The following is a 230,686-nucleotide window of genomic DNA, read 5'->3' on the forward strand; positions in this document are numbered from 1 at the left end:
TCATCCGGACTGAAGGCAAGCCCGTTCGGGCAGGCGAAATCCGTCAGGACCGCCTGGATCTCGCCGTTCAGGGGATCGACACGGTAAACATTGCAGGGCAGTTCCTGCTCGCTGCGCGTGCCTTCGTAGTCGGTGGAGATGCCGTAGTGGGGATCACTGAACCAGATCGCGCCGTCCGAGGCGACGATCACGTCGTTCGGTGAATTCAGACGTCTGCCCTGGTAGCGATCGGCAATCACCGTGATCGTCCCGTCATGCTCGGTGCGGGTCACGCGGCGACCGCCATGTTCGCAGCTCACCAGCCGGCCCTGACGGTCGCGCGTGTGACCGTTCGAAAAATTGGAGGGCTCGCGATGGATGCTGACGCCGGTCACCGGGCTCCAGCGCATGATGCGGTTGTTGGGAATGTCGGAAAACAGCAGACAGTCGTGGTCGCCGAACCAGACCGGCCCCTCCACCCAGTCAAACCCGCCGGCCAGCTTCTTGAGGGGCGCATTGCCCAGTACAAAGGTGGAAAAGACCGGATCTTCAGCGTCGAAAAACGACATGCGGCTGCCTCTTTCCTCGATAGGTTTCGGGCGCAAGATAGCGAAGGCGCGGGCCGCGGCAAGGTTCGCAAGCCCGCGCCGTTTCTGTCTTACTTGCCCCAGATCTTCTTGTATTCGTTGCGATAGCCGTTATCGGGGTCAAAGGTGTTCTTCGGTCCGCCATCGAACTCGACATTCTCTACCGTCACCACATGCAGCGGAGACACGTAGCCCGACCACTTTTCTCCGGAGAAGGCGCGGTTCAGTTCATCCACCAACTGCCAGCCCTGCAGGTTGAGCGGTTCTGCCACCGTCACCGACTGGTACTGCTTGGCGCGGATGCGCTGATAGGCGCTTTCAGAACCGTCGCCAGCGGCAACGCTTTTCGGCGCGCCGTCGCCGGCAATGCCGGCGGCCGAAAGCGACGGGCCCATGAAGTCGAAATAGATGTCGTTGATCGCCAGAGAATGCGTCCATTTGGCGCCGTATTTCTGCAGCAGCGTGGTCGTCAGTTGCGGCATGCGCTGTGATGTCTCGGCAATCGGCGTATCGACATATTCGAGCACCTTGCCGCCGAGCGCCTCGATCTCGGCCTTCATCTTGTCGGCCTTGGCGATCGCGATCGCATAGGTGGAGTCGGTGAAGATCACCACGCCCGGCTTGCCGCCGGCATCGACGTAAGCATAGTCGGCGGCAGCCTTGGAGACCTGCATGGCATCGGTGGTGACGTTGGCGAACACGCCGACATCCTCGACCGGACCGACGGCCGGCGCCGCGTGCCAGGCAACCATGGGAATGCCGGCCTTCTTGGCTTCAGCCATCGACGGCTTCTGCTCGACGGCATCGAAGCCGGCGATGATGATGCCGTTCGGCTTCAGCGTCAGCGCCTGACCGAACGCGGCCGTGCGGCCTTCGATGGAGCCGGCGCTGTCGAGAACATTGACCTTCCAGCCGATCGCCTTGGCAGCCTCCTGAATGCCATTGACGACGCCGAGAATGCCACCATTCTTCATGTCTGCTGCAACGATGACCACCGACTTGCCGGCAGCGGCCTTAGGCCCCGAGGTCGGGCCGTCCCATTTGTCGACCTTGGTTGCGTATTTGGCAACGACCGCCTTGGCGTCGGCCATGGCATCGGCCAGCGCGGGGCCGGCAATCATGATGGCAAGCGCGGCCGGTGCAACGGTTGCCAGGAAATGTCTGCGTTTCACGGTGTATCCTCCCTATGGACGTGAGACTTTCGACGATGATCAGGATGACTTTTCGGGCGTCTTCGGCGGCAGGCCGAGCGGCTTGATGGCACCGATGGCGCCACGGCGTCGCTGGGCGTAGCCGGCAATGCCGATGGCGACCAGCAGCGTGACCCCATTGAACAGCGGCTCGACGAAGAAGGAGCCACCGAACTGCTGGATGCCCGCAATGCCGACGGCGAGGATGATGACGCCGATCATGGTGCCCCAGACGTTGACGCGGCCGGGCTTGATGGTGGTGGAGCCTAGGAAGGCACCGACCAGCGCCGGCAGCAGATATTCTAGGCCCACGCTTGCCTGACCGATCCTGAGACGCGAGGCGAGCAGCACGCCGGCAAGAGCCGAGAGCAGGCCAGAGGTGATGAAGGCGCCGACGACGAAGCGCCGAACCGGAATGCCATTGAGGGCCGCCGCCTTCGGATTGGCACCGATGGCATAGACGTAGCGCCCGATCGGCAGGTATTCGAGCACGATCCACATCACGAGCGCCAACGCCAGAACGTAATAACCGGTGATCGGCAGGCCGAACAGCATTGTACCGTTGAGCGCGAGGAAACCCTCCGGCAGGACGCCGACAACCTGTCTGCCGCCGGTGTGCCACAGCGCAATCGCATAGATCACCGTTCCTGTGCCAAGCGTGGCGATAAAGCTGTCGATCCTGGCGATTTCGACCAGAACGCCATTGAGCAGGCCGGTCAGTGCCCCAAGCGCGAGCACGATGACGACGGCCACCGGCCACGGCAGGCCGAACATGGTCTGCAGGCTGATCGCGAGAATGTGCCAGAGAACAATGCCATAGCCGATGGTGAGGTCGATGCGGCCGCAGGCCATCGGGATCATCGCCGCCAGCGACAGAATGGCGATGATCGTCTTGTTGGCGATGATGGAGCGAAGGTTGAGGACGGTCGGGAACGTATCCGGCAGCAGCACGGAGAAGAACAGGATCAGCAGGACCGTCAGGATTACAAGACCGTAGACCGGCAGCAGACGCTTCAGCCTGTCGCCCGTCGAAAGGCCCCGCAGATCCGACTTGGTCGGCTCAAGCGCATTGGACTGGATGGATTGCATCGTCTTTCTCCAGAGATCAGGCCGCTTCGGCGGCGGAGGCGGCAGCGATGACGGCAGGGGTGGTCAGCGCGTTGCCCGACAGTTCGCGAACAATGGCTCCGCGCGAAAACACAAGCGCGCGGTGGCAGATATGGGCGATTTCCTCGAAATCGGTTGAGATCACCAGAACCGCGAGCCCCCCTTCGACGGCGGCGGCGATCAGGCGGTAGATGTCGGCCTTGGCTCCGACATCGACGCCGGCAGTCGGGTCCTCGGCGATCAGCAGCTTGCGGCCGGTGGCCAGCCAGCGGCCAACCACGACCTTCTGCTGGTTGCCTCCGGACAAGGCCTCGATGGCCAGAGACTGGTCGTTGGGGCGAAGCCCCACCTTTTCACCGAGCGTATGTGCCATTTCCGCCTCCTGCGAGGGCGACAGCATCTTGAACAGGCCGCGGCCGGAGGCGCCGGGATTGAGATAGGTGTTTTCCCGAAGGGTCAGCGACATGGCGACCGACTCTTCCGTGCGGTCGCGCGCGATCAACCCGATGCCGGAAGCGATTGCCGTTTCGGGACTGCGGAGATCCGGCTGCGTGCCGCGTACCCGCACGTCACCAGTCGATGGTTCTGCGCCGAACAGCGCACGGCCGATCAGTTCCTGTCCCGCACCGCGCAGGCCGACAAGGCCCAGCAGTTCTCCCTGCCTGAGATCAAACGAGACGGGGCCGGCGCCACGGCATGCAAGGTTCTTCACCGACACCAGTGTGTCGCCGGGTATCGTATCCGCCTTGGCAAACAACTGGTCCGCCTTGCGCCCGACGATCATGCGGATCAGTTCGTCGGGATTTGTCTCCTTCACCGGCTTTTCGCCGACAAGCCGCCCGTCACGCAGCACAGCGACGCGGTCGGCGATGCGGAACACCTCATCCAGTCGATGCGAGACATAGATCATGGCGACGCCGCGCTCCTTCAGCGGGCGGATGGCGGCGAACAGGCGTTCCACCTCGTCGGCGGGCAGGCTGGCGGTCGGCTCGTCCAGCACCAGAACGTCAGCTTCGACGGCGAGTGCCCGGGCAATTGCCACCAGCGATTTTTCCGTGCGGGTCAGGCTCTGAACGCGGGTCGAGGGATCAAAATCGCAGCCGACCAGTTTCAATGCATCGGCAGTACGACGCGCCGTCTCATTCCAGTCGATCAGCTTCCTGCGCATGGAAAAGCCCTGGGCCAGGCCGACATTTTCCGCCACCGTCATCCATTCGATGAGGCCGAGATCCTGATGGATGAAGGCCACCGGCTGGCGCTGGTTCGGCTTCGGCGGGCGATGATGATAAGGCGCGCCGCGAAACAGGATCTCTCCACCATCCGGCTTGAAAATGCCCGCCAGCGTCTTGATGAGGGTGGATTTGCCCGCGCCGTTCTCACCAAGAAGGGCTAGGATTTCGCCGCGCTTGAGGCTCAGCGAAACCTCCGTCAGGGCCTTGGTGCCGCCGAATTCCTTCGAGACGGACCGAAACTCCAGAAATGCATCCGATGCCATCCGCTCCTCCCAAAGTCAGATGCAATAGGCTTATGGTATCGATAACATATGTGTCAAGTTCATTTTCGGGGAACCCACAGAGGCGTGACCGGCGTCGCGATCCGTTGCGGCCGGATGCCAAAATCGACGCTGGACAAAGCCGGAAGCGACTCATATGTTATCGATAACAAAATCATTTCGGAGGAGATGTCTTGAGCAAAATCGAAATCCTTCAGGTCGGCCCCTACCCTGCTTGGGACGAGGAGCGCCTGAACGCCCGCTTCACCCTGCACCGCTATTTCGAGGCTGCCGACAAGGCGGCCTTTCTCGCTGAAAACGGCGCGGGCATTCGCGGCATCGCGACGCGCGGCGAACTGGGAGCCAGCCGCGCCATGATCGAAGCGCTGCCAAACCTGGAGGTCATCAGCGTCTACGGTGTCGGCTATGATGCCGTTGATCTGGAGGCGGCGCGCGCGCGTGGCATCCGCGTCACCAACACGCCGGATGTGCTGACGAAAGATGTTGCCGATCTCGGCGTTGCCATGATGCTGGCGCAGGCCCGCGGCATGGTGGGGGGCGAGGCATGGGTGCGAAGCGGTGACTGGGTGACACGAGGCCTCTATCCCCTCAAGTCGCGCGTTCATGGCAAGCGTGCCGGCATTCTTGGGCTTGGCCGCATCGGCTATGAGGTCGCCCGACGCCTTGCCGGCTTCGACATGGACATCGCCTATAGCGACACCGGCCCCAAGGATCATGCCGGAGACTGGACCTTCGTGGCCGATCCTGTGGCGCTGGCCGAACGGTCCGATTTCCTTTTCGTCACGCTTGCAGCCTCCGCTGCCACGCGCCACATCGTCGGTCGCTCCGTTATCGAGGCGCTGGGGCCGGACGGCATGCTGATCAATATTTCGCGCGCCTCCAACATCGATGAAGAGGCCCTGCTCGACGCACTGGAGACGGGGCGGCTTGGTTCCGCAGCGCTCGATGTGTTCGAGGGGGAACCGAAGCTCAATCCGCGCTTCCTCGCGCTCGACAATGTGCTGCTGCAGCCGCACATGGCCTCGGGCACTGTCGAGACGCGCAAGGCCATGGGTGCCCTCGTCTTTGAAAACCTGTCGGCCCATTTCGAAGGCCGCCCCCTGCCGACGCCCGTTCTGTGAGGCCTGCCATGAAAGCGATTGTCATTCACGCGCCGAAAGATCTGCGCATCGAGGAGCGCGAAGCGGAGGCACCCGGCGCCGGCGAGGTGGAGATCCGCCTTGCCGCCGGCGGCATCTGCGGTTCGGACCTGCATTATTACGCGCATGGCGGCTTTGGCGCCGTGCGCCTGAAGGAGCCGATGATCCTCGGCCATGAAGTGTCCGGCCATGTCACGGCGCTGGGCGATGGCGTGTGCGGGCTTGCCATCGGCGATCTGGTCGCCGTGTCGCCATCGCGTCCCTGCGGCGCTTGCGAATACTGCCACAAGGGCCTGCCAAATCACTGCTTCAACATGCGGTTCTATGGGTCGGCCATGCCCTTCCCGCACATCCAGGGCGCCTTCCGGGAGCGATTGGTGGCCAAAGCCAGTCAATGCGTGAAGGCAGAGGGTCTGAGCGCCGGGGAAGCGGCGATGGCAGAGCCCTTGTCGGTTACCCTGCATGCCACGCGGCGGGCCGGGGAAATGCTGGGCAAGCGCGTGCTGGTTACCGGCTGCGGTCCGATCGGCACCCTGTCGATCCTCTCTGCACGCCGGGCCGGCGCAAGCGAGATCGTTGCGGCGGACCTTTCGGAACGCGCACTCGGTTTTGCCCGCATGGTCGGTGCGGATCGCACCATCAATCTCTCTGAAACGTCGGACGGCCTGGTGCCGTTTGCCGCGAACAAGGGCTATTTCGATGTGCTCTACGAATGCTCCGGCGCCCAGCCGGCGCTGGTTGCCGGCATCCAGGCGCTCAGGCCGCGCGGCGTGATCGTCCAGCTCGGGCTTGGCGGTGACATGAATCTGCCGATGATGGCGATCACATCCAAGGAACTCGATCTGCGCGGCTCCTTCCGCTTCCACGAGGAATTCGCCACCGCGATCCGGTTGATGCAGGGCGGGCTTATCGACGTGAAGCCGTTGATCACCCATGTCCTGCCCCTGTCGGACGCGCCGAAGGCCTTCGAGATCGCCCTCGACAAGGGGCAGTCGATGAAGACGCAGATCGCCTTCGGCTGACGCACACGGCCACATCCATTCTGGAGGACATTCATGAGCATTCACCTTTTCGACCTGACGGGCAAGCGCGCGCTCGTCACCGGCTCCTCGCAGGGCATCGGCTATGCGCTGGCCAGGGGACTGGCTGATGCCGGCGCCGAGGTCATTCTGAACGGCCGTGACGCGGTCAAGCTGAAGGCGGCGGCAGAAAGCCTCGGCGCCAGCCATGCGCTCGCCTTCGATGCCACCGACCATGCAGCGGTGCGCACGGCGATCGATACCTTCGAGGCCGAGACCGGGGCGATCGACATTCTCGTCAACAATGCCGGCATGCAGCACCGCACGCCGCTCGAGGATTTTCCGGCGGATGCGTTCGAGCGGCTGATGAAGACGAATGTCTCCACCGTCTTCAATGTCGGCCAGGCTGTGGCGCGCCACATGATCAAGCGCGGCGCCGGCAAGATCGTGAACATTGCAAGCGTCCAGACGGCATTAGCCCGCCCCGGTATCGCACCCTATACCGCCACCAAGGGCGCCGTTGCCAACCTCACCAAGGGCATGGCGACCGACTGGGCGAAATATGGCCTGCAGTGCAACGCCATCGCGCCCGGCTATTTCGACACGCCGCTGAACGCCGCACTCGTATCCGATCCCGCCTTTTCTGCATGGCTGGAAAAGCGTACGCCAGCGGGTCGCTGGGGCAATGTCGAGGAACTCGTCGGCGCCTGCATCTTTCTCTCCTCCGGTGCTTCCTCCTTCGTGAACGGCCACATTCTCTATGTGGACGGCGGCATCACGGCGTCGCTCTGATGGGTCATCGTATCGTACTGATGGGCGTTGCCGGCTGCGGCAAGTCCAGCGTCGGGGAAACCCTCGCAGCCAGGCTTGGCGCCGTCTATGTCGACGGCGACGAACTGCATCCACCTGAAAACATCACGAAGATGAGTCGTGGCGAACCGCTGACCGATGAGGATCGCTGGCCCTGGCTGACGCGCGTCGGCCGCAGCCTGGCTTCTGCCGAGGGGATCCGCATCATCGGTTGCTCGGCGCTGAAGCGCCGCTACCGGGACCTCATTCGCCACGAGGCGGTCTCGCCGGTCGTGTTCGTCCATCTGTCCGGCAGTCGTGATCTGATTGCTGCGCGGATGGCAGCACGCACCGGACATTTCATGCCGACCAGCCTGCTCGACAGCCAGTTCGCGGCTCTGGAGCTGCCGGAAGCGGACGAACAGGCCATTACCGTTGATATCGGCCAGCCGCTCGAAGCGGTGGTGGCAGAGATCGCCACGTCATTGGAGGAGAGACAGTCATGAGCAACAGGGTCGCCCTGATTGGCGCGGGTGCCATGGGCAGTGCCATCGGCACGCGTCTGGCGGAAACCGGCAATCATCTCGTGGTGTTTGACCTCGATCCGCAAAAGGTCCAGGCGCTGGTCGACAAGGGAGCAAAGGCTGCGGCTACGGCAGCAGATGCCGCTTCCGCCAGCGATTATGTGATCCTCAGCCTGAATTCGCCGGCAATCGTGCGCAGGGCCGTGTTCGGCGAGGCTGGCGTCGCCGCGGGCGCCAAGCCCGGGACGCTGATCATCGACATGTCATCGATCGATCCGGATGCGACGAAGCAGCTTGCTGCCGATGCATCGGAGCGGGATCTGCGCTGGGTGGACAGCCCTCTGTCCGGCGGTGCGCCGAAGGCGCTGGTCGGGCAATTGACACTGATGGCGGGGGGCACGGCGGAAGATGTGGCGGATGCGCATGCGGTTCTGCAGCATGTTGCCAGCAACTATACGCATATGGGGCCGGTGGGGTCCGGTCAGACGACCAAGCTGATCAACCAGGTTCTCTGCGGGCTCGGCTTCCTTGCTGTGGCCGAGGCGACCCAGCTTGCGCTTGATGCCGGCGTCGATGCGGCAAAGATCCCGCAGGCGCTGAAAGGTGGTCGCGCCGACAGCGCGATCCTTCAGGAATACATGCCGCGCTTCGTGGCGAAGGATTATCGCCGCACCGGCCGTATCGACAACATGGTGAAGGATCTGAACGGCGCGCAGGATCTTGCCCGCCGCACCAACACCGCCATGCCGTTGACGGCAATTTGCGCCGAGGTTCATCGCATGCTGACGGCTGCGGGCCTCGGTGGCGAGGACCAGGCGGCTTTGATGGAATTTTTCCGGGGACCGAACAAGGAGAATTTGCAATGATCACCCGTTTCGCGCTGTTCGAGGGCAAGGTGAAGGAGGGCCAGACCGAAGCCTTCCGTCAGGCCGTTATCGACCGTATCCTGCCGAAGTGGCGTCAGTTTCCACATGCCACCGATGTGCGCGTGTCCTTCGCCGAGGCGCGCGATGACGGCGCCCCGGAACTGCCGATGATCCTTGCCGTCAACTATCCGAGCCTTGCGGCTGTGGACGAGGCTCTGGCAAGCCCGGTCCGCGCCGAAGCGCGCGCCGCCACCGAGTCCGTGCTCGCGGAATTCTTCGAAGGCCGCATTCATCATCATGTGACGCTTGCCAACGAGTACAAGCTCTAACGGAAACGCAAAGCCGGTGCGGCACTTGTGTCGCACCGGCCAGACGGCCCGGCAGAGTGCCGTAGACCCGAAGATCGATCGTAAAATGCACGAATGCAGACCGATTGTTCAGATCTTTGCGGTTAAAATCCCCGCCAGACTTGCGGCATCAGGGTCTTCCGTCCTATATGCCGGGAGTGGTGGCGCCGGCAGAACAAGCAATCGGACATGTTGACGAAAAAAGGGAAGTACGGCCTCAAGGCGCTCATTCATCTGGCGCGCCTCGAGAGTGGTGAGACGGCATTCGTGGCGGATATTGCCGCGAAGAACAATATTTCCAAGAAGTTCCTTGATACGATCCTCCTTGAACTGCGCAATGGCGGTCTGCTGCGCTCCAAGAAGGGACCGGGCGGAGGCTACGCGCTGTCCAAGCCGGCCAACGAAATCTTCATCGGTCAGGCCATCCGCATTCTCGATGGTCCGCTTGCCCCCATCCGCTGTGCGAGCAAGACCGCCTTCGAGCCCTGCGAGGATTGCGATCATCCGCAGGACTGTCAGATCCGCGCGACCATGACCGATGTTCGTGATGCCATTGCCTCGATACTGGACAACATGTCGCTGGAGGAACTGGTGAACAAGAGTTCCCCCTCCGCCTCGGCGGTGAACAGCCTGACCCAAGTCTGAGGGTTATGAACCTTCAATAGGCGAATGGCCAGCGTGCCGGAATCGCGCCGCGAACATGGAGTTGTCCGAGCCTGCGTTTGGCCAGCTCATTTCGCATAGCCCAGGTGTCCGATTGCGATGGCAACCGGGCCGCGTCAAGGTCCTTCAGGATCTCCGCCGCCATCACGCAGGCCGAGCGGCACGACAGAGAGGCCTGCAATGCAAGCTGCGGGGTTGGATCAACCTGCACCGAATCGACATGCTGCCCCGCCCGTTCGATAAGCGCGGACACGCCATCCAGGCGCGCAGCAAGCTCGCCCAGCCTCACGAACTCCGCAGGGTGTTCCGTCGGATTGCCCGCCTTTTCCTCAGCAGACAGGGCCAATTCGTTGAACACCCGCCGCGCCTGGCCCAGATCGACGGCAGCCTGCAACAGGCTTGCCAGACGTGTCAGCGTTGTCGTCTCGATGTCATCCTTTGCAAGCTCGACCAGGCTGCCTGCCGGAACCGCCATGCCCGAACCTGCGGCGTCGTCCTCTATCGGTGCAAGCAGAGCCAGGAGACGCCGTCCCGCCGGATCAATGCAGGGGACCGCCAACCAGACGGGCCCAGCCTCTTCCTGTCGCGGCAGCGCCTCCGCCGGAAGCAGGAAACCTGCCTTGCCGGCGACAAGTGCGGGCCAGGAGACGGTCTCCTCCGCAATGGGATCGGCCGCAAGCAGAAAGATATCGCCGGCAAGCGCGCGCGTCAGCCACTCGGATGTCTGCCGACCGCCATCGGCGGCGCGAATGGCTTCCACCACGAGAAAATGACCGACCAGTCGTTGCGCCAGAGACGTGTCGCTGGCGGCAGCCAGAGCGATCATTTCGGCGATAACCGCATTGGCGATGTCCGCACCACCAAGATCGGCGGGCACCGACGTCCCGAGAAGACCGGCCTTGCCGAAGGAAAGCAGCGAAGGCGGGAGAGCATGGACCATCCGGTCATCCCCGTTCTGGCCGCTGGTTCGCTCCAGCAGCTGCCGGGTGGTGGTAATCACCTCCAGCTCGGTCGAAGGGTGGGTCATGGGAAAGGCGCGCTGATCAGGCAAGCGGTACACGTTGTGCATGGATGACCTCCAGAGCTGACGGGAAATGCTGACATACCCCCGGTTCGCCCGGAAGGGCGAAATCCTGCACGCAACTGCGCCGCTGGAGCAAATTTTGCCCAAAGGCGCGCAGACCGCGAAACCACGACGGCGATGATCCCGTCAACGCGGGCTGAGCCGGTGATAGGCGCCACCCTGATAGACCAGGGATTGCCCCCCGATGAGCCGTATGCCCTGCACGGCACCGATGACGATGACGTGGCTGTGGCGTTCGATGGCTTCCTCGACAAGGCAGTCAATGCCGGCGATGGCGTCTTCCAGCAAGGGAGCACCCGTCGCAAGCGAAGTCCATTCGTGACCATTGTAGCGATCTGCGCCCTTCAGTCCGCCAACGCCCGCGAACTGATTGGCCAGGCCTTCATGGCCCGGACCAACGATGTTGACGCCAAACCAGCCACTTTTCTGCAGGATGGGCCAGGTCGAAGAACTCCGGTTGAGAGCAACCATCATGCGTGGCGGATCGACGGAAAGCGCGGTCGCCGAGGTGACGGTCGCTCCGGTTCTCTCCTGGCCGCTGCCCGTGGTGATGATGCTCACGCCGCCGGCAAGCGTGCGGAGTGCGGCCTTCAGGCTTTCTGCATCGCCCGGACGTACGGCCGCGACGGGCTTCGCCGCATGCGTTTCGAAGACTTCGGGAGAAAACTGTTTCGTCATCTGTGGTGGATCCTGATAACAATCGCTGAAGATGCAAGCTTAGCCTCACGAACATGACGGCTCTAGACAGCGGTTTTCTTAATCTATAAACTTTGTAGAAATTTCCCCTACCGGAGCGGCCTCAACAAAGCCTGCGAAACCAGAGGTGAAAGTTGCGATGCTGAAGCTTACCCTGCCTTCCAGAGCGGCGGCATTGCCCGCCAGGAGCCGCCGCATTGCCATCGTCGGTGGTGGCTTCACCGGTGCCAGCCTTGCGCGCGTTCTGTCACGGCGTGCGCCTGACGATCGCGACGAAATCATCGTTTTCGAGCCGCGGGAACGGCTCGGTACAGGTCTTGCCTACGATACAACCGATCCGGATCTGCGTCTGCACGTGGCGGCCCATCGCATGAGGGCAATACCTGGCGATCCCGGCGCCTTCCTCGCCTGGCTGAAGCGCACGGGTCGCCTGGATGCCGACCAGCAGGCGCGCGATGGCGACGTGATCTATGCGCGGCGCGCGGATTTCGGTGCCTTCATGGAGGCAGAACTCGCTCCGCATCTCGAAAATGGCCGTGTCCGTCACATCAGGCGCCGTATCCAGGCGATAACCCGCGAAAACGGACACTGGCTGCTGACCGACGCAACCGGTGAAGAGCATGCTGCGGATGTTGTCGTCATCGCCACCTCGCATCCGCCGGCAGCACCCGTGCCCGCGGTCCAATCCTCAGGCACCGCGTTTCCCCTGACGCCACAGCCCGGCCCGCTGGCGGTCGATCACATCAGCCCCGAAGACAGCGTCATCATCGCAGGCAGTGGCCTGACTGCGCTCGATCTGGTGAGCCTGCTGGCCGCACGCGGCCATCGCGGTCACATTACCCTGGTGTCGCGTCGCGGTCTTCTGCCGCGTCGCCAACCGGATGGCAACTTCACGCCGCATGGGGAGGCCCTGTTCGGCGACCCGCATTCGGCGCTCGAGCTGTTGCGTCGCGTGCGGGCTGCCGTCGATCGCGTCACCGGGCAGGGACTGCCCTGGCAGAGCGTGATGGACGCTCTGCGCCATGAGGCTCCCCGGCTTTGGGCGGCGCTTCCGGTCGGCGAACGGCGACGTGTCCGCCGCCACCTCTCCCGATGGTATGATGTCCATCGGCATCGCATGACGCCAGCCATGGCCGATTTGATCAGCACCCTGCAGGCTGAGCACCGTCTGACCACCATGGCAGGGCATATCCTTGCTGTGGAGGCGGATGCGCGTGGTGTTGTGATGACGCTAAGGAGCCAGTCGTCGCCTCGCATCGTGCGGGCCGATCATCTGATGGTCGCCACGGGTCCGGATTGCGCGCATGTCATCGCACATCAACCCTACCTGCAGCATCTGCAGGCCGCCGGGTTCGTGGTGCCGGATGCTTTCGGGTTCGGCCTTGCCTGCGACAGTGACAGCCGGGCGCTTGCGCGCGACGGTCACCCGGTTACCGATCTCTACATTGCCGGACCTCTGGCGCGCGGCACGTTTGGCGAGTTGATGGCCGTGCCGGAAATCGCCGCGCAGACGGAGCAGGTCGCCCGTCACATCCTGCGGCCGGCCAGCCGCACCTCCCGCACCCTGTTCATTCGCAGCCTGCCCTCACCGGTTCCCGTCGCAGTGGCCAGCCCCTAGCGAAAGAAACGCGGCTTGCGGGAATGATCCCGCAAGCCGCCCATAAGATCCTCACGAGCCGGAGGCAACACGTACATTGCCGCCGTGACCGCCACCGCCAAAAACCTGGCGCTTGCCGAATGACGAGCGGATCTGGTTGCGCGGACCGGCGAGCCCGATTTCCGGGAACAGCAGTTCCGAGACGCGGTAGGCCTCCTCGAGATGCGGATAACCGGAGGCGATCACCGTATCGATGCCGATCTCCTGATATTCGCGCAGCCGCGCGGCAATCGTTTTCGGCGAGCCGACCAGCGCTGTCCCTGCTCCGGAGCGCACCAGTCCGATGCCGGCCCAGAGATTGGGCGAAACCTCCAGCTTGTCGCGACGGCCCTGGTGGAGGGCAACCATGCGTGCCTGCCCGACGGAATCGGAATTCTTCGCAAAGACCTCCTGTGCAGCGGCAATCGTCTCGTCAGACAGGCGTGAGATCAGCCGGTCCGCTGCTGCCCAGGCCTCTTCATCCGTTTCGCGGACGATGAAATGCAGACGAATGCCGAAGCTCACCTGCCGGCCCTTCGCCGCCGCCGCCCTTTTCACCTTTTCAACCTTTTCGGCCACCTGTGCCGGCGGTTCGCCCCAGGTGAGATACTTGTCGATGATGCCTGCCGAGAAATCGATGGCTGCATCGGAGGAGCCGCCGAAGTAGATGGGCGGGCGCGGCGACTGGACCGGCGGCAGTCCCAGTTCGGCATTGTGGGCCTGGATGTATTTTCCATCGAGATGCGCCTTGCCGTTCTCAATGAGCCCGTTGAACACCTGGAAGAACTCGTCCGCATGGGCGTAGCGCTCGTCATGCGGCAAAAAGATGCCGTCGCCGGCCAGTTCCTGTGCACTGCCGCCCACGACGATGTTGAGCAGAAGCCTGCCATTGCTGACGCGGTCCAAGGTCGACGTCAGCCGCGCATAGTAGGCGGGCGAGGCAACACCCGGACGGATCGCCACCAGAAACTTCAGCTGTTCTGTGTGGGCGGCCAGATCGGCGGCCAGAATGAAGGATTCCTCGCAGGCAACCCCCGTCGGGATGAGAACGCCGGAATAGCCCAGGCGATCGACGGCCCTGGCAATCTCGCGAAAATAACCGGGATCGGCGGGACGGGCGAGTTCGTCGGAGCCGAGATAGGCTCCATCGCCAGACGAGGGTATGAACCACAGGAAATCGAGCGGTTTGTCGGCGGCTGCCATATTGAAAATCCTTGCTGAGGGAGAAGGGGCGCGGCGCACCTGGCTCGCGTCCGAGGAAAGCGAAACGAACTGATCCGGTTGCGACGGCGGTGGGTTCACGCTGCCGCTTCGGCGTTGGGCGACTGCTGCAAGAGTTTCTGCCACCTGATCGGCCACGAAGACGGCATGCTCCGCCACCTGCGGCAGCCCCATGAGTTCGCCGAAGGTGCCGCGCGCCAGCGGTCCTGCAATGAGCAGGGACGGATCGGTCGTGCCATCGGCACGGATCGCGCGTGAGGCAAGATCGCAGGCGATGCCAAGCCCCGTCGGGCAGAGCTGAAGATGTCCGGCCTCTGCGAGATCTCTGAGGAAAGGCTGGGAATTGAGGATGGTATCGTGGGCCGGCCCGGTCGTGACGACGATACGGTCGACATCGACCTCAAGGTGCCCTTCGCCACGGATACGAAGATGCACCCGGAACCCTCTGTCGTTCGCCTCCACGTCCGTCACTGCAGCGGCGAGAATCCGAAGCTGATCCGTGGCGAGAGCCGTCTCCACCACCTGCTCGACCTGGGGGGCGATGCGAAAGCGATGAACATCCCAGTAGGGACGTGCGTGGCGGGCCAGGCGGCGACGCTCGAGAACGGGCAGAGCTTGCCAGATGGTCAGAGCCTGCGCGCGCACAGCATCGATCACTGCATGCCAGCTGAGATTTGCGGCATCTGCTGTACGTAGAGCCACACGGATATGGCGGAGAAGCTCCGAGGCCGTTTTCGCCGGTTGTGTCGAGAAATCGCCATGCGGATCCTGTGACACCGGCGCGTGGCCGCGGGAGCGCAGACCCCTGCGGGAGATCGCAACGATGCTACCGCGATGACCGAGACGGCTCAGCGATGCTATGACATCGGCCGATGTGAGCCCGTTACCGACAATCAGCACGCGATCATCGGGTTCAATGCCGGAGATGGCCTCGACCTTCGAGGCATCAGCGACGAGATGCGGATGGTCGGCAACCGCGCGCAAGGGGGCAGGCAGCTTCGGCATCGGATGGGTTGTGGCAAGAACGAGAATATCGGCCGTCCAATTTGCGCCATGCTCGTCCGTAATGCGCCAGCTCTCAGCCTCGCGGAGAACGGATACAACAAGCGCGCGCCTGTGCTCGATAGCGCCTCCTGCTATATGCGGTTGCAATTCGGAGGCGACATAGGCGCCGAACACCGCCCGGCTCGGATAGAGTTCACCGTCCGTACCCACGACATCGGGGTCAGCGAGCACGGAGGCATCGCTGGCGGCAAAGCGCTGAAAGCTGCCGGGATCCGCCGGATCGATCGACATCCGGGATGCCGGTACATTGATCCGGTGTGCCGGGTCGCGCGCGCCATAAGCGAGGCCTGCGCCAAGCCGGGCGCTCGGTTCGAAGAGGATGATGCGGCCCACCTGTCCGTGACGCCGCAGCAAGTGCAGCGCCACAGCTGCGCCACTGAAACCGCCGCCGATCACGGCTACGGTCTTCCCCTTGCCACTGAACGTCATCCACCTCTCCACTCACGATCACGAATTGTGACGCTTCCCGTCACACAGCGAGAACCATCAGGAGAATGAAGGCAAAGGACGCTGCACATGCCACACCCGCCAGCAGATCTTGGAACTGGATCGGTGGGCGGGAGATGACGTCCACGGTGCGATGCGTGAAGCGGTCGGTGATATAGGCCATGATCGCTCTCCCTTCAGAGAACCGGGAAGGCGACGAGACCCCAGAAGGCCACGTCCTCGTTGATCCGACGGGTCCGCTCGTCATCAGTCTCGTCGGCACGATGCGATGGATCGACAAGCGGTGCTGCCGGACGGGGCTCCGTTACCGGATGCGGGCGGCGCAGGAATGCGAACAAGTCGAAGGAAAATCCATGAAATGCGTGCGGCATGACCCTTCTCCAAACCTGTTGTTCAATCCTCCTTAGTGTCGTTCGGACACATCGTGATCGTCAATATAGTCCATAAAATTAGTATTCTATAAGCGCGCCATCGCGTGGAAACTTTCCCTCTGCAAACCCCTGTCTTCCGCAAAACTTAACTTTGTCGCATTCCAATGCGCCCTTCGGTGAAGGCCGAGGACGCCGGAGACTCGCATCACCGATGAACCATTCGAACAGCTGCACGGGGTGCCGCCACCCGGATGGTGGACATTGTTTCCCCGTCGCCATACCGCCTGCGAGATGCGGCTCACATTTACTACTTCTTATATAGAATTTAGCGTATTTTTCCTTCCTTCCTGCCTGCTGCGTCACAATTTACCTTGCCGCCAACATCTTTCGGAGGGCTTCGCGATGGCAACGACGCTGATTCTTCCCGGGCTGTATGGCTCCGGTGATAGCCACTGGCAGCGCATCTGGGCTGCTGATTGTCCCGACTGCGAGGTTGTCGAGCAGGAAAACTGGGCCTGCCCCGATCTCCTTCGCTGGGCCGATGTTCTGGAGCGGCGACTGGCGGATACGCAGGATGCGGTTCATCTCGTCGCGCACAGCCTTGGCTGCCTGCTGGTTGCACATCTGGCGGCTTCCCCGGTGGCGAGCCGGATCCGCTCCGCCTTTCTCGTTGCGCCGTGCGATATGGAGGCCGTCGAGACGCTGCACCCGTGTACCGTGCGCCTGCATCGGAAGCCGGATATCCCTCTGCCGTTTCACAGCCTCGTCATCGGCAGTGAAAATGATCCCTACATGACGAGGGAGAAGCTGCTGGCTCAGGCCGCCATCTGGGGCAGCGACGTGAAAATCCTTGGCCGTGTCGGTCACATCAATGTCGCCAGCGGTTTCGGTCGGTGGCGTGCCGGCTATGAATTGTTCAACGCGTTCACCCACCGCCTTGCCGAGCACACCCAAGGCAGCAACGCCTCCCCTTCCACGTCACAAAAGCCCCCGCGGATCGATCTGCTGGATGCGGTGGTGACATCCGGCCTTTCGGCCATTGCCCACTGACAAGCCCGTTCAGGCCTGTGCGCGAATCCGACGGGACGGCGGAGGCTTTTCTTCATGCCTTCGACCATCACGCGAGCGATTTTCGCGGTTGAAACAGCCTTCTCCCTCTCCTTTTCATCTCCCGAATGTTCCACGATCCCGCAGCAAGGCAGCGCGCCCGTTCTGCCGCTGCCTGCTTTTCCAGATCGTCCGTCTTCCCGTAAATGCCCAAAGTGAAACACTTTTCTGATTGCAACGGGCTTCGTTGACTTAGTCTACTGCGATAATAGACTGAACGCATCGAAACGGAGGAAGCCATCATGTCCAGATCCAAACGACTCCTGGGGCTTGCCGCAGCCGGCCTCTTTGCATCACTCCTGGTTGCGCCGCAGGTTTTGGCGGACACCAAGCTGCTGAACGTCTCCTACGACCCCACACGTGAATTCTACAAGGAATTCAACGCAGCCTTCGCCAAGGACTGGAAGACCAAGACCGGCGAGACGGTCACGATCCAGCAGTCGCACGGCGGTTCCGGCGCGCAGGCGCGCTCGGTCATCGACGGCTTGGATGCTGACGTCGTGACGCTCGGCCTGGAAAGCGATATTGACGCGATTGCTTCGAAGACCAAGAAAATCCCGGCCGACTGGCGCAAGCGCCTGCCGAACGCTTCCGCTCCCTACACCTCTACTGTGGTCTTCCTGGTCCGCAAGGGTAACCCCAAGGGCATCAAGGACTGGCCGGATCTGGTGAAGGACGGCGTGCAGATCATCACGCCGAACCCGAAGACCTCTGCCGGCGGCCGCTGGAACTATCTGGCTGCTTGGCTGTGGGCTGCCAAGCAGTACAATAACGACGATGCCAAGATTAAGGCCTATATCGCCGATATCTACAAGCATGCGCCGGTTCTCGACACCGGTGCGCGCGGCTCGACGGTAACCTTCGCGCAGCGCCAGCTGGGCGACGTGCTGCTGGCCTGGGAAAACGAGGCCTACCTTGCCAAGCAGGAATTCGGCGATGGCGATTTCGACATCGTGGTTCCGAAGCTTTCGATCCTGGCGGAGCCGCCGGTCTCCCTGGTGGACGGCAATGCCGATGCCAAGGGCACGCGGAAGGTTGCCGAAGCCTATCTGCAATATCTCTATTCCGCGGAAGGCCAGACGCTCGCCGCCAAGTGGTTCTATCGCCCCGCCAAGCCCGAACTCGTTCCTGCCGACAAGCTCACCCTGCCCAAGGTGGATGTTGTCTCCATCGACGATCCGATCTTCGGCGGCTGGAAGGTCGTGCAGGCGAAGCACTTCGACGATGGCGGCATCTTCGACCAGCTCTACAAGCCCGGCAAGTAACGCGTCTTCACCGCCTCCCAAGGCAAAAATGCGAGGAGCCCCGGCATCACGTCGGGGCTTGTCGCATCGTTGAAGACTGGCAATGATGGACCTCACGCGATTTCATGACGACAGGTAACCTGATGACACGCTGGCGCCAGCCGAGCATCCTTCCCGGCTTCGGCCTGACGCTCGGCTATACATTGCTCTATCTGACGCTGATCATTCTCGTGCCGCTTGCGGCGCTGGTCTGGCGTTCCACCGGGATCGGCTGGAGTGCCTTCTGGGCGCTGGCCTTCGACCAGCGCACGCTTCTGGCGTTGCGCGTGAGTTTTGGTGCAGCCCTCATTGCGGCAGCGGTCAACGTGGTGTTCGGCGTGGTTGTCGCCTGGGTGCTCGTGCGCTACGATTTTCCCGGCCGCCGTCTGGTCGATGCCATCATCGATCTTCCCTTTGCCCTGCCAACCGCCGTCGCGGGCATTTCGCTGGCGGCTCTCTATGCACCCAAAGGCTGGATCGGCCAGATCTTTGCCCCGCTCGGCATCAAGATTGCCTTCACCCCGCTTGGTATCGTCATTGCATTGATCTTCGTCGGCCTGCCCTTCGTCGTGCGCACCGTGCAGCCGGTCATGGCCGAACTCGACCGCGAGGTGGAGGAGGCTGCGGCGACACTGGGGGCCAATCGCTTCCAGACGCTGGCACAGGTGGTGCTGCCGATGCTGGTGCCTGCCATCCTTACCGGTTTCGCGCTCGCCTTTGCCCGCGCGGTTGGCGAGTACGGCTCTGTCATCTTCATTGCCGGCAACGTGCCCTACGTGTCGGAAATCGCCCCGCTGCTGATCGTCATCCGGCTGGAAGAATTCAATTATGCAGGTGCAACCTCGATTGCCTGCATCATGCTGATCATCTCCTTCTGCATGCTGCTGATCATCAACATGCTGCAGATGTGGAGCCGCCGGAGGTATTCCAATGTCTGAGGCCGTCTCCCGTTACCGCGATCCTGCCGGCGAAAGCCCGACCTGGCGCGTGCTTCTGACGCTTGTTGCGGTCGCCTTTCTGGCGATTGTCGTGATCCTGCCGCTGATTACCGTGTTCTACGAGGCCTTTCGCAAGGGGGCGGACGCCTTTTTCGAGGCCTTTCAGGAACCGGATGCGATTGCTGCCATCCGCCTGACGCTGACGGTCGCCGCCATTGCCGTGCCTCTCAACCTGGTTTTCGGGGTCGCTGCCGCCTGGGCGATTGCCAAATTCGATTTCCGGGGCAAGACCTTTCTCGTCACGCTGATCGACCTGCCCTTCTCGATCTCACCGGTGATTTCCGGTCTGGTCTATGTCCTGCTGTTTGGTGCCCAGAGCTATTTGGGGCCGATCCTGAAATCGCAGGGCATCCAGATCATCTTCGCCTTGCCGGGCATCGTGCTTGCCACGGTCTTCGTCACCTTTCCCTTCATCGCGCGCGAACTTATCCCGTTGATGCAGGAACAGGGTACCGGTGACGAGGAGGCAGCCCTTTCGCTCGGCGCGACCGGATGGCAGACGTTCTGGTATGTGACGCTGCCGAACGTGAAATGGGGCCTGCTATACGGCGTGCTGCTCTGCAATGCGCGTGCCATGGGCGAATTCGGCGCCGTGTCGGTGGTGTCCGGCCATGTGCGCGGCCTGACCGAGACGATGCCGCTGCACATCGAAATTCTCTACAATGAGTATAATTTTGCCGCGGCCTTTGCCATTGCCACACTGCTTGCGCTGCTTGCGCTGGTTACCCTGGCGCTGAAGACACTTCTGGAACTGCGCTATGGCGACGAGATCGCCGCCGGTCGGAAACACTGAGGACCTTTCAGGACTATGGACGTTAGAATCAAGAACATCCGCAAGGAATTCGCCCGCTTTCCGGCACTCAACGGCCTGTCGCTGGATATTGCCTCCGGTGAACTGATTGCATTGCTTGGACCATCCGGCTCGGGCAAGACCACACTGCTGCGACTGATTGCTGGCCTCGAGCAGCCGACGGAGGGGCAGATCTTTTTCGGCGATGAGGATGCGTCCCTGAAAAGCGTGCAGGAGCGCAATATCGGTTTCGTGTTCCAACATTATGCGCTGTTCCGCCATATGACGGTCGCCGAGAATATTGCCTTCGGCCTGAAGGTGCGCCCGGCCGCCACTCGCCCTGCCAAATCGGAAATCCGCAAGCGCGTCAGCGATCTCCTCGACATGGTGCATCTCTCAGGTCTGGAAAAGCGGTATCCCAACCAGCTCTCGGGTGGTCAGCGGCAGCGTGTCGCTTTGGCGCGCGCCATGGCGATCGAACCGCGTGTGCTGTTGCTGGACGAGCCCTTTGGCGCGCTCGATGCCAAGGTGCGCAAGGAACTGCGCAAGTGGCTGCGTGAATTCCACGACCGTACGGGCCATACCACGGTCTTCGTGACCCATGACCAGGAAGAGGCACTGGAACTCGCTGATCGCGTTGTGGTGATGAGCCAGGGCCGTATCGAGCAGGTCGGCTCGGCAGACGATGTCTATGACCGTCCCGGTTCGCCCTTCGTGCACCGCTTCATCGGCGAAGCGTCGGAGGTGCCGGTGCGGATCGAAAATGGCGAGGTTTGGATCGATGATCGCACCGTCGGTCTGAAGGCCGAAGGCAACGGCCCGGCCACGCTGTTCTTCCGTCCGCATGATGTGGATTTTCTGGAAGGCTGCGGCGGGTGCTTTGAAGGCGTGGTTGTCGGCAGCCGACGTCTGGCGGGCGCGCGCCGGCTGGAGGTTGAACTCGGCGGGAGTCGTCATCGCATCGAGGTTGACGTACCCGTCGATCATCCGGCAGCCATGAAGTCCGGCCTTAACTTCCGACCGCGCCACTGGGCGGTCTTCCCGACAAACGGGTGATCAAGGCCGCCCCGCGTGCGGGGCGGCGAGCTTTGGTGCAGAGCCGGCGGTTCAGACCGCCTCGAGAATCTGACGCTGCAGATCAACTGCGCGGGGATCGGCAAGCTCTCGTCGCGGCCGCTCAATGTCGATCGTGATATCGAGGGCCGTTTCACCGTTCTTCAGCACGATGACGCGGTCGGCAAGTGCTACGGCTTCGGCGACGTCATGGGTGATGAGAATGGTGGTGAAGCGTCGCTCCCGCCAGAGCCCTTCCAGCAGCCGGTGCATTTCAAGGCGGGTCAGAGCGTCGAGCGCGCCGAAGGGTTCGTCGAGCAGCAGAACGCCTGGACGCCCGACGAGCGCGCGGGCCAGCGCGACACGCTGCTTCTGGCCGCCTGAGAGCACGCTCGGCCACTCCTGACCGCGGCCTGCAAGGCCGACGTCGGCAAGCGTTGCCTCGGCACGCGCGCGCCAGTCCGGGCCGCGGGCGATGCCGACATTGTCCAGAACCGTCTGCCAGGGTACCAGCCGCGCCTCCTGAAACAGCAGGCGCAGATCCGGATGGAGACCGTTGACCGGCTGCCCGCCGATCGTCAGCCGCCCGCCGCTTGGCTGCTCCAGCCCGGCGATCAGGCGCATCAGCGTGGACTTGCCACCGCCGGACCGACCGACCACGGCGACGAATTGCGAAGCGGGAACCTCCAGATGAAAGCCCTGCAATACCGGAACCGCGCCGAACGATTTCTTCACACCGGCAAGCGAGAGCGACAGGCCGGCAGAGGCCGGATCTGCCGCAAGCGAGGAAGGTGCGACCTGTGCCATCAGTTGCGGTCTCCGTGGTTTGCCTGGTAGGCAGGGTGCCAGCGCAGAAGGCGACGTTCCAGCAGCCGGGTCGCGAGATCGGCGAGCTTGCCGAGCAGCGCGTAAAGAATGATGCCGAGCAGAACGACATCGGTCATGAAGAATTCGCGCGCATTCATCGTCATGTAGCCGATACCGGCATTGGCGGAGATGGTTTCCGCGACGATCAGCGTCAACCACATCAGGCCGAGCGAATAGCGCAGGCCGACGAGAATGGAGGGCAAGGCCCCAGGCAGGATGATCCGGCGGATCAGGGCGGCGCGATCGAGACCATAGACACGGGCCATCTCGATGACCTGCGGATCGACGGTGCGTACGCCATGGAAGGTGTTGATGTAGAGCGGAAAGAAAACGCCGATCGCCACGAGGAAGATCTTTGCGGTCTCATCGATGCCGAACCACAGGATGACGAGCGGGATCAGCGCCAGATGCGGAATGTTGCGCAGCATCTGCAGCGTGCTGTCGAGCAAGGTTTCGGCCGGTTTCCAAAGCCCGTTCAGAAGACCGAGCAGGAAGCCGAGACCGCCGCCGATCAGAAGCCCCACCAGCGCGCGCTGCGTGGAGATCAACGTGTGGTGGACGAGCGTACCATCCAGCAGCGCTTTCCAACCGGCGAGCGCCACCGTCGACGGTGCCGGCATCAGGCGCGCGGTGACGAGGCCGAAACGGGCTGCCGCCTCCCAGAGGAGAAGCAGTACGAGCGGCACGATCCAGGGGGCGAAGGAAGCAAGCAGGGGCCGGATGCGCGAGGGACGAACCGCCTCCTCGCGCGCTTCGGAAACGACGGCGCTCCAGGCCATCAGGCCGCACCCTTGCGCACGACATCGGCGATGACGAGCTTGGTCGGGATCAGCCCCAGAGCAAAGAAGGTGTCGGCAATGGCCTGCTGCTGGGCAATGACCGTCTTGTCGAGCGCCTTGACGCCATAGGACTGCCGCTCCAGCGCGCGCACCAGCGTCGGTTCCGGAATGCCGACGGAGGGTGCAAGTTCGGCGGCCGCAGCGGCGGTGTTCGCCTTCGTCCAGTCATCGATCTCCGCAATGGCCTGGAGGGTCAGATCGAGTGCCTGGGCATTGCCCTCCACGAAGGGGCGCGCACCGAGATAGAACTGATGGTTCGGCACAAGCCCCTCGCCATTGCGCAGTTCGCGCGCCTCGATGGCAATCTCAGCCGCCGCCTGGAACGGGTCCCAGATCACCCAGGCATCGACGGCACCGCGTTCGAAGGCGGCACGGGCGTCGGCGGGGGGCAGAAAGGAGGTCTTGATATCGGTATAGGCAAGGCCGGCTTCCTCAAGCGCCTTGACGAGCAGATAATGGACGTTGGAGCCCTTGTTCAGCGCCACCGTCTTGCCCTTCAACTGCGCCACCGAGGTGATGGGACTCCCCTTCGGCACCAGGATCGCTTCGCCGCGCGGTGCTGGCGGCTCGTGCGCCACATAGACGAGCGGCGCGCCGGCTGCCTGGGCGAAGATCGGCGGCGTCTCGCCAGTCGACCCGAAATCGACGGCGCCCACGTTCAGGGCTTCGAGCAACTGCGGACCAGCCGGAAACTCGGTCCATTTGACCTGATAACCGATCTTTTCAAGCTTCTTTTCGAGAAGCCCCTTGCCCTTCAAGAGCACGAGCGTGCCGTATTTCTGATAGCCGATGCGCAAAACCTTGTCGGCGGCGCGCGAGGCCGTCGCTCCGGCAAACGGTGCGGCCATCGCACCGGCGAGGAGACCCGAAAATGTGCGGCGAGACAGTGTCATGATCTGCATTTTTCCCTGATCGGATGGCTGGCCATCGCTTGTCACTGGGACAGAAGCCTATCCGAATAGCCCATAGATTTAGAGGAATGTACCGCCATGCTGTCGCCGGCTGCGGAAATTCTCAGCCATTGAAAGAGCGCGTGACGCAAAGTTTTGCCTCGTTCGTTCGGAGAACAGAGGAGGTGGCAGCCCCCCGTATCACCCCGGGCGTACGGTTGATCGCCACACCGGTGGTGCCGGAAAGAGGTGATGCGCTTCCGCAGGTTCGGTTTCTGCGGCTTGCTCCAGAAGGGTGATGATCGCATCCGCCATCTCGTGAAGCGGCTGGGCGAAAGTGGTCAGTTGATAGCTCGACCAGCCGGCCATCTCGATATCGTCGAAGCCGACAATGCAGAGATCGCGCGGAATGGAAAGCCCGAATTCCTGGCGTGCGCCATCCAGGAAGCCGCAGGCAATCAGGTCGGTGACGCAGAACACGCCGTCGGGGCGGTCGCGGGCGGCAAGTAATCGGCGCGCGGCTTCGCGACCGGTGGCATAACTGGTCGGGCCGGCGCGCAGCACGCGGCAGTCGTGCCCTGCGGTTTCCGCAGCATCACAGAACAGGCGTTCGCGGGCAGTCAAGCTTGGCGAACCGATGGTGGAGGAGACGACCGCCAGCCGTCGGCAACCGGCACGCGCCAGCATGTGATGCGCATCGGCCATGGCGGCGGGATGGTCCACCGAAATATGATCGGCGCCGGCAAACTGGCCGGCGCGGTTGACCAGGATGACATGCTGGCCGCTCTTCACGCAGGTTTCCACCAGCGAGGCCGGCGGCGTGCCGGACAGGACGATTGTGGCGGAGGCGCGGTAGTTCAGCGTCTGGCGCAGGGCGGCGCTCGCCGTCGCCTCGCCGCCGGCGGTGTTGATCAGCATCACGGCGCGCCCGGCCTGTTGCAGGCGCTGTGTCAGAGCATCGAGCAGCCGCGCCTGATAGGGTGCGTTGAGATCAGCGCCGAGAATGCAGACCGGCCGGCTGCGTTCGGTGGAAAGTCCGCGTGCCAGATGGTTGACGTGATAGTTCAGCTGTTCGGCGGCCGCGAGGACACGCTCCCGCGTCTCGTCCGACACGCTGGCACCCGGCGTGAAGGTGCGGGAGACGGCTGAACGGGAAACGCCGGCAAGGCGGGCCACCTCGGCGGCGCTGGCAATCGTCTTCGGCGTCTTCCCCGTCATCCGCATTCCGTTGTCAGAGGCCGTAGCCTGCCTGTTTCAGAAGCTTTGCCATGGCGGCGGCGCGTTCGGCAAGGTGTACGAGTTCCGGCTTCGGCGTCTCGTGCCATTCGTCCGGATGCAGCGACCGGGCCTGCCGCACATGGGCGATGGCATCGGAAAGCGCCGGATAGCGATCCGGGAATTCCAGATGCAGGAAGAGCGCCACCAGCGACACCGAGCGGCTGCGCCCGCCACGGCAATTGACCAGCACATGCCCCTTTTCCCGCAGGGGATAAGAGGGCTTGTCCGGCAGGTCCTGATCGAGCAGCGCGCGCAGCAGATGATAGCCGGCCAGCATCATCACTTCGGGATTGCCGGGTCCATCGACCAGCCCAAGTTTGTAATAGCGCACATGGCCGGCGCCATGCCGCAACAGGTGGGCGGAGACGCCAGTCTTCGCCACATCGACCAGATCGATATCGAGATTGACGGCGCAGTTCAGCACCACCTTGATGCCGTGTTCGGCAAGCAGGGCCGCATCGGCTGCGCCATCGGAGCCGCCGACATAGAGGTTGACGCCCCAGCCGGGCAGTTTTTCGGCAATCAGGCTGAGCGGCGGGCGAGGATAGTGTTTCGTGGCAGGTGCGGACATGGCGTTCTCGGCCTCTTGAAGGATCAGGCGGCGGGCGGGGCAAGCGGGATTGCGACGGCGGCGGACAGGGCTTCCGCCACGGCGGGGGCGCTGGCGATGATGGGCCCGCCCTCGGCAATCTCCCCATGGGAGGCCGGGAAGAGGCCGATGCGGCCGCCGGCCTCGCGGACCATCAGCAGGCCTGCCAGACAATCCCAGGCATTCATATGGGCTTCGATATAGGCATCCGTACGCCCTTCGGCGACCCAGGCGAGCGCCAGGGCACCGGAGGCGCCGCGGCGGATGTTGGCGCCCGTCTCCAGAATGGCACCAAAGGTGTTCAGATAGGCGGCATTGCCGATGCGCGGCGACCAGCCAAGCTCGATGGTGGCCTGCGCAAGCTCCGGCGTCGCGGCGATGGAGAGCGGCCTGCCATTCTTGGTGGCGCCATGGCCGTGCCTTGCCAGGTAAAGCTCATCCGTCACCGGGTTGAAGGTGGCCCCAAGTTCCGTGACACCCTGGCGGACAAAGGCCATCGAAACACAGAAATGATCGATGCCGCGGGCGAAATTGGCGGTGCCATCGATCGGGTCGGCGACCCAGAGGTTCGGTGCATCCACAGTGCCGCCGGTTTCTTCGCCGAGCAACCCATCCTCCGGCAAAGCCATGGCCAGTTCGGCGCGGATATGCGCCTCCACCAGTCCATCGGCCTCGGTGAGAAAATCCTGCCGGCCCTTGAGGCTGAAATCGCCGGGCTTTCGGGCGCGATAACAGGAGAGCGCGAGCGCACCGGCCCTGCGGATGATGTCACGCAGCACGGTTTCGCGCCGGTCGATCTCGTGCTCGGTGCTGTGCGCGTGCACCGGGATGTCGGTCTTCGTATCGGTCAAGGGACTGTCTTTCCGGATTTTGTGAAGGGCCGTCCGGAACGGTCCGGCCAGCCCTGCTCGCAATTGGATTACTTCTTGTAGTTGAGGCTCCACAGATCCTGCCAGTCCTGGCGGTGCTGCCAGTCGTCACTGGCGGTCGACGCGTCATAGCCCATGATCTGGCTGCTGATCTTGGCAATGCCGGAAGGTTCGTCGGCCGGCAGGGTCGCCTTGGCATTCGTCGACATCTTGCCGTCGTCGGCCTGGGGGGCGATGCCTTCGGCCGTCATCATGTAGCGGATGAACAGCTTTGCCGCATTCGGGCTCTTGGAGCCGGTGGCGATCAGGCCGAACGAAGGATAGTTCCAGCCGGCAAAGGGCTGCAGGCCGGCGCAGATGCCAAGCTTCATGCCGTTCTTGTTCTCGCGGTATTTCGCGGTGCTGACGAGGCCGACAAAGGCGTTCTTCACATCGGGTGCGCCGACCGCATCGGCGGCAGCGCCATCGGAATCGGTCAGCAGCGGGCCGTTGGCGGCCAGCGCCTTGACGAAGGCGGCCGTTGCGCTTTCCTCGCCGGCCGGCAGCGGCTTGCCGAACTCGGCCTCATAGGCCTTGGCCAGTTCCTTGTCGTGATGCTTGGCCATCTGGTTGAACCAGTCGGTATAGGAGGGCTTGCCGACCGGATCCTGCATCGAAACCTTGCCCTTCCACTTCGGCTCGGTCAGCTGCCAGATATTGGTAACCGGGCAAGAGGCGTTGAGCGCGGTGTTGTAGGTCCACACATTCGGGGCCAGCAGCACGGTCAGCGGGTTCTGGTAGGTGGCGGGAATATCGGCGGCGAGATCGCCCGGGACCCAGCTCATGGCATAGCCCTTGGCGATCAGCTGTTCCTGCGCGGCCGGCGCGTCGGAGATGATCGCGACATCGGCCTGCACGTTCCTGGCCTGGGCTTCGCGGCTGACGATTTCGAGAATGTCCGGGGCCTTGGCCTTGGTGCCGATCGCCTGCACGCCATACTTGGCGGAGAAGGCCTTGGCCTGCTCGACGATCTTGCCAGTGGAATCGTAGACGTGGATGGGCGCCTCCTTGCGGGCGGCCGCGATCAGCGCGTCGAGGTCGAAGGGTTCGGCGGCAAAGGCGCCGGAAACGGCGGAAAGGCAGGCCGCGCATGCCAGAAGGCTGGTCTTCATGGAAAAGGTCATGGTCGTCTTCCGTTGAGGGTGAAAATGCACCGGAGAGATATCCGGCAGAGTGGTGGCGACCGCAGCACCCCGCGGCTGCCCGTGTCAGGCGGCTTCGGAAAGGCCGAAGCCGGGAATGGTGAGACGCCGCCCCTCGGCGTTAAACAGATGCAGCGCCTCGTCGGGCAGCAGGCAGCCGACTGTTTCGGCAGGCTTCAGCCGCGGCCGGCTCTGGGTGGAGAAAAACAGCCGGTCTTCGCCATGCGCCAGCTCGATCACCCAGCTGCCGCCGGTCGGCATGATGCCGGCGACCGTGACCGGCAGGGCATCGGGAGAGACGTCCGGCACCAGCCGGATTTCCTCCGGACGGATGCCGCAGGCGACAGCACCCGTGCCCGCTGGCAGACGGCGGATGAGATAGGCCGCAAGCCCCTGCCCTGCCCCTGCCGGCGTGTCTGCGAGGTTCACCATGTTGATGCGCGGATTGCCGATGAATTCCGCGACGAAGCGGTTGGCGGGGCGTGCATAGATCTCGTCGGGCGTGCCGACCTGCTGCAGCTGGCCGCGATCCATTACGGCAATCGTGGTGGCGAGCGTCATTGCCTCCCACTGGTCGTGGCTGACGAAGATGATCGTTGTGCCAAAGGTCTCGTGAATGCGCCGCAGTTCCGCCCGCATCTCCAGACGCAGGGCCGCGTCGAGATTGGAGAGCGGCTCGTCGAGCAGCAGCACATTCGGGTTCAGCGCCAGCATGCGGGCAAGCGCCACGCGCTGCTGCTGGCCGCCGGACAACTGGGCCGGATAACGCTCCGCATAGTCGGCGATTTTCAGCTTGGTCATCACGTCGCGGCAGCGCGCTTCGCGTTCGGCGGGCGAGACGTTCTGCAGGCGCAGGCCGAAATCCACGTTGCGCGCCACCGTCATGTGCGGCCATAGCGCATAGTTCTGGAAGACGAGGCCGACGCGGCGGCGTTCCGGCGGCACGAAGCGGGACTGCTCCACGCTGTCCACCGCCTCGCCATCCATCAGGATGGTGCCGCCACTCGCATGCTCGATTCCGGCGATCATCCGCAGGATCGTGGTCTTGCCACAGCCGGAAGGGCCGAGCAGGCAGAGGAATTCGCCATGCGGCACGGTGAGGCTTACCCGGTCGACGGCGGGGGCGGCACCCTTGGCATAGGTCTTGGTCAGGCCTTGAAGGATGATGTCGGGCATGTCAGCTCTCCAGTCCGCGCGCCAGCCCCGTGCCGCAGATCCGCTGGATCAGCACGGTTCCAAGCCAGGCAATCAGGGCGATCATCAGCACCACCGCATTGGCGGCCTGATCGTAATTGTAATCCAGGAGGCGCAGCGAATAGGTGGTCAGCACGTCGGTCGCCGGTACGGCGAGGATGACGAAGAGGCTGACGCCCTTGATGCCGGAGATGAAGGGCAGCAGGATCGCGGTTGCGAGCGGGCCTGCCTGGATGGGGATGATGATGCGGCGCATGCGGGTGAAGAAGCCGGCGCCGGCCACGCGCGCCGCCTCTTCCGGCTCGCGTCCGAGCTGGGTCATCGCGGCAATGCCGGAGCGGCTGGCAAAGGGCATCTGTTCGGCGACCAGCGCGAGGATCAGGATGACGGGCGTGCCGTAGAGCGCCGGAATCGGGCCGCGGCTGACGGCAAACAGCGACAGGAAGGCGGCGGCAAACGCAATGCCCGGCACCAGATAGGGCAGGAAGGTGATCTGCCGCAGCACCTGGCCGATCAGCCGCACGGGGCTTCTCAGCACCGCATAGCCGACCAGCAGGCCAAGCGTGCCGGAAAGGACGGCGGCGATACCGACGATGCGCACGGTGTTCCAGGCCGCCGCCCAGAAATCCGGCGTCAGCAGGATGCCGCTGCGCAGCGCCACCGTATGCAGATTGCTGCCGATCCAGTAATCGAGGGTGAAGTTTTCCGGCGTGAAGCGGCCGGGCAGGATCATCACGGTGGAAAGAAACAGCGTCAGCAGCGGCAGCGCCACGCCGATCAGCACGACGCCTGCCGGCAGCAGCGCCGCGATATGCCGCAGCCGCCCGAGCGACTGGCGACGCTGCATGCCGCCCTTGCCGCCGACGGTGACGAAACGCCGGGCCTCGCGCATCATCCTCATATCGATCATCAGCGTGACGACACCCATGATCATGATCGCGCCGGCGAGCACGGCGGCGACGCCTGTCTGGCGCGAGGAGAGCGCGCGGTAGAGCCCGGTGGACAGGGTATCGTAATTGACCGGCAGGCCGAGAATATAGGGGACGGCGAATTCGCCGATGCAATCGGCAAAGATCAGCAGGGCCGCCGACAGAAGGGCCGGCCGCACCAGCGGCAGCACGATGGAAAAGGCGATGACACGCGGGCTTGCGCCGAGAATGCGGGCGCATTCCTCCATCTGCACGTCGAGCCGGTGCAGCGCATTGCCGACGATCAGCAGCACGAGCGGCGTGTAATGCAGGACCAGGATCACCACGATCGGCAGTGTGCCATAGGCGAGCCAGTTCGGCGTGGCAAAGCCCATGGCCTGCAACCAGCCCGGCTGGCCACCCACCACACCGTTCTTGAAGATCGTCGTCCAAGCGAGCGCAAAGGTCCAGGTTGGCAGCATGAACGGCACGATGAGTGCGGTGGCGAACCAGCTCCTGCCGAAAAGATCCGTGCGGTTCACAAGCCAGGCCAGCACCACGCCGAGGCTGACAGACACGGTGACCGTGGCCGCGGCAATCGAAAGCGTGTTGACGAGCGGCCCCCAGAGCAGGATGCCCGACATGCGCGAGGCAAAGGCACGGGCCAGATAATAGAGTGTGAGCGCCCCCTCCTCCTGCCGCAGTCGCGTCGAATCTCCGGCCTGCACGAGAATTGCCTGCAGTAGGATCGACACAACCGGTGCAACGATCAGATAGGCAAAGACGAGGGTCAGGATGGCGCCGATGGCAAGCGCTGGCTCATGCCGCATCACGGCCATCATGCGCTGCAGGCGGCGAGAGAGGGTGGGCCTATGACCCGTCTCGGTCGGCAGATCAAGCGTCATCGCCATGGCCGCATCCCCGTCTGTCTTCCGGCCTGCCAAAGGCCCGGGCTTCCTCGTTGCGGCTCCCTGCTTAGGGCGCTCGAATGACAGGCGGATGACAGTTTGCACCTATGTGCAAATTTCTGTTGCCAGATTTTATAGGATGAACGGTGCAAGACAGGACCATCCTCGCGGATGCTCGCCCCTGGGATGCAGATCAGACATTCGAATTTGCAAGTATGTGCAAACAGGCCCAGACTTCGCGGCGATGCCGGCCGGCGCGGTACAGCGGAGGCTCCCCTCGTCGCCGATGACGATGGCGCGGAAATCGTTGACATTGGTGCCGGTCGGGCCGGACGCCATAAAGGCAGGGGTGTCACCGGGAATGTCGCAGACGATCAGGCTGACGACACGGGCCTTCGTCGTCGCGGCGAGACATCCACCCTTGATGGTGGAGAGATGCTTGCGCACCGCGTTCATCGCGGAGATTGGCGGACCGGACGCCGGCTGCGCCTCGTTGAGTGCAATTTATCCCTTCATCCCTGGCCGCAGAACACCGCAAGCGGAAAGGTTGGCAAGTCCCTGCTCTTGTGACGCAGTCGGAGGCAATGCTATCGCTGGCGCAGCACCTCATGAACCTGGGAATACAATGTGAAGACTCCCGCGCGGATCGGTCTTGGCACCATTGAAACGGTGCCGCTGCACGAACTGGTCTACCAACGGCTCAACCATGCCCTGATGGCGGGGCAGATCCGGCCCGGCCAGAAGCTCACGTCGCGGAAGCTTGCACAGGAACTCGGCACCAGCGACATGCCGGTGCGCGCGGCCCTTTCCAAGCTGCAGGCGCTTAAAGCGCTCGAGCAACTGCCGAACGGCTCGATGGTGCTGCCCGGTATGACGCGACAGCGCTTCGAGGACCTGACAAAAAGCCGACTGATCTGCGAGCCTGCGGCCACGCAGGCCGCGGCGGCGCTGGTCGGCAAGGTTGAGCTTCGCGCAATCCAGCGCGAATCCGTCGCGCTGACGGCGGCTGCGAAGAACGAGGATCTCGACGAATACCTGCTGCGCAACCACGCCTTCAAGTTCAGCATCTACCGGGCAAGCGGTTCGGACTCGCTGCAGTTTCTGATCGAGACGCTCTGGCTGCAGATCGGCCCCTTCCTGCGCCAGTTCGGCGCGGGCTTTGGCGGGCATCTGGCCGGCATCCTCGATCTCGATTACCACGAGGAAATCGTAGAGGCCCTCGAAAAACGCGACGGCGCGACCGCCGCGGAACTGATCCGCAAGGATATCTTCGAAGGCGCCGAATTTCTTCTCGATCATGGAGCCTTTGCGGCGGCGTGACCTTAGAGGCGGCGGCCAGAGCGAGGCCTATCGTCGTGGCATGCCGGCCGGTCGGGAGAGACGTCGCTGGGCCGCGATGCGGAACGGCGCGTTCATCGCACCATAACCCGCATAGTCGCCGCGTCGCTCGACGATCTCGAAAAAGAAACCTTCGCCGAAGGTCCGGCTGTAGATCTGGAAATATTCTCCGCGCTCGTCCCGGTCATAGAGAATGCTGGCGGCCCGCAGGGCATCGGAAAAATCCGGCTCAAGCCCAAAGCGCGCTTCCAGATCATCGTAATAGTTGCGGGAGATCGGCAGCGCCTGGAAGCCGTTTGCCGCGAGCCGGACGGCGGTGGCAAAAATGTCGTCGGTGGCAAAGGCGATGTGCTGAATGCTGGTGCCAAAGCCTTCCGCAAGGAACTTGCCGGCAAAGGTCTTGCGGTTGTCGGCGCCGTTCATGGTCACGCGGAACCTGCCCTCGCCTTCGCTTTCCAGCGCCTGGCTGCGGACCAGACCGCCCGGATCGACCACATCCACCATCGGCGCACGGCGAATGGCGAAGATCGAGCTATAGAACAGCATCCAGGTCAGCATTTCCTCGTATTGGGTGGTCTGGGCAATATGGTCGACATGCTGCAGCAGGGCCGATTGACCCGCCACCGTCGGATCCACCGGCAGGAACTCTCTCTGCCAGATGCCGGCGAGATCCTCGCTGTCATCAAGCAGATAGACGACGCCGTGGCCGACGCCGCGAATGGCAGGCACGGCAGTTTCGCCGGGTTTGCGCGGTTCGGAAAAGGCGGCGGCATCCAGCGCTGTGGCACGCGCCAGTGCATTCTGCGCATCGTCCACCTTGAGGCCGAAGGCATAGGCATTGGTCCCATGCACGGAATAGGAGGCACCGGCAAAGGTATCACCATCCGTATCCGTGTTGAGCGCGATGCGGATATCGCCTTGCGTGAAGAGGTCGACATCGCGGTTGCGGTGACGTCCGGTTCTCGCAAAGCCCAGTGTGCCAAGCAGCGCCTCCAGGACCGGCTTCTCCTCCGTAGAGGTGGTGAACTCGACAAACTCGATGCCGCGGGCCACGACGCGATCCGGCATGGCGGGAGCCTCGATGCGGATGTCCGGCTCCAGCCGCGCCACCCGGTCCATCAGGTTGACCAGCGAGCGGTGTCCATCTTCGGCAATGGCCTTGGCCGAGCCGCCGCGGAACTGGTCGTTGAAGATTTCGAGCGAGAGCGGCCCTGTATAGCCGGTCGCCGCGACGGCGCGCATGAAGTCGATAACCGGCAGGTCCCCTTCGCCCGGCATGTTGCGGAAATGGCGGCTCCAGTAGAGCAGGTCCATGTCAAACAGCGGCGCATCGGCCAGTTGCACGATGAAGATCTTGTCACCCGGAATGGCCCGGATCGAATTCGGGTCGATCTTGCGCGACAGGGTGTGGAAACTGTCGAGGATGATGCCGATATGGCTGTGGTCTGCCCGGCGAACGATTTCCCAGGCATCGCGATGGTCGTTGATGTGGCGTCCCCAGGCAAGCGCTTCGTAACCGACGCGCACGCCATGACGACGGGCAAGGTCGCCAAGCGCATGAAAATCGGCTGCGGCGCGGTCGATACCGCCGAGAGACACCGGCGAAACGTTGGAGCAGATCAGCATCAGGTCGGTGCCAAGCTCGCCCATCACCTCGAACTTGCGCTCTGCACGCTCGAAAGCTCGGCTGCGATGCGGCTCCGGCATGCCTTCGAAATCGCGGAACGGCTGAAACAGGGTAATCGCCAGGCCATGATCGGCCGCCATGCGGGCCACTTCGCGCGGCGAAGCATCATAGGTCAGAAAATCGTTCTCGAATATCTCGACTCCGGAAAATCCTGCCTTGGCAATGGCCGCCAGCTTTTCCGGAAATTCGCCGCTGATGGACACGGTCGCAATCGAGGTCTTGAGCGGCGTGCGCAGCCGTGGGGTGTCCGTGATTGCCATATTGCCATCCTTCCCGGTGTTCTGTACTGGTTGGTTAAATCGATACTATCGAATGACCGCCCCTTCGAGAAGAGACCCGATGAAGCGAACTGCCGCAGCGGTGAAGGCCAAGGATGCCAAGCCGGCGACCCGGGACCCGGAAGGCGTGCGTCGCGACATCCTGACGGTAGCCATGGAGGAGTTTTCGCAGAACGGCCTGTCGGGCGCACGCATCGACGAGATCGCGGCGCGCACGCGCACCTCCAAGCGGATGATTTACTATTATTTCGGCGACAAGGAAGGGCTTTACCGGCGGGTGCTGGAGGAGGCCTATGGCAAGGTGCGCGGCGGGGAGACCGAACTGGACCTGGAGGGGCTGGATCCTGTCGCGGCGCTGGAACGCCTCTGTCGCTTCACCTTCGAGCACCATCGGGCCAACCCCGCCTTCATCCGCATGGTCATGATCGAAAACATCCACCACGGCCGCCACATGCAGACCTCTGACGCCATTCGCGGCCTCAACCAGCCCGCAATCGAAGCACTTCAGGGTGTCTTGCGGCGCGGGCAGGCGCAGGATCTGTTCCGCAAGGGCATCGATCCGCTGGAACTGCACTGGCAGATCAGTGCTCTTTCCTTCTTCAATGTGTCGAACAGCGCCACATTCTCGCACATTTTCGGCGGCGATCTCTTTACCTCGGAAGGACAGGAGATCCTGTCCCGGCATGTGGCCGAGATGGTGCTGCGCTATGTGCTCCGCCCGGATCATCTCAGCGCGATCGGGAAAACCGATTGATGAGGTGGCGCAGCGCCAGTTCGTAACCTTCCGTCCCGAAGCCGGCCAGAACACCATCAGCCCGCGTCGATACGTAGGAGTGGTGCCGGAAGACCTCACGCTTGTGGATGTTGGAGATATGCACTTCGAAGACCGGGCCCTCGAAGGTGTTGAGCGCATCGAGAATTGCGACCGACGTGTGCGTGAAGGCGCCCGGATTGATGATGATTCCGGCGGCCTCGGTGCGCGCGGCATGGATCCAGTCGATCAGTTCATATTCACGGTTGCTCTGGGCAAAGAAGAGAATGTGCCCCGCCGCTTCGGCGAGTGTCCGGCAGCGCGCCTCGATATCGGCCAGCGTATCGCGGCCATAGATTTCCGGCTGACGTTGGCCCAGCAGGTTCAGGTTCGGGCCATTGAGAATGTAGACGAGGCTCATCGTGGCGTCTCCACGGCACAAAGTTCGTGGAAATGCCGCGTCATCCGCTCCGCGTCCGGTTCGCGACCGCAAAACAGACGGAAGGCGCCAACGGCCTGGTAAACGGTCATGCCCCCGCCCGGCAGGGTTCGGCAGCCCTTTGCCGCAGCCGTTGCCAGGAGTTCGGTGATCAGCGGCACGTAGACGATATCGGCCACCCAGTGGCGCGGCTCAAGCAAGGCCGGTTCCACGGGAATGCCGGGATGGGCCAGCATGCCGACCGGCGTGGCATTGATGAAGCCGTCGGCCCATGGCAGCGATTGCGCCGGATCGTCAACAGCAAAGGCGCGTTCCGCACCAAAGCGCAGGTTCAGTTCCGCGGCCAGGGCCTCGCCCCTGTGGCGGTCCTGATCAAAGATGTCGAGATGGCCAACGCCAAGCTTCAGCGCCGCATGGGCAACGGCCACTCCTGCACCGCCGGCGCCGGCCAGAAGCACGCGCCCCTTCGCCACATCAGGAAGGCCTCGCGCCACGTTTTCATAAAAACCGTACCAGTCTGTATTGTGGCCGATGCGCCGTCCCTCTTGGAAGACGACGGTGTTGACGGCGCCCAGCATGCGGGCGTCATCAGACAGTTCATGCAGCAGCGGTATGACCGCCTGCTTGAAGGGATGCGTGATATTCGTGCCGCAGAAGCCTCGACCTTCCAGTTCGTCGAGAAGGTCCGGCAGCGCGCTGTCGGGCAGATTGCGGGCGGTCACGTCCACCAGTTCGTAGAGATAATCGAGGCCATGGGCTGCCCCTTCCTGCATGTGGAGCGCCGGCGATTTGGAAAGCTGGATCCCTGCGCCGATCAGGCCGACGCGAAACGAGGTTTGCTGTGTCATGGTCCCATGCCGTTCAGGCGGAGTGGATCGAAGGGGCGCGTGCGCGCTTCCTCAGTGGTGTGCGAGGATTTCACCCAGGAAGGCACGCGTGCGCTGATGCTGCGGATTGCGGAAAAACTCTTCGGGCGGGCCTTCCTCGATGATTTCGCCGGAGGCCATGAACACCACACGATCGGCCACCTGGCGGGCAAAGCCCATTTCATGGGTGACGCAGATCATCGTCATGCCGTCGCGCGCGAGACCGATCATGGTGTCGAGCACTTCCTTGACCATTTCCGGATCGAGCGCCGAGGTCGGCTCGTCGAACAGCATTGCCTTAGGCTCCATGCAGAGCGCCCGCGCGATCGCTGCCCGCTGCTGCTGCCCGCCGGAAAGCTGGGCCGGATATTTGTCCGCCTGGTCGAGAATGCGCACCCGTTCCAGATATTTGCGTGCGGTGGCTTCGGCCTCGGCCTTTGCCATCTTCTTCACCCGCATGGGGGCGAGGATGCAGTTTTCCAGAATGGTCATGTGCGGGAAGAGATTGAAACTCTGGAACACCATGCCCACCTCGCGCCGCACCGCATCGACGGTACTGGCGGAATGGTTGAGCACCGTGCCTTCCACGGTAATCTTCCCCTCCTGGATCTCCTCCAGATGATTGATACACCGGATCAGGGTGGATTTTCCCGATCCGGACGGGCCGCAAAGGACGATTTTCTCGCCCTTCGCCACCGTCAGATTCACGCTCCTGAGCGCGTGATAGGCTCCATACCACTTGCCGACGCCCTCGAGCGCAATCAGTGGGACATGCTGGGAGACGGATTGCGGCATGGAAACCTCCGCTTACTTGACCGTGAAGGGGATGTCCGGGAGCGAGTCCGGGAAGGCCGGCACATCGCGCTTCATCCACTTGGCATAGATCTTGGCGAGCGTGCCATCGGCCTTGATCTTGTCGATGAAGGTGTTGACGGACTCGTTCCAGTCCTTCTCGCCCGGACGGGTGCCGGCGCCGTTGTAGAGCGTCGTGAGATCGAACTTGGATTCGTACTTGCCAGCGGCAGCCGCGTTCAGGCGGTCGCCGTAGAACTGGTTGCCGCCGACGGCTTCCACCTGACCGGCAATGAGGGCCTGGATGTTGGCGGCATCATCGTCGAAACGCAGGATATTGGCGGTTTTCGCGCCGGCGGTCAGAGAGGTGTCCATTGCGCTCGACTTCGGAACGCCGACATTCATCCCCTTCAGGTCGTCGTATCCGGCAATCTTCTTGTCTTTCGGGCCATAGACCGAGAGAACGTTACCGGCATAGGGCTTGGAATACTGGATGGTCTTGGCGCGCTCGGCCGTCATGCCCATCGTGGCGAAGAGCACATCGACCTTGCCTGTCAGCAGGGCCGGAATGCGGTTTGCGACCGCGAGCGGAACGAATTCCACCTTGACGCCAAGGCTGTCGGCGAAAGCCTTGCCGATATCGGCATCGAGTCCGTCCTGTACGCCGCTCGAGTTGACGAAGCCCCAGGGGGAGTTGTCGCCCTGGATGCCGATGACAACCTTGCCCTTCGACTTGGCTTCGGCGACCGTGCCGGCGAAGGCGTCGGTTGCCTGGATCGCCGGCAGAGCGGCAACGCAGGCCGCCAGCGCAAGCAGGCTGCGGCGGGTGATCTTGCGGAATTCCTTCATCTTTTGCTCCTCCTTAACAAAGCTGATGAACGGTTAACGGGATGCTGTCTGCAGGCTGCGCTCGGCGCGGGCGCCCCAGAGCGACAGCGGCCAGCAGATCAGGAAATAGATAAGGCCGACGATGGCGAAGACGGTCAGCGGGCGGAATGTCTGGTTGGAGACGATCTGGCCAGCGCGTGACAGTTCCACGAAGCCGACGATGGCGGCGAGCGAGGTGCCCTTGATCAACTGCACGAGGAAGCCGATGGTCGCCGGCAGCGCGATCTTGAGCGCCTGCGGCAGGATGACGTCGCGGACACGCGAGACATAGTGCAGGCCAAGCGCCTTGGCGGCCTCCGTCTGCCCCTTCGGCACGGCCTGGATGCCGCCCCGCCAGATCTCACCCAGAAAGGCGCTGGCATGCAGGGTAAAGGCAATGGCAACAGCGAGCCAGGCATCGACATCCAGCCCGACGAGTGCCACGCCGTAATAGACGACGAACAGCTGCATCAGGAGCGGCGTTCCCTGGAAGACGGCAATATAGCCGGCCGTGGCGCGCTGGAGGACCTGGCTCTCCGCCGTGCGCGCGAGGGCCACCAGGAGGCCGAACACGCCACCGCCGATGAAGCCGATCAGGGTCAGCGCCAGCGTCCACTTCAGACCCTGCAGGAGGAAGTACAATTCGTTGAAGCCGATCGACGCCATGTCTTGTCCTCACTTGACCGGATAGCTGAAGGAGAGGCGGTTGATGATGGCAAAAACGCCCATCATCAGCGAGGAAATCACCAGATAGAGCAGGGTGATCGAGAAATAGACCTCGAAGGAGCGGAAGGTATCCGCCTCGATCTTCTGGGCCACGGAGGTCAGTTCATAGGCGGCAATCGAGGTGCAGACCGAGGTCGTCAGCGTCAGCATGATGAACTGGCTGGTCAGTGATGGATAGACCGCCCTCAGCGCCGGCTTCAAAACGATGAAGCGGAAGATCTGTGCCTTGTGCAGGCCAAGCGCCAGCCCCGCCTCCACCTGCCCCTTCGGAATGGCATCCACCCCGCCGCGAATGATTTCGATGGCATAGGCGCCGCCGTTGAGGGCAAGCGCGATGATGGCCGTGACGGTCGGATTGAGGCGGATGCCGAACTGCGGCAGCGCGAAAAAGATGAAGAAGATCTGCACGAGGAAGGGCGTGTTGCGGATAACCTCGACAAACGCAATCACCGCAGCGCGCAGCGGCCGGATGGTCGAGCGCCGGGCTATGACGCCCAGAATGCCGATGATCGTCGCAAGCGACATGCCGGCGATCGCAAGGCCGATCGTCGACAGGCAGGCCAGCAGCAGTTCGGGAAGTCGCTCCACGACGGCCGAGAAATCCAGGCTGTATGACATCAATCCTCCCGGCCCGTCCGGGGATGCCGGCGATGAACGTCGCCTCCCCTCGGGTCCCCAATCCTCCCTGCGTCTCCGGCCGCACTCACGGCGGCATCTGAAGACAGGAATGTTTGTACCAGTTAGTTCATAATGTGGTCAACAGGTTTGACGTCTGTCAGGTCGGTGATTTTCGGTTCTTGCGGAAACAGATGGTGGAGGGTGACAGCGCCGGCATGCCGGCTCCCAGCTGTGAAAGCGCGGCTGCTGAATAAATGCAGGCGCGCATGGCCCCCTTTGGCTTCTGTCGAGCCTCGGTGGGTACCGAAGGTCTCATGGGCACCCGCTTCGCATTGCGCGTCCTGAAAGACGGTCGCTGCTGCGTCAGGCGCCGACCATGCTCATCGATCGTCCCGTGCCCTATGTGGAGAGGCATATGATCGATGTGAAAAGAAATGGCGGCAACCGGGGTGCCGCCATGCTTCATCTCAGGCGCAAGCCGTGCGCGGGTGGCGCCGGTCAGCTTCTGACCACGCCCTTTTTAAGGATGATGTTTCCATAAAGGCGAGTTTCTCCGGTCTGGACGATGGCGAAGCAGTCGCGGGCGCGGGCGTAGAAGGCGTGTCGCTCCAGCGTGCCGCAGGCGCCGCGCTCGCCAACCAGTGCACGCAGTTCGGCGACCGCCGGCGGTACGTCCTCGGGGCTGCCGACCACCTCCATCGTGAAGACGGGAACATCGACGAAATCGTCGAGTGGCAGCACGGTCAGGATTGCCCGCGTCGCCTCCGTCACGCTGATTCCGTCCAGACGCACCAGCCGACGCGCATTGGTCGTACCCGGAAAATTTGCGTCGACAATGGCGATTTCATCGCCATGGCCCATGGCGCGCAGCACATGCAGCAGGTCCGGAGACAGAAGCGGGTCGATGTTGATAAGCATAAAGAAAATCCTCCCTGATGGCCTTCAGGCCAAAGCGCGCGCACACTACCGCATTGTCTTAAAAACGGGAACGGCTGGCGCATAAAATATAAGGCGTCAATTCAATGGGTTAGGTGGTTGTCATCTCAGGCGCGCTGTTGTCTGCCAGGCCCAGGCGCAAGATAACCTCCCTGCTGGGGCTAAGCCTCAAACGGTCCCAAGCGAGCGGATCTTGCCAACGAGATCTGTTGCCAGACGCAGCGACGCGCCGCAGGCCACCGCCAAGGAGGGCAACAGCAGCCATTCCAGCGTCCAGGCAGCACCCGAACGCTCCTGCTCGTGGACCAGCGCATGATGCATGCCCGACATCTGCACGGCGTTGAAGCGCGCAAGGGACACGAGCGCTTCGGCGGCCACCGGGTTCTGCTTGTGGGCCATGGCAGACGAACCGCCGCCGCCGGACAGGCTGATCTCGCCGCCCATCTGCGCCAGCAGCGCGACGTCCTGTCCAAACTTGCCAAGACTGCCGGAAATGCGCGAAAAGAGGTCGGCGACTTCTACCAGGCGGTCACGCTGGCTCTGCCATTGGGGAACATCGGCGAGCCCAAGTTCTGCGGCGAGCCCTGCCCTCACCGCTGCAGCCTTGTCCGCCAGCCTGTCCAGCGTCCCGGCAGCGCCGCCGAACTGCAGCGGCAGGCGGGCGGCGAGGATCGACTGGGCCTGCACCGCATGGCGTTGCAGAGGATCGGACCAGGAGCGAATGCGATCGGAGACCGTGATCGGGATCGCCGCCTGCATACGGGTATGCCCCATCAGCCGACGGTCGCCATGGGCCTGGTCGAGGGCGTGAAAGGCTGCAACCAGATCGTCAAGCCTTTGCCGGTGCAGGGACAGCACGGAGGAGAGCCGCAGCATCAGGCTGGTGTCGATGACATCCTGACTGGTGGCACCCACATGGACATGGGCGGCGTCCTCGCCGCCCACGGCCGATCGCAACTGCTTGACCAGTTCTGCAACCACCACCCCATCACGCGCGACGCCCTCGCGCAGACCGTCCATATCGGGCCAGAAACGGCCCATTTGATCGGCAATGCGGCGCGCTACGTCTGCCGGAATGACGCCCGCCCGCCCTTCCGAAAGCGCCAGCGCGCGTTCGAAAGCCAGCATTGCCTTGATGTCGGCACCGGCGCGAAAGAAGGCACCGGTCTCCTCGTCACCGAGAAGACCGGACAGGAAGGGGTGGTCGAATGCGGAAATGGCCAAGGCTGCCTCAGATGTCGAAGAACACGGTTTCGTTTTCGCCCTGAAGATAGATATCGAAGGTTACCGTATTGCCTTCGCGCTTGCCGATAAGGGTCGGCACGCGTACGCGGTGCTCTATGCGGTTGAGCACCGGGTCCTCCGCATTGGCGGCCTCCTCGTCGGAGAAGTACATGCGCGTATGAAGGCCGATATTAATCCCGCGCGCAACGATCCACAGCGTGACATGCGGTGCCATCAACCTGCCGTCATTGAACGGTATGCGGCCCGGCTTGATCGTCTCGAACACGAATTCGCCTGTCGCCATGTCCGCCGGGCATCGCCCCCAGCCGAAGAAGTTCGGATCGGCCTTGCCGCGTGTTTCCGACGGGCTGTTGTAATAACCATCGGCATCCGCCTGCCAGATTTCCACGAGCGCGTCGCGCAACGGCGTGCCGGACCCGTCGATCACCCGCCCCCTGATGGTGATGCGCTCGCCACGGGTCTTGTCGTTGCACAGCGGTCCGGAACCGAGATCCGTCTCGTAGACGCCGTGGATGCCCGTGAAGTTCGGCGTGCAGCCGATATGGACATAGGGCCCTGCCGTCTGCGACGGGGATTCCTTGAGGTAGTTGAGCGGCTGAACCATGGTCAGTTGCCCTCCTTGCGGTTCTCGAAGAAGGTGGAGCGGCGACCACGCAGAACGATGTCGAACTTGTAGGCGCGCATATCCATCGGGATGGTGTTGTTCATGTCGAGCGGCGCGACGAGGCGCTTGATCGCCTCCTCGTCCGGGATCGTCTTGACGATCGGACAAATCCAGATCAGCGGATCACCTTCGAAATACATCTGCGTGATCAGGCGCTGGGCAAAGCCGTGGCCGAAGATCGAGAAGTGGATATGCGCCGGGCGCCAGTCATTGACGCCATTCGGCCATGGATAGGGGCCGGGCTTGATCGTGCGGAACCAGTAATAGCCGTTCTCGTCAGTCACGCAGCGCCCGAAGCCGCCGAAATTCGGATCGAGGGCCGCGAGATAGGTTTCCTTCTTGTGGCGATAGCGACCGCCGGCATTGGCCTGCCAGAACTCCACCAGCGCGCCGGCCACGCCCACGCCACGCTCGTCCAGCACGCGGCCATGGACAAGGATGCGCTGGCCGATCGCCATCTCGCCGGGCTTGGCATAGTTGACGATCAGGTCGTTGTCGAACTCGTTGATCATGTTGTGGCCGAAGACCGGGCCGGTGACTTCGCTCTTGGTCCCTTCCAGCGAGATCAGGGCGCGCTGGGGCGAGCGCAGCACCGAGGTCTTGTAGCCGGGGGTCAAGGCTGGCGGATGCATGGCCCGGTCGCGGGCAAAGAAACCGCCTGTTTCAGGCAAGGCATTCTTCATTTCGTGTCCTCCTCAGTGTCCTGAGATGCTTCCATCTCGGCATAGACTGATTTTGCGATCTTGAACGCATGGTTGGCTGCCGGAACGCCGGCATAGATGGCGACGTGAAGAAGTGCTTCGCAGATGTCTTCCTTCGTCGCGCCCGTATTCGCCGTGGCACGAATATGCATCGCCACCTCCTCGTGCTGGCCGAGGGCGGCAAGAAGCGCGATGGTGACAATGGACCGCTCGCGTTTCGAAAAATGGGGGCGGGACCAGACGGTGCCCCAGGCCCCTTCCGTGATCATCTCCTGGAACGGGCGATCGAACGGCGTCTCGTTCGCAATCGCTCGGTTCACATGGGCATCGCCCAGCACCGAGCGGCGGGTCGTCATGCCCTGGCGGTAGCGTTCCGAGGCAACGGACTGGTCAGCCATGTCTAGTCTCCAGGCAGGTCTGCAATGAAGGTACGCAGAAGGGTGATGAATTTTTCGGGCGTTTCCACGCAAGGGATATGTGCTGCCCCGGCAATCACGGCAAAGCGGGCGCCCGGCACGAGATCGGCGAGCGAACGTACGAGATCGGGCGGTGTCGAGCCATCCTGGTCTCCCACCACGCAGAGGGCGGGAACCGCAACATTGCGCGCCACCTCGGTGAAGTCTGCATCGCGGATCGCCGCACAGGTGCCCGCATAGCCAAGCTTCGGCTGGCGCACGAGCATGGTGCAGTAGCCCTGATAGGCGGCATTGTCCGCAGAGCGATAGGGGGACGTGAACCAGCGCGACATGATTGGTTCGAGAATGCTCTCGATCCCGCCCTCCATCACCGCATCGATACGGGTCTTCCAGAATTCAGGCGTGCCGATCTTGTGCGCGGTATCGGCGAACAGGATGGCGCGCACGAGATCTGGCCGGCTCTGGTACAGACCGAGCGCAATCAGGCCGCCGACCGACAGGCCGCAGACGATCACGCTGGTGAGGCCATAGTGATCGAGAAGGCCGGCCAGATCCTGCGAAAACTCCTCGATCCGGTAGGGCGGCGAGCCGAGATCCGACAGGCCGTGGCCGCGCTTGTCGAAAGTGAGGATCGTAAAATCATCGCGCAGTACGGCGACGACCGCATCCCAGATGCGCCGATCGGTGCCGAGCGAATTGATGAAACAGAGCGCCGGCTTGCCGCTACCGAGACCATGAATGTCATGGCTCAGCACCACGTCGCCGATCCTGAGAAATTGCATGATGTGTTCCTCCGTTGCCTTTATTGCATCTCCAAAATGGTTAGGTAAAATGACATTTCAGCGCTTCATCGTTAACCTAAGAGTTATGTATTGATTGGCTCCCGCGTCAAATACCGGCATCTGCACACCTTCGTGGAGGTGGCGCGGCAGAAGAGCGTGGTGAAGGCTGCCGACGTTCTGCATATCAGCCAGCCGGCGGTGACGAAGACGATCCGCGAACTGGAAGACGCCCTCGGCGTATCGCTTTTCGAACGCGACGGTCGCGGCATCCGGCTGACGCGGCCGGGCGAGGTGTTTCTGCGCCATGCCGGCGCCTCGCTGACCGCCCTGCGGCAAGGTATTGATTCTGTCTCTCAGGAACTGCTCGACAATGTTCCGCCGGTACGCGTTGGCGCGCTTCCGACCGTCTCCACCCGTATCATGCCAAGGGCCATGGCGCTGTTCCTCGATGAGCAGACGCGCAGCCGCATCAAGATCGTTACCGGTGAAAATGCCGTTCTGCTGGAGCAGTTGCGGCTTGGGGAACTGGATCTTGTTGTCGGACGACTGGCAGCGCCTGAGAAAATGACCGGCTTCTCCTTCGAGCATCTGTATTCGGAGCAGGTGCTGTTCGTGGTCCGCGCCGGCCATCCGCTCTTGTCCGGCGGCTCGGTCTACGCGGGGCTGGCGCACTACCCGGTTCTGATGCCGACGCGGGGCTCGATCATCCGCCCGGTGGTGGAGCAGTTCCTGATCGCCAACGGCGTGGCCAGCCTGCCGACGCAGGTGGAGACCGTCTCCGACGCCTTCGGCCGCGCCTTCGTGCGCATGAGCGATGCGATCTGGATCATTTCGAGTGGTGTCGTCGCGGGCGACATTGTCGATGGAATGCTGGCGGCATTGCCGATCGATACCAGCGAAACCAAGGGCCCGGTGGGGCTGACGCTACGCACCGATATGCCTCCCTCGCTGCCGCTCTCGATTCTCATGCAGACCATCCGGCAGGCGGCGGCTGAGGTTGTGTCGTCCGGGTAACGCTCAGCCTGTCCGCCGTCCAGCCTGCTCCAGCGCAAACAGCACAACGCCCAGTACGCCGAGCCCGGCGCCGACACTGGCGGTGCCCGTCCAGCCACCCCAGTGATAGGTGAGTGTGCCGAGCGTCGAGCCGAAGGCGCCGCCGATGAAGGCGGAGGTCATGTAAATGGCGTTGAGGCGGCCGCGCTTTTCGGGGGCGATGGCGAAGATGATGCGCTGGCTGACAATCTGGTTGGCCTGCACCGCAGCATCTATCAGCACGGCCGACATCGCGAGCAGAACCAGCGCACCGGCCATCACCGCATAGCCGCTGACGGCGAAGAAGACGGCTAGCCCCACCATGGCCGTCGCGGACAGGACAAGCCCGAGGCCACGATCGGCCAGACGTCCGACGATGGGAGCGGCCAGCGCACCGCCGGCACCCGCCAGCGCGAACAGACCGATCTGGTGCTGACTGAGGGCAAAGCGCTCGGACAGCGCAAAAGGGATTGCCGTCCAGAACAGGTTGAAGGCGCAGAAGATGATCGCCTGATAGGCGGAGCGCCAGCGCAGCACCGGTGTTTCGCGCAGCAACGTGCCCATCGAGGCGATCACCTGATGATAGCGCATGCGGCTTTCCGGCGCCTGTTTTGGCATCATCCGGAACAGCGCGAGGCCGATGGCAGCCATCAGGGCGGCAGAGAGGAAGAAGATCGCCCGCCAGCCGAAGGTGCCTGCGACGAACAGTGACACGGGCCTTGCCAGCATGATGCCGGTCAGCACCGCCGCCATCACGTTGCCGACGACGCGGCCGCGCTTTTCCACCGGCACCTTGTGCGCGATGAAGGGGATCAGTACCTGCGCACCGGTGGAGCAGACGCCGATGAGGAAGGAGAACAGAAAGAAGGGTACGACGGAGGTCGACAGCCCCATGCCGATCAGGCCGATCAGCGTGATGCTCAGCGTCACCAGCACCAGGCGGCGGTTTTCCACCAGATCCGCCAGAGAGACGAGGAAAAACAGCCCGATGCCATAGCCGATCTGGGTTGTCGAGGTGAGCGCGCCCGCCAGATCCGGATCGATGCCGAGTTCGCCGGCGATTTCCCGCACCAGGGGCTGCGCGTAATAGATATTGGCCACCAGCGAGCCGGCGGCCAGTCCGATCGTGGCAATGAGGGCCGTGGACGGTCCCTCCGTGGAACCGTCGGCCCCGGTAGGATGCGGATCGGACATGAAAACTCCTGAACGAGACGGGACTGCAAGCGGCGGCGGGATCTTGCGATGACGCCTGCTATGCAGGTTGATCTGCTGCCTGTCGATGGCTTTTCCACGGCAGGATCAGCGAAGACCGGAAGGGCAATCACCGGAGGCAAAACGCGGCATCGGGGCGGGACTTTCATCCCGCCCCGATGTTTCTGGGATGCGATCAAGCCGCGGGAAGCGTCGCCATGTCGATCACGAAGCGGTAGCGCACATCGCTTCTGATCACGCGCTCGTAGGCCTCGTTGATATCCTTGATGTCGATCCGTTCAATATCGGCGGTGATGTCGTGCTTGCCGCAGAAATCCAGCATTTCCTGGGTTTCCTTGATCGAGCCGATCATCGAGCCGGAGAGGCTGCGGCGACCGGGGATCAGCGCGAAGGCATGCACCGGTACCGGGTTTTCCGGAGCGCCGACCAGCACCATGGATCCGTCGACCTTGAGCAGGTTGAGATAGGCGTTCCAGTCGATACCGGCACTGACCGTGCAGATGATGAGGTCGAAGGTGCCGGCGAGCTTGGTGAAGGTTTCGGCATCCGAGGTTGCGTAGTAATCCTTGGCGCCGAACTTCAGGCCGTCGTCCTTCTTGGAGAGCGACTGGCTGAGCACCGTGATGTCTGCACCCATGGCGGCGCCGATCTTGACGCCCATATGGCCGAGACCACCCATGCCGACGATGGCCACCTTCTTGCCAGGGCCGGCCTTCCAGTGGGCGAGCGGCGAATAGAGCGTGATGCCGGCGCAGAGCAGCGGCGCTGCCTTGTCCAGCGGCAGATTGTCCGGAATGGACAGCACATAGCCTTCCTTGACGACGATCGAATCCGAATAGCCGCCATAGGTCGGCGTTTCGCCATCGGCTTCCACGTCGTTATAGGTCTGGACGAGACCCGGCATGTAATGTTCGTTGTCGAGATCGCGCGTCTGGCAATGGATGCAGGAATCGACGAAGCAGCCGACGCCGACATGGTCGCCGACCTTGAACTTCGTCACATTGGCACCGACGGCGGTGACGACACCGGCAATCTCGTGGCCGGGAACCATGGGAAAACGGGAATTGCCCCACTCATTGCGGGCCTGGTGGATGTCCGAATGGCAGACGCCGGAATATTTGATGGAGATGACGACATCGTCCTCGCGCGGCTCCCGACGCTCGAACGTGAACGGTTCGAGGGGCTTGGACGCATCCGTTGCCGCATAGCCTCGTGCAATAGCCATGGTCATGACCTTCTGATCTGAGTGAAAATGGGGTGCTGCTTCGCGAGTGGAAGCAGCACGGACCATAACGCAGGAGAGGCCGGGCCGGTTTGTTTGATCCGCCGGATTTCTTGCACGATCCTCCGGCGGATCGCTTCTGCTCGTTTCAAAGTGGCAGGCCGACGTAGTTTTCCGCCATGGCTGTGGAAGCAGCTACGGAGTGAGTGAGGTAATCGAGCTCGGCCTCCTGGATCTTCTGGCCGAAATCGCCCGTATCGGGGAAGCGGTGCATCAGCGTGGTCATCGACCAGGAAAAACGAACCGATTTCCAGACGCGTTTCAGGGCGCGCGCCGAATAGGTATCGATGCCTGCGCTTGAATGATCGCCATAATAGTCGCGCAGACCCTCAAACAGGTAGTGAACGTCGCTGGCAGCGAGATTGAGCCCCTTGGCGCCGGTTGGCGGCACGATATGCGCGGCATCGCCCACCAGGAACATCCGGCCGAAGCGCATGGGTTCGGCGACGAAGGAGCGCAGCGGCGCGATCGACTTTTCGAAAGAGGGGCCGACCACCATGGCTTCCGCGTGATGGGCCGGCAGGCGGCGGCGTAATTCGTCGAAGAAGCGTTCGTCCGACCAGTTCTCCACCTTGTCGTCCAGCGTGCACTGCACGTAGTAGCGGCTGCGTGTTTCCGACCGCATCGAGCAAAGCGCAAAGCCGCGCGGGTGGTTTGCATAGATCAGTTCGTGGCTGACGGGCGGAATTTCGGCCAGCACGCCAAGCCAGCCGAACGGATAGATCTTTTCGAAATTCTGGATGGCCCCTTCCGGCACGGATTTGCGGCTGACCCCGTGGAACCCGTCGCAGCCCGCGATGAAATCGCAATCGATGCGGTGGGTTACGCCATCCTTCTCATAGGTGACATAAGGGTTCTCGCCATCGAAATCATGCGGATGGACATGGCCTGCCTCGTAGATTGTTTGGGCACCGGATGCTTCGCGTGCATCCATCAGATCGCGGGTGACCTCCGTCTGACCGTAGACCATGACGCGCTTGCCCGTCAGGGCAAAGAGATCAATGCGATGATCGCGCCCGTCGAAGGCGAGCGAATAGCCGTCATGCGGCAGTCCTTCGGCATGCATGCGGGCGCCCGCGCCAGCCTCGTCCAGCAGGCCGACGGAGCCCCATTCCAGCACGCCGGCCCGCACGCGGCCGAGGATGTAGTCCTTCGACACACGATCGAGGATGATGTTGTCGATGCCGGCCCGCGTCAGGAGCTGGCCAAGAAGAAGTCCGGCAGGGCCGGAGCCGATGATGGTGACCTGGGTGCGCATGTTCGTCCTCCCGAATTTGCATTTTGTCAGGCGGAGACTGCGGCAGAGAGGCATCCGGAACAATGGACATTTCGGCCAGCTTCTGGGACATTTTGACCATGTTGCGGAGGAGACGATATGGCGGCAGGCATACCCACCTACAGCCTTTATGGAGAGGAAGGTGGCGAACAACGCGAATTTTGGGTGCATTGCGAGACAATCGCGGCGCGCAGCAGCGGATATCGCTGGGAAATCGGCTTGCACCGCCATGAGAGCTTCCTGCAATTTTTGTACATTCGAACCGGATCGGGGGATGCAATCCTGCCGGCAGGAACGGTCGTGCTTCAGCCGCCTTGTGTAATTGCGGTACCGCCCGGGCCTGTGCATGGCTTCCGCTTTTCACCCGATATAGACGGGCTGGTGGTGACGCTGGTGCCGGATCGGCTGGGGCCCGGCGCAGACAATGCCGGGCCGCTGGCCGCCTTTGCCGATCCCCTGGTGCTGGCACTTGATGCAACGGCCGCCGACACGGCCTATCTGGAAACGACCTTCTTCCGCATCGCCGCCGAATATGCGGAGCAGCGGTCGGCACGCGAGCAAATGCTGGAGGCGCATGTGGCGACCGTGCTTGTGATGCTCGGCCGACTGCTCGCACCCGCCCTGCCCGAGGCGCTGCCGGATGTGAATTCTGCCCGCGTCAGATCACTGAATGACCTCATCCTGAAGCACCATCGCGCGCAATGGACGGTGGAGGATTACGCGCGACGACTGGGATTGTCTCCCACGCATCTCAGCCGCACGGTCCGGCAGGTGACAGGTCGTACCGTGCATGACCTGATCATGGAGCGCTCCATGGAGGAGGCCCGGCGCGCGCTGCTGTTTACCGGCCACAGCGTGCAGCACATTGCCGAAAACCTCGGCTATTCCGATCCCGCCTATTTTTCCCGCTGCTTTCGCCGGCAGATCGGCATGACGCCCCGTGCCTGGCGCGAGGAGGAACGCGCCCGAATGCGGAACAAACAGCCGGATCCCGATGTTTAGAGAGCGTCCCGAAACGGCATGAACGTAACGGGACTGGGACATGGAAACGGCAGACGGAAACAGATCTCCCCCTCGGGCAGGTCTGTTTCCGGCACCCGATACGGCGGAGACGGCAATGAGCGAGCACCTGCAGGAGGCGTCAAGCAACGGCAAGCTGGAGGTTGGCGGAGGCCAGTCGGAGGTGGGCTACAAGCTGGTCGCCACCCGTGAGCACGACGAAGCCGTCCGCGTCCGCATCAGCGTCATGGCGCCGCGCGACTGGCTGCTGAAGCAGGGCTTTCGCCATGAGGGAATGCTAGTGCGCCAGAGCGGCGAACGGCTTCCCGTGACCTTCGACGGCGAACTGGACGTGTCCGACAACATCTCCGTCACGCTCGGCGCCAGCGACATCATCTGCCCTTCCATCGAGGTCGCGCGGGAGAAATTTCCCGAACTGGGAAAGGTGGCGGGGTAAGGTCGACCATTTCCAGCCAGAGCCCTCGCAGGCGAGGTACCGGCTCCTTGGTGAAATCGTCAAGCCGCATCGGATTGCTTGGAGTATCTTTCTCCCCGGCCCCTTTTTACCGAAAACGGGGGTGACGCTGCATCAGAATGTCCTAGGTTGACGAGGCAGATGCAGTCTCTCGAGGAGGAACCATGACCGACGCCGCCCGTCCGAACCCCGCGGTCAATCAGGAGCGCCACTGGTGGCATTCCTCGACCGTCTACCAGATCTATCCGCGCAGCTTCTCCGATTCGAACGGCGATGGCATCGGCGACATTCCGGGCATGATCGAGCGGCTGGATTATCTGGAAGAGCTCGGCATCGACGTGATCTGGCTGTCGCCGATCTACACCTCGCCGATGGACGACAACGGTTACGATATTGCCGATTATCAGGATATCGCGCCGGAATTCGGCACGCTTTCCGATTTCGACCGCCTGGTGGCTGAGGCGAAAGCGCGTGGCATCGGCATCGTGCTGGACCTTGTCGTCAACCACACCTCGGATGAACACCTCTGGTTTGCCGAAGCCTGCAAGGGGCGCGACAACCCGTTCCGCGACTTCTATGTGTGGCGCGATCCCGCCCCGGATGGGGGCGTGCCGAACGAGCTTGCCTCCTATTTTGGCGGCTCGGCCTGGGAATTCCATGCGCCCAGTGGCCAGTATTATCTGCACCTCTTCTCCCGCCGGCAGCCGGATCTCAACTGGGAAAATCCGAAGGTGCGCGCCGAAGTCCATCGGATGATGAACTGGTGGCTGGATCGCGGCATTGCCGGCTTTCGTATGGACGTGATCGACCTGATCGGCAAGCAGGTGGATGCGAAGATCACCAGCGATGGCCCGCATCTGCATGATTACCTTCAGGACATGCACCGCGAAACACTGGCAGGTCGCGACGTGCTGACGGTGGGCGAAACCTGGAGCGTCACCCCCTCCTCCGCGCTTCTCTATTCAGGCCGGGCACGCGGCGAACTCTCCATGGTCTTCCAGTTCGAGCATGTGACGCAGCGCTGGGACGAAACCTATGGCAAGTGGCGCTCGAAGCCCGCCGATCTGGTGGCGCTGAAGGCCGTATTTTCCAAGTGGCAGCGGGCGTTGTCGGAGGATGGCTGGAACTCGCTGTTCTGGGGCAATCACGATCTGCCACGCGCCGTTTCCCGTTATGGCGACGACACGGCGTTTCCGGTGGCGTCGGCCAAGACGCTTGCGACCGTTCTGCATCTGATGAAGGGCACGCCCTATATCTATCAGGGCGAGGAAATCGGTATGACCAATGTGCCATTCCAGTCAATCGACCAATACCGCGACATCGAGACGCTCAACATGTATCTGCTTCAGACGGAGACGGGCCTTTCGCCGGAGGCCTTCATTCGTGGTGCCAACGAGAACAGCCGTGACAATGCGCGTACGCCCATGCAGTGGACCGGTGGTGCCCACGGTGGCTTCACCACAGGCACGCCGTGGATCGAGGCGAATCCCAACCATGTGACAATCAACGCCGAAGCGGCGGTTGCCGAGGAAACCTCCGTCTTCCACCATTACCGTCGGCTGATTGCGCTGCGCAAAACCCATGACGTGATCGTCTATGGTCACTACCAGTCCTGGCTCGACCAGCATCCGCAGGCCTTCGTCTACACGCGCAGCCTCGGCGAGGAACGCCTGACAGTGATTGCCAACATGTCGTCCGAGCCGCTGTCGCTGGAACTGCCGGATGAAATTGTGGGCGAAGGTGAACCCCTGATCTGGACGCATGAGCCGATCACGGCGATCGGCCAAAGCCTGCAATTGGCGCCCTGGGAATCCTTCGGGCTACTGCTCCGCAGGTAAACGCGCTGTCGTCCAACCGTCGGAAAGCGTCAGCGGCGCACCGACAGCCAGGCCCGCCAGCCGCCGTGTTCGCTGATGTCCTCGGCGGTCACGGTGGCCGCTGCCTCGACCAGAAAGCCCTTTGCTTCCGTTCCGTCGGCCAGCGAAATGACGCCCATCGAAAGCGGCGCGCCAAGCCCTGCCGCCAGCGCCCCAAAGGCATCGCGCTCCAGCGACCAGACCTCGGTTTCCACCGGAATTCCCTCTCCCCGCCCGACGCGCAGCAGGCCGGGACGTGCGGGGAGCGGCGAGGATAGCGCAAACAGGCGATAGTCAGGCACTGTCTGCGTGGTGCGCAGGAAGCTTGCGCCCGCCGCCTTCAGTTCCCCATTCAGCGAGAGGCCGGAGAGGTGCGATCCGAATACCGCAAGTTCCACGCGTCCGCCCGTGGCGCGAAGCGGCGCAGCGGAGCGCATGCCGGCGCTGGCCATGCGGCCCATGGCCGATAACAGTCCGTCAGTGCCGCGAGGGCCGATCAGACAGAGGCTGGAGGGGAGCCCGTCGCTCCGCTGTCCCACCGGCACGCTGATTGCCGCAAGATCCAGCAGATTGACGAAGTTGCTGTAGGTGCCCATGTGCGAGTTGTAGCGCACCGGCTCGCGCGCCAGATCGGACATCGTATAGAAACGCGGTACGGTTGGTACGGCGACACAATCGAGCCCCTCCATCAGTCCCTCCACACGCCGCTTCAGTTCTGCAAGGCGATAGAAGGAGTCGAAGGCTTCGATGGCACCCATTTGCCGGGCTTCGCTGAGGATTCCGAGTGTCACCGGCAGAATGGTGGAGGGCCGCTCCTCGATCAGGGTGCGGAAGCGCAGATAGCGCTCCGCAAGCCATGGCCCTTCGTAGAGCAGGCGGCCCGCTTCGATAAAGGCCATGAAATCAAGCTCGACGATCTCCGCGCCAAGATCGGCCAGCCGTTCAAGGTCTGCTTCATAGGCTGCCTCTGCGGCGGAATCGCCGAAGAACTGCCGATGGTCGGGATAAGGCACGCCCACCCTTGGACGTGGCGGCACTGCCCCAAGTGACGGTTCTGGCATTCGGCTCGAATAGGGATCTTCCGGATCGAAGCCCGCGCAGACCTGCATGACCTTGAAGGCAAGCTCCACCTCCCGTGCAAAGACGGCAACCGTCTCCAGAGAGCGACAGGCCGTGACCACGCCTGTTGCTGGCAGCAGGCCGAAGGAGGGCTTCAGTCCGACAATGCCGTTCATCGCGGCAGGGATGCGGCCTGCCCCGGCCGTATCCGTGCCGAGCGCAAAATCGACGAAGCCGCGCGCGACCGCAACAGCCGAGCCCGAACTGGAACCACCCGGAATGAGATCGGCGCGCAAAGCATTCTGCGGGATGCCGAAGGGGGAGCGAACACCGACGAGTCCGGTGGCAAACTGGTCCATGTTCGTCTTGCCGACGAGGATGGCACCTGCGGCCTCCAGCCGCTCCACCACGGTGGCCGATCGCTCGGGTGTGTAGGAAAAGGCGGCACAGCCGGCAGTGGTCGGCATGCCTGCTACATCGATATTGTCCTTGACGGCAAACAGCATGCCGTAAAGCGGCTTGCCGGCAACATCGCCGCCTTCCAGGCATTCCGCCTCGGCCAGCGCCTCCTCCCTCTTTTTCAGTGAGATGAAGACGGATCGATCCCTCAGGGTCTCCAGCTCGCCATACACACTGGCAACATCGCGGACGAGCGGGAAGAACGAAGACCGTACGGCTGAACGCATGGAAGGTTCCGTTGAATGCTGGCGAGCTGATTTGGAAAGAGTCTACCGGATTCCTAAAACAGTTGCAGTCATTTTAGCAATTACATGGGGATTTTTGCGCAAGTGATACTGCACAACCTGTCCCAGACGGAATCCCGGCATTGCCGATGTAAGGCGAGGGCCTGCTTCCATCCACTCTTGGCTTCCCGGTTGGCCCTGTCGGGGCAGAGGATCACGCGCCGTAGCGGGAGAGCGCCCCGGAAAAGATGTCCGGATCGACGTTGCCGCCGGATCCGACGGCGATCACCGCATCGCCCTTGATCTCATCGGGACGGAAAAGCGCTGCAGCAAGCGCCACCGCACCGCCTGGCTCCAGTACAATCTTGAGGCGGCTGAAGGCCAGTGCCACGGCACGCAGCGCCTCCTCATCGCTGACGGCAAGCCCCGGTCCGCACAGGCGGCTGGTGATCGGAAACGTCAATCGCCCGGGTTCCGGGGTGATGATCGCATCGCAGATGCTGCCGCCCAGTCGCACATTGCGTTCGATCTGTCCGCTTTTCAACGAGCGTGCCGTATCATCGAAGCCCTGTGGCTCCACCGGGCGGGCTCTGAGGCCGGGAGCCCGCGCCTCCAGCGCCAGTGCAATCCCGGCGGTTAACCCGCCACCACCGCAGCAGACCAGCACGTCAGCCTGCTCGATGCCTTCTTCCCTGGCCTGTCCGGCAATTTCCAGCCCGACCGTCCCCTGCCCGGCAATCACCTGCGGTTCGTCGAAGGGCTTGATCAGCGTGAGGCCGCGTTGTTCGGCAAGGGCTGCACCCAGCGCGTCGCGATCTTCCCGCTCGCGGTCATACAGCACGACCTCGGCCCCATAGGCGCGGGTATTGTCGATCTTCAGCCGCGGTGCATCGGCCGGCATGACGATCACGGCGGCAATGCCATGCAATCTGGCTGCCAGCGCCACCCCTTGCGCGTGGTTGCCGGAGGAAAAGGCAATCACGCCGCGTTTGCGGACCTCCGGCTCCAGCGCGGAAATCGCCGACCAGGCGCCGCGAAACTTGAAGGAACCGGTACGCTGCAGGCATTCCGGCTTCACGAAGACGCGCCGGCCGGCGATCTCATCCAGAAAGGGAGAGGAGAGCAGCGGCGTGTAAAGTGCCCGGTTGCCGATGCGCGTCGCAGCCGCCTCGATCATCTGAATGGTGGTCATGCCTGTCTTGCCCTTCCTCATGCCTCGAAGCCGCGGCACGATAGGACGCATCCGGACGCTGAACAACGGAAATCCGGTCACAGCGGTCGACGGGAGGTGGACTGCGAGTCAGCCCGCTCCGCGCAGCATCTCGATGATGGCGGAAAAGTCGCGCCCGCCCTGCCCGGCCTTGTTGAACAGGCCGTAGAGTTGCGCCGCTTCTGCCCCGAGCGGCGTGGCAGCGCCGGTGGCCAGAGCCGCCTGTTGCGCAAGCTTGAGGTCCTTCAGCATCAGGCCGGCGGCAAAGCCCGGCACGTAATCCCTGTTGGCGGGCGAGGTCGGCACGGGACCGGGCACGGGGCAATAACTGGTGAGCGACCAGCACTGGCCCGAAGACGTCGAGGCGACGTCATAGAGGGCCTGATGCGAGAGGCCGAGCTTTTCGCCAAGCGCGAAGGCTTCGCAGACGGCGATCATCGAGATGCCAAGGATCATGTTGTTGCAGATTTTGGCGGCCTGCCCTGCACCTGTCGCGCCGCAATGCACGATCTTGCGGCCCATCGCCTCCAGCAGCGGAAGAGCGCGCGCAAAGGTATCGCCGGTGCCGCCCACCATGAAGGTCAAGCTCCCGGCACTGGCGCCCCCCGTGCCCCCGGACACCGGCGCGTCGAGGCTCGCAAGGCCGGCGCTCTCGGCAATCGCATGCGCCTTGCGAGCGCTTTCCACATCGATTGTGGAGCAATCGATCACCAGGCTGCCGGGTCTTGCCTTGCCGGCAATGTCCGTCCAGACGGTCACCACATGCACACCGGCCGGCAGCATGGTGATGATGACCTCGGCTGCCCGGATTGCGTCCAGAAGATCGGCGGCAAGTTCAAGGCCTGCATCGCTGGCCGCATCACGCGCAGAGGAAGACAGATCGAATCCCTTGACGGCGTGCCCGGCCTTCAGAAGGTTGGCGGCCATCGGCAGCCCCATATTGCCGAGGCCGATGAATGCGATACTGGCCATCTTTGCTCTCCTCCCTCTTGGAGTTCTTGTTGTCTATCTGTTGTCGGCGAGGATCATCTCGGCCGCCTTTTCGGCGATCATGATCGTTGGCGAATTGGTGTTGCCGGAGGTGATGGTCGGCATGACGGAGGCATCCGCGATGCGGAGCCGACCGAGTGCCCGCAGCCGCAGGCGCGGATCGACGACGCTGTCGGGATCTGTGCCCATCCGGCAGGTGCCGACGGGATGGAAGATGGTGGTGCCAATGTGACCCGCTGCCTCCACCAACTGCTCCTCCGTCTCGTAGGACGGCCCCGGCTTGTATTCCTCGGGGTGGAATTTTGCGAAGGACGGTTGCCGCGCGATGGTGCGGGCAAGGCGGATCGCCTTCACCGCCACCTGCCGGTCGCTTGCGGCGGACAGATACTGCGGCGCGATGCGCGGCTGCTGCGCGAAATCGGGTGAACGGACATGAACGGAACCGCGGCTGTCCGGCCTCAGGTTGCACACGCTTGCGGTCACCGCCGGAAAACGGTGAACGGGATCGCCGAACTTGTCGAGCGATACGGGCTGGACGTGAAACTGCAGATCAGGCGTCTCCTTCTCAGGCCCGGACCGCGTGAAGATACCAAGCTGGCTGGGCGCCATCGACATCGGTCCGGAGCGGCGCAAAAGATACTCAAGGCCGATCGCGGCCTTGCCGAGGAAGGCCGAGGCTTTTTCGTTGAGGGTCGGAACGCCCGTGACCTTGAAGACAACGCGGAGCTGGAGATGGTCCTGCAGGTTGGCGCCGACGGCCGGCATCTCCCGTACCACGTCGATGCCCGCCTCCTTCAGCACGACGGGATCACCGATGCCGGACAATTCCAGGAGATGCGGCGAGCCAATCGCGCCGGCCGACAAGACCGTCTCCCGACGAGCCCGGAAGCGCTTGCTCACGCCGTCATGATGTACCTGGACGCCCGCGACCGCGTCATCCTCGATGATCAGCCGCTCCGCATGTGCCTTGGTCAGCACCGTCAGATTGCCGCGGGCAAGGGCCGGTCGCAGGAAGGCCTTGGCGGTGTTCCAGCGCACACCGGACCGCTGGTTGACGTCGAAATAGCCGCTGCCTTCGTTGGTGCCGCGGTTAAAATCGGCGGTTTCGGGAATGCCGGCCTCCTTCGCCGCCTGCTGGAAGGCCTCGAGCACCGCCCAGCGTACACGCGCCCGCTCCACCCGCCATTCGCCGCCGGCGCCATGCATGTCGTCGGCGCCTTTGTAGAAATCCTCGGATTTGCGAAACAGCGGCAGTACGTCGTCCCAGCCCCATCCCTCGCAGCCCAGCTGTCGCCACTGGTCGTAGTCGCGCGCCTGGCCGCGCATGTAGATCATGCCGTTGATGGACGAGCAGCCGCCCAGCACCTTGCCGCGGGGGTAGTTCAGCGCGCGGCCGTTCAGGCCCTCTTCCTTCTCCGTGGTGAAACACCAGTCGGTGCGGGGATTGTTGATGCAGTAGAGATAGCCGACCGGAATATGGATCCAGTGATAGTTGTCATTGCCGCCAGCTTCCAGAAGAAGCACGCGCGTGTTGCGATCCGCGGCCAGCCGGTTGGCGAGCACGCAGCCGGCCGATCCGGCGCCGATCACGATATAGTCGAAGGTCTCCATATCCTGTCTCCACAGGGCGCCATCCTCGCAGACCACAAGTCCGCAAAATGGCGTCTTTCAGCGATGGTTCGAAATGGGCCGGCGCCGCAATGACCCGGCCCGAGGGTCAGTGTCGGTGATCGAGCCCCAGCCGGCGGCCGAGCCGCGAGGCATTGAACTCGCCTATAATGCCGCGCCGGAAGAGCAGCACGCAGACCATGAACACCACTCCGGTGATGATGGTGACCGGGAATCCGGTCGTGGCGAGATAATTGCCGAGCCCGACGATGAAACCGGCCCCGACGACCGGCCCGAACATCGTGCCGATGCCGCCGAGCAGCGTCATCAGGATAACCTCGCCGGACATCTGCCAGCCGACATCGGTCAGCGTGGCGAACTGGAAGACGAGCGCCTTCAGTCCGCCGGCAAGCCCTGCCATGGCGGCGGAAAAGACGAAGGCTCCGAGCTTGTAGCGCTGCACGGAATAGCCGAGCGAGGTGGCGCGCGCCTCGTTTTCCCGGATCGATTTCAGGATCATTCCGAAGGGCGAATGGACGAAGCGCCAGATCAAAAAAAGGCCGATCAGGAAGGTGGCGGCGACCGTGTAATACATGGCCAGCGGCTGGTTGAGATCGATCATGCCGAGCAGATGCCCGCGCGGGACGGACTGGATGCCGTCCTCGCCTTGCGTGAATTTCGCCTGGAGGCAGAAGAAGAAGAACATCTGCGACAGCGCCAGCGTGATCATGGCGAAGTAGATGCCCTGGCGGCGGATAGCGAGAGCGCCCATCACGAAACCGAGCGCTGCGGCGCTCGCCACTCCGGCGAGAATGCCAAGTTCCGGCGGAAAGCCCCATTCCTTCACCACATGGGCAGTGACATAGGCCGCTCCGCCGAAGAAGGCGGCATGGCCGAATGACAGAAGTCCCGTATAGCCGAGCAGCACATTGAAGGCGCAGGCGAACAGGGCAAAGCACAGCACCTTCATCAGAAATATCGGATAGACGAAAAAGGGTGCTGCGAGAAGCAGAGCGAGGGCGAGAAGCGCCAGCCCCAGTCTCAGGCCGGATGCGCCAGCCGGAACCACGCTGTCTGCGTCCGCGATGCTGGCGGGAGCGGTGGAATGCGTGCGTGCCATGATCAGGCCTCCCGTCCGAAGAGGCCTGCCGGCCGGATGAGCAGAACGATCGCCATGATGACGAAGACCACGATGTTGGATGCCTCCGGATAAAAGACCTTGGTGAGGCCCTCGGCGATGCCCAGCATGTAGCCGGTGATGATCGACCCCATGATCGAGCCCATGCCGCCGACGACGACCACGGCAAACACGACGATGATGATGTTGGATCCCATCAGCGGTGACACCTGGTAGACGGGAGCGGCCAGCACGCCGGCAAAGGCGGCAAGCGCGACGCCGAGGCCATAGGTGAAGGTGAGAAGCACAGGCACGTTGACGCCGAAGGCCTGCACCAGCGTTGCGTTTTCGGTCGCGGCGCGCAGATAGGCGCCAAGCTTCGTCCGCTCGATCAGGAACCACGTTGCAAGGCAGACGACGAGGGAGACGACGACCACCCAGCCACGATAGACCGGCAGGAACATGAAGCCGAGATTGGTGCCGCCCGCCAGGGCCGCCGGTGTGGCATAGGGCTGGCCCGAGGCACCATAGATATAGCGGAAGGTGCCTTCCAGCGTCAGCGCCAGACCGAAGGTGAACAGAAGGCCGTAAAGCGGATCAAGCGCATAGAGTCGCCGCAGGAAAAGGCGCTCAACGACGGTACCGAGCAGGCCGACGATGACGGGCGCCAGGATGAGCGCCGGCCAGTAGCCGATGCCGGCAAAGGTCAGCAGCAGATAGGCGGTAAAGGCCCCCAGCATGTACTGCGCGCCATGGGCGAAGTTGATCATGCGCAACAGGCCGAAGATGATGGCAAGCCCGAGCGACAGCAGCGCATAGAAGGACCCGTTGATCAGGCCGATCAGCAACTGTCCGAGCAGCGCCTGAAGCGGGACGCCGAAGATCATCGTCATGGCATCATACCCCCAGAACCTTGTGCAGCATGTCCATGCGCTCGGGCAGTTCCTTCACGGGGAACTCCGAGACCACCTGGCCATGGTCCATCAGATAGAAACGATCGGCGATCCGGGCGGCAAAACGGAAATTCTGTTCCACCAGCACCACGGTCATGCCGCGTTCCTTGAGCGTTTTCAGGACTTCGCCGATGCGCTGGACGATGACCGGGGCAAGCCCTTCCGTCGGCTCGTCCAGCAGCAGCACCTTGACGCCGGTGCGCAGGATGCGGGCAATCGCCAGCATCTGCTGCTCGCCTCCCGACAGGCGCGTGCCGGGGCTGTTACGCCGCTCGTAGAGATTGGGAAACAGCTCGAAGATTTCCTCGACCGACATGCCCTGCCCCACTGCCGGCGGCAGCATCAGGTTTTCGAGCACGTTCAGCGAAGCGAAGATGCCGCGCTCTTCCGGTACGTAGCCCAGTCCGCAATGGGCGGTGCGGTGCAGCGGCACCTGCATCAGATCGTGGCCGGCGAGCCGGATTTCGCCGCGCCGCTTGCGCAGGATGCCGACGATGCTGCGCAGCGTCGTCGTCTTGCCGACGCCGTTCCTGCCGAGAATGGTGACCATCTCGCCTTCGCCCACCTGCATGTCTACGCCGTGCAGCACGTGGCTTTCGCCATACCAGGCGTTCAGTCCCCTGATGTCGAGAAGTGCGGTCATCTCACGCCTCCTCCGTACCCATATAGGCGGTGCGCACGCGTGGATCGCGGCTCACCGTGTCGTAGTCTCCTTCTGCCAGGATCTCGCCCCTCTGCAGCACGGTCACGTGCTGGCAGAGATCGGCGACAACGGAGAGATTGTGCTCCACCATCAGCACCGCCCTGGTCTTTGCCACCTCGCGGATCAGATTGGCGATGGTGCCGATATCCTCCTGGCCCATGCCGGCCATCGGCTCGTCGAGCAGCAGCACCTTGGGATCGAGCGCCAGCGTGGTGGCAATCTCCAGAACCCGCTTTCGCCCATAGGAGAGATCGGCAGCAAGTGCATTGCGCTCGCGGGTCAGGCCGACCGAGGCCAGCAGCGCTTCGGCCTGTTCGTTCAGCCTGTCCAGTGCCGAGAGCGGCTGCCAGAACTGGTAGGACAGATGGTTGTTGCGCTGGAGGGCGACACGGACATTGTCCAGCACAGACAGATGCGGAAAAACGGCCGAAATCTGGAAGGACCGCACCAGGCCCATGCGCGCCACCTTGTCCGGTGGCGTGCGGGTGATGTCCTGTCCCATCAGCATGATCGAACCGGCAGTCGGCTGCAGGAACTTGGTCAGAAGGTTGAATACGGTCGTCTTGCCCGCGCCATTTGGGCCTATGAGTGCATGGACCTCGGCATGACGGACGTCGATATCGACGTCGCGCACGGCGGTGAAGGCGCCGAAATCCCGGCGCAGGCCGCGGGCGGAGAGAACCACCTGCGATTCCGGCTGCTGGTGTTGGACAGCGTTCGTCATCGGCGCCTTCCAGCCTTACTTCACGAGGTCGCAGCCACTCTTGGCCGGATCGATATAGGCATCCTTGCCGGGAATGGTGGCGAGAACCTTGTAGTAATCCCAGGGCTCCTTGCTTTCGGCCGGCTTCTTGACCTCAAGCAGATACATGTCGTGGATCATGCGGCCGTTCTTGCCAACGGTGCCGCCGCGACCGAACACGTCATCGACAGGCAGTTCATGCATGACCTTCGCCACAGCTTCTGTCTCGTCGGTGCCGGCCTTCTGCACGGCCTTCAGATATTGCAGCACTGCGGAATAGGTGCCGGCATGGATCATGTTCGGCATCTTGCCGGTGCGCTTCAGGAAGCGTTCGCCGAACTTGCGGCTTTCCTCATCGCGATTCCAGTAAAAACCTTCAGTCAGCGTGAGGCCCTGGGCGGCCTGCAGGCCAAGACCGTGCACTTCCGCGAGCGTGAAGAGAAGCGCTGCCAGACGCTGGCCGCCCTGGGTGATGCCGAATTCGGCAGCCTGCTTGATGGCGTTCTGGGTGTCGGCGCCGGCATTGGCAAGACCCACCACCTTGGCGCCGGAAGACTGGGCCTGCAGCAGGAAGGAGGAATAATCGGTGGAAGCCAGCGGATGGCGCACCGAGCCCAGCACCTTGCCGCCGCTTGATTTGACGAAATCGCTCGTCTGCTGCTCCAGCGAATAGCCGAAGGCATAGTCGGCGGTCAGGAAGAACCAGCTGTCGCCGCCCTGCTTCACAAGCGCGCCGCCTGTGCCGACGGCCAGCGCATGCGTATCATAGGCCCAGTGGAAACCGTAGGGGCTGCACTGCTTGCCGGTGAGCTCCGTCGTCGCCGCACCCGTGACAATGTCGATCTTCTTCTTTTCCTTGGCAATGGCCTGCACGGCAAGCGCCACCGACGAGGTCGTCAGTTCCATGATGGCATCGACCTGGTTGGTGTCGAACCACTGGCGGGCGATGTTCGAGGCAATATCCGGCTTGTTCTGGTGGTCGGCATCAACGATCTCGACCGGCACGCCGAGAACGCTGCCACCAAAATCCTCGACGGCCATCTTGGCGGCCTCGACGGACGACTTGCCGCCGAAATCGGCATAGACACCGGACTGGTCGTTCAGGATACCGATCTTGACCTTGCCATCGGAAGGTGCGGCCACGGCTGCGGCCGCGCCGGCCACGAAGAACGCGGCGGACGCCAGAAGCATTTTGCGCATTATCGATCTCCTCCCAGAGATTCTCAAACAGGACAGAACTGTTCAGATTTGGCGAGGGGTTCTCCTCAAAACCGCGCCAATGCAGTCATCATCCGGTATCGGTTCGATTGACGCAACCCGGCGTCGAGACTAATTGCAAACAGGTTCTGTTCATTTTTGGACAGAAGGAGGCCGATGATGCGTACACCCTTCACCTGGGACGATCTTCAGTTCTTTCTCGCCGTCGCCCGCTCCGGACAATTGTCCACCGCCGCACGCCAGTTGCGCACGAGCCATGCCACCGTCTCTCGCCGGATCGACCGGCTTGAGTTTTCGCTGAAGGTGAAGCTGTTCGAGCGCAATCCGAGAGGATACGTGCTGACGCCGCTTGGCCACCGTTTCGTTGAGACGGCTGAGAAGGTGGAGCAGGAGGCGGAGCGGCTGCAGGAGGAAATTTCCGGCGGCTCCTCTCTGCAGCGCGGCGTGGTGCGCCTGTCGGCGCCGGAAGGCTTTTCGAATTTTTTTCTGGCGCAGAAGCTGCCGGACCTGACGATGCGCTACCCCAACATCTCGCTGGAGCTTGTGACCATCCAGCAGATCATGGCGCTGTCACGCAAGGAGGCGGATCTGGCCGTGGTGCTCGATCCGCCAAAGGCGGGCCCCTATTATTTCGAACAACTGACCGAGTACCAGCTCGGGATCTTTGGCAGCGAGGCCTATCTGGCCCAGCACGGGCCGCCCGCTTCGGCCGAGGATCTGCTGTCGCATGCCTTCATCGGCTATATCCAGGACATGATCTTCGCGCCCGGCCTCGACTATCTCGGCGACATTCATCCGCGCATCCGCCCGGGTTTCCAGAGTTCCAGCATCTTTTCGCAGTTGACCGCCACCCGCAACGGGCTGGGCCTTTGCGTGCTGCCGATGTTCATCACCCGGCAGTATCCCGAGCTTCGGCCGGTGTTGCCGGATGTCGTGCTGCGGCGACATTACTGGATTGCCTGCCACCACGATCTTCTGCAGGTGGCCCGCGTGCGCTCGGTGATGGAGTTTTTGCGCAGCAGCATTGTCAGCAATGCCGAAGCCTTCCTGCCGCCCGCCAATCGTCAGGACGTCGCCGGCAAGGCTTAACCTTCAACATTTCAGAGACTTCCGCGCGCAATCACCCGAGGCTGGATCAGCACATGTTCCGCCTCGCGTCGTCCTTCGATGCGACTGAGCAGCAGGTCACTGGCGCTACGGCCAATCCCCGACGGATCCTGGTCTATGCTGGCAAGGTCCACCAGCGGCAGGGCGGCGACCGGTGAATTGTCGTAGCCGATCACGGCAAGATCGGTCGGCACGCGCAGGCCGGCCTCGCGAGCGGCAGCGAGGATCGGGACCGCATCGAGATCCGACCAGACAAACAGGGCGCGGGGTCTGCCCGGATGGGCGAGGAGGGACTTGATTGCTTCATCGCGCGGTTCCTCCGGGGGCGGCAGGCGCAGAATGCGTTGCCGGTCTGCGAGATCGAGGTCGCGCATCGCCTCCTGATAGCCGACCTCACGCTGCAGGCTCACGACCGACGGCGGGGAGCCCGTCCGATCATATCCCACCATGGCAATGTCCCGGTACCCTCTGTCGTGCAGACACCGGACCGCCAGCATCGCGCCGATGCGGTCGTCGGAGTTGACGGTATCATAGCCGGTCGCTTCCGGTTCGTGATGGCCGATCACGACAATCGGGATCTGTTCGGCAAAGCGCTCCACCATCCTGTCCGAAATGCGCGGCGCCACCAGGATCACGCCGTCCATGCGGTTGTCGATCATGGTTTCGATCATGCTGGCCTCGATCACGCTCGCGCCGCGGCCGACGCCGATCATGGTCTTGTAGCCGGATTGCGAGAGCGCTTCGTTCACCGCGTCGATGACGGGCGGCAGGAAAGGATTGAACAGATCGATGACGAGGATGCCTACCGTATAGGTTCGTCCCCGCATGGCGCGCGCTGCCACGGAGGGGCGGTAGCGCAGCTTCTCGATGGAGGTCTCCACCTTCAGCCGGAGGGCCTCCGATACACCATAGGCATTGCGCAGGACCTTGGAGACGGCGGCGACCGAAACGCCGGCATCGTGGGCGACATGGCGGATGGTGACGCGCTCCACAGGTTCCTTAATCTCTTGTTTTTTCATGGAAGTTTCCAAGCCTGCGTCTGAATGCGCCAACTATAGGCAAAAAATGGTTGCGCGGCAAACGAAGATGTAGAATGATACACATAGAACGGTTTACACAATAGTGCGCGACGACCTTGGGAGAGGTCTGGCGCAGGAGGATCTTCATGGACAGACCCGTGGCATCCGGCATCCGGCCGGCACTTTCGCTTGCTCATTTTCAGGCCGCTGAGATGATCGCGCCGTCCTGTGATAAGGGGCAGGGAACGGCCGGAACATTCGTATCGCGGATCTTTGCGCTGCCATCGGTGCCGCAGTCTGCCAGCCTTCGCCTCTCTGCCCAGGGGCTCTATCGCGCCTTCATCAATGGCCGCCGGGTGGGCGATGACCTGCTGACGCCGGGCTGGACCTGTTATGATGATCGCATGGCCTATCAGACCTACGAGGTCGCACCGCTGTTGCAGGCTGGTGATAATCGCATCGAGATCTGGCTGGCCGATGGCTGGTACCGCAGCCAGATCCTCTGGGCCATGAATCCGATCTTCAACTGCTGGGGCGACCGGATCGGCGCGATTGGCGAACTGGAAGCCGATGGCGTGATCTGCCTCTCGACGGATGCTGGCTGGAAGAGCGGCTTTTCACCGGTGACCCGCAGCGGCATCTATTACGGTGAGGATTTTGATGCGCGCATCGTGCCTGCTGACAGCGACGGCGTCGAAATTCTGGCTTTCGACAAGGCTCTGCTGGTGCCGCATGAGGTGGATGGCGTCAAGGAACTTGCACCGCTTGCGTCCGTCGAGACCTGGACGGATCCGGAGGGACGCCTGCTTCATGATTTCGGTCAGAATGCCGGCGGCTATGTCCGCATTCGCGTGCGTGGCCCTGCCGGTGCGACGGCGCAGGTCGAGCATTCGGAAATTCTGGGGCCTGATCGCGTCTTCGACAACCGCAATTATCGCAGCGCCCGGGCAGCGCTCCTCTACACGCTCAGCGGACAAGGTGAGGAAGTCTATGCGCCCTTTTTCAGCTTCATGGGGTTCCGTTATGCGCGCGTCACGCTGACGGGCGGTGCGGAGCTTCTCGGTATCGAGATGGTGCCGATCAGTTCGGTGCCGGTCGCGGCTGGCGGTTTCCGTTGTGGCGTCGATGCCGTCAACCGTCTGGTGGAGAACACCATCTGGTCGCAGCGTTCGAACTTCATCGAGGTTCCAACCGATTGCCCGCAGCGTGACGAGCGCCTGGGCTGGACGGGAGACGCGCAGGTCTTTGCCGGTACGGCCTGCTGGTTGGCCGACAGCGAGCGGTTTCTGGCAAAATACCTGCGCGACGTGATGCATGACCAGCGCGACAATGGCGCAGTCTCTCACTTCTCGCCCGACCCGACCCGGCTTCACCCGATCGACAAGCGCGGCGATTGGGCCGGCTCCACGGGCTGGGGAGATGCGATCGTCATCATCCCCTGGCAACTCTACCTGCATTATGGCAATCCAGCCGTTCTTGAGGAATGCTTCCCGGCCATGCAGGCCTGGCTGGATTATCTCTGGGGCATTTCCGACGGACCGATCATCCGCCCGCCGGCGGTCTGGGGCGAGCATGGCTTCACCTTCGGAGACTGGCTGCAGCCGGTTGGCGACAACCGCAAGCCGCGACCGACCGTGGCCGACGACTGCGCGGCAACCCTTTATCATTTCATTTCGACCGATCTTGCCGCCCGCATTGCCCGTATTCTCGATCGTCCGCAGGACGCCGAAAGGCTTGCTGCCCGCGCGGCGGCCATCCGCGCGGCCTTCCGCCAGGAATTCTTTGCGCCCTCCGGTCGCATTGCCCACAACGACCAGACCTCCTGGGCGCTTGCCTTCCTCTACGGTCTGGTGCCGGAAGAGTATGAAGAAGCGGGACGCGCCTATTTCCGTCGTGTCGTTGAAGAGACGGATGGCGTGATCGGCACAGGCTTCATTGGCACACCTGCCCTGCTTCCAGCACTCACCCGGCTCGGCATGCTGGATCTGGCGGAGAAGATCTTTATCAACCGCAAGGTGCCGGGCTGGCTCTATCAGGTGGAGCGCGGGGCGACTTCGATCTGGGAGCGCTGGGATGCGATTGGCGAGGACGGCTCGGTCTATGATCCGGACATGAACAGCTACAACCATTATGCCTATGGCGCGGTCTGCCAGTGGCTGTTCGAAGATGTGGCGGGGATTAAGCCGCGCGCAGACGCACCGGGTTTCGCCGAGGTCGAGCTTGATCCGGCCATCCTGCCCGCGTTGTCGCCGGTCAGTGCCTGGCATGATGTTCGCCAGGGACGCATCACCGCCGACTGGACGCTGGAGGGCGATCTGGTGCGTTACCGGGTCAATCTGCCGGAGGGTGTCAGCGGCCGCTTTGCGGCGCAGTCACGTCGGGATGTATCAATCGATGGTGCTGCAGCCACGGATGGCCTGGCCATTCTGGGGAGTGGTGAGCACGTCATCACCTTCCGGGTGTGATGTCGGTGGCGCTCCGGGCGGTTTGCCGCCCGGAGATCACAAGTTGATCTATGGTCTGAAGAGGAGGAAACGACCATGCGAATGACAATGCGCACGACCCTTGCATCGGTCCTGGTGGCCCTTATGGCATCCGCGGCCCATGCGGATGTGACGTTGAGCGTGCTGCTCGACACCAATTCGGAAACGACAGCGCTGTTTGAGGCACTCAGCAAGTCCTACCAGCAAAAGCGGCCGGATGTATCGTTCGACGTGGAAAGCCGCCCCGGCGGTTCCGAAGGCGACAACCTGGTCAAGACGCGGCTGGCCACCGGTGAAATGGCAGACATCTTCCAGTACAATTCGGGTTCGCTGTTCCAGGCCTTGAAGCCGGAAAGAACGCTCGCCGATCTGTCCGGTCTCGGCAACGCAGGCAACGTCACGGATATCTTCCGCAAGGTGGTAACAGCGCCGGATGGCACGCTGCGCGGTATTCCCTTCGGCCCCGCCATGGGCGGTGGCATCTTCTATAATCGCAAGATCTATGCGGATCTCGGTCTCCAGGTGCCGAAGACCTGGGCCGAATTCATGGCCAACAACGCCAAGATCAAGGCTGCCGGCAAGGTGGCCATCGCGCAGACCTATGGCGACACCTGGACCTCCCAGCTCTTCGTGCTGGCCGATTTCTACAATGTCAGCACGGCCCTGCCCGATTTTGCGACGAAGTACACCGCCAATCAGGTGAAATATGCCACGACACCGGTTGCGCTGAGGGGCTTCGAGCATATCGAGGAAGTGGCCAAAGCCGGTCTTTTCAATCCGGATTTCGGTGCCGCCCGCTTTGGCGACGGCATGCGCATGGTGGCGACCGGCAAGGCGGCGCATTTTCCCATGCTGACCTTCGGCATCGGCAATGTGAGCCAGAACAATCCCGAAGCCCTGCCGGATCTCGGCTTTTTTGCCCAGCCGGGCGATGATGCGACGAAGAACGGCCTGACGATCTGGATGCCGTCTGCACTCTATGCCCCCGCCAAGAGCGAGAATGCCGCGGAAGCAAAGAAATTTCTGGACTGGGCTGCCTCCCGTGAAGCTTGCGAGCAGATGGCGGCGGCCGTTCCGTCAGGCCCTTACCTGATCAAGGACTGCAGCTTGCCGAAGAGCATTCCGCAGGCCGTCAGTGACATGCTCCCCTACTTCGAGACGGCGGGGCGGACAGCGCCGGCTCTTGAGTTCCTGTCACCCATCAAGGGGCCGGCCCTCGAGCAGATCACGGTGGAAGTGGGGTCCGGCATCCGTTCGGCCAGGGATGCTGCTGCGCTTTACGACCAGGATGTGCAGAAGCAGGCCAAGCAGCTGGGCCTTCCCAACTGGTAAGCAAAAATCCTCCCAGGAAGCTCGTCCGGCATTCGTCCGGGCGGGTACTGTTTCGGAGATGGACGATGATCGTTCAAAAATCCCCCTATCCCTACTGGTTCGTGATGCCGGCCGCGGTGGTGTTCAGCGTGTTGTTCCTCGCCCCGACGCTCGCATCGCTCTGGTTCAGCCTGACGCGCTGGGACCTGTTTTCGGCGCAGTTCATCGGCCTTGAGAACTACCGGCAATTCCTCAGGGAACCCTTTCTGATCCAGGGCCTGATCAACACGGTGATCTATGCCTTTGCGACCTCTGCCACGAAATCCGTGTTTGGCCTGCTACTCGCGGTCCTGCTGACCTCCGGCATCTGGGCGCAGGGCTTTTTGCGCGCCGTGATCTTCTTTCCCGTGCTGGTCTCCACGATCGGTGTCGGCATCACCTTCTCCGTGCTGATGCACCCGACCAACGGCGTCATCAACGTGGCGCTTTCCGTAATCGGCATCCCCGGTCCGGGCTGGCTGACCGATCCGGCACTCGCGCTCTATTCAATCATCCTCGTCGACTTCTGGAAGGGGCTCGGGCTTGCAACGCTCATCTATATCGCGGGCCTGGCCTCCATCAGCCCGGATTATTACGAGGCCGCTCGCATTGATGGCGCCACCCGCACGCAGATGTTTTTCCGCGTCACCGTTCCGCTTGTTCGCCCGGCAACCGTAACGGTCGTGACGCTCTCGCTGATCGGCGGCCTCAGAAGCTTCGACCTCATCTGGGCCATGACCCGTGGCGGCCCCGGCTTTTCCTCGGATGTGCTGGCAAGCGTCATCTACAAGCAGTATCAGGCAGGGTTTTACGGTCTATCGACGGCCGGCAACGTGATCCTGTTTCTTCTGATCGGCCTGATCATCCTGCCCATGACGGCCTGGTTCAATCGCAAGGAGGTGGATCTGTGACGCGGCGACAATTCTACACCGGCGTGATCTCGCTGGCGGTTGCAGGCGTGATCTTTATCCTGCCCTTCGTGTTTGTTCTTCTCACGGCCGTCAAGACGAAGCAGGACGCTGCGTTGCTGACCTTCAGCTGGCCGGTGGAATGGCACTTCCTGGACAACCTCACCGAAGTCCTCAGGACGCGCAACTACATGTTGTTGCTGGCCTATTTCAACTCCACCGTCATCACCGTCTGTTCCGTGACGCTGCTCGTCCTTTTCGGCGCGATGGTGGGCTATGTCTTGCAGCGACGCCCTTCCGGCTGGAACAAGGTGATCTATGCCTTCGTGCTGGCCGGTCTGATGATCCCGCCAGCCGTGGTTCCGACCATCTGGATCCTGCAGTCCGTTGGGTTGTTCAAGACGCTGACCGGCATGGTGTTCATCCAGGTAGCCTACGGGCTCGCCTTCTCGGTTCTGCTGTTCCGAAGCTTCATTGCCACGATCCCGCGCGATCTTGACGAGGCGGCAATCATCGACGGCGCAAAGCCCTGGCAGATCTTTTTCAGGGTCATCCTGCCGCTGCTGAAACCGGTGACCGTCACCGTCATCGTCGTCCAGTCGATCAGCATCTTCAACGATTTCACCAATCCGCTCTATTACCTGCCGGGGCGCGAAAACGTCACGGTGCAGCTGACCCTCTATAATTTCCAGGGTCAGTTCCAGACCCAGTTCAACCTGCTGTTCATGAACATTCTTCTGGTCACCATTCCGCCGCTGATCGTCTTTGTCTTCTTCAACAGGCAGATCGTGGCCGGCATGACGGCCGGTGCCGTGAAAGGATAATACCATGGCGAAAGTCGTGCTTGAAAACATCCGCAAGAGCTTCGGCAGCCTCGATGTCATCAAGGGCATCGACCTTGCGGTAGAAGACGGGGAGTTCTGCGTGTTTGTCGGCCCCTCCGGCTGCGGGAAATCCACCCTCCTGCGCATGATTTCCGGGTTGGAAACCTCCAGCGACGGCCGCATGCTGATCGGCGACAGGGATGTCACGCATGCAGAACCCTCGCAACGCGGGATCGCCATGGTCTTCCAGTCCTACGCGCTCTATCCGCATCTGACGGTGCGCGACAACATCGGTTTCGGTTTGTCTCTGGCCGGGCGCCCGAAGGCGGAAATCGCGGCGAAGGTGGAAAAGACCGCCGAGACGCTGCAACTTACCCATCTGCTGGATCGCAAGCCGAAGGCCCTTTCAGGCGGGCAGCGCCAGCGGGTGGCAATCGGCCGTGCCATCATTCGCGACCCCAAGGTTTTCCTGTTCGACGAGCCGCTCTCCAACCTCGATGCAGCGCTTCGCTCCCAGATGCGAATGGAACTGACCGACCTCCACACACGGCTCGGTGCCACCATGATCTATGTTACCCATGATCAGGTGGAGGCGATGACCATGGCGGACAAGATCGTGGTGCTGAATGCTGGCCGGGTGGAACAGGTCGGCTCGCCCATGGATCTCTACAACAGGCCGGCAAGCCCCTTCGTTGCGGGCTTCATCGGCTCGCCGAAGATGAACCTCTATGAAGGGGCGATCGCCGCTGCAGAGGGATGCGCCACCTACGGCATCCGCCCCGAGCATCTCAGCATGTCGACCAGTGAAGGCAAATGGAAAGGTACCATCCGGCATATCGAGCGGCTCGGTGCCGATACCGTGCTCTATCTTGATCAGCCGGACCTGATGTCCATCGTCGTGCGGGTTCCCGGAGATGCGGAGCTTGCCCTGCGGCAGGAGATCTTTGTCACCCCAATGCCCGGCAAGGAACACCGCTTCTAAGCAAGGTCCCAACCCGCCCGCTCAGTTTCCATCGTCGTCGTCCTTCAGCCCGATCCGGTTTCCCTCCGACCGGTCGCGGTGAAGGGCAGCGCGTGCGAGCAGGATCAGCGTTATCGGGGTTGTCAGCGTCACGAAGATGCCGATCAGGATTTCGTGCAGGACGGGGCGCGAGCCGGCGACCGAGAAGTAGATGATCGAGGCGAGCATCACACCGCCGACACCCCAGCTGGTTCCGAGCGTCGGGGCATGCAGGCGCTCGTAAAAGGTCGGCAGACGCAGGAAACCGATCGCCCCGATCAGCGTCAGCATTGCCCCGACGATGAGCAGGACGGATACGATGATCGCCACCCATAGCGGCAGATCTGCAATGGACATCATCATTCGATCACCTCTCCGCGCATGAGGAACTTGGCCAGCGCCACGGTCGCGACGAAGCCGAGCAGGCCGATGACCAGAGCTGCCTCGAAATAGATCAGGCGTCCGCTGCCGATGCCGAAGGTGACGAGCAGCAGCATGGCGATGATATAGACGGCATCGAGCGCAATGATGCGATCCTGCGCGCGCGGACCGACGAAGATGCGCACGGCCGCCACGATCAGCGCGATGGCGAGCAGGATCTTGGCCAGAGAGACGGCGGTGAACAGAATGATTGCGCTCATTCGATGATCTCCAGCAACAGGCTTTCATATCGTTGCTTGATGGTCGCGACCCATGCCTCCTCATCGACAAGGTCGAGGACATGGATCAGCACCGTCTTCTGGCGGCTGTCATAGGCAAGCCAGGCGGAACCCGGCGTGCTCGTCAGGATCACGGACATGGCGGCCAGCGCCACCGGATGCTCGATCTCGAGCGGGATGGTGATGAAGGCCGCGGTGTGCGGCCGCCGCTTTCCCCTGACGATGAGCAGCGCCACGGCGGCATTGGAGCGAATGATGTCGACCATGACCCGGAAGGCGAGAATGGGCAGGAGATGCCACTTGCGGATCTTCGGCTTCTCCGGCCTCAGTGCCGCCAGTGCCCAGCCTGCAAACACTGCAATCAAGGTTCCAAGCAAAAGGTGACCGAGCGTGAAGGCGTTGAGAGTGAGCCACATCACGATCAGGCTGACGGTGAGAAGCGGATAGGGAATCATAACGAACCTCCCGCCTTCGCACCGGTTCCAGGTGCCCAGCCCTCGATCACCACCGCATTGCGCACCGCATCGATATAGGCGGCCGGATTGGCAAGGGTGCGGATTGTGGTGTCCATGTAGCGCATGACAGGCCCGGCCTCGATGGTCAGAAGCAGCGTCAGCGACAGCAGGAACATCACCGGCACCACCTCCACCACCAGGACGCGGGGCACGGTGCCTTCAAGCGAGCCCCAGAAGGTGCGGATGCCGGCGCGCGTCATGGCAATCAGGGCGGCAATGCCGGAGAAGATCACCAGCACGATGAGCGTCCAGACGGCTGCTCCCGGCGTGGTGCCGATCGAGCCGGTGCCCATCATGGCAGACAGCATGGCAAACTTGGCGATGAAGCCGGAGAGCGGCGGCAGGCCGGAAAGCAGGATACCGCAGGCGGCAAAGCACACCCCGAGAATGGCCATGGTGCCGGGCATGGTGACCCCCTCGCCTTCCGCCATGTCATGCTCCTCACCGTCGCCATAGGCCTCCATGGTGACGGCCAGAACGTTGGCGCCGGCATCCTGACCCCGCTCGACCAGTTCGATCAGCATGAAAAAGGCGCCGATCGTCAGCGTGGAGCTGACGAGATAGAGCAGCGCACCGGAGGACACGATACCATCGTTGATGCCCAGCACCATCAGAAGCGTGCCGGAGGAGACCAGCACGGAATAGCCGGCGAGCCTGCCCAGCGCCTGCGAGGCAAGCACGCCGATGGTGCCGAAGACGAGCGTCGCAATGCCGCCGAAGAGAAGGACGTCCGCCCCGAAGCCGGCAGAGGGACCGCTGCCGAACAGCAGCATGGTGAGCCGCAGGATGACATAGATGCCGACCTTGCTGAGGATGGCAAACATGCCGGCAACCGGGGCAGAGGCGGCGCTATAGGCGCCCGGCAGCCAGAAGCAGAGCGGCCACATGCCGACCTTGATCAGGAAGGCAACCCCGAGCACGCCCGCGCCCGCCTCCATCAGCATCAGCCGGTCCGGCTCCATCTGCGGCATGCGCAGCGCAAGATCGGCCATGTTCAGCGTGCCGGCGGTGCCATAGATCAGGCTGACGCCGATCAGGAAGAACAGGGCGGCCACGAGGTTGACGGCAATATAGTGCATGCCGGCCTTGACGCGCAGCGTGCCGGTGCCGTGCAGCAGCAGACCATAGGATGCGGCCAACATCACCTCGAAGAAGACGAAGAGATTGAACAGGTCGCCGGTCAGGAAGGCGCCGTTGACGCCGACCAGCAGCAGTTGGAACAGGCTGTGGTAATGGGCGCCCACCGCATGCCAGCGGGCGAGCGCGAAGACATGCGACGCGACGGCCAGCAGGGAAGCAAGGAGCAGCATCAGCGCCGACAGTCCGTCGATGACAAGCACGATGCCGAAGGGCGCCGCCCAGTTGCCGAGCAGGTAGACATTCTCGAAATCGTTCGGCCCGCTCTCGATGCGAAACAGCACGACGGCATTCATCGCAAGGAGCAGGATGGAGACGAGGCTGATCAGCGCCTTGGTGGTGCGGTTGCGCTCGTCGATCAACAGCAGCAGTGCTGCGGTTGCCATCGGCAGCAGGATCGGCGTGATGATGAGGTGATGGGACCATGACATCATGGCTTCTCGTTCCTCCCGTCGACATGGTCGTTGCCGGTCAGGCCGCGTGCGGCGAGCAGCACGACGAGAAAGAGCGCCGTCGTGGCAAAGCCGATAACGATGGCGGTCAGCACCAGCGCCTGCGGCACGGGATCGCTCAACGTGCTGGCGAGCACCCCGCCCTCCAGCACCGGCGGCCGGTTGCTCTTGACGCCGCCGACCCCGAAGATGAACAGATTCACCGCGTAGGACAGCAGTGAAAGCCCGACGATGACCTGATAGGTGCGTGGCCGCAGGATCAGCCAGACGCCGCAGGTGGTCATCACCCCGATTGCGATGGACAGAACGAGTTCCATTACGCCTCCTCCCGCCTGGCCGCCTCGATTGCGCGCAGACGATTGATGCGGATCGACTGGTGGGCAAGCGCCACGAGGATCAGAACCGTCGAGCCGACGACCAGCGCAAAGACGCCGAGATCGAACAGCAGCGCAGTTGCTGCCGGTATCTTTCCAATCAGCGGCAGTTCCAGATAGCGGAAATGCGAGGTGAGGAAGGGGTAGCCGAGCAGCCATGCGCCGGCGCCGGTGGCCGTTGCCGTCAGGATGCCGGCTCCCATCCAGCGCAGCGGCAGGATGCGGATGCGATCTTCCGCCCAGCGCGTGCCACCTGCGAGATATTGCAGCAGGAAGGCGATCGACAGCGTGAGGCCGGCCGAGAAGCCGCCGCCCGGCATGTCGTGGCCGCGAATGAACAGGTAGACCGCAAACATCAGGATGACCGGGAACATCCACTGCATCAGCACGGATGGAACGAGCAGGTAGTCGCGGACCATATCGCCCGGCGAACGCTCTGGCTGCTCCTCGTCGAAACGGTTCTGGATCTGCTGCTGCTCCGGCATTTCCATGCTGTCGGGCGCCGGGCGGAAACGGCGCAGGAGGGCATAGACGGTGAGGCCGACGATGCCGAGCACGACAATTTCGCCCAGCGTATCGAAGCCGCGGAAGTCCACGAGGATGACGTTGACGACGTTGCGGCCGCCGCCCTGCGCATAGGCGTTCTCGAGGAAATAGGTCGCAATGGCATCAGGCACGGGAATGGTCATCACGGTAAAGGCCACCACCGTCATGCCGACGCCGCAGGCCACCGCCAGCAGCAGGTCGCGGAAGCGGCGGAACCGGCTGCGGAGCGTCATCACGTCGCCGAGGTCAGGGTTGCGCTTCGGCAGCCAGCGCAGGCCAAGCAGGATGAGAACCGTCGTGACGATCTCCACCAGAAGCTGGGTGATGGCAAGGTCCGGCGCCGATAGCCACACGAAAGTAAGGCAGACGACAAGTCCGACGCCGCCCAGCATCACCAGCGCCGCCAGTCGATGGTACTTGGCGTAGACGGCGGCGCCGATCGCCAATGCCATGCCGATCATCCAGATCAGCACGAAAGCCGGATCGATCTGCGAAAAGACGATGGGGCGACGTTCGAAGCCGGCGAGATAGAGGGGCAGCAGGCCAGCCGCGAACCCGATGGCGACGATCCAGCGCAACTGCGGCTGCAGGTTGCGGGTTCCGAGCCGGCTTTCCGCCAGCCTCGCCCAGCGCCAGGAGACGGTGACGAGCACGCGTTCGAAAATGCGCTGGCCGCGCAGGCGGCGGAAATAGGGGGGGCCATCCTCGGATGTCGCCAGATAGCGGCGGAGCGCCATGTAAAGCAGGGTGCCGCCGACGAGCGCAACGAGGCTCATGATCAACGGCACGTTGAAGCCATGCCAGATGCTGAGGCTGTAGTCCGGCGTCCGGGCTCCGAGCACGCTGGCGACCGCTGTCTCCAGGAACGGGCCGATAGACAGGGCCGGAACGATGCCGACGATCAGGCAGACCACCACCAGGATTTCTATGGGAAAGCGCATCCAGCGGGGTGGTTCGTGCGGATGAGGCTTTGGCAGATCGACCGGCGGCGGGCCGAAGAAGACGGTATGGATGAAGCGCAGCGAGTAGGTGACGCTGAAGGCGCCGGCCAGCGTCGCCACATAGGGCAGGATACGGTCGAGCACCGAATCCGCATGGGTTTCCACGGCTTCCGCAAAGAACATTTCCTTGGAGAGGAAGCCGTTCAGCAGCGGCACGCCGGCCATGGCGGCACTTGCGACCATCGCAAGCGTCGCGGTCGCCGGCAGGAAGCGGAAAAGGCCGCTCAGCTTCTGCATATCGCGCGTGCCGGTCTCGTGATCGATGATGCCCGCGGCCATGAACAGCGACGCCTTGAAGGTGGCGTGGTTCAGCATGTGGAAGATGGCGGCGACGGTGGACAGTGGGCTGCCGAGGCTGAGCAGCGTGGTGATCAGCCCGAGATGGCTGATGGTGGAATAGGCAAGCAGGCCCTTAAGATCCCGCTGGAACATGGCGAAGAAGGCGCCGAGCAGCAGCGTCAGCATGCCGGCAAGCCCGACCAGGAAGAACCATTCATAGGTTCCGGACAGCACCGGCCAGAAGCGGACGAGCAGAAAGACGCCGGCCTTCACCATGGTTGCGGAATGCAGGAAGGCCGAGACCGGAGTTGGCGCCGCCATCGCGTTCGGCAGCCAGAAATGGAAGGGAAACTGCGCGCTCTTGGTCAGCGCCCCGAGCAGGATGAAGACGAGCGTCGGCAGATAGAGCGGATGGTTGCGGATCGCATCGCCCGACGCAAGGATCGTGTCGAGATCGTAGCTTCCGACGATGTGACCGAGCAGCAGCATGCCGATCAGCAGGCAGAAGCCGCCAATGCCGGTGACGGTGAGCGCCATGCGCGCTCCGTCACGCGCAGCTGCGCTGCTGTGCCAATAGCTGATCAGCAGGAAGGAGAAGATGCTGGTCAGCTCCCAGAAGATCGACAGCAGGATGATGTTGCCGGAGATGAGGATGCCGAGCATCGCGCCCATGAAGGCGAGCAGGAAGGAGAAGAAGCGCGGAATTGGATCGTCGTCGCCCATGTAATAGCGCGCATAGAGCACCACGAGAAATCCGATGGAGGTGACGAGCATGGAAAAGATCCAGGCAAAGCCATCCATCCGCAGGGAAAAGTCGAGGCCGAACTGCGGCAGCCATTCTGCATGGAAACGCAGCACGTTTCCGTCCGTCACATAGGGATAGGCAAGCGCTGACAGGCCTACGCTCGAAAGGGCCACCACACCGGCGAGAAAGACCGGCAACTGACGGGACGTGGTATTGAGGATGAAGGCGGATGCAAGGCTGCCCAGAAACGGCACCGCCAGAAGCAGAACGAGCAGAAAGGGGGCTGACGTTATCCCAAGCCATCATCCTCCATGATGAAATGCACAGGCCGCAGGCGAAAACACCGGCAGGCTGGAAATGCGTTGAAAAATGCCCTAAATGGCTAGCATTGATGTATATGGGCAGTTTGCAGACATGGGTCAACCCACGAGCGATGCAATTTTGTCACCCGCGCTCTGTCGGGCGGCGCGCGGTTATCTCGACTGGACTCAGGCGGATCTGGCCGAGCATTCGGGGGTGTCCCGCAGCACGATCCGTGATTTTGAAGGCGGTCGTCATCCGATCCATCGGTCGACGGAGGCACAGCTGCGTCTTGCCTTCGAACGTTCGGGCATCGCCTTCATGCGGGCGGGTTGCGCGTGCGTCGGTGTCTATGCCGACAAGTGACGTCACGAGGGGTGCCTCTGCCGCCCTTGCTCTTTTAAAGACAGAAGCCCCTCCGCGACGAGCGTGGAGAGGCTTTCGCTGTCATGACAGCCTGTCGCCGACGGCAAATAATGGATGTCAGTCGAAGATCGCGACCGCACGACACCAGCCGGCGGATCCACCCTTGATCTTGACCGGGAGGCAGGAGACGGTGAAACCGGTGGCTGGCAGATCGGCAAGACGCGTGAGCTTCTCCATATGCATGAAGATGCCCTCGCGGCCAGCCTTGTGCCCCTCCCAGATCAGCCCCGCATCCCTGGTTTCCGCAAAGCGACGGGCCGTCACGGGAAAGGGCGCATCCCAGGACCAGGCATCGGTGCCGGCAATGTGGATACCCTGCTCCATCAGCCAGAGCGTCGCCTCGCGGCCGATGCCGCAGCCGCGACCGAGATAATCCGGGCGGCCATAGGCGGCGCCTGCCGCCGTATTGACCAGCACGATATCGAAGGGCTGGAGCGTGTGTCCGGTCGCCTTCACTGCGGCCTCTACGTCGGCAGCCGTTGCGACATAACCATCCGGCAGATCGCGGAGGTCGAGCTTGACACCGGGCCGGATGCACCAGTCAAGCGGCACTTCATCAATGGTCCAGGCACGCTCGCCCTTGTTCATGGTGGAGGCGAAATGCCAGGGAGCATCGAGATGCGTTCCGGCATGGGCAGTAAGGCTCAGATGCTCGACTGCCCATCCTTCGGCGCCGGGCACTTCGGCAATGTCGAGACCGGGAAAGAAGCGCAGCACTTCCTCGGCCCCTTCCGTGTGGCTGGTATAGCGGATGGTTGGCCCGAGCCCTGGCGGGTCGGCGGGCACGTCGTTTTCAATCGCAACGGACAGGTCGATAATGGTCATGTGGGTCAGTCTCCGGAAAGGGCGGCCGCGGCCAAGGCGTCGAGGTCGGCGTCGGCGCAAAAGCCGAGGGAAAGGGCGGGCGTCGCATCAAGCGGCGGCATGGCGCCGAAGATCTGCCTCAGGCGCTCGTCATGCCCCCAGCGGATCAGGAAGGGTTGCCCGGTGACGCGCGACACCGCCTCGGCGACAGCAGCAACGGCTGCGCTGAGAACCGGCGGCTGGATGACGCTCTTGCTTTCTGTCCCGGTCCTCGCGGCATGCAGCAAAGCCGTCACTGCCGCCGATCGCGACATCCACCAGCAGGTGCTTTCCGCGGGAACCGGGCAGTCATAGGCCTCGCCCGCTGCCACGCGATGGAAGATCTGGCTCATGAAGGCCGAACCATGGCCGCTTTCGCTTGCCGGTCTTGCCACAATGCCTGGAAACCGCAGGCTGATGGCGGAAAGCTCACCCCGGCGTCGGAGGTCGGACAACAGGATTTCCGTCATCCGCTTGTGGGCGCCATAGGTCATGTCCGGTGACAGGGGCGTTTCCTCCGTCACCGTCCGGCCGCCAAGAGCGCCATAGACGGCAATCGACGACGCGAAGACGAAACGGCAGCCCGGCTTTCGCGCTGCCGCCTCCCGCGCGAGCGCCAGCGGCGCCAGCAGATTGGCGGCGAACCCGAGCTCTTGTTCCTTTTCGGCCAGGGCGCCTGGCACGCTTGCGAGATGGAATATCAGATCGAAGCCGGGCTCGAGCAGTTCCTCGAGAAAGGCAGCTGCGGAGAGGTCGCCGCTCCTTTGCTGCATCCCCGGCGAAGCGACGGTGGAAAAGGTCCGATCGGTCAGAACGATTGCCTTGGCATCGGGATAGACGTCGGGCAGCCGTGCGACGAGCCCGCGTCCGAGGAAACCCTCCGCCCCGGTGACGAGAATGCGCATCAGGCCTTCACCACACTCTGGTCGATGATTCCGAACGGCGCGGAGCCATCCGGCAGGCGGGCTTCCATGCGCACGCGATCGCCCCAGGTCAGGAAGGGCGTGCGCGCAGCCCCTTCGTCCAGCAGTTCGATCACCCGGATCTCGGAAATACAGGAGGAACCGGCTGCGCGATCGGCATTCGAAACCGTTCCCGATCCGAGGATGGTCCCGGCTGAAAGCTTTCTGGTATCGGCGCAGTGGGCAATCAGTTCGCCAAAGGAGAAGTGCATCTCGCGGCCATTGGCGCGGCCCACTTCGCGGCCATTGATTTCGACATGCAGCGCAATTCCGACGCGGCCATTGTGCCAGTAAGGTCCAAGTTCGTCCGGTGTGATGGCGACCGGGGCAAAGGCGGTCGAGGGTTTTGCCTGAAGAAAGCCAAAGCCCGCCCGCATTTCGCGCGGGCCGACGGCGCGCAGGGACCAGTCATTGATCTGCACGAGAAGGCGAATATGTGCTTCGGCCTGCTCGGCGCCCGTGCGCATCGGCACCTCCGACAGGACCACGCCGAATTCGCCCTCCATGTCGATCCACAGCGCGTCGTCCGGGAACTCGACATCTGCCAGGGGGCCGCGAAAATCATCGCTCGCACCCTGATAGACGAGCGGGATGGTCTCGAAATCCGGATTTTGCGGTGTCTTGAATGCCTCTTCCATCAGGCGGCCGTGGTTAAGGAAGGCCGAGGCATCCAGCCATTGCGGTGCGCGCGGCAGGGGCGCAAGGCAACGCTCCGGCTGGAAGCGTGTCGCAAAGGGCTCCTCGCCCGCATTCAGACGGGCGTAAAGTGCCTCCAGATCGGGCGATACCATATCCCAGTCATCGAGGGCTGCCTGGAGGGTTGGCGCGATGCCGGTTGCAGGAATGGCGATGGTGAGATCGCGCGATACGACCCACAATTGCCCGTCGCGGCTTCCGTCGTGATAAGTGGCGAACTTCATGGAGACCTCGTTCGGCCCTTTGCGGGGCCTTGTCTGCTGGTTATTGGCGCTGCCGGGCGTCAGTGCCCGGCAAGCTGTTCTGCAAGGGCCGGATCGTATGTGCCGGACACCAGCACAAACAGCATCCGGCACGGCGCGCCGGAGCGATTGGCCCAGGCATGGTTGGTGCCTCGCTGGATGACGACCGAACCCGGCTTCAACAGCACTTCGTCATCATCCAGAATCAGTGTCATTTCACCATCGATCACGATGCCGTAGTCAATGGATTCCGTGCGATGCATCAGCGGATGCGGAGAATGTTCCCTGACCGTCGAGGCTGCACGGTCGCCAATCTCCTCGAAGGCATCGCCCATGCGTGCGCTGCCGTTCTGTAGAAAATCCTCGGTATCGGGAGGAATGTCCACGAAGCGGATCCGGGTGCCGCCCGCAGGCGGGGGAAGGACCAGGGGGCCCGTGGTCGGATCGGCCCCGTTGTCGACGCGCGCCGGGCTTTCGCCCGTTGCCCAGACCTCGTGGAAGACGGTGCCGGGGATGGCCGCCAGTTCCACGACGGTCGGCAAGGGGCCGACCTCGCTGAGGGCGGAGCGGCCATCTTTCGTGTGTCCGGTGATGATCCGGGTGATCGGGGGGAATTGACTCATGCGATCTTTGCCTTGGTGAAAAAGCCTATGGCGATAGCGGCGACGACGACGGCGGCCATGCCCAGCGCTTCGAAGCCCAGGTTTTCACCCAGTGCGCCGCCGACAATGGGCCCGAGGGCAGCACCGACCATCAGCGTCGCGGGGGTTGCTGCGGTTGCGCGTCCGGTGGGGTCCAGCGTGGCCAGTCGTCCGAAAGCGAAGGTATGGGTGAAGATCTGCACGGCCACGAAGACGGCGGCGGCCGGTGCCCACACCGCGAACAGCGTGGCGCTGGTCACGATCACGGCCAGAACGGCCTGGATCGCCGGGCCGATCTGGGTGACGAGCGGCGCCGACACGCGCGTCTGGAGCAGAGCTGCCAGCGGGGAAGGCACGAAAAAGTTCACGAAACCCAGCGCAATCAGCGCCGCCAGGACATGCTCCGGTTCGAAGCCGCGTCCCTTGCCGATGACCTCCACAAAGGAAAAGACCATGGACTGGTTGAAGGTCATGATGCTGATGCCGAAGATGGTGAGCCATGTGGCACGGCTGAAGGGGCTTTTGTCATGGCGAATGCGGCTGGTGGGATTGCTGAACAGAAAGCCGCAGGCAAGAGCCGCGATCACCATGATGCCGCCGAACACCTGGAACAGCACCGGTCCGCCGCGAACGATCAGAAGCTGCGGGATTGCCGCCAGGAGAATGATGGCGAACAGGCCGATGGCAATGCCGGCAAAGGCAAACAGACGATGCGGATTGACAGCCTGTCCCATGGTCCCGTGAATGATCGACAGGGCCGTGCCCGCCGAGATGCCTGCGATGAGATGCAGCAGGGCGAGCATCGCAAAGCCGGACTGGGTGGAGGCAATGAAGAAGGCGAGTGCGGTGATGGCAAAGCCCAGTGTCGAAAGCAGCTTGTGGTTCAACTGATTGAAGCGGGGGGCAATGCTGGCACTCGCTCCGACTGCTCCCAGCAGGAAGAGAGTGGCCAGTGCGCCAGCCTCCTGCGGGCTGAAGCCGTAGCGCTCGACCAGCGCCCCGACCCAGACGGGAAGTGCTACGAGATCGAGCATTCCCGCACAATGGCCGATGACGAGTGCGACCGATCCGGCCACACCGAATTTCTGTCCTGACATTCACGCTCCTCCGATGGTTCTGCGCCAGGGCAAGGGCGGGCGACCTCCTCAGTCGCCGCGCCGGCGCGATGTCTGTTTCAGATGGCTTCCGCAAGCGTCTTCATGGAAGCCTGCATGATGGCTGCGTGCTCTTCCCTGCTGCCGCCATGGATTTCGATATCGGCGAGACGACCGGAGTTCTCCACCACCATCCGGCACCGCTCCCAGCGGCGTGCCTCGAAACCGGAAAGCGCAGACAGGATATCCTCTGCTGCGGCCAGTTCTTCCGCGAGCACCATGGCATCCTCAATGCCGATGCAGGCGCCTGCGGCCAGATGTGGCGTGGTTGCATGCACGGCGTCGCCGATCAGCACGACGCGGCCGTTCGACCACGGGCGCGGCAGAAGCATCTGCTCCAGCGGGCGATAGACGATCTGATGCTCCGACGAGAGTTCCGCTGCGATCGTGCGAATGATGGGGGAGGAAAAGCGCTCCAGCAGGCCGCGCAGGGTTTCCACGAAGGTTTCCGGCGCCACGAAATCGTTGGTCGCGCGATCCTCCGTGAGGAACAGATAGGCCTGATCCTTGCCAACGCCGTTCAGGCCAACCTTGACGGTCGGTCCCATCCACATGGCAACCGTGTTGATACCGGCCGGCTTCGGCAGCACGGCCCGCCAGACCGACTGGCCGATGAAGCGGGGCTTCGGCGCGTGCGGAAAAATTTTTGCCCGTACGGCGGAATAGAGCCCGTCCGCGCCGATCACCAGATCGTAGCGGCCTTCGGTGCCGTCGTTGAAGTGTACCGTCACGCCGTCTGCATCCTGATGCAAATCGGTGAAGGTGATGCCAAGCCTGACGCGCGTGCTGGACGCCCGCACGGCGTCGGACAGCATCTTGGCAAGCGCCGGGCGCATGATGCCGCCACCGCCGGGAATGTCGGGACCGGCGACGCGCGGCGTCGGTAGTGTCACCAGCACCCGGTCGTCCGGCCCGCGCATCTCCACACCGTCGCTGGCAAAACCCTCTTCGAAGAAGCGGTCGATCAGCCCGAGTTGCTTGAGCACGCGAAGCGTTGAGCCATGCAGGCTGATACCGGCACCATAGGAGCGCCAGCCCGCATCGATTTCCACCAGATCCACGGCAAAGCCGTTGCGGGAAAGCTGGAGCGCGGCCGTCATGCCGGCAAAGCCGCCGCCGACGATCAGCACGGTCTTGATATGCGAATTCATGTCAGATCTCCTCCGTGGGACCGGCGACGAAAACGTCCCCTTCATCTCCCACCACGATATTGACGCGTGTCAGTTGCTGCCCGAGGCATGGGCCAAGGATGCACTGCCCTGTTTCCATGTCGAACAGGGCATGGTGCGAGTGGCAGGTCAGGTGTGTCTTGTCGCCGTTCATATAGGCGTCGGTTTTCCACGCCATTGGTGTTCCGGTTGAGTAATGCGGGCAGGCGTCACGCCAGGCATGCAGAACGCCGTTGCGCCTGAGCACGATGATCTTGCGGCGGGAACCGGCGAGAGGCCCGAAGCCGCGCGCCTCCCCCTCGCCGATGTCCGAGGCACGACAGAGCAGATGCCGCGTCTCCGTATGCTGCAGGAGTGCCGTCGGATCAGACATGCAGTTCCCTCAACGACAGCGACATGCGTTCTGCATCCGCCAGATAGTCCTTTTCCACCATGGACTGCAGCAGCCGCGTGCGATCAAAGACCTGATCGCGCAACCAGGCGAGCGGCTTCGGCATCCGGTGGAAGACATTGCCAAGCTTGCGGGCAAACTCGACCTGATGGTTGCAATACCCGACCCGATCCGCTTCGAAGGTGCCGATGGCACGATCGACGGCGGCGCGATCGGTCAGATCGGCCTGCCCCAGCGCGCGCGCCAGGAAATAACCGTCCTCGATGGCCATGCCCATGCCGTAGGCTGCATAGGGGGAAACGGGATGGACGGCATCGCCCAGACAAACCACTCTTCCGTTGGACCACTTGGAGAGCGACGGACGGTTGTAGACCTCCCAACGGAAGATCTGCCTGGCGAAATCCGTGCGGTCGGCAAACAGGTTCATCGGATAGGCAAAAGGTGCCAGAAGCTTGCGCACATGCTGCTCCGGATCCACTGGAGGTGTGGCATCGGCCGAGGATTTCTCGACGATCCACCACTCGAAACCGGGCTTGCCGCCATGCTTCATCGGAAAGTAACTTGCCTGCACCTCGCGGCCGTGATGGAGAGCGCCGATGTCCTTCGGAAGTTCCGGAATGTCTTCGCACCATGCAAGCCAGACGCGCAGGCCGACATGGAACAGGTTCAGTGGTCCGAGAGCCTGTTCCGAAACCTTGGAGCGGATGCCATCCGCGCCGATCAGGAGGTCGACGGCAACCTGATTGCCATTGTCGAACTTCACGATGATTTCGTTGCCACGTTCTTCATAGGCGCTGAAGCGGTGGCCTGGCGTGATCACCGAGGGGTCGAGCGCATTGAGCGCCTCGAGCATCTTGGCATAGGCAGACGATCGCAGGATGCCGTAGTGCCATCCTTCGATGCCCATTGCCCTTTCGACGTCGCGGTTGAACGGCAGGTCGACGCGAACCTCGCCTTTCGGATTGCGAAACTGTACCCGCGTCTTGAGGCCGAAATTGTTGATGACGTCGATGCCGTAGTTCCGAAGCACCGCCAGCACCGGCACCGACAATAGTACGGCCCCGCCGAGTGGCTTCGGCTCCGGATTCTGCTCATAGAGCCTGACGTCGTAGCCGGCCTTTCGAAGGGCGATTGCTGCCGATACGCCCCCCGGCCCTGCGCCAACGATTGCGACACGTTTTCCGGTTCGCTGTTCCAAATTCCATCCTCCCAGTCTTTTCAATCCGTGCCGGTGCACTCCTCCCAGAGTGCGTCAGTGCTTGGCCCCTGGGGGTGGACCGCCGGGGGCCCACTTCTCGCGCATTTCGAAGAGAACGATCTGTGAGGCTTCCGCACCCATGGGCGCCTCCCGCGCCACCCAGGTGTCATCATGCTTGTCCATGTCGGCGTCGTATTCGAAGTGGCAGCCAAGCGGGCTGTTGAAATACCAGAACCAGTTCGATCCGAACTTGTGGCGACCGGGCCCCCAGAAGCTCTGGTAGCCCTTCTTGACGAAGCGGGTGCCGGCAACCATCAGCTCGGTCGGTCCGCCCATGTGGAACGCCAGGTGCTCGCATCCCTTCATGTATTCCGGCGTGCGGATGAAGAAGAGCGTGTGGTGATCGTCATTGGCCCTTGGTCGCAGGAAAGGACCGGCGCCGGTCAGAACGTCGGTGATGACGAAGCCGAGGCGATCGCAATAGAAACGGGCCGCGATTTCGATATCCGGGACGAAGAGCACGACGTGGCTCAGTGTTCGCGGCAGGGCGGGCATTTCTTCCCACACGCCGATCTCGTTCGGACGGCGCTGGGCGGGAGCGCCGGGAGCATTGATCTTTTCCGCGGGCATGTCGAGTTCACGGCGGATCGTGACCTGGAACTTCAATTCAAAGCCGTGGTCGTCCTTGAACTCGATCGAACCGTCCGAAAGGCGTGTGACGCGGCGGTCGCGACCGAGTTCCGCTTCAATCGCATCGAGATCCTCGGCGGCGCGAACGCCATAGACCTGCTGGCGCAGCATGTTGGACGTCGGCAGCGGGGGCGGCAGCGTCGGGTCTGCCTTGTGGCGGACGATGATGCCGGTACCATCCAGCGTCTCGAAAAGTCCGCCGCTCTCGGTGACATTCACCGGCTTCAGCCCCCAGGCCGTCAGATATTCCGTGCAGGCAGCGACATCGTCGACACCGAAGATGAGGTAGTCAGGACCGATGATGTTCATGATAGCAATCCTTGGGATCAGTGCCGGATCAGCCGGCGTTGAGAACATATTCGCGGGCAATCGCGATCGAGATGTTTCCCTGCCCGGCGGTCAGATGATGGCGGATGGCCTCACGACAGGCCTGCGCAAATCCGATCGCGACCGTTTCGTCAGCCAGCAGGAAGATATCGATCGCCTTCACCGGTGAAGGCACCGCAGGGACGCAGCGGCTTTGGCCGAGAAGAGCGCTTGTGCTGTCACCCAGCGCCTCCGTCAGGGCCGCAATGACAGGTGCATCAGCATGCCAGAACAGGAACACTTTCACGCGGCCGGCGGTGGGGTGCTCCGGAGCATGCGTGATCTCTTCATGCACGGGGATGCCGACGACCCGCTCCGGATCGACCATGTTGGGCTCGTCCGGCAGGAGGTGCGTCCGGTAGTGGTCGGTTTCCCGTCCAGCCTTCAGCGTGGCAATATCAGGTGCCCAGATTTCCGTCACGAAATCGAGACCAAGGGCAAAGGGTTCCGCCTGTCCTTCCCCGCCGGGAAAAATGCCGTCGAAGACATGGTTCTGGACATAGCGTCGCGGCGCCTTCTCAGGCTCGGCAGCGATGTAGTCAAGGACCAGCTTGCCGTGCACCTCCTTCATGTGGTGGCGGTGCTCCGCCAGCGTCTGGCCACGCTTGCGACGGCCGGCCATCAGGATCTTGAAACTCATGCCTTGCCTCCCCTGGCGGTACGTCCTCCAAGAATCTCGGCCACCCAGTCGGCGATGTAGGCGCCTGCATTGGCGGAATTGTCGAAGCTGGAATGCTGCACGCCGCCGGTGCGCTCGTCGAAGATCTTCAGCTCGCGCTTCGGGCTGTTGACCAGCTGGTCGTAGGTGGCATGTGCCCATTGCAGCGGGATCTGGCTGTCCTTTTCGCCGTGCGTGACGAGGAAAGGTACGCGGATGCGGTCGAGGATCCCGTTCAGATGAACCTTTTCGGCGATGGTCATGAAATCGTCCATGTCCTTGGCGCCCCAGACCCACATCACATGGCTCCAGTAATGCGGCACGGGGAAATTGCCTTCGCGGGCAAGACGCTTCTTCTGCACATCGCGCCAGTCGTGATTGGCGCCCCAGACCACTCCGCAGGCAAAGCGCGGCTCGAAGGCCACTGCGCGCGGGCAGTAGTAGCCGCCGAGAGACACACCTTCCATGCCGATGCGCTTCGGATCCACGTCGGGTCTGGTTTCCAGCCAATCGACCACGCGCGAGGCCCAGTGCTCGCTGTCGAAGCGGGCGGTCAGACCCTGCAGGCGCAGTGCTTCACCCGTGCCGGGCTGGTCGACGATGAGCGAGGCGACCCCGCGCTTGGCAAGCCAGGTTGGCAGGCCGACCAGAAACTTCATCTCCTTGGTGCTGTCGAGGCCATTCACCTGCACGAGCAGGGGGGCCGGGCCATCGACGCCTTCGGCCGGCACATAAAGCGCCGACAGATGCGTCCCCTCATAGGGGATTTCCACGCGGCGGCAGGGCGAGCCCGACAGATCCAGCCCCTTGGCGAAGGCCGCAAGGAAACGCTGATAGAGCGCAACGCGACCTTCGGAGCCGTGGGCAAGCAGGCGCTCGGCTGTCAGCATGTAATTGGCGGCGCGGATCAGCTTTTCACCGGCAGAGATCAGGCGGCCGCGTTCCTCGTCTTCTTGCGCGAGAGAGACGAGCTTGTCGGCCATGCGGATCCAGGTTTCACGGAATGCCTGCGTGCCTGCGGCGTCCGGCGCCTTCGCTGCGTCCTGCAGCGGCGCGCACATTTCCTCGATCTCTCCCATCCGGGCACCCATTTCGATCGACAGGTTGACCGAAAGGTTCCAGACGTAATTGGTGGGAAAGTACTTGAACATTGGGTCTCCTCGAACGCGCCACCCGGGCGATGCTGTCGACGGGAGAACCATCGCGCAGGACGTCCTACGCCCTGCCTCGATATCTCCTCCCCGAACCGAGACTTAACGAACATCAATCTGTTTACAAAATTGCTTCGATGAATGATTTGTATTGATGGAGTGAATACAAAAGAGGGTGCAGGCATGCGCTTCAAGAACCTTGATCTCAATCTGCTCGTGGCGCTCGACACGCTGATCCGGATGCGCAATGTCAGTCGCGCCGCAGAAGAAATGTTCATCACGCAGTCGGCCATGAGCAATGCGCTGGGACGTTTGCGTGACTATTTCGATGATCCCCTGCTCATTCAGGTCGGCCGCTCGATGGAACTGTCGCCGCTCGCAGCCTCTCTCGAGGAGCCCCTGCGCGACATCATCGTGCGTATCGAGGCTGCGGTGGTCTCAACGCCGTCCTTCGATCCGGGGGAAGCGACTCGCAGCATCGGACTCGTGGTATCCGATTACATGCTGCATACGATCATGCCGCCGCTTCTCGAACTGGTGACCGCGCGCGCGCCCGGAATGCAGATCCATTTCCGGGCCCAGCAGAATTTCCCCCACATCCTGCTGGAGCGTGGCGAGGCGGATCTGCTGGTGGCGCCAAGCCTGTTCTGTTCCACGAACCACCCGTCGGAGGTGCTGTGGGAAGACCCGCTCTGTTGCGTCATCGATGCCGCTTCCAAGCTTGAGGGTGATCGCCTTTCCATGGAGGATTTCCTTGCTTCGGGGCATGTGGTGATGCGGCCTCCGAACGGAGGAGAAAGCTATGCCGAGCGTATCTGTCGCGAGGTCGGCTTGCGGTTTCGGGTCGAGGTGACCACCTTCTCATTCTCTTCCCTGCCGTTGCTGGTACGCGGCACTCCACGAATCGCGGTTGTGCAGCGCAGCCTCGCCAGCCCTATCCTCCGGCTCGGAGGCGTGCGACTGATGGAGCCCCCTGTGGTGCTGCCGCCGCTTGAGCAATCCATACAGTGGCACAGTCACCGTGTGCGCGATCCAGCTTTGATGTGGATGCGCGAGCAGATGCATGAGGCGGTCCGTCTCGCTACCCGGCGAATGCAGGAGGCGGAGGCATTTGCGTGTGCTTCTGCGTAAATACAGCCTGGCGCTAGTATTTATGGTGTGAATGGCAAGCATTGCGAATGACGATTTTACATTCGTCAAATGCAGCCCTAGTGACGGGGAAAGGGCGTTCGCTGGGCATATCGGGAAAGAGGATACCAGCAGGACGGATCGGAGGGGTGGGGAGGTCGTTCCGGCAGGAGGTCGGGATCGACATATGCCCAGCAGAGGGCAAGACCACAGGACAATCAGGAATAACGGGCTTGCCGCTGCTGGCGGTGGCATGTGCTTTCCTTTGCCTTCCATCCGTCCGCACCGGCGATGAGCGGGGACGCAGGGGCTTTGCGGCTGGATCCACCGATGGTGGTGTCTCAGCCGTGTTCTTGAGGAGGATGGAATGAGCTTACGTAATGCTTTGAAATGTCTGCTGCTTGGCACCGGGCTTGCGGGAATGTGGCTGTGTGGCGCACAGGCGGCCGAAAACGGCAACACCCAATACTCGCCGGGCGCGCCGCAGTTCTTTGCCGGTGGAATTCCTCCCTTCCCCGGTCTGTATTTCCTGTCTCAGACCAGCTATTTCACAGCCGATCGAACCAATGATTCCGACGGTGACCGTATACCGATCGATTTCAAGGTCCGTGCCGCGGCCGAGACGTTGCGCTTCCTCTATGTGAGTGACGTCAAGGTCGGCGATGCCCAATTGTGGGGCCAGCTGGTGGTTCCGCTCGTGCACCTCGATCTTTCGCTCCCCTTCGGCGAGGACAAATCAACCGCTCTTGCCGACATTTCCTCCTCGATTGGCCTTGTCTGGCATCCGGACCAGAAGCAGGCGTTTATCGTGGGGGTCGATGTGGCTATGCCAACCGGCCAGTATGATACCTCCGACATTGCCAATATCGGAGTGAACCACTGGTCTTTCCAGCCCACGATCGGCTATCATTACACAGACCCCCAGGGGCTTGAGATCGGGACAACAGCGCGCCTGATCTTCAATACGAAGAACACCGATACGGACTACCGCTCGGGCACCGAACTGGTCATCGACTATGCTGTCGGCTGGAATTTCGGACCCTGGCGCCTCGGCGCGGTGGGCTATTATCTGCAGCAGTTGACGGATGATACCGGTCCGGGCGCCGCTGCCGACGGGCACCGCGGCAGGGGTTTTGCGATTGGCCCTTCCGTCACCTACACCTTCAACCCGGGCCTGCAGGTGAGCGCCTCGTGGCAGCACGATCTTGTCGCTGAAAATCGGGCCCAGGGCGATACGGTCTGGGTAAACTTCGCGACCAAGTTCTGACGGCGGGAAACACGCAAGAAACGCGCACGCGGCCTGTCGTGGTCGCGCGCGCTTTGCTGTGTCTGAAGTTCAGCCGTTACCGTTATCCATCGTCACCACACCAGTCCGCGGGCGGCGATCTCCTCGACGCGGGTTACCACACCGTTGCGGTGGAAGGTCATCACATCGAAGAGGTTGGAGACGACGCAGGTGTGGTTCGGTATGATGCGGATGCGTTCGCCGATCTCCGGGCGGATGCCCTCCACCTTCGACAGATCCACGGTCGCATGCTCCTCCGAGAGGCCGGTGATGATGGCGTCTGGATAATCGATGATATGGCCGTAATCGGCAAAGCCCAGAAGGTCCGAGGTCAGCGCCTTCGAGCCGGCGTCAAGAATGGCGCGCTCGGGCGTCGGGCGTGACACGACGGTTGCCAGGATATGCATGGCGCAGTCATCCAGCGTGCAATGGCCGGCGCGCGCCATCGAGCGGTCATTGTAGATATAGGTGCCGGCGCGGTGCTCGGTGGCGGACGGCACGAGATGGGCGGAGAACAGGCTTGGCGTGCCGCCGTTCGAGCGGATGCGGCAGTCGATGCCGTCTGCGGCCAGGTAGGCCATGGCAGCAATGAAGAAGTGTTCGACCGCCGCTTCCGTGTTGGCCTTCGGATAGGTCATCAGTCCGCCGAAGCGGAGACTGCGGCTGGCCGCGATGCCGCGCGCCAGGGCTGCCGCCTCGTCCGGCGTCTGCACACCGCAGCGTCCGCCGCCGGTATCGCATTCCACCAGCACGGTCAGCGGCTTGCGGCCGGTGAAATAGGCGGCAAGGCCGGTCACCGTCACAATGCTGTCCGCAACCACCTTCAGGCCTGAAATCCGCTCGTTCAGCGCGGCAAGCCGCGCCAGCTTCTGTTCGCCGAGGATGTTGAAGGTGATGAGGATGTCCTCGAACCCTGCATCGGCAAAGACTTCCGCCTCGGTGATCTTCTGGCAGTTGATGCCGGCTGCACCGGCCTCCACCTGCTGGCGGGCAAGCGCCGGGATCTTGTGCGTCTTGATGTGCGGGCGGAACGCAAGCTTGTGGCTGTCCATGTAGGACTGCACGCGCGCGATATTGGCCGCGAGCTTGTCCTCGTCGATGACCGGCAGCGGCGTCGAGAGCGTGTGCAGGCCATCCCCCGGCTTCGGGCGCGGCAGGTCGAGGGAGGAAGGTGTGGAAAGATCCATGTCAGGCGGCCTCGGTTCCATGCGGGTCGGCCGTCATCGGCCAGATGTCGCGGCGCACGCGCCGGTAGGGGTTCGTCGCCGGATTGTTGGGATAGGGCGTCCCGGCCGAGCAGTAAAGGATCTCGGAGGCGATCTTGGAAAAGGCGGCGTAGAAATGGTTGGTCGATTTGATGACCAGTATATGCCGGGTTAACGGGTCGAGATCGAGGGCGGTGAACAGCGACGGATCGTAGCTCTGTACCCTGACCGAGCTCAGGATGATGTCGATGCCGTTCAGATGGACGTGTGCTGCGTCGCCGAAGGGGGCGATGCTGTCACCGAAGCGCATCTCGGCATTCGGCTTCAGTTTGACGACCTTGACGATTCCGTCCACCGGGTTGCCGGTGCCAGGTGCCGATTTCGCCCCGAACCGCAGGGGAATTTCGGCCCCCTCGCCCGCCGCCATGCAGATCTGCACGGCGATCGGGTCCCAGATCATGCCGATCGCGACATTTTTCGCGCCGCGGGCCAGAAGTTCCTCGAGGATCACGGTGGCATCGCCCGCTGTGCCGCCGCCCGGATTGTCCCACATGTCGGCAATCACGACCGGCCCCTTCGGATTGGCAAGGGCCTGCGAAACGGCCTGCTTTTCATCGATCGACGGCATCATGAAGGTGCCGCGCTTGGCAAACAGATCGAGACCGAGGTTTCGGGCCAGTTGTTCGCCCTTTTCCCGCTGGCCATTGGTGACCGCGATGGTCTTGGTGCCCATCTCCGGCACATCGCCCGCCATGAAGCCGTGGATGACCGAAAGCGACAGCACGTCGGCATCGCTGCGCTCGATCTCCATCAGCCGGTCGACGAAGGAGCGCATCGGTTCGCGCGAGGTGGGGAACACATCGATCATCCGGCAATCGAAGACGGACATCACGGGTGTGACGCGGCCTTCGAGGGTATCGACGGCAATGCGCCACAGATCCTCGGCCCGGTCCACGAAATCCGTGTGCGGAAACTCCTTGAAGACGACAAAGAAATTCACGGCCGCCACGCGCTTCGCCGTCAGGTGGCTGTGCGGATCGAGTTCCGCGCAGACGAGAATATCCGGCCCGACGATCTCGCGCACCCGGCTCAGCAGATCGCCTTCCGGGTCGAGATAACCATCCGCCACCATGGCACCATGCAGGCCAAGCACCACCGCATCGACCGGCAGCGCGGCTTTCAGCTGGTCGAGGATCTCGTCGCGCAGGCCTTCATAGGCCTGCCGGTTGATGAGGCCGGCGGGATCCGCCCAGGCAGCCGTGCCTTCGATCAGCGTCCAGCCCTTCTCGGCACAGACCTTGCGACCGACGGTGATCGGCGCCGTGCAGAGCGTAGGCGTTGCCGGATGCTGACCGGGCGGCGCGTAGAGCGATTCCTCGAAGGCGCGGCGATCGATGCAGATGGGCGCGAAGGTGTTGGTTTCCGTGGCAAGGGCAGCGGTGAAGATGCGCACGCGGTGTTGCTTTCGTTGCAGGACGAAGAAAGGTTGGATCAGCCCATCGGGTTCGGCAGATAGCCGGTAAAGCCAGAAATCTTCCAGCGCCCTTCGTGCAGGCGGCAGTAATAAAGGGTCTGCCAGCGCATCACGTCCAGCGTCCCATCGGTCTTGCGGATGCCGCCGTCGAACTTCTTGCGCACCAGCGCCGTCTCGCCCTCGACCTCGATCACTTCCAGCGTGGTGGTGGAGAAGATTGCCTGACGCGGATCCTCGCCATAGGTCTGGCCGCGGAAGTCTTCGGCCTGCCGCAGCCATTCGTCGCGATAGGCGGCGAGATTCGGAAAGGCCAGACGCCAGTTGTCCGGATTCGGATCGCGATTGCCCGAAATGCCGAGAAAGCCCTCTTCCACGAAATCGTCCGCCACCATCGACCAGTCGGCGGCCAGAAAGGCATCGATATCGCGGGGCACCAGCATCTCCCAGATGGCGTGGCGGGCGGTGTCGCTTTCAGGGAAGGGATTGCGGAAGGGATCGCGCATGGCTGGCCTTTTTCTAAATTCTTTTCATGATCTCAGAAAAACTCTGGTCAAAATCCCGCGATTATGGTCCAGTGTCAACGATTGAAGAAAATAATTTCCATGAGGTCTCATGTCGATCAAGCGTTATGGAGCCGAGAAGGCCGGTGCCGGTGGTCAGCGTCTTCCCTTTGCCAGAGCGGTCGAGGCCGATGGCTGGCTGCATGTGTCGGGTCAGGTCGCCATGCAAGATGGCGAGATCATTTCCGGCGGCATCGTGGAACAGAGCCACAAGGCGATCGAGAATCTGATCGCCATCCTGCACGAGGCGGGTTACGGCGTCGAGCATGTGGTGCGTTGTGGCGTGTGGCTGGACGACCCGCGCGATTTCTGGAGCTTCAACAAGATCTACCAGGGCTACTTCGGCGAGCATCCGCCGGCACGCGCCTGCGTGCAGGCCAGCATGATGGTGGATTGCAAGGTGGAAATCGACTGCATCGCGTACAAACCGAAAGCCTGAGCGGGCACGCCGATGGATATCTTCGCCACGCTTCAGGAAGAGCGCAGCCAGTTTTCCCCTTCCGAGCAGCGGATCGCGGACCTGCTGCTCGGCGATTTCGATTTCGCGGTGAATGCCTCGATCATCGAGCTGGCGGAGCGGGCGGAAGTGTCGCCGCCCACGGTCACGCGCTTTTGCCGGCGTCTGGGGTGCCAGAGCTTTGCCGATTTCAAGGTGCGCCTCGCCAAGACCGCCTTTGTCGGCGTGCGCTACCTCAATCCGGAAGCCAAGAGTACGGAGCCCGCCGATGTGGCGGAGGATGTGATCACCAAGGCGCAGAACGCGCTCTTCCTGATCCACCGGGCGCTCGACCCCGTCCTGCTGGAAAAGGCGGCCGACCGTCTGTCGCGGGCGGAGATGATCTATGCCTTCGGTTCCGGCGGCAATTCCTCGATGATCGCCACCGAAATCCAGAACCGCTTCTTCCGGCTGGGCTCGCGGGTCACCGCCAGCAACGATCACAACATGCAACTGATGTTCACGGCGGCGGCCCATTCCAACGATGTGCTGATCGGTTCGTCCTTTTCTGGCCGCAACCACGAACTCGTCCGTTGCTTCCGGCTGGCGAGCGACAATGGCATCAGTACGATTGCGCTCACCCAGAGCGGCAGTCCGGTCGCCGAGGCGGCGGAAACCGTGATCGGGATCGACCTGCCGGAAGGCGACAACATCTATCGCCCCACCTCTACGCGTTTTGCCTTCCTGGCTGTGGTGGATGTTCTGGCGAGCCTTGTCGCCTATCGCAACCGCAAGCGCTCCACCGTCACGCTTCGGCATATCAAGCAGCAACTGGTCGAGCACCGGGATGGTGACGACCGGCAGATTCTCGGAGATTGATCATGTCCCGTTCCGTTGCTGTCGTCACCGGCGCCGCCGGCGATATTGGCCGCGCCATTGCGCTCAGGCTCGCCGATGCGCATGACATGGTGGCGCTCGTCGATATCGACGAGGAGGCGCTCGCAAAGGCGCAAGCTCGGCTGGGCGCGCCCGAACGTTTCGCAGCCCTCCCCTGCGACGTGACGAATGAGGCGAGCGTGGCGGCGATGGCAAGACGCGTGGCGGCGCTCGGTGACGTCAAGACACTCGTCAACAATGCTGGCGCGGCGCGTGCGGTATCCCTGCACGACACCACGGCGGAGATCTGGCGCAAGGATGCAGCGCTGAACGTCGAAGCGGCCTTTCTGACCTTCCGTGCGCTGGAAGAGCCGCTGAAGAAGACGTCCGGTTCCGTCGTCAACATCGCGTCCGTCAACGGCATGGCCGTGTTCGGCCATCCGGCCTATAGCACCGCCAAGGCGGGGCTGATCCATCTCACGCGGCTGGTCGCTGTGGAATATGGCAAATACGGCATCCGCTCGAATGCGGTTGCGCCCGGCACGGTGCGCACGCAGGCCTGGGAGGCGCGTGCTGCCGCCAACCCGCAGGTGTTCGAGGAAGCCAAGCGCTGGTACGCGCTGCGCCGCATCGCGACTGCCGAGGACGTGGCCAATGCCGTCTTCTTCCTGGCGAGCGAACAGGCTGCCGCCATCACCGGCACCTGCCTGCCCGTCGATTGCGGCCTGACGGCCGGACAGACGGAGCTTGCCCGCACCTTCTCGCAATCCGAACACTACTGAGCCATCCAGCCATAAAGAGCCGAAGGGGAACCACCATGGCCGATGCTGTTTTTCGTCTTGAAAATTCCTGGGAGCCGGTGGAGGGCGATCCCTGCGGTCGCTTCGTCTTCACCCTCGTCAACCTGTCCGGAAACGCGATCAGCGGTTTCAAGCTCGCCTATACCTCGCTGACGCGCATCAAGGATTCGGAAGAGGCCCGCTGTGAGAATGCGGTCTTCCTGCGCCGCAACGCCAATTTCCACCAGTACCAGCCGGCAGACGGTTTCGTTCTCGCTCCCGGCGAAGGCTGGCGCTTTACGGTGGCGCCGCTCTGGCGCCCGGCGCGCCACCGCACGGACGGCGCGAAATCCGCTTATCTGACGCTTGCGGATGGCACCCACGTGCCGGTCAGCGTCGACGATACGCTGCTCTGCGGCCGTCCGGCCGAACCCGCACCAGTGCTGATGCCGAAGGGGGAGGCCAGGGAGCCTTTCTCGCTGCTGCCCTGGCCGGTTTCGGCAAACCTGGTGGCTGGCGACACCGTTCCGGTGGCGCTTTATCCGGCAGACGGCGCGACGCTTTCGGAAAAGCAGGCGCTTTTTGCCGTTGGCAGCCTCTATCGCCGGCTGTTCCAGATCGGTCACCAGCCCTTTTCGCTGGTGCCGGCGCATGCGGGCAAGGCCATTCGGTTCGCCGAAGACAAGAGCCTCGTCGCGGAGGGCTTTACCCTGTCCTTCGGCGAGGAAATTGTGCTCTCCTATGGCGATGCGGCCGGTCGCCAGTATGGCCTGACCGCACTTGCCCATCTGCTGCATGGTGCGCGGCTTGATCCCAAAACCTTTCGTTTCCCTGCCTCGGGCAGCATTGCCGATCATCCGCGCTATAGCTGGCGCGGCTGCCATCTCGATGTGTCCCGCCAGTTCTACCCGGCGGCGGACATCGCCCGCCTCATCGACATCATGGCGTGGATGCGCCTCAACATCTTCCACTGGCACCTGAGCGATGACGAGGCCTGGCGGCTGGAGATCAAGGCCTATCCGACGCTGACCACGCTCGGCGTGCTGCGCGGCCCGGACGAGCCGATGCTGCCGCAACTCGGCAACGGCGCGGAGCCTGTCGGCGGTTTCTATACGCAGGAGGATGTGAAGGCGATCGTGGCGCATGCAGCCGCCCTCCATGTGGAGATCGTGCCGGAAGTCGATATTCCCGGTCACAGCACGGCCATGCTGGTGGCGCTGCCGGAGCTTGTCGACGGTCAGGAAGCGCCGGACAGCTATCGTTCCGTGCAGGGCTATCCGAACAATGCGCTGAACCCCGCAATCGACCTGACCTATCAGGTTCTCGGCAAGGTGTTCGATGAAATGGTGGCGCTTTTCCCCTCTAAGCTTATCCATATCGGCGGCGACGAAGTGGCGGCCAACACCTGGATGGCCTCGCCGCTGGCTCGCAAGCTGATGGAACAGGAAGGCATCGAGGGCACCTTCGGTCTGCAGAGCTATTTCATGAAGCGCATCCAGGCCATGCTGGCCGAGCGCGGCCGCAAGCTGGCCGGCTGGGACGAGGTGTCCCATGGCGGCGGCGTCGATCCCGACGGTACGCTGCTGATGGCCTGGCAGAAGCCGGAGGTCGGTGTCGAACTTGCAAAGCAGGGCTATGACGTGGTCATGACCCCCGGCCAGGCCTATTATCTCGACATGGTGCAGGACGAGGCCTTCCAGGAGCCCGGCGCCAGCTGGGCTGGCACGGTGCCGCCAAAGCACAGCTACACCTACGAGGCGGTCGGTGAGTTTCCGGAAGAGCTGAAGCCGCGCATGCGCGGCGTGCAGGCCTGCATCTGGTCCGAGCATTTCCTCAACCGCGATTACTTCAACCATCTCGTCTTCCCGCGTCTCGGTGCGATCGCCGAGGCGGCCTGGACGCCGAAGGACAACAAGGACTGGATGCGGTTTGCCGCGATCAGCCCGCTGATGCCGAAGCTTTGAGGAAAGACCCACCATGACCCTGCGTATTGCTGTCGGCGGAATCCACACCGAATGCTCCACCTCCTCGCCCGTGCTGATGCAGCCGGAGGATTTTCGCGTGCTGCGCGGCCAGCATCTGCTGGACGCCGAATACTTCAACTTTCTCGATGCAGAGAGCATCGTGCATCTGCCGCTGCTGCATGCGCGGGCCGTGCCGGGCGGCCCGGTGGCGCGCCACACCTACGAGGCCTTCAAGGCGGAGTTCCTGGCCCTGCTGCAGGACAGTCTGCCGCTTGATGGTCTCTATCTCGCCATGCATGGCGCGATGAATGTGGAAGGCATGGACGATGCCGAGGGCGACTGGATTTCGGCGGCCCGCGCCATCGTCGGTCCGGATGTGCCGGTGGCGGCGAGCTATGACCTGCATGGCAACGTGACGCAGAAGATCATCGACCAGCTGGATATCTTCGCGGCCTATCGCACCGCGCCGCATATCGATGTGCGAGAAACCATGGTGCGCGCCTGGTCGATGCTGGTGAAAACGCTGAAGACGGGGCAGCGTCCGGGCGTTACCTGGGCGCCCGTCCCGGTTCTGCTTCCGGGCGAGCGCACCTCGACGGAGGACGAGCCGGCGAAAGGCCTTTATGGGAAACTGCCTGAACATGACGCCATCGAGGGCATCTGGGATGCCAATCTGATGGTCGGCTATGTCTGGGCCGACGAGCCGCGCGGCACGGCCTGCGCTGTGGTGACGGCAACCGACAAGGCGGCTGCGAAGGCGGCCGCCGAGGCCATTGCCCAATCCTATTGGGAGGCCCGCGCGGACTTCCGCTTCGGCCCGGTCACCGCACCGCTGGATGAGGTTCTGCAGATTGCCGAGCAGACGCTGACCCGCCCGGTCATCCTCGCCGATTCCGGCGATAACCCGACCGGCGGCGGGGTAGGCGACCGTGCGGATGTGCTGAAGGCGCTGATCGCGCGTGGCTTCGACGGCGCCGTGATCGGCGGCATCACCGACAAACCGGCCGTTGTCGCCTGCTTCGATGCCGGCCTCGGCGCCCGGTTGACGCTGAAGATTGGCGCCTCGCTCGATCCGGCGAGCCCGAGCGTGGAAACCGAGGTGGAGGTTGTACGCCTCGACGATCCGGGCGTCGATGCGGAACGGCAGGCCGTCGTGCGGATCGGCGGCATTACGCTGATCCTCGCCTCGCGCCGCAGGCCCTATCACAATATTGCGGATTTCACCCGCCATGGCATCGACCCGAAGATGGTGCGGCTGCTGGTCGTAAAGTCAGGCTATCTCTCGCCGGAACTGGCGCCGATCGCCAATCCGAACCTGATGGCGCTGACGGATGGCGTGATCAACCAGGACATCGAACGGTTGGTCAACCGGCGCCGCAGGAAGCCAAGCTATCCCTTTGAGACGGATTTCGAATTCACGGCCGAAGCCGCCTTCTCGGCCCGTTGGACAGACGAGACGTGATGGCCGGAATGCAGCCATCTTTGCATGACACCGGGAGGGCCGCATGAGCGGCTCTCTTCGCGCATCGCTGGCCGATCCCTCGCTCCGGATCTCGGCGCTCGCCATCTTCCTGTTCGGCACCACGGGGGCGGCCACGTCGCCCTACCAGTCGCTGATCGGCATCCAGGAACTGGGCCTCAGCAATTCAGCCTATGCGGCGCTGATGTTCGCGGCGGCCGTGATCAACGTCACCGCCAGCGTGATGATGGGCATCGTGGCCGACCGGATGGGCGATTACCGGCGCTCGATCGTCATCGTCTCCGGCTTCGGCGTGGCAGGTTTCGGCATTGTCTATCTCGCGGCGAGCGCGCCGGCCTTCGTGATGTCGAAGCTGTTGCTGGTGCCGATTTTCGGGGCGCTGAATTCGCTGATCTTCGCCAATGTGCGCGCCAGTTCGCAAGGCCTGTCGGCGGCGCGGCTGGTGGCGATCAATTCCACCATGCGTGCCACCATCTCGCTCTCCTGGGTGCTGATGCCGGGGCTGGTCGGCATCATGCTGGCGGGGGCAAGTTCCATGCTGCCGGCCTATCTGGTTGCGACGCTTGCAGCGCTCGCCTGCCTGCTGATCACCGCCGTCTGGCTGCCGGCCGCGCCGCCACGGACGAAGACCGGCGGGGAGGAACGTTACCGCTTTCTCGCGTCGCTATCCGAAATCATCGAACCTCGCGTGGCGCTTCGCGTGTTGGCCATCGCACTGATCTGCTCCATGCTGCATGTCAGCGATGCCGTGCGCCCGCTGATCGTCACCGGTCAGGCTGGCGGCACGGTCAGCGATCTCGGCATCATCGTCGGCATCGTCGCGGCACTGGAGATCGTCTTCATCCTTGTCTGGGGCAGAGCGGAGCGTATCCTGAAGCCGGTGCCCGCGCTGGCGCTGGGCGCCGGGCTCTACACAGTCTATCTGGTGCTGCAAGGTCTTGCGACCGAAGTCTGGCACGTCTACGCCCAGACGCTGCTGAGTGGCATCGCGGCGGCGGCCATCATCAGCCTGCCGATCACCTATCTGCAGGATCTGATCGCCGACAGGCCCGGCCTTGGCAGTTCGCTGATTGCCGTCAATATCTTTCTGAGCGCCGGTCTCAGTGCGCTGATTTTTGCGATCGGCACGCGTCTCGGCAGCTATGCCATGGTGTCGATCCTCGGTGCGCTCGTCGGATGCGCCGGGATTGCGCTGCTCTTTCTTCTCGATGGCCGCAAGGTGCGTCAGGCATGATCATGCAACACAGGAGCCCATTGCGCATGCACGCCAAGCCCGTTCTCGAAATCTGCGTCGACAATGCCGAGGGGCTGTTTGCCGCCATCGAAGGCGGGGCTGACCGGATCGAGCTCTGTGCCGCGCTCTCCGTCGGCGGGTTGACGCCGCCGCGTGGCTTCATGGCGCTGGCCGGTCGCCAGTCAATCCCGGTCTATGCCATGATCCGCCCGCGCTCCGGTGGCTTCGTCTTCTCGCCGGAAGAGGTGGAGATGATGAAGTCTGACATCGATGCGGCGCGCGCCACCGGCCTTGCCGGCGTGGTGCTGGGTGCCAGCCTGCCGGACGGGCGCCTGGACACGGCAACGCTGGCCGTGCTTTGCCGTCATGCGACGGGCCTTGATCTCACCCTGCACCGGGCCTTCGACGTAACGCCCGACAAGCGCGAGGCGCTCGAAGCGGCAGTCGCTCTCGGCTTTTCCCGGATCCTCACTTCTGGCGGCCGCCCGACGGCGCTGGAAGGGATCGATCTGCTGGCGGAGTTGGTGGAGCGGGCCGGCGAGCGGATCTCCATCATGCCGGGCGCGGGTGTGCGGCCGCAGAGCGCCCCTGCCCTGCTGGAGCGGCTGGCGGTGCACGAACTGCATGCCTCCTGCTCCGCCCGCTATGCCGAGGACGATCAGCAACTGGTTGAGCTGAGCTTCGCCGCGCGCGAGATGCTGCGGACGGATGCCACATCGGTGCGGGCGCTAAAGGCGCTACTGGCGCAATCGGTCTCCGGCCGCCGCAGCCGGTCAGCGGCGCTTCATTGAGAATGCCGGCGTCCGCGTGCCGTGAGCGCGTTGCGGATCGAGAAGCTGGAATGGATGCGCGTGACACCCGGCAGCTTTGACAGGATATTGGTATGGATCGCCTCGAATTCTTTGGGGCTTTCCACCTCGACGCGGAGAAAATAATCCCAGTCGCCGGTCATCAGGTAGCATTCGCGGATTTCCGGATGCTTGCGCACGGCATCCTCGAAGCGGTTCAGATAATCTTCCGTCTGCCGGTCCAGCGTGATGTTGATCATCACCGCAATCGTACTGCCTTCCTCGGCAGAGCCGATCAGCGCGGTGTAACCACGGATGACGCCGCTTTCCTCCATCAGCCGGATGCGCCGCAGGCAGGCGGACGGCGACAGCCCCACATGCTCGGCCATTTGCGCGCTGCTCATGCGTGCATCGAGCCTCAGCAGCCGAATGATGTTGCGATCGATGGCGTCCAGTGTCGCGGCCATGCTTGTTTCCCGAATGAAGGCGCAAATTCCGTGACGGAATTGAGCATGTTCGCGCGTTTCGAGCAATATCTGCAAAAAACATGCAGGATTTCTCCGCTAAACTCTCTCCAATCATAAACTTGAGGGTTGGGCCATGGACATGGCGAGCGTGACGAACTGGGACAAGAGCGGCGCGCCGGGCGTGCTGACCATCGATCTTTCCGCCGTGCGCCGCAACTGGCGCCGGATTGCCTCTCTCGTGGCGCCGGCCAAGACGTCGGCTGTCGTCAAGGCCGATGCCTATGGCCTTGGGGCAGAGCGGGTGACTGCTGCCCTTTACGAAGAGGGCTGCCGCGATTTCTTCGTTGCCCAATATGGGGAGGCCGTCGCGCTGCGCTCGCTGCTTGCCGATGACGCCACCCTCTACGTGCTGAACGGGCTGCAGCCCGGCGTGGAAAGTGATTGCGCGCTGCGCAATGTGATCCCTGTGCTCAATTCGCTGGAGCAGGTCGGCCGCTGGCGCAGCACCGCCAGCCTTCTCGGGCGCCGCCTGCCGGCACTGCTGCAGTTCGATACCGGCATGTCGCGGCTTGGCATGGCACCGGAAGAAGCGGAGGCACTGTCGTGCGATCCCGCACTGCTGGCCGGCATCGACGTTCGCTACATCATGAGCCATCTCGCCTGCGCCGACGAGGCGGAAGATCCGCACAATGCCGCGCAGGCCAGAATGATGCAGAGCATTTCCGAATCCTTCCCCGGCATTCCGGTCTGCTTCGGCAATTCCGGCGGATCCTTACTCGGCGAAGCCTATCGCGGCGCCATGGTCCGCCCCGGCATTGCGCTCTATGGCGCCCGCCCGACGGATATCCTGACCCAGCCGATGGAGCCGGTCGTCAGCATCGATGCGGCCGTCGTGCAGACCCGCACGGTCCCCGCCGGCACGAGCGTCGGCTATTCCGCCACCTATGTCACGGAGCGCGCGCAAAAGCTCGCCACAGTGGCGCTCGGCTATGCCGATGGCGTGCCCCGCTCGCTCAGCAATCGCGGCGCCTTCTTCCTCGGCAATGTTCGCCTGCCGATCGTCGGCCGTGTGTCGATGGACAGCACGATCATCGACATCACCGATCTGCCGGACGGCGCTCTTTCGCTCGGCGCGCGGGTGGAATGGATCGGCCCGCACCAGAGTATCGAGCAGGTGGCCGAGGACGCCGGCACCATCACCTGGGAGATCCTGACCGGGATCGGCAACCGCTATGCGCGACACTATCGCTAAGACAAAGCAGAACAAGAAAACGGGGATATCACCATGAAGATCACCATTCTCGGCGCGGGCGTCATCGGCGTCACCTCCGCCTACTATCTTGCCAGGGCGGGTCACGAGGTGACTGTCATCGACCGTCAGGCCGGCCCGGCTCTGGAAACAAGCTTTGCCAATGCCGGCGAGGTATCCTTCGGCTACTGCTCGCCCTGGGCGGCGCCCGGCATTCCGCAGAAGGCGATGAAGTGGATCTTCATGGAGCACGCGCCGCTGATCCTGCGCCCGAAGCTCGACGCGGCGATGCTGTCGTGGATGCTGAAGATGCTGATGAACTGCACCTCGGAGCGCTACGCCCTCAACAAGAGCCGCATGCTGCGGCTTGCCGATTACAGCCGCCTTGCGCTTGCCGAAGTGCGCAGCGACACCGGCATCGCCTATGACGAGCGCATGCAGGGTACGCTGCAGCTGTTCCGCACGGAAGCGCAGCTGGAGGCCTCCGCCAAGGATGTGAAGGCGCTGGCCGCCGACGGCATTCCCTATGAGGTGCTTGATCCGGACGGCTGCATCCGCGCCGAGCCCGCACTCGGCCATGTTCGACACAAGATCGTCGGCGGCCTGCTGACGCCGAAGGACGAGACGGGCGATTGCTTCAAGTTCACCAATGCGCTGGCTGCCAAGGCGGAAAGCATGGGCGTGCGCTTCCAGTGGGGCACGGGCATTCTGGGTCTCGAAGTGGAAGGGGGCGCCGTGAAGGCGGTGGTGACGGATCGCGGCCGGATCCTGTCGGACTCAATCGTCGTCGCGCTCGGCAGCTATTCGCCGATTCTGGTGAAGCCGCATGGCATCAGCCTGCCGGTCTATCCGGTCAAGGGCTATTCGCTGACCATCCCGATCACTGATGCGAGCCGCGCCCCGGAATCGACCGTGATGGACGAGACCTACAAGATCGCCATCACCCGCCTTGGCGACCGCATCCGCGTCGGTGGCATGGCGGAAATCTCGGGCTATACCAATGATCTGGGGCTGGCGCGCCGCCGCACGCTGGAACATTCCGTCACCGACCTGTTCCCCGGCGGCGATATTTCGCGCGCCGATTTCTGGTCGGGCCTGCGTCCGATGACGCCGGATGGCACACCGGTGATCGGTGCGACGAAGATCCGCAATCTCTATCTCAACACCGGCCATGGCACGCTCGGCTGGACGATGAGCTGCGGATCCGCGAAGGTTCTGGCCGACATCGTCAGCGGTCGCAAGGCGGATATCGAAACCAAGGATCTGGCCGTTTCGCGCTACGCGGCTTGAGTTTCAATGGAAACGGCGGCGCGGGATGTCAGTCGTTCCGCGCGGGTTCCGGCGCGGCGTCGGGATTGTGGTCGGAAATATAGTCGATGATGGAAACCACGTCGGATGGTGCTGTCTGGTGCCACTCAAGGCGCCGCACGGCGCTTCCTGTCGATCAGCGCCTGCATCTCGTCCATCACCTCTTCATGGGATGACGAAGCGCGGCGGTCCTGCAGCGCTTCCCGAACCTTGGTGCGGAACCATGCATCGTAAGCCTCAGGGTCCGCGGTCAGGCCGGCCGGCAAGCCGCCTTCCTTCGCCACGCGGGTCAGAAGAATGCGTACGGCGTCGGAGACCGTCAGGCCGAATTGCGCGAGCTTTTCCGCCGCTTCGGCCTTCAGGTCTTCCTCGACCCGGATATGCAGCATCGCCGTCTTGCCCATGCCCATGGCTCCCTGTCATCCATGGAACCAATATGTCTCTCAAATGAGAGACGTTCAAGGGCTCATTCCTCCGTCACGGATTGTCGCGCTTGAAGATCCAGTCGTGGTCCGGATGGTTCTGGAAGCGCCACTTGCGCATCGGGCCTGCCATGACGTTGAGATAATACATCTCGTAGCCGTAAGGCGCACCGCAGGGGTGATGGCCCTTGGGCACCAGAACCACATCGCCATCCGAGACAGCCATGGTCTCATCGAGCGAGCCGTCCTCGGTGAACACGCGCTGGAAGCCAAAACCCTGCGCCGGGTTGAGGCGATGGTAATAGGTCTCTTCCAGATAGGTCATGTCCGGGAAGTTGTCCTCGTCGTGCCGGTGCGGCGGATAGGACGACCAGTTGCCGGACGGCGTGAAGACTTCCGTGACGAGCAGGCTGTCGGCCACATCGCGATCTTCCATGGCAATCGGGAAGATGTAGCGCGTGTTGGCGTTCTTGCCGCGTTCCGTCAGCGCGATACCGGCCGGACCGATCACCTGTGCCTCGCGGCCGGGTTTGGCGGGGGCGGTGCAGATGGCAAGTGTGCAATCGGTCGTTGCCTCGGCCGACCAGTCGGCGCCGGCTGGAATATAGACGCAATGCGGCGGCTTCTTCTCGAAGACGTTCATGCGGTCGCCGAGTTCGCCGAACGCCTTGCCGGCGCCGGAAATGTTGGCCTTTCCTTCGACCAGCACGAGGATCACCTCGGTCTCGCCGGTCGCTTCGGCCGCCTTTTCACCGGGCTTCAGGTGGTAGAGGCCAAAGCCGACATAACCCCATTCGGCGCTTTCCGGGGTGATGTCGTGAACCTTGCCGGTCTTGCCCGCAGGCTTGCGCAACAGTTTGCTCATTCCTCGTCTCCTTCCCGCTGAGCGGCGGCGGCAGCCGCTTTCGCTTCGGCTTCCGCAATCGAACGGTCGTACATGATGAGAAGTTCGTAGGCTGCGTAAGCCGCAGCGCCGACGAACAGCAGAGCCCAGCCCCACGATCCGTTATAGACTTCCACAAGCCCCCAGAGGATGGGCAGGATCACGGTGAGGATCCGGCGCCATTTCGGCTTGAAGAACGGATGCGTGGGGTCAAGCAGCTTCAACGGGTTTTCCTTCGAAACGGGTTCAGATGAGACCCGCATCCTTGGCGAAGCCCTTCAGCGATTTCAAGCCGAGGCTCTGATATTGATAAGGATTGCGCACATCCGGGTCCTGTTCCGCCTCGATGACGATCCAGCCCTGATAGCCGTGTTCTGCGGCAATCTTGAGAACCGGCGGGAAGTCGACGCCGCCTTCGATGTCACCCGGAACGGTAAACACGCCGCGACGCACGCCTTCCAGGAAGGAGAGCTTTTCGTTGCGAACCTGCTCGGCAATCACCGGGCGCACGTTCTTGGCGTGGATATGGCCGACGCGATGCATGTATTTTTTCGCAACGGCTTCCGGGTTTCCGCCACCAAAGTAGCAATGGCCGGTGTCGAGCAGCAGCTTGGCATGCGGGCCGGTGTGCTGCATCAGCAGATCGATTTCCTCTTCGCTCTCGACCACCGTGCCCATGTGGTGGTGGTAGACGAGCGAGATGCCCTGGGACGCGGAGAACTCTGCCAGCGCCTCAACACCTGCGCCGAACTTTTCCCAATCGGCTTCGGCAAGCTTCGGCCGGTCGGCAAGAGCCGTATCGTCGGCGCCGTGGATGGCGTTCGAGGTTTCGCAGACGATGATGACCTTGCAGCCCATGGCCTTCAGGACGTCGAGGAAGGGCTGCATGGCGGCCTTTTCCTCTTCGATACTGTTGGTCAAGAGGTTCAGCGAGTGCCAGCCGGAGACGAATTTGAGGCCGCGCGGCTCCAGCACGGATTTGAGGCCCGCCGGATCGGTCGGCAGCTTGTGGCCCTTCTCGATGCCGTCGAAGCCGATCTTGGCGGTTTCATCCAGGCACTGTTCGAGGCTGATATGCGCGCCAAGCGAGCGGTCGTCGTCATTGGACCATGCAATCGGGTTGGTACCGAAGAGGATCATATTACTGTCTTTCCTTCAGGGCAGCTTCATAGGCGGCGCGCGCCGCATTGACTTCTTTGCGGGCCGAGACTTCCGGCACGGCCACATCCCACCAATGGCCCCCGGCACCCGGTGTCGGATAGGGGTCCGTATCGATGACGATGACGGTCGGAACGGTCGCGGCGCGGGCGGCATCGAGCGCCGATTCAAGTTCCGCGATGGACGAGACTTTCGACGAGTGCGCGCCCATGGCAGCGGCATGGGCGGCGAAATCGATGGCAATCGGGTTTGCCTGATTGGTGTGGGCGTAGAGATTGTTGAACTCCGCGCCGCCGGTGCCCATCTGCAGCCGGTTGATGCAGCCATAGCCCCGGTTATCGGTGATGACGACCGTGATCTTCACGCCCATCGCCACGGCGGTGGCAAGCTCCGAATTCATCATCATGTAGGAGCCATCGCCCACCATGACGATCACGTCGCGCTCGGGTTCGGCCATCTTGATGCCAAGGCCGCCGGCAATCTCGTAGCCCATGCAGGAGAAGCCGTATTCCATATGGTAGGAAAGCGGCAGCTTGGCCTTCCACAATTGGTGCAACTCACCCGGCATGGTGCCGGCTGCGCACATCACGACTGTATTATCGCGCGAGGCCCGCTGTACGGCGCCGATCACCTGCATGTCGGTCGGCAGTGTGTTGGCGTCTCTCGGCGCGGCGGTTACCGCATCGGCCTTCTCAAACCAGCTGGCTTTCAGGCTCGCATCCGGTGCCGCAAAGCGATGATCGCCAAGCGTTGCCGAAATCTTCTCCAGCCCGACCTTTGCATCCGCGACGAGCGGGATCGCATCGTGCTTGGCGCTGTCATAGGGCTGCACGTTGAGAGCCAGGATCTTGCGGCTCGGGTTCTTGAACAGCGCCCAGGAACCGGTGGTGAAATCCTGAAAGCGGGTGCCGACGCCGATGACAAGATCGGCCTTTTCAGAGACGACATTGGCGCTTTCGCAGCCCGTAACGCCGACCGGGCCAAAATTATAGGCGTGGTCCCAGGCGAGCGCCGACTTGCCGGCCTGCGTTTCGACAACCGGGATCTGATGCTTTTCGACGAAGCCCTTCAGGGTTTCCGTAGCACCGGAGAAGTGTACGCCACCACCGGCGACGATGACCGGGTTCTTCGCAGCCCGGATGGCGGCAATCGCCGCTTCCAGTTCCACGACATCCGGTTCGGGACGACGGAAGCGCCAGGTCTTCTTCGCAAAGAAGCTTTCGGGATAATCATAGGCCTCGGCCTGCACATCCTGGCAGAAGGCGAGCGTCACCGGCCCGCAATCGGCCGGGTCCGTCAGGGTGCGAAACGCGCGCGGCAGCGCTGTCAGAAGCTGTTCGGGACGTTCGATGCGGTCGAAATAGCGGCTGACCGGCTTGAAGCAGTCATTGGCGGAAATCGTGCCATCCTCGAAATCCTCGATCTGCTGGAGAACCGGATCGGGGCCGCGATTGGCAAACACATCGCCCGGAATAAAGAGAACCGGCAGGCGATTGACATGCGCGAGAGCCGCTGCCGTAACCATGTTGAGCGCACCGGGACCGATGGAAGACGTGACCGCCATGGCCCGGCGGCGGCCAAGCTGCTTGGCGTAGGCAATCGCCGCATGCGCCATCGACTGCTCGTTCTGGCCGCGATAGGTCGGCAGTTCTTCGCGAATACCATAAAGCGCCTCGCCGATGCCGGCGACATTGCCGTGGCCGAAAATGGCCCAGACGCCGGCGATATAGGGAACGCCATCCTCGTTCAGCTGGTTGGCGAGATAGCGCACCAGTGCCTGCGCTGCCGTCAAACGGATCGTCGTCATGCCTTTCCTCCCTTGGCCTTGGCGCGCGCTCCATCCCAGATTGCGCAAAGGCTCTTGTATCTCGCCACCATATCCTCCACGGCGGCCTCATCCGTGATCTGGCCCGCCAGCCACTTGCGGGCGGCATCACCGAAGATCGTGCGGCCCACGGCAAAGCCCTTGACCAGATCGAAGCCCGCAGCCAGCGCAAAGCTTTCCTCAAGCTCCGCCTGCGGTGCATCGAGACCCAATACCACGATACCCCGCGTGCGTGTATCGTGACGTTCTACCGCAGCACAGGCATTGGCCCAGGCGGTTTGAGACTTCATCGGCTCCAGCTTCCACCAGTCGGGATAGACGCCGATCTCGTAGAAGCGGTCGATGATCTTTGCCGTTGTCTCGTCATCGACAGAACCGACCTTTGACGGGATGACTTCGAGCAGAAATTCCAGACGGTTACGCCGCGCCGCCTCGAACAGGCGCTTGACGGTTTCTTCCTGGCGTTCCTTCAATTCTGCCGCATCGTCAGGGTGGTAGAAGCAAAGCACTTTCACCACATGTTCAGCGGCCCATTCGCTCAGGCCACCGCAATCGAGCCCCAGCTCCGGCTCCAGCGTCAGCGGACGAGAACCCGGCCATTCGGCAGGGCGACCGATCCACAGCCCCGTTCCGGCGGCGGAATAAAGCGCTTCCTTCCCGAGGCGGCTATCGCAGAGAATGCCATAACCGCCCTGCCCGCCCGCGACCGTCGTCGCAGCCTGAAGGCAGAGCTTCTTGAAGGCGCCGATTCGATCCGTTGCAACGCCGGCTTCTTCGGCCATGGCTTCCAGCTGAATACGGTGATCGAAGGCGAAGACGCGCATGGTCGACCAGTCGCCCTTGCGGTTTGTGGACCAGTGAACCTGCTCAAGTGCTGCATCCTTGCGCAGCGCCTTGTTCTTGATGCCGGTCCTGAAGAAATACTGCAGCTCTTCCCAGCTCGGATAGGCCGGCGTGCAGCCGTGGCGCGAGACGGCAAAGGCGCCGCAGGCATTGGCATATTTCAGCGCCGTCGGCCAATCCTCACCCGTCAGCCAGCCTTTCAGCAGGCCGGCCATGAAGCCATCGCCCGCGCCCAGCACGTTGAAGACTTCGATCGGGAAACCGGGGCCAGTCTGGCCCTTGTCGAGACTGTCGGGGATCTCGCCTTCGAAGACGGCTGCTCCCATCGGTCCGCGCTTGCAGACGAGTGCGGCCTTGGAGACCTTACGCACGGCCCGCAGCGCCTCCAGCGTATCGGTCGATCCACCAGCGATATGGAATTCTTCTTCGGTGCCGACAATCAGGTCGAACAGGTGCAGCGTGCTCTGCAGCTTCGCCGTGACCTTGGCCGATTCCACGAAGCGGCTTTCGCCATCGCCATGACCAGCCACACCCCAGAGATTGGGGCGATAATCGATGTCGAGCGCGGTTTTCGCGCCGTTGCCACGCGCCAGTTTCAGCGCCTTCATCACCGCCGCTTCCGTTCGCGTATGCGAGAGGTGCGTGCCCGTGACCGTGACGCAGCGGGATTCGGCGATGAAGGCCGGATCGATGTCGTCTTCGCAGAGCGCCATGTCGGCGCAGTTTTCGCGGTAGAAGATCAGCGGGAACTGGTTCTCGTCACGGATGCCGAGCAGAACCAGCGCCGTCAGTCGCTCCGGGTCGGTCACCACACCGCGCACGTCAACACCTTCGCGCACCAGCTGTTCGCGGATGAAGCGGCCCATATGCTCGTCGCCGACACGCGTGATGACCGCGCTTTTGAGACCAAGGCGGGCAGCGCCGGCGGCAATGTTGGTCGGCGAGCCGCCGATATATTTGTTGAAGGAGCTCATGTCCTCCAGCCGGCCACCCACCTGGGCGCCATAGAGGTCAACGGACGAGCGTCCGATCGTGATCACGTCGAGTGGCTTCAAGAGGCCCTCCCTTGGCCGAAGATGGCAGATGGCGCTTGACGCGCAGGTCCGGCGTCTCCCACGCCGATTTCATTTTTGGACTATAAATTCTATTTTTGACGCTTTCAACACGAATATTCAAACTTTCCGCCGTGCACCGACCGCAGCAGATAAAGCAATAGCGGTACACAGCGTAGCGGACAGGGAGCGGAATGCGCCGAAATCCACCTCTGACACCGTAAGAATGGTTGCGCCCATCTTGCGAAGTGGATTGACCGCCGTATCCGTCAGCGCCACGACGGCCACGCCGCGGGCGCGAACGGCCTCGACAAGATCAAGTGTTTCCGCCGAATAGGGTGAGAAGGTAATGGCGAGCAGCGCATCGCCGGGCCGAATGGCGGCGGAGCTATCCAGCCGCCCTGCGACACTGTGCAGCATGGCTGGCACCTGCATCTTTTCCAGCGCATAGGCGATGTAACTCGCCACAGGAAAGGAGCGGCGAAGGCCTATGATATGAACAAGGTTCGCTGACGCCAGCAGATCGACAGCCTCCTCAAGGGATTGAGGATCCACGGATTTCAGGAGATTTTCCAGCGAGGCGCGTCCCGCCTCCACAAATTCCGCCAGAAGGCGCGGGCCGCTATGCTCCCCCATCTCGCGCAGGTGATCGAGCCTTGTGGAATAATCGGGCCAGCCGCCTACATAGTTATCACGAAACAGGCGCTGCATTTCAGAATAGCCGGAAAAGCCCATGATCTGGCAGAAGCGCATGAAGGCGGAAGGTTGCACCCCTGCAGCCTCTGCCATTTCAGCGACCGTGGAGACGGCGATGCGGTCCGTGTTCGCCGCCACATAATCCGCGCACTGCTTCAGCCGCTTCGGCAAGGATGCCGCCACTTCCAGCAGTTTCTCCTCGAATTCCCGGACCGTCGCAGGCGCTGCTGCATCCGTCATGCAATCGTCCTTTTTCTGCGCTTGACATGAATATGGCTACACACTAGCAAAATGGAATAGATATTCCAAATGCGGTTTGGAACAAATATTCTGAAATCATCCAGATGACCCCATAGTGGAGGAGAACCCATGGTAACGAGATTGGCCCTGTTGGGCGCCGGACGTATCGGCAAGGTGCATGCGAAGGCGATCGCATCCGACCCGCGTGCAAAGCTGGTGGCCGTGGTGGATGCCATGGAAGCCGCGGCCAAGGCGATCGCCGACGAGGCCGGTTGCGAGGTCAGCACCATCGATGCCGTTCTGGCCGACAAGGATGTCGACGCCGTCATCATCTGCACGCCGACCAATACGCATGCGGATCTCATTGAAAAGTTCGCCCGTGCCGGCAAGGCGATCTTCTGCGAAAAGCCGATCGATCTCGATGTGGCCCGCGCTCAAGCCTGCATCGACGTGGTCAAGGAAACCGGCGCCAAGGTGATGCTCGGCTTCAACCGCCGCTTCGATCCGCACTTCCAGGCCGTTCGCAAGGAAATCGACAAGGGCACCATCGGCAAGGTGGAAATGGTGACGATCACCAGCCGTGACCCGGGCGCCCCGCCCGTCGAATATATCAAGGTGTCCGGCGGCATCTTCCGCGACATGACCATCCACGATCTCGACATGGCGCGCTTCCTGCTCGGCGAAGAGATCGTCTCGGTCTTCGCGACCGGTGCGGTTCTGGTCGATCCGAAGATTGGCGAAGCCGGCGATTACGACTCCGCCAGCCTGATCCTCACCACAGCCAGCGGCCGTCAGGCTGTCATCTCCAATTCGCGCCGCGCCACCTATGGCTATGACCAGCGCATCGAAGTGCATGGTTCGCTGGGGTCCGTTGCTGCGGAAAACCAGCGCCCGGTGTCGATTGAAGTCGCCAACAAGGACGGCTATACCCGCCCGCCGCTGCACGATTTCTTCATGACGCGCTATACGGAAGCCTATGCCGCTGAAATCAAGGCCTTCATCGATACGGTCGAGAAGGGAGCTGCTGCCTCGCCGTCGGCCGAGGATGGTCTGATCGCGCTGAAGCTTGCTGATGCTGCGCTCAAGTCTGCCAAGACAGGTGCTGCCGTTTCGCTCGGCTGAGGGCGATTACTCGACATTCTATCAAAAAGGCGGCGGAACCTGAGGTTCCGCCGCCTTTTGTTGTGCTGACAGGGCCGCACCGCACCTGTCCCCTGCCCGGTGCGGCCCGCCCGCATCAACCTTCCTTTTCTGCCATCACGCGCACGAGGAGCAGCATGACAAGCGCCTGGCCATAGGGTGCCGGCACGTTCGGGATCTGACGATAGAAGTCGAGCGTATGGCCCATGGGCGTGCCATCGGATACTTCCAGCACGATGCCGGTGTCGTCGATCCGCTGCATCACGGCATCCAGCGCCTTGCGGGCGACAGGCTTCAGGGCCGGGTCCAGCAGGCCGAGATCGATGCCGCGCAGGATGCCGTAGGCGATTCCGGCGGTCGCAGAGGTTTCCTCCGGCGAGACGGGATCGCAGACCAGCGTGTTGAACATGCCATTGGGGCGCTGGTGTTCGGCAAGTGTGCGCACCTGCGCCTGCAGAACATGGGTCAGATGACGCTTCAGATGCTCCGGCACATGGGCCACGAGGCTGAACAGTTCGGGGATCGCGACCGTGATCCAGGAATTGCCGCGCGCCCAGAAGGCCTTGGCGAAGTTGTGGCGACCGTTGAAGGTCCAGCCGTGATACCAGAGGCCGGTAACGGGATCGGCGAGAAAGCGCTCGTGCACGAGGAACTGGTAGAAAGCTTCCTCGATCCAGTCCTGTCGGCCGAAGCGCTGGCCGGCGCGGGCAAGGAACAGGCACGTCATGAACAGCGTGTCGTCCCACAGTTCGCCGTCGTTCATGCGTTCCTTGACCACATGCTGGAAGCCGGCGTCCTCGGTGCGGGCAAGCTTGGTCATCAGCCAGTCGGCCCAGTCCTGCACCAGCGCTTCCCAGTCCGGGCGCTTGATATGGTCGATCAGCACGGCCAGCGCCAGCATGGGGGAGGAGGAGTTCACCTGGCGCGGCGGCAGGCCGCGGCCGATCTGCCAGTCATACCAGCGGCCGATCGCTTCCATCAGCGAACGATCGCCAATGGCTTCCGCGTGGCGGATGAGGCCGTAGATGCCGACGCCGACTTCCCAGTCCCATTCATCGAACTGCAGTTCATAACCGCCATCGGGTGCGGCCACGGTTTCATTGATGCCCTTCAGGCGGGCAAGACCGACGGCGACACGGGAAAGCGTCTCGGAGAGAATTTCGGGCTGCATCAGCATCGGGAGTCCTGTCTGTCAATTCGGATCTGCAATCAGTGCGAAACGGCATCGATATGCCGGATCAGCGGTTCGAGCGTGCGGTTGGGAAACACGTAAGGTACACCGTCGGCGCTAAGCCCCTCGGCCCAGTCGAGTTGCAGCCTCTGATGCCCCGGGCGCTCCAGCGTCAATGCCGGGCTCCCTTGATCGAGCGTGAGCGTGAGCGTGAGCGTCGAAAGGCTTGCCTTGAAGGCCTCGAAGGCCCTGCTGTACGACCCTTCGGCCATCAGCGCCAGCCAACCGGTGGTGCGGCCATGGGCGCGGAACTCGATGCCGGCCCCCGGCCCGGTCGTAACCGGTTCGATGGGGCTGGTGGCGGTCAGGGCCGCAAACCCCTGTCCGCTGCGCATCACGATAAAGTTGCCGATATGCTCCACCGCATCGAAGGCATCGACCTGCACATAGGCGTGGCTGAAGGGGATGCGCGGCGCCTCGCCGAGATCGTAGAGCAGCAGCGCGGCGTTCCCGTATTGTGCCGCGCGGGGCATGGAGCCGTTACCGGCCCAGTAGGACGGCCGCGCGCTGCCCCAGGGATCGTCCTCGCCCGGCTGGTTGACCCAGGCGCGGGCAAAGGGCGAGCCGGCAAACCGCAGATCCACCACATGCTGCTGGTGGCCGCGTCCGCCCGGCCTGCCATCCATCATCGAGGACAGCTGCACATGCGCGCTTTTGTAGAGCGCCAGCCTTGCCGCCTCGTCATGACCCTGCACATAATGCGCCGTCAGCGCCTTGCCGGGTGCCGGAGAGACGACAGCCGCCGCGGCGTCCGGAGGCGCGTAACTGCCGGCGGCCAGCATGGTGAGCGCGGCAACGCCGTTGTTGAACCAGCCCTTGCCGAAAGCCACGGTGGCGAAGGGCGCAAGTTCCGTCAGCGGTCCCGCGCGCAGCTCCTTGTCATAGGCACGGCCCATGGTGCCGGCTGGCACGCCGTCCAGCGTGTGAAGGCCGATCATCAGGTAGAGCCGGTCCAGCAGGGCCTTCGCCCGTTCGCGGATCACGCCCTCGCCAAGATGTTCCAGCGCCAGCAGGCCGATGAAGTCGATCGGATAATAGGCGGCGGAATTCCATTCCGCGAGCCCATGGCTTTCGACACTGTCGAACCACTTCATCAGCCGCTGACGCCCAAGCTCCTGCTGTTCCGCCCCCGTCCGTCCGGAGGCGGTGAAGGTGGTGCGCGGCAAGAGCTTGCCGGCGAGATATTGCGAGACGTGGAAGCAGAGCACGTGGTTCTCGCTCCAGAACCACATCACGTCATTACCCGGCTCGTCCACCCAGTAACGGTAGTCGAGGATCGTCTGGCGGATCCCGCTTTGCATGTCGTCCGGCAGCCGGTCACGGTAGACGCCGTAGAGCCACAGCAGCGGGACCATCACGAAGTCGGAGCAATCGCGCCGCTCATCGATGGCCGCGAGCGTGTTGGATACAATTTCGCGGAACACGGCATCGACTGGCCGGCCGATCGCCATCATCGCGATGGCCTTGCCAGCGCGCTGTTCGCCGTGGTCGGCTGCGAATTCCAGTGCAAGACGCTTGCGCTCTTCCAGCGTCAGGGCGCGCATATCGCGCATCGGCTCGGTCAGGGTTGCGAAATCGATGTGGCGGGAGACGCGTGTTTCCCCCACAGAGAAGGTCAGGCCCAGCGGATGATAGCCGTCCGGCAGCCTGTCCGCTCCTTCCAGTCGCACCACCGTTTCGCCAGCCCGCAGCACGCCGGCCGCATCAAGCAGCGGCGGCTTGTCGCGCATGTGCACGCTCGGCAGGATCTTTGCCTCGACGGTCACATCGACGGCTGCCGGCCGCTCCACCTTCAGCTTTAACTGACCATCCCGCACATGCAGTGGCACCGGCCGCACCTCGGCAGCCAGATCCTTCAGCAGCGCGATGGTGTCGTCGGAGGCGGACACCGGCAGTTCTGCGAGGACAGGACCCGGACCGAGCAGCGTCAGTTCGAAGTACCAGAGGGCATCCCGCTCTGCGAGTTCCTCGCAAAGGACAATCACCTCGCTGCCGCCAGACTTCAGCGGCAGCGCCACCTCGGTCTCGGACTCTTTGTTGCGGCGGAAGGGTTCGAAGGCAACGCATTCGACGCCATCGATCCAGATGCGGATACCGCCGCAGGTCGCCAGCCGAAAGCGAGTCTCGCCGGCGACATCAGGTACCAGCCGCGTCTTCAGCCAGCGCGACAGGCGGGTCGGGCGATGCCAGAATCCGGAAAATTCGACACGCCGATTGAAGCCCGGCAGATAAAGCCCCTCGACCGGAAAATCCGTGCGCAGGGCAACGCTGCGAGTCTTGATCTCCTTCCACAGTGCCACGCGGCACGGCAGATCGCCTACATCGACAAAGCCGTTGATGAAGCGATAGTTCACCCGATCTTCGGCCAATGCAGGTTCGCCGGGATAATAGGTCGCTTCGACAGGCGAGAGCGCCCAGGCCGTGACGGACTGGCCGGGAGCAATAGCGAAGCCCGCGCCAGAATGCTCTTCCCTCATTTGCATCGTTGCGGTCATGACTGCTGCTCCGCCTGCGTTTGCGGGAGGCTGAGTTCGATGCGCTCCAGCAGGTCCGGCAGTTTCCAGATATGGCTGATGGTGAGGCGCGGGCGTTCGCGTCTCAGCCGCGGCTTGTGGCTGCGCCGCCTCGACCAAGCGAGGAACACGCTGATCAGGCCGAAGCGGTTGGCGCCCAGAATGTCGCGCTCCAGGTTGTTTCCGACCATCACCGTGCGGCTCCGGTCGATCTCCGAAAGGCCGAGCGCATCGGCAGCCGTGGCAAACATGCGCGCCGATGGCTTCAGTTCGCCGACGTCCCCGGAGATGATATGAGCCTCGAAGCAATCCCAGAGGCCGTGCGCGCCGAGAATGTTCTCGAAGGTCTTGCGCGGTCCATCCGCCACCAGCGCGAGGCGATAGCCGCTGGCAGCAATCTGTCGCACCGTGTCGGCGGCGCCCGGAATAAGGTCGGCCCGCGTCACGATCTCCGTTCCGGGGATTTTTTCCTCGGTCGCTTCATCGGCCAGCGTATCGCCGCAATCGAGGAAGACGGCGGCGAGATGCGGAACGGTCTGCGGCAACTTACCGACGAGGCGCGCGACGCGCTTCGGGATCCATTGTTCGAGCACCGGCCAGGGGACCAGCGCGATGCCGCCGTGTTCATCGCCGCTTCGGGCAAAATCCCAGGTGGGCACAAAGGCGGTGCGCTTCATCTTGAGCCGCGCCAGACGGTTTTCCAGCGGGGACGCGGATATAAGCCCGGCATCGGAAAAGCGGTTGGAAAGGTGGACGCCCTGTTCCCCGGCGAAAGCGCCACACATGGCCTCGATCAAGGTGCCACTCTTGACATGCATTTGGCCATTGTCGGCCCAGTGCGCATGCTTGCCGGGCTCACTGTAGAGCACGGGACGCCCCTGTTGGAGCGGCAGCGAGCCGTCCGGACGGACCATGGCGCGCCGCGATCCGTGGCGGGAGGCTTCCACCTTCACCACGTCGCCGGCCGCGGTCACATGCACCCAGACATGTTCGAGATCGTATAGGTGCTGGATGTCCCAGTCGTACCAGATGGCATATTCGATGACCGCATCCGCGACGGGCCGTACAAGGAATTTCGAGGAGACAGACTGCGCTTCGCCACGATAGATCGCGTAGCCTGTCGCAAGCGGACGGAAGGGCTCGGCCCTGTCGAGCATCAGCAGCGGGAGATGTCGCCGGGCCAATGCCGCATCCGCATGCGTGCTGTCCACGAGAAGTTCGGAGAGTTCACCGCTGAATGGGGAGGCGCATGTCATTCCGCAACCACTCCCGTCAGGTCTAGTGTTTCAGCATGGTGGCAGCGCACCTGCCGACCGGCCTGCACCACGCGCAGTTCCGGCACCTCGCCCCGGCATTTGGCATCGGCATACGCGCAGCGCGGATGGAAGGGGCAGCCGGTCGGGATGTTCATGGCATCGGCGATTTCGCCCTTCAACGGAACGCGCTTGCGGGCCCGGTTGCCGCGCGGGTCGGGCTGCGGCACGGCGGCCAGCAGTGCCTCGGTATAGGGATGCAGCGGCTTTGCGAACATCTCGTCGGTCGGCCCGACCTCCATCAGCCGGCCGAGATACATCACGCCGATGCGGTCGGAAATGTGCTCGACCATGCCGAGGTCATGGGTGATGAAGAGATAGGTGAGCCCGAACTTCTCCTGCAGGTCCTGCATCAGGTTGATGTTCTGGGCCGCGACCGACACGTCGAGCGCCGAGACGGCCTCGTCGGCAGCGATGAAGCTTGGGTTAAGCGCGAGCGCGCGGGCAATGCCGATGCGCTGGCGCTGGCCGCCGGAAAACGCGTGCGGATAGCGGGTGAGATATTCCGGACGTAGCCCGACGAGGCGCAGAAGCTCCGCCACCCGGTCGCGGATCTCGCCCTGCGAGCCGACCCCGTGAATGACCAGCGGCTCACCGACGAGGTCGAGCAGCGTCATGCGCGGGTTGAGCGAGGAATAGGGATCCTGGAAGATCATTTGCATTTCGCGGCGGATGTCGCGCAGGTCGCGATCCGACAGGGTGGAGACGTCGATGACGCTGCCGTCGGCGCGACGGAACAGGATTTCTCCGCCCGTCAGGTCATAGGCGCGCAGGATGAGGCGGGCGATCGAGGATTTTCCCGAACCGCTTTCCCCCACCAGTCCGAAGGTTTCGCCCTTGCGGATGTCGAAGGTGATGTCATCGACGGCCTTCACATAGCCCTTTACGCGCCGCATCCAGCCTTCCTGAACGGGGAAGTATTTGCGGGCGGCGCGCACCGAGATGATGTGATCCTCGTGCATCGACAATTTGGTCTTGGTCGTGCTGGTCATTGTGCGGCCTCCGCCTGCCTGTCCTGTCCGGCGAAGTGACAGCGGGCACGCTGTCCGCTGGCAAACACCACGTCATCAGGCGTCTTGACGTCACAGATGCCGCCGACGGCCTGCATGCAGCGCGGGTGGAAGGAACAGCCCGTGGGAACGTTGAAGGGATCCGGCACCATGCCGGCAATGGTGCGCAGGCGCCGGCCATGGCTCTGGCCGAGCCGCGGGATCGATTGCAGCAGCGCCTGGGTATAGGGATGCTTCGGCTCGTAGAAGATCTCGTCGACCGTGCCGGTTTCCACCACGCGACCGAGATACATGACCGCCACGCGGTCGGCGATGTCGGCCACCACGCCGAAATTGTGGGTGATGAACACGATCGCCATGTTCATCTCGTCCTGCAGACGCTTCAGCAGTTCGAGGATCTGCGCCTCGGTGGTGACGTCGAGCGCCGTTGTCGGTTCGTCGGCAATCAGCAGCGCTGGATCGCAGGCGAGCGCGAGCGCGATCATTGCACGCTGGCGCATGCCGCCGGAAAGATGATGCGGAAAGCGGTCGACGATATCGGTCGGCCGCGGCATCTGCACCTTTGTGAGCAGTTCGATGGCGCGGGCGCGGGCGTCCGCCTTGGAGACCTGCCGGTGCAGCATGACGGTGCGCATGATCTGCGTGCCGATGGTGTGCACCGGTGAGAGCGCCGTCATCGGCTCCTGGAAGATCATACCGATCTCGTTGCCCCGCAGATTGCGCATGGTGCGGCCGAGACGATCCTGCTCGTTGATCAGCAGTTCCTCGCCGCTCTTGCAGCGATAGCGGATCGTGCCACTGGCATTGATGGCATTTTTCGGCTGCAGCCGCATGATCGAGCGGGCGGTCACCGATTTCCCGGAACCGCTTTCGCCGACGATGCCGAGGACCTCGCCCTTGTTGACGTGGTAGGAGACGCCGTTGACGGCCTTCACCAGACCATCGCGGGTCGGGAAATGTACGCCGACATTGTCGAGTTGCAGCAGACGTTCCGGCGGCATGGACGACTGCGATGTGCGTGTGGTGTCAGACATGATGCTGTTCCGTCATTGGCCGTAGGGGTCGGCGGCATCGCGCAGGCCATCACCGATGAAGTTGAAGGCAAGCACGACGAGGATGACCGCAACACCGGGGGCGAGCAGCCAGGGGGCGAGCGAGATGGTGCGCAGGTTCTGCGCATCCTGCAGCAGCACGCCCCAGCTGACGACCGGCGGACGAAGGCCGAGGCCGAGGAAGCTGAGCGCCGTCTCGCCAAGGATCATCTCCGGAATGGCAAGCGTGACGGCAGCGATGATGTAGCTCGTCATCGCCGGCAGCATGTGACGGGTGACGATGCGATATTCGGAGGCGCCGGCGAGCCGGGCCGCCAGAACATAGTCTTCCGATTTCAGCGACAAGAAGCGCCCGCGCACGACGCGCGCCAGATGCGTCCAGCCGATCAGCGACAGGATGATGGTGATCAGCACGTAGACGAAGAGCGGATCCCAGGCGATCGGCAGCGCCGCCGCAAGCCCCATCCACAGCGGAATGGTCGGGATCGAGCGGATGAACTCCATCAGGCGCTGGATCATCGCATCCAGCCAGCCACCATAATAGCCGGAGATGGCGCCGAGCGCGAGGCCGAGCACGAAGGAGAAGGCAACACCGATCAGCCCCGCGGAAAGGGTGACGCGCGCGCCATAGAGAAGGCGGGTGAAGATGTCACGGCCGAGTGAATCCGTGCCAAGCAGGTTGATCTGCTGGCGACGGTCGCTGATGCCGAAGAAATGCAGATCGGTATCGACAAGGCCGAGCAGCGCGTAGGGCTCGCCCCTGACGAAGAAATCGATCGGGAGCACCTTGGTGCGGTCTTCCTGATAGACGACGCGGGCCGTTTCCGGATCACGCACGCGCTTCATGGCGTAGATGAAGGGGCGCTGCAGGGTGCCCTCATGGACCACACGCACCACCGTCGGCGGCGCAAATGTGTTGACGCGGTTGATGGTGGTCGGTGCGTAGGGCGACATGAAGTCGGCAAATACCGCCAGCAGTCCGAGAATGACCATGAAGGCAAGCGAGACGACGGCGAGCTTGTGCTTGCGGAAGCGCCACCAGATCAGGGTCCACGGCTTGGCGGTGGAGGACGCGTCCGCCTTAAACTCTTCCTTCGGCGCCAGCGGCGGCACAAGGAGGGTTTCGGAGGGTAGGGTCTGGATGTCGGTCATGTGCGCCTCATGAGAACCGGATGCGCGGGTCGGAAAGCGCAAGAAGGATGTCGGAGAGCACCGTTCCGATGACGGTGAACACGCTGAGAATGAGAATGAAGCTGCCGGCGAGATACATGTCCTGCATCTTGAGTGCCTGCAGGAGCAGCGGACCTGTGGTCGGCAGGTTCAGTACCACGGCGGTGATGACGTCGCCGGAAAACAGGGCCGGCAGCGCCCAGCCCACAGTGGAGATGAAGGGGTTGAGGGCCACGCGCACCGGATAGCGCCAGACGACCGTACGCTCGCCAAACCCTTGCGCATAGGCCGTTTCGACATAGGGTTTGCGCAGCTCGTCCAGCATGTTGGCGCGCATGACGCGGATCAGGCCTGCCGCACCGCCGGTGGCGAGCACCACGAGCGGAATCCAGATGTGGGTCAGCATGTTGCCGAATTTGGCGATCGTCCAGGGCTGGCCCTCGAACTGCGGCGAGACGAGGCCGCCGACATCCATGTTCAGCCACACGAAGGTGACCCACATCAGGATCAGCGCCAGCAGGAAGTCCGGAACGCCCTTGCCGAGAAAGCCGAAGACGGTGAAGACGTAGTCGAAGACGGAATACTGGCGGGTGGCCGAGTAGACGCCAACGGGAATCGCAATGATCCAGGTGAAGACCATGCTGAGGGTCGAGATGATCAGCGTCAGACCGACACGTTCCCAGATGAGGTCGCTGACGGCGGCATTCCATTCCAGCGAGCGCCCGAAATCGCCGTGCAGGACGATGTTGGAAATCCAGCGCCAGTACTGAACGATCAGCGGATCGTTGAGCCCCCATTCGGCGCGCATGGCGGCTTCCTGTGCCTCGGTGATGTAATCGCCGCTGTTGCGCAGCTGCGCGGCATAGGCGGTGACGAAGTCGCCGGGCGGCAACTGGATGATCACGAAGGAAATGAACGAGACGAAGATCAGTGTGGGAATGGCCCACAAGAGACGTCTGGCGATATAGTTGAGCATGCTTCCCCTCCTGCTCCGCAGGACGTGCCGTTCCAGCGGGAAACGTCACCTGTCCCCGTCAGCCGGAAACCAGGACTGATGAAAATGAAATGAAGTGGATTCCGCCGACCCGGTAAGCTCGGGCCGGCGAAGGTCATAACGTCGGGTTGATCGGCAGATGACTTACTGCTTCATCCACATCTGCTGCGTGGCCGCGAGGCCCTCGCCGCGGGTGATGTCGTCTTCGATCAGGTTGTCGGGGAAGTTCATGACGTTGGTCTTCACGACGGAGATTGCCGGCGATTCACCCACCACGCCGATGACCCAGCCCTGCGTGACGAAGGTCTTGATCAGGTCGTTGACGGCGGCATCCGCGGCCTTGCGATCGGCGGCCTTCGAAGCCGCATCCCAATCGGCAAAGACCTTGCGGATCGGATGGTCTGCCGGCGGCTCGATGCCCGACTTACCCTTGGTCGAGTACCAGAGGTAATACTGGTTCGCGTAGGAGTCGTTGCCCATCATGATGCGCGGGTCGGCTGCCACGACCGACAGGCGGTCGAAGGGATACCACTGCATCTGGAACTCGTTGTTGTCGCGGTTCGCGTCCCACTGGGTGCGGTCGATGATGCGCGGCAGCAGTTCGACGCCGATGTCCTTGTAGTTCGCAGCCACCAGTTCCATGGTCTTTGGACCATTGGCGTGCTGCATTTCCACGACGATCTGCAGCCGCTTGCCATCCGGACGCAGGCGGAAGCCGTCGGCATCCTTCTTCGTCAGGCCGATGCCGTCCAGCAGCTTGTTGGCCTTGGCGGTATCGAACTCGGCCCAGTGCTTTTCGAGATCGGCATCGAAGTTGGGTGAGCCGGAGACTGGCGATGCCTGACGTCCTTCGGCCAGACCCGAGAAGATCAGCTCGTTGATCGTGTCACGATCAATGGCGATGCTCAGCGCCTGGCGGAAGTCGGACTTCTCGAACAGGCCGCGCAGAACCTCGTCCTTCATGTTGAGGTTGGGGACCAGAGCCCAGGTCTGGGCCTGCGTCCAGCGACGAACCTTGTAGTTCCCCTTGGTCTCGTTTTCCTTGTAGAAGGTGAAGTCCTGCGGCTCGACATAGCGCATCTGCATGTCGATCTGGCCCTGCACGATCATCAGGTTGAAGGCTTCCTGGTCACTGAACAGACGGTGCGTGATGCGGTCGATATAGGGCAGCTGGTTGCCGGCCTGATCCACCGCGTAGTAATACGGATTGCGGACCATCGTGACGAGGTCGCCGGGTGCCGGCTTCTCGATCTTCCAGGCGGTGATGACCGGCAGGTCCGGGTTCTGCCACCAGGCGGTTGCGGCACCCTTCGAGCCCCAGAGATCGCTCCACTTCGGCACCCCGAACTTCGCGGCCGCCGCCTTCAGCTGCTCTTCCGAGGCGTAGTGGTTGTTGAACTGCTTCAGGTAATGCTTGGGGAAGACGAAGCTCGGGCGGTCGAGGCTCGGGTCGCCGGTCGAATCCTTTGCGAGAATTTCGAGGAAGTAGACGTAGGGCTGCTCGAACTTCACCTTGAAGGTCTGCTCGTCGATCACTTCCAGCTGCATCGGCTTGCCGCCGGGCGCCAGCGTCTGGTCGATGTTGGCAAGGATGTCCTTGTTGAGGAAGACATCGTCATACCAGAAACGCACATCTTCGGTGGTGAGCGGATGGCCATCCGACCATTTGAGTCCCTTCAGCAGCGTGAAGGTAAACTCGCGGGAATCCGGGCTGACGGAGTAGGACGAGATGTAGCCCGGGACGAGCTTCAATTCGCCGCCCGGCTTCTGCGACCATTTCACCACGCGCTCTTCCATGAGCTTGGTCGGTCCCCAGCGATCGCCCGGGCCCTTGAAGGCACGCCGCCAGTTGCCACCATATTGGCCCACCTGCTCGACCTGCATCACGGTCGGCTTTTCCGGCAGGCGCTGGTCGACCGGCGGCAGCTTTCCAGCCTTTACCTGCTCGGTCAGCATCGGAGATTCCTGGAAGGCCAGCGCGGAGCCCGCGAGGCATGTCGCCAGGAGAATAGCGAGAGAACTTGTGAAAATATTTTTACGTTGAGACATGTCACCCTCCCAGATGAACGTGTTTATTCCGTCTATTGCCCCAAAAAATCCCAGCAACAGCGTTGGTTTGGACGATCTGGCATGATCATTGAAAAATCAAGGCCAAAAAAAATTTTCATTTTACGCTATCGAAACAAAGCTCCCGCCGCTTTCCCGCTCCACGAACTGGCAGCCAAGCTCGATGCGGCAGGCCGGGTAATCGCGATTCATGAAGGACAGCCGATTTTCAAGCATCTGCACGGTAGAGGCGGCCAGGGAATCAAGCGGCACCCGGACGGTCGTGAGCGATGGAACGGTTAGTTCGCCCGGCGCAACACCATCGAAACCGACCACGGCAATGTCGGAAGGAATGGCGTAGCCCTGCGCACGCAGTTCCGTCAGTGCCCCGATCGCCAGATTGTCGGCAGCGCAGAACACGGCCGTAAAACCATCAAGGCCACCGCGTTCGGTAATGAAATCCCTCAGCGCCGCGCGCGCCTGGTCCGGTTCATAGCCGCGCGCATAAAGGACCTCGCCCTGGTCCTGCGGGAGGCCCCGCTCGGCATAGGCATCGCGAAAGCCGTCCAGACGTCGCATGATGGTGCTGCGCCCCCGCCAGGTGAGGTGCAGGATGCGCCGGTGCCCGTGCGACAGCAGCCATTCGGTGGCAAGGCGCGCGCCGTACCGATTGGCCGGCGCCACGGTGTCGAGGCCCATGGCCGGATCCTCGCCGTTCAGAAGCACCACTGGCAGGTCGGCACCGGTCAGTCCCTTCAGGAGCTTCGGATTGTCATCGAAGACCAGCACGATGCCTTCCGCACCGACTGCACGGGCGCCCGCAAGGATTTCCGCTGCCTGCAGTTCCGCCGAACCGTTGTGGGCGACGACCCGCACGCCCCTGCGCTCCGCTTCGCGTGAAAGCTGGGTCAGCATGGTCCACGACACCAGATTGATATCGTTGTGCGGGCGGTTGCCGGGGGGGACGGCGAGGTAGAGCGTCGTCAGCGAGGCAATCGCCCCCTTCTGCTGGCGTTTGGCCAGGTAGCCGAGGCGTCTGGCCGCCTCGAGTACCCGCGCCCTCACCTCCTGCGAAATGGGAGCCGTGCCATTCAGCACATGCGAGACGGTGCTCAGCGCAACGCCGGCCTCGCGGGATACATCCTTGATGCCGATCTTGCGGTCTGACCGTCTGTCCACAGCGTGGCTCCTATTCGGCATAGAACGGGTTGGTGAACAGCTTCGGATCCTTGCCGTGCCAGACCTCGAAGCGCAGGAAGCGGCCGGCAAAGGCCTGCTCCACCACCATGATATCCCCGCTTGCTGCGCGCGTCTCGATCAGTCCGAATTCCGTGATGATACGCACCTCATCGCCATCCGCGAGTCCGTTGAAGGTCACACCGATCGGCTTGCCGGCGGCAACCTGCGCGCCAAACAGCGGCAGATCCTCGGCGGACGGTCTTGCCACGGTTTCGTCTGGCGCGAAGGTGATGACATTGGCTCCAGCCCTGACGGCCGCCAGAACATCGGCAATCGCCGAGCCTTCGGCGCAGACGCGGTTGCACGGCCGTCCGTGGCGGCGCCGGTTCTTCAGATGAAAATCACTGCCGCCGGTTGCCGGGATGCGCCGTCCGGCCGTCAAAAGCTCCTGCCAGAAGGCAAGGCCCTGCTCGTTCATCACCGACCAGTTGCCGTTCCAGATTTCATAGGCATCGAATGCCCCATCGAAACCGGCCTGCCAGCGTCCGCCGGCTGAATTCTGGAAGGGATGGTTGATGACGATGGTGGCGCCCTTGGCGCGCGCCTCTTCCATCTTCTCCGCCACATCCTGTGGCGAACGGCAGCGCCAGTCATCGACCGGGCGCTCCAGTCCGAGGAAGTTGGTGTGACCGTAGAAGGAGGTCAGTTCCATCGCCGGAATGACGTGAATGCCGGGATCGTCCGGCCGGATGATGTTCTGCGAAACCGTATTGTGATCGGTGATCGCCATGAAATCCAGTCCGGAGGCCCGGGCGCGGTGAATGGCGTCAAGCACGGTCACGCCGCCATCGGAATGTTCCGAATGGCTGTGCAGTTCGCCCGCCAGCCACTGCCGCCGCCGGGCAATCAGGCGGATCTGCACCTCGACCCTGCAGTCGGGGCCGATTTTCACGATTCCGAGCACCACATGCCACTGGCCGGGTATAGGCCCGAGGTCATAGCCAGGCGTCGCCCGGTCTGCCTCGAGCGTGATGTGGCCGCGTTCGGAGCCGGTCCAGCCGCGCATGCGGCCATTGCGGGCGACGCCGAGATCGATGACGCTGCCACCGCCGCCGAAGGGATAGTGATAGCTGACCTCGATGCGTTCGATCTCCGGCCCCACGTCGAAGGGGATCTCGACGAAGGACTTTTCGCCCTCCGGAAAGCTGTCGATGGTCCGGGTGATGGTCTGGTCACGATGGGACATGGTTCAATCCGCAAGCTTGAGCGTGATGATATCAAAGGGGCGGAAGGCGAGCGTCACACGGCCATCCTCGATGGCAACCGCTTCGCCGCCCTCCTCCAGAAGATCGACCTGTGTGGCCGAGGCGAGGCCAGGATCGAGCCGCAGGGTGGCATTGCGCCGCGTGCCGGTCGTTTCCCACAGTCGCACGATGATGCCGTCGCCGCTTTCGGCGCGCTTCACCGACTCCAGCGCGACGCCCTCGCTTTCGATCGTCAGCAGCGGTGCGGGCATCTGCGATGCCTTGCTGCCACCACGGACGATCGCCAGCGGCAGGTTGAAATGTTCGGCGGCCTCATGCACCTGACGCTTGTCGCCGTCATGTGGCAGAACGGCATAGCGCAACCGGTGTTCGCCCTGGTCCGCCTCCGGCCAGGGATAGGTGGGCGAGCGCAGCAGCGTCAGCCGAACTTCCGTGCCCTTGACGTCATAGCCATATTTGCAGTCGTTCAGCAGGGCCACGCCGAAGGCGGGTTCGCTGACATCCACCCAGCGTTGCATCGAGCATTCGAAGCGGGCGCGGTCCCAGGACGTGTTGCGATGGCTTGCGCGACGGACATGGCCGAACTGGATTTCGGCATCGACTGCAGCGGCATTGACCGCCACCGGGAATCCCGCCTTCACCAATGTGTTGTGCTCGTTCCAGTCGATCAGGCAATCCACCTCCACTTGACCGGCGCCGGCCGCCAGCGAGACGATCTGCACGATGCTGGAATTTTCATAGCGCCATTCGAAGCGGATGGCCGCGCGCAGCGGCCCCGTTTCCACCACCTCGGCGCTGACGAGGTCGTCGATCTCGAAACTCTGGTCCTCGAAATCGGCATCAATGTCCCAGGCATCATATTGGGCGGGCATGTCGCGGAAGGCGGTCAGACGATTGGCGAGCGTCCCCTCCGGCAGGATCTGACGCTGACGGAGCTTGTCGAACAACGACGTGATGCGGCCATGCGCATCGAAGCGCACGCTGAGACGATCATTTTCCAGATGCGTTGTCGACACCGAGAGCGCACTCTCGCCGGCGGGCGCCTGCAGCACATCCTCAAGCGGCGAGAAGGCAAGCGGCGCAAGACCGGAGACCGAGACCGCATGGGCCGTGCTGCCATCGGCGCGGACAACCACCTGCTCGCGTCCGGGGACGACGCTTGCCTCGCTCATCGCCAGACCGTCGCGGCTGCGGCCGGTCGCGTTGAAGATAGCAGGCTGATCGGCCGGCGCGAGAAGCATTGTCAGCCGTTCGGTCAGTTGACGGGCGGAGGCGAAGAAATCGGCATAATCGCGGTCGCTGTCCTCGTAGACATAGCCGATCGAAGAGCCCGGCAGAATATCGTGGAACTGGTTCAGCATCACGATATCCCACAGGCGGCGCAGTTCCGCTGCCGGATAATCGGCCAGCCCCCGGCGCTCTGCGAGCACCGCCAGCATCTCGATCTCGCGAAGCGCGATTTCGGCCAGCCGGTTGTTGCGCTTGTTCTTGGCGACCGAGGTCAGCGTGCCACGGTGGAATTCGGCGTAAAGCTCGCCGACCCAGACCGGATAGTTTTCCGGCGCCGCCCGCATGCGACCGGTCAGCCGCTCGAAGAAGGGCCGCATGGTTTCGTGGCTGACCTTGGGGCAGCCGGGAATGCCGCGTTCCATGCGGCGGATGTTCTGCAGCATTTCGCGCGTCGGCCCGCCGCCGCCATCGCCGTGACCATAGACGAGGAAGAGTTCCTTGTTCAACGCCTGCTGCCCGTGCCGCCGCCACGTGCCCATCACATGCGTGGGTTTCAGGTTCGGGCAGTAGGTGGTGCCGAGACTGGTGGAGTCATAGGGTTGGGTCGTCAGGAAATAGGCGACGACCTTCGTGCCATCGATGCCCTGCCAGAACATGGTCTCATCCGGCATGCGGTTGGTGTCGTTCCAGGAAAGCTTGTGCGTGACGAAGCTGTCGAGGCCCGACTTTTCCATGAGTTGTGGCAGAGAGGCGGAATAGCCAAACGTATCCGGCAGCCAGATCATGCGCGGGCGCACACCGAATGTGCGCTGATGGTATTCGACGCCATAGAGGATATGGCGGACAAGCGCTTCGCCGCCGGCAATGTTGACATCCGGCTCCAGCCAGAGCGCGCCTTCGATCTCGAAACGGCCGGTCTTCACCTCCGTCGCGATCCGTTCGAACAGTTCCGGGTAATCCTGGTTCAGATAGTCCAGCAGGACGCACTGGTTGTACATGAACCGGTAGTCCGGAAAATCCTGCATCAGGGAGAGCGCGGTTGCCATGGAGCGCGCCATCTTCTGGCGTGTCTCACGCACCCGCCACAGCCAGGCGACATCGATGTGTGTGTGACCGGTGGTGACGATCGTCGGCTTTTCCTCGAAATCCTGGGCATCGTAAATCGGCTGCACGGCAGCGCGTGCGCGCGCCATCGAGGCGCGGAAGCGGTCGTCCTTGCCAGGACGCAGGTCGATGGCATCGACCGCGGCCTCGAGATGGTTCAGGATGAAATGCCGGCGGGGATCGTCTGCCGCCAGCAGCCTGGCCACGTCGAGCGGCACGCGGATGTCGTAATAGAGGTCGTCCACCTCGAGATCATGCACCATCAGGCGGCAGCCGAAGCCGAGTTGCCGGCGATCCTCGATGGTGCCGGCCTCGATCAGGATATCGAAGCGCTCGCCGGGGCGGGCACTGTCGGTCAGCAGGAATTCGCGGTGATTGCCATCGACGCCCTGACGGATGGCCCCGTTCACGCGCACGAGGCATTGCGGATCGCTGCGGCCCATCACGCTGCCAAAGGCGGCGTCCACATGAACGACAACGCGCTGCCCCTTTGCCTCTACCGGTATGGTGACGTCGCCGCCGAACCAGTAATAGCCGTCCGGCTCGCCCCAGACGAGGTCACGGTCGACAGGCGTCCAGCCGGTGCGGTCGGAAGCCACCATGCGGGTGCGCTCGGAAGCAGCGGCAGGGCTGTAGACCAGATCGACGCTCACCCCGAGCGGCACGAAGATCCGTTCCTGCAGGCGGGAGAGCAGGTGATCGAGCTTGCGAATACGCTTCATCGCTTGGCCCCTCCTCCGAGGCCGTCAGCCATTGATTTTCAGGACCAGACGCTGTCGACACCATCCTGCACGACGATCGCCTGGGTATTCCAGCCCACCGGAAGCGTGGCGGGGCGTTGGAAGCAGACATCCTCCATCGCCAGGCCATCAACATTGCAGGAGTAAAGGGCCGGCATGCCGCCGGGATAGGGCACCAAGCCGATGACCTGACCGTTTTCATCCTTGACCCAGGCATTGGCCCGACCGGCCGCATCCGGCGAAGGCGCGAGATCGAAATGTGTCGGGCGCACGTCATAGCGATGGCCGCGATAGGGGCCATCGTCCTGCCGGATGTTGAGGCGGCGGAGGCGGAGGTTGCCGATGCCGGAAGGGCTGTCGGCCACGAGGTTGACGGCACCCTCCATCGATCCCTCGATATCCTCGAAGACGATGTCTTCGACACGGCCTGCCGGCTTTTCCGGCCGCCGGTTGACGACGTTGACGGTGATCGCTTCGCCGGAGCCCCAGAAACCATCGGGCGTCTCGTGGGCATCGAGGCGGATGCGCCGGCTCACCACGTTGCGGATGCGCCCCCCGTCGCGCGAAAAGATGCCGATTGCCCGGTTGGAGCGCAGGATCTCGCAATCGGTGAAGGTGATGTCCTCGACATCGCCGTGCGTTTCCGTGCCGATCTTCAGTGCGCAGCTGCGGCTTTCGATCCGCGAATGCGCGACCACGATATTGCGGCAGATGCCGACCGGCTTGCCATCCGGCCCCTGGCTGGTCTTCAGAACTACGCCGTCATCGGCGGTCGCAATATCACAATGGCGGATCGTCACATCCTGACAGCTGTCAATGACGATGCCATCCGTGTTCGGCATTTCCCGATCGTTGTCGACTGACACACCTTCCACACGTACGCCATGGCAGGTGATGAGGTGAATGGTCCACATCGGCGAGGAACGGATCGAGAAATCGCGCAGTTCGACCTCTTCGCAATCCTGCAGGATAAGGACGCGAGGGCGTTCCGCGGCAGGCACATGCGTGCCCATGTCATCCAGCCGACCGATGATGAAGGCAGGCCCCGGCGCTTCGATCGCGCCCTTGCCGGAGATGCGGATGCGAGTGCCGTTTCTGGCCAGCATCATGGCCGTATTGGAGGATTCGGCGATCACATCAACCCGGTTGCCTGCATAGGCCAGCGGATCGGCCGAAAAGCGCAGGGTCGCACCTTCGCCGAGCACCAGATCGAGACCTGAGGGAAGTGTAAGGGCACCGCACCGGTGAATGCCAGGACCCAGTTCTATCGGGTGACCATTTGCGGCTGCTGCGTCCAGCGCGGCCTGCAGTACATCCGTGCAGTCGCCATCGATCGATGTAAAAATATTTTTATTCTTGATCAAAGAATTCGCCTCCCGAACCTGATCATCCTCTCCGGTTGCGCCATTTCTAGCCAAATATCGACGTATATCAAGGGGGATGTCGCCACTCGCGGTGCTGATTTTAGGTATGGCAATCGCAAATTATCATGAAATTATTTGCGTATGGTTGTGGTGGATGCCGTCACGACACGGTTCCTCGTGGCTGGCGCCGTGTCGCGATGACGGATATCTGGCGCAGCGATGCGATGTTCAGAGGCGCAAGGATTTCGCAAAAATCATCTCACAATCGCCTGCCCGGCATGTGAACCATTCCTTCCGCCCTTTCCGGTCGGCTGCTAGCTGTTGGGCCGCTTTGATGGAGATTGGATCATGACTGCTGGCTGCGAAGTCGCCTGGTTTTCGGCGCTGTGCGACGACGATTACGAGTTTCTGGGCGTTCCCGATCCGCGCCTCCAGTCCAGCTTCGAACACTGTCGCGACCTGGTGCTGCAGGCCGAAAGCGGCGGCTTCGACAATATTCTGCTGCCCTCTGGCTACCAGCTCGGCATCGATACGACGGCATTCGCCTCCGCGGTCGCGACGCTGACCCGCCGCATCCGCCTGCTGATGGCGGTTCGCATGGGCGAAAGCTGGCCGCCGCAACTGGCACGGCAGATCGCCACCATCGACCGCATCAGCGGCGGCAGGCTTGCGGTCAACATCATTTCCAGCGACCTGCCGGGCGAATCGCTTGCGAGCGGGCCGCGCTATCAGCGCACTATCGAAGCCATGGCGATCCTGCGCGACCTGCTGAACGGCAAGCCGGTGGATCACGATGGCGACTTCTGGAAGTTCAAGGTGGATCCCCCCCGCATCACCACCGTCAGCGGCCGCGCGCCGCTCTTCTATTTCGGTGGCCTGTCGGAGGATGCCCGCGAGGCTGCCGCTGCCGGTGCCGATGTCTACCTGATGTGGCCGGACAGGCTGGACGCGGTGCGCGAGACGATGGCCGATCTCAAGGCCCGCGCCGCTCGCCGTGGCCGCAGCCTTCGCTTCGGTTATCGCGTGCATGTGGTGGTGCGGGAAACGGAGGAAGAGGCACGGGCCGCCGCCGACCGGCTTCTCTCGCGCCTGGACGATGCAACGGGCGCGGCCATCCGGGCGAAATCGCTGGACAGCCAGTCCGTCGGGGTGCGCAGGCAGGCGGAGCTTCGCGAGCAGTCCGCCGGTGATGGCTATGTCGAAGACAATCTGTGGACCGGGATCGGGCGCGCCCGGTCCGGCTGCGGTGCTGCGATTGTCGGCGATCCCGATCAGGTGCTTGCCAAGCTTCAGGCCTACCAGCGCGAAGGCATCGAGGCCTTCATCCTGTCGGGCTATCCGCATGCGGCGGAGGCCGATCTGTTCGCCCGCCACGTTCTGCCGCGACTGAACCACGGTCCGCTCTGAGCAGGCGCCGCCCCATCGCACGCGGAATTGAACGGAAACCGGGATTTTGCGCGGGATCACGCGCCGTCTTGATGCGTTTTTGCCGAAACGGGCCTTGCATTCCCGACGAAAAGACCATTCGCTAGGCAAACGGCAAGGATTTCTCCTTTAGCATTCCGCTCATGGAGAAGACGTGCGATGAAAAGATGTACAGTGACGTGTTTCAGGTAAAGTTCTGGGGGGTCCGCGGCAGTATCCCCGTCTCTGGCCGGGAGTTTGAGCGATACGGCGGCAATACGCCCTGCATCGAGGTTCGCTGCGGCGAGCATCGGCTTCTTTTCGACGCAGGCTCCGGTATTCGTGAAGCGGGACTGGAAATGCTGGGCCAGAACCTGGCTGAAGTGCATCTCTTCTTCACCCACTGTCATTACGATCACATCATCGGCCTGCCGTTCTTCAAGCCGATCTACAATCCGGAAACCGCCGTCCACATATGGTCAGGCCATCTGCATGGCACGATGTCGACGTCTCAGATGATCCGGCAGTTCGTCGGCCCTCCCTATTTTCCGGTGAGGCTCGATATCTGCAAGGCCGCGCTGAATTTCCGGGACTTCACCCCGGGCGATGTGCTGACGCCGAAGCCTGGAATCGTGATCCGGACCTTCTCGCTGAACCACCCCGGTGGCTGCGTCGGCTATCGCATCGAATGGGCGGGACGCTCGCTGGCGCTTGTCTTCGATATAGAACATCAGCCCGGCGTGCTCGATCCGACGGCGCTTGCCATGATGCAGGATGCCGATATTGCCGTGTATGACAGCGCCTTTACCGAATCCGAAATGGAGCGGTATCGCGGCTTCGGTCATTCCAGCTGGGAGCACGGGGTTCTGCTCGCGCGCGAGGCGGCGACCCGCAAGCTTATCCTTTTTCACCACGCGCCATCCCGCACAGATAGCGAAATGGCTCTCATCGAACGTCTGGCGCAGGAGGCCTTCCCCGCAACACAGGCTGCGCGCGATGGCATGGTGCTTGATCTCTGAAAAGCCGTGGGCGGCGGCAGTCATTGTGCCACGCAGGCATGGGAACCGCACCGACCTCTTTGCTGCCTCATGCCGCGGGCAAGCTGAATTCCGTCATTCCTCTCCGCCGCATCGGCGCAACAGTTGGGTTTCATGGCCGCGGACGTCAAGGAAAGTCTGATTTCTCCCCGCCGGATCCGGATGGCGAAGCTGCTGTCTGGTCTGGTGATCTTCGCCTTTCTCATTACCCATCTGGCCAATCATGCTGTTGGCCTCGTATCGGTGCGCGCGGCAGACGACATGCGTCGATTCTTCCTGTTCGTCTGGCGGACCGGGCCCGGCACGGTGCTGCTCTACGGCTCCTTCCTGCTGCATGTCATCCTCGCGCTGGCAGCGATCTACAGGCGTCGCAGCTTCCTGATGCCGCGGGCGGAAGCGGCGCAGATCGTGTTCGGTCTGCTCGTACCGTTTTTCGTCGTGGATCACGTCATCAGCACGCGGATCGCTTCGGAGCTGTTTCGTCTTCACGACAACTACGAAAACATCGTGCACATGATGTGGACCAAGTCGCCGGTTGATGGGCTGCGACAGAGCGTCGGCATTCTGGTTCTGTGGTTGCACGGCGTGATCGGCATCCATTTCTGGCTGCGATACCGGGCCTGGTATCAGTCTGCCGTTCCCTGGCTTCTCACGGCTGCCATTCTGCTGCCGGTACTGGCGCTGCTCGGTTTCATCGAAATGGGTCGTACGATTGCAAGCCCGATCTTTCTGCTGAGCGGCTATCCCGGCGGCTATTACGATCCAACGAGCCTTTCCGCCGCGGCCATGAGCACGCTGCGATCGATCAGCCTGGGTACCTACAGCGCCTTCGGTCTGTCGCTGGCGGCCGTTCTCCTCCTGCGCGTGCTGCGCTGGCTGAAGGAGCGCGCGCATCTGGTGGCGATACGCTATCCGAACGGCGAGACGATCAGCGTGCCGCGCGGCTATACGGTGCTGGAGGCGAGCAGGCTTGCCGGCAAGCCGCATTACTCGGCTTGCGGTGGCAAGGGACGCTGTTCGACCTGTCGGGTACAAGTCATCGAGGGTGAGGAGAACCTGCCCCCGCCGGAGGCTCTGGAGCAGCGGACCCTGGCCCGCATCAATGCTGGCCCGGGCGTTCGGCTCGCCTGTCAACTGCGTCCCAAGGCCAATGTGATGTTGTCGCCCATTCTGGTGGCCGTGCCGGAACCGGAGCAGCAGGGCGGCAATTACGAAGCGATTCCGGGCCGGGAGCGGGATATTGCCGTGCTGTTCTGCGATCTCCGGAACTTCACCTATCTGACCGAGACGCGTCTTCCCTTTGACATCGTCTTCCTTCTCAACCGTTATTTCGCGGTGGTCGGCCGGGCGGTCGAGGAGGCTGGTGGCCGCATGGACAAGTTCATCGGGGATGGCGCCATGGCCCTGTTCGGCGTGTCGGGTACGGCCGAGGATGGCTGCCGTCAGGCCCTTCAGGCCGCGGCCCGGATCGTGGAGGGGATCGACGAGTTGAACCGGCAGCTGGAAAACGAGCTGTCGACACCGCTTCGTATCGCCATCGGGATTCACACCGGCGCGGCCGTCGTCGGTACCCTGGGCTATGGCACCGTGCAGACCCTGACCGCCATTGGCGACACGGTGAATGTGGCAAGCCGGCTCGAGAGCGTGGCGAAGGACCATGACGTCCCGCTGGTCATTTCCGAACCTGTGGCGTCGCTGGCCGGGCTCGCGCTCGAAGGGCAGCAGAGCCGCGAGGTGCCGCTGCGCGGTCGTCTTCTTCCGCTCAAGGTCTTTGTCTTCGACAAGGTGTTGCTGCGACGGCTCGTGCCGCTGTCCGCATTGTCTTGAGAGGCGCTGAAAAGGCAGAAATTTCATATCGGTTCTGCGGATGATGCTGTAGTGTCCTGCCATGAAGCCAGCCGCGGATGATCCGTTCTATCAACAGCTTCCCGTCTTCACCCGCTTTGAGGGCGTGGTGGATACGGATAATTACATGCCGCTGCCGGAGGGCTGGGTTCTGGCGCTTGCCGATATCGTCGGTTCCACGGGCGAGATCGCCGAGGGGCGCTACAAGGCGGTCAACATGGCCGGTGCCAGCGTCATTTCAGCGGTTCTGAACGCTGTCGGAAGCCAGGATTACCCGTTCAGTTTCGGCGGTGATGGCGCGGTGGTCGCCCTGCCCGCCCGCCATGCGGGGACTGCCGGCGCAGCTCTTGCCGCCATTCGCGCCTGGGTGCGAACGCAACTGCAGCTTTCCATGCGCGTCGCGCTGGTGCCGGTGGCCGATGTCCGGGCGGCGGGTCACGAGGTTCGCGTGGCCCGCTTCGCCGCAAGCCCGCTCGTTTCCTACGCCATGTTTACCGGGGGAGGTACAAGTTGGGCAGAGCGGCAGATGAAGGCCGGCCTCTATGGCGTGCCGGAGACCGTGGACGAGCCGCCTGATCTGACCGGCTTGTCCTGTCGGTGGAGCCCCATTCCCGCACGCAATGGCGAGATCGTCTCGATCATTGTCCGGCCGACCTCTGCCGCTTCAATGGCGGAATTTCAGGCCATGGTCGAATCGATCGTGCAGATCATCTCCGAGCAGGCGCGTGACGGGCACCCCGTGCCGGAGGATGGGCCTCGCCTGATCTATGCCAGCGAGGGTATCGAGATGGAAGCGCGTGCTGCGGCGCCATCCACGAACCGCCTGCTGGCCCGCCTGAAGATTGCCCTCATGCTCAGACTGGTCATCCTGCTGCACCGGCTGAACATCACGCTCGGAACCTTCAATACGCGCAGCTATGCGGCTGACGTTGCTGCCAATTCCGATTTTCGCAAGTTCGAGGACGGGTTGAAGATGACCGTCGATGTGGACGAGGCGCATCGTCGGCGCATCGAGACGCTTCTGGAGGCCTCGGAAGCGCGGGGTATCTGCGAATATGGACTTCACCGGCAGGACAGCGCGCTGATGACCTGCTTCGTGGTTAGCCCCACGATGCGCAACCACATGCATTTCATTGATGGTGCAAATGGCGGCTATGCCGTTGCCGCGCGGCAGCTTGCGGAAAAACATCCGCGATTGAACACCGCGCCGTCCTGACGCACCTTGCGGGGGGCAGCCAATACCTTCATGCAAAGACGACACTGTTCATGCGGGGGATGATGGAAAAAAGTCTGACGCGCTACATCTGGTCGAACACCTATCCGCAGCAGGTGTGGATCCTGGCGATCGTGGCTGCCTCCATGGTTCCCTATTTCCTCAGTTTCGACCTGCCGAAGCGCATCGTCAACGGTCCGATCCAGGGGCAGGGATTCGAGGATCTGCATGCGACACAGACATTCGGTCGCATCGCTTTCAATCTGCCAGGCCTTGGTCCGGTGGAACTGTTTCAGGGCGTGCAGTTCAACCGCGTCGAAATGCTGATGGCGCTGAGCTTCGTCTTCCTTGCGCTGGTTGTTCTGAACGGCGCCTTCAAGTTCTACATCAACACCTACAAGGGGCGGCTCGGGGAGCGTATGCTCCGGCGCATCCGCTTCCAGCTGGTGGATCGCGTGCTTCGCTTCCCGCCGGTCTATTTCAAGCGGGTGAAATCGGCGGAAATAGCCACCATGATCAAGGACGAGGTGGAGCCGCTCGGCGGCTTCACCGGCGACGCCTTCGTGCAACCTGCCCTGCTGGGTGGTCAGGCGCTGACGGCTCTGGGCTTCATCCTGCTGCAGAATGTGTGGCTGGGCATGATCGCGCTGGCGATCGTCGCCGTTCAGGCTGTGGTGATTCCCCGCATGCGTCGACGGCTTCTCGATCTCGGCCGTCGCCGCCAGCTGACGGCACGTCAGCTTTCCGGCCGCGTCAGTGAAATCGTTGAGGGCATTCACGCCATTCGCGGCAACGACACCTCAAATCTCGAGCGCGCCGATATTGCCGACCGGCTCGCGACGATCTTCCAGATCCGTTATGACCTTTACCAGTGGAAGTTCATGGTGAAGTTCATCAACAATTTCCTCGCGCAGGTCACGCCCTTCCTCTTCTATGCCATCGGCGGCTACTTTGCGCTGCAGGGCCGGCTCGACATCGGTCAGCTTGTTGCGGTGATCGCGGCCTACAAGGACCTGCCCGGTCCCTTGAAGGAACTGATCGACTGGGATCAGGCGCGTCAGGACGTGCAGGTGAAATATGCGCAGGTGGTCGAACAGTTTGATGTCGATGGCCTGCTCGATCCGAAGATCCAGGCAATGGCCACCGAGCCTGCCGGGCGGCTCTCGGAACCGCTGGCCGTCGCCGGCCTGCTGGTGTCCGATGACAGCGGTGCAGCTCTGTTGAACCGCGTCTCCGTCACCATTTCCCCGGATGAAACCGTGGCGATCCTCGGTCCGAACGGCAGCGGGGCGGAAGCGCTTGCCGAAGCGCTGGGCCGCGTGGTGTGGCCGGATGGCGGGCGCATTACCATTGGCGGCACGGATCTTCTGGCCCTTCCGGAAGCGGTGACAGGCCGGCGAATATCCTACGTGTCTTCCGAAGCCTATTTCTTCCATGCCAGTCTGCGTGACAACCTGTTTTATGCGTTGAAGCACGCGCCGCTGTCTGAGGTGAACTATGCCGGCGCGGATGCGCGGCGGAGGAAGCGCCAGTTGGTGGAAGCCCAGCGCGCAGGCAATCCGGCCTTCGATCTCGGCAGCGACTGGATCGATTACGTCGCAGCCGGCGCGAGCGGCCCGGATGATCTGGTCAAGGCGATCCGACCTGTGCTGGATGCAGTGACGATTTCGCAGGATATCTTCGAGTTCGCCTTGCGGGCACATGTGGATCCCGCGCGGCACACGGTCCTTGCCGGGCGGATCGTCGAGGTGCGTCAGGTCATGCGCCAGCGTCTGCGTGATGCACATCTCGGCGATATCGTGGCCCATTTCGAGGAGGATGCCTACAATCCTTTGGCGACTGTCGGCGAGAACCTGTTATTCGGCACGCTGCGTCAGTCTGAGATGACCGCCCAGACGCTCGCCGCACATCCCTATTTTCGCAAGGTCATGCAGGAAACCGGCCTCGCGCAGGACCTCTATGTCATGGGCATGGAGATTGCAGAGAACGCAGTGGATCTGTTCCGCGATCTGCCGCCGGATCACCCGTTCTTCCAGCAGTTGAGTTTCATGAGTGCCGATGACATTCCGCTCTACGAAGCGCTGCTCCAGAAGCTGCAAGGCACGACCGTCGACAAGGCGTCCGCAGCCGACCGGTCCCGAATTATCCGGCTGAGCTTTGCCTATATCGAGCCACGGCACCGCTTCGGCCTGCTCCACGATGCGCTGAAGGCACGCATCGTGGAGGCCCGCCGTCGATTTCATGGCGGCATGCCAGCCGATCTCGCAGACAAGATCGAGCGCCACGACGCCAGCAAGCTGACGGCGTCGGCCTCGTTGATGGACAACGTCCTGTTCGGCCGGCTCTCCTTCCAGGAAGTCGACACCACCGAGCGGATCCGTGACATCATCCGGGCGATCTTCATCGAACTCGATCTGGAGCAGCAGGTGCTATCCATCGGACTTGATTTCGATGTGGGTTCCCAGGGACGCAGGCTGACGACGGTGCAGCGCCAGAAGCTCAACCTGGCCCGTGCACTGTTGAAGCGTTCAGACTATTTCATCTTCAATCGTCCGCTGTCTGCGCTGGATCAACGCGCGCAGGACCGGATCGTGATGAACGTCATGCAGGATCTTCACCACGACGGGGAGCGGCCGGCGATCGTGTGGGTGCTTCCAAATGCGGGGATGAGCGAACTTTTTGACCGTGTGCTGGTTTTCGATTCAGGCAAACTTGTCGAAAATGGGTCGTTCAAAGAACTCTCTGGCAAAAACGGGATGTTCAATCAACTGCTCTCGTAATATCGTACCCCGTGTGGGGAAAGGTGAGTGGCCAATGCTGTTGAAGGACGAGGTCGAAATGCTGCGGCGTGTGCCGCTGTTTTCGCAGATTGCGCCGGCGAAGTTGAAACTGCTGGCCTTTGCATCCGAACGCATGACCTGTCGCGACGGGCAGAACCTGTTTCGACAGGGAGATGTCGGTGATGCGGCTTACGTGATCCTTTCGGGTACGGCGGAAATCATCGTTCATTCGGAAGCCGGGGAAATCAAGGTGGCCGATGTGGGCGCCAATTCCATCGTTGGCGAGATCGCGATCCTGTGCGACATGGCGCGAACGGCAACGGTACGCGCCACCTCGCGGCTCGAGGTGCTGAAGATCAGCAAGGATAACTTCCTCGACCTGATGCGTGATTTTCCCGATATGGCAGTTGAGATCATGCGTGTTCTCGCCGATCGCCTCAACCATACGACGGCGGAACTCACCGCAGCCCGCAGCCAGCGCCAGAAAGTGCTGACCTGAGGAGCGACCTGTTGTCGATCTCTCGGGTTCGGCACGCCAAGGGTCAGGCAGCCCTGGTTTCTGCCGTATATACCTACTGTCGAGAAGAACGTCTTCCCGCGCGACGCTCCTGACGTGCAATGGCGACTGCCGCACGAGCGAAATCATAGTCGGCACAGTTGACGCCAGCGGTCTCCGCGCCTTCGCGCAACCGCGTTTCCATCACCCGTCGCAGATGAAGAATGTAGTCCCTGCGGCAGGGAACGACGTGCTTTCGGACAAGTGTCCTGCGAATATGAAACCGTAGTCGACGCCGGACAATGCTGGGCAGCGGTATCAACAGGATGGACCGCCGTATCGTAATCATGAAGAGGGAATCAAATCGGCGCATAAGGGAATTCGACTGAAGAAATATGCCATTTGGCGGGGAAACGGGTCTCCCTGCCGGTAGGGGTAATAAAAGTGACTAGGTATTAGTTTTACACTTTTGTCGCAGGGATGCAATATCCCATCAAAAGCCGGGTCGCCGTGATGGATGGGTCTGGCGATTGCCCGAGTTGGCGCGGCTGCGTTTCGCGAGGGTCAGACACGCCCTCTCTCCTCGCCGCATTTGATCTCTCTACGCCGCCGGACGCGCGGTTGATACACAGCTCGAAGCCGCGGGGTCAGGCAAGCCAGACCCCGCGAAACGGTTCAGAAGCGCAGGTTGAAGTTTGCCTTGACGCCCTGATCGCTCACGCCTGAGCCGAACTGGCCCGTATAGGTGAGGCCCAGGCTCGCATTCGGTGCGATGTCGGCGCTGATGCCTGCCTCGATGACAGCAACATCGCGCGCCAACGGCGTGCCAGACACCGTGAAGGCACTGCTGCCGGCGAAGCTGTTGGTTGTCGTGGGAACCACTTCATCGATCGCGTGGCGCCAGCCGATCATGCCATTTGCCTTGATCGTGTTGCCGTCAAGATCGAAGCTGCCGCCGGAGCGCAGGCCGATGGTTGTGAACGTGGCGTCGGTGTTGCCAGCGCTGCCGGAGAGCGCCGCGTCACCGCCCGTTTCGGCAAACCGGTCCGTATGCTGGTTCACGTAGGCGATGCCTGCGAAGGGTTCGAAGGAAACGGAACCGAGATCGATCCGGTATCCGAGATCGCCATAGACCTGCGTGGTGCGGGCGTCATAGTCGGCCGACAGCGTATTGCTGAGACCGGCGATATTGATGCTGCGATCGGCGGAAAGCTGATGCCAGGCCTGGTTGACACCGAAGCTGACATTCAGCTTGTTCCATTCACCGCCGCCATAGAGGCCGAGGCTGTAGGTGTCGATGCCCATGGAGCCGCGGCCGCCATCCAGGCTGAGCGAAGAGTGGCCGTAACCTGCGACCACACCGAGGCGCATGGTGTCGAACACGTCGCCATCGGCGCCGACGAAGAAACCACCGGCGTTGCGATCAAAGCCGCCCGCGTTGCCGTTGCCATCGAAATTGCCCCAGCTCCCGTAGCCCTGCATCCAGATTGATGGCTCCTGTGCGCCTGCCGAGGCGCGAACCTGGCGCGTGGTCGTATCACGCACAAACCGGCTGTCATCCAGCAACGCAGTCTTGGCGGACGCATAGATTTCGCCTGACAGTCGGTCAAATGCGCTGCGGGCGATCTCATCCGTCGCGGACGTGCCGACTGCAGAGGATACGCTGTTGGTCGAAGACAGCGTATCGAGTGCGGTCGCGGTTGCGATCTGATTGGGCGTCAGCGCGGCGCTGGCGAAGGCACGGCTCTGGATGACGTCGAGATAGAGATTGTTGGCGTCGTAGGTCGGGTCGATCGAGTAGAATGCGGAGATATCGGTGCCGTTGATCGTGTAGGTGCCGGTCAGTCCGCCGGCTGCGGACAGCACCGTATAACGGGTGCCGACCACGTAGGAGCCGTTGCCGTATCCGGACACATCCAAGGTGGCGCCGCTGGCAATCGTTGCCGTGCCGCTGACATTGATGAAGTCGGAGACAGAACTGCCGCGCACCAGTTCCGCCGCATAGCTTGAGCCGGCAGCCTGGCTGTAGTTGCCGGTGACGGTCAGCGTGCCGGGGCTATTGCCGGGGGCGACAGTGGAGCCGGACAATGCCACAACGCCACCGACAGTGCCGGAACCCGTCAGCTTCGCACCGCTTTCCACGGTGGATACGGCGCCAATGGCGCCGGCCACGTTGAGGATGCCACCGGTGACGCTGATGGCGCCGGTGAACCCGGAGGAATCACCTGTGAGATTGGTCGTGCCGGCGACGGCCTTGATCGTGCCGTTACCGGTGATGTTCGACGCAAACACGTAGTTGGAAGAGGTGTGGTTGAATATCAGCTCGCCGGTCCCGGCACCGAAGACGACACCCGCGCCGGCTTCAATTGTGCCGACATCCGCTGCTGCGTGCCCCTCTTCCGCACCGATGACGAGCGTACCGGTGGAGCCGGCCTCCTGCGCAATACGCAGTTCGTTTGCGACCGACAGCTTGGCACCATTCTGGATCACGGCCACGCCGCTTCCCTCGAAACCAACGCCGAAATTGCCCGGGGCGCCGTGGCCGTCCGGGATAGACGACAGGGTGGAGCCAGCGCCTGTCAGCAGAAGGCGGCCGCTGTCCGTTGAGGCAATACCAAGAAAGATCCGGGCCGCTGATGCCTGTGCGCCGTCCTCAATGGTCAGGCTTCCAGCACCTGTGGGTGCGCTGCCGTTGCCGCCGACATAGATGACCATGCCGGCGCTCATTCTTGTGTTGGAACCGGAGAGCGTCATGGCGGCATCACCTGACGCGCTGCCTTGCACATGAACTCCATCCGTTTCCACGGTAGCGCCGCCCGATACGGTCACCGTTGCGTCGCTGATGCTGAACCATCCGTCGGCATCGCTCCATGTTGCGGGCACGCCTGAATGCGCTGTGCCGACGAGCAACTTGGAGCCGGTTCCGGAAACATCCAGGGTCGCGCCTTTGACGAGATAGAGGCCTCCGCCGACGGTCTCCAGCGTTCCTCCCTGGTTGATCGTGATGGCGCTGGTCGAATTATCCCCATTGCCAACCTGCAGCCCGAGACCCGCAACGACCCGGCTGCCCTGCCCCGTGATCGTCAGGCTGGAATTGCCGTCCTCTTCCGTCGAGGCCATCAGGTAGCGATTGATGGTGAGGACGCCGCCCTCGGACACCGTCAGATTGGCTGTTGTCGGGCCATTGCTCATGACCAGGTCATGGATGGTGACAGCCTGCCCCGACAGCACGGCGGGATTGCTGCTGTTGATGGTGGCCGTATCGGTCGGGCCTGGAACTTCGCCGTCGACCCAGTTGTTACTGTCAGTCCAGTCCGTGCCTGCTGCGCCGCTCCATTCGCCTACTGGCGGCGGGGCAGACAGCGCTGTACTTGAAGACAGGATAAGGATGGCAAGGGCACCGATCGAAGTTCTGGACTTGGCGGAAGCGATGCCTTTGTTGGCGAATTGATGAGCAATCATGGAGCGGTTCCTGCAGGCCCTTAAACGGGCAAAAATAAATTGCTTCGACCGCACTGCCTCACGCATGCGCGACCGTTCAGATCAAAGAGCTTGAATGGATGGATGAGCGTGTTGGGGCTGCCGCCGGTCTCAGGGCGGCCCTGACGGGCCACAACACTCCGGGATACCAATATTAATTTGCATCGTCTGTCCTCCCACCTCCAGGCCTTCGCATCCGCCACCCGTTCAGGCAACGTGCACGTGACCCGTTTTTGCCATCCTGGACCGTTACCCCGGCGTGACGGGTATGCTCCGGATGCAAGGGCAAGAATCGCACCTGCGTTGCAATTTCACCCTGTGGTTACATTGCTAGCAAAATTGCGCACAGGAAACAAAGTCATTTGAAACTGTATCAGAAAAGAATTTTTTTCCATTAGAATTCCAAATTCTACCTGGAGATCCAGTGGAAATAACGCGGCCCGATTATACAATTCGTGTATAACGGAATCTGTCACGCCCGGCCATGAGCCGTGTCTTCTGGCTGAAACAAGGCGATCCGCGCGAGTAAGGTGCGCCCTCTGCGTCTATGCATGCGGCACGACGCTATCCTTGAGTGACAAGAGCACGCTCTACTGAGGGGGCGGCACGGCGCAGTGGGTGGGCTTACCGACCGGCGGTTTGGCAGAGGGACGAGCGTACCAGAAAGCGGCGCTCCCGGCCGTTGTCCAGCGAGAACATGCCGCCGCGACCGAGCACGACATCCACCAGCAGCGTCGTGTGCTTCCAGACCTCGTATTGCCGGCCGCCGATATAGAATGGGACCCCGCCGATATGGCCGATCAGCACGTCATGATCGGCAAGAAGGAAGTCTCCGGCGGGATAGCACATCGGCGATGATCCATCGCAGCAGCCGCCGGACTGGTGAAACAGGATTTCCGGGTGGTCGCGACGGATCTCGGCGATCAGGTCAAGGGCAGCCTCGGTGGCCGAGACCATGGGCTGGGGTGCAGTGACAGACATCTTGATCTCCCTCTTCGATGAAGAAGGCCCCCGAGGCGGGGCGGGAGCCTTCCTCACGCGACGCTTCGATCAGAAGAAGCCGAGCGCCTTGGGGGAATAGCTGACCAGCATGTTCTTGGTCTGCTGGTAGTGGTCGAGCATCATCTTGTGCGTCTCGCGTCCGATGCCGGACTGCTTGTAGCCACCGAAGGCTGCATGCGCCGGATAGGCATGGTAGTTGTTGACCCAGACGCGGCCAGCCTCGATATGACGGCCGAAGCGGTAGCAGGTGTTGGCATCGCGGCTCCACACGCCGGCGCCGAGGCCGTAAAGCGTGTCGTTGGCCAGTGCCAGCGCCTCATCCTCGTCCTTGAAGGTGGTGACGGACACCACCGGCCCGAAGATTTCCTCCTGGAAGATGCGCATCTTGTTGTGACCGCGGAACACCGTCGGCTTCACATAATAGCCGCCGGCCAGATCGCCGCCGAGATCGCTGCGATACCCGCCGGTCAGTACTTCGGCACCTTCCTGCTTGCCGATATCGATATAGGAGAGGATCTTTTCCAGCTGCTCGCTGGACGCCTGCGCGCCGATCATGGTCGCGATATCGAGCGGATGGCCCTGACGCACCGCTTCGACGCGCTTGACCGCCTTTTCCATGAAGCGATCATAGATCTTCTCGTGCACCAGTGCGCGGCTCGGGCAGGTGCACACCTCGCCCTGGTTGAGGGCGAACATGGCAAAGCCTTCGAGCGCCTTGTCGAGATAATCGTCGTCCTCGCTCATCACGTCGGCGAAGAAGATGTTCGGCGATTTGCCGCCGAGTTCGAGCGTCACCGGAATGAGATTCTGGCTGGCATATTGCATGATCAGCCGGCCGGTGGAGGTTTCGCCGGTAAAGGCGATCTTGGCGATGCGCGGGCTCGAAGCGAGCGGCTTGCCGGCTTCAAGCCCGAAGCCGTTGACGATGTTGAGCACACCGGGCGGCAAAAGGTCGGCGATCAGTTCGGCGAGAACAAGAATGGAGGCCGGTGTCTGTTCGGCCGGCTTCAGCACCACGCAATTGCCGGCGGCAAGTGCCGGAGCAAGCTTCCAGGCGGCCATCAGGATCGGGAAATTCCACGGAATGATCTGGCCGACGACGCCGAGCGGCTCGTGGAAGTGATAGGCGACCGTATCCTGGTCGATTTCGCCGATCGTGCCTTCCTGCGAGCGCACGCAGGCCGAGAAATAGCGGAAGTGGTCGATGGCCAGCGGAATGTCGGCCGCCATGGTTTCGCGCAGCGGCTTGCCGTTGTCCCAGGTTTCCGCCCTGGCAAGCAGTTCCAGATTGGCTTCCATCCGGTCGGCGATCCGGTTCAGCAGGTTGGCGCGCTCGGTGGCGGAGGTGCGGCCCCAGGCATCCTTCGCGGCATGGGCGGCATCGAGCGCCAGATTGATGTCGTGTTCATCGGAGCGGGCAACCTCGCACAGCACGCCGCCGGTGACCGGCGTGGTGTTCTGGAAATAGCGGCCGTTCACCGGCTCACGGAATTCGCCATTGATGAAGTTGCCGTATTTCAGCTTGAAGGGCGAAGCGGCAATGGTCTGAACCTGAACGTTCATGATGTTCCTCCCGGTTGGGGAGCCCCTCCTCGGGCTCCGATGGGAGGATGATTGCGCGGTACCTCGTTCGGCGGAAGTCGTGCGCAGCGATGTTGCGCCGCACAGTGTCGCAGTCCTGCGACAGCGCCGCACGTCTATTGCAGATTGAAGCGCTTCAGCTTCCGGTGCAGCGTGGCGCGGCTGAGGCCGAGCACATCGGCCGCCTTCGAGACATTGCCGTTGGTGCGCGACAAGGCCCGTCGCAGGGCTGCCCGTTCGGCATCGTCGAGGTCGTTGGTGGCGTCACCCCGCTGTTCGCGCAGGGCATCGGCGGCGGGCAATCCCTGGGCAATCCGCTGATCATCCAGCTTGAGCACCAGCCGCGCCGCGCGGGTCGCGCCGATGACCAGATCGTCGTGATCGACGGCAAGGAGCGCCGTCAGCGCGTTCGCCTGCGGCACCAGCAGAATGCGCGCGCCGGAAAAGGCCTGGCGGAACAGGTTGGCCTCCACCCGCATGGCCGCCTCCCGCACGGCCTGCGAAAGCATCGAGAGCGTCATCTCGCTGACATCGCTGCGGCAGGTGGAGACGTCGAGGGCGGCAGCGACATGGCCCATATGATCGCGGATCGGCGCCGTCGCACAGGACAGGCCGATATTGGCGCTCAGAAAATGCTGGTCGCGGTGAATGATGACAGGCCGCTCATCGGCGAGCGCCGTGCCGATGCCGTTGGTGCCGACGCAGGCCTCGCTCCACATGTGCTGCTGCCAGAGGCCAAGTGCCTGGAAATCCGCATCATCGCCAGCCGCGCCGCGTCTGTCGACCACGATCCCCTCCGCATCGGACAGCACAATGCAGCAGCCGGATTTGCCGACCATCTGGTGAAGCCGGTCGATCTCTTCGGCGCAGGTGCCGACCAGTCGCTCCATTCTCTCCCTGGCCTGCCGAAACCGGGCATCGTCGATCCGTTGCGGCTTTGCAGATCGCTCCGGCGCAAGTTGGTGGAGATCGAGGCAGCGCCGCCACGAGGCGGCGACTGGCGAGGCGACGACGGCCGATGTCCGGGCTGCCGTTTCATATACAAGATCGGAATGACTGAGTTCGCGCCGCATCCGCTCCTCCCAAAGCATCGCAAGCCGTTTGACAGGCTAGCATAGAGGCAGCGGCCCTGCCCTGACAAATGCCAGTTCAGTCGTCCGGCCGAACTGGCGCATTTCTGCGACACTTCGGCCGGCTTTTTTCTCAACCCGCAGCCTTCAGGCGAGCAGGTGTCGCGCCTGCCGCTCCAAAGGGCGCCCATGCGAGGTCACCGGCATACCGTTCTGCCATTTCACCCGCGTCATCGAGAACGAACAGCGACAGCCAGCCATTGTCGAACAGGGTCTTCACCTGGGGGTGGCGCGCCAGAATATCGTTGATGGCTTCCTTCGGCGCTTCGATAACGACCGAAAGCCGCAAGGGATCGTGGGCAAGGCGCTCACCATCATGCACGGACTGCCAGGCAAGACCCGCCCGCAGCACGCCCCCATTGCCCTCCAGCACGCCGATGCCACCCACCACGTTGTGCAGCAGCTTGTTGCCGGATCCGAACAGCGACGGTGCGGCAGCCGAGCCGAAATATTGCAGGCTGATCCAGCTTGCCACCACCACAGGCGCCGTCAGGATCAGTTCCAGCACCCGGAACCCCTCGTCCTGCCGCCAGACGTAATCGTGCAGGAACGAGCGGCCGTCGAGCGAGAGGCCGGCGGTTCTGCTGCGCGGCGCGGCGATGAAGGCGGAGCAGCCGGCGAGACCCCATTCCGGCCGCACTTCGGCCCAGTCGCGGCTGCGGACGGCAATGGATCCCCCGCTCGCATGCGGCAGGCGCATCGCCCGTTCGCTCCGCGCGAGCTTGCCGGCAGCGGCGAGCCAGCCCGTCAACCGCGCAAGATCGGCGGCGTGGGACGCGGTGTCCGCGTCGCCGTCGAAGACGGTCACGGCATCGGTTGTCGTGTCGTGCAGGCCGGCGAGGAACAGGGTATCATCCGGCACGGTGATCCCTTGCGACACCAGTCCCTTGCGAACCTCGCCCTCGTTCAGCAGCGAGGCCAGCAGGCGTGCGTTGACATCGCCCGCATGACCGCCGCAGGCGCCGCATTGAAGCGCGCTCGCCAGCGGATTGTTGGTAACCGACGCGCCATGCCCGCACAACAGCACGAGTCGCGCAAAATTTTCCGTGAGCGACATGGCCCGCAGCACGGTGGCGGCCATGCCGATTTTCTGGGACAGATCCGGCGTCTCCACCAGCCGCGGCCTGGCAGCCGGACCGGTCTTGGCCCCGGAAAGCCGCAGGCTGCCGGTCAGCAGCTTGGCGCCATAGACCGGGCCCATCGCTTCCACGAAGGCGAAGGAGGAGACGGCCGCCTGCTTGAACCGCCCGAAGGCCCGCACGGCGCGCGACTGGATGCGCGCGTCACGATCCTCCGCCGCGCTGACTTCCGTGCAGCTGAACAGGCCGGGTTTCAGCAGCACCGGCAGCCGATGCTCTGCGAGGTCCGAGGCTTGGTCGCGATGGGAGGCGCCAATACCGAAGAAGCCGGCAAAACCGAGCGTCCGGATGCCGGGATCTGCGCTCTCCAGCGCCCGCCGAAACACTTCCGACCGCACGTCGATGCAGAAGGCCGCCTGCACAACCGGGCGTGCGACCTCGGCAGGAGATGTCTCTGCCGACCGTGGGATGCTCGACAGAAGCCGTGCCAGCCGCCGCTGCTCGGCTCGCTCCGTGGCAAGCTGGAGAACTGCATCGATCTCCCGGTCGAGGCCGGCCACCACCGGTGCGCGATGGGCCGCAAGCGCGGCCTGCCATGCTGCCGCGATCTCCGGCTCATACTGGCGAAACAGCGCCTCCTCGAAGGCGAGCCGGATGGCGAGGAGATCGCCAAGGCTCTCGTCCGTCTCGCCGGCAAGTTCGGCCGTCCACAGGCGATACCGGGCAAACTGGGCCCAGCCGCCAAGGCCAAGCAGCAGCTGATGGAAATAGGAGCCCGGCTTCCGCCCAAAGCCGAGCGTTTCTGCCGCAGCGGCAATCGCCCGGATCGATGTGCGCGGCAGATCGGCCACCGTCTGGGCAAAGCCCCGCAATCCCGCGATTTCCGGCGTCAGGTCGTGCCGTGCATGGATGCGCCAGGCGGTGTAGAAGCTCTGGCCACGCGGTGCCGTCCACAGTGCCTGCCCTTCATCGAAGTGGCCGGCGGCGAAGGTGCCGATCCGGTCCTCGATCAGCCGTGGCCAGTCGGTGCCGGAGACGTCGCGGGCGAGATCGGCGATGGTCGGGATGGCAGCGGGTGTTGCGGCATCCGCCCGCATGGCCTGCTTCAGCGCTTCGAGTGAGAGGGAGAGCCCGCTTTCCGCGAGCGCATCCCGAAGATCGGTGTCCGTCAGCGTGCCTTCGGCAAGCTTTGCAGCATACCACGCGCGCGGCATGGCGATGCCGGTGCCGGTCAGCCTTGCGATCTGCTCGGCGGTGGCGGCAAAGCCGCGATTGCTCTGACCGAGGAAAGGATTGACGGCGACGGTTGCGGCGAGCGGCCAGGCCGGCGGAATGGCATCGATGGCAGCCCGGATGGCGGGGGCGAGATCGGCGGCCTGCAGGGAGACCGGAGCGGAGACGGGTTCCATGGCATTACTCCTTGGCAAGGGACGGGGCCTCGACCCGGAAGTTTCCGAGCAGGCGATCGAAGAGGGCGTTGACGTAAAGACCGTTGGCGAGGTGGACGCGCAGGCCGGCGGTTGCCGGATGATGCGCCCAGAGCGGGAAGAGCGACTGGGTGACGGCCACCACGCCGAAGGAGGTGACGGAGAGGATCATCAGGCTCCACTCCAGTCGTCCGGGCGCTGGGGCAGCCGGCAGCGTGCCCGCCATCAGGTGGTAGGCCGCCCATTGCAGTCCGAAATAGCCGGTTGCCGCGGCTACCGCATAGAGCGAAGTGCGCCAGGTGAGTGCCCAGGGGGCGGCATCGGCAAAGCCCTGCGCCACCAGATAGGCGACGCCGAAGATCAGGATGGCGCCGAGCGCAAGCGCCTGCGGCGGCTTGTGCCAGAAGCCGAAGAGGAAGCCGATGACGCCGTAGATGACGAGCGCCAGCAGGAAGGCGCGGGCGACGGCCCAGCCATCCGGGATGGCGACGGGACCCGGCCGGCGGGTTGCCATCACCGCCTCGACGGCGCCGCCGGAGGAGAGGAAGGCATGCGCCTTGTAGAGCGAATGCGCCACGATGTGCAGCAGCGCGATCGGGAAGAGCGCCAGCCCGCATTGCAGGATCATGAAACCCATCTGGGCGATGGTGGACCAGCCGAGCGAGGTCTTCACTGCGCTCTGCGTCAGCATCACCAGGCCACCGAACATGGCGGTGAAGCCGCCGATCATCACCAGCACCGCAAGCACGATCGGTGCGTTCAGCATCACATCGGCGAAGCGGATGAGCAGGAAGCCGCCGGCATTGACGACGCCGGCATGCAGCAGTGCGGAGACCGGTGTCGGTGCTTCCATCACCTCGGTCAACCAGCCATGCATCGGAAACTGCGCGGACTTCAGCACGGCGGCGAGCGCCAGAAGACCTGCGGCGACCAGTGCCGTTACCGGGGCAATCCCGTTGCGCGCCTCGCCAAGGATCGTCTGGATGTCGCCGGTGCCATAGGCGAAGGCCAGCAGCAGCGCAGCCGAGACAAGGGCCCCATCGCCCAGCCGGGAGACGAGAAACTTCTTGTGCGCGGCGCGCCGGGCCGCACCCCGTTCCGGATAAAAGACCAGCAGCTTGTGCAGGAACAGGCTGGAGGCAATCCAGGCCAGAACGAACTGGAGAAGCGTGGCAGAAACGACGAGCAGCGAAACAGCGGCAAGCGTTGCGCTCATCCAGCCGGTGAAGGGCCCCTGCCGTGCCTCACCATCCAGGTAGGTCGCGCTGTACCGCAGCACCACCCAGCCGATGAAGCTGACCAGCAAAAGCATCACCGCGCTGACGAGGTCGAGTCTGCCGGCAAAGCCGAGGAGGTCGGTGCCGAGTCGCGGGCTGGCGCCGGCACCGAAAAGTGCGAGCGCGGCGGCGGCAGCGAGTGCGGCGCCAACCGCGACGAGGGACAGCAGGTTGACCAGCATCAGCGCGCCGTGCGGGCGCATCGGGCGGCTTGCGAAGGCGATGGCAGCACTGACCAGAAAGAGTGCTGAGGGAAGCAGGGCAAGGGCGTAGATCATGGGAACTCCAGCCGTTCGTTCGATGCCGCTGGAGTTAGCACCGGCACAATCCAAATAAAAATTCATTGTTTTTGGCGTTTCGTTCTATAAAATAGAATGATGAGTGACCTGAACTATCATCACCTGCGCTATTTCCGGGCCGTGGCGCATGACGGAAACCTGACCCGTGCGGCCGAGCGGCTGAACCTGTCGCAATCAGCCTTGTCCATTCAGATCAAGCAGCTGGAGGAGCGTCTCGGGCACCAGCTGTTCGAGCGGCGCGGACGCCAGCTCTATCTGACGGAGGCGGGGCGGATCGCACTCGACCATGCCGATACGATCTTCTCGACCGGCGAGGAGCTGCTGGAAACGCTGCGTCAGACGGGGGCCACTCGACGCGCGATCCGCATCGGGGCACTCGCGACGCTCTCGCGCAATTTCCAGATGGAGTTCGTGCGTCCCCTGATCGGCCGGCCGGATGTGGAACTGATTCTGCGCTCCGGCAGCACGGCGGAATTGCTCGGGGCGCTGGAAACGCTCAATCTCGACATCGTTCTCCTGACGCAGCCGCCGGCGGCTGATGCCGTGACGCCCTTCGTCTCTGATCATCTGTCGCAGCAGCGCGTTGCCCTGATCGGCGCGCCGGATCTGGCGGTGGAGAAGCAGGATCTGGCCACCATGCTGTCGCGGCATCCGATGATCCTGCCGACGATGGAAAGCGGCGTGCGCCTTCAGTTCGAGGCGCTGGCCGCGCGCCTGGGCGTCACCCCGCAGGTGGCGGCAGAGGTGGAGGACATGGCAATGATGCGTCTGCTCGCCCGCTCCGGCCTCGGCCTTGCGGTAATGCCGCCGATCGTCGTGCAGCAGGAATTGCAGAACGGCATGCTCGCCGAACTCGATACGCTGCCGGGCATGGTGGAGAATTTTTATGCGGTGCAGGTGAAGCGGCGCTTCCCCAATCCGCTGATCCGCACACTGCTCGATGCCGCGCAATGGCGGGATGCGCAGGGGTGAGTGCTTCGGCTCTTCATGTGAACGCCGTTTTGCGAAGACGCCGGCGGAACCTGTCCGCCGGCGCGCAAGATAAGACTGTCAGATCAGCTTTTCGAGCGTGATCGGCAGATCGCGAACGCGCTTGCCGGTGGCGTGGAACACCGCATTGGCAATGGCGGGCGCCACGCCGACGATGCCAACCTCTCCCACGCCCTTGCCGCCGAGCGCGGAGGCATTCAGGTCCGGCACGCCGACGGAAATCACCTGCAGATCCGGAATGTCGGCATTGGTCGGCACGAGGTAATCGCCGAGATTGGCATTCATCGTGCGGCCGTTGCGCGGGTCGATCACGCCTTCTTCCAGAAGCGCCTGCCCGATGCCCATGATGATGCCGCCGCGCCACTGGCTTTCCACGAGCTTCGGGTTGTAGAGGCGGCCGCAATCGAAGGCGGAGACCATGCGGGAGACGCGCACGGTGCCGAAATCCTCGTCCACCTCCACTTCCGCAAAATGGGCGCACCAGCTGTGCATGGAATAATCGCCCATTGTTGGCCCCTGCACGCGTGACATGGTCGTCCAGGCCTTCTTCTGGTCCTCGGCGCTTTGCACGTCGTCGGTGAGCGTGTTGCGGCGCACCTCGATCTCATCGCGTCCAAGGGCCGCCATCAGCTGCGGCAGGGTGAGAGACGGACCATCCTCGCGGGCCGAGATCCGGCCGCCAGCGATCGCCAGCGTATTGGCGCCGGTATCGCGGAAGGGGGAGCCGGCTTCGCTGAGTGCCAGGCCAATGAGTTCGTCACGGGCGGCCTGGGCCGCCTTGTGCACGGCCCCGGTGATCGAACCCGCCAGCATGGAGCCGCCGGCAATCGCGGCTCCCGGCAGGTTGGAATCGCCGAGGATAACATCGACCTCCTCGACGGGAACGCCCAGCGCCTCCGAGGCCGTCTGGGCAAGGATGGTATAGGTCCCCTGCCCCATGTCGATCGACCCGCTGACCACCTGCACGCGGCCATTGGCAAGAATGCGGATCATCGCTTCGCTCGGCGCGCGGATGACCGGGAATGTGCCGCAACCGATGCCCCAGCCGATCAGCTTGTTACCCCGGCGCATGGAGCGGGGGGCGGCGCTGCGCCTTGCCCAGCCAAAGGCTTCCGCGCCCTGCGTCAGCGCCTCGCGCAGCATGCGCGTCGACCACGGCTTGCCGGACTGATAATCACGATCGGCATAGTTCTTGAGCCGCAGTTCCAGCGGATCCATGCCAAGCGCATGGGCAAGTTCCTCCATCGCGCATTCGATGCCGAAGGCGCTCGGGTTCTTGCCGGGACCGCGCAGAGCGCCTGGGCTGACGGTGTTGACCGGCACCACGCGGGATTCGGAGGAGAAATTCTCCACCTTGTAGAGGATCGGGGTCGCAGCGCCGGTCTGTTCCGGCACATCGGCATAGACCGAGGTTTCGCTGGCGCCCCGGTGCACGATGGCCTGCAGGATGCCGTCTTCGGTTGCGCCAAGCGCGATCGTCTGACGTGTCGCGGCACGTCCGCCATAGCTGGTGAAATTCTGCGGACGCGTCACGGCAAGCCGCACCGGCCGCCCGAGCTTGCGGGCCGCAGCAACCGCCACCGCGCCATAGGCGAGCGGCTGGCCCTTGGAGCCGAAGCCACCGCCGATGAAGGGCGAGACGATGCGCACATTCTCGACCGGCAGCGAAAACCATTCGGCATACATGCGCGCCATGCCGTGCGCCCATTGGCTGGGTTCCCATATGGTCAGCTGGTCGCCCTCCCAGGCGGCCGTCAGGCCGTGCGGTTCCATGGCGCAGTGATATTCGCGCGGCGTGCGGTAGGTGGCCTCGATCCGAACCGGTGACCGGGCAAGCGCGGCCTCCGCATCGCCCCAGGCAACGCTGAGCTGGTCGAGGCGCTTGCCCTCGCCGGCTTTCGGGTCTTCAAGGCTCGCCACGCCCTCCTGCGGCGCGTATGTGATCCGCACGAGCCGGGCGGCTTCCTCGGCCTGTTCGCGGCTTTCGGCAATCACGGCAACGATCGACTGGCCGTTGAACTCCACCTGCCGCGGGAGCGGATAATAGGGTTTTTCCTCCGGACGGTTGCCCTGCCAGTCGGCGGAGACCGTGAGGCCGAGATCATCCTCGGGCGTCAACACCATCAGTACGCCGGGGGCTGCCAGTGCATCATCGATCGCGACAGAGGTCACGAGGCCGGCGGCAATCGTGCTCTGGATCAATACGGCATGGGCGAGACGTTCGGCCGGATATTCCAGCGCATAGACCGCCTCGCCGGTGATCTTCAGGCGGCCTTCGAAACGGGACAGGCGTCCGCCCACCGCGCCATCGGCGGAACTGCCATGCTTGCGGGGTTCCATGATCGTCATGCGGTTTCTCCCAAAGCGGGGTTCAGGTCGGGATTGAGATGCGCGGCAACGGTGAGAATGGCGCGGGCGACGACACGCGGGGCAAGCTCGATCTTGTAGTGGTTGCCGCCATGAGAGACGGCACCCTCGACGGCAAGGCGGCTTGCCTCGGCGATGATCTCCGGTCGGACGGGTTTGCCGATCAGGGCGGCCTCGACGGTCCTTGCCCGCCAGGGCTTCGTTGCCACACCGCCCAGCGCCACGCGCAGATCGCGGATCGTCACGCCGTCCGCCTCCAGGTCAAGGCCGATCGCGGCACTGGCGGCCGCGAATTCGTAGGACTGGCGGTCGCGCACCTTCAGATAGGTCGATTGGCGGGCGGCAGCGGTGGCCGGAATGGTGATGCCGGTAATCATCTCGCCCTTGTCCAGCAAGGTTTCCTGCTCCGGCCTGTTGCCCGGCGTCAGGAAGAAGGCATCGATGGGCACCTCCCGCCGGTCGGTTCTGACCGTCGCGTCAAAGGCCACGAGGGCGACGGCAAGGTCGCCGTGATAGGTGGCGATGCAGTGATCGCTGGTGCCGAGAATGGCCTGATTGCGGGTCACGCCGCCGAGGGCCGCACAGCCGGAACCCGGATTGCGCTTGTTGCAATCCGGAAACGTGGCGGGATCGCGGAAATAGGGACAGCGGGTTCTCTGCAGAAGATTGCCGCCGATGGTGGCCATGTTGCGCAGTTGCTGGGATGCCGCGAGCGACAGCGACTGCGAAACCGCCGGGAAGGCATGGCGGATGTCCGCGTGATCGGCGACGGCGCTCATTTTCGCAAGCGCACCGATGCTGGCGCCGGTGCCGTCCACGACAATGTCGGACAATCCGTCCAGATGACTGATGTCGATCACCGTGTCCGGGCGTTCGACGCCGCATTTGGCGAGATCGAGCAGCGTGGTTCCACCGGCCAGCAGTCTTGCGGCGGGTTCGCCGGCGGCTGCGCGGGCTTCTTCCGCGGAGCGGGCGCGGGTATAGGAAAAATCAAGCATCGGCCATCTCCGCTGCTTCGCGCACGGCGGCGACGATGCTGTTATAGGCGCCGCAGCGACAGAGATTGCCGGACATGTATTCGCGGATCTCCTCGTCGGAGCCGGTGCGGCCTTCGCGGATGCAGGCGACGGCGGACATGATCTGCCCCGGCGTGCAATAGCCGCACTGGAAGGCATCATGCTCGATGAAGGCCATCTGGACCGGATGCAGATCGCCGTTTGCGGCGGCAATCCCCTCGATGGTGGTGATCTTGCGCCCTTCCGCCTGGGCGGCCAGCGTCAGGCAGGACAAAACCCGCTGACCGTCGATGTGGCAGGTGCAGGCCCCACACTGGCCCTGGTCGCAGCCCTTCTTGGTGCCGGAGAGGCCGGCATGGTCGCGCAGCGCATCGAGCAGCGTGACGCGCGGTTCCACGTCGATCTCGTATCGTCGCTCGTTGATGTCGAGGGAAAGCCTGATGGTCCGTGTCATGATAAGCTCCTGCTTCTCGTCACGAATGCTGAATTTCGGGGATGCGGGCTGGTCGGTCAGCGCCCAGCGCCTAGATCATCATCACACACGGTCTGTCCTTCCATTTGACATGACATGCGGCCGTGCTGTGAATTAAGGAGTGAGAGGCACTCCGGATAAGCGGAGGCGCCTCCGTTTAATCTAGGGGCTGAGGCACGAACGTCAAGTCCCTTCTGTCTGGAGTGCAAGATTGGCCTCGACCGAGCCTGGAAAAAAGCCGCGGCAGCGCGCCGATGCGCGGCGCAACCGCGACAAGCTGATCGAGGTTGCCGCCGATGCCTTTTCCCAACGCGGCGCGGACGCTTCGCTGGAAGACATCGCACGCAGGGCCGGCGTCGGCATCGGCACGCTCTACCGTCATTTCCCGACACGGGAGCATCTGGTCGAAGTGGTCTATCGCCGCGAGCTGGAGCGGCTGGCGGAGGCGGCGGTCGATCTTTCCGCCGACCGCCCCCCGGATCAGGCGCTGGAGGAATGGATGCACCGCTTCGTCAGCTATATGGCGACCAAGCGCGGCATGGCGAGCAGCCTGAAGCTGCTGATGACCTCGAATGCCTGCCTGTTTACCGATGGTGCGGCGCTGTTGCGCACAGCCTTCGGCGATCTTTTGGCGCGGGCCATTAGTGCCGGCAGCATTCGCGGCGATATCGAGACTGTCGACGTCCTGACGGCTCTCTCCAGCATCTATTCCATTCCCGATATGCCCGACTGGCGCGAGCGGGCGCATCGCCTGATCGGCCTACTGATGGACGGTCTGCGTCATCAGCCCGTGGTGAAGACTGGCTGAACAGTCTGGCGGGGCCATGGCGACCTGAATGCTTCAATTGCACATCATGCCTAAAAAATAATCTTTTATCTCTTTGTTGTGTGCAATCCGGCCTGCCAGCTGTCGCGCCAGACCCGTAAAGGGCGGCAATCGGAAACTGGCACGCGACTTGCTCCCTTCATTGCAGAGTTAGCCGCTAGGGTTCCGGCACGTGAGACGTGCGACTGGTCCGAGAGCGGCTACCGGCAGGGAGACATCCTGCCGGGTGCACGGCGGGACAAAAGCCCGGGAGACCTCGTAAGCCAAGGGATTGGCGGCGCGATGGTCCATGCCGATCCCTTCCTGAAGATGCCAGAAGGGGAATTTCGACATGCAGACTTTCAAGACACTTCTCTCGATGACTGCTCTTACGGCCGCGCTGGCCTTCGCGGGCCTTTCTCCGGCCGAGGCAGCGCCGAAGAGGGAGTTCAAGGTGGCCTGGTCCATCTATGTGGGCTGGATGCCCTGGGGCTATGCCGCAGACCACGGCATCGTGAAGAAGTGGGCCGACAAATACGGCATCAAGATCGACGTCACCCAGTTCAACGACTACGTGGAGTCGATGAACCAGTACACGGCCGGCGCCTTCGATGCCGTGACGCTGACCAATATGGACGGCCTGTCGATCCCCGCCGCTGGCGGCGTCGATACGACGGCCGTCATCGTCGGCGACTTCTCCAACGGCAATGATGCGGTAATCCTGAAAAACAAGGACAAGCTCGCCGACATCAAGGGCCAGAACGTCAATCTCGTCGAGTTCTCCGTCTCCCATTACCTGCTCGCTCGCGCGCTCGAAAGCATCGGCTCCTCCGAGCGTGACGTGAAGGTGGTCAACACCTCCGATGCGGACATGGTCGCCGCCTACAAGACGCCGGACGTTTCGGCAGTCGTCACCTGGAATCCGCTCGTCTCCACGATCCTGGAAGACAAGTCCGCGAAGAAGGTCTTCGACAGCTCGCAGATCCCTGGCGAAATCATCGACCTGATGGTGGCCAACACGGAGGTGCTGAAGGACAATCCGGATTTCGGCAAGGCGCTTGCCGGCATCTGGTATGACACGATGAAGGTGATGACCGCCGACACTGCGGAAGGCAAGGCTGCGCGCGAAACCATGGGCGCCGCTTCGGGCACCGATCTCAAGGGCTTCGAGGCACAGATGGCCGCCACGAAACTCTTCGACAAGCCGGCCGATGCGCTCGCCTTCACCACCTCCCCTGCCCTGCCGAAGACGATGGATCTCGTGCGCGCCTTCCTGTTCTCCAAGGGCCTGCTCGGCAGCGGCGCGCCGTCGGCGGACGTGATCGGCATCGAGATGCCGGACGGCGCCGTGCTGGGCGACAAGGCGAACGTGAAGTTCCGCTTCACCGCGAACTACATGGCAGCCGCCGCCAAGGGCAGCCTCTGATCGGCCGAACCATTGCCGTAACGGCAGGGGTGCCGCCCCTGCCGGACGACCCTTGACGCAGAGGAAGGCCTGATGCGCTGGATCAATTCACATCCCGGAGCCGGGGCGCGCCTGACGCTGGCGCTGATGCCCTTTGTGCTGCTGCTGCTTGCCTACATGATCGGCTCGGCCGAGCGGCTGGCGGACAATCCGAACGACAAGCTGCTGCCGGGGCTTGTGGCACTTGGAGACGCCATAAACCGCATGGCGCTGGTGCCGGATGTCCGCAGCGGCCAATATCTGCTGTGGTCGGATACGGTGGCGAGCCTTGGCCGCCTGTTTGCCGGTCTTGGCATCGCAACGGCCATTGCCCTGCTGCTCGGCCTCCTGATCGGGATTCTGCCCATGGTGCGGGCCGCGCTTTCGCCCTTCGTCGGGGCGATTTCGATGGTGCCGCCGCTCGCGCTTCTGCCGATCCTCTTCATCGTCATGGGGCTTGGCGAAGCCTCGAAGATTACACTGATCGTCATCGGCGTCACCCCGATCATGATTCGCGACCTCGCCTTGAAGGCGATCGAACTGCCGCGGGAAATGATCGTGAAGGCCGAGACGCTCTCGGCCTCGTCCTGGCAGATTGCGCTTCGCGTGGTGCTGCCGCAGATCCTGCCCCGTCTGATCACCTGCCTTCGCCTGCAACTCGGGCCTGCCTGGCTGTTCCTGATCGCGGCCGAAGCCATCTCCTCCGACAGTGGGCTGGGCTACCGCATCTTTCTGGTGCGTCGCTATCTCTCGATGGATGTGATCTTCCCTTATGTGATCTGGATCACGCTGCTGGCGGTGGCGACCGACCTGCTGCTCGATCGCCTGCGGATCGCCGTCTTCCCCTGGTCGGACCTGGAGAAGGGCAAATGAGCGCGCTGTCCATCAAGAACCTCTGGAAGGAATATGGCGACCAGATCGTGCTGGAGAATGTCTCCATCGAGATCGAATCGCGTGCCTTCGTGGCGCTGGTCGGGCCGTCCGGCTGCGGCAAATCCACCTTTCTGCGCATGCTGCTGGGACAGGAGGTTCAGACGAAGGGCGACATCCTGCTCGATGGCTTGCCCCTGCCGAGGGAGCCGGGCGCGGATCGCGGCGTCGTCTTCCAGCGCTATTCCGTCTTTCCGCATCTGACGGTGCTCGGCAATGTCATGCTCGGCAAGGAACTTCTCGCCTCACGGCTTGCCGGCCGCCTGTTCGGAAAGGCGCGCCGTGGCGTGGAGGAAGAGGCGCGCGCCATGATCGCGGCCGTCGGCCTGATGGGGTCGGAGAGCAAGTATCCGGCGCAGCTCTCCGGCGGCATGCAGCAGCGTCTGGCGCTTGCCCAGGCGCTCATCATGCGGCCCAAGGTGCTGCTGCTCGATGAACCTTTCGGCGCGCTCGATCCCGGCATCCGCGCCGAGATCCACACGCTGATGAAGAGGCTCTGGCACGAGGCGCCGATGACCGTGGTCATGGTGACCCATGACATGCGCGAGGCCTTTACGCTCGCGACCCGTGTCGTGGCCTTCGAGCGTCCGCGTGACAGGCCGGAGGAAAAACTGCGCTACGGCGCGACGATCACCCGCGATATCGCCATCTGGCCGCCCCGCAAGGCGGGCGCGCCGTCCATCTTTCGCCCCGACCGGGACGGCCCGGTCTCTTCACAGGGTCAATAGCCGGGACGACCCGGCCGACACTCCCAATGGAGATGACAATGCATATCCGACGTTCATCCGAAGAAATCGCCGCCAACCGGGCGCGCTACGAGGAACATCAGAAGAAGGGGCTGGAATTCGCGCCGAAGGCCTTGCCGGCCAAGAGCGAGAAGCCCGCACCCGCCATTGCCGCCGGCACGATCGTACACCGGGAAAAGCTGCCCGGCGGCTGGTACTGGTGGACCCGCGTCAAGGCCGGCGAAACTCTGCGCATCGCGCTCGATGAAGGTTTTTCCACTGTTTCTGTCGTTGCCTGGAACGCCGATGACCCAAGCGAACGGATGAACCTGCCGGATACCGTGAAGGTGCAGTGGACCACCGGGCTTGGAAAGGGGCGTGTCATCTTCTCTGACATGGGCAAGGTCATGTTCTCGATCACCGAAGACAGCTCCGGTGCCCATGATGTGCTGATGGGCGGCTCGACGGCCTCCTCGAACGCGAAGAAATATGCCGGCCAGAACGGTCCGGCTCTGCGCAACACCCGCGACAATTTCGTGCTGATCGCCACCAAGGCCGGCCTCGACAAGCGCGACATTCCGGCGGCGCTTGCCCTGTTCGCACCCGTCCGTGTCGATGCCGATGGCAAATTCGAGTGGAAAGCGGATCTCGTATCCGAGGGTGACTATGTCGATCTGCGTGCCGAGATGGACATGATCGTCGGCTTCTCCAATTGCCCGCATCCGCTCGATCCGAACCCGGTCTATTCTCCAAATGCCGTGACGATTACCCGGATCGCGGCCACCGAGCCGGCGGCGGACGACCTGTGCCGCACGGCGACTGCCGAAGCCGTCAGAGGCTTCGAAAACAACGCCTTTGCGGCCCTGTGAGAGGAGAGGTGATCATGACCCATTTCATCCAGACCTCGTCTGCCCGCACCCTCTCCAACACCGTGCAGGATCATTACATCGCTGCCGAAGCCCCCTTCTCGACCTTCATCAAAAAGGGTCAGGTGGTACGCATCGAGGACACCTATGGCCAGCAGGCCGTGGATACGCTGTTCTACAACGCCCATGATTTCTCCGAGCGCTATTCCAGCCAGGATACCATGCGCGAACAGGGTGCGGCCTATATCTCGACCGGTACGAAGGTCATCTCCAACGAAGGCCGCGTGATGCTGACGGTCACCGCCGACAGCTGCGGCCGCCACGATACCTCTGCCGGTGCCTGCTCCTGCGAGAGCAATACGGTCCGCTTCGGCCACTACACGAAATACCTGCATGCCTGCCGCGACAATTTCGTCATCGAGGTATCGAAGCACGGCATGAGCAAGCGCGACGTGGTCCCGAACATCAACTTTTTCATGAATGTGCCGATCGAGCCCTCCGGCGAGATGTCCATCGTCGACGGTATTTCCGCGCCGGGGGACTATGTCGAGCTGACGGCGGAGATGGACGTGCTGCTTGTCATCTCCAACTGCCCGCAGATCAACAACCCCTGCAACGGCTTCGACCCGACGCCGATCCGGGTGATGGTCTGGGACGGAGAGGCCGCCTGATGTTCAAGAAAGTCCTGATTGCCAATCGCGGCGAAATCGCCGTGCGCGTCATCAAGACGCTGCGAAAGATGGGGATCGCAAGTGTTGCGGTCTATTCCGATGCCGACCGGTTTTCAAAACCCGTGCTGATGGCGGATGAGGCCGTGCGGCTCGGCCCGGCGCCTGCCTCCGAAAGCTATCTCAATGTGGATGCGGTGATTACCGCCTGCCGGCAGACGGGTGCCGAAGCGGTGCATCCCGGCTACGGCTTCCTGTCGGAGAACATCGGCTTTGCCGAGCGGCTGAAGGCGGAAGGCGTCACCTTCATCGGCCCGACGCCCGCCAATATCTCAGCCTTCGGCCTGAAGCACACGGCGCGCGAGCTGGCGAAAGCGAGTGGCGTGCCCCTGCTGCCCGGCTCCGGCCTGCTCGACAGCCGGGAAGAGGCGCTCTCCGCAGCTGAGCAGATCGGATATCCGGTGATGCTGAAATCGACAGCCGGCGGCGGTGGTATCGGCATGCAGCTCTGCGACAATGCGGAGGCTCTTGCCGCAGCCTTCGACACCGTCCAGCGCACGGCAAAATCCAGTTTCGGCGATGCCCGCGTCTATCTCGAACGCTTCGTCTCCAAGGCCCGCCATGTCGAGGTGCAGATCTTCGGCGACGGTCAGGGTCGGGTGATCGCCCTTGGCGAGCGCGACTGCTCCCTGCAACGTCGCAATCAGAAGGTGATCGAAGAGACGCCAGCGCCCGGCCTGTCCGCTGCGCTTCGGCAGCGCCTGCATGCGGCTGCGGTGTCGCTCGGTCAATCGGTTCGCTATGCCTCAGCGGGAACCGTCGAATTCATCTATGATCCCGCCCGCGAGGAATTCTATTTTCTCGAGGTGAACACGCGACTGCAGGTGGAGCATCCGGTCACGGAAGCCGTCTTCGGCGTCGATCTGGTCGAATGGATGATCCGCCAGGCCGCCGGCGAGGATGTGCTGGCGGGCGCGGAAAACCTCGTGCCCAAGGGCGCTGCGATCGAAGCACGCGTCTATGCCGAAATGCCCCATGCCGGCTTCCGCCCGAGTGCCGGCTTGCTGACCGAGGTGGTGTTTCCGGACGGCGTCCGTGTCGATGGCTGGGTGGAGACGGGAACCGAGGTCACGCCCTTCTACGATCCGATGCTCGCCAAGGTGATTGTTTCTGGCGCGGATCGCGACACCGCGATTGCGGCGCTGTCTTCGTCGCTGGAAGAAACCTCGTTGTGGGGCATCGAGACCAATCTGGATTATCTCAAGGCCATTGCCGCCTCGGATCTGTTCCGCAGCGGCGATGTCGCGACGACGGCGCTCAAGGATTTCGACTTCGTGCCCGATGTCGTCGAGGTGATCGCCCCCGGCGCGCAATCCAGCCTGCAGGAGCTGCCGGGCCGTCTGGGTCTGTGGCATGTCGGCGTGCCGCCATCGGGACCGATGGACGAACGCTCCTTCCGCCATGCCAACCGCCTCGTCGGAAACCACGACCATACGGCGGCCCTGGAGCTTACCGTCTCCGGGCCGGTGCTGAAATTCTTCTCCGATACCGTGATCGCGCTCGCCGGCGCGGTCATGCCGATGAAGCTCGATGGCGTCGAGTTGCCCCATAATCAAGCAGTCCAGATCAAGGCCGGCCAGACTCTGACCATCGGCAGCATCGCCGGCGCCGGCCAGCGTGCCTATCTGGCGGTATCCGGTGGCTTCGACGCGCCCTTGGTCATGGGGTCCCGCGCCACCTTCGGCCTCGGCCAGTTCGGCGGCAATGCCACCGGCACGCTGCGTGCAGGCAATGTCTTGCGGCTGGCGCGCCGGAACCAGATTGATGTGCTGCCGGCAACCGAGCCGGCGGAGCTGACCCGCGAATGGTCCGTCGGCGTGCTCTATGGTCCGCATGGTGCGCCCGACTTTTTCCTTGAGGAGGATATCGAGACCCTGTTCTCGACGCCTTACGAGGTGCATTTCAACTCGGCGCGCACGGGTGTCCGTCTGATCGGCCCGGCCCCCAAATGGGCGCGCACCGATGGCGGCGAGGCGGGGCTTCACCCCTCCAACCTGCATGACAATGCCTATGCCATCGGCGCGATCGATTTCACTGGCGACATGCCGATCATCCTCGGCCCGGATGGCCCAAGCCTCGGTGGCTTCGTCTGCCCGGCGGTGATTGCGCGCGATGAACAGTGGAAGATGGGTCAGTTCAAGCCGGGCGATACGATCCGGTTTCATGCCGTGGCCCGAGCAAGCGATCCGTTGGCGGGGCCGACGGTGAAGCGCATATCCGAAGCCGCTGGGTCGGCCGTGATCGGGGCTGTAGAGGCAGGCGGCGTTCCTGTCGTCTACCGCAGGCAGGGCGATGACAACCTGCTCGTCGAATATGGCCCGATGCAGCTCGATATCGGCATCCGCATGCGTGTGCATCTGCTGATGCAGGCGGTGAAGGAGGCGAGACTTCAGGGCCTGATCGATCTGACGCCCGGCATCCGCTCGCTGCAGATCCATTATGACAGCGCTGTGCTCTCGCGCTCGAAACTCCTTTCCGCCCTTGCCGAGATCGAAAAAAGCCTGCCGCCGGTCTCTTCCGTCAAGGTGCCGAGCCGCACCGTCTGGCTGCCGCTGTCCTGGAACGATCCGGATGCGGAACTGGCCATGCGCAAGTATCAGGAACTCGTGCGCCCCAACGCGCCCTGGTGCCCGTCGAATATCGAGTTCATCCGCCGCATCAACGGGTTGCCCGACGAGCAGGCGGTGAAGGACACGATCTTCGATGCCTCCTATCTCGTGATGGGCCTCGGCGATGTGTATCTCGGCGCGCCGGTTGCAACCCCTATCGATCCGCGCCACCGGCTGGTGACGACGAAGTATAATCCGGCCCGCACCTGGACGCCGGAAAACGCCGTCGGCATCGGCGGCGCCTATATGTGCATCTACGGCATGGAGGGACCGGGCGGCTATCAGCTGTTCGGCCGCACGATCCAGGTCTGGAACACCTGGCGCAAGACGGGTGTGTTCGCCAGAGACAAGCCCTGGCTGCTCGATTTCTTCGACCAGATCCGCTTCTTTCCCGTGAGCCATGAAGAACTGACGGAAGCGCGTGCCGCCTTCCCGCATGGCGGCTATCCGATCCGTATCGAGGAGGGCACCTTCTCCTATGCCGATTACGCGGCGGAGATCGCCCGCAATGCAGACAGCATTGGCGCCTTCAAACAGGGACAGCAGGCCGCCTTCGAGGCGGAGCGACAGCGCTGGAAGGATCAGGGGCTGGATAGTTTCCAGGTGGATGAAGGAGCAGGCCCCGGCCTTCACGGCGATATTCCGGAAGGTTGTTTCGGGGTGGAAAGTGCCGTGCCCGGCAATGTCTGGAAACTGCTGGTCGAGGAAGGCCAGTGCGTGGAGGCTGGCGAGACGCTCGCCATCATCGAATCGATGAAAATGGAAATTACCGTCACCGCCCATGCCGCCGGCAAAGTCCGGGATCTGCGTGCCGGCCCGGGGCGCAACGTCAAGGCCGGCGATGTGCTGGTCGTTCTGGAGGATGTTTGAATGCTGCCAATCATGCTTGATCTCGCCACGCTGAAGGCAGCCTATGCCGCCGGCCTCACGCCCCTCGATCTGGTGGAGGAGGTGATCGCCCGCCGCAAGGCATCGGATGATCCCGCCGTTTTCATCACCGAAACAGCCGATGAGGATCTGCGCGCCGCAGCGAAAAGCCTGATGGAGAAGGCACCGGAGCCGAATAGTCTGCCGCTTTGGGGCGTGCCCTTCGCGGTAAAGGACAATATCGACGTTGCCGGTCTGCCGACCACCGCCGCCTGCCCGGCTTTCGCCTACCAGCCGGAGAAGGATTCTGTCGTGGTTGCGCGGCTGAAGGCCGCAGGCGCACTCGTCATCGGCAAGACCAATCTCGACCAGTTCGCGACGGGCCTCAACGGCACGCGGTCTCCTTATGGTGCTCCGCGCTCGGTCTTCGACAAGGCCTATGTCTCGGGCGGCTCCTCGTCCGGCTCGGCGGTCTCGGTCGCGGCCGGGCTTGCAAGCTTTGCGCTCGGCACGGATACGGCTGGTTCCGGCCGCGTGCCGGCGGCCTTCAACAATCTCGTCGGCATCAAACCGACGCCGGGCCTTGTGCCGAATGTTGGCGTCGTGCCCGCCTGCCGCAGCGTGGATGTGGTCACCATCTTCGCAGCGACTGTCGGCGATGGCGTCGCGATCCGCAGGGTGATGGACGGCTATGACGCCGGCGATCCCTATTCGCGGAAAGCTGTCCCGGTCGGCCTGCCGGGTTCCGGTCTGCGCATCGGCGTGCTTGAGGGTGCCGAGCGCGAGTTCTTCGGCAATGCGGCGGTGGAAGCCCTTTACGATCAGGCGATCGAACGGGCGAAATCGCTCGGCGCAACCATCGTCCCCTTCGATTATGCACCGTTCCGTCAGGCGGCCGAGCTGCTCTACAACGGGCCGTGGGTGGCCGAAAGACTGGCAGCGGTGAAGGATTTTATCGGCACCAACGCCGACGATTTCGATCCGACGGTGCGCACCATCATCGAGGGTGCCAAGGCCTATGATGCGGTGGCGGCGTTCGAGGGCCAGTACACGCTCGGGCATCTGCGCCAGAAGGCACTTGTCGAATGGGAAAAGCTCGACGTGCTGATGCTGCCGACCTCGCCGACGACCTATACCGTCGAGGCGATGCTGGCCGACCCGATCGTCAAGAACAGCCATTTCGGTCGCTACACCAACTTCGCCAATCTCTTCGGCTATGCGGCCATCGCCGTGCCGGGCGGCTTCGGTCCGGATGGTCTCCCCAGCGGCGTGACCTTCTTCGGCCCCTCCTTCTCCGACGATGCGCTGGCACCCTTTGCGGATGCCATGCACCGCGCTTGCGCCTCAGGCATGGGCAAGGACAAGAGCGCAGCCCTGCCGGACGCCTCGAAGGTTGCCGAACCGGACGATGGTCTCGTCACGATCATGGTCGTCGGCGCGCATCTGACAGGCATGCCGCTCAACCACGAACTGACGGGCCCTGGCGGCACGCTGGTGAAGACCTGCCGCACGGCCGGCGATTATCGCCTCTTTGTGCTGCCCAACACCACGCCGCCCAAGCCCGGCCTCATCCGCGAACCGGGTTTTGCCGGCAAGGGACTGGAGGTGGAAGTGTGGAAAGTCACGCCCGCTGCCTTCGGCCGCTTCGTGCAGAACATCCCAGCACCGCTCGGCATCGGCAAGGTCACGTTGGAGGACGGCAGTCAGGTCTCCGGCTTCCTCTGCGAACCCTATGCCATCGAGGGCGCGCAGGAGGTAACCGAACTGGGCGGTTGGCGCGCCTATATCGCGTCGCGTCGCTGATATTCCTCGTCTGCGTGTGCCGGTTTGCCCTGGCCCGTGTCAACTCGGCCGGCAGACCGGCGTCATGCCTTTTCAGTACCGTTGGCGGTGGCCGTCAACCCTTGCACGATATCCCGCATGGGCCGGCCTCGCGGTCGACAGCCTTCTGACCGATTGCTGTGAAATATATTATTCGAATATTTGTTCAATTTTGGAATTGATAATTCCTTAATGTTTTGCCAATCTCTGCATCGGGGGCGGACTTGCGGGGTCCGATCCCGTGGCATGAGGGAGCGGCATGGATCGTGACGAACTGAGGATGCAGCAGGGCCTGGGCACCCCACGGCTTGTCGTCTTCGATGTTGGCGGCGTGCTGGTCCGGCTGGATCACGGCGCGCGCGAGGCTCATCTCCGCCCGGCCTCGGAGGGATCTCTGGATCTGCCGGCGCTTGCCGCCACCAACAGGCAGTTCCGTCTCGGTGAGATCGGGGCCGACACCTATATTGAGCGGATCTCCCGAATCTACGCGGTATCCCGGCGGGCGGTCGAACAGGCGGAAGCCGCCTTTCTGGCCGGTGTATTTCCCGACATGGCGGCCTATGTGCGCAGGCTGAGGCAGCACGTCCGCGTCGTCTGCCTGTCCAATACGCAGATCCTGCACTGGCAAGCCATTCTTGATCACTGGCTCGGTCCCGACGTCTTCGATGCCTGCTATCTCTCGCACGAGATGGGAATGGAAAAGCCTCAGGCAGACATCTACGCCGAACTGGCACGGCGTGAAGGCGTCAGCGGCGCCGATATCGTCTTCATCGATGATACGCCCGAAAACATCGAGGCGGCCAAGGAGGCCGGCTGGACAGACAGCATCCTGCATGTGTCGGAAGCCGCAACGATGCAGGCGATCGACAATAGTCTTCACCGCGCGCAGCCTGCTGCCGCAATGCGTTTCTAAGGCGGAGTTTCAGTACCGTGGCACGGTTGTCATTGCGTGGGATCATGAAGCGGTTCAAGGCGGTGGAAGTTCTCCATGGCATTGATCTCGATGTGAAAGACCGCGAACTGATCGTCTTCGTGGGCCCGTCGGGATGCGGAAAGTCCACCCTGCTGCGGCTGATCGCCGGGCTAGACCCGATCACCGAGGGGGAGTTCCTGCTGAACGACCAGCGGATGAACGATGTGGCGCCGTCGCGACGCGGCATTGCGATGGTCTTCCAGTCCTACGCGCTCTATCCGCACATGAATGTCTACGAGAACATGGCCTTCGGCGCCCGGCTGATGGGGCTCGACAAGGCCGAGGTAGAAGCCAGGATCGCCGAAGCCGCCCGCATGTTGCGGCTGGAGGCGTTGATGGAGCGGCGCCCGCGCGAGCTTTCCGGCGGTCAGCGCCAGCGTGTCGCAATCGGCCGTGCGCTGGTGCGCAAGCCGCAGCTTCTGCTGCTCGACGAGCCGCTCTCCAATCTCGATGCCGCCCTGCGCTCCGACGTGCGGCTGGAGATCGCCCGGCTGCATCGCGAAATCGGCGGCACGACGATCTATGTGACGCATGACCAGGTGGAGGCGATGACGCTGGCCGACCGCATCGTGGTCATGAATGGCGGGCGGATCGAACAGTTCGGATCGCCGCGCGAACTCTATGAGACCCCGGCCAACGTCTTTGTCGCGAACTTCATCGGCTCGCCGCGCATGGCCATGCTGCCGGTGGAGCGGCAGGGAAACGTGCTGACCGCGCCGGGCATCGGCTCCATCGCCCCGGACCGCCTGCCGCAGGGCGACGAGCGGGACATCCTGCTCGGCGTGCGGCCGGATGGCATGACGGTAACACGGGACACCGAGGGCGAGGGTTTCGCCGGCACGGTGGTCTATACCGAATATCTGGGAGACAGTGCCTTCGTCTATGTGCGGCTCGGCGATGCTGCCCCAATCTCCGTGCGTTGCGCGCCGGATGTCGATTTCTCACCCGACACGCCTGTTCGCGTTCAGGTGCTGCCCGGCCGCGCGCATTATTTCAGCCGCAAAACCTCCGAGCGGCTCGCCGTTTGACGTGCATGACATTGAACACCGGAAACGAAAAAGAGAGAGGAACATCATGAAACGCTTGCTACTGGGAGCAGCCCTTGCCGTCGGAACCCTTCTGTCGGCTTCCGCGAGCCTTGCCACCGAACTGACCTTCTGGACCTGGCGGCAGGAGGACAAGGCGGAATATGAAAAGCTGTTTGCCGCCTTCACCAAGGCAAACCCCGATATCACCGTCAAGTTCGAGGCTTTCGAAGCCACGAGCTACAACACGGTGCTCTCCACGGCGCTTGCCGGCGGCAAGGGGCCGGATCTGATGATGACGCGTACCTATGGCGGCATCGAGAGCCTGGCGGGGGCCGGCTATCTGATGCCGCTGGACGACACCAAGATCCCGGCGCTCAAGGGCTTTTCGCAGGCGGCGCTTGCATCGGAAACGATGCGCTCGAACAAGACGCTCTATGCTGTCCCCGCCGCCAGCCAGACCATGCTTGTCATCTACAACAAGGAGATCTTCGACAAGAACGGCATCTCCGAGCCGAAGAGCTGGGACGAGTTCATCGCGGCCTGCAAGAAGCTGAAGGCCGCGGGGATCATGCCCTTTGCCAATGGCACGGCAACCGCCTGGCAGAACGAGACGATCGTCTCGGCGCTGACCTCTTCCGTCATGGGCAAGGCCTTCTATGCCGATCTGATGGCCGGCAAGACGGACTTCAACGATCCGCGCTTCGTGGAGGCCATGACCAGGCTCAAGGAGATCTCCGCCTACTTCCCTGACGGTTTCGTCGGGCTCGATTACGCATCGGCGCAGCAGCTCTTCACCTCCGGTATGGCGGCAATGTTTGCCGGCGGCTCCTTCGAGCTTGCCAATTTTGCCAAGCAGAACCCGGCGATCAAGCTCGGCATCTTCGCAGCCCCGGGCCTGAAGGCGGACGACGACAAGCTGGTCGGCCTGTTCTACGATTCCGGCTTTGCGGCCAATGCCAAGGCAAAGGACCCTGCGGCGGCGCTGAAATTCCTCAGCTATGCCGCCAGCAAGGATTTTGCCCAGCCCTTTGCCAACAACCTGAACAACGTTTCCGCCGTGCCGGGCGTAACCTTCGACAGCCCGCTGCTGGCCAAGGTCGCCGAACTCAACAAGAACTCCATCGCCTACATGACGCTGGTTCATTTCCGTTACGGTGAACCGACCGGCTCGAACCTGATCCAGGCCGGCGTTTCCAAGATGTTCAATGGCCAGATGACGCCGCAGGAGATCGGCAAGTCCATGACGGACGGTCTGGCCACCTGGTACGCGCCCTTCAAGAAGTAAAACGGCAGCGGGCCGCCCCAGCGGCGGCCCCTCGCCACGGCAATGGCGTCTGAGGATCGTGCATGTTGTCCAGCAAGCTGACGGGAAGAAGATTATGGATCGCGGCGCTCGTCGTGCCGCCACTCGCCTTCATGTGCGTGTTTCTGGTCTACCCGATCCTCTCGGCCTTCGCCTATGCCTTCTATGAATGGCACGGTCTGGCGCGCGGGGATTTCGTCTGGTTCGCCAATTTTCACCGCGTTCTGTTCGAATATCCCTTCTCCGAGCGCACCATCAACGCCTTCACCCACAACATCCTCGTCTTCTTCGCGCTGATGATCCTGCAGAACGGCGTCGGCTTTCTTCTGGCCTACTGCCTGTGGCGCGAATTGTGGGGCGCACGCTTTCACCGCATCGCCGTCTTCCTGCCGGTGGTCCTGTCCACCGTGATCGTCGGCCTGTTATGGAAACTGTTCCTGCATCCGCTGTTCGGGGCGGTCAATGTCTCGCTGCGGGCCATCGGACTTGGCGCGCTCGCACAACCCTGGCTCGGACAGGACAGCACGGCGCTGATGGCCATCATCATCGCCAATGCCTGGCACATGGTCGGCTTTCCGACGCTGGTGTTTCTGGCGGGCATGCAGCGCATCCCGTCAGAAATTCTCGATGCCGCGCGCATGGAAACCGAAAGCGAATGGGTCAAGATGACGAAGATCGTCTGGCCGCTGGTGGCGCCCTCTGCCACCGTCGTCTTTACTCTTCTCTTCGTCGGCGCGTTCAACTGGTTCGAAATGCCCTTCGTGATGGGCGGCATCGATGGCTCGCCGCATGGCGCGACCGACGTGCTCGGCCTCTACTTCTACCGCACCGCCTTCGGCAGCATGTCGGCGTCCGCGGAAAATTTCGGGCCGGGCAGCGCGCTGGCGGTGCTGATCTTCCTGTTCATCGCCGTCGTCTCCAGCGTCATCACGTTGAAACTTCGCAAGCGGGAGATCCAGCTATGATCCGGGAAAGCCGCAGCCGGACGCTGCGCACCTTCGGCTGGGACGGGCTGATCCAGATCGTCCTGATCGGCAACAGCATCGTCATGCTGGCGCCCATCGCCATCATGGTGTTTTCCGCCTTCAAGACGAATGCGCAAATCTTCCAGTCGCCCTTCTCGCTGCCGGATTTCACCCATGTCGGCAATCTGGTGCGCGTCTGGACGGAGACGGATTTCGTCCGCTACCTGATGAATTCCCTCATCGTTACCGGCGCCTCGATCGCGCTCATCCTGGTGCTCGGCACCATGGCGGCCTATGCGCTGGCCCGCTACGAGTTTCGCGGGGCAAATGCCATCCTGCTGTTCTTTCTCGCCGGTCTGACGCTACCGCTGAAGCTTGCCGTCATTCCGCTGTTCATCCAGATGCGCGACCTCGGACTGGTCGACAGCCGCTTCTCGCTGATCTTCATCTATGTGGCGACCGGCCTGCCGACGACCGTCTTCATCATGACCGGCTTCATCCGCAGCCTGCCGAACGAACTGGAGGATGCGGCCCGCATGGATGGCGCCAACGAGGCGCGCATCATGTGGTCGATCATGCTGCCTCTGGTGCGTCCGGCCATGGTCATTGCCGCCATCCAGAACGTGGTGCCAATCTGGAACGACTTCTTCTTCCCGCTGATCTTCATCCAGAACAACGATCTGAAGACCCTGCCGCAGGGGCTGACGACCTTCATGGGCGAATTCGGCACGGACTGGGGCGTGCTGTTTTCCGGGCTTACCCTGTCGGCGCTGCCGATCATCCTGCTCTACATCGCGCTGTCACGCCAGTTCATCAACGGCATGACGGCGGGCGCGATCAAGTAGCGGCGGTCCTCAGGACTTCAGCAGCGCCACCGCGGCTTCGCTGGCATGGATCGCCTCATTGGCCTTGGGCAGCGTCCGCACCAGGGCGAGAAAGACGAGATCGGTAATGGCAAGCTGGGCATCGCGCGAGGTGATGGCGGAGGAGCGGACCCTCTCTTCGTCGGCCACGGTGTTGAGGCGGATATGGGCAAGCTCGCTCAATCGATTTTCCTGCAGGCCGGTCAGGGTGATGACGGTTGCGCCACTCTTTCTGGCCATGTCCGCAAGCCGCAGCGTCTCGACATTGCCGCCGGACTGCGATATGGCAAACAGCACATCCTCTTCCGTCAGGGAGGCGGCATTGGCCATCTGCACATGGGTGTCGCTGTCCATCAGCACCATCAGGCCGAGCTTCAAGAGCTTGTAGGAAAAGTCGCGCGCCACCAGCGACGATGCGCCGATGCCGGCCAGATGAATGCGGCGGGCGGCGGCGAGCGCGTTGACGGCAGCCGTGACCACCTCCTCGCTGTTGACCTGCATGGTCTGCTGCATGGCGGATACCTTGCTCGCCACCAGCTTCTGCTGGATCGTCACCAGATTGTCGCCGGCATCGATGGTGCCGTGGATCATGCCGGTCGGCACACGCCATTCCTGCGCCTTTGCCCGCGTCACCGCCAGCTTCAGTTGCTGATAGCCGTCATAGCCGATTTTCTGGGAGAATTTGACGACGCTGGACTGGCTTCGCCCGGTGGCGGCCGCCAGTTCGGCGGAAGACAGCGTCAGCATCCGCTCGGGATCGTCGATGATGAACTGGCCGATCTCTCGCTCGGCCTCCGTCATGGCGTCCAGCTTGGCACGGATGACTTTCAGAACGGACATGCCGGCTCCTTCGCAGCCCGAGATGATGGAATAAGCTATTCGGAACTTCAAAATTATCTGGAATATTATAGCCGGCGTCCTATCATTGGTCACCCCCCGATTCCGGCCGCAAGGCGGCTTTCAGTGGATTTAGCCCATGGATCAGCTTCGCATCATTGGCGGCAACAGGCTGGACGGCGCCGTGCCGATTTCCGGTGCCAAGAATGCCGCATTGCCGCAGATCGCCGCAGCGCTGCTGTCGCCCGAGGCGCTGGAACTCACCAATCTTCCGAGGGTCTCCGATGTCGAGAACATGCTGCGGATCATCGCGCTGTACGGTGCAGAGGTCAGCCGGGATTCGCATCGCACCCGCATCGATGCAAGTGCCGTGACGCCCGGCGAGGTGGACTATGACACCGTGCGGCGGATGCGGGCCTCGATCCTGGTGCTGGCTCCGCTTCTGGGCCGCTTCGGACAGGCGCGCGTATCGCTGCCGGGCGGCTGTGCCATCGGCGCCCGTCCGGTCGACATGCATCTGAAGGCGCTGTCTGCGCTCGGGGCTGATGTCTCGATCGAAGGCGGCTACATCGTGGCCTCTGCCGGGTCGGGGCTGACTGGCGGTCGGATCGTACTGCCGGGGCCTTCCGTCGGCGCTACGGAGACGGCGCTGATGGCTGCCTGCTGCGCGCGCGGCGAGACCGAAATCCTGAATGCCGCCCGCGAGCCGGAGGTCGTGGATCTGATTGCCTGTCTTTCCGCCATGGGTGCGGTGATCGACGGGGCCGGCACCCATCGTCTGCTGATTGCCGGCAACACCTCCTGGCGCGCGGCCAGCCACCACTCCATCCCGGACCGGGTGGAAGCCGGCACCTATGCCGCCGCTGCCGCGATCACCGGTGGACGTCTCGAACTGGTCGGCGCGCGCATGGAGCATCTGGCCTCGGTCTTCCAGGTTCTGGAGGAGATGGGCGTCTCCATCTGGCCCGGCGACCGCGGCGTCGTGGTGAACGGCGCGCAACGGCTGAAGCCCGCAGACATCACCACCGAGCCCTATCCCGGCTTTCCGACCGACCTGCAGGCGCAGTTCATGGCCATGGCTGCGCTCGCCGATGGCGCCAGCCTGATCCGCGAAACGATCTTCGAAAATCGCTTCATGCATGTGCCGGAACTGGGGCGGCTGGGCGCGGACATCACGCTCAACGGGCCGGTGGCGCTGGTGCGTGGCCGGCCTGCGCTGAAGGGAGCCCCCGTGATGGCGACCGATCTCAGAGCCTCCGTCTGCCTGGTGCTGGCAGGGCTCGCCGCCGAGGGGGAAACGGTGATCAACCGCGTCTATCATCTCGATCGCGGCTATGAGCAGCTTGACCGCAAGCTCGCCCAATGTGGCGCCAAGATCGAGCGGATTTCCCGATGACGGCGAAACAGACGACGACCGAGAGACAGCCCCGGCTCCTTCTGGGAATCGATGGCGGCGGCACGGGGTGCCGTGCCCGGATCACGGACGAGGATGGCAATCTGTTGGGACAGGGGCTTTCGGGACCGGCCACCACGCGCCTTGGTGTCGCGGAAGCCTGGGCGTCCCTGATGCGCGCCTGGCGGGGGGCTGCCGAAGAGGCAGGTCTCGATCCTGACCGTGCCCCGCAGGTCAAGGCCGGGATTGGTATTGCGGGCCTCAGCCGGGCGGGATCGCGCGAGCAACTGGAAGCGCTGCCGCATCCCTTTGCCGCGATCCGCTTCACCTCCGATGGCGCAGCCGCCTGTCTCGGCGCGCATTCCGGCCGTGATGGCGCCATCGTCATCGCCGGCACCGGCTCTATCGGGCTTGCCTTTATCGGAGGACAGGAGTTTCGAGCCGGCGGCTACGGTTTTCCGATTTCCGATGAGGGCAGCGGCGCAGACATGGGCCTGAAGGCCATCCAGTTGGCCCTGCGTGCCCTTGACGGCCGCCGTGACCGCACGGCCTTGCTGGCCGAGGTCATGGGCCGGTTCGAGGGAGACGTCTCCCGCGTCATCGCTTGGATGGACAAGGCGACCGCCACCGATTACGCGACCTTTGCGCCACTGGTGCTGCGCCATGCCGATCAGGGCGATCCGGCGGCGCGGCAGATCGTCCAGTCCGGCGCGGAACAGATCGACGGACTGGTTCGCCGGATGGTGGAGTATGGGGCGCCGCTTGTCACTCTTCTCGGCGGTCTTGCCGGTCCGCTGGAGCCCTGGCTTTCGCCGGACGTGCGCCGCCGCCTGAAACCTGCGGATGGCGATGCGGTGGCCGGCGCGATTATTCTTGCCCGCATGTCCTGATCGCACCGGCATCCCGCCGCTTGATGCCGGATGAACGGAATAAAGTATTCCTTATTCTGTTGACACTCGGAATATTCAATCTTACAAAATTCAAAACGAACAGTGAGATCCCATGTCTTCCCAGCACCTTCTCGCAGAGCTTCAGCAGCTGGTTTCGGAAGCGCGCAATCCGAATTCCCGGAACATAGACCTTCTGCCGACCGAGGAGATCCTGCGCGTGATGAACCGCGAGGATGCGGGCGTGCCGGATGCGGTCGCCCGGGTCATTCCGGACATCGCCCGGGCGGTGGACGCGATCGTCCGCGCCTTCCGCGAGGGGGGGCGATTGATCTATATCGGCGCCGGCACCAGCGCGCGTCTCGGCGTTCTCGATGCCTCTGAGTGCCCTCCGACCTTTTCCGTGCCGGATGGCATGGTGGTGGGACTGATCGCCGGCGGTCCGACCGCGATCCTGCGCGCCGTGGAAGGGGCGGAGGATGATGTCGAGGGCGGACGCCGTGATCTCGAAGCTGTTGCCCTGACTACCCGTGATGTGGTGGTCGGGATCGCCGTCAGCGGCCGCACCCCCTATGTGGTTGGTGCGCTTGATTATGCGAAATTCCTCGGCGCGGTCACCGTCTCGTTGACCTGCAATCCTTCCTCGACGCTCGCGGACATGGCCGATATCGCCATCTCGCCTGTGGTCGGTCCGGAGGTGGTGACGGGTTCAACGCGCTTGAAATCGGGTACCGCGCAGAAGCTCGTGCTCAACATGCTGACGACGGCGAGCATGATCCGCATCGGCAAGACCTACGAGAACCTGATGGTCGATCTGTCGATCAGCAACAAGAAGCTGCATGCGCGCGGCATCCGCATCATTTCGGAGGCCACCGGCTGCCCGGTGGAGGATGCTGAGCGCTATCTGGCGGAGAGCGGCAACAATGTGAAGCTGGCGATCCTCATGGCGCTCACCGGGCTTTCCGTGGAGGATGCCGGGATTGCGCTTACAAAAAGCGAGGGCTTTCTTCGCAAGGCGCTTGAAGAAGCGCAGCAATCGGTTTGAAACTGCAAGCCATCCGGCGCCCGGCCTTCAGAAGCCGAGGCCGGAAAACCAGAGGGAGAATGAGCATGAAACCTGGAATGACCCGCAGGCTTCTCGCCTGCGCTGCCGTGGTGGCCGGACTGGTCGGCGCCTCGGTCGCGCCGGCTGCGGCTGCAACACTGAAAATGGCCTGGGCCCAGGATGCCACGGGCCTCGACCCGCACAAGCAGACGGCCTTTTCCTCGATCCGCCTCCTCGAACTGGTCTATGAGCCGCTGGTGCGCCTGAATGGCGACCTGAAGGTGGTGCCGGCGCTGGCAACCGAATGGACCTTCGCACCCGATGCCAGGACGCTCACCTTCAAGCTGGATCCGAAGGCGAAGTTCCACAACGGCCAGCCCGTCACCGCGGCCGACGTCAAAGCCTCCTTCACCCGTATTCTCGATCAGGCGACCGGGGCAGTCGCGCGCGCCAATTATGCCTCCATCGCCAGCATCGACACCCCGGACGACCACACTGTCGTCTTCAATCTCTCCCAACCGGACGTGCCGCTTCTGACGGCGATGGGCAGCGTCAACGCCGCCATCTTGCCGGCCTCTGAAATCGCTGCCGGCAAGATCGGTACGGCGGCCGTCGGCTCGGGCCCGTTCAAGCTTGAAAGCTGGGAGCCGAACGCGCGCGAAGTGCTGAAGGCCAATGCAGACTGGGCCGGCGGCAAGGTCGGCGTCGATGGCATCGACATCAAGGTGCTGCCGGATGAGAACGCCATCCTTGCGGCCCTGCGCGCCAAGCAGGTGGATTTTGCCCTGCTGAACGATCCGCTGGTTGCCACGCTGGTGCCCAAGGTTGCCGGTCTGACGCTGAACCGCAAGCCCGTGCTCTCCTATCACGTTCTGCAGCTCAACCCGTCGCGCAAGCCGATGACGGAGCTTGCCGTGCGGCAGGCGATTTCCTGCGCCATCGACCGCAAGGATGTGCTCGACACAGCACTTCTCGGCGAGGGCGAGATCACCGGCCCGCTGACGATGCCGCAGTACCGCTCCCACCCGAAGACGCTGTTCTGCTACAGCCGCGATCTTGCCAAGGCCAGGAAGCTGATGGCCGATGCCGGGTATGCCAATGGCTTTTCCGCGACCGTGATTGCCGCGACCGGCGAGCCGCCAACGGCCGCCGCCGAGGCGCAGGTCATCCAGTCGCAGCTGAAGGAGATCGGCATCAAGCTCGACATCAAGCTGATGGAACTGAATGTCTATGTCGACACCTGGCTGAAGGGCGATTTCGACATGGCGGTGGCACTGAACGGCGGTCGTGCCGATCCTTATTCCATGTACAACCGCTACTGGACCAAGGCCGGCAATCTGCAGAAGGTCGCCAACTATATCGACGATACTCTGGACGACCTGATGCAGAAGGGCCGCGTCGAGACTGATCCCGCCAAGCGCAAGGACATCTTCTCGGCCTTCGACAAGCATCTGGCCGAGGTTTCCCCGTGGATCTGGCTCTACACGGGCTATGCCTACACCGCGCAGCAGCAGAACGTTCAGGGCTTCCTGCCGACGCCCGATGGTTCGCTGTTCGGCCTGTCTGCCGTATCGCTGAAGTGATGCAGAGGGCGAGGCGGAGACCGACATGACATACCTCTTGCGGCGTCTCATCACCTTTCCACTCGTGATGCTCGGCGTTTCCGTTCTGGTGTTCGTGGCGATCCGCCTCGTTCCCGGTGATTCAATCACCGCCATGCTGGGCACCGAAGCCGGCCTGCTGACGCCCCAGCAGAAACAGGCGCTTGCCGCTTATTTCGGGCTCGACCAGAGCTGGCTGGTGCAGTACGGCCGCTGGCTTCTCGGCGTGCTGTCTGCCGATCTCGGCCTGTCGGTCACCTATGGCAAGCCGGTGCTCGATGTCATCCTGCAGCGGTTTCCGCTGACGCTGGAACTGGCATGTCTCTCGATGGTCATTGCCATTGGCATCGGCCTGCCGCTCGGCGTGTTTGCCGCAACGCGCCGCGAACGCGGTTCGGATCTCGCCGTGCGCATCTTTGCGATGATCGGCCAGTCGACCCCGAGTTTCGTGATCGGGTTGATGATCATCTACGTCCTGTCCGCCGGCTTCGGCATACTGCCGGCCATGGGCCAGTTCATCCCCTTTTCCGAGGATCCGCTTGGCAATATCGGCCAGCTGATCCTGCCGGCGCTGACGCTTGGCCTTTCCTTCACGGCCTCCGTCACCCGCATTTCCCGCTCTGCCATGCTGGACGTGCTGAGCGACGACTATGTGCGCACCGCCCGCAGCAAGGGGGCAACCAGACGCCGGGTGATCTGGCGCCATGCTTTGCCCAACGCGCTGATCCCGGTGGTAACCCTGAGCGGCGTGGAATTCGGCTATCTGCTGGGCGGGGCCGTGCTTGTGGAGCAGATTTTTGCACTGCCGGGGCTGGGGCGTATGGTGCTCGATGCCATTCTGCAGCGCGATTATGCGCTGGTGCAGGGCAGCGTGCTGTTCGTGGCGCTGAATTTCATGATCGTCAACCTGCTGGTCGATCTTGCCTATGTCATGCTGGATCCGCGCATCCGCCTGGGAGGACGCTCGTGAGCCGCTTTCTGACCCGCCTGCTCGGCCATTCGAGCGGCCGCATCGGCGGCGTGATCGTGCTTGCCTATATCCTGATCGCGCTTGCCGCGCAGGCGGGCCTGACGCCCTATGATCCGCTCCAGCAGTTCCGTATCGACCGCCTCCAGGGGCCGAGCATGGCGCACTGGATGGGGACCGACATGTTCGGCCGCGACGTGCTGAGCCGGTTGATGATCGGCATCGGCCAGTCCTTCCTGGTTGCCTTCTCCTCCGTTGGTATCGCGGCTCTGATCGGCACCCTGCTCGGACTGACGGCGGCCTGGTTCGGCCATCTCTGGGACGGTCTTGTGATGCGGTTGATGGATGTGCTGCTCGCCTTCCCTGCAATCCTTCTCGCCTTGCTCTTCATCGCCGTTGTGGGGCCGGGCACCTTCACGAGCATTCTCGCCATCGCCTTTGTCTATACGCCGATCTTCACGCGCGTGGTGCGCGGACCGGCGCTTTCTCTCAAGGCGCGCGATTTCGTGGATGCGGCCCGCACCTTCGGCAGTTCCACATCCTATATCCTGACCCGCCATCTGATGCTGAACCTCGTGGCACCGCTCACCGTCCAGGTGACCCTGGCCCTCGCCTGGTCGCTGCTGACCGAATCCGGCCTCTCCTTCCTTGGTCTCGGCACGCAACCGCCGGGGTCCTCGCTCGGCCTCATGCTGTCCGACAGCGTCAACCTCATGGAAATGGCGCCCTGGCTTCTCGTTTTTCCCGGTCTTGCCATTATGCTGGGCATTCTCGGTTTCAACCTTCTCGGGGATGCACTGCGCGACATTCTCGACCCGCGCAGCCGGAGGGCCGTGGCATGAGCCGGCTTTTATCCGTTCGCGGCCTCACGGTCGGCTTCGGTCGCGGCGATACCGCCAAGACGGTCGTCCATGGCATCGATTTCGATCTCAGCCCCGGCGAGACGCTCGCCATTGTCGGCGAAAGCGGCTCCGGCAAATCGGTGACAGCTTTGTCGATCAACCGCCTGATCGATGACGGTGGCGGCCGCATTCTTGGTGGCCGCATGGACTTCACGACGGCGCGCGGCGAGGTCGTCGATCTCGCCTCTGCCACGGATCGTCGGATGGAAAAGATCCGCGGATCCGAGATCGGCATGATCTTTCAGGAGCCGATGACTTCGCTCAATCCGGTGATGACGATCGGACGACAGATCGAGGAAACGTTTCGCCTGCAGCAGGGGCTCGGTCACGCTGCTGCGCGTCTGGAAGCGCTCAACGCCCTGGAGCGGGTGCGCATTGCCGATGCCGAACGCCGGCTTGGCTATTACCCGCACCAGCTATCGGGCGGCATGCTCCAGCGCGTGATGATCGCCATGGCGCTGGCAGCCAATCCGCGGCTTCTGATCGCGGACGAACCGACGACGGCGCTGGATGTCAGCGTTCAGGCGCAGATCATGGCACTGCTTGCCGAACTGCGGCGCGAAACCGGCACGGGAATGATCTTCATTACCCACGACATGGGGCTGGTCGCCGGCATTGCCGACCGTGTCATGGTGATGAATGGCGGACGCGTCGTCGAGCAGGGCACGCTGGACGACATCTTCGATCGTCCCCAGCATCCCTATACCCGCCATCTGTTGCAGGCCGTGCCGCATTTCTCGCACGGGCGGCATGTGCGCCGGGATGTGTCCCCCGGGGGGCGGGCGCTTGTGCGCCCCGCGCTCAAAGTCGAGGGGCTGACGGTCCGTTTCCCGGCAACCACGGGCCTGCTTCGCCGTCAGGCCGGTGCGGTCCATGCCGTCGAGGCCGTCGGCTTCGAGGTCATGCCGGGGGAAACGCTTGCCATTGTCGGCGAAAGCGGATCGGGCAAATCGACCACCGCCCGCGCCCTTCTGGGGCTGGTCAAGGCCAGTCGCGGCAGCTTTTCGGTTCATGCCGGCGACGAAATCCCACGCCGCAAGCCCATCCAGATGGTGTTTCAGAATCCCTATGCGTCACTCAACCCGCGCCTTGACGTCGAAAGCCTGCTGGCGGAGCCGGTGCTGGCGGGCGGTGTGCGTCCGGATGGTAACACCCGCAAGCGGATGATGTCACTGCTTGAGCGCGTCGGTCTGCCCTCCGACAGCCTGAGGCGCTATCCGCATGAATTTTCCGGTGGCCAGCGGCAGCGTCTCTGCATCGCGCGTGCCCTGATGGTCGATCCTTCGGTTCTGGTGCTGGACGAGGCCGTTTCCGCCCTCGATGTCTCCGTTCAGGCCCGCGTGCTGGACCTGCTGATCGATCTCCAGAACGATCTTAAGCTTGCCTATCTCTTCGTTTCGCATGACATGGCCGTGGTGGAGCGCATCGCCCATCGGATCGCTGTGCTGTATGCGGGACAAATCGTCGAGATCGGACGGGCGAATGCCGTTCTCTCCAATCCGCGCCATGACTACACGCGTCGCCTGATCGCCGCTGTGCCCACCACGGATCGTCGCCGCGATGTGTTCCGGCTTCAGATGGAGGCGGTGCCGAGCCTGCTGCGGCCCAGAGGCTATGAGCCGCCGGAGGCGGTCTGGGCGGTTTGCGGTGAAGATCACCAGGTTCTGGTCGAACAGCGGGCGATGATCGGAGAGGCGCGATGATGACGGCAAGCGGTGACGTGACGGCCTTCGACACCGCGTTCGCGCTGTTGCAGCAGTCGGTCGACAGTGGTCGCATTCCCGGCGGCGTTCTCGGAGTGATCGATCGCGTTGGCAATCGTCAGGTCCGTGTTACGGGTTTTGCGCAGAAGGTTGGCGTTGAACGGGTGATGACACGGGAAACCTGGTTCGATCTTGCTTCGCTCACCAAGGTCATCTTCACCACGCCCCGCATCCTCGGGCTTGCCGCACGGGGCGATCTTGATCTCGACGCGCCGATCGTCTCCGTCATTCCGGATTTTCGCCAGTATGCGCCGCAATGCTGGGAAAGGCAGGTGACCTTTCGCCAGTGCCTCGGGCACCAGACGCCCTTCCCCGCCGTGGAGCCGATCTACACCTATGGCGACGATCCGGAACGGTTGCGTGCCTTCGTGCTGCAGCGGGAGTGGCGCTCCGGGCCTGCCGTCTATTCCGACATCAACTATATTCTTCTTGGGATCGCGCTGGAGCGCATCGAGGGCCGGAAGATTCGGGCGATGGATGCCGGTTCTGGCTTTGCCTTTGCCGGGCCGCCGGACAAGACGGCAGCCACCGAGTTCTGTCAGTGGCGCGGGCGCGTTCTCTGCGGCGAGGTGCATGACGAAAACTGCTTTGCCCTGCAGGGGTCCGGTCACGCCGGCCTGTTCGGAACTGTGGATGCGGTTCTCGACTTTGCCCACGACCTCCTGCGTGGCGATGCGGCCGGCGATCCTGTCGTGGCCTGGATGCGGGCCCCCGTGTCGGAACGACGAACCCATGGCTGGGAGCGGCCCTATGACGGCTGGTCCGGCGGTCACCATTGCAATGCGACGGTAATCGGGCATACGGGCTTTACGGGTACCGGGCTCTGGATCGATTTCGAGCGCGGTCAGGTCTGGACGCTGCTGACCAATCGCGTTCACCCCAGCCGCCATGTCGACAGCGGAATTTTTGCGTTGCGCAGCGCGGTCGGTGACGCGATGAACCGGATATGAGGGAGTAGGACAATGGAACCGATCTGGGCCGTGGGTTTGATGACGGGGACCGTTCTCGACGGCAATATTGATGTCGCGCTGCTGAAGACGGATGGTGAAACGATCGAACAGTTTGGTCGCTACACGCTGGCCCCCTACCCGCAGTCGATCCGTGACCTGCTTGAACAGACGCTCGCTGAAGCCCGGGTCTGGAATTTCGAAGGGCCGGAGCCCGCCATCTTTGCGCAGGCCGAGGCAGCGTTGACACGCGCGCAGGCCGAAGCCGTGCGGACACTGGTGGTCGATGCGGAACTGTCCCCCGGCGAAATCGGCATTGTCGGTTTCCATGGGCAGACCGTGCTGCACCGGGCGCCGCAGCCGGGGCGGATTGGCGCAACGCGCCAGCTCGGCGACGGCCAGTTGATGGCCGATATCCTGGGCGTCAGGGTTGCCTATGATTTTCGCAGCACCGATGTGCGCGCCGGTGGTCAGGGTGCGCCGCTTGCCGCAGTCTACCACGCGGCGCTGCTGAAGGGTGCTGGTCAGAACGAAACCTCCGCAGTGCTCAATCTGGGCGGCGTTGCCAACATCACCTGGAGCGATGGCGGCGATGGTCTGGTGGCCTTCGATACCGGGCCGGCCAATGCCCCGATCAATGACTGGGTCAAGTCGCATGGGCTGGGCGACATGGACCTCGATGGCAGGCTGGCCGCCGCCGGCACCGTGAATGAGGAACGGCTGTCGCAGCTTCTCGAACATCCCTATCTTTCGGCCCGTTTTCCGAAATCGCTGGATCGCTTCGATTTTGGAGCAGCCATGGCCGACGGCCTTTCGCTGGAGGATGGCGCTGCAACGCTGACGGCGTTCACCGCATCGGCTGTCGGCAGGGCGCTTGATCTTCTGCCGACGCGGCCTCGTCGCGTCTTCGTCAGCGGCGGCGGACGCCATAACCCGACCCTGATGCAGATGCTGCACACGCGGGGGCGCGTCGAGGTCCGTCCGGCCGAAGATCTCGGCTGGCGCGGCGATGCGGTGGAAGCGGAATGTTTTGCTTTCCTGGCGGTGCGCGTGCTGCGCGGGCTGCCGATCAGTTTCCCGACAACGACCGGCGCCCCTCGGCCGATGATCGGTGGCCGCCTGTCAGCCTGATGGCGTCAGCCTTTTCTGCAGGAACTTTCGGCTTCGCCCGACCGGAAAGTCGGGCAATTCGCCGAAGACGGCGTAGCCTTGTCGCGTATAGGCCTTTTCGGCGATCGGGTTGAACGTGTCGATCCAGGCGGAATGACAGCCGCGGGCTCGCGCCTCGTCTTCGGCCGCTGTCAGCATCTGACCGGCCATGCGCTGTCCCCTGAGGCTCTCATGCACCCATAGCCACTGCACATAGAGCCAGCCCCAGCCGGTATAGCCGCTGATGCCTGCGAGTAATGCGCCTGTTTCATCGCGTACGGTGACCGCAAGCACGCGGCGCCCCGAGGGGCCGACATCGGCATCGTTGTATGCGGTGAGGTTCTGCCCGATCAGCGCCACCTCCTCTGCCGCCGGGGTATCGGTGGTAGTGAGCCTGATCTGCATGCCTGTCATCCTGAACCTGTGTTTATGCCGGAACGGATCGGATAACGATCCGGCGAAGGCGCGGGCGTTGCTGCCCGGCAATGTGCCGCGTCTCAGGACAGCATTTCCCTTTGCCCATGGCAAGTATCGATGAGGAGCCAATGCCCGCGACGCTGGCGGGGCGTCGCGGGCATCTGGACCACGATCAGAACTTCAGGCTGAACTTGCCGCCGAAGGTCTGGGACGTCGTGGTCGAGCCGAATGCGCCATCATAATAGAGACGCAGCGTGGAGTTCTCGGTCGCGAAGATATCGACGCCGGCCGAGGCCCGCCACAGCGTGCGGTCCGTGGTGGAACGCGCCGTGAAGGGGCTGATCCCGCCGGTATTGGCCGAGAAGACACCCTGAATCGACTGCTCGTCGCTCGAGTAGAGGCTGACGCCACCGCTGACATAGGGGCGGATCAGGACATTATCTTCCATCTCGAACTGCGCACCGGCCTCCAGCGAGGGCGTGACGCTGAACACCGTCTGGTCGTTGGACTGCAGGCTGAGAGCCGACACGCCACCCGATTCCGTCACGGCATTCTGATGCGTATAGATCATGTCCAGCTCGACCTGCGGACGCAGGTAAGAGACGTGGTTCTGGAAGGTATAGGCTGCACGCAAACGTGCATTCAGCGTCGCGACTTCGGGGCTTCCGGTCAGCGTGTCCGAAAGGGAGCCGAAGTTCACGTTGCGGGTCGTGTCATACCAGCCATATGTGCTCGAGATGGAGGCTGCGAAGAGAGCCGCACCGGGCGTATACTTCACGACCGCACCGGCATAGCCGCTGGTGCCGTCGCTGCTGCCATAGGCGCTGGTTGCGGTTTCAGTGGAGAGACCGAAGCCGAAGCCGATACGCCAGTCATCCGCAACGGCGAACTGGGCGCCGCTGGACAACGTCCAGCTCTTGTTGTCGAAGCCTACGCTATCGGCGGTTTCGTCCCGGGAGACGAGACGGCGTTCGACCTTCATCCAGCCGCATTCACCTTCCGCTCCGAAGAACACGGCGCCATCAGCGACGCGGCAGCTCATCAGGTTGTTGGTAAAGCCAACATTGGCAACCTTGGCGGCATCGCTCTGCGCCAGGAAGACTTCCGGCGAAAGCTGCTGCATGGCCTCGTTGAACGCATCGAGACTGCTGAGGCTCGCAAGACTTGAGAGGATCGGTTCAAGTCCGCTGGTGGTGGCAAACGAGCGGTTCAGATAGTCGCCGATCGCCGACGAATTGACCACGCTGCCCGAGGGCGAGAAGTTGAAGCCATCGATCGTCACCGTCGCATTGGTGCCGTCGCTCGAGATGGAGCCGTTGATGACCGGGTTGCTGAGTGCCATGGTCTCCGTGCCGATGCCCGTGCCGGACGTCAGGAAGGTATAGGTCCCCGTACGGCCGAACGAGATGAAGTTCAGGCCAAGCGTGCCGTTGAGCGTGGCATTGCCGGCGACCTCGAGTTTGTCCACGGCGTTGTTGCTGGCGTCGATATCGATCAGCAGCGTGCCGTTCGCGGTGTTGTTGAGCGAGCCGATGAGGTTCGTGGTCTCGATCGTGCCCGCGCCGCCCGGCGAGAGGGTTCCCTCGTTGGTCAGCAGGTTGCCGGCGCCGAGATCGATGCGGGAGCCGGTTTCGAACAGAGCGTCGAAACGGTTGAGGAAGCTGTTGCTGCCGAGATCCGTCAGGTCGACATTGCCGCGAACGGTTCCGTAGTTGTCGATCGCCGTATTCGTGTTCGTGGCGGCAATCGCAAGACCATCGATTCCCTGGCTGTTCTGCAGGGTGCCGCGGTTGACGAGGCTGCTGCTCGAGCCGTTGACGAAGGCAACGGCTGCGCCATCGGTCCCGCCGCTCACCGTACCGCCGTTGACGTTTGCCGAAAGCTGGCCCCAGCCCTGCAGATAGAGGCCGTTGCCCTTGGCCGTCAGGTCACCGGAACTGGTGACATTGACGTTAGCGTTACTGGATGCCGCGAAGATCGCGTCGGCGTCGCGGGCGGTGATGTCACCGGTATTATTGACCGTGACGGCCGCGTTGTCGCTCATGTTCGTGGCGTTGATGCCGTAGCGATTGCCCTTGATTACGCCGACATTCGTGACGGTGACTGCGGCGCGCGCGGAAGATGCGATGATGCCATCCGCCGCGGTAGTGTCGCCCTCCTGGCGAACTGTTACGGCCTCGGTGTCGCTCAGGTTGGCGGCATTGATGCCGGTGACCCCGGCAACGATGTTTCCGGTATGGGTCACATTCACAGCAGCCTGCGCCGAAGACGCCAGAATGCCGGTGCCATTATAGGCGGTGATCACACCTTGCTGGTCGACGGTGACCGCGTTGTTGTTGCTCGTGTTCGAGGCGTTGATGCCGTCACGGTCGGCTGTGATGTCGGCATTGCCGGTGACCGTTACGGCACCGGTCGCCGATGACGCAAGTATGCCCGTCTGGTGATAGGCCGTGACTGCGCCGGTCTGCGACACGAAGACGGAACCGTTGCCGGCATTGCTTGCATTTATGCCGTAGAGTTCGGCGGTGATATTACCATTGCCCGTGACGGTGACGGAACCGGTCGCCGATGACGCAAGTATGCCCGTCTGGTGATTGGCCGTGACTGCGCCGGTCTGCGACACGGAGACGGAACCGTTGCCGGCATTGCTTGCAGTTATGCCGTAGAGTTCAGCTTCGATATTACCATTGCCTGTGACGGTGACGGAACCGGTCGCCGATGACGCAAGTATGCCCGTCTGGTGATTGGCCGTGACTGCGCCGGTCTGCGACACGGAGACCGCACCGTTGCCGGTATTGCTTGCATTTATGCCGTAGAGTTCGGCGGTGATTGCTCCGGACGACGTGACGTTCACGGCGCCGTCGACCGAGGAAATCAGGATGCCGCTTCCGCTATAGGAGGTGATCGTTCCATTGCTGTGGGCGATGCTGACCGACTGGTAGCCGACATTGCTGACATCGATGGCATTGCCCTTCGTCAGAACATTGCCGTTTTGCGTCACATCGACCTTGCCGCTGGCGCTGTAAGCAATGATGCCGGCGCCATCATAGGCCTCCACGCCGCCCGTTGCGTTGACGGTGACGTCGCCACCGCTGGCGCTACGGGCCAGAATGGCATCCGTCTTTGCCGTTACGGCACCATTTGCGATGACACTGACCTGCCCGTTGGCCGAGTAGGCATCGATACCGGCACCTGCCTCGGAATAGACCGTGCCCGTCTGAGAAACGGAGGTATCCCACCCGTTGGAATGGGCATAGACGCCATAGGTCTCGCCGGACAGGTTCCCGGTGGATGTGATGCTGATGTTATCGTTAGGCGCATTGGCCCGGATGGCAACGCCGTTATCTGATGTCACATTTCCGGTCTGCGTGATCTGGATCGCGCCGTTGGTGGCTTCGACGTTGATGCCATCGGCACTCGCCTGGATGGCGCCGGTGTTGGAGACGGTGACATTGCCGTTGGTGGCGGTGGCGACAATCCCTGTGCCGCTGACGGAGTGGATGCCGCCCGACGTTGTAATGCCGATTGTGCCATAACCTGCGCTGTTGGCGCGGACCGCATCTTCATTGGCGGTGATCAGGCCGTTGGCCGTGAGCGTGACCGAACCGCTCTCGGCATTGGCAATGATGCCGGCCCCGTCGGTTGCCACGATCGTACCCGTCTGGTTGACACCAACGTTACCGTTCTTCGAATGCGCATAAATGCCATCGGTCTTGGCCTGCAGAGCACCGTTGGACGCGATGCTGACCGCCCCGTTCAGAGCGTCGGCGCTGATGGCCCGTGCTGCGCTGGAGGTCACGTTGGCGGTCTGGCTGATCTGCACATCGCCGTTGATCGCCTCGACATCAATGCCGCTCTGCTTGGAGGCAATGACACTGCTGCTGGTGATGTTGACGCCATAACTCCCTGACGTGACGAGAATGCCGGAATTGTTGGTGGATGTCAGGTTGTTGCTGGTGTTGATGGTGACCTGACCGTTACCCGAATTGTTGACACGGATCGCATCCTCGCCGGCCGTGATGATGCCGGTGTTGGTGACCGAAACGCCAGCGTTCGCTGCAGACGCGTCAATGCCGGCGGTCGCTGCCTGAATGGTTCCGCTGTTGGAGATCGTGATGTTGCCATTCGCACTGGCTGCGAAAATGCCGGCGCCGGTGCTGGACGTCAGGCCACCGGATGCCGTGATCTCGACTGTACCGTAGCCTCCGCTGTTGGCGCGGATAGCGTGTCCGCTCGCCGTAATCAGGCCGTCGGTCGTGAGCGTGACCGAGCCGTTCTGCGCAGCGGCATCGATGCCGGAGCCTGCCGTTGATGTCACGGCACCAGTCTGTGTGATTTCTATATCGCCATTGGCCGCACGTGCCTGGATGCCGTTGGCCTGGGCCTGGATAATCCCGGAATTGCTCACCGTGACATTGCCATTCGAGGAGGTGGCGAGAATGGCAATATCGCCCGTCGACTCGATATCCCCAGTCCGGTCGATGTTTGTGGAACCGTAACCCAAGCTCGAAGCGGAGATACCCGTGCCGCTGGCGCTGATCGTGCCGCTGCCGGTCACCGACGCATCGCTGGTCAGCGAGGTGATGTTGATTCCGATCCCATCGGAGGAGATGTCACCGGTCTGTTGGACGGAAGCCGTTCCATTATTGGCGTAGGCGACGACGCCATCGCCTTCTGCCGAAATCGCACCTGTACCTGTCACGGCGACATTATCGGTGGTGGAATGTGCGAAGATACCGCGCCCATCCGTCATGATCGTGCCGATCTGGTTGACCGTGACGTCACCACCAGAGGCGGTTGCGGTGATGCCATCGTCCAGGGACCTGATGGTGCCGTTATTGGTGATGCTGATGCCACCGTTCAGGCCGACAGCCTCGATGCCGTAGCCGTTGTACGCCTTGATCTCGCCGTTATGCCTTATGTCGACAACGGTTGTGCCGACCGTCTCCGCCGACTGGGCATGAATACCGGTTCCATCCGCCTCGATGTCACCGGTCACCGAAATGGATACCGGCCCGCGGGCCTCGGCCCAGAAGCCGTCGCCATCGTGCGAGGTGAGGTTACCGGTATGCGAGGCAATGATCGGCCCGTCCTGGCCGTGAGCTTCCAGAGAGATTGCCGTCTGATCCGATTCGATGCTGCCGGATGTCTGGCTGACGATCGAACCGTTGCCAAAGCCGTAGATACCGTAGCCGGAATCTGCCGTGATGTTGCCGGTGCTTCCGATATCGAGCAGGCCCGATCCGTTCGACGTCAGGCGAATGCCATCACCGGCAGCCGTGATGGCTGCACCATTAACGACCTTGATCATGCCTGAAAGGCTGGGATCGATGCCCGTATCTGCCACTATACCCGAGCCCGTATCGGAGACCAGGCTGCCGGTCGTGTTGATCACGACATTGCCCGTCGACTGGCCATGCAGGTTCAGGGCGTCGAGGCTGGCGTGGATTGCACCATTCGTGGTGACCGAGATATCGCCAGCGGTATCGCCATAAATGCCATAGGCGTTTGCCGAATTGAGGCCGCCCGTCGCGTTGACCGTGATGTCATGTCCGCCGAGGCTGCGGGCCTCGATGGCATCCGCGCCTGCCCCGGATGCGTTCAACGTCTGGTCCGTGTTGAGGATGACGGTGATCGCCCCGTTGCTGGAGACGAAATTGACGGCATCAGTGCCGGCTGGCGCGGTTACGTTGCTGGTCAGCGATGAGATCGTCAGCATCGTGACCGGATCGGTTGCCGCAATGCCGCCGGATACCGCGCCGCTGCAGAGCATCGTGGAACCGGAAATGTTGCAGGCAGCCTCGGCCGGGGCGCTGTAGGAGACCCACAGCAGGCCGATGGCCGTGCCTGCCATCAGATGGCCAAGCGAGCGTCTGGTGGTGCTCAGTGCCTTGCGAGCCTGAGATCTTTCGGTTCTCGTTGCGGCCTTCTTGCCGTTCTTGTGCGGGTTCATCATGTACCCCTCTCCCTCAAATTCACTTGGTCAGTCAGTTCTCAAATTCGGTGTTGTCACCCGAGGCGGATCTGCCGTTTGCAGATGTCAATCGGATCCCGGGCTCAAAGATGCTGTGTTCGGTGATGGTGTCGCTGTTGCCTGCGGAGGGCCTTGAGTTGCAAGCCAGGCAGCCTGCCGGTCGTCGATCATCAGGTGTCGCGGGTCGCCGCTGGAATGCGAGGGAACCGAAAGAGCCGGTCCCAGCAGCACCGCAAAGAAGGCGATTGCCGCTGCAATCCGGCGTAGCGGTGCGGATTCGCGCACCGCTGCAGACGAAGGACCTGATCGAGCGACCGTGCGCAGGCTCACCGCGCGAGCGCCGGCTGCCGCGGGAAACATCGCCGCCGGCATTGCATGTCTGATCGCCAGAGCCAGATCCGCAAAACCGTTGCGAAAGCCGATGAAGCTGTGCAGGCCGTAGGCGTAGAGGATCACATTGATCGCCGGCACGATGGTGCCCACGTATTTTTCGGAGACGACGCCCTGGATCACATAGAACGCCATCAGCAGAAGCATCATGCCGTTGAACAGGAAGCTGTAGGGCGGAATGAACGTCCGGTCCGCGACCTTGGGGGTTCGCGTAAAGCTTCCCTTGCGGCCTGTCATCATCTGGCGCAGTGAGGCCAGAATTCCGGCAAAGCTCACAGGCAGCAGCATCAGATTCAGCGCGCAGACGCGGAACAGGTCGGAAAGCCTGTAGCCGAGCCTGTGAAGGTCGCTGGCGTAAAGACAGAAATACGGAGCGATTGCCAGCGGCGTCCACATCAGCAACGTGCGGCTGTCGGAAGGTGACCAGACCATCAGCACGAAGACGGCGATATTGCCGAGCAGGGGAGACAGCAGGTAGTTCGTGCGCACGACGAGTTCCGGCAGCCGCCTCAGACGCCCACGCGTCTTCAGATAATGCTTGAGCAGGGTGGGGAAAATGATCAGTCCCCCATTGCTCCAGCGTTTGCGCTGGATGGCAAGCGCGCCAAAATCGGCCGGGGTGGCGCTGTAGGCGAGCGGCGTCAGATGGTTATGCACCTGCCAGCCGGCCCCGAGCAGATCGATGGTTGAGCCGGTATCCTCGATGACGGTCCTGTCCTGGATAAAGACCCGGACGGTCTGCGCCCCCTCCGTCTGGTCACAGGCAATATCCTGCAATGCCTTGTAGCGGATGAGGGCGTTTGCGCCGACCCAGTAGGAGGCGTTGAAAAAGGTGCTCCCCTGATGCGCGAGATACTGGATATCCGTTGTCGCACCCGCCACGCGCTCCACGACGGACGTGCTGTCAGGAAAGGTGAGATAGGGGGTCTGGGCAACGGCCGCTTGCGGGTTTTCCTGCAGGGCATGCGTAAGGCGAAGCATGTAATCGTGCAGAATCACGCTGTCGGCATCGAGCGTCAGCACAAGATCCGGACGTGCAACCGCAAGGTCGGCCCAGCCGTCGCCGCATTCCAGTAGTCTGACGACCTTGCCGCGCCGGGTGATCCGGAATCGCTTCCCCATCAGGCCGATATAGGCATTGAGGTTCATGGCCTTGTTCGGCGCGTGCGAAAGATTGGCGTAGGCCTTGCGTTCGAAGACGGTGATATCGGAGCAAAAGAGATCGCGCAGGATGGCGTAGTGAGCATCCAGTTCCCGCTCGTCAGCGCCCTGCTGGACCAGTTGCCGCGCCTTGTCGCGATAAAGTTCGGCGAGATCGCCCAGAACCTGATCGGCGAAGAAGCAATCGACATGGCGGAAGGCTGGCGTCGTCGCGTTTCGGAAGTCGTCCGCCTGCTCGTCGAGCCAGCTTGCCGCAAGCTGATAGAGGGCGCAAACCTGCTCGCGATGGACGTCAAGGTTCAGGTCTGCCAGCGAACGCGAAGCCTGCCACGTCTGGGCCGCAGCGCGCATGGGACGCATGATCGTTCGGACCGATTCGATCACCGTCTGGGCGGCCGCGCGCGAACTGCGCAATGATGGCAGATCGGTCGCGGGATCGTCCACCAGCAGCACGATGCGTCGATTTCCGTAGCGGGCGACCGCTGCCGAAAGCATCGTCATGGCAATGACGCGCGGTTCTTCGCGATAAGAGGGTATCAGCACCGCGATCGATGGCGCGGAAGGAGCAAGGAGATGCTCCAGCGCCGATTCCGCCACGTGCGCGCGCCTTTGTCCACGCCGCGCCAGCCCGTAGCGACTGAGTTCGTAAGAAAAACAGCAGAAAAGCAAGGACAATAGAATGAAGGCATAAATCACGCGATGAAAGACGGGCACATCGGCGATGTTTACAACGAGGACAACGAGTGCCAACGTCATGCTCAGCGATAGCATCGTGACGATCGCCGCCAATGCCGTATCGATCCAGCCGGCTCCCTCGATATGGATTGCACTTCGTTTCCGCATTCGGCGCTGGCCCTGAAATTGCGTCGCGTCTTCGTCACTATGTGTAAACGGTCTATTACACAGATGTGTCAATTTGCAACGTATTTCGGGTGGAAAAAGGATCGCAAAGAGCGTATTTCAGTGAAATTCCGGGGGTATATGAAAAAGCGAATGGCCGAAGTGGAGGGTATTAGTCTTGTCTAACGCGTGTATTGATGGTGAAGCTCTGATGTATTCAAACTCTCGGTTTAATTTGCTTGGTTTTGTCATGTCTCGTGCCCGAAAAATGCTTGGATTCTTCGTGCGTGCACGAGGCCGCGCCGGCGGGTTTCTGGATGTGCGGCTGGTGACGGTCCTGCTCGCATCCGTACTGACGTCCGGCTGCGTGACCGCGCAATCGACCTATCCCGACATGGTCAACAAGGGAGATGCGGCGCTCGCCCGCAAGGATTATCCCGCCGCGCTCGACGCCTACATGAAGGCTGCAAAGCGGGATGATTCGTGGGGCGAACTCAACGTCGCGAAGATTTACGAGAATGGTCAGGGCGTTGCCAAGAGCGATGCGACCGCGGCGGAATGGTATCAGAAATCGGCCGATCACGGTAATCCATGGGCCATGAACAGTCTCGGTTCTCTCTACGAGGAGGGGCGCGGTGTGCCCAAGGACCTCAAGAAGGCCGCCGATCTTTTTGCAAGGTCTGCCGGTCAGGAGAACCCCTGGGGCATCTACAATCACGGTCGCGCGTTGGAAGGCGGGTTTGCCGGCGAGAAGAACCAGACCAAGGCGATCGAACTGTTCCAGAAGGCGGCGGCGATGGGCAATGTCTGGGCTCAGTACACGCTGGGTGAGAAGTATGCGTCCGGCGACGGTTTGCCGAAGAGCGACAAGCAGGCTGTTGAATGGTACCGCAAGGCGGCCGATCAAGGCAATGTCTGGAGCCAGTACAAGCTCGGCCTGTTGCTCGAAGGCACAAGCGAGGTGCCCGCAGACCTGCCGGGGGCGCTTGCCGCCTACAAGAAGGCTGCTGGTCAGGGCAATGCGCTGGCCCAGGCAAATCTTGGGCGCATGTACGAATCGGGCCAGGGCGTAACGGCCGATCGCAAGGAGGCGCTGCGCTATTACAAGCAGTCGCTGTCCAACGGCGGGCCGGCCTGGGTGGCGGCCCGCGTGAAGGCGCTGCAGTAATCATCGGCAGATGCGGTTCTTCCGACAAAATCGCAGGGCGCGGCTTTCGCCGCGCCCTTTTGGATTCGACTACTTTTGCGTATGCCCGTCCCGTTCCAGCCAGCGGGCAAGATCCATTTCCGCGCGTTCCAGCGCGGTATGGTTCACCAGCTTGCGCAGCAGCGAGACGGTGACAGCGCGGGAGCGGAGGTTGAAGCGGGCTTCCGCGTCACCATCGTTCGGCTGGTAGACGCCAAGCTTCTCGTAGAGCTGCTGCAGGCGGTTCTGGACGCTGCGAAGCGAAAGATTGCGCCGGCGCGCAATGGTGCGATCCGTCAGGCCAAGCGCGATATCGATCAACACCTCGTATTCCGAATCGGTAAAGCCGCTGACGGCACCGGCGCTCTTCTGCTGGAGGCCGCGGACCTCCCGGTCGATCACGCACTGGTCCTCGATGAAGATGGACCTGAGCGCCAGCCGAAGACGCTCGTCGGACGCCGATTTCAGCACATAGCCATAGGCCGCGCCGGCCGGCACGATGCGTGAAATGCCGCGCACATTGGCTTCATCCGCATAATTGGACCAGAACAGGATGCGGGTCTCCGGCCGTTCACGCCAGATGGTGCGGGCAGCCTCGATGCCGTTGCGCGGGCTCATCTGGAGATCCAACACCACCCGTTCGGATGTGTGCTCACGCGCCAGGCGCTCACCCGCCAGCCCGTCGGCCGCCTCCAGGACCGTGTCGCATTCGGGAAGGGCTGCGCGCACGGCCTCGCCAAGATAGGCCCGGTGCAAAGGGTCGTCCTCGACAATCAGAACCTTCATGGCAATGTCTCCCATGCCAGCGGCAGCGTGACCCGAATCACGGTCGCCTTTTCCTCGCGTCGCGCGGTAAACTGCGCTCCGATCAGTCTGGCGCGTGTCTTCATGTTCTCTATGCCGCTCCCACGCCTCTCCTCGATCCTCGGCAGACCGACGCCGTCATCACGGACTTCGATCACGACCCGGTCGGCTACGCTGGCGAGGCGCACATCGATGCGGCCGGCCTGGGAGTGGCGCACGGCATTGTTGATCGCCTCCTGCGCAATGCGAAACAGCGCGGTCTGCACCGGTTGCGGCAGAGCCTCCATGGCGCCATCGCTGTCGTCGCGCAGCGCCCAGTCGATCGAGAGCCCGCTGTCACGCACGGAGCGATCCAGGTGGTTGTCGATGGCCTCCGCCAGACCGAACAGTTCCAGAACCGACGGGCGTGCCTGTTCGATGATCTGCCTGAGATCACGCATGGATTGCTGCAGGCTCTGGAACAGCGGTGCCAGCATCTCACCCGGTACGTTCTTCATCTGCGACAACCGCTCCAGTCGTCGCGCAAAACGGGTGAGGTCGGCCAGCGTCTGGTCATGCAGGTCCATGCCGATCCGTTGTCGCTCGGTCTCCAGCGCTTCCGTCAGCCTGAGGGCGCCGACACGCAGGCCCTCGGCCCGTACGCGCGTTTCCGCCTCCGCGATCGCAGCGCGTCTTGCCTCGTCGGAAGCGCGCAACGCAAAGAAATAGGGTGCGATCAGGTCGGCGATCCAGCGCGCCCGCTCCACATCGGCACTGTCATAGACGTCCGCCTTGCGATCCGAAATCGACAGCGCCCCGATGGTTTCACCATGGGCCTTGAGGGTCACGTGGATGCGGCTTTTCAGCTTGTGGTCGAGGATCGGTTGCCCGAAGGCACCTTCGAAATGAAAGGCGGGATCGACCATGGCATCGCCGGTCACCATGGTATCGACTTCACCCATCAGAAGCCGCTTCAGCGGGCTCTGGTCGATGGGAGCCTCGGCGCGGCGGCTCCATTCCGTTTCGAAGCCGCTTTCATAGGCCATGTGGAAGCGGCTGCCCGGCATGATGATGCAGACATCCATATGGTCATGCGGCACGATTCCGGCGATCTGTTCGGCAACTGCGCGGATCGCCGAGTTGAAATCCAGATTGCCCGCGAGATGCCAGGCAATGCGTACATACTGTTCGAACAGCGGCGATGCTGTCTTGTCGAGCACGGGTGTTCCTCCTTCACCGGTCTCAGGTTGCGGCTCTTCCCTCCGCGCGGCAACAATAGCCTTGTATTGCCCGCCTTGTCGTGCGGCTTTTCGCAATCGACATGCGGGAACCCGCAGATTTGGAGGGTCATTTCCCCTGTACAGGCAGGGGGCTTTGCGCCATCCTGCCTGGGACGGATCGGAGTGGTCCGTACCACTTGATGCCGGGAAAAACCGTTGAGGAGCGGTCCCGGTCGACACGCCGCAAGGGGCGGCACTGGGGAGGTAACATGAGAATTCGGAGCATGCTCGCGGCATCTGCCGCCATTTTCGCCTGCGCGCTTTTGCCGATGACCGCTCACGCGGATACGGCGAAGAAGAAGATCGCACTGTCCAACAACTACGCCGGCAATTCCTGGCGTCAGGCCATGCTGACGAGCTGGGACAAGGTCACGAAGGAGGCCGTCAAGGCTGGTATCGTTGCCTCCGCCGATGCCTTCACGACCGCCGAGAACCAGGCGACGGAACAGGCCGCCCAGATCCAGAACATGATCCTGCAGGGCTATGACGCGATCGTGCTGAATGCCGCCTCGCCGACGGCGCTGAACGGTGCTGTCAAGGCTGCCTGCGATGCCGGCATCACCGTCGTCTCCTTCGACGGCATCGTCAACGAACCCTGCGCATGGCGCATTGCGGTCGATTTCAAGGAAATGGGCCGCAGCCAGGTCGAATATCTGTCGAAGCGCCTGCCGAAGGGCGGCAATCTGCTGGAAGTTCGCGGTCTTGCGGGTGTCTTCGTTGATGACGAGATTTCCGCCGGCATCCACGAAGGCGTCAAGCAGTTTCCGCAGTTCAAGATCGTCGGCTCCGTGCATGGCGACTGGGCGCAGGATGTGGCCCAGCGTGCCGTTGCCGGCATCCTGCCAAGCCTGCCGGAGATCGCAGCCGTCGTGACGCAGGGCGGCGACGGCTATGGTGCGGCGCAGGCCTTCGAGGCTGCGAAGCGCCCCACCCCGGTCATCATCATGGGCAACCGCGAGGATGAGCTGCAGTGGTGGAAGAAGCAGAAAGACGCATCCGGCTATGAGACGATGTCCGTCTCGATTGCACCCGGTGTCTCGACACTTGCCTTCTGGGTGGCGCAGCAGATCCTCGACGGCAAGCAGGTGAAGAAGGATCTGACGGTTCCCTTCCTGCGCATCGACCAGCCGACGCTGGAGGACAATCTGAAGACGACGCAGAAGGGCGGCGTGGCGAATGTCGAATATTCCCAGGCCGACGCCCAGAAGGTGATCGCCACCGCGAAGTAAGCGGGATCCCACCCCGCGCGGGCGGAGGTGCACCTCCTGGCGCTTCCGCCCTCCCCCAATCGCATGACCCGATGGTTCGCTCCATGACTTCAGACAATGAAACGCGCCCGGTGGTATCAGCGCGCGCCGTTCGCGTTGCCTTTGGTGCCGTGACCGCGCTTGATGGCGTGGATCTCGACATCCGCCCCGGCGAGGCGCTGGGGTTGGTTGGCCATAATGGCGCCGGCAAATCCACCATCGTCAACGTCATCAATGGCGGTCTTACCCCGCATCAGGGCAGTCTCGCCTATGGCAACGCCGAGGCGACCGGCGGCGGTGTTTCTGCGGCCCGCGCGGGCGGCGTGCGCTGCGTATTTCAGGAACTGTCGCTCTGCCCCAATCTGACTGTCGCCGAAAACATCCGGCTGATGCATCAGGGGCTCAACGGTGCCGGCTGGCGTCGTCAGGCGCTGTCGCTGATCCGTGCGAAGCTTGCGGAAATCTTTCCGGGCAACCGTGTCAATTGTGCCGCCACGGTGGCAGAGCTGCCGATCACGGAGCGGCAGATGGTCGAAATCGCCATCAACTTCCTGTCCGTCACCGAAGCGCCGCGGCTGGTCATTCTGGACGAGCCGACATCCTCGCTGGATGCCGCGCTTGCTGAACAACTCATGGCGCATGTACGGCGCTATGTGGCCGGCGGCGGCTCCGTTCTGCTGATCTCGCATATCCTGGGTGAGATCCTGTCCACCTCTACCCGCATCGTGGTGATGAAGGATGGCAAGGTGGTCGCCAACCGGCCCGTGTCCGGCTTCACGGTCAAAAGCCTCGTGGAAGCCATGGGGAGTGTCGTGAAGGAAAAGGTCCGGTCCGGCGCGCGTGACCTTTCGAAGGCCGAACTCGCGGTTGCCATGCCGGTCGCCAAAGGGGCGTCGGCAGCGTTTTGCGCGCGCAAGGGCGAAATCATCGGCCTTGCGGGGCTTGGCGGGCATGGGCAGACCGACATGCTGCTGTCGCTCTTTCGCAATCGGGCGTCCAACTGGCTCCCGAAGCGCCCGCAGGAGGTTGCCTTCGTGGCCGGTGACCGTTCGCTGAATGGCACCTTTCCGCTGTGGAGCATCCTGCGCAATCTCTCCATCGGGGATCTTGGCGCTCTGTCGCGTTTGGCCACCATCGGGCGCGGCGAGGAAACGGCGCTGGGTAGCGCGTGGAAAGCACGTATGGCGATCAGAACGCCCGATATGGCCAATCCCATTCTGTCGCTGTCGGGCGGCAACCAGCAGAAGGTGCTGTTTGCCCGGGCGCTTTCCACGCCTGCCTCTATCGTTCTGATGGACGATCCCATGCGCGGCGTCGATATCGGCACCAAGCAGGATGTCTATGGCATCATCCGTTCGGAGGCTGAAGCTGGACGGACCTTCATCTGGTATTCGACGGAAATGGACGAAATCTGCCTCTGCGACCGGGTCTATGTATTCCGCGACGGGGTGATCGTCGCCGAACTCTCCGGCGATGACATCAGCGAGGAGCGCGTGCTGGCCGCCTCCTTCCAGGGAGAAGCCGCATGACAAGACTGTCCCCAAACGTCATCCGCCTTTTGATCCCCGTCCTGTCGCTGGCGGCGCTGCTGGCTGCCGTCTTCTGGCTGCAGCCGCGGGCCATGAGCTATATGGGCATGAACCTGCTGTTCAATCTGGCGGTGCCGATTGCGCTCGCCACCATTGCGCAGATGCTGGTGATTGCCGTCAACGATCTCGACCTGTCGATCGGGACCTTCGTGAGTTTCGCCGCCTGTGTCACGGCGGTTTATCTGCCGACGGCGCCCCTCGTGGCTGTCATCATCCTGGCCGGTGCCATTGGCGTCTACGCGCTGATCGGTGTGCTGATCCACTTGCGTGACCTGCCCTCCATCGTGGTGACGCTCGGCATGAGCTTCGTCTGGGGTGGTCTGGCGGTGCTGATCCTGCCGTCACCGGGCGGTCAAGCGGCCGGCTGGCTGAGAGGACTGATGACGGCGTCCACGCCCGTCGTGCCGCTCGCCATCATCGCAAGCATCGTGATTGCCGTCGTTGCCCATCTCCTTGTCACGCGCTCGACGCTTGGCGTCGCGATCCGCGGCGTGGGCGGCAATGCCCGCTCCGTGGCGCGCGCCGGCTGGTCGGTCATGAAGATAAAGGCAGCGGCCTATGCGCTGTCCGGCCTGTTTTCGGTGCTGGCAGGCATGGCGCTGGTGGGGGTGACCACCTCCGCCGATGCCAATATCGCGCTGCGCTATACGCTTCTGTCGATTGCCGGGGTTATCCTCGGTGGCGGGGAATTCGTCGGCGGCCGTGTCTCACCGGTCGGCGCGGTGGTCGGCGCGCTGACGCTGACGCTCGCCGGATCCTTTCTTTCCTTCCTGCGGATTTCGCCCGACTGGCAGATCGGCGCGCAGGGCGCGGTGCTGATCATCGTGCTTGGCCTGCGCCTCATTCTAGCCCGGCGGGAGGCATGAGGTCGATCATGAACGCGCTGAAACCCATCCTGTCGAAACCCTGGCTCTGGTCCTGGCTTGCGGCGCTTGCCACCTTTATCGTGACCATTCTTTTCACCGGTGGCGCCTCAACCTTCGGCCTGTCGCAGGCAACGCTGACCTTCGCGGCCTTCTCGGTGCTGGTCGGTCTCGGGCAGATGCTGGTCATCACGTTGGGGCCGGGGAATGTCGATCTCTCGGTGCCGGCCACCATTACGCTCTCCGGCACGCTGGCGCTGAAGTTCATGGATACGCAGGATGCGCTGATCCTCCCCGGGCTTGCCATCGCCATCGGCATCGGCCTGTGCATCGGGCTTGCCAATTACGGACTGATCAAGCTGCTGCGCATCCCGCCGATCATCGCCACCCTGTCGATGAGCTTTCTCGTACAGTCGCTCGCCATCTGGTCGAACCGCGGCCTGCGCATCAAGCCGCCGGAAACGCTGGCGGCCTTCACCACCGGCACGACCTTCGGCATTCCCAACATCGCGGTGGTCGGTCTCATCGTGTCCGTTGTCATCTGGTGGCTGCTCGACCGCTCGATCTACGGCCGCTGGATTTCCGCCATCGGCCAGAAGCTCGCGGCAGCGCGCATGGCCGGCATTCCGGTCGATGGCACGCGCTGCGTGACCTATGTGCTCTGCGCGGTACTCGCGGCCTTCTGCGGCTATCTGCTGGCAAGCTTCTCAGGAGGCGCGGCGCTCAACATGGGCGCGGAATATCTGCTGATGTCGATTGCCGTGGTGGTCATCGGTGGTTCTGCCGTGGCCGGTGGCAACTCGAACGTGCCCGGCATCTGGGGTGCCTCCCTCTTCATGTTCCTGGTGGTCTCGATGCTGAATACCTACGGGTTCGGTGCGGGCATTCGCCTCATCCTGACCGGTCTCATCATCATCGCCGTTATCGTTGCGGCAAGCCGCCCCGCCGCTGCGCGCTGAAAGGCATCGTCATGAGCAGTTCCGTCTTCCAGATCCACGATCCCCGCTTCCAGCAGATGATCATTCCGAGCGCTGCCCTGGAGGAACTTTATTCCGGCTGCCGCTGGGCCGAGGGACCTGTATGGTTTTCCGACCATAACCTCCTGATCTTCAGCGACATTCCGAATCAGCGCATGCTGCGCTATGTGCCGGGCCAGGGCGTATCGGTGTTCCGCGAACCGTCCAATTTCGTCAACGGCAACACGCGTGATCGCGAGGGTCGGCTTGTCTCCTGCGAACATGGCGGACGCCGGGTGACCCGCACGGAGGTGGACGGGCGCATCACCGTGCTGGCCGACCGCTTCGAAGGGCGGCGCCTGAACTCGCCGAACGACGTGGTTGTGAAGTCTGATGGAACGGTGTGGTTCACCGACCCCACCTATGGAATCCGCTCGAACTATGAGGGGTTTCAGGCCGAGCCAGAGCAGGCGTCCCGCAACGTGTTCCGCCTTGATCCTGCGACGGGAACGCTGACATCCGTTATCGATGATTTCGGCCAGCCGAATGGCCTCGCCTTCTCCCCCGACGAGACGAAACTCTACGTCGCCGATTCCGCGATCAGCCACGATCCCTCGGCCGAGCCGATCATCCGCGTGTTCGACGTGGTGGATGGCGCAAAACTGGCGAACGGCCGCATCTTCTGCCGGCTGGATGCAGGGTTGCCCGATGGCTTCCGGCTGGATACCAGGGGCAATGTCTGGACGAGCGCCGGCGATGGCGTGCATTGTTTTGCACCGGACGGGACGCTGCTCGGCAAGATCCTGGTGCCGCAGACCGTGGCGAACCTGACATTCGGCGGCCCGCGCCGCAACCGGCTTTTCATCACGGCGACGCGGTCGCTCTACGCGGTCTATGTCGATGCCGAGGGGGCCTGACGCCATGCGAGCGATAGGGGCCGCAGATCATGCCGACATATAATCATCATATGTATTTTCCGATCTGTCGATAATGATTGAAAAAATTCAGAATTCATCATACCTTTAGCGCATCCGATCCGGCCCTCAAGATGAAACGGTGCGTGGGACCTTGGCAGTTCAGACAAAGCAGCGCGGCATCCGCACGGGTTCGCTTGTTTCAAAGGTGAGCGACAGCCTGCGTCAGGCCATACTCGATGGCCGGTACGGACCGGGTGACCGGTTGCCGAGCGAGATCGAGCTGACCGAAACACACGGCGTCAGCCGCACGGTGATCCGGGAAGCGATCACGGGACTGCGCTGCGACGGCTTGGTTGATGTGCGGCAGGGCGCCGGTATTTTCGTGCTGGCTCCGCCTGCCGGCGCCAAGCCGGCTGTGCCGGGTCTGGATCGCGCCAGGATTTCCTCCGATCTCGAGGTTCTCGAGGTGCGCACTCCGCTCGAAATAGAGGCGGCTGCACTTGCAGCGCAGCGGCGCTCTCCGGCGCAGGAGGAGGCAATCTTTGCCTGCCACGCGCGGCTTCTCGCCTGCATCGACAGCAATCAGTCGATCCGCGAAGCCGATCTTGCTCTGCATCTGGCAATCGCCGCTGCCACGAACAATCCGCTGTTTACCGGATTTCTGGAGCAGTACGGTCCTTCTGCCATTCCACAGTCGAAGGTCGTCGCGGAAGATCAGGCGGCCGAGCAGACGGCCTATCGCCGCCTGATCCACAAGGAGCACGAGGCGATCGTGCTCGCCATATCCGATCGCGATGACGCCGCAGCCCGCGAGGCGATGCAGGCGCATCTGCGCGGCAGCCAGGCCCGTTACCGGGATCTGCTGCGCGACATGCGCAGCTTCACCCCGGCGTCGTGATGCTTAGTCGTCGGCCTCCACACCCCAGGCCTCGATCTGGGTGAGCGCCGGATAGGGCGAGGGGTCATCCGCCTTGATCATCGAATGGAGCTTCATCCACTCGACCCGTCGCGGTGCAATCGCGAAGCGCTGACCCCTGCCCGTCTTTTCCAGCGTTACCGATTCGCTGCTGCCGTCGGAAAAGCTGACCGTTGCGGCGTTCCACCAGGCATCATGCGGAAAATCGGCCCGCAGATAGAGAACGACCTCGTCGATCGACACCGGCCGGCCGAAATGCACGGTGATGGCGGCTTCCGGATCCTTGTTGATACCCCAGCTGGTAAACGGCCAGGAGCCGTGATCGAAGCTTGCCTTCTCGCCGTCGATCGCGTTGCGGGCGGCAAACTGTGCCTCGCCGCGCGTTTCGACTGTTGCTTCGGCACGGGGAAACAGCGTGTGGTTTGCGTGCTGGTCGAGCGGATTGAGGGCAAGGTTGCGACGCCCGGCGATCTCGCCGGCGTCTGCCCGGCGCACGATCAGCCGATGCAAGGTGCCGACAAAGGCCTGCGGCGCATAGGGCATGCGCTTTTCACCGAACGGGATCGGCAACCGGAAGTGCGGTTCGCGCAGGTAAAGCAGCGCCGGCGTCAGCGCGGCATCGAAGGAACACCAGACATGGCCGGGCCCGGATGCCGTCAGTTCGAGGCCGTCGCCTTCCTCATAGGCCGCATGATGGACGAGAATGGCCTCGTCCTCGCCCTGGGCTTCGGCCTTGATTTCGCCGCTTGCGCTTCGCACCCGAAGGTTCAGTTGCATGGATATGTTCCTTTCCGGATGATGGTGAGTGTCAGGGTTGGGCCGTTGAGCGGCACCAGCAGCCGGTAAAGCCGCTCCGGCCAGCTCTGGCGCAAACGGGGATCGGTAATGTCGAGAGATTCGACCGTGATGGCGCCGGCACCGTCTACGCGAATCTCTGCAAGCGGTTCAAGATGCACGATGTTCCCGTCAACGGCGGGCGGCACGACCGTCATCAGCGACAGCACGGCGGGCTTTTTGCCCTCGTGCCGATCGGTGATTGCGAGGCCCCTGTTGCGGATCAGGTGAACCGTGCGCCGATAATGCGTCACCTCCGCCTCCGGCGGGTAGGCCCCGGCGAGATCGAGCGAGATCTCGGCGTCTTCCGCATCGAAGCGAACGGTCATGTCTCGCGCACTGAAGGCCTCGCCATCCTGCTGCATCACGCCGCCGAAGCTCGGCAGGTTGTGAAAGGCGGACTGCATGGTCCAGATCTCGTAGCGGCGCGGCGAGAAGGTCTTGGCCGTGTAGGTTTCCACCCCCACATCGATCAGCAGCGGCTGACCGTCGAGATAGAGCGTGACGCTGCCGACATCGTTGTGATTGTGGCTCTCGCCATTGGTGCCACCCTTGACCGCAAGCGCGACATGATCGTCCCGGGCAATGGCAAGGCCGATGCCGGGATAGAAGATATCCGTCTTGGCTGGTGCTTTCCGCGTCCAGGCGGCCATCTCGGCGGCGCTGGCAATGGCGAGCAGCCGATACCAGAGGTTCCATTCCCGCGATTGCAGGGCGTCTTCCGCGCCACGCCAGTCGGCCACGGCGAAAGCTTGCAGAGCCGGGGAGCCGACGGCCTTGCCGAACAGGAATTCGCGCGCACCGCATGGCTCCACCACGGCGGCGGCATCGGCGAAGTTGAAGTAGGAATGACCGGCCAAATGCATGTGCAGGATGAATTCGGCCATGGCGTGGATCTTGGGGGCCGTCCAAAGCGGTTGCATCAGGCCGGGCGAGGCAGCATCCAGCACGGTCATCGCGCCGAACAGGCAGAGCGCCGCGTGCCGATAATAGGCGACCCCCTCTTCGCAGGCGCCGTCCTCGGCATAATCCTTGATGAACGCGTCGAGACTGCCGAGTGCCTTTTCGGCCACCTGCCGGCGCAGGCTCTGGTCTGTCGGAAGAAGGAAGGCGGCGAGCAGCACATTCTGGGTAATCCAGGCGGTCCAGTTGTTCATCCGCTCGTCTCCCTGTCCCATCCACCAGAAATGGCGGGCGAGATAGGGGTGGAAAATCCGCCGGTCGATCTCACGCTCCAGCCGCAGGCACAGGCGCGGATCGATGGCATCAATCGGCGCGCGCAGCAACCAGATCACGGTTGCCAGATTGGCGGCTGTTTCCGCCGCGAACAGATCGATGACGGGGTTATCCGGATCGGGCAGAGGCAGCCGCTGCCCGCCACGCGCATAGGCATTATGGGCCGGCAGCTGCCAGCCGCTTTCCTCCGCAATCAGCCAGAGACCATCGATGATGGCATCGACAAAGCGTCCCTCCCCTTCTGCGCATTCCGCCAATACGAGATGGTTGAGCTTCAGGCGCCTGTCGAAATAAAGTGCTTCAAAGCGGGCGCGGTCGCCTTTGTCCACATAGGCGCGGTAGTCTGTCGCCAGGAGCTGGGGCCAGGGCTGCTGCAGCGCATCCTCACCCTTCGTGATCAGTGTCCGGCGCGTGTCTTCGGGCAGCCGAGACCAGGCATCGTCTTTCCATGGACCCAGCGGCGATGCCGCGACGTCCTGCAACGGTTCGGCCAGAAAAGTCCTTCGCTCTGCAAACACGGACACGCTCCCCCTGCCAGCGTCGCTGACCGATGTCATCCGGTCGCGACTATCGCCTATCATACCTATTTTGCCTCATCCAGCAAATTGGTATGATCATATCTAAATTTGTTTGACCACTCTCGATTTCATGCTAAAGCAGTGTCGTGGAGATCGACCACCGGATGGCGTGGGCGAAGAGGAATTGGCACGTATCAAGGCGTGCCGGTCGGTCGGTGTGAAGCCGCGCCGTGCGAGGAGGATGCTGGTGGCAACGATAAGTCCAGCCATGTCTGACAGGCAAGCGGAAACCGCGCCGCGCCGGAAGGTCCGTGTGGTGTCGCGACGCCGGCGGCGGATCGAGAATGCGTTGATCGCCTACTCCTTCATCGCGCCGAACTTTCTGGGTTTCGCTATCTTCACCTTGGGCCCCATCCTGTTCGCCTTCGCGCTTGCCTTCATGCACTGGGATGGTTCGAATCCCATCACTTTTGCCGGGCTCGACAATTTCTGGCGGCTGTTCGAGGATCGTGCGTTCGTCGATGCCTTCTGGAACACGATCGTCTACACGGTCGTTTCGGTTCCTTTGACGCTGGCCTCGGCGCTGGGTCTTGCCATCCTGCTCAACCAGAAGATTTTCGGCCGAGATTTTTTCCGCACGGCGATGTTCTTTCCCTATGTCGCCTCGCTGGTCGCGGTCGCTGTGGTCTGGAACATGGTGTTCAACCCCGAAATGGGCCCGGTCAACATGCTGCTCTATACGATCGGCGTCCCACCGGAGGAGCTTCCCGGCTGGGCGGCGGACCGGCACTGGGCGATGGTCACCGTCATCCTGTTCGGCGCGTGGAAGAGCATGGGTTACTACATGGTGATCTATCTCGCCGGCCTGCAGGGCATCAATTCCGAGCTTTACGAGGCGGCGGGCCTCGACGGCGCCAATGCCTGGCAGAAATTCGTGCATGTGACGCTGCCGCAACTGGCGCCGACGACGTTCTTCGTCACCGTGATGCTGACGATCCAGTCCTTCAAGGTCTTCGATCAGGTCTATATGATCACCCAGGGCGGCCCTGGCACGTCCACGCTCGTGCTGGTCTATCACATCTACAACGAGGCCTTCATTTCCTGGGATCTCGGCTATTCCAGCATGATCGCGCTTGTTCTTTTCCTTCTCGTGCTGGTCGTGACCGTCGTCCAGTTCCGTCGCCAGAGGGAGGATTGAGCCGATGAAAATTGCCGGAGTGAAGATCAGGCCCGCCACGATTGCCGTCTATCTCACGGTGATCGTCGTCACCATCGTCATGCTGCTGCCGTTTGCCTGGATGTTGTCGGCCTCGCTGAAGCTCGATCGCGATGTCTTCGCTTTCCCGATCGAATGGATCCCGTCCCATCCCCGCTGGCAGAACTATGTGGACATCTGGACCAAGATCCCGCTGGCGCTGTTCATCTACAACACGTCGAAACTCACGATCATTGTCACGCTGCTGCAGCTTCTGACCTCGAGCTTTGCGGCCTATGCCTTTGCAAAGCTTCACTTTCCCTACAAGAACACGCTGTTTCTCGGTTACATCGCGACGATTGCCATGCCCTGGCAGGTCTACATGGTGCCGCAGTTCCTGCTGATGCGGGAGTTCGGATTGAACAATACGCATCTGGCGCTGATCTGCCTGCAGGCCTTCACCGCCTTCGGCGTGTTCCTGATGCGGCAATTCTACATGTCGATCCCGACCGAGCTTTGCGAGGCGGCCCGCATCGACGGCATGAGCGAATACCAGATCTGGGCGAAGATCATGTTGCCGCTGTCCAAGCCGGCGCTCTCGACGCTTACCATCTTCACCTTCGTCACCACCTGGAACGATTTCCTGGGGCCGATGATCTACCTGACGAAGACGGAGCTGAAGACCATACAGATCGGCCTTCGCATGTTCATCTCGCAATATTCCGCCGAATACGGGCTGATCATGGCGGCCTCCGTCGTCGCTCTCATTCCCGTCCTCGTCGTGTTCCTGGCGCTGCAACGTTTCTTCGTCGAAGGCGTCGCCTCGTCGGGCCTGAAAGGTTGACTATCATGAATGCTCCTGCCCCGCTGCAACCGAAGCCGATCACGGACGATGAAGTGCGTGTTGCGCTGGATCTCGCGGTCGCCCAGGTACGACGCAACCTGCCGGCCTTCACTTATGCGGCGCAGAACCATTCGAGCCTCGGGAATGTCTATCCCGCGGTCGCCAACGATCAATGGACGGCCGGCTTCTGGCCCGGCGAGATCTGGCTCGCCTACGAGCATTCCGGCGACAAGGTGTTCCGCTACGCTGCGCAGATCCAGGTGCAGAGTTTCCTGCATCGGATCGAGAACCGGATCGAGACCGACCATCACGACATGGGCTTTCTCTATTCGCCCTCCTGCATTGCCGCTTGGAAACTGGTGGGCGACGAGGACGGCCGCAAGGCGGCGCTGCTTGCCGCCGACCAGTTGATCGAACGCTACCAGCCGGTCGGCGGTTTCATCCAGGCCTGGGGCCGCAAGGGCAATCCCAATGAATACCGTTACATCATCGACTGCCTGCTGAACCTGCCGCTGCTTTATTGGGCCACCCGCGAGACGGGCGACGAACGCTATCGCGAGATCGCGCTGACGCATGCCCGCACGACGCTTGCCCATTCCGTGCGGACGGACGATTCCACCTATCACACCTTCTACATGGACCCGGAAACCGGGGCGCCGGTGCGCGGCGCCACCAAGCAGGGTTATAGCGACGACAGTTTCTGGGCGCGCGGCCAGGCCTGGGGGATTGCCGGCATGGCGCTCTCCTATCGCTACGAGCGCCTGCCCGCTTATCGCGAGGCCTTCGAACGCCTTCTGGCCTTCTATCTCAATCGGCTGCCTGCCGATCTCGTACCCTATTGGGACCTGATTTTCACCGAGGGTTCCGAGGAGCCGCGGGACAGCTCGTCTGCCTCCATCGTCGCCTGCGGGCTTCTGGAGATGGCGGACCTGGTCGAGGCGGACGATGCGGCGCGCTTTCGCGATCTCGCCCGCCGGATGATGACGAGCCTGACGGAGCATTACGCCGTCAAGGATCCAGGCCTCTCCAACGGGCTCGTGCTGCACGGCACCTATTCCAAGAAGACCCCGCACAACACCTGCCGCGGCGAAGGCGTCGATGAGTGCGTGTCCTGGGGGGATTATTATTACATGGAAGCTTTGACGCGCCTGTCGCGCCGCTGGTCTTCCTACTGGTGATGGCGTGAGGATTGCATGGCCGGCATTTCGCTGAGAAAGCTCAACAAGACCTTCGGTGCGCTGACCGTGGTGCACGACATCGATCTGGAGATCGCCGACAAGGAATTCATCATTCTGGTCGGGCCGTCGGGCTGCGGCAAATCCACGACGCTGCGCATGATCGCCGGCCTGGAAGAGATTTCCGGGGGCGAGCTGATCATCGGCCACGACCTGATGAACGACGTGCCGTCCAAGGATCGCGACATCGCCATGGTGTTCCAGAACTATGCGCTTTATCCGCATATGACGGTCTACAAGAACATGGCCTTCGGGCTGGAGCTGCGCAAGGCGCCGCGCGACGTCATCGACCGGCACGTGCAGGAAGCAGCCAAAATTCTCGACATCACGCATCTTCTGAACCGCAAGCCGAAGGCGCTGTCAGGTGGCCAGCGCCAGCGCGTCGCGCTTGGCCGCGCCATGGTGCGCAACCCCGCCGTCTTCCTGCTCGACGAGCCGCTTTCCAATCTGGATGCCAAGCTGCGCGGCACCATGCGCGCCGAAATCACCAAGCTGCACAAGCGGCTCGATGCCACCTTCATCTACGTGACCCACGACCAGGTGGAGGCGATGACCATGGCCGACCGTATCGTGGTGATGAAGGATGGGCACATCCAGCAGGTGGATACGCCGCAAAACCTCTATGACCGGCCGGTCAACATGTTCGTTGCCGGCTTCATCGGCGCGCCCCAGATGAACCTGATGCCGGCCACGCTGCAGCAGCAGGGCGGCCGCTTCACGGTCAGCGTCGATGGACAGGTGCTGCCGCTGCCGCGCGGCTTTGATGAAAGCCGGCTGGCGCCCTATGCGGGCGGCGAGGTGGTGCTCGGCATCCGGCCCGAAAACTTTCACGAACTGGTGCCGGGGGACATCGATCCGGAGAACACGGCACCCTTCCAGGCGGTGGTGGAACTCGCCGAACCCATGGGCTCCGAAATTCATCTCAACCTGGTCGCCGGGCTTCGCTCGGTAATTGGCCGCGTCTCACCGCGTTTCCGCCCCAGGATCGGCGATGCGGTGACGCTGACGGCCGATATGACCAACGCGCAGCTGTTCGATCCGAGGACCGAACGCTCGATCCTCTACTAGCGGGCTGGAGGAGGCAGGGATGCAGTGGCTGGAGGCAATCTGGACGCGAGAGGGAAAGGGCATCCCGAAGGATGCGCCGAAAAAGACCGGTCTTGCGCTGGCCCTCGACATTCTGGCACGCGAATGGTGGGAACTGGTCAAGCTGAACCTGCTGTTCCTGCTGGCCTGCCTGCCGCTCGTGACCCTGCCTGCCGCGACCTTTGCCACGGCCCGCATCTGCCACCGGATGGTACAGGATCAAAACGTCTACCTGCTGCGGGACTTCCTGGAGGCGCTGCGCGATGGCGTCTTGCGCGCAACACTTTGGGCATTGGTGAGCGGAGCGGGATTGGTGCTCGGGATCTATGCCATCGTGACCTATGGCGCGGAAGCACGGTCCGCGCTGGTCTATGCGGTGCCGCTGACGGTGAGCCTGGTGGCGACGACCTTTTTCGCCGTTGCGAGCACGTATTTCATGATGTTCAGCGTCGCCGGGCCTATCCGGCTGGCGTCTTGCGTGCGAAAGGCCGCGCTGGCGGCCCTGCTGCGTCCGCTGCCGGTGCTGGCTGCGCTGGCGATTGTCGCCATCCTCTGGCTGGCACATGTCGCGTTCTATCCCGTCTCGGTGTTCATGCCGGCGGCGATCAATTTTTCATTCGGAATGTTCGCCATCGCGTTTGGCGCGCATGGGGCGCTGGCGTCGGGTCTCGCCGCGACCGGGGAGGATTTTTAAGGACCAGATCGTTTGCGGCGGCGCGTCAAGGCCGCCGAAAAACACGCTCAAGGGAAGGAGAGCAGACATGGATATCAAGGGGATTGGACGTTCGCTGCTGGCAGCGACGATGGGGGTCGGACTGTCAGGCATGCTTGCCGGTATGGCGCTTGCGCAATCGGCAGAGCCGGTGACGCTGAAATGGGCGCTGTGGGACTGGGATAAGGTCGCCTATTACAAGCCGCTGATCGACGCCTACAAGGCAAAGCATCCGAACGTGACCTTCGAGCATGTCGATCTCGGCTCGCAGGACTACACGCAGATGATCACGACCCAGCTGACCGGCGGATCGACGGACATCGACGTGGTGACCGTCAAGGATGTTCCGGGCTATGCCACGCTGGTGAAGGCCGGCAACATCGTCGATCTTACCGGCTACATGAAGGAGGCCAAGATCGAGACGGCGCCTTTCGGCGGGCTGATCGAGGCGCTGACCATCGACAACAAGGTCTATTCGCTGCCGTTCCGCTCGGATTTCTGGATCCTCTATTATAACAAGGACATTTTCGACAAGGCGGGAGTGCCCTACCCCACGAACGACATGACCTGGAAGCAGTTCGACGCGACGGCGGAAAAGCTGAAGAGCGGCTTTGGCGCCAACAAGGTCTATGGCGGGCTTTTCCACACCTGGCGCTCGACCGTGCAGCTGCCCGGCATTCAGGATGGCAAGCATACGCTGGTCGATGGCACCTACGATTTCCTGAAGCCGTGGTATGAGCGGGCGCTTGCGCTGCAAAAGAGCGGCGCGGTTCCCTCCTATGCCTCGCTGAAGACCTCGAACACGCATTACTCCGCGCTATTCTTCAACGGCACCATCGGCATGATGCCCATGGGCACCTGGTTCATCGGCACGCAGATCGCCAAGGTGAAGAGCGGGGAATCCAAGAGCGCCAATTGGGGCATCGTGAAATATCCGCATCCGGAGGGCGTGGCTGCCGGCACGACGGCGGCGCAGGTCACCGGTCTGGCCGTCAATGCCAATTCCGCGCACAAGCAGGCAGCGCTCGATTTCATCCGCTTTGCAAGCGGTCCGGAGGGCGCGAAGATCGTCGCCGATACCGGCACGCTGCCCGCCATCCGTACCGATGACGTGACCGCCAAGATCACCAGTCTGCCGGGCTTCCCGCAGGACGCCGCCAGCAAGACCGCGCTTGAGCCGGGCAAGTCCTATCTCGAAATGGCCGTCAATCCGAACGCGGCCAAGATCGAAGTCGTGCTGAACCGCGTCCACGATGCGATCATGACCGACAACGTGCCCGTCGAGCAGGGTCTGAAGGACATGACGGATGGCGTGAAGGCCATTCGCTGATCGACACGCGTGCCGGCCGCACGCCGTGCGGCCGGCTTCCTCCTGCTTCTTTTCCGAGTGTCCGCATGTCCGATCCCGTCCGCGCCAATCCACTTCATGGCAATCCACTTCTGACCCGCAGCGATGTGCAGAAGGCGCTGCTGGATCTCTTTCAGCCGCTTTTGCCCTATTTTTCCGAGGGCGGTGCTCGGGTCAGACTGTCAGCGACCGGGGCGATCTTCGACCATGCTGCCGCCGATCTCGAAGGCTTCGCACGGCCGCTCTGGGGCATCGTCCCCTTTGCCGCCGGTGGCGGCACGTTTCCACACTGGCCGCTCTATCGCAAAGGGCTGGCGAACGGCACCAATCCGGCGCATCCGGACTATTGGGGCGACGTTGCCGATAGAAACCAGCGCCTTGTGGAACTGGCGGCCATCGGCTTTGCGCTCGCCATGGTGCCGCAGCATCTCTGGGAACCGCTGACGGCGCAGGAGAAGCAGGGCGTCGCAGCCTATCTTCTGGCGGCCCGCGAGCGCGACTACGTCGACAACAACTGGAAATTCTTCCGCGTGCTGGTCGATCTCGGATTGCAGCGCGTCGGCATTGCCTTTGACCGCAAGAAGACCGTTGCCTATCTCGATGAACTGGAAGCCTTCGATATTGGTGAAGGCTGGTATCGTGACGGACCTGTGAAGCGCGTCGACCACTATATCCCCTTCGCGATGCATTTTTACGGCCTGATCTATGCGGTGCTCGCCAAGGATGATGCCGAGCGCTGCGCCCGCATTCGCGCACGCGCCGAACGGTTCGCGCCGGATATCCGCCACTGGTACGGACCGGATGGCGCTGCCCTTCCCTTCGGCCGCAGCCAGACCTATCGCTTTGCCGCCGGCGGCTTCTGGGCCGCACTCGCCTTCGCCGATCTGGAGGCCCTGCCTTGGGGTGAGATCAAGGGCTATTACCTGCGCCATCTGCGCTACTGGTCGCACCTGCCGATTGCCGACCGCGATGGCGTTCTGTCGATCGGGTATGGCTATCCGAACCTGCTGATGAGCGAGAGCTACAATTCCGCCGGCTCTCCCTATTGGGCGCTGAAGGTCTTCCTCGCTCTGGCACTGCCGGAAGAGCATCCCTTCTGGCAGGCGCAGGAGCGCGCCGCACCGGCGTTTCCGCAGCCTGTGCCGCTTGCAAAACCCGGAATGGTGGCAATCCACACGCCCGGCAATGTGGTGGTCCTGTCTTCCGGTCAGGAGCACGACAAGATGCGCGGGTCCAACGAGAAATACGCCAAGTTTGTCTATTCCACGCGGTACGGCTTCAACATCGAGGCCAATGACCGCCATTTCGATGCCGCAAGCTTCGACGGCATGCTGGGCCTGTCGGATGACGGCGTGCATTTCCGCATGCGGGAAACGCTGGAAGAGGCGCTGATCGCCGATGACATGCTCTATTCGCGCTGGAAGCCGTGGCCGGATGTGGCGGTGGAAACCTGGCTTCTGCCGCAGAACCCCTGGCATCTGCGCATCCACCGGATCGACACGCCTCGCGAACTGCTGACCATTGAGGGCGGCTTTGCCATTCCGCGCGCCGATTTCGGCCTTGATCGGAGCGAGGGGGAGAGCGGCCGCGCCGTCTGGTTCGGGCAGGAGGATGTCAGCGCCATCCTCGATCTCGGCGAGCGGCACCGCCTCGGGCGCGCGCATGTGCCGATCGCCAATACCAATCTCATCGTCGCAAAGACGAACCTGCCGCAGTTGCGTGGAGCAATCCCGCCCGGTCGCAGCGTGCTGGTGACCGCCGCCTTTGCGCTGCCTTCGGGAAATGCCGCAGCCCGCGCTCTTGCGAACCCGCCCTCACCTCCCGATCTGTCGGCCCTGGAACGACTGTTTGACGAACGCGGCGAGCGGGTGGCGGCGTTTGATTTGAGTTGAGAAAAGCCAAAGGGGAAAAGGGCAAAGCTTGAAAATGATTTTGGGCGATGTTCAATTTTGTTGGGCTGATCTTGAAATAGAAAGTGCGAATTTGCCAATACACGGCGATAGCTATTTTATCCTACCTTTTTGATTGTTCATGTTGACCGTTGGAGGGAAGGAGTATGTAATTCCTCCCATTGATAGAGGCATCTATGTTCGTGGGGGCGGCATGCAGATGGTTGACGTCAATCTGGTTGCAGGTCCGGAATTTTCATTGATAGACAAGCTCGTTGCTGACCTTGAGCGAATGCTGAGGTATTCATCGATCACCAAAACCGTCGAAGTCCCCAAAGACATCGTTGATGAGGCATCCGCCGCTCTTGCCAAGGCACGAGGCATGGGGCCTCCGACCTCGGCACAGGCTAGCGACGTCGAGGTGTCTCTGTTGCAGGCAATCGACAAAATCACGCCGCGCATTTACCCGGCGACGCCGCTCTCGCTCGAGATTGCCGATCTCATGGAAGGGCAGTCACGCGGGAGGACCGTGATCGATGAAGCCTCGCGAGAAGGGATTATCTACAAACGCGTAAACCGTCTTATCAGGAAGCTGATGTGGTTTACGCTCTGCTCCCTGATTCTCGTTATTGTGTCTTTCGCACTGCGCGATGTCTTTGATGATAAGCTAGGTCCATACAAGACGCATGTCGAACATATGGTCAACATCATCGTCGGCCTGTTGGGTGCATGCGCCTACATACTCCGGAGTATTTTGACGCGTCTTGCTTCGCAGACATTCGTGTTGCGGGAAGAGGCCGGATATTATCTGCGCATGAACCTCGGAATGACCCTTGGTCTCATCATGCCGCAGATCGCAGGCGCCACAGGGTCCGCAGTCAGTGGCTTCGTCATCGCATTTCTGGCAGGCTATGCCGTCGAGCCGATGTTCACGGCACTTGATACGCTGGTGACGACCTTGCGAGATGCCGTCGCCCGCCCTTCTGCGCAGCCCGCAAAGTAGAATACATGAAATGGAGGCGCATGGTGCAGCGAGATGCACCATGCGCCTCCTTGCAAAGATCCTTGTTGCGCGTTGACTGCGTCAGTGATGAAATCTGCTTTGCCTCACTCCGCCGCCGTCACCTCCGGCAGTTCCAGTTTCTGCCAGTCGATGTGCCGCTCAAGCGCTATGCCTTCGGCGTCGAACAGATGGCAATCGGCAGCGCGGATGCCGGTCTTCATCGTTTCGTTGACGCGGACGGGAGCAGAACCCGGCAGCAGTGCGCAATAGGGCTCGCCGCCGGGAAGGCTAGCATAGGCGACCGTGTTGACGCCGAGGCGCTCGATCACCGAGGGAATGACGTCGATCAACAGGTCGCCATGGCCGAGATGCGTGTGTTCCGGGCGAATGCCGAGCGTCAGCGTCTTGCCGACGAGGTTGTCGCGCGGCGCGACCGGGATCAGCACCCGCTGGCCCTGGCAGAGCACGGTGACGCCCTCCGGTCCGGCGGCTTCACAGGTGACGGGCACGAAGTTCATTTTCGGGTTGCCGATGAAGCCGGCGACGAACAGGTTCTGCGGCTTGTGATAGAGTTCCAGCGGCGCGCCGACCTGGGCGATGCTGCCGGCATTCAGCACGACGATGCGGTCGGCCATGGTCATGGCCTCCACCTGGTCGTGGGTGACGTAGATCATCGTGGCCTTGAGGTCCTGGTGCAGCTTGGACAGTTCGATGCGCATGTCGGACCGCAACGCCGCGTCGAGGTTCGACAGCGGTTCGTCGAACAGGAAGATTTTCGGCTCGCGCACGATGGCTCGGCCGATCGCGACACGCTGGCGCTGACCGCCGGAGAGCATGCCGGGCTTCTGCTGCAGCCGCTTGTCAAGCTGCAGGATACGCGCCACGCCCTCCACCTTTTCGCGGATCTTGTCTTCGGAAAGGCGCTCGACGCGCAGCGGAAAGGCGATGTTCTCGAACACCGTCATGTGCGGATAGAGCGCATAGGACTGGAAGACCATGGCAATGCCGCGCTCGACCGGCGGCTTGTCGTTGACGCGCGCGCCATCGATGACGATGTCGCCGGTGCTGACGGAATCAAGGCCGGCGATCATGCGCAGCAGCGTCGACTTCCCGCAGCCGGACGGGCCGACGAAAACGACGAACTCGCCGTCCTTCACCTCCAGGCGGATGCTTTTCAGCACCTCGAAGTCCCCGTAGAACTTCTGCACGTTGTTCAGAAAAAGCTGTCCCAAGGTCAAAGTCTCCGTTCGCCGGAACGAGCGGCCGCGCGGCGCATCACGAAATGAGGGAGGGGATCGCATGTCTGCCACGCGATCCCCGACGATCGTCTGGCTTACTTGTACTGTTCCAGATCGGCAGCCGCCTTCTTCAGCGCGGCTTCCGGCTCGGCCTGGCCGGTCACGACGGACTGGACCATGGCGATGATCACGTTCTGGAAGCCCTTGTAGTCGGTGAAGAGCGGCTCCGGACCACCATAGGTGATGCCGTCGATCAGCGGCTTCCAGTAGGGATCCTTGGCGACGAAGGCATCCACCTGCGGCGAGGGACGCAGCGGGGTGAGGCCGGCGTCGCCCTGCAGTTCGTATTCACCCTGCGGACCGGGCGAGGTTATGAACTTGGCGAATTCGATCGCCTTGTCCTCGACGCCGGAGCCCTTGAACACGGCAAGGCTGTCGGTGATGAGGAGCGTGCCCTGCCCCTTGGCCGAGGGGCCGAGCGGCAGCGGTGCAATGCCCCAGTTGATGCTGGTCTTCTTCAGACGAGAGGCGGCACCCGAGCCGGCCTGGATCATCGCCACCTTGCCATCGAGGAAGATTGCGCGGATTTCGTTCTGTTCGTAGGCGGTGGCGCCTTCGACGGAATAGGGCGTGATGTCCTTGTAGGCCTTCAGGGCGGCCAGCACTTCCGGGCTGTTGGCGACGACCTTGTCGCCGTCGATGATCTTGCCGTTGTTGGTGTACACCCAGTGCATGAACTGGTGCATGGTGTTGTCGAAGGTCTTGGCGGGCAGGCCGTAGCCGGCGACGCCGGTCTTTTCCTTGACCTGCTTGGCGAAGGCGATTTCCTCAGCCCAGGTCTTCGGCGGGGTTTCCGGGTCGAGGCCGGCCTGCTTGAAGAGATCCTTGTTCCAGTAGAGAGCCTTGGTGGAGAAGGCGATCGGAACGCCCCATTGGGTGCCGTTGAAGGTGACGGTGTCGACGATGTTCGGATAGTAGGTTTTCTTTTCGGCATCCGTCATCGGCACCGGAACGATGAGGTCGTTCTGGGCAAATTCCTTCAGCGTGCGTGAACCGACATAGGCCATGGCGACCGGCGTGCCGGCGGCAGCGAGCGTGGTGGCCTTGTCCTGGCACTGGGCCCAGCCGACGACTTCCGGCGCGACCTTCCAGCCCGGGTTCTTGCCTTCCCATTCCTTGATGTATTTTTCGTGGATCGGATCGATCTTGTCGCCGCAATAGATCCAGGAGATCTGCTTGTCGGCGGCCTGTGCGGAGAACGCGCCCAGCATGGTGCTGCTGGCGAGTGCTACGGCCAAAATCCCAGTTCTGATGGTCATTGTCACGTTCATGCTCCCATTCTCTGTGGTTGTCTTATTGTTTCACCGCACCAGCGGTGAGCCCGCTGACGAGATAGCGTTGCAGGAAGAAGATCACGATCATGGCGGGCGCGATGCCGACGAAGCTCGCGGCCATGAGTTCGTTCCAGATCACCTCCTGGCGGCCGAAATAGGCAAACAGCCCGACCGGCAAAGGCATGTATTCCGTCTTCGCATTGAAGGTCAGCGCGAAGATGAACTGCTGCGCATAGGACCCGATGAAAGTGGTGATGGCGACCACCGTGATGCCCGGCATGGCAATCGGCAGGATCACCCGGCGCAGCGTGTAGAAGTGGCTGGCGCCATCCACATAGGCTGCCTCGTCCAGTTCCTTCGGAATGCGCATGATATAGGTGCGCAGCAGCCAGATCGCGGAGGGAATGAGGAAGGCGACGCCCGGCACGATCATCGCGAAATAGGTGTTCAGCACGCCGAGCGTGCGCATCAGCCGGAACAGCGGGATCAGCAGCACGGCGCCTGAAAACATGTTGACAGCCAGGAAGGCACCGAGCAGCGGGCCGCGGCCTTTGAATTCGAAGCGGGCGAAGGCATAGGCCGCCGGCACTACCATGATCAGCACCACCGTCGTGACGATGCCGGAGATGAAGAAGGAGTTGAAGATGTAGCGGCCAAAGCCCGGCACGCTGTCCCACATGGTGCGGTAGGCGGCAAAGGAGCCGTTTTCCGGGATGAAGCGGTAGGGCGAGGAGAACAGCTGGCTGAGCGGCTTCAGCGATACCAGGAACCCTTCCACGAAGGGTGCCAGCACGAAGCTGAGGAAGACGAAGATGCCGCAATAGATGCCGAGGATTTCATACCACTTGTAGCGGTGAATCAGCTGCGCGGGCTCTTTCATTGCTTGTCTCCCGTGGCGAGGCGGCTGGTGACGCGGAAATAGCAGAGGCAGAAGATCGACAGGAAAATGCAGATCAGCACGGCGCGCGCTGCACCCTCTCCATACTTTTTCGACCCGATCGCGGTGCGGTAGGTGTCGATGATCATGGTGGTCGTCTCGCCGTTTGGCCCACCCTGCGTCAGGATCCAGATGATGTCGAAGGAATTGAAGGTGGAGATCAGCGACAGCATCGACATGGTGATCATAGCCGGCACCAGCAGCGGCAGCGTGATGCGGCGGAAGCGGTAGAAGCGCCCTGCCCCGTCCGTCCAGGCGGCTTCGTAGAGATCCTGCGGGATCGCCTGCATGGCGGCCAGCATGTAGAGCGTCACCATCGGCACGCCGATCCATACGTCAGTGATGACCGTTGCCCAGAAAGCAGTCTCGCCATAGGCCAAGAAGGCAATCGGACTGTCGGTGAGACCGAAGCGCTGGAGAAGGCCGGAAATCATGCCGAACTGGCCATTGTACATCCAGCCCCACATGAAGATGCCGATGGCCATCGGCACGATCCATGGCGGCATGGTCAGCACCCGGAACAGGGCCCGGCCCGGGACGGCGGAGTTCAGCATGGCGGCACCGAAGGTGCCGATCATCATCTTGATCGAGACGGAGAAGAAGGTCCACACGAAGGTGCGGGTGATGACTTCGGCAAAGGTGGCGTTGAAGATCTTGTTGTAATTGTCCCAGCCGACCCAGTTGGTCGTCTTGCGCAGCGATGCGTCGGTGAACGACAGAATGAAGGTTTCCACCAGCGGATAGGCCACGATGGCGCAGACATAGAGAAGCGCCGGCGTCAGCAGGATCCAGGCAAAGATGACGGCGCTGCGTCTGGCATGCATGGGAGCGGCCCTCTTGATCAGGCGGACTTGGCATGCGGTGCGGCGGCACCACCATGCAGGCAGGCATCAAAATGCGCCCAGACCGGCGCGAGATCCACCACCTTGCGGCTCTGTCGGGCCTCGTCCATCGCAAGCGCCAGAATGCCGGCCTCGATGGCATCGAGGGCCGAAACCGGCAGTGCGGCGCCCGTCTGCATGTGGGCCAGCACATCAGCGGCCATCTGTTCGTCGGCGCCGTAATGCTGGGATTTGGTCGAGGGCGCCTGATAGCGGTTGCCGATCCGCTTTTCGCGGGTATGGGCATCATGCACGTCGAGATAGCCGCGCACGAAATCGCCTTCCGCCATGCCCTTGGCGCCGATCACGCAGAAGCGGCGGAATTCGTCGGGAACGTTGAGGTTGGTGTGGAAGGTCATCGATGCGCCGCCCTCGTATTCCACGATGGCGGTCTGGTAGTCGATGATATCGCCATCGCTGTCGAACACCTTGTCGGCACCCAGCCAGCCGCTCGGTTTGCGGTGGTAGACTTCGAGATCGTTGACACCCGCCTGTTCCGGCGCATTTTCCGGCACGAAACTCTTGCGGCCGCCAAAGCTTGCGACGAAACGCGGACGCTGTCCCACCACGCCATTGTAGAGATCGAGGTCGTGGCAGCATTTTTCCAGCATGAAGCCGCCGGTATAGGAGGCGTAGCGGCGCCAGTCGCGCATGAAGAAGGCGCCGTGATAGGGCGCGATATGCTCCGAGGCCTCGATCGACACGACATCTCCGAGGAGGCCGCGGGCCTGAGCCTCACGCAGGTCCCGGTAAAGCGGCGAATAGCGCAGAACGAGGCCGACCAGCAGGCGGTCATGACCGTGCGTGTTGAGCAGGCTGGCCAGCGCGTGGCTTTCCTCGATCGAGATGACGATCGGCTTTTCGGTGAAGACCTTGAGGCCCGCCTCGAGGCCGATGCGGATATGTTCGAGATGCAGGTGGTTGGGGGAGCCGATCATCAGCAGGTCGAACTTTTCCGACGCGATCAGCTCTTCCGGCGTGTCATAGGCCTTGCCTGCGGAAATGCCGGCTTCGGTCAGTCGAGCCATTCCGGCCGGCGCCGGATCGACATAGCCGACAATCTCGAAATCCGGATCGATATCCTTGAAGACAACGCCGAGATAGCCGAGACGGAATCCGAGTCCGATGATGGCGACCTTCATGACAGCATGTTCCCTGTTTTCGTAATTATTTTTCTTAGACTGTGGCATGGGTCCGCTTTCGTCAACCGAAAATCGACAAAATCCGAAATTCATGAAATTCATTTTCATGGCCGGGCGCATGTCGACGTTTCGGACCCATCCAGCCGGTTTGTGGGAGACGGGTCTTTGCGAGAGCGGAAGCCATGCCGTGGCCTCTGGGCTGAAATAATACCAAAAAAATGCCAATCGTCTACCGGACTCATCCAATTTTCCGAGTAACGCTTGAGTTTTGCAGCTAAATGGCGGTTTTGACAGGTAAATTTGCTTGTCCGGTGCCCTCGGGTTTCATGAAAATGAAACCATTTGCGGATTTGGCACTTCATTGGTATTGTCGCGCTTCAACCAAGAACGGAACAAGGCCCGGCAGGGCGCTTTGAGAGGAAGGCGAAAGGGATGGAGCAGCAGCGGTTCTCGACGTCTTTCCGAAAGGATCGCCCGCATGGCCATGGATGATGCCCTTCCTCTGGCCGACCTGCAAAATGCGCGGGGCGGCCCTCTCTACCTGAAGCTCAAGAACATGATCGAGCATGCCGTCGTCTCGGGACGGCTGAAGCATGGAGACGCCCTGCCGGCTGAGCGCGACATTGCCGATGCGGCCGCAATTTCCCGTGTCACGGTTCGCAAGGCGATTGATGATCTTGTGGATCAGGGACTGCTGGTGCGCCGGCGCGGGTCCGGCACGTTTGTTGTCAAGCCTGTTCCACGCATGCAGCAGACGCTGAACCGGCTCACCTCCTTCTCCGAGGATATGCGCCGCCGCGGCATGGTGCCGGGATCGCGCTGGCTGGATCGCGGCCTGTTTCATCCGACGCCAGAGGAGACGATGACGCTCGGGCTTGCCGGCAATGCGCGCGTCGCGCGGCTGACGCGTCTGCGCACCGCCAATGATATGCCGATCGCGTTGGAGCGCACCAGCCTGCCGGATGACATCCTGCCCGATCCCGATGGGATCGAGAACTCGCTCTACCAGGCGCTCTCCCAGCGCAGTATCCGGCCGATGCGCGCCAACCAGCGCATCTGCGCGGTGCTGCTGAAGGACGAGGAAACGGAACTGCTTGGTGTGCCGCTCGGCTCCGCAGCGCTTTCGGTGCAGCGCATCGCCTATCTCGATACGGGCCGCGTGATGGAAGTGTCCACTGCACTTTATCGCAGCGATGCCTATGACCTCGTGGCCGAACTGACCATCGGCTCCTGATTTTTTCTTTTCCGAAAGGCTTTTTCCATGTCGTCCATCATGCGTCAGGAGATCGACCAGATCCCCGCCGTCGCCGCTTCGCTGTTGTCTTCGTCTGCAGATGCGATCCGGGAGGCTGCGGCTGCGTTGAGGGCACGCGATCCGGCCGTGGTGGTGACGATCGCGCGTGGCTCGTCCGACCATGCGGCGCATTTTCTGAAATATGCGATCGAACTGGAACTCGGCATACCTGTAGCCTCCATCGGGCCGTCGCTCAGTTCCATCTATGGCGTGCCGCTGAAACTGGAGCGCGCCGCGGCGCTCGCCGTCTCGCAATCCGGAGCGAGCCCCGATATCGTGTCCCTGGCAGAAAGTGCCGGCAAGGGTGGGGCTCTCAGCGTGGCGCTCGTCAACACCGTTCCCTCGCCGCTCGCCAGGGCGGCATCCATCGCACTCGACATCAAGGCCGGACCGGAGATCGCCGTCGCCGCGACAAAATCCTTCGTCAATTCCATCGTCGCCGGTCTGGCGATCATTGGTGAATGGAAGCAGGATAATGCCTTGTGTGCTGCCGTCGCCGATCTTCCCCGCCGTTTCGAAGATGCGCTCGCACTTGATTGGAGCATGCTGGTCGAGGGCCTCACGGCGGCCGATTCTCTCTATATGCTTGGGCGTGGTCCATCCCTGGCGATCGCCTCCGAAGCCGCCCTGAAATGCAAGGAGACCTGCGAACTGCATGCCGAAGCCTATTCGTCGGCGGAAGTGCTGCACGGGCCGGTTTCGCTGGTTGCCGATGCCTTTCCCGTCATCGCCTTTGCCGCGCGGGACAAGGCGGAGGCATCGATCGCCGAAACCGCCTCCAGGCTCGTGGCAAAGAACGCGGCGATCTATCTCACCTCCGCCAACGGCCGGGGACCGACGGCGCTTCCCTTCATCGCGACGGGGCATCCCCTGACTGACGCGCTGTGCCTGATCATTCCCTATTACGGCATGGTGGAGGCACTTTCGCGCCGCCGCGGCTTCAATCCGGACAAGCCCGCCGCCCTGCAGAAGGTGACCGAGACCCGATGAGCACTGGTTTCATTCTTTTCGGCGGGCTTATCTTTGATGGCGCGCGCTTCCACGATGACCGGGTCCTTGTCGTATCAGACGGGAGCATCGTCGAGGTTTCTGCGGCCGATGGAGCCCTGCCCGACCTGCCGCGGCAGGATGCCGGCGGCGCGCTGGTCGTTCCCGGCTTCATTGATCTGCAGGTCAATGGTGGTGGCGGTGTTCTGCTGAACAACGATCCGAGCGTTGAAGGCATTGCCACGATCCTCGCGGCCCATGCCCGCTTTGGTACGACGGCGCTTCTGCCGACGTTGATCACCGATCGTCCTGACGTGCGCGACAAGGCGCTTGCGGCCGGACGTCTGGCACAGGAGCGTCACCTGCCAGGCTTCCTCGGCCTGCATCTGGAGGGGCCTCACCTGTCGCTGGCGCGCAAGGGCACGCATGATCCGGCCCTCATTCGTCCGATGACCTCGGAGGATCTTGCGGTTCTTTGCGCGGCATGTGGCACCTTCGGTCAGGCCCTCATCACCATTGCGCCGGAAAACGTCACGCCGGATCAGGTCCGTGCGCTGCGGTCCGCCGGTTATGTCGTGAGCCTCGGCCATACCGATGTGGGCGCCACCACCGTCGCCACCTATGTCGAGGCCGGCGCGTCGATGGTCACGCACCTCTTCAATGCGATGAGCCCGCTTGGCAATCGAGAGCCCGGCGTGGTCGGGGCCGCACTTGCGTCCGGCGCGCTGTCCTGCGGCCTGATCGCCGATGGTTTCCACGTCGATCCGATCAGCATGGGCATTGCGCTGCGTGCAAAACAGGGGCCGGGCCGGATCTTCCTGGTGACCGACGCCATGTCGACCATCGGCACCGATGAGCCCGGTTTCGAGTTGAACGGCCGGCAGGTCTACCGCCGTGACGGGCGACTGACGCTGGCCGACGGAACGCTGGCCGGCGCGGATATCGACATGCTCTCCTGCGTCCGCTTTGCCCATGGGCGTCTCGGCCTCTCGCTTGCTGAGTCGCTGAACATGGCTTCGCTTTATCCCGCCGAAGCCATGGGTCTTCAGGATCGCGGTCGGCTGGCTGCCGGATGTGCAGCCGATTTCCTGCTGCTGGATCCATCGCTTGCCTTGCGTTCCACCTGGATCGGCGGAGCACCGGTCTATGATGCCGCGGACGGTGAAGAGGGAGCAAGGACATGATCGTCTGCTTCGATATCGGCGGCACTGCGATCAAGGGGGCGCTCGCCTACAGCGCAGAGGATATTCGTCCCGTCCCGAGGCAGCCGACCCCGCTGCATGATTTCGAAGCCTTCGTCGCAGTCATGCGCGCTGTGATCGAAACGGCCGGGGAACGGCCGGACTGCGTGGCGCTTTCGATTGCCGGCATCATCGATCCCGATACTGCGCTCGCGGTTGTTGCCAACGTGCCCTGCATTCACGGCCGGCCGCTGAAGGCAGATCTGGAAGCGGCGCTCGGCCTGCCGGTTTTGATTGCCAATGATGCGGACTGCTTCGTGCTCGCCGAAGCCGGCATCGGCGCCGGTCGCGGACATCGCGTTGTGTTCGGCGTGATTCTCGGGACCGGTGTCGGTGGTGGACTGGTGATCGACGGCCGGTTGATCAACAGCGATGGCGGTTTTGCCGGCGAATGGGGCCATGGGCCAGTTGCAGCCACCGAGGCCGGCCACCCGCCCGCGCGTCTGCCGCGCTTCCAGTGCGGCTGCGGCCTTGCCGGCTGCATCGATGCCATCTGCAGCGCGCGCGGCCTGGAGAAACTGCATCAGCATCTGCATGACGAGACGCTGACCAGCGAGGAGATCATCAAGGCGTGGTCCGAGCAGGATCCTCTCGCCGCACGCACCATTGATGTCTATGTCGGTGTGCTGGCCGGGCCGCTGGCGCTGGTCGCCAATGTCACGGGTGCGACGATCATGCCGGTGGGTGGCGGTCTTTCCAACGTGCCGGCCCTTCTGGTCGAGATCGACCGGGCGGTCCGCGCCCGCGTCCTGCGGAAGTTCAACCGCCCGCTGATCGTCAGGGCCGAATGCCGGATCGAGCCGGGCCTGATCGGCGCCGCGCTGCTCGGGCTCAAGGGGTGAGCCCGAGCCCGCCATCGGCGTAAGGCTCCCGTCACTTCACGGCGCAGATGGCATAACGGTGCTGGGTGGCGCGTTCGAGCCCCTTCAGCAGGCTGAAGTTCTTGCGCTGGGCGCGGTGAATGGCGCGCATGTTGGTATCCACCCTCACCTGAGAGAAACCGGCATCCTGTAAAAGCGCCGCCACGGCATCCGCGCGTGCACCTTCCGAAAAATAGACGCGCGAAAGAATGCTGCGATGGGTGTCCGCCAGCGCGCTGCCGGGGCCATGGGCCGGACGCTTGTCGGAGATGCCGAAACGGCCAAGCAGGGTCGCCAGCCTGCCCGCCAGGCGTGCAATCACACCCGGATTGACGAAGTCGCCATCGACGATCAGGAGCCGTCCGCCCGGCTTCAGCACGCGGTGCCATTCGCGAAAGGCCGCTGCCGGATTGACCAGAGTCCAGACGAGATGCCGGTTGGTGATCACGTCGTAACTTTCATCCGGCTCCATGGTGGATTCCGCATCGCCCATCAGGAAGCGGATCGAGCGACCGCGCGCCTTTGCCTTTGCCTTGGCGCGCTCCAGCATCGGCTCTGCCCAGTCGAGGCCCGTGACGGAAAAACCGAGGTCATCCAGGAGGTGTGAGACCACCCCTGTGCCCGAGGCGAGGTCGAGCGCCTTTCGCCCGTCGCCTGTGCCGAGATGGCGACGGATCAGCGCATGCCAGGCCGCTCGCTCCGCATCCGAAAAGATTTCGTGCCCCGGCTGTTCGTCGAAGGTCTCGGCCCTGGCCGACCAGTAGGCCTTGATCTCGTCCTTGAGGTTGTAGTTTGCCTGCGCTGCCAACTGATGCATGAATGCCGTCCTGCTTCCAGTAACCGATTGGAATTCTTCTAAAAGATATTTGTTGACGTGAAAACTCATAAAATCATAGAAGCGCCCAAAATCGATCCATGGAGGCAAAGGTGTTCAAAATTTCCGGCGTCGCAACGGCTGCAGCCCTGTCGCTCGCATTCCTTGCGGGTGTGGCTGAGGCTGGCGAAAAGATCAAGGTCAAGGATATTACCGGCCGTGAGGTCGAGGTCAGCGTCCCGGTCGAGCGCGTGATCCTTGGCGAAGGTCGCCAGATCTATTTCACCGGCGCTCTTGATACCGAAGCGCCGTTCAAGCGCGTTGTCGGGTGGCGTGACGATTTCCAGAAGGCCGACCTCGACGGCTACAACATCTATCTGAAAAAATTTCCGGAAATGGCCAGGATCCCGACCTTTGGCGGGATGAAGGACGGAACCTTCGATATCGAGCAGGCTGTAACGCTGAAGCCCGATGTCATCATCATGAACATCGATGCCAAATCCGCCACCGAGGAAAGCGGCTATATCGAGAAGCTGTCCAAGGTCGGCATTCCCTTGGTCTATGTGGATTTCCGCGAAAAGTCGCTGGAGAACACGGATCCCTCGATGCGTCTGATCGGCAAGCTGTCCGGCAAGGAGCAGAAGGCCGAGGAATTCGTGAAGTTTCACGATGCGCAGATCGCCCGCGTGACCGACGTGATCGCCAAGACGAAGGACCTGAAGAAGCCGGTGGTGTTCATGGAGCGCGCCGGTGGCTACAGCGATGATTGCTGCATGTCGTTCGGCTCTGAAAACTTCGGTAAAATGGTGGAGCTGGCCGGTGGCGTCAACCTGGCAGCCAAGATCATCCCCGGCACCTTCGGGACCGTAAACCCCGAGCAGATCATCGCGTCCAACCCGGATCAGGTGATCGTGACCGGCGCCAACTGGGAGCTTTATGTGCCCGGCGGCGCCTGGGTCGGCGTCGGTCCCGGCGCAGACAAGGCGCTGGCCCGCAAGAAGCTGGCCGCCCTGATGAAGCGCCCGGCCTTCACGGATATCAAGGCGGTCAAGGACGGCAATGTGCACGCCATCTGGCACCAGTTCTACAACAATCCCTACCAGTTCGTGGCCATCCAGCAGATTGCCAAGTGGCTGCACCCTGACCTGTTCAAGGATCTCGATCCTGAAGCAACCTTCCAGGAACTGCATCAACGCTTCCTTCCGGTCGATTACCACAGCGGCTATTTCGTCTCGCTGAAGGACGACACGTAATCCGATACATGCCGGCAGGACTGTCTCCTGCCGGCTTCTTTCAGGAAGAATGCGAATGACCAGGCTTATCGTGCGGGCGGTGCTCGCCCTTTTGTCATTTTGGGTGCCGGGGGCTTTGGCGGCCGAGATCACCGATGTTGCCGGCCGCACGGTCGAGGTCGATCTGCCTGCCAAGCGCGTCATCGTGGGCGAAGCCCGGCAGATCCATGTGATCGCGGCGCTGAAGGGCGAACATGCCTTCGATACGATCATTGGCTGGCGGGATGACCTGCTGAAGAAGGATCCGGACAGCTACGCGGCCTATGTGGAGCGTTTTCCGCAGATCGCCCAGCTGCCACAGTTCGGCTATATCCCACAGGGTACATTCGATCTGGAAACGGCAATCTCGCTGGCGCCGGATGTCCTGACGCTGAATCTGGAATCCCAGAAATCGGCGCGCGACAGCGGTCTTGAGGAGAAGCTTGCGGCTGCCGGCATCAAGGTTGTCTACCTGGACTTCCGCATTGATCCCGACAAGAACACCGAACGATCGGTGGATATTCTCGGCCAGCTGTTCGGCGCGGCGGACCGGGCGGAACAGCTGAAGTCCTTTCGTCGCGAGCAGATTGCGCGGGTGACGGACCGTCTTGCTGCCGTGAAGGACCTTCAGCGCCCCACGGTGTTCATCGAGCGCGCACCCGGTATCTCCGGTGAGGACGCCTGCTGCCGGACCTTCGGTCCCTACAACTTCGGCGCCATGGTTGATGCGGCCGGCGGTCACAATGTCGCCGATGGCATCATCAGCACGACCTTCGGCGATCTCAATCCGGAGCAACTGGTGATTTCCGATCCTGACGCCGTTATCGTCACCGGCTCCAACTGGGCTGCCGAATCCGACGTCAACCAGTTTGTGCCCGTCGGGCGTGGCGCGGATATGGGTGTCGCGCGCCAGCGCCTGGAAAACCTGATGAGGCGCACGCCCTTCCCCCAGCTGAAGGCGGTCGGGACGCACAAGGTCTATGCCGTGTGGCATCAGTTCTACGGTGTGCCCTATGAATTCCTGCCGATCCAGCAATTCGCCAAATGGTTCCATCCGGAGCTTTTTGCCGATCTGAACCCGGAAGACACGTTCCGCCAGTTCCACGAGAAATTCCTGCCGGTCAGCTACAAGCCCGGCTATTTCGCATCGCTTGCAGAAGGTGGACAATAATGGCCATTGCAATCCAGGACGATGTGGCGACAGAGGGGCGCAGCCGCTACCGGGCGCTCGCCGCCCGGCGCCTTTTGATCCTCGCCGGTCTTTGTGCAGCGCTGGCGCTCAGCATCGCGGTCGATATCGGGCTTGGTCCGGCGCGCTATTCGCTCTCGGAGGTGCTCTCCGCGATCTTTACGCCACAAAGCGTGCCGAACCAGTTGCGTGTCGTGGTGTGGGATATCCGCATGCCCATCGCGCTGATGGCGGTGACCGTCGGCGCTTGCCTATCGCTTGCCGGCGCGCAGATGCAGACGATCCTTGCCAATCCGTTGGCGAGCCCCTTCACACTCGGCATTTCGGCCGCCGCAGGCTTCGGCGCTGCACTGGCGCTGGTGGCCGGTGTCGCGGTGTTTCCGGCCGCCATCCAGTTCATGGTGCCGATGAACGCCTTCCTGATGGCAATGCTCGCGTCGCTGTTCATCTACGGTGTCTCGACGCTGCGAGGCGTGACGGTGGAAACCATCGTGCTTCTCGGCATCGCGCTCGTCTTTACCTTTAACGCGCTTCTGTCGCTGCTGCAGTATCTGGCCTCTGAACAGGCACTCGCCGCCGTCGTGTTCTGGACCATGGGCAGCCTGACAAAAGCGACCTGGACGAAGGTGGCGGTGACCTTTGCGGTGCTCGTCGTCTGCGTGCCGCTGTTTGCCCGCCGCGCCTGGGCGCTGACGGCCCTGCGTCTCGGCGACGACAAGGCGGCAAGTCTTGGCGTCAACGTGCGTTCGCTGCGGCTGGAAACCATGCTGCTGGTCAGCCTGCTGGCGGCGATCCCGGTCTCCTTCGTCGGGACCATCGGTTTTGTCGGGCTCGTCGGTCCGCATATCGCGCGCATGGTGGTGGGCGAAGACCAGCGCTTCTTCCTCCCGGGCTCGGTCATCTGCGGCGCGCTGCTTCTGTCGACCACCTCGGTCGTCTCCAAGATGCTGATCCCCGGCGCGATCCTGCCGATCGGCGTCATTACGGCGCTGGTTGGCGTTCCCTTCTTCTTCTCGCTCATCTTCACCAACCGGAGGCGCGCATGGTAGCCCTGAAACTCGAGGAGGTCGGCGCCCGCTATGGCAAGACCCAGGTTTTCGAGGCGATCTCGACCGATTGGCTGAAGGGTGGCACGCTGACGGCGCTGATCGGTCCGAACGCGGCCGGAAAGTCCACGCTTTTCAAGAGGATCGCCGGTCTTCTTAAAGGCGATGGCGTCGTGCAGGTGGAAGATGTCCGGGAGGGTTTCCGGCCGATCTGCTACATGCCGCAGGATACCGGCGCCAATGCCGTGCTGACCGTTTACGAATCCATCCTGCTCGCCGCAAAGCAGGGCGGCGGCTGGCGCGTGGCCGAGGATGACCTGAAGGACATCGACCGCCTGCTGAAGGCGCTGCACATTTCTGACCTCGCCTTTCGCGATCTCGGCGCACTCTCCGGCGGCCAGCGGCAACTGGTCGCGATTGCCCAGGCGCTGGTGCGCCGACCGGAAGTCCTCCTGATGGACGAGCCGACGTCTGCGCTGGATCTCTTTCGCCAGATCGAAGTGCTGGAGTTCATGCGCCATCTGGCGGCGGAAAAGGGTATGGCAGTTCTGATCGCGCTGCACGACCTGAACCATGCCCTGCGCTACTGTGCGCAGACCATGGTCATTTCCGGCGGACGACTGCTTGCCAGTGGCTCGACGCTTGATGTCATCACGCCGGAGATGCTGCGGAGCGTCTACCGCGTGGAGGCGCGCGTTGAAAACTGCACCCAGGGTCGTCCGATGGTAATCGTCGACGGGACCGCCTGATCCCGAACTGAGAGCCCCACGAAGATCGTGAGCCCGGCATCAACAAGGTGCCGGGTTCTTGTTGTGCGTCTCGTTCTGTGGTTCGGTTCATGCGCTTTTGCGGTGCAACGATGCATCGAAAGCATCGCTGCGTTGCAGCGACGAATGTCGATTGACGCTCGGAAGAAAGCTCTTTACCAACTTATCCAGTGGTCCAACCAGCAGACCAGTTGGTGCATGAGACACCAATGTCAGACGGATCCATGGGATGGCGGGGCATGAAGACCGACGGCATTCTGAACCAGGTACCGACGATCGGCCGCGCGCTGGTGCGACAGACCGCGCGTGATGCGGTGGCCGACAAGCTGACCACGCTGATCGCGATGGGCATGCTGCGGCCGGGTGATGAACTGCCAAGCGAGCGTGAACTCGCGCATGTGCTCAACGTCAGCCGCGAGACGGTGCGGGGTGCCATCCAGAATCTCGCCGCCAAGGGGTTTGTCGAGGTCTCGCAGGGCAGCCGCAGCCGTGTGGCCGATGTGGACCTTAGCCATCTTCCGGTGACGATTGCCGCACCGAGCGCCATTGATCGTTATGATCTGGAGGCCGTGCATGGCGCACGGATGCTGGTGGAGCTTGATGTCGTGCGACAGGCTGTTGCCCGGATCGGCGAAGACACCATCGCCAAGCTGGAAACGCTTCTGGAGGCACAGCAGGCTGCCGGAAGCGATACGATGCGATTCCTCATCTGCGACCGGGAATTCCATCTGGAAATTTATCGGGCTGCCGGCAATCCGCTGCTGATCGATTTCGTCATCGATCTCTACGGCTACCTGATGGATCAGCGGCGGCAGGCCATGGCCCGGAGCGGCGCGACGGCCGACAGTTATGCGGATCACGTGGAGATTGTCGAGGCGTTGAAGCGGCGCGATGAGGTGGCCGTGGTGGATGCCTTCCGCCGCCATCTGACGCGGATCTACGAGACGACGCAGGACGCAGCAGCAAGACGGCCGGCGTTCCTGCGGGAGAAGGCCTGACGTCACGGGAGGTGGCTGTGGGCAGAAAAGGGATACGGCAAGGAGGACGCCGCGCATGCATGTACTGATCCTGGGCGCCGCTGGTATGGTGGGCCGCAAGCTGGTGGAGCGCCTGGCGCGCGAGCCGCATGTGTTGGGCGGTGATATCTCGCGCCTGACGCTGGCGGATGCCTTTGCCCCCGTCCTGCCCGCCATCTTCGCCGACATTGGTACGGCCTTGACGCTCGATCTGGCAACGCCCAGCAGCGCGCAAACGCTGATTGCCGGCAGGCCCGATCTGATCATTCATCTGGCGGCCATCGTTTCCGGCGAAGCGGAAGCGGATTTCGAAAAAGGCTATGCGGTCAATCTGGATGGGTCGCGCGCGCTCTTCGAAGCGATCCGGCAGGAAGGACTGCGCGAGCCTTATACGCCACGCGTGCTGTTTGCTTCGTCGATCGCCGTCTTCGGCGCACCCTTCCCCGAAACGATCGGCAGCGAGTTCTTTTCGACGCCGCTCACCAGTTACGGCACGCAGAAGGCGATCGCCGAGCTGCTGCTGGCCGACTATACGCGTCGCGGCATTTTCGATGGCGTCGGCATCCGTCTGCCGACCATCTGCGTGCGACCAGGTACGCCGAACAAGGCGGCGTCGGGCTTCTTCTCCAACATCCTGCGCGAACCGCTGTCGGGAAAGGAAGCTGTACTGCCGGTCAGCGAGACGGTTCGGCACTGGTTTGCCAGCCCACGCTCGGCGGTGAATTTCTTCCTTCATGCGGCGACCATGGACACCAGCCTGATCGGTCCACGCCGCAACCTGACCATGCCCGGGCTTTCCGCGTTGGTGGGGGAGGAAATCGAGGCGCTGCGCCGGGTGGCCGGTGAACGGGCCGTCTCCCTCATTCGCCGCGAATCGGACGCCGTGATCGAACGCATCGTGGCGGGATGGCCGACGAATTTCGATGCAAGCCGCGCCGAGCAATTGGGGTTCAGCGCTGAAAAGACTTTTGACGAGATTATCCGCATCCATATTGATGACGAACTGGGAGGCAGCATTCGATGACGGCAGCAGGCAGGGGCGCGGTTGCGCTGGTCACGGGTGGAGGAACGGGCGTCGGGCGCGCCATCGCGAGGGCGCTTGCGGCAGCCGGTTATCAGGTCGTCATTTCCGGACGCCGGCGCGAGGTGCTGGAAAAGGCGGCGGCAGAGCTTGCGGCCGAAACGTCGGGTCAGGTCCATGCGCTCGCGGCAGATGTCGGCGATCCGCAGTCCGTGCGCGCCCTGTTCGATGCGATCGAGCAGACCTTCGGTCGCCTTGATCTTCTGGTCAATAATGCCGGCGTCAGCGCACCCGGTGTGCCGATGGAGGAACTGACCTTTGAGCAGTGGAACGCCGTCGTCTCCGCCAATCTGACCGGAGCCTTTCTCTGCACGCAGCAGGCCTTTCGCCTCATGAAGGCTCAATCGCC

At 62.7% G+C, this 230,686-nt stretch carries 199 protein-coding genes, 3 pseudogenes and 1 riboswitch (2 of these 203 only partly in view); of the genes and pseudogenes, 93 read left to right on the forward strand and 109 right to left on the reverse strand.

The window, feature by feature from the left end:
• The 4 genes from F3H95_RS09105 to F3H95_RS09120 form a co-directional block, all read right to left on the reverse strand.
• Window positions 1-548, reverse strand: partial view of an SMP-30/gluconolactonase/LRE family protein gene (locus F3H95_RS09105; protein WP_149745712.1) — the 5' portion only. It extends 358 nt beyond the left edge of the window; 548 of the gene's 906 nt are visible here — the first part of the coding sequence; the start codon lies at window positions 546-548; its stop codon lies off the left edge, out of view.
• An 89-nt stretch (window positions 549-637) separates the two neighbouring features.
• Window positions 638-1,738: a substrate-binding domain-containing protein gene (locus tag F3H95_RS09110; protein ID WP_149745713.1), complete on the reverse strand. Its 1,101-nt coding sequence runs from the start codon at window positions 1,736-1,738 to the stop codon at window positions 638-640.
• A gap of 39 nt (window positions 1,739-1,777) precedes the next feature.
• Window positions 1,778-2,845, reverse strand: a complete 1,068-nt coding sequence (locus F3H95_RS09115; RefSeq protein ID WP_143124071.1) for an ABC transporter permease — start codon at window positions 2,843-2,845, stop codon at window positions 1,778-1,780.
• 16 nt (window positions 2,846-2,861) lie between these two features.
• Complete coding sequence (locus F3H95_RS09120; protein ID WP_149745714.1) at window positions 2,862-4,358, reverse strand: sugar ABC transporter ATP-binding protein; 1,497 nt, start codon at window positions 4,356-4,358, stop codon at window positions 2,862-2,864.
• Window positions 4,359-4,549: 191 nt separating this feature from the next.
• Between F3H95_RS09120 and F3H95_RS09125 the strand changes: the two genes are divergently transcribed.
• From F3H95_RS09125 to F3H95_RS09155, 7 genes are all read left to right on the forward strand, one after another.
• Entirely contained in the window at window positions 4,550-5,497 is a 948-nt protein-coding gene (locus F3H95_RS09125) for a 2-hydroxyacid dehydrogenase (RefSeq protein ID WP_149745715.1), read from the forward strand.
• An 8-nt stretch (window positions 5,498-5,505) separates the two neighbouring features.
• Window positions 5,506-6,537, forward strand: a complete 1,032-nt coding sequence (locus tag F3H95_RS09130; protein ID WP_149745716.1) for an L-idonate 5-dehydrogenase — start codon at window positions 5,506-5,508, stop codon at window positions 6,535-6,537.
• Between the two features lie 33 nt (window positions 6,538-6,570).
• Window positions 6,571-7,326 carry an SDR family oxidoreductase gene (locus tag F3H95_RS09135; protein ID WP_143124075.1) on the forward strand — a complete coding sequence of 252 codons (756 nt, stop codon included), beginning with the start codon at window positions 6,571-6,573 and terminating at the stop codon, window positions 7,324-7,326.
• Window positions 7,326-7,829, forward strand: coding sequence for a gluconokinase (locus F3H95_RS09140; RefSeq protein ID WP_244617947.1), 504 nt, complete (start codon window positions 7,326-7,328; stop codon window positions 7,827-7,829). Before F3H95_RS09135 ends, F3H95_RS09140 begins: the two co-directional genes overlap by 1 nt.
• Window positions 7,826-8,713, forward strand: coding sequence for an NAD(P)-dependent oxidoreductase (locus F3H95_RS09145; RefSeq protein ID WP_149745717.1), 888 nt, complete (start codon window positions 7,826-7,828; stop codon window positions 8,711-8,713). The genes F3H95_RS09140 and F3H95_RS09145 overlap by 4 nt, the downstream gene beginning before the upstream one ends.
• A complete protein-coding gene (locus F3H95_RS09150; protein ID WP_143124077.1) occupies window positions 8,710-9,042 on the forward strand; it encodes a hypothetical protein in 333 nt (110 codons plus the stop codon). The genes F3H95_RS09145 and F3H95_RS09150 overlap by 4 nt, the downstream gene beginning before the upstream one ends.
• 207 nt (window positions 9,043-9,249) lie before the next feature.
• Window positions 9,250-9,705, forward strand: a complete 456-nt coding sequence (locus F3H95_RS09155; protein ID WP_149745718.1) for an Rrf2 family transcriptional regulator — start codon at window positions 9,250-9,252, stop codon at window positions 9,703-9,705.
• 13 nt (window positions 9,706-9,718) lie between these two features.
• Here the strand turns inward: F3H95_RS09155 and F3H95_RS09160 are convergent, their stop codons facing one another.
• Window positions 9,719-10,894, reverse strand: coding sequence for a hypothetical protein (locus F3H95_RS09160; protein WP_149745719.1), 1,176 nt, complete (start codon window positions 10,892-10,894; stop codon window positions 9,719-9,721).
• 39 nt (window positions 10,895-10,933) lie between these two features.
• On the reverse strand, window positions 10,934-11,485 hold the full coding sequence (locus F3H95_RS09165; RefSeq protein ID WP_149745720.1) for a flavin reductase family protein: 552 nt from the start codon (window positions 11,483-11,485) through the stop codon (window positions 10,934-10,936).
• Between the two features lie 157 nt (window positions 11,486-11,642).
• Between F3H95_RS09165 and F3H95_RS09170 the strand changes: the two genes are divergently transcribed.
• Window positions 11,643-13,121 (forward strand): FAD/NAD(P)-binding protein, encoded by a 1,479-nt coding sequence (locus F3H95_RS09170; protein ID WP_149745721.1) that lies wholly within the window; start codon window positions 11,643-11,645, stop codon window positions 13,119-13,121.
• 51 nt (window positions 13,122-13,172) lie between these two features.
• On the opposite strand, the gene ssuD is transcribed toward F3H95_RS09170, so the two are convergent.
• The 4 genes and pseudogenes from ssuD to F3H95_RS09185 all read right to left on the reverse strand — a co-directional run bounded on the left by ssuD (window position 13,173) and on the right by F3H95_RS09185 (window position 16,243).
• Complete coding sequence (gene ssuD, locus F3H95_RS09175) at window positions 13,173-14,342, reverse strand: FMNH2-dependent alkanesulfonate monooxygenase (RefSeq protein WP_143124200.1); 1,170 nt, start codon at window positions 14,340-14,342, stop codon at window positions 13,173-13,175.
• Window positions 14,343-15,170: 828 nt separating this feature from the next.
• A pseudogene (locus F3H95_RS27700) lies at window positions 15,171-15,854 on the reverse strand (FAD/NAD(P)-binding protein); the annotation flags it as partial.
• 40 nt (window positions 15,855-15,894) lie between these two features.
• Entirely contained in the window at window positions 15,895-16,035 is a 141-nt protein-coding gene (locus tag F3H95_RS27140) for a hypothetical protein (RefSeq protein ID WP_185969741.1), read from the reverse strand.
• Between the two features lie 13 nt (window positions 16,036-16,048).
• Entirely contained in the window at window positions 16,049-16,243 is a 195-nt protein-coding gene (locus F3H95_RS09185) for a hypothetical protein (RefSeq protein WP_143124082.1), read from the reverse strand.
• A 261-nt stretch (window positions 16,244-16,504) separates the two neighbouring features.
• On the opposite strand from F3H95_RS09185, the gene F3H95_RS09190 reads away from it, so the two are divergent.
• From F3H95_RS09190 to F3H95_RS09210, 5 genes are all read left to right on the forward strand, one after another.
• Entirely contained in the window at window positions 16,505-17,293 is a 789-nt protein-coding gene (locus F3H95_RS09190; protein WP_149745722.1) for an alpha/beta hydrolase, read from the forward strand.
• 299 nt (window positions 17,294-17,592) lie between these two features.
• A complete protein-coding gene (locus F3H95_RS09195; RefSeq protein WP_143124084.1) occupies window positions 17,593-18,615 on the forward strand; it encodes a sulfate ABC transporter substrate-binding protein in 1,023 nt (340 codons plus the stop codon).
• 104 nt (window positions 18,616-18,719) lie between these two features.
• The gene (gene cysT / locus F3H95_RS09200; RefSeq protein WP_244617948.1) at window positions 18,720-19,571 is read left to right on the forward strand and encodes a sulfate ABC transporter permease subunit CysT; all 852 of its coding nucleotides are present in this window, start codon (window positions 18,720-18,722) and stop codon (window positions 19,569-19,571) included.
• A complete protein-coding gene (cysW, locus tag F3H95_RS09205; protein ID WP_149745723.1) occupies window positions 19,564-20,424 on the forward strand; it encodes a sulfate ABC transporter permease subunit CysW in 861 nt (286 codons plus the stop codon). The genes cysT and cysW overlap by 8 nt, the downstream gene beginning before the upstream one ends.
• A gap of 15 nt (window positions 20,425-20,439) precedes the next feature.
• Entirely contained in the window at window positions 20,440-21,477 is a 1,038-nt protein-coding gene (locus F3H95_RS09210; protein ID WP_149745724.1) for a sulfate/molybdate ABC transporter ATP-binding protein, read from the forward strand.
• Between the two features lie 51 nt (window positions 21,478-21,528).
• Here the strand turns inward: F3H95_RS09210 and F3H95_RS09215 are convergent, their stop codons facing one another.
• From F3H95_RS09215 to F3H95_RS27455, 10 genes and pseudogenes are all read right to left on the reverse strand, one after another.
• The gene (locus F3H95_RS09215; RefSeq protein WP_149745725.1) at window positions 21,529-22,281 is read right to left on the reverse strand and encodes an ATP-binding cassette domain-containing protein; all 753 of its coding nucleotides are present in this window, start codon (window positions 22,279-22,281) and stop codon (window positions 21,529-21,531) included.
• Complete coding sequence (gene ssuC / locus F3H95_RS09220) at window positions 22,281-23,120, reverse strand: aliphatic sulfonate ABC transporter permease SsuC (RefSeq protein ID WP_149745726.1); 840 nt, start codon at window positions 23,118-23,120, stop codon at window positions 22,281-22,283. The genes F3H95_RS09215 and ssuC overlap by 1 nt, the downstream gene beginning before the upstream one ends.
• Complete coding sequence (locus tag F3H95_RS09225) at window positions 23,120-24,073, reverse strand: sulfonate ABC transporter substrate-binding protein (protein WP_143124089.1); 954 nt, start codon at window positions 24,071-24,073, stop codon at window positions 23,120-23,122. Before F3H95_RS09225 ends, ssuC begins: the two co-directional genes overlap by 1 nt.
• Before the next feature lie 198 nt (window positions 24,074-24,271).
• Window positions 24,272-25,288, reverse strand: a complete 1,017-nt coding sequence (locus tag F3H95_RS09230; protein WP_149745727.1) for a substrate-binding domain-containing protein — start codon at window positions 25,286-25,288, stop codon at window positions 24,272-24,274.
• A gap of 13 nt (window positions 25,289-25,301) precedes the next feature.
• Window positions 25,302-25,919, reverse strand: a complete 618-nt coding sequence (locus F3H95_RS27355; RefSeq protein WP_210248543.1) for a protein phosphatase — start codon at window positions 25,917-25,919, stop codon at window positions 25,302-25,304.
• A 23-nt stretch (window positions 25,920-25,942) separates the two neighbouring features.
• A complete protein-coding gene (locus F3H95_RS27360; protein WP_244617949.1) occupies window positions 25,943-26,788 on the reverse strand; it encodes an inositol monophosphatase in 846 nt (281 codons plus the stop codon).
• Window positions 26,789-26,856: 68 nt separating this feature from the next.
• On the reverse strand, window positions 26,857-27,957 hold the full coding sequence (locus F3H95_RS09240) for an ABC transporter substrate-binding protein (protein WP_149745935.1): 1,101 nt from the start codon (window positions 27,955-27,957) through the stop codon (window positions 26,857-26,859).
• 96 nt (window positions 27,958-28,053) lie between these two features.
• Window positions 28,054-29,163 carry an ABC transporter ATP-binding protein gene (locus F3H95_RS09245; protein ID WP_149745728.1) on the reverse strand — a complete coding sequence of 370 codons (1,110 nt, stop codon included), beginning with the start codon at window positions 29,161-29,163 and terminating at the stop codon, window positions 28,054-28,056.
• 1 nt (window position 29,164) lies between these two features.
• Window positions 29,165-30,931, reverse strand: coding sequence for an iron ABC transporter permease (locus tag F3H95_RS09250; RefSeq protein ID WP_244617965.1), 1,767 nt, complete (start codon window positions 30,929-30,931; stop codon window positions 29,165-29,167).
• A 375-nt stretch (window positions 30,932-31,306) separates the two neighbouring features.
• A pseudogene (locus F3H95_RS27455) lies at window positions 31,307-31,513 on the reverse strand (DUF4147 domain-containing protein); the annotation flags it as partial.
• 111 nt (window positions 31,514-31,624) lie between these two features.
• Between F3H95_RS27455 and F3H95_RS09260 the strand changes: the two are divergent.
• The gene (locus F3H95_RS09260) at window positions 31,625-32,317 is read left to right on the forward strand and encodes a GntR family transcriptional regulator (RefSeq protein WP_244617950.1); all 693 of its coding nucleotides are present in this window, start codon (window positions 31,625-31,627) and stop codon (window positions 32,315-32,317) included.
• 27 nt (window positions 32,318-32,344) lie between these two features.
• Here the strand turns inward: F3H95_RS09260 and F3H95_RS09265 are convergent, their stop codons facing one another.
• On the reverse strand, window positions 32,345-34,282 hold the full coding sequence (locus tag F3H95_RS09265; RefSeq protein WP_149745729.1) for a sugar phosphate isomerase/epimerase and 4-hydroxyphenylpyruvate domain-containing protein: 1,938 nt from the start codon (window positions 34,280-34,282) through the stop codon (window positions 32,345-32,347).
• A gap of 79 nt (window positions 34,283-34,361) precedes the next feature.
• Between F3H95_RS09265 and F3H95_RS09270 the strand changes: the two genes are divergently transcribed.
• Window positions 34,362-35,054 (forward strand): TetR/AcrR family transcriptional regulator, encoded by a 693-nt coding sequence (locus F3H95_RS09270; RefSeq protein WP_143124093.1) that lies wholly within the window; start codon window positions 34,362-34,364, stop codon window positions 35,052-35,054.
• Here the strand turns inward: F3H95_RS09270 and aroQ are convergent.
• The 12 genes from aroQ to pcaD form a co-directional block, all read right to left on the reverse strand.
• Complete coding sequence (gene aroQ / locus F3H95_RS09275) at window positions 35,029-35,472, reverse strand: type II 3-dehydroquinate dehydratase (RefSeq protein ID WP_149745730.1); 444 nt, start codon at window positions 35,470-35,472, stop codon at window positions 35,029-35,031. The genes F3H95_RS09270 and aroQ overlap by 26 nt on opposite strands.
• The gene (locus tag F3H95_RS09280; RefSeq protein WP_149745731.1) at window positions 35,469-36,338 is read right to left on the reverse strand and encodes a shikimate dehydrogenase; all 870 of its coding nucleotides are present in this window, start codon (window positions 36,336-36,338) and stop codon (window positions 35,469-35,471) included. Before F3H95_RS09280 ends, aroQ begins: the two co-directional genes overlap by 4 nt.
• A 51-nt stretch (window positions 36,339-36,389) precedes the next feature.
• Window positions 36,390-37,151 carry an amino acid ABC transporter ATP-binding protein gene (locus F3H95_RS09285; protein ID WP_143124096.1) on the reverse strand — a complete coding sequence of 254 codons (762 nt, stop codon included), beginning with the start codon at window positions 37,149-37,151 and terminating at the stop codon, window positions 36,390-36,392.
• A gap of 12 nt (window positions 37,152-37,163) precedes the next feature.
• Window positions 37,164-37,997, reverse strand: a complete 834-nt coding sequence (locus F3H95_RS09290; RefSeq protein WP_143124097.1) for a transporter substrate-binding domain-containing protein — start codon at window positions 37,995-37,997, stop codon at window positions 37,164-37,166.
• 33 nt (window positions 37,998-38,030) lie between these two features.
• Complete coding sequence (locus F3H95_RS09295; RefSeq protein WP_149745732.1) at window positions 38,031-38,681, reverse strand: amino acid ABC transporter permease; 651 nt, start codon at window positions 38,679-38,681, stop codon at window positions 38,031-38,033.
• A 9-nt stretch (window positions 38,682-38,690) separates the two neighbouring features.
• On the reverse strand, window positions 38,691-39,359 hold the full coding sequence (locus F3H95_RS09300; protein ID WP_143124099.1) for an amino acid ABC transporter permease: 669 nt from the start codon (window positions 39,357-39,359) through the stop codon (window positions 38,691-38,693).
• Window positions 39,360-39,857: 498 nt separating this feature from the next.
• Window positions 39,858-40,277, reverse strand: a complete 420-nt coding sequence (locus tag F3H95_RS09305; RefSeq protein ID WP_149745733.1) for an RbsD/FucU domain-containing protein — start codon at window positions 40,275-40,277, stop codon at window positions 39,858-39,860.
• A gap of 186 nt (window positions 40,278-40,463) precedes the next feature.
• Window positions 40,464-41,519 carry a 3-carboxy-cis,cis-muconate cycloisomerase gene (locus tag F3H95_RS09310; protein ID WP_149745734.1) on the reverse strand — a complete coding sequence of 352 codons (1,056 nt, stop codon included), beginning with the start codon at window positions 41,517-41,519 and terminating at the stop codon, window positions 40,464-40,466.
• 7 nt (window positions 41,520-41,526) lie between these two features.
• Window positions 41,527-42,144, reverse strand: a complete 618-nt coding sequence (gene pcaG / locus F3H95_RS09315) for a protocatechuate 3,4-dioxygenase subunit alpha (RefSeq protein ID WP_149745735.1) — start codon at window positions 42,142-42,144, stop codon at window positions 41,527-41,529.
• A 2-nt stretch (window positions 42,145-42,146) separates the two neighbouring features.
• A complete protein-coding gene (gene pcaH / locus F3H95_RS09320) occupies window positions 42,147-42,887 on the reverse strand; it encodes a protocatechuate 3,4-dioxygenase subunit beta (RefSeq protein WP_143124103.1) in 741 nt (246 codons plus the stop codon).
• Window positions 42,884-43,303, reverse strand: coding sequence for a 4-carboxymuconolactone decarboxylase (gene pcaC, locus F3H95_RS09325; protein ID WP_143124104.1), 420 nt, complete (start codon window positions 43,301-43,303; stop codon window positions 42,884-42,886). Before pcaC ends, pcaH begins: the two co-directional genes overlap by 4 nt.
• Window positions 43,304-43,305: 2 nt before the next feature.
• A complete protein-coding gene (gene pcaD, locus F3H95_RS09330; RefSeq protein ID WP_149745736.1) occupies window positions 43,306-44,103 on the reverse strand; it encodes a 3-oxoadipate enol-lactonase in 798 nt (265 codons plus the stop codon).
• Window positions 44,104-44,193: 90 nt separating this feature from the next.
• Here pcaD and pcaQ point away from each other — a divergent pair, with 90 nt between their 5' ends.
• Window positions 44,194-45,117: a pca operon transcription factor PcaQ gene (pcaQ, locus tag F3H95_RS09335; RefSeq protein ID WP_143124106.1), complete on the forward strand. Its 924-nt coding sequence runs from the start codon at window positions 44,194-44,196 to the stop codon at window positions 45,115-45,117.
• Window positions 45,118-45,120: 3 nt separating this feature from the next.
• On the opposite strand, the gene F3H95_RS09340 is transcribed toward pcaQ, so the two are convergent.
• The 3 genes from F3H95_RS09340 to pobA all read right to left on the reverse strand — a co-directional run bounded on the left by F3H95_RS09340 (window position 45,121) and on the right by pobA (window position 48,887).
• On the reverse strand, window positions 45,121-46,329 hold the full coding sequence (locus F3H95_RS09340; RefSeq protein WP_149745737.1) for an MFS transporter: 1,209 nt from the start codon (window positions 46,327-46,329) through the stop codon (window positions 45,121-45,123).
• 193 nt (window positions 46,330-46,522) lie between these two features.
• Window positions 46,523-47,572, reverse strand: a complete 1,050-nt coding sequence (locus tag F3H95_RS09345; RefSeq protein ID WP_149745738.1) for an NAD(P)-dependent alcohol dehydrogenase — start codon at window positions 47,570-47,572, stop codon at window positions 46,523-46,525.
• A gap of 145 nt (window positions 47,573-47,717) precedes the next feature.
• Window positions 47,718-48,887 (reverse strand): 4-hydroxybenzoate 3-monooxygenase, encoded by a 1,170-nt coding sequence (pobA, locus tag F3H95_RS09350; RefSeq protein WP_149745739.1) that lies wholly within the window; start codon window positions 48,885-48,887, stop codon window positions 47,718-47,720.
• A 117-nt stretch (window positions 48,888-49,004) separates the two neighbouring features.
• On the opposite strand from pobA, the gene F3H95_RS09355 reads away from it, so the two are divergent.
• The 3 genes from F3H95_RS09355 to F3H95_RS09365 all read left to right on the forward strand — a co-directional run bounded on the left by F3H95_RS09355 (window position 49,005) and on the right by F3H95_RS09365 (window position 52,217).
• Complete coding sequence (locus F3H95_RS09355) at window positions 49,005-49,907, forward strand: helix-turn-helix domain-containing protein (protein WP_149745740.1); 903 nt, start codon at window positions 49,005-49,007, stop codon at window positions 49,905-49,907.
• A gap of 115 nt (window positions 49,908-50,022) precedes the next feature.
• Window positions 50,023-50,361: a hypothetical protein gene (locus F3H95_RS09360; RefSeq protein WP_149745741.1), complete on the forward strand. Its 339-nt coding sequence runs from the start codon at window positions 50,023-50,025 to the stop codon at window positions 50,359-50,361.
• Window positions 50,362-50,543: 182 nt separating this feature from the next.
• Entirely contained in the window at window positions 50,544-52,217 is a 1,674-nt protein-coding gene (locus tag F3H95_RS09365) for an alpha-glucosidase (protein WP_149745742.1), read from the forward strand.
• Window positions 52,218-52,246: 29 nt separating this feature from the next.
• On the opposite strand, the gene atzF (F3H95_RS09370) is transcribed toward F3H95_RS09365, so the two are convergent.
• From atzF (F3H95_RS09370) to F3H95_RS09410, 9 genes are all read right to left on the reverse strand, one after another.
• On the reverse strand, window positions 52,247-53,980 hold the full coding sequence (gene atzF / locus F3H95_RS09370) for an allophanate hydrolase (protein ID WP_149745743.1): 1,734 nt from the start codon (window positions 53,978-53,980) through the stop codon (window positions 52,247-52,249).
• 211 nt (window positions 53,981-54,191) lie between these two features.
• Complete coding sequence (locus F3H95_RS09375; protein ID WP_149745744.1) at window positions 54,192-55,169, reverse strand: threonine/serine dehydratase; 978 nt, start codon at window positions 55,167-55,169, stop codon at window positions 54,192-54,194.
• 108 nt (window positions 55,170-55,277) lie between these two features.
• On the reverse strand, window positions 55,278-56,159 hold the full coding sequence (mmsB, locus tag F3H95_RS09380; protein WP_149745745.1) for a 3-hydroxyisobutyrate dehydrogenase: 882 nt from the start codon (window positions 56,157-56,159) through the stop codon (window positions 55,278-55,280).
• A gap of 33 nt (window positions 56,160-56,192) precedes the next feature.
• Entirely contained in the window at window positions 56,193-57,788 is a 1,596-nt protein-coding gene (locus F3H95_RS09385) for a GMC family oxidoreductase N-terminal domain-containing protein (RefSeq protein ID WP_149745746.1), read from the reverse strand.
• Window positions 57,789-57,894: 106 nt separating this feature from the next.
• The gene (locus F3H95_RS09390; RefSeq protein WP_244617967.1) at window positions 57,895-58,854 is read right to left on the reverse strand and encodes a branched-chain amino acid ABC transporter permease; all 960 of its coding nucleotides are present in this window, start codon (window positions 58,852-58,854) and stop codon (window positions 57,895-57,897) included.
• A 53-nt stretch (window positions 58,855-58,907) separates the two neighbouring features.
• A complete protein-coding gene (locus F3H95_RS09395) occupies window positions 58,908-59,795 on the reverse strand; it encodes a branched-chain amino acid ABC transporter permease (RefSeq protein ID WP_149745748.1) in 888 nt (295 codons plus the stop codon).
• Between the two features lie 4 nt (window positions 59,796-59,799).
• The gene (locus F3H95_RS09400) at window positions 59,800-60,498 is read right to left on the reverse strand and encodes an ABC transporter ATP-binding protein (protein WP_143124119.1); all 699 of its coding nucleotides are present in this window, start codon (window positions 60,496-60,498) and stop codon (window positions 59,800-59,802) included.
• A 1-nt stretch (window position 60,499) separates the two neighbouring features.
• Complete coding sequence (locus tag F3H95_RS09405; protein ID WP_149745749.1) at window positions 60,500-61,282, reverse strand: ABC transporter ATP-binding protein; 783 nt, start codon at window positions 61,280-61,282, stop codon at window positions 60,500-60,502.
• Between the two features lie 15 nt (window positions 61,283-61,297).
• A complete protein-coding gene (locus tag F3H95_RS09410) occupies window positions 61,298-62,500 on the reverse strand; it encodes an ABC transporter substrate-binding protein (protein WP_149745750.1) in 1,203 nt (400 codons plus the stop codon).
• A 174-nt stretch (window positions 62,501-62,674) separates the two neighbouring features.
• On the opposite strand from F3H95_RS09410, the gene F3H95_RS09415 reads away from it, so the two are divergent.
• A complete protein-coding gene (locus tag F3H95_RS09415) occupies window positions 62,675-63,607 on the forward strand; it encodes a LysR family transcriptional regulator (protein ID WP_149745751.1) in 933 nt (310 codons plus the stop codon).
• A gap of 11 nt (window positions 63,608-63,618) precedes the next feature.
• Here F3H95_RS09415 and F3H95_RS09420 read toward each other — a convergent pair whose 3' ends face one another.
• Entirely contained in the window at window positions 63,619-64,644 is a 1,026-nt protein-coding gene (locus F3H95_RS09420; protein ID WP_149745752.1) for a LacI family DNA-binding transcriptional regulator, read from the reverse strand.
• A 146-nt stretch (window positions 64,645-64,790) separates the two neighbouring features.
• Between F3H95_RS09420 and F3H95_RS09425 the strand changes: the two genes are divergently transcribed.
• From F3H95_RS09425 to F3H95_RS09445, 5 genes are all read left to right on the forward strand, one after another.
• Window positions 64,791-67,109, forward strand: a complete 2,319-nt coding sequence (locus F3H95_RS09425; protein ID WP_244617951.1) for an alpha-L-rhamnosidase — start codon at window positions 64,791-64,793, stop codon at window positions 67,107-67,109.
• A gap of 75 nt (window positions 67,110-67,184) precedes the next feature.
• Complete coding sequence (locus tag F3H95_RS09430) at window positions 67,185-68,459, forward strand: ABC transporter substrate-binding protein (protein ID WP_149745753.1); 1,275 nt, start codon at window positions 67,185-67,187, stop codon at window positions 68,457-68,459.
• A gap of 65 nt (window positions 68,460-68,524) precedes the next feature.
• Window positions 68,525-69,388: a sugar ABC transporter permease gene (locus F3H95_RS09435; protein WP_149745754.1), complete on the forward strand. Its 864-nt coding sequence runs from the start codon at window positions 68,525-68,527 to the stop codon at window positions 69,386-69,388.
• The gene (locus F3H95_RS09440; protein WP_143124126.1) at window positions 69,385-70,209 is read left to right on the forward strand and encodes a carbohydrate ABC transporter permease; all 825 of its coding nucleotides are present in this window, start codon (window positions 69,385-69,387) and stop codon (window positions 70,207-70,209) included. The genes F3H95_RS09435 and F3H95_RS09440 overlap by 4 nt, the downstream gene beginning before the upstream one ends.
• Before the next feature lie 4 nt (window positions 70,210-70,213).
• Window positions 70,214-71,191 carry an ABC transporter ATP-binding protein gene (locus F3H95_RS09445; protein WP_149745755.1) on the forward strand — a complete coding sequence of 326 codons (978 nt, stop codon included), beginning with the start codon at window positions 70,214-70,216 and terminating at the stop codon, window positions 71,189-71,191.
• Between the two features lie 21 nt (window positions 71,192-71,212).
• On the opposite strand, the gene mnhG is transcribed toward F3H95_RS09445, so the two are convergent.
• Genes mnhG through F3H95_RS09475 form a run of 6 tightly spaced genes read right to left on the reverse strand, consistent with a single transcriptional unit; the run spans window position 71,213 to window position 77,192 of the window.
• Entirely contained in the window at window positions 71,213-71,569 is a 357-nt protein-coding gene (mnhG, locus tag F3H95_RS09450) for a monovalent cation/H(+) antiporter subunit G (protein WP_143124206.1), read from the reverse strand.
• The gene (locus F3H95_RS09455; RefSeq protein ID WP_149745756.1) at window positions 71,569-71,850 is read right to left on the reverse strand and encodes a K+/H+ antiporter subunit F; all 282 of its coding nucleotides are present in this window, start codon (window positions 71,848-71,850) and stop codon (window positions 71,569-71,571) included. Before F3H95_RS09455 ends, mnhG begins: the two co-directional genes overlap by 1 nt.
• Complete coding sequence (locus F3H95_RS09460) at window positions 71,847-72,323, reverse strand: Na+/H+ antiporter subunit E (protein ID WP_149745757.1); 477 nt, start codon at window positions 72,321-72,323, stop codon at window positions 71,847-71,849. Before F3H95_RS09460 ends, F3H95_RS09455 begins: the two co-directional genes overlap by 4 nt.
• Window positions 72,320-73,954: a monovalent cation/H+ antiporter subunit D gene (locus tag F3H95_RS09465; protein ID WP_149745758.1), complete on the reverse strand. Its 1,635-nt coding sequence runs from the start codon at window positions 73,952-73,954 to the stop codon at window positions 72,320-72,322. The genes F3H95_RS09460 and F3H95_RS09465 overlap by 4 nt, the downstream gene beginning before the upstream one ends.
• Window positions 73,951-74,289 carry a Na+/H+ antiporter subunit C gene (locus tag F3H95_RS09470; protein ID WP_143124131.1) on the reverse strand — a complete coding sequence of 113 codons (339 nt, stop codon included), beginning with the start codon at window positions 74,287-74,289 and terminating at the stop codon, window positions 73,951-73,953. Before F3H95_RS09470 ends, F3H95_RS09465 begins: the two co-directional genes overlap by 4 nt.
• Window positions 74,289-77,192, reverse strand: coding sequence for a monovalent cation/H+ antiporter subunit A (locus F3H95_RS09475; RefSeq protein WP_348530051.1), 2,904 nt, complete (start codon window positions 77,190-77,192; stop codon window positions 74,289-74,291). The genes F3H95_RS09470 and F3H95_RS09475 overlap by 1 nt, the downstream gene beginning before the upstream one ends.
• 103 nt (window positions 77,193-77,295) lie before the next feature.
• Here F3H95_RS09475 and F3H95_RS09480 point away from each other — a divergent pair, with 103 nt between their 5' ends.
• Window positions 77,296-77,583: a helix-turn-helix domain-containing protein gene (locus tag F3H95_RS09480; protein ID WP_149745760.1), complete on the forward strand. Its 288-nt coding sequence runs from the start codon at window positions 77,296-77,298 to the stop codon at window positions 77,581-77,583.
• A 117-nt stretch (window positions 77,584-77,700) separates the two neighbouring features.
• Here F3H95_RS09480 and F3H95_RS09485 read toward each other — a convergent pair whose 3' ends face one another.
• From F3H95_RS09485 to F3H95_RS09535, 11 genes are all read right to left on the reverse strand, one after another.
• Window positions 77,701-78,468 (reverse strand): cyclase family protein, encoded by a 768-nt coding sequence (locus tag F3H95_RS09485; protein WP_149745761.1) that lies wholly within the window; start codon window positions 78,466-78,468, stop codon window positions 77,701-77,703.
• A gap of 5 nt (window positions 78,469-78,473) precedes the next feature.
• Window positions 78,474-79,391 carry an NAD-dependent epimerase/dehydratase family protein gene (locus tag F3H95_RS09490; RefSeq protein ID WP_149745762.1) on the reverse strand — a complete coding sequence of 306 codons (918 nt, stop codon included), beginning with the start codon at window positions 79,389-79,391 and terminating at the stop codon, window positions 78,474-78,476.
• The gene (locus F3H95_RS09495; protein WP_149745763.1) at window positions 79,391-80,368 is read right to left on the reverse strand and encodes a fumarylacetoacetate hydrolase family protein; all 978 of its coding nucleotides are present in this window, start codon (window positions 80,366-80,368) and stop codon (window positions 79,391-79,393) included. The genes F3H95_RS09490 and F3H95_RS09495 overlap by 1 nt, the downstream gene beginning before the upstream one ends.
• Window positions 80,369-80,427: 59 nt before the next feature.
• A complete protein-coding gene (locus F3H95_RS09500) occupies window positions 80,428-81,009 on the reverse strand; it encodes a cupin domain-containing protein (RefSeq protein WP_149745764.1) in 582 nt (193 codons plus the stop codon).
• Window positions 81,006-82,124, reverse strand: coding sequence for an MFS transporter (locus F3H95_RS09505; RefSeq protein WP_149745765.1), 1,119 nt, complete (start codon window positions 82,122-82,124; stop codon window positions 81,006-81,008). Before F3H95_RS09505 ends, F3H95_RS09500 begins: the two co-directional genes overlap by 4 nt.
• Before the next feature lie 77 nt (window positions 82,125-82,201).
• Window positions 82,202-83,332, reverse strand: a complete 1,131-nt coding sequence (locus F3H95_RS09510; RefSeq protein ID WP_149745766.1) for an FAD-dependent oxidoreductase — start codon at window positions 83,330-83,332, stop codon at window positions 82,202-82,204.
• A gap of 1 nt (window position 83,333) precedes the next feature.
• Window positions 83,334-83,723, reverse strand: a complete 390-nt coding sequence (locus F3H95_RS09515; RefSeq protein WP_149745767.1) for a Rieske 2Fe-2S domain-containing protein — start codon at window positions 83,721-83,723, stop codon at window positions 83,334-83,336.
• The gene (locus tag F3H95_RS09520; RefSeq protein ID WP_210248545.1) at window positions 83,716-84,939 is read right to left on the reverse strand and encodes an NAD(P)/FAD-dependent oxidoreductase; all 1,224 of its coding nucleotides are present in this window, start codon (window positions 84,937-84,939) and stop codon (window positions 83,716-83,718) included. Before F3H95_RS09520 ends, F3H95_RS09515 begins: the two co-directional genes overlap by 8 nt.
• Before the next feature lie 54 nt (window positions 84,940-84,993).
• Complete coding sequence (locus F3H95_RS09525; protein WP_143124141.1) at window positions 84,994-85,938, reverse strand: VOC family protein; 945 nt, start codon at window positions 85,936-85,938, stop codon at window positions 84,994-84,996.
• Window positions 85,939-85,966: 28 nt separating this feature from the next.
• Window positions 85,967-86,635 carry an EthD domain-containing protein gene (locus F3H95_RS09530; protein WP_210248546.1) on the reverse strand — a complete coding sequence of 223 codons (669 nt, stop codon included), beginning with the start codon at window positions 86,633-86,635 and terminating at the stop codon, window positions 85,967-85,969.
• A complete protein-coding gene (locus tag F3H95_RS09535) occupies window positions 86,632-87,804 on the reverse strand; it encodes a prolyl oligopeptidase family serine peptidase (RefSeq protein ID WP_143124142.1) in 1,173 nt (390 codons plus the stop codon). The genes F3H95_RS09530 and F3H95_RS09535 overlap by 4 nt, the downstream gene beginning before the upstream one ends.
• A gap of 183 nt (window positions 87,805-87,987) precedes the next feature.
• Between F3H95_RS09535 and F3H95_RS09540 the strand changes: the two genes are divergently transcribed.
• Both F3H95_RS09540 and F3H95_RS09545 read left to right on the forward strand, forming a co-directional pair.
• Entirely contained in the window at window positions 87,988-88,935 is a 948-nt protein-coding gene (locus tag F3H95_RS09540) for a LysR substrate-binding domain-containing protein (RefSeq protein ID WP_185969742.1), read from the forward strand.
• A gap of 364 nt (window positions 88,936-89,299) precedes the next feature.
• The gene (locus F3H95_RS09545; protein ID WP_143124144.1) at window positions 89,300-90,199 is read left to right on the forward strand and encodes a transporter; all 900 of its coding nucleotides are present in this window, start codon (window positions 89,300-89,302) and stop codon (window positions 90,197-90,199) included.
• A 92-nt stretch (window positions 90,200-90,291) separates the two neighbouring features.
• On the opposite strand, the gene F3H95_RS09550 is transcribed toward F3H95_RS09545, so the two are convergent.
• Genes F3H95_RS09550 through F3H95_RS09560 form a run of 3 tightly spaced genes read right to left on the reverse strand, consistent with a single transcriptional unit; the run spans window position 90,292 to window position 93,399 of the window.
• Complete coding sequence (locus tag F3H95_RS09550) at window positions 90,292-91,404, reverse strand: D-TA family PLP-dependent enzyme (protein WP_149745768.1); 1,113 nt, start codon at window positions 91,402-91,404, stop codon at window positions 90,292-90,294.
• Between the two features lies 1 nt (window position 91,405).
• Window positions 91,406-92,875 (reverse strand): M81 family metallopeptidase, encoded by a 1,470-nt coding sequence (locus tag F3H95_RS09555; protein ID WP_149745769.1) that lies wholly within the window; start codon window positions 92,873-92,875, stop codon window positions 91,406-91,408.
• A 38-nt stretch (window positions 92,876-92,913) separates the two neighbouring features.
• Window positions 92,914-93,399 (reverse strand): hypothetical protein, encoded by a 486-nt coding sequence (locus F3H95_RS09560; protein WP_149745770.1) that lies wholly within the window; start codon window positions 93,397-93,399, stop codon window positions 92,914-92,916.
• Between the two features lie 109 nt (window positions 93,400-93,508).
• Between F3H95_RS09560 and F3H95_RS09565 the strand changes: the two genes are divergently transcribed.
• From F3H95_RS09565 to F3H95_RS09595, 7 genes are read left to right on the forward strand one after another with little or no spacing between them, the layout of a single operon-like run.
• Window positions 93,509-93,895, forward strand: a complete 387-nt coding sequence (locus tag F3H95_RS09565; protein ID WP_143124148.1) for a RidA family protein — start codon at window positions 93,509-93,511, stop codon at window positions 93,893-93,895.
• Window positions 93,896-93,907: 12 nt separating this feature from the next.
• Window positions 93,908-94,771 carry a MurR/RpiR family transcriptional regulator gene (locus F3H95_RS09570; RefSeq protein WP_149745771.1) on the forward strand — a complete coding sequence of 288 codons (864 nt, stop codon included), beginning with the start codon at window positions 93,908-93,910 and terminating at the stop codon, window positions 94,769-94,771.
• Between the two features lie 2 nt (window positions 94,772-94,773).
• Window positions 94,774-95,550 (forward strand): SDR family oxidoreductase, encoded by a 777-nt coding sequence (locus tag F3H95_RS09575; protein ID WP_149745772.1) that lies wholly within the window; start codon window positions 94,774-94,776, stop codon window positions 95,548-95,550.
• A 35-nt stretch (window positions 95,551-95,585) separates the two neighbouring features.
• On the forward strand, window positions 95,586-97,511 hold the full coding sequence (locus F3H95_RS09580; protein ID WP_149745773.1) for a family 20 glycosylhydrolase: 1,926 nt from the start codon (window positions 95,586-95,588) through the stop codon (window positions 97,509-97,511).
• Window positions 97,512-97,530: 19 nt separating this feature from the next.
• Window positions 97,531-98,973, forward strand: a complete 1,443-nt coding sequence (locus F3H95_RS09585) for a M81 family metallopeptidase (RefSeq protein WP_149745941.1) — start codon at window positions 97,531-97,533, stop codon at window positions 98,971-98,973.
• A gap of 43 nt (window positions 98,974-99,016) precedes the next feature.
• A complete protein-coding gene (locus F3H95_RS09590) occupies window positions 99,017-100,225 on the forward strand; it encodes an MFS transporter (protein ID WP_149745774.1) in 1,209 nt (402 codons plus the stop codon).
• A gap of 26 nt (window positions 100,226-100,251) precedes the next feature.
• A complete protein-coding gene (locus tag F3H95_RS09595) occupies window positions 100,252-101,016 on the forward strand; it encodes a copper homeostasis protein CutC (protein WP_149745775.1) in 765 nt (254 codons plus the stop codon).
• Here F3H95_RS09595 and F3H95_RS09600 read toward each other — a convergent pair.
• Window positions 101,010-101,480: an Lrp/AsnC family transcriptional regulator gene (locus tag F3H95_RS09600; protein ID WP_143124154.1), complete on the reverse strand. Its 471-nt coding sequence runs from the start codon at window positions 101,478-101,480 to the stop codon at window positions 101,010-101,012. The two genes, F3H95_RS09595 and F3H95_RS09600, sit on opposite strands and share 7 nt — an antisense overlap.
• A gap of 133 nt (window positions 101,481-101,613) precedes the next feature.
• Between F3H95_RS09600 and alr the strand changes: the two genes are divergently transcribed.
• Both alr and F3H95_RS09610 read left to right on the forward strand, forming a co-directional pair.
• Window positions 101,614-102,732, forward strand: a complete 1,119-nt coding sequence (alr, locus tag F3H95_RS09605; protein ID WP_149745776.1) for an alanine racemase — start codon at window positions 101,614-101,616, stop codon at window positions 102,730-102,732.
• A gap of 33 nt (window positions 102,733-102,765) precedes the next feature.
• Complete coding sequence (locus F3H95_RS09610; protein ID WP_149745777.1) at window positions 102,766-104,019, forward strand: D-amino acid dehydrogenase; 1,254 nt, start codon at window positions 102,766-102,768, stop codon at window positions 104,017-104,019.
• A gap of 125 nt (window positions 104,020-104,144) precedes the next feature.
• Here F3H95_RS09610 and F3H95_RS09615 read toward each other — a convergent pair whose 3' ends face one another.
• From F3H95_RS09615 to F3H95_RS09645, 7 genes are all read right to left on the reverse strand, one after another.
• Entirely contained in the window at window positions 104,145-104,441 is a 297-nt protein-coding gene (locus tag F3H95_RS09615) for a type II toxin-antitoxin system RelB/DinJ family antitoxin (protein WP_149745778.1), read from the reverse strand.
• 73 nt (window positions 104,442-104,514) lie between these two features.
• Entirely contained in the window at window positions 104,515-105,324 is an 810-nt protein-coding gene (gene iolB, locus F3H95_RS09620; RefSeq protein WP_149745779.1) for a 5-deoxy-glucuronate isomerase, read from the reverse strand.
• A complete protein-coding gene (locus tag F3H95_RS09625; RefSeq protein WP_143124160.1) occupies window positions 105,321-105,566 on the reverse strand; it encodes a hypothetical protein in 246 nt (81 codons plus the stop codon). Before F3H95_RS09625 ends, iolB begins: the two co-directional genes overlap by 4 nt.
• A gap of 22 nt (window positions 105,567-105,588) precedes the next feature.
• Window positions 105,589-106,482 (reverse strand): myo-inosose-2 dehydratase, encoded by an 894-nt coding sequence (gene iolE, locus F3H95_RS09630; RefSeq protein ID WP_149745781.1) that lies wholly within the window; start codon window positions 106,480-106,482, stop codon window positions 105,589-105,591.
• 1 nt (window position 106,483) lies between these two features.
• A complete protein-coding gene (iolD, locus tag F3H95_RS09635; RefSeq protein ID WP_149745782.1) occupies window positions 106,484-108,307 on the reverse strand; it encodes a 3D-(3,5/4)-trihydroxycyclohexane-1,2-dione acylhydrolase (decyclizing) in 1,824 nt (607 codons plus the stop codon).
• On the reverse strand, window positions 108,304-110,223 hold the full coding sequence (iolC, locus tag F3H95_RS09640) for a 5-dehydro-2-deoxygluconokinase (protein ID WP_149745783.1): 1,920 nt from the start codon (window positions 110,221-110,223) through the stop codon (window positions 108,304-108,306). The genes iolD and iolC overlap by 4 nt, the downstream gene beginning before the upstream one ends.
• 117 nt (window positions 110,224-110,340) lie before the next feature.
• A complete protein-coding gene (locus F3H95_RS09645) occupies window positions 110,341-111,156 on the reverse strand; it encodes a MurR/RpiR family transcriptional regulator (protein ID WP_149745784.1) in 816 nt (271 codons plus the stop codon).
• A gap of 129 nt (window positions 111,157-111,285) precedes the next feature.
• Here F3H95_RS09645 and iolG point away from each other — a divergent pair, with 129 nt between their 5' ends.
• A complete protein-coding gene (gene iolG, locus F3H95_RS09650) occupies window positions 111,286-112,278 on the forward strand; it encodes an inositol 2-dehydrogenase (protein ID WP_149745785.1) in 993 nt (330 codons plus the stop codon).
• A gap of 115 nt (window positions 112,279-112,393) precedes the next feature.
• Here iolG and F3H95_RS09655 read toward each other — a convergent pair whose 3' ends face one another.
• The 12 genes from F3H95_RS09655 to F3H95_RS09710 form a co-directional block, all read right to left on the reverse strand.
• Window positions 112,394-113,473 carry a glycoside hydrolase family 88 protein gene (locus F3H95_RS09655; protein WP_143124166.1) on the reverse strand — a complete coding sequence of 360 codons (1,080 nt, stop codon included), beginning with the start codon at window positions 113,471-113,473 and terminating at the stop codon, window positions 112,394-112,396.
• A gap of 32 nt (window positions 113,474-113,505) precedes the next feature.
• Complete coding sequence (locus tag F3H95_RS09660; protein ID WP_210248547.1) at window positions 113,506-116,022, reverse strand: hypothetical protein; 2,517 nt, start codon at window positions 116,020-116,022, stop codon at window positions 113,506-113,508.
• Window positions 116,019-117,296, reverse strand: a complete 1,278-nt coding sequence (locus tag F3H95_RS09665) for an HAD family hydrolase (RefSeq protein WP_149745786.1) — start codon at window positions 117,294-117,296, stop codon at window positions 116,019-116,021. The genes F3H95_RS09660 and F3H95_RS09665 overlap by 4 nt, the downstream gene beginning before the upstream one ends.
• Window positions 117,293-118,315, reverse strand: coding sequence for an ABC transporter ATP-binding protein (locus tag F3H95_RS09670; protein WP_143124211.1), 1,023 nt, complete (start codon window positions 118,313-118,315; stop codon window positions 117,293-117,295). The genes F3H95_RS09665 and F3H95_RS09670 overlap by 4 nt, the downstream gene beginning before the upstream one ends.
• 26 nt (window positions 118,316-118,341) lie before the next feature.
• Window positions 118,342-119,397 (reverse strand): ABC transporter ATP-binding protein, encoded by a 1,056-nt coding sequence (locus F3H95_RS09675; RefSeq protein ID WP_210245862.1) that lies wholly within the window; start codon window positions 119,395-119,397, stop codon window positions 118,342-118,344.
• A gap of 12 nt (window positions 119,398-119,409) precedes the next feature.
• Window positions 119,410-120,567 carry an ABC transporter permease gene (locus tag F3H95_RS09680; protein WP_149745788.1) on the reverse strand — a complete coding sequence of 386 codons (1,158 nt, stop codon included), beginning with the start codon at window positions 120,565-120,567 and terminating at the stop codon, window positions 119,410-119,412.
• A gap of 7 nt (window positions 120,568-120,574) precedes the next feature.
• Complete coding sequence (locus F3H95_RS09685; protein ID WP_143124169.1) at window positions 120,575-121,561, reverse strand: ABC transporter permease; 987 nt, start codon at window positions 121,559-121,561, stop codon at window positions 120,575-120,577.
• Between the two features lie 162 nt (window positions 121,562-121,723).
• On the reverse strand, window positions 121,724-123,535 hold the full coding sequence (locus tag F3H95_RS09690) for an ABC transporter substrate-binding protein (RefSeq protein ID WP_244617952.1): 1,812 nt from the start codon (window positions 123,533-123,535) through the stop codon (window positions 121,724-121,726).
• Window positions 123,536-123,748: 213 nt separating this feature from the next.
• Window positions 123,749-124,804 carry a LacI family DNA-binding transcriptional regulator gene (locus F3H95_RS09695; RefSeq protein ID WP_244617953.1) on the reverse strand — a complete coding sequence of 352 codons (1,056 nt, stop codon included), beginning with the start codon at window positions 124,802-124,804 and terminating at the stop codon, window positions 123,749-123,751.
• 10 nt (window positions 124,805-124,814) lie between these two features.
• Window positions 124,815-126,050: a CehA/McbA family metallohydrolase gene (locus F3H95_RS09700; protein ID WP_149745791.1), complete on the reverse strand. Its 1,236-nt coding sequence runs from the start codon at window positions 126,048-126,050 to the stop codon at window positions 124,815-124,817.
• A gap of 3 nt (window positions 126,051-126,053) precedes the next feature.
• Window positions 126,054-129,125, reverse strand: coding sequence for a glycoside hydrolase family 38 C-terminal domain-containing protein (locus tag F3H95_RS09705; protein ID WP_149745792.1), 3,072 nt, complete (start codon window positions 129,123-129,125; stop codon window positions 126,054-126,056).
• A gap of 38 nt (window positions 129,126-129,163) precedes the next feature.
• Window positions 129,164-130,507, reverse strand: coding sequence for a glycosyl hydrolase family 28 protein (locus tag F3H95_RS09710; RefSeq protein ID WP_188134343.1), 1,344 nt, complete (start codon window positions 130,505-130,507; stop codon window positions 129,164-129,166).
• A gap of 348 nt (window positions 130,508-130,855) precedes the next feature.
• Between F3H95_RS09710 and F3H95_RS09715 the strand changes: the two genes are divergently transcribed.
• From F3H95_RS09715 to F3H95_RS09740, 6 genes are all read left to right on the forward strand, one after another.
• A complete protein-coding gene (locus tag F3H95_RS09715; RefSeq protein WP_143124174.1) occupies window positions 130,856-131,914 on the forward strand; it encodes an LLM class flavin-dependent oxidoreductase in 1,059 nt (352 codons plus the stop codon).
• A 185-nt stretch (window positions 131,915-132,099) separates the two neighbouring features.
• Window positions 132,100-132,930, forward strand: coding sequence for an MBL fold metallo-hydrolase (locus tag F3H95_RS09720; protein WP_143124214.1), 831 nt, complete (start codon window positions 132,100-132,102; stop codon window positions 132,928-132,930).
• A 132-nt stretch (window positions 132,931-133,062) separates the two neighbouring features.
• Window positions 133,063-134,775: an adenylate/guanylate cyclase domain-containing protein gene (locus F3H95_RS09725; protein WP_149745793.1), complete on the forward strand. Its 1,713-nt coding sequence runs from the start codon at window positions 133,063-133,065 to the stop codon at window positions 134,773-134,775.
• Window positions 134,776-134,836: 61 nt separating this feature from the next.
• Complete coding sequence (locus F3H95_RS09730) at window positions 134,837-136,009, forward strand: DUF3095 domain-containing protein (RefSeq protein ID WP_149745794.1); 1,173 nt, start codon at window positions 134,837-134,839, stop codon at window positions 136,007-136,009.
• A gap of 62 nt (window positions 136,010-136,071) precedes the next feature.
• Window positions 136,072-138,786, forward strand: a complete 2,715-nt coding sequence (locus F3H95_RS09735; protein WP_149745944.1) for an ABC transporter ATP-binding protein — start codon at window positions 136,072-136,074, stop codon at window positions 138,784-138,786.
• Between the two features lie 34 nt (window positions 138,787-138,820).
• A complete protein-coding gene (locus F3H95_RS09740) occupies window positions 138,821-139,285 on the forward strand; it encodes a cyclic nucleotide-binding domain-containing protein (RefSeq protein ID WP_143124177.1) in 465 nt (154 codons plus the stop codon).
• A 672-nt stretch (window positions 139,286-139,957) separates the two neighbouring features.
• On the opposite strand, the gene F3H95_RS09745 is transcribed toward F3H95_RS09740, so the two are convergent.
• The 6 genes from F3H95_RS09745 to F3H95_RS09770 all read right to left on the reverse strand — a co-directional run bounded on the left by F3H95_RS09745 (window position 139,958) and on the right by F3H95_RS09770 (window position 150,536).
• Window positions 139,958-142,744, reverse strand: a complete 2,787-nt coding sequence (locus F3H95_RS09745) for an autotransporter domain-containing protein (RefSeq protein WP_188134344.1) — start codon at window positions 142,742-142,744, stop codon at window positions 139,958-139,960.
• A 642-nt stretch (window positions 142,745-143,386) separates the two neighbouring features.
• Window positions 143,387-143,743, reverse strand: a complete 357-nt coding sequence (locus F3H95_RS09750; RefSeq protein ID WP_149745796.1) for a DUF779 domain-containing protein — start codon at window positions 143,741-143,743, stop codon at window positions 143,387-143,389.
• Window positions 143,744-143,812: 69 nt separating this feature from the next.
• Entirely contained in the window at window positions 143,813-145,327 is a 1,515-nt protein-coding gene (adh, locus tag F3H95_RS09755; protein WP_149745797.1) for an aldehyde dehydrogenase, read from the reverse strand.
• A gap of 134 nt (window positions 145,328-145,461) precedes the next feature.
• On the reverse strand, window positions 145,462-146,418 hold the full coding sequence (locus tag F3H95_RS09760; protein ID WP_149745798.1) for a helix-turn-helix domain-containing protein: 957 nt from the start codon (window positions 146,416-146,418) through the stop codon (window positions 145,462-145,464).
• Window positions 146,419-146,548: 130 nt separating this feature from the next.
• Window positions 146,549-148,963 carry a DUF2309 domain-containing protein gene (locus tag F3H95_RS09765; protein ID WP_149745799.1) on the reverse strand — a complete coding sequence of 805 codons (2,415 nt, stop codon included), beginning with the start codon at window positions 148,961-148,963 and terminating at the stop codon, window positions 146,549-146,551.
• A 4-nt stretch (window positions 148,964-148,967) separates the two neighbouring features.
• Window positions 148,968-150,536, reverse strand: a complete 1,569-nt coding sequence (locus F3H95_RS09770; protein ID WP_149745800.1) for a proton-conducting transporter membrane subunit — start codon at window positions 150,534-150,536, stop codon at window positions 148,968-148,970.
• 99 nt (window positions 150,537-150,635) lie between these two features.
• Between F3H95_RS09770 and F3H95_RS09775 the strand changes: the two genes are divergently transcribed.
• On the forward strand, window positions 150,636-151,529 hold the full coding sequence (locus tag F3H95_RS09775) for a LysR family transcriptional regulator (RefSeq protein ID WP_143124184.1): 894 nt from the start codon (window positions 150,636-150,638) through the stop codon (window positions 151,527-151,529).
• Between the two features lie 78 nt (window positions 151,530-151,607).
• Here F3H95_RS09775 and F3H95_RS09780 read toward each other — a convergent pair whose 3' ends face one another.
• From F3H95_RS09780 to F3H95_RS09790, 3 genes are read right to left on the reverse strand one after another with little or no spacing between them, the layout of a single operon-like run.
• The gene (locus tag F3H95_RS09780; RefSeq protein WP_149745801.1) at window positions 151,608-153,896 is read right to left on the reverse strand and encodes a xanthine dehydrogenase family protein molybdopterin-binding subunit; all 2,289 of its coding nucleotides are present in this window, start codon (window positions 153,894-153,896) and stop codon (window positions 151,608-151,610) included.
• Complete coding sequence (locus F3H95_RS09785) at window positions 153,893-154,912, reverse strand: xanthine dehydrogenase family protein subunit M (RefSeq protein WP_149745802.1); 1,020 nt, start codon at window positions 154,910-154,912, stop codon at window positions 153,893-153,895. The genes F3H95_RS09780 and F3H95_RS09785 overlap by 4 nt, the downstream gene beginning before the upstream one ends.
• The gene (locus F3H95_RS09790) at window positions 154,905-155,384 is read right to left on the reverse strand and encodes a (2Fe-2S)-binding protein (protein ID WP_149745803.1); all 480 of its coding nucleotides are present in this window, start codon (window positions 155,382-155,384) and stop codon (window positions 154,905-154,907) included. The genes F3H95_RS09785 and F3H95_RS09790 overlap by 8 nt, the downstream gene beginning before the upstream one ends.
• A 229-nt stretch (window positions 155,385-155,613) precedes the next feature.
• Between F3H95_RS09790 and F3H95_RS09795 the strand changes: the two genes are divergently transcribed.
• From F3H95_RS09795 to F3H95_RS09855, 13 genes and pseudogenes are all read left to right on the forward strand, one after another.
• A complete protein-coding gene (locus tag F3H95_RS09795; protein WP_149745804.1) occupies window positions 155,614-156,210 on the forward strand; it encodes a TetR/AcrR family transcriptional regulator in 597 nt (198 codons plus the stop codon).
• Window positions 156,211-156,374: 164 nt separating this feature from the next.
• Window positions 156,375-156,483, forward strand: a riboswitch (guanidine-I (ykkC/yxkD leader).
• A gap of 76 nt (window positions 156,484-156,559) precedes the next feature.
• Complete coding sequence (locus F3H95_RS09800; RefSeq protein ID WP_149745805.1) at window positions 156,560-157,633, forward strand: putative urea ABC transporter substrate-binding protein; 1,074 nt, start codon at window positions 156,560-156,562, stop codon at window positions 157,631-157,633.
• A 72-nt stretch (window positions 157,634-157,705) separates the two neighbouring features.
• Entirely contained in the window at window positions 157,706-158,524 is an 819-nt protein-coding gene (locus F3H95_RS09805; RefSeq protein WP_143124190.1) for an ABC transporter permease subunit, read from the forward strand.
• Window positions 158,521-159,343, forward strand: a pseudogene (locus F3H95_RS09810) (ABC transporter ATP-binding protein); the annotation flags it as partial. The gene F3H95_RS09805 and the pseudogene F3H95_RS09810, both read left to right, overlap by 4 nt.
• A gap of 4 nt (window positions 159,344-159,347) precedes the next feature.
• Window positions 159,348-160,175 carry an urea amidolyase associated protein UAAP1 gene (locus F3H95_RS09815; protein ID WP_188134345.1) on the forward strand — a complete coding sequence of 276 codons (828 nt, stop codon included), beginning with the start codon at window positions 159,348-159,350 and terminating at the stop codon, window positions 160,173-160,175.
• A 14-nt stretch (window positions 160,176-160,189) separates the two neighbouring features.
• Window positions 160,190-160,843, forward strand: coding sequence for an urea amidolyase associated protein UAAP2 (locus tag F3H95_RS09820; RefSeq protein WP_149745807.1), 654 nt, complete (start codon window positions 160,190-160,192; stop codon window positions 160,841-160,843).
• Window positions 160,843-164,379, forward strand: a complete 3,537-nt coding sequence (uca, locus tag F3H95_RS09825; protein WP_149745808.1) for an urea carboxylase — start codon at window positions 160,843-160,845, stop codon at window positions 164,377-164,379. The genes F3H95_RS09820 and uca overlap by 1 nt, the downstream gene beginning before the upstream one ends.
• Complete coding sequence (gene atzF, locus F3H95_RS09830; protein ID WP_149745809.1) at window positions 164,380-166,179, forward strand: allophanate hydrolase; 1,800 nt, start codon at window positions 164,380-164,382, stop codon at window positions 166,177-166,179. It begins immediately after the preceding gene.
• Between the two features lie 277 nt (window positions 166,180-166,456).
• Entirely contained in the window at window positions 166,457-167,110 is a 654-nt protein-coding gene (locus tag F3H95_RS09835) for an HAD-IA family hydrolase (RefSeq protein WP_149745810.1), read from the forward strand.
• Window positions 167,111-167,154: 44 nt separating this feature from the next.
• Window positions 167,155-168,198, forward strand: a complete 1,044-nt coding sequence (locus F3H95_RS09840; RefSeq protein WP_244617954.1) for an ABC transporter ATP-binding protein — start codon at window positions 167,155-167,157, stop codon at window positions 168,196-168,198.
• 46 nt (window positions 168,199-168,244) lie between these two features.
• A complete protein-coding gene (locus tag F3H95_RS09845) occupies window positions 168,245-169,483 on the forward strand; it encodes an extracellular solute-binding protein (RefSeq protein WP_149745812.1) in 1,239 nt (412 codons plus the stop codon).
• Between the two features lie 62 nt (window positions 169,484-169,545).
• Window positions 169,546-170,466 (forward strand): sugar ABC transporter permease, encoded by a 921-nt coding sequence (locus F3H95_RS09850; RefSeq protein WP_149745813.1) that lies wholly within the window; start codon window positions 169,546-169,548, stop codon window positions 170,464-170,466.
• Complete coding sequence (locus F3H95_RS09855; RefSeq protein WP_149745814.1) at window positions 170,463-171,311, forward strand: carbohydrate ABC transporter permease; 849 nt, start codon at window positions 170,463-170,465, stop codon at window positions 171,309-171,311. Before F3H95_RS09850 ends, F3H95_RS09855 begins: the two co-directional genes overlap by 4 nt.
• 9 nt (window positions 171,312-171,320) lie before the next feature.
• Here the strand turns inward: F3H95_RS09855 and F3H95_RS09860 are convergent, their stop codons facing one another.
• Window positions 171,321-172,169: an SIS domain-containing protein gene (locus F3H95_RS09860; RefSeq protein WP_143124299.1), complete on the reverse strand. Its 849-nt coding sequence runs from the start codon at window positions 172,167-172,169 to the stop codon at window positions 171,321-171,323.
• A 136-nt stretch (window positions 172,170-172,305) separates the two neighbouring features.
• Between F3H95_RS09860 and murA the strand changes: the two genes are divergently transcribed.
• The 9 genes from murA to F3H95_RS09905 all read left to right on the forward strand — a co-directional run bounded on the left by murA (window position 172,306) and on the right by F3H95_RS09905 (window position 182,802).
• Window positions 172,306-173,562 carry a UDP-N-acetylglucosamine 1-carboxyvinyltransferase gene (gene murA / locus F3H95_RS09865; RefSeq protein WP_149745815.1) on the forward strand — a complete coding sequence of 419 codons (1,257 nt, stop codon included), beginning with the start codon at window positions 172,306-172,308 and terminating at the stop codon, window positions 173,560-173,562.
• Window positions 173,559-174,449 carry an N-acetylglucosamine kinase gene (locus F3H95_RS09870; protein WP_149745816.1) on the forward strand — a complete coding sequence of 297 codons (891 nt, stop codon included), beginning with the start codon at window positions 173,559-173,561 and terminating at the stop codon, window positions 174,447-174,449. The genes murA and F3H95_RS09870 overlap by 4 nt, the downstream gene beginning before the upstream one ends.
• A gap of 112 nt (window positions 174,450-174,561) precedes the next feature.
• Window positions 174,562-175,491 carry an N-acetylmuramic acid 6-phosphate etherase gene (gene murQ, locus F3H95_RS09875; RefSeq protein ID WP_149745817.1) on the forward strand — a complete coding sequence of 310 codons (930 nt, stop codon included), beginning with the start codon at window positions 174,562-174,564 and terminating at the stop codon, window positions 175,489-175,491.
• A gap of 65 nt (window positions 175,492-175,556) precedes the next feature.
• A complete protein-coding gene (locus tag F3H95_RS09880) occupies window positions 175,557-177,074 on the forward strand; it encodes an ABC transporter substrate-binding protein (protein ID WP_149745818.1) in 1,518 nt (505 codons plus the stop codon).
• A 25-nt stretch (window positions 177,075-177,099) separates the two neighbouring features.
• Complete coding sequence (locus tag F3H95_RS09885; RefSeq protein WP_149745819.1) at window positions 177,100-178,062, forward strand: ABC transporter permease; 963 nt, start codon at window positions 177,100-177,102, stop codon at window positions 178,060-178,062.
• On the forward strand, window positions 178,059-178,901 hold the full coding sequence (locus tag F3H95_RS09890; protein ID WP_244617955.1) for an ABC transporter permease: 843 nt from the start codon (window positions 178,059-178,061) through the stop codon (window positions 178,899-178,901). Before F3H95_RS09885 ends, F3H95_RS09890 begins: the two co-directional genes overlap by 4 nt.
• A complete protein-coding gene (locus F3H95_RS09895; RefSeq protein WP_149745820.1) occupies window positions 178,898-180,664 on the forward strand; it encodes an ABC transporter ATP-binding protein in 1,767 nt (588 codons plus the stop codon). The genes F3H95_RS09890 and F3H95_RS09895 overlap by 4 nt, the downstream gene beginning before the upstream one ends.
• On the forward strand, window positions 180,661-181,674 hold the full coding sequence (locus F3H95_RS09900) for a serine hydrolase (RefSeq protein ID WP_244617956.1): 1,014 nt from the start codon (window positions 180,661-180,663) through the stop codon (window positions 181,672-181,674). Before F3H95_RS09895 ends, F3H95_RS09900 begins: the two co-directional genes overlap by 4 nt.
• Window positions 181,675-181,686: 12 nt before the next feature.
• Entirely contained in the window at window positions 181,687-182,802 is a 1,116-nt protein-coding gene (locus F3H95_RS09905; protein ID WP_149745821.1) for an anhydro-N-acetylmuramic acid kinase, read from the forward strand.
• Here F3H95_RS09905 and F3H95_RS09910 read toward each other — a convergent pair.
• The 3 genes from F3H95_RS09910 to F3H95_RS09920 form a co-directional block, all read right to left on the reverse strand.
• On the reverse strand, window positions 182,794-183,225 hold the full coding sequence (locus F3H95_RS09910) for a GNAT family N-acetyltransferase (protein WP_149745822.1): 432 nt from the start codon (window positions 183,223-183,225) through the stop codon (window positions 182,794-182,796). The genes F3H95_RS09905 and F3H95_RS09910 overlap by 9 nt on opposite strands.
• A gap of 184 nt (window positions 183,226-183,409) precedes the next feature.
• Window positions 183,410-189,193, reverse strand: a complete 5,784-nt coding sequence (locus F3H95_RS09915; RefSeq protein WP_149745823.1) for a hypothetical protein — start codon at window positions 189,191-189,193, stop codon at window positions 183,410-183,412.
• Between the two features lie 84 nt (window positions 189,194-189,277).
• Entirely contained in the window at window positions 189,278-191,359 is a 2,082-nt protein-coding gene (locus F3H95_RS09920) for a glycosyltransferase family 2 protein (RefSeq protein ID WP_188134346.1), read from the reverse strand.
• A gap of 526 nt (window positions 191,360-191,885) precedes the next feature.
• On the opposite strand from F3H95_RS09920, the gene F3H95_RS09925 reads away from it, so the two are divergent.
• Window positions 191,886-192,770, forward strand: coding sequence for an SEL1-like repeat protein (locus tag F3H95_RS09925; protein ID WP_188134347.1), 885 nt, complete (start codon window positions 191,886-191,888; stop codon window positions 192,768-192,770).
• A gap of 69 nt (window positions 192,771-192,839) precedes the next feature.
• On the opposite strand, the gene F3H95_RS09930 is transcribed toward F3H95_RS09925, so the two are convergent.
• Window positions 192,840-193,574, reverse strand: coding sequence for a response regulator transcription factor (locus F3H95_RS09930; RefSeq protein WP_143124311.1), 735 nt, complete (start codon window positions 193,572-193,574; stop codon window positions 192,840-192,842).
• A complete protein-coding gene (locus F3H95_RS09935; protein WP_244617957.1) occupies window positions 193,571-194,791 on the reverse strand; it encodes a sensor histidine kinase in 1,221 nt (406 codons plus the stop codon). The genes F3H95_RS09930 and F3H95_RS09935 overlap by 4 nt, the downstream gene beginning before the upstream one ends.
• A gap of 269 nt (window positions 194,792-195,060) precedes the next feature.
• On the opposite strand from F3H95_RS09935, the gene F3H95_RS09940 reads away from it, so the two are divergent.
• From F3H95_RS09940 to F3H95_RS09965, 6 genes are all read left to right on the forward strand, one after another.
• Window positions 195,061-196,080 (forward strand): ABC transporter substrate-binding protein, encoded by a 1,020-nt coding sequence (locus F3H95_RS09940; RefSeq protein ID WP_143124313.1) that lies wholly within the window; start codon window positions 195,061-195,063, stop codon window positions 196,078-196,080.
• Between the two features lie 83 nt (window positions 196,081-196,163).
• Window positions 196,164-197,627 (forward strand): sugar ABC transporter ATP-binding protein, encoded by a 1,464-nt coding sequence (locus tag F3H95_RS09945; protein ID WP_149745827.1) that lies wholly within the window; start codon window positions 196,164-196,166, stop codon window positions 197,625-197,627.
• The gene (locus F3H95_RS09950; protein ID WP_149745828.1) at window positions 197,624-198,553 is read left to right on the forward strand and encodes an ABC transporter permease; all 930 of its coding nucleotides are present in this window, start codon (window positions 197,624-197,626) and stop codon (window positions 198,551-198,553) included. Before F3H95_RS09945 ends, F3H95_RS09950 begins: the two co-directional genes overlap by 4 nt.
• 8 nt (window positions 198,554-198,561) lie before the next feature.
• Window positions 198,562-199,509 (forward strand): ABC transporter permease, encoded by a 948-nt coding sequence (locus F3H95_RS09955; RefSeq protein ID WP_149745829.1) that lies wholly within the window; start codon window positions 198,562-198,564, stop codon window positions 199,507-199,509.
• Window positions 199,510-199,520: 11 nt separating this feature from the next.
• Window positions 199,521-200,423: an SMP-30/gluconolactonase/LRE family protein gene (locus F3H95_RS09960; RefSeq protein ID WP_149745830.1), complete on the forward strand. Its 903-nt coding sequence runs from the start codon at window positions 199,521-199,523 to the stop codon at window positions 200,421-200,423.
• Between the two features lie 151 nt (window positions 200,424-200,574).
• A complete protein-coding gene (locus F3H95_RS09965; RefSeq protein WP_244617958.1) occupies window positions 200,575-201,321 on the forward strand; it encodes an FCD domain-containing protein in 747 nt (248 codons plus the stop codon).
• Between the two features lie 3 nt (window positions 201,322-201,324).
• On the opposite strand, the gene F3H95_RS09970 is transcribed toward F3H95_RS09965, so the two are convergent.
• Window positions 201,325-202,116: a discoidin domain-containing protein gene (locus tag F3H95_RS09970; protein ID WP_149745832.1), complete on the reverse strand. Its 792-nt coding sequence runs from the start codon at window positions 202,114-202,116 to the stop codon at window positions 201,325-201,327.
• On the reverse strand, window positions 202,107-203,867 hold the full coding sequence (locus F3H95_RS09975; protein ID WP_244617969.1) for a heparinase II/III family protein: 1,761 nt from the start codon (window positions 203,865-203,867) through the stop codon (window positions 202,107-202,109). The genes F3H95_RS09970 and F3H95_RS09975 overlap by 10 nt, the downstream gene beginning before the upstream one ends.
• 301 nt (window positions 203,868-204,168) lie before the next feature.
• Between F3H95_RS09975 and F3H95_RS09980 the strand changes: the two genes are divergently transcribed.
• From F3H95_RS09980 to F3H95_RS10015, 8 genes are all read left to right on the forward strand, one after another.
• Window positions 204,169-205,125 carry a sugar ABC transporter permease gene (locus tag F3H95_RS09980; RefSeq protein WP_149745949.1) on the forward strand — a complete coding sequence of 319 codons (957 nt, stop codon included), beginning with the start codon at window positions 204,169-204,171 and terminating at the stop codon, window positions 205,123-205,125.
• 4 nt (window positions 205,126-205,129) lie between these two features.
• The gene (locus F3H95_RS09985) at window positions 205,130-205,966 is read left to right on the forward strand and encodes a carbohydrate ABC transporter permease (protein ID WP_149745833.1); all 837 of its coding nucleotides are present in this window, start codon (window positions 205,130-205,132) and stop codon (window positions 205,964-205,966) included.
• Between the two features lie 5 nt (window positions 205,967-205,971).
• Window positions 205,972-207,144, forward strand: coding sequence for a glycoside hydrolase family 88 protein (locus F3H95_RS09990; RefSeq protein WP_149745834.1), 1,173 nt, complete (start codon window positions 205,972-205,974; stop codon window positions 207,142-207,144).
• Between the two features lie 15 nt (window positions 207,145-207,159).
• Complete coding sequence (locus tag F3H95_RS09995; protein WP_149745835.1) at window positions 207,160-208,269, forward strand: ABC transporter ATP-binding protein; 1,110 nt, start codon at window positions 207,160-207,162, stop codon at window positions 208,267-208,269.
• A 19-nt stretch (window positions 208,270-208,288) separates the two neighbouring features.
• Entirely contained in the window at window positions 208,289-208,981 is a 693-nt protein-coding gene (locus F3H95_RS10000) for a DUF624 domain-containing protein (protein WP_149745836.1), read from the forward strand.
• 67 nt (window positions 208,982-209,048) lie between these two features.
• Window positions 209,049-210,329 (forward strand): sugar ABC transporter substrate-binding protein, encoded by a 1,281-nt coding sequence (locus F3H95_RS10005; RefSeq protein WP_149745837.1) that lies wholly within the window; start codon window positions 209,049-209,051, stop codon window positions 210,327-210,329.
• Window positions 210,330-210,394: 65 nt separating this feature from the next.
• Window positions 210,395-212,239, forward strand: a complete 1,845-nt coding sequence (locus tag F3H95_RS10010; RefSeq protein ID WP_149745838.1) for a DUF2264 domain-containing protein — start codon at window positions 210,395-210,397, stop codon at window positions 212,237-212,239.
• Window positions 212,240-212,450: 211 nt separating this feature from the next.
• Window positions 212,451-213,239 (forward strand): hypothetical protein, encoded by a 789-nt coding sequence (locus tag F3H95_RS10015; RefSeq protein WP_149745839.1) that lies wholly within the window; start codon window positions 212,451-212,453, stop codon window positions 213,237-213,239.
• 104 nt (window positions 213,240-213,343) lie between these two features.
• On the opposite strand, the gene ugpC is transcribed toward F3H95_RS10015, so the two are convergent.
• From ugpC to F3H95_RS10040, 5 genes are all read right to left on the reverse strand, one after another.
• Window positions 213,344-214,471 carry a sn-glycerol-3-phosphate ABC transporter ATP-binding protein UgpC gene (gene ugpC / locus F3H95_RS10020; protein WP_149745840.1) on the reverse strand — a complete coding sequence of 376 codons (1,128 nt, stop codon included), beginning with the start codon at window positions 214,469-214,471 and terminating at the stop codon, window positions 213,344-213,346.
• 101 nt (window positions 214,472-214,572) lie between these two features.
• Window positions 214,573-215,748 carry an extracellular solute-binding protein gene (locus F3H95_RS10025; protein ID WP_244617970.1) on the reverse strand — a complete coding sequence of 392 codons (1,176 nt, stop codon included), beginning with the start codon at window positions 215,746-215,748 and terminating at the stop codon, window positions 214,573-214,575.
• Between the two features lie 82 nt (window positions 215,749-215,830).
• The gene (locus F3H95_RS10030; RefSeq protein ID WP_143127889.1) at window positions 215,831-216,691 is read right to left on the reverse strand and encodes a carbohydrate ABC transporter permease; all 861 of its coding nucleotides are present in this window, start codon (window positions 216,689-216,691) and stop codon (window positions 215,831-215,833) included.
• Window positions 216,688-217,572: a sugar ABC transporter permease gene (locus F3H95_RS10035; RefSeq protein ID WP_143127890.1), complete on the reverse strand. Its 885-nt coding sequence runs from the start codon at window positions 217,570-217,572 to the stop codon at window positions 216,688-216,690. Before F3H95_RS10035 ends, F3H95_RS10030 begins: the two co-directional genes overlap by 4 nt.
• Before the next feature lie 17 nt (window positions 217,573-217,589).
• On the reverse strand, window positions 217,590-218,771 hold the full coding sequence (locus tag F3H95_RS10040) for a Gfo/Idh/MocA family oxidoreductase (protein ID WP_143127891.1): 1,182 nt from the start codon (window positions 218,769-218,771) through the stop codon (window positions 217,590-217,592).
• A 484-nt stretch (window positions 218,772-219,255) separates the two neighbouring features.
• Here F3H95_RS10040 and F3H95_RS10045 point away from each other — a divergent pair, with 484 nt between their 5' ends.
• From F3H95_RS10045 to F3H95_RS10060, 4 genes are read left to right on the forward strand one after another with little or no spacing between them, the layout of a single operon-like run.
• Entirely contained in the window at window positions 219,256-220,005 is a 750-nt protein-coding gene (locus tag F3H95_RS10045; protein ID WP_143127908.1) for a GntR family transcriptional regulator, read from the forward strand.
• Between the two features lie 27 nt (window positions 220,006-220,032).
• Window positions 220,033-221,055 carry an SIS domain-containing protein gene (locus F3H95_RS10050; RefSeq protein ID WP_149745841.1) on the forward strand — a complete coding sequence of 341 codons (1,023 nt, stop codon included), beginning with the start codon at window positions 220,033-220,035 and terminating at the stop codon, window positions 221,053-221,055.
• A complete protein-coding gene (gene nagA, locus F3H95_RS10055; RefSeq protein WP_143127893.1) occupies window positions 221,052-222,236 on the forward strand; it encodes an N-acetylglucosamine-6-phosphate deacetylase in 1,185 nt (394 codons plus the stop codon). The genes F3H95_RS10050 and nagA overlap by 4 nt, the downstream gene beginning before the upstream one ends.
• Entirely contained in the window at window positions 222,233-223,135 is a 903-nt protein-coding gene (locus F3H95_RS10060; protein ID WP_149745842.1) for an ROK family protein, read from the forward strand. Before nagA ends, F3H95_RS10060 begins: the two co-directional genes overlap by 4 nt.
• A 31-nt stretch (window positions 223,136-223,166) precedes the next feature.
• Here the strand turns inward: F3H95_RS10060 and F3H95_RS10065 are convergent, their stop codons facing one another.
• Entirely contained in the window at window positions 223,167-223,970 is an 804-nt protein-coding gene (locus F3H95_RS10065) for a class I SAM-dependent methyltransferase (RefSeq protein WP_149745843.1), read from the reverse strand.
• A 98-nt stretch (window positions 223,971-224,068) separates the two neighbouring features.
• Here F3H95_RS10065 and F3H95_RS10070 point away from each other — a divergent pair, with 98 nt between their 5' ends.
• The 7 genes from F3H95_RS10070 to F3H95_RS10100 all read left to right on the forward strand — a co-directional run.
• Window positions 224,069-225,220 carry an ABC transporter substrate-binding protein gene (locus tag F3H95_RS10070; RefSeq protein WP_149745844.1) on the forward strand — a complete coding sequence of 384 codons (1,152 nt, stop codon included), beginning with the start codon at window positions 224,069-224,071 and terminating at the stop codon, window positions 225,218-225,220.
• Between the two features lie 49 nt (window positions 225,221-225,269).
• A complete protein-coding gene (locus tag F3H95_RS10075) occupies window positions 225,270-226,409 on the forward strand; it encodes an ABC transporter substrate-binding protein (RefSeq protein ID WP_149745845.1) in 1,140 nt (379 codons plus the stop codon).
• Window positions 226,409-227,476 (forward strand): iron ABC transporter permease, encoded by a 1,068-nt coding sequence (locus F3H95_RS10080; protein ID WP_143127898.1) that lies wholly within the window; start codon window positions 226,409-226,411, stop codon window positions 227,474-227,476. Before F3H95_RS10075 ends, F3H95_RS10080 begins: the two co-directional genes overlap by 1 nt.
• Window positions 227,470-228,222 (forward strand): ABC transporter ATP-binding protein, encoded by a 753-nt coding sequence (locus F3H95_RS10085; RefSeq protein ID WP_143127899.1) that lies wholly within the window; start codon window positions 227,470-227,472, stop codon window positions 228,220-228,222. The genes F3H95_RS10080 and F3H95_RS10085 overlap by 7 nt, the downstream gene beginning before the upstream one ends.
• A gap of 257 nt (window positions 228,223-228,479) precedes the next feature.
• Window positions 228,480-229,238 carry a FadR/GntR family transcriptional regulator gene (locus F3H95_RS10090; RefSeq protein WP_149745846.1) on the forward strand — a complete coding sequence of 253 codons (759 nt, stop codon included), beginning with the start codon at window positions 228,480-228,482 and terminating at the stop codon, window positions 229,236-229,238.
• 55 nt (window positions 229,239-229,293) lie between these two features.
• Complete coding sequence (gene denD / locus F3H95_RS10095; protein WP_149745847.1) at window positions 229,294-230,280, forward strand: D-erythronate dehydrogenase; 987 nt, start codon at window positions 229,294-229,296, stop codon at window positions 230,278-230,280.
• On the forward strand, window positions 230,277-230,686 hold the 5' portion of the coding sequence (locus F3H95_RS10100) for an SDR family oxidoreductase (RefSeq protein ID WP_149745848.1). 358 nt of this gene lie beyond the right edge of the window; 410 of the gene's 768 nt are visible here — the first part of the coding sequence; it begins with the start codon at window positions 230,277-230,279; the stop codon falls past the right edge of the window. The genes denD and F3H95_RS10100 overlap by 4 nt, the downstream gene beginning before the upstream one ends.

This window comes from Rhizobium sp. RU35A (assembly GCF_900156005.1).
Lineage (GTDB): Bacteria > Pseudomonadota > Alphaproteobacteria > Rhizobiales > Rhizobiaceae > Neorhizobium > Neorhizobium straminoryzae.

Excerpts from the sequence above, each read along its gene's own strand:
- ssuC (WP_149745726.1), bottom strand. The coding sequence starts at position 23,120 with ATGGCCTGGAGCGCCGTCGTTTCCGAAGCGCGCGAGGAGGCGGTTCGT.
- F3H95_RS27140 (WP_185969741.1), bottom strand. The coding sequence starts at position 16,035 with ATGGCCTATATCACCGACCGCTTCACGCATCGCACCGTGGACGTCATC.
- F3H95_RS09355 (WP_149745740.1), top strand. The coding sequence starts at position 49,005 with ATGGCGGCAGGCATACCCACCTACAGCCTTTATGGAGAGGAAGGTGGC.
- F3H95_RS09720 (WP_143124214.1), top strand. The coding sequence starts at position 132,100 with ATGTACAGTGACGTGTTTCAGGTAAAGTTCTGGGGGGTCCGCGGCAGT.
- F3H95_RS09930 (WP_143124311.1), bottom strand. The coding sequence starts at position 193,574 with ATGAAGGTTCTGATTGTCGAGGACGACCCTTTGCACCGGGCCTATCTT.
- F3H95_RS09665 (WP_149745786.1), bottom strand. The coding sequence starts at position 117,296 with ATGACATGCGCCTCCCCATTCAGCGGTGAACTCTCCGAACTTCTCGTG.
- F3H95_RS09395 (WP_149745748.1), bottom strand. The coding sequence starts at position 59,795 with ATGACGATGATCTTCGGCGTCCCGCTTCAGGCGCTGCTCGGACAGTTG.
- cysT (WP_244617948.1), top strand. The coding sequence starts at position 18,720 with ATGACGACAGGTAACCTGATGACACGCTGGCGCCAGCCGAGCATCCTT.
- F3H95_RS09725 (WP_149745793.1), top strand. The coding sequence starts at position 133,063 with ATGGCCGCGGACGTCAAGGAAAGTCTGATTTCTCCCCGCCGGATCCGG.
- F3H95_RS09500 (WP_149745764.1), bottom strand. The coding sequence starts at position 81,009 with ATGAGTCAATTCCCCCCGATCACCCGGATCATCACCGGACACACGAAA.
- F3H95_RS09485 (WP_149745761.1), bottom strand. The coding sequence starts at position 78,468 with ATGACCATTATCGACCTGTCCGTTGCGATTGAAAACGACGTGCCCGCC.
- F3H95_RS09210 (WP_149745724.1), top strand. The coding sequence starts at position 20,440 with ATGGACGTTAGAATCAAGAACATCCGCAAGGAATTCGCCCGCTTTCCG.
- F3H95_RS09285 (WP_143124096.1), bottom strand. The coding sequence starts at position 37,151 with ATGCCGCAATCCGTCTCCCAGCATGTCCCACTGATTGCGCTCGAGGGC.
- F3H95_RS27355 (WP_210248543.1), bottom strand. The coding sequence starts at position 25,919 with ATGTCCGCACCTGCCACGAAACACTATCCTCGCCCGCCGCTCAGCCTG.
- F3H95_RS09530 (WP_210248546.1), bottom strand. The coding sequence starts at position 86,635 with ATGAGTTTCAAGATCCTGATGGCCGGCCGTCGCAAGCGTGGCCAGACG.
- F3H95_RS09435 (WP_149745754.1), top strand. The coding sequence starts at position 68,525 with ATGATCGTTCAAAAATCCCCCTATCCCTACTGGTTCGTGATGCCGGCC.
- F3H95_RS09340 (WP_149745737.1), bottom strand. The coding sequence starts at position 46,329 with ATGTCCGATCCGCATCCTACCGGGGCCGACGGTTCCACGGAGGGACCG.
- F3H95_RS09410 (WP_149745750.1), bottom strand. The coding sequence starts at position 62,500 with ATGCGCAAAATGCTTCTGGCGTCCGCCGCGTTCTTCGTGGCCGGCGCG.
- F3H95_RS09970 (WP_149745832.1), bottom strand. The coding sequence starts at position 202,116 with ATGCAACTGAACCTTCGGGTGCGAAGCGCAAGCGGCGAAATCAAGGCC.
- F3H95_RS09730 (WP_149745794.1), top strand. The coding sequence starts at position 134,837 with ATGAAGCCAGCCGCGGATGATCCGTTCTATCAACAGCTTCCCGTCTTC.
- cysW (WP_149745723.1), top strand. The coding sequence starts at position 19,564 with ATGTCTGAGGCCGTCTCCCGTTACCGCGATCCTGCCGGCGAAAGCCCG.
- F3H95_RS10065 (WP_149745843.1), bottom strand. The coding sequence starts at position 223,970 with ATGCATCAGTTGGCAGCGCAGGCAAACTACAACCTCAAGGACGAGATC.
- F3H95_RS09780 (WP_149745801.1), bottom strand. The coding sequence starts at position 153,896 with ATGACGATCATGGAACCCCGCAAGCATGGCAGTTCCGCCGATGGCGCG.
- F3H95_RS09960 (WP_149745830.1), top strand. The coding sequence starts at position 199,521 with ATGAGCAGTTCCGTCTTCCAGATCCACGATCCCCGCTTCCAGCAGATG.
- F3H95_RS09360 (WP_149745741.1), top strand. The coding sequence starts at position 50,023 with ATGAGCGAGCACCTGCAGGAGGCGTCAAGCAACGGCAAGCTGGAGGTT.
- aroQ (WP_149745730.1), bottom strand. The coding sequence starts at position 35,472 with ATGAGCCTCGTCTACATTCTCAATGGCCCGAACCTGAACCTGCTGGGC.
- F3H95_RS09845 (WP_149745812.1), top strand. The coding sequence starts at position 168,245 with ATGAAACGCTTGCTACTGGGAGCAGCCCTTGCCGTCGGAACCCTTCTG.
- F3H95_RS09910 (WP_149745822.1), bottom strand. The coding sequence starts at position 183,225 with ATGCAGATCAGGCTCACTACCACCGATACCCCGGCGGCAGAGGAGGTG.
- F3H95_RS09740 (WP_143124177.1), top strand. The coding sequence starts at position 138,821 with ATGCTGTTGAAGGACGAGGTCGAAATGCTGCGGCGTGTGCCGCTGTTT.
- F3H95_RS09860 (WP_143124299.1), bottom strand. The coding sequence starts at position 172,169 with ATGTCCGTTCTGAAAGTCATCCGTGCCAAGCTGGACGCCATGACGGAG.
- F3H95_RS09420 (WP_149745752.1), bottom strand. The coding sequence starts at position 64,644 with ATGAAAAAACAAGAGATTAAGGAACCTGTGGAGCGCGTCACCATCCGC.
- F3H95_RS10005 (WP_149745837.1), top strand. The coding sequence starts at position 209,049 with ATGGATATCAAGGGGATTGGACGTTCGCTGCTGGCAGCGACGATGGGG.
- F3H95_RS09790 (WP_149745803.1), bottom strand. The coding sequence starts at position 155,384 with ATGACACGGACCATCAGGCTTTCCCTCGACATCAACGAGCGACGATAC.
- F3H95_RS09270 (WP_143124093.1), top strand. The coding sequence starts at position 34,362 with ATGAAGCGAACTGCCGCAGCGGTGAAGGCCAAGGATGCCAAGCCGGCG.
- F3H95_RS10000 (WP_149745836.1), top strand. The coding sequence starts at position 208,289 with ATGCAGTGGCTGGAGGCAATCTGGACGCGAGAGGGAAAGGGCATCCCG.
- pcaC (WP_143124104.1), bottom strand. The coding sequence starts at position 43,303 with ATGGCTGACCAGTCCGTTGCCTCGGAACGCTACCGCCAGGGCATGACG.
- F3H95_RS10050 (WP_149745841.1), top strand. The coding sequence starts at position 220,033 with ATGTCGTCCATCATGCGTCAGGAGATCGACCAGATCCCCGCCGTCGCC.
- F3H95_RS09540 (WP_185969742.1), top strand. The coding sequence starts at position 87,988 with ATGCGCTTCAAGAACCTTGATCTCAATCTGCTCGTGGCGCTCGACACG.
- F3H95_RS09900 (WP_244617956.1), top strand. The coding sequence starts at position 180,661 with ATGATGACGGCAAGCGGTGACGTGACGGCCTTCGACACCGCGTTCGCG.
- F3H95_RS09385 (WP_149745746.1), bottom strand. The coding sequence starts at position 57,788 with ATGGAGACCTTCGACTATATCGTGATCGGCGCCGGATCGGCCGGCTGC.
- iolG (WP_149745785.1), top strand. The coding sequence starts at position 111,286 with ATGGTAACGAGATTGGCCCTGTTGGGCGCCGGACGTATCGGCAAGGTG.
- murA (WP_149745815.1), top strand. The coding sequence starts at position 172,306 with ATGGATCAGCTTCGCATCATTGGCGGCAACAGGCTGGACGGCGCCGTG.
- F3H95_RS09705 (WP_149745792.1), bottom strand. The coding sequence starts at position 129,125 with ATGAAGCGTATTCGCAAGCTCGATCACCTGCTCTCCCGCCTGCAGGAA.
- F3H95_RS09560 (WP_149745770.1), bottom strand. The coding sequence starts at position 93,399 with ATGCGCGATCCCTTCCGCAATCCCTTCCCTGAAAGCGACACCGCCCGC.
- F3H95_RS09490 (WP_149745762.1), bottom strand. The coding sequence starts at position 79,391 with ATGCGCATTCTCGTCACCGGGGCGGAGGGTTTCCTCGGACGCGGGCTC.
- F3H95_RS09785 (WP_149745802.1), bottom strand. The coding sequence starts at position 154,912 with ATGCTTGATTTTTCCTATACCCGCGCCCGCTCCGCGGAAGAAGCCCGC.
- F3H95_RS10085 (WP_143127899.1), top strand. The coding sequence starts at position 227,470 with ATGGTAGCCCTGAAACTCGAGGAGGTCGGCGCCCGCTATGGCAAGACC.
- F3H95_RS09685 (WP_143124169.1), bottom strand. The coding sequence starts at position 121,561 with ATGCTCAACTATATCGCCAGACGTCTCTTGTGGGCCATTCCCACACTG.
- F3H95_RS09415 (WP_149745751.1), top strand. The coding sequence starts at position 62,675 with ATGATGCGTACACCCTTCACCTGGGACGATCTTCAGTTCTTTCTCGCC.
- F3H95_RS09445 (WP_149745755.1), top strand. The coding sequence starts at position 70,214 with ATGGCGAAAGTCGTGCTTGAAAACATCCGCAAGAGCTTCGGCAGCCTC.
- F3H95_RS09375 (WP_149745744.1), bottom strand. The coding sequence starts at position 55,169 with ATGACCACCATTCAGATGATCGAGGCGGCTGCGACGCGCATCGGCAAC.
- mnhG (WP_143124206.1), bottom strand. The coding sequence starts at position 71,569 with ATGATGTCCATTGCAGATCTGCCGCTATGGGTGGCGATCATCGTATCC.
- F3H95_RS10010 (WP_149745838.1), top strand. The coding sequence starts at position 210,395 with ATGTCCGATCCCGTCCGCGCCAATCCACTTCATGGCAATCCACTTCTG.
- F3H95_RS09135 (WP_143124075.1), top strand. The coding sequence starts at position 6,571 with ATGAGCATTCACCTTTTCGACCTGACGGGCAAGCGCGCGCTCGTCACC.
- F3H95_RS09545 (WP_143124144.1), top strand. The coding sequence starts at position 89,300 with ATGAGCTTACGTAATGCTTTGAAATGTCTGCTGCTTGGCACCGGGCTT.
- F3H95_RS09535 (WP_143124142.1), bottom strand. The coding sequence starts at position 87,804 with ATGTTCAAGTACTTTCCCACCAATTACGTCTGGAACCTTTCGGTCAAC.
- F3H95_RS09940 (WP_143124313.1), top strand. The coding sequence starts at position 195,061 with ATGAGAATTCGGAGCATGCTCGCGGCATCTGCCGCCATTTTCGCCTGC.
- F3H95_RS09505 (WP_149745765.1), bottom strand. The coding sequence starts at position 82,124 with ATGTCAGGACAGAAATTCGGTGTGGCCGGATCGGTCGCACTCGTCATC.
- F3H95_RS09800 (WP_149745805.1), top strand. The coding sequence starts at position 156,560 with ATGCAGACTTTCAAGACACTTCTCTCGATGACTGCTCTTACGGCCGCG.
- F3H95_RS09820 (WP_149745807.1), top strand. The coding sequence starts at position 160,190 with ATGACCCATTTCATCCAGACCTCGTCTGCCCGCACCCTCTCCAACACC.
- F3H95_RS09300 (WP_143124099.1), bottom strand. The coding sequence starts at position 39,359 with ATGTCATACAGCCTGGATTTCTCGGCCGTCGTGGAGCGACTTCCCGAA.
- nagA (WP_143127893.1), top strand. The coding sequence starts at position 221,052 with ATGAGCACTGGTTTCATTCTTTTCGGCGGGCTTATCTTTGATGGCGCG.
- F3H95_RS09895 (WP_149745820.1), top strand. The coding sequence starts at position 178,898 with ATGAGCCGGCTTTTATCCGTTCGCGGCCTCACGGTCGGCTTCGGTCGC.
- F3H95_RS10030 (WP_143127889.1), bottom strand. The coding sequence starts at position 216,691 with ATGAAAGAGCCCGCGCAGCTGATTCACCGCTACAAGTGGTATGAAATC.
- F3H95_RS09250 (WP_244617965.1), bottom strand. The coding sequence starts at position 30,931 with ATGATGGCCGTGATGCGGCATGAGCCAGCGCTTGCCATCGGCGCCATC.
- F3H95_RS09230 (WP_149745727.1), bottom strand. The coding sequence starts at position 25,288 with ATGACGGGGAAGACGCCGAAGACGATTGCCAGCGCCGCCGAGGTGGCC.
- F3H95_RS09885 (WP_149745819.1), top strand. The coding sequence starts at position 177,100 with ATGACATACCTCTTGCGGCGTCTCATCACCTTTCCACTCGTGATGCTC.
- F3H95_RS09150 (WP_143124077.1), top strand. The coding sequence starts at position 8,710 with ATGATCACCCGTTTCGCGCTGTTCGAGGGCAAGGTGAAGGAGGGCCAG.
- F3H95_RS10060 (WP_149745842.1), top strand. The coding sequence starts at position 222,233 with ATGATCGTCTGCTTCGATATCGGCGGCACTGCGATCAAGGGGGCGCTC.
- F3H95_RS09775 (WP_143124184.1), top strand. The coding sequence starts at position 150,636 with ATGAGTGACCTGAACTATCATCACCTGCGCTATTTCCGGGCCGTGGCG.
- F3H95_RS09745 (WP_188134344.1), bottom strand. The coding sequence starts at position 142,744 with ATGATTGCTCATCAATTCGCCAACAAAGGCATCGCTTCCGCCAAGTCC.
- F3H95_RS09855 (WP_149745814.1), top strand. The coding sequence starts at position 170,463 with ATGATCCGGGAAAGCCGCAGCCGGACGCTGCGCACCTTCGGCTGGGAC.
- F3H95_RS09840 (WP_244617954.1), top strand. The coding sequence starts at position 167,155 with ATGAAGCGGTTCAAGGCGGTGGAAGTTCTCCATGGCATTGATCTCGAT.
- F3H95_RS09455 (WP_149745756.1), bottom strand. The coding sequence starts at position 71,850 with ATGAGCGCAATCATTCTGTTCACCGCCGTCTCTCTGGCCAAGATCCTG.
- denD (WP_149745847.1), top strand. The coding sequence starts at position 229,294 with ATGCATGTACTGATCCTGGGCGCCGCTGGTATGGTGGGCCGCAAGCTG.
- ssuD (WP_143124200.1), bottom strand. The coding sequence starts at position 14,342 with ATGGCAGCCGCCGACAAACCGCTCGATTTCCTGTGGTTCATACCCTCG.
- F3H95_RS09880 (WP_149745818.1), top strand. The coding sequence starts at position 175,557 with ATGAAACCTGGAATGACCCGCAGGCTTCTCGCCTGCGCTGCCGTGGTG.
- F3H95_RS09195 (WP_143124084.1), top strand. The coding sequence starts at position 17,593 with ATGTCCAGATCCAAACGACTCCTGGGGCTTGCCGCAGCCGGCCTCTTT.
- F3H95_RS09680 (WP_149745788.1), bottom strand. The coding sequence starts at position 120,567 with ATGACCGACATCCAGACCCTACCCTCCGAAACCCTCCTTGTGCCGCCG.
- murQ (WP_149745817.1), top strand. The coding sequence starts at position 174,562 with ATGTCTTCCCAGCACCTTCTCGCAGAGCTTCAGCAGCTGGTTTCGGAA.
- F3H95_RS09170 (WP_149745721.1), top strand. The coding sequence starts at position 11,643 with ATGCTGAAGCTTACCCTGCCTTCCAGAGCGGCGGCATTGCCCGCCAGG.
- mmsB (WP_149745745.1), bottom strand. The coding sequence starts at position 56,159 with ATGGCCAGTATCGCATTCATCGGCCTCGGCAATATGGGGCTGCCGATG.
- F3H95_RS09945 (WP_149745827.1), top strand. The coding sequence starts at position 196,164 with ATGACTTCAGACAATGAAACGCGCCCGGTGGTATCAGCGCGCGCCGTT.
- F3H95_RS09660 (WP_210248547.1), bottom strand. The coding sequence starts at position 116,022 with ATGACCGCAACGATGCAAATGAGGGAAGAGCATTCTGGCGCGGGCTTC.
- F3H95_RS09470 (WP_143124131.1), bottom strand. The coding sequence starts at position 74,289 with ATGGAACTCGTTCTGTCCATCGCAATCGGGGTGATGACCACCTGCGGC.
- F3H95_RS09955 (WP_149745829.1), top strand. The coding sequence starts at position 198,562 with ATGAACGCGCTGAAACCCATCCTGTCGAAACCCTGGCTCTGGTCCTGG.
- F3H95_RS09715 (WP_143124174.1), top strand. The coding sequence starts at position 130,856 with ATGACTGCTGGCTGCGAAGTCGCCTGGTTTTCGGCGCTGTGCGACGAC.
- F3H95_RS09990 (WP_149745834.1), top strand. The coding sequence starts at position 205,972 with ATGAATGCTCCTGCCCCGCTGCAACCGAAGCCGATCACGGACGATGAA.
- F3H95_RS09655 (WP_143124166.1), bottom strand. The coding sequence starts at position 113,473 with ATGCTGATGCAGCCCGAAATTCTCTCCGAGACGCTTTCCCGTGTCGCC.
- F3H95_RS09510 (WP_149745766.1), bottom strand. The coding sequence starts at position 83,332 with ATGAATTCGCATATCAAGACCGTGCTGATCGTCGGCGGCGGCTTTGCC.
- iolD (WP_149745782.1), bottom strand. The coding sequence starts at position 108,307 with ATGACGACGATCCGTTTGACGGCAGCGCAGGCACTGGTGCGCTATCTC.
- F3H95_RS09950 (WP_149745828.1), top strand. The coding sequence starts at position 197,624 with ATGACAAGACTGTCCCCAAACGTCATCCGCCTTTTGATCCCCGTCCTG.
- F3H95_RS09240 (WP_149745935.1), bottom strand. The coding sequence starts at position 27,957 with ATGAAGACCAGCCTTCTGGCATGCGCGGCCTGCCTTTCCGCCGTTTCC.
- pobA (WP_149745739.1), bottom strand. The coding sequence starts at position 48,887 with ATGCGCACCCAGGTCACCATCATCGGCTCCGGCCCTGCCGGACTTCTT.
- F3H95_RS09985 (WP_149745833.1), top strand. The coding sequence starts at position 205,130 with ATGAAAATTGCCGGAGTGAAGATCAGGCCCGCCACGATTGCCGTCTAT.
- F3H95_RS09595 (WP_149745775.1), top strand. The coding sequence starts at position 100,252 with ATGCACGCCAAGCCCGTTCTCGAAATCTGCGTCGACAATGCCGAGGGG.
- F3H95_RS09615 (WP_149745778.1), bottom strand. The coding sequence starts at position 104,441 with ATGGGCAAGACGGCGATGCTGCATATCCGGGTCGAGGAAGACCTGAAG.
- F3H95_RS10025 (WP_244617970.1), bottom strand. The coding sequence starts at position 215,748 with ATGCTGGGCGCGTTCTCCGCACAGGCCGCCGACAAGCAGATCTCCTGG.
- F3H95_RS09600 (WP_143124154.1), bottom strand. The coding sequence starts at position 101,480 with ATGGCCGCGACACTGGACGCCATCGATCGCAACATCATTCGGCTGCTG.
- pcaH (WP_143124103.1), bottom strand. The coding sequence starts at position 42,887 with ATGAAGAATGCCTTGCCTGAAACAGGCGGTTTCTTTGCCCGCGACCGG.
- F3H95_RS10040 (WP_143127891.1), bottom strand. The coding sequence starts at position 218,771 with ATGAAGGTCGCCATCATCGGACTCGGATTCCGTCTCGGCTATCTCGGC.
- F3H95_RS09765 (WP_149745799.1), bottom strand. The coding sequence starts at position 148,963 with ATGGAACCCGTCTCCGCTCCGGTCTCCCTGCAGGCCGCCGATCTCGCC.
- F3H95_RS09905 (WP_149745821.1), top strand. The coding sequence starts at position 181,687 with ATGGAACCGATCTGGGCCGTGGGTTTGATGACGGGGACCGTTCTCGAC.
- F3H95_RS09215 (WP_149745725.1), bottom strand. The coding sequence starts at position 22,281 with ATGGCACAGGTCGCACCTTCCTCGCTTGCGGCAGATCCGGCCTCTGCC.
- F3H95_RS09290 (WP_143124097.1), bottom strand. The coding sequence starts at position 37,997 with ATGAAGGAATTCCGCAAGATCACCCGCCGCAGCCTGCTTGCGCTGGCG.
- F3H95_RS09570 (WP_149745771.1), top strand. The coding sequence starts at position 93,908 with ATGGATATCTTCGCCACGCTTCAGGAAGAGCGCAGCCAGTTTTCCCCT.
- F3H95_RS09850 (WP_149745813.1), top strand. The coding sequence starts at position 169,546 with ATGTTGTCCAGCAAGCTGACGGGAAGAAGATTATGGATCGCGGCGCTC.
- F3H95_RS09980 (WP_149745949.1), top strand. The coding sequence starts at position 204,169 with ATGCTGGTGGCAACGATAAGTCCAGCCATGTCTGACAGGCAAGCGGAA.
- F3H95_RS09140 (WP_244617947.1), top strand. The coding sequence starts at position 7,326 with ATGGGTCATCGTATCGTACTGATGGGCGTTGCCGGCTGCGGCAAGTCC.
- F3H95_RS09365 (WP_149745742.1), top strand. The coding sequence starts at position 50,544 with ATGACCGACGCCGCCCGTCCGAACCCCGCGGTCAATCAGGAGCGCCAC.
- F3H95_RS09675 (WP_210245862.1), bottom strand. The coding sequence starts at position 119,397 with ATGTCTGACACCACACGCACATCGCAGTCGTCCATGCCGCCGGAACGT.
- F3H95_RS09870 (WP_149745816.1), top strand. The coding sequence starts at position 173,559 with ATGACGGCGAAACAGACGACGACCGAGAGACAGCCCCGGCTCCTTCTG.
- F3H95_RS09115 (WP_143124071.1), bottom strand. The coding sequence starts at position 2,845 with ATGCAATCCATCCAGTCCAATGCGCTTGAGCCGACCAAGTCGGATCTG.
- F3H95_RS09750 (WP_149745796.1), bottom strand. The coding sequence starts at position 143,743 with ATGTCTGTCACTGCACCCCAGCCCATGGTCTCGGCCACCGAGGCTGCC.
- F3H95_RS09515 (WP_149745767.1), bottom strand. The coding sequence starts at position 83,723 with ATGTCTGATCCGACGGCACTCCTGCAGCATACGGAGACGCGGCATCTG.
- F3H95_RS10070 (WP_149745844.1), top strand. The coding sequence starts at position 224,069 with ATGGAGGCAAAGGTGTTCAAAATTTCCGGCGTCGCAACGGCTGCAGCC.
- F3H95_RS09465 (WP_149745758.1), bottom strand. The coding sequence starts at position 73,954 with ATGATGTCATGGTCCCATCACCTCATCATCACGCCGATCCTGCTGCCG.
- F3H95_RS09610 (WP_149745777.1), top strand. The coding sequence starts at position 102,766 with ATGAAGATCACCATTCTCGGCGCGGGCGTCATCGGCGTCACCTCCGCC.
- uca (WP_149745808.1), top strand. The coding sequence starts at position 160,843 with ATGTTCAAGAAAGTCCTGATTGCCAATCGCGGCGAAATCGCCGTGCGC.
- F3H95_RS09995 (WP_149745835.1), top strand. The coding sequence starts at position 207,160 with ATGGCCGGCATTTCGCTGAGAAAGCTCAACAAGACCTTCGGTGCGCTG.
- F3H95_RS09280 (WP_149745731.1), bottom strand. The coding sequence starts at position 36,338 with ATGACACAGCAAACCTCGTTTCGCGTCGGCCTGATCGGCGCAGGGATC.
- F3H95_RS09245 (WP_149745728.1), bottom strand. The coding sequence starts at position 29,163 with ATGCCCGACATCATCCTTCAAGGCCTGACCAAGACCTATGCCAAGGGT.
- F3H95_RS09735 (WP_149745944.1), top strand. The coding sequence starts at position 136,072 with ATGGAAAAAAGTCTGACGCGCTACATCTGGTCGAACACCTATCCGCAG.
- F3H95_RS09405 (WP_149745749.1), bottom strand. The coding sequence starts at position 61,282 with ATGACGAACGCTGTCCAACACCAGCAGCCGGAATCGCAGGTGGTTCTC.
- F3H95_RS09400 (WP_143124119.1), bottom strand. The coding sequence starts at position 60,498 with ATGACCGCACTTCTCGACATCAGGGGACTGAACGCCTGGTATGGCGAA.
- F3H95_RS09265 (WP_149745729.1), bottom strand. The coding sequence starts at position 34,282 with ATGGCAATCACGGACACCCCACGGCTGCGCACGCCGCTCAAGACCTCG.
- adh (WP_149745797.1), bottom strand. The coding sequence starts at position 145,327 with ATGAACGTTCAGGTTCAGACCATTGCCGCTTCGCCCTTCAAGCTGAAA.
- F3H95_RS09525 (WP_143124141.1), bottom strand. The coding sequence starts at position 85,938 with ATGAACATCATCGGTCCTGACTACCTCATCTTCGGTGTCGACGATGTC.
- F3H95_RS09480 (WP_149745760.1), top strand. The coding sequence starts at position 77,296 with ATGGCTAGCATTGATGTATATGGGCAGTTTGCAGACATGGGTCAACCC.
- F3H95_RS10015 (WP_149745839.1), top strand. The coding sequence starts at position 212,451 with ATGCAGATGGTTGACGTCAATCTGGTTGCAGGTCCGGAATTTTCATTG.
- alr (WP_149745776.1), top strand. The coding sequence starts at position 101,614 with ATGGACATGGCGAGCGTGACGAACTGGGACAAGAGCGGCGCGCCGGGC.
- F3H95_RS09915 (WP_149745823.1), bottom strand. The coding sequence starts at position 189,193 with ATGATGAACCCGCACAAGAACGGCAAGAAGGCCGCAACGAGAACCGAA.
- F3H95_RS09805 (WP_143124190.1), top strand. The coding sequence starts at position 157,706 with ATGCGCTGGATCAATTCACATCCCGGAGCCGGGGCGCGCCTGACGCTG.
- F3H95_RS10090 (WP_149745846.1), top strand. The coding sequence starts at position 228,480 with ATGAAGACCGACGGCATTCTGAACCAGGTACCGACGATCGGCCGCGCG.
- F3H95_RS09835 (WP_149745810.1), top strand. The coding sequence starts at position 166,457 with ATGGATCGTGACGAACTGAGGATGCAGCAGGGCCTGGGCACCCCACGG.
- atzF (WP_149745743.1), bottom strand. The coding sequence starts at position 53,980 with ATGCGTTCAGCCGTACGGTCTTCGTTCTTCCCGCTCGTCCGCGATGTT.
- F3H95_RS10080 (WP_143127898.1), top strand. The coding sequence starts at position 226,409 with ATGGCCATTGCAATCCAGGACGATGTGGCGACAGAGGGGCGCAGCCGC.
- F3H95_RS10045 (WP_143127908.1), top strand. The coding sequence starts at position 219,256 with ATGGATGATGCCCTTCCTCTGGCCGACCTGCAAAATGCGCGGGGCGGC.
- F3H95_RS09165 (WP_149745720.1), bottom strand. The coding sequence starts at position 11,485 with ATGACGAAACAGTTTTCTCCCGAAGTCTTCGAAACGCATGCGGCGAAG.
- F3H95_RS09120 (WP_149745714.1), bottom strand. The coding sequence starts at position 4,358 with ATGGCATCGGATGCATTTCTGGAGTTTCGGTCCGTCTCGAAGGAATTC.
- F3H95_RS10035 (WP_143127890.1), bottom strand. The coding sequence starts at position 217,572 with ATGCATGCCAGACGCAGCGCCGTCATCTTTGCCTGGATCCTGCTGACG.
- F3H95_RS09565 (WP_143124148.1), top strand. The coding sequence starts at position 93,509 with ATGTCGATCAAGCGTTATGGAGCCGAGAAGGCCGGTGCCGGTGGTCAG.
- atzF (WP_149745809.1), top strand. The coding sequence starts at position 164,380 with ATGCTGCCAATCATGCTTGATCTCGCCACGCTGAAGGCAGCCTATGCC.
- F3H95_RS09495 (WP_149745763.1), bottom strand. The coding sequence starts at position 80,368 with ATGAAGTTCGCCACTTATCACGACGGAAGCCGCGACGGGCAATTGTGG.
- iolB (WP_149745779.1), bottom strand. The coding sequence starts at position 105,324 with ATGAGCAAACTGTTGCGCAAGCCTGCGGGCAAGACCGGCAAGGTTCAC.
- F3H95_RS09185 (WP_143124082.1), bottom strand. The coding sequence starts at position 16,243 with ATGCCGCACGCATTTCATGGATTTTCCTTCGACTTGTTCGCATTCCTG.
- F3H95_RS09145 (WP_149745717.1), top strand. The coding sequence starts at position 7,826 with ATGAGCAACAGGGTCGCCCTGATTGGCGCGGGTGCCATGGGCAGTGCC.
- F3H95_RS09760 (WP_149745798.1), bottom strand. The coding sequence starts at position 146,418 with ATGCGGCGCGAACTCAGTCATTCCGATCTTGTATATGAAACGGCAGCC.
- F3H95_RS09225 (WP_143124089.1), bottom strand. The coding sequence starts at position 24,073 with ATGACACTGTCTCGCCGCACATTTTCGGGTCTCCTCGCCGGTGCGATG.
- F3H95_RS09550 (WP_149745768.1), bottom strand. The coding sequence starts at position 91,404 with ATGGATCTTTCCACACCTTCCTCCCTCGACCTGCCGCGCCCGAAGCCG.
- F3H95_RS09580 (WP_149745773.1), top strand. The coding sequence starts at position 95,586 with ATGGCCGATGCTGTTTTTCGTCTTGAAAATTCCTGGGAGCCGGTGGAG.
- F3H95_RS09815 (WP_188134345.1), top strand. The coding sequence starts at position 159,348 with ATGCATATCCGACGTTCATCCGAAGAAATCGCCGCCAACCGGGCGCGC.
- F3H95_RS09645 (WP_149745784.1), bottom strand. The coding sequence starts at position 111,156 with ATGACGGATGCAGCAGCGCCTGCGACGGTCCGGGAATTCGAGGAGAAA.
- F3H95_RS09425 (WP_244617951.1), top strand. The coding sequence starts at position 64,791 with ATGGACAGACCCGTGGCATCCGGCATCCGGCCGGCACTTTCGCTTGCT.
- pcaG (WP_149745735.1), bottom strand. The coding sequence starts at position 42,144 with ATGGTTCAGCCGCTCAACTACCTCAAGGAATCCCCGTCGCAGACGGCA.
- F3H95_RS09430 (WP_149745753.1), top strand. The coding sequence starts at position 67,185 with ATGCGAATGACAATGCGCACGACCCTTGCATCGGTCCTGGTGGCCCTT.
- F3H95_RS09575 (WP_149745772.1), top strand. The coding sequence starts at position 94,774 with ATGTCCCGTTCCGTTGCTGTCGTCACCGGCGCCGCCGGCGATATTGGC.
- F3H95_RS09295 (WP_149745732.1), bottom strand. The coding sequence starts at position 38,681 with ATGGCGTCGATCGGCTTCAACGAATTGTACTTCCTCCTGCAGGGTCTG.
- F3H95_RS09460 (WP_149745757.1), bottom strand. The coding sequence starts at position 72,323 with ATGATTCCCTATCCGCTTCTCACCGTCAGCCTGATCGTGATGTGGCTC.
- iolE (WP_149745781.1), bottom strand. The coding sequence starts at position 106,482 with ATGATCCTCTTCGGTACCAACCCGATTGCATGGTCCAATGACGACGAC.
- F3H95_RS09155 (WP_149745718.1), top strand. The coding sequence starts at position 9,250 with ATGTTGACGAAAAAAGGGAAGTACGGCCTCAAGGCGCTCATTCATCTG.
- F3H95_RS09590 (WP_149745774.1), top strand. The coding sequence starts at position 99,017 with ATGAGCGGCTCTCTTCGCGCATCGCTGGCCGATCCCTCGCTCCGGATC.
- F3H95_RS09130 (WP_149745716.1), top strand. The coding sequence starts at position 5,506 with ATGAAAGCGATTGTCATTCACGCGCCGAAAGATCTGCGCATCGAGGAG.
- pcaD (WP_149745736.1), bottom strand. The coding sequence starts at position 44,103 with ATGCAATTTCTCAGGATCGGCGACGTGGTGCTGAGCCATGACATTCAT.
- F3H95_RS09700 (WP_149745791.1), bottom strand. The coding sequence starts at position 126,050 with ATGTCCCATCGTGACCAGACCATCACCCGGACCATCGACAGCTTTCCG.
- F3H95_RS09670 (WP_143124211.1), bottom strand. The coding sequence starts at position 118,315 with ATGCACGAGGATCACATCATCTCGGTGCGCGCCGCCCGCAAATACTTC.
- F3H95_RS09345 (WP_149745738.1), bottom strand. The coding sequence starts at position 47,572 with ATGGCTATTGCACGAGGCTATGCGGCAACGGATGCGTCCAAGCCCCTC.
- F3H95_RS10075 (WP_149745845.1), top strand. The coding sequence starts at position 225,270 with ATGCGAATGACCAGGCTTATCGTGCGGGCGGTGCTCGCCCTTTTGTCA.
- F3H95_RS09690 (WP_244617952.1), bottom strand. The coding sequence starts at position 123,535 with ATGCTGACCGAGCAGGTAAAGGCTGGAAAGCTGCCGCCGGTCGACCAG.
- F3H95_RS09305 (WP_149745733.1), bottom strand. The coding sequence starts at position 40,277 with ATGCTTATCAACATCGACCCGCTTCTGTCTCCGGACCTGCTGCATGTG.
- F3H95_RS09770 (WP_149745800.1), bottom strand. The coding sequence starts at position 150,536 with ATGATCTACGCCCTTGCCCTGCTTCCCTCAGCACTCTTTCTGGTCAGT.